A 230,686-nucleotide genomic window follows, 5' to 3' on the forward strand; every position below is an offset into this window, starting at 1 on the left:
TAAAAAAGGGGATGAATTTAATGAGGTAGTTAAAAAGTATCCATTAAAGATTTCGGAAGCAGAACCATTTCAATCACAACTGTAATTATGGCAAAATTTAGAAAAGACGGAAAAAGAGAAACGCCAGGTATTAGCACCTCGTCGCTTCCTGATATTGTTTTCATGCTATTATTCTTCTTTATGGTGGCAACAAAAATGCGTACCGCAGAAGATTTGGTTAGAACGCAACTCCCCACATTGTCAGAAGTGGAGAAGGTTGAAAACAAATCCTTGGTAATTTATATTTTGGTTGGACCTCCGGTAAACACCAATTTGGGCGATGCTCCAAGAATACAATTTGATGGAAAATTTGGAGTGGTTCTTGAGTCTAAAGATGAACCCGGTTTAGGAGTTCGAACATTTGTTAGAATGAAAAAAGATCAGCAAGATGCCCGTTTCAGAGACTATCTGACTACTGCCCTTAAAGTGGACAAGGTGGTTAAGATGGGCTTGATACAAGACATCAAACAAGAGCTAAGAAAAGAAAACTCTTTAAAATTGATGTATAGTGCCGCCGAGGGTGAGATAGAAGGATATTAATTCTTATTGGATTATTAATACAAAGGGCAGTTTTAATCAACTGCCCTTTTTTGTTTTTAATTTCAATCCTCTCATTTAATCCAATTATATTGCACCAATTATTAAACACTAATGTCAGGTGGTTTAAAAGATATTCAAAGGCCCATTTCGGAGGAACTCGTTGAGTTCGAAAAGCGATTTCGTCAAAGCATGAAAAGTCGTGTGGCTCTGCTCGATACCATCATGACATACATTGTAAAACGCAAAGGCAAGCAAATGCGGCCGATGTTTGTGTTGCATAGTGCCAAGTTGTTTGGAAACATAAATGAACGCAGCCATCGCGGTGCTTCTTTGGTTGAATTGCTACACACAGCCACCTTGGTGCACGACGATGTGGTGGACGATGCCAACAAGCGAAGGGGTTTTTTTTCGATTAATGCTTTATGGAAAAATAAAGTTGCCGTGTTAGTCGGCGACTATCTGCTTTCAAAAGGCCTCCTATTATCCTTAAAAAACAAAGATTTTGATATGCTCGAAATTCTTTCTACCGCCGTTGAAGAAATGAGCGAGGGGGAATTGCTACAAATGGAAAAAGCCCGAAAACTGGATATAACCGAAGATGTCTATTTTGATATTATCTCAAAAAAAACAGCTTCACTCATTGCAAGCTGTTGTGCCATTGGTGCAGCCTCTGCCAACCAATCTGCTGACACGATAGAAAAAATGAGTCTTTTTGGACTATACACGGGCATAGCATTTCAGATTAAAGATGATTTGTTCGACTATGGAGATGCAGATGTGGGTAAACCCACTGGCATAGACATTAAGGAGAAGAAGATGACCTTACCCCTTATTTATGCACTATCTAAAGCAGAAAAATCTCAAAAAAGAAAACTCATACGCATTATCAAATCCGACAAAAAAAGTAAAACCGATGTACAACAAGTGGTTGACTATGTTATTCAGTCAGGAGGCATTGATTATGCAAACCAACATTTAAGTCTTTATCATCAAAAAGCCATCGAAACTTTGAATAGCATTGAAACGTTAAACGACAAATCACATTTGATTGATTTGGTAAATTATGTTATACATCGCAAAAAATAAAATTCTATGATTATTACAAACACACCCGACATTGCCAACAGAGAAATATCAGAGGTTTTAGGTATCTGCCGTGGCTCAACCGTGCGTGCCCGAAACGTGGGCCGCGATATTTTTGCCGGACTAAAAAACATTGTCGGCGGCGAAATAAGCGAATACACAAAATTGCAGGCCGAAAGCCGCGAGCAGGCTTTGCAACGTATGGAAGATGATGCCAAACGCATGGGTGCTGATGCTATTGTAAATGTTCGGCTTACCACCGCTGCCATCATGCAAGGAGCAGCCGAAATACTTGCTTATGGCACGGCCGTTAAGCTAAAATAATGGATTCTGAAATTTTTGTTTTTCTTTTTGTGGGTCTCTACGGTATGCTCATTCTTGGCGGGGTTATTGCTCTTATTTATTTGATTATAAGACGAATAGAAGACAAACGAGATGAAACGTTCGAGAAAAGGGACAATTAATAACTTGTGCATTATTTGCTTTTTTACTTGGTTGCCTTAATTTACTCCAGCGTTGGTTTTGGAGGAGGTTCGGGCTATTTGGCCATTCTATCATTCGCCAATAAATCTGTGGTAGAATATAGATTGATAGCCTTGGTTTGCAACCTTGTTGTTGTGGCCGGAAACACGTTTTGGCATTTCAAAAACAAAACATTCCAGCTAAAAAAACTGATCCCATTTGTCGTTGCCAGTGTTCCAATGTCTTTTTTAGGTGGTAGCATTGTATTGCCCGAAACGCATTTTAAACTGTTGTTGGGCTTCACTCTTCTGTTTGCTGGAATTGTAATGCTTTGGCAATTAAACACCACTGAAATAAACCTAAAAATAAGCACCAACCCGAGGTTTAGTGCATTTGTCGGCGGCATTATTGGATTTATTTCCGGATTGGTGGGTATTGGTGGTGGCATTTTTTTGGCTCCTATCTTATTTTTAACCAAATGGGACAATGCACGAAAAATATCAGCGGCTGCCAGTTTTTTTATCCTTGTAAACTCTTTTTCCGGACTTGTCGGGCAAATTACGGTCAATCCGTCATCGGTCCAAATCAATACCATCTGGCCCTTTGTATTGGCTGTTTTTATTGGTGGACAAATTGGAGCTCGATTAAATTTTAAACAATTAAAACAAGAACAAATAAAAGCTATGACTGCCATGCTGGTTATTTTTGCCGGACTACGCATATTATATAAGTTTGTTTAAAATATGGAAGTTTTAGCATTTGGCATTGCTCGGGATATAATCGGTAAATCGAATTTTACCCTTTCTGACCCCACGATAAAAACTGTAGAGGATTTTAGAAATTATTTTTATCAGAAATACCCTGATTTACTGAAATTGAACAGTTTGGCTATAGCTGTCAACGAACAATATGCACACAACGACTTCTTGCTGAATGACTTTGACGAAATTGCCCTGATTCCGCCAGTGAGCGGTGGCTAAGCCTTGCCGAAAATTTTTTTTGAATGCCTTACGGCCAAAATGAGAATTATGGTAATCACTTTTAACTTTTAGTGTTTATACAACGATATTTGAATCCGAATGTTGTGACGGTTTGAAAAATTTAATAAAAATATCGGATGAAGCCCTTTACATCAATGAATGTCTTGCATTGATAGAATCTCCATCTACTGGAGGTTTAAATTTTTTTGTTGGCACTGTTCGAAATAAAACCCAAAACCGTTCTGTAAAGCAATTACTATTTGAGTGTTATAAACCCATGGCCATTAAAGAACTTCAGAAAATTTCGACAGAGGCACGACAGCAATTCAAAATACAAAACATAGTCATTCACCACCGTGTGGGTTTGTTAGAAGTTGGAGATATTGCCGTAATTATAGGTGTTTCGGCTGCTCATCGAGATGCCGCCTTTCAAGCATGCCGCTATGCCATTGACACTTTAAAAGAAACCGTACCTATCTGGAAAAAAGAAATTTTTACTGATGGCGAGGTTTGGGTTTCTGCTCATCCTTGATAGGTGTACTAAGTATTGAGAGTATGCCATTTTATATAGTTACAATGCTTTTTTACTTTTAACCACAAAGACACAGAGTATTTTCACAGAGTTCAAAAATCCCCTTATAAAAATTTTATCGCCAAAACATTGCTTTAGATTTAGCGAAAATTTTTGCGTTGCTTTGCCCCATGAAGTTTGCCGATTACCGTATTGATGAACAACTAAAACAGAATATTGCAGACCAAGGTTTTAAACGCCCTACCGATATTCAGTTTAAAAGCATTCCGCCTGTTTTAAAACGAGAGGATGTATTGGCAATAGCCCAAACAGGTACCGGTAAAACAGCCGCTTATGTGATTCCGGTGCTTCACAATCTTTTGAAAAAAAAGATAAAAACAGCTAACGGAATAGTTCGTTGCGTAGTGATGGTGCCCACACACGAATTGGCCAGCCAAACGGCAAAAGTGTTTGAACAATTTAGTATAGGATTGGGCATTAATTCCCTTTTTATTCATGGAGGTACCGACCAGCAACCCCAAATAAATAAGCTAAAAAAGGGAGTAGAAGTGCTTATTGCCACCCCCGGTAGGCTATTTGACTTGCGAAGTCAAGGTCATATTCAACTGGATAAATTAGAAATACTGATATTAGATGAAGCGGATTTGATGTTAGACATGGGCTTTATCAATGACATTCGAGATTTGCTGAAATTTATACCAAAAAAAAGACAAACACTTTTCTTTTCAGCCACCATCAGTCACAAAATCAAAAAACTGGCTTATTCCATTGTTCAAAACCCAATAAGAATACAGATTTCACCAAAAAATCCGGTATCCAAAAACGTGTTCCATTATTATGCAAAAATCGAAATGGATCACAAACGTTTTTTTTTAGAAAGGATAGTAAAAGAAAATCCAGAGAGCAAAATTTTGTGTTTTGTGCGAACGAAAGTTCGGGCCGAACGCGTGAAAGCCGCCATGCAACGCGTAGATATTGACTCCTTAACCATGCACAGTGACAAGGAGAACAAAGAACGAACAACCAACCTGAGCACTTTTGCAAGTGGAGCCATAAAACTATTGATTGCCACAGACGTTTCGGCAAGAGGAATAGACATTCCGGATGTGGACATTGTGATAAACTACGATCTTCCGGAACTGACCGAAAACTATGTGCATCGTGTGGGAAGAACCGGACGTGGAACAAAAAAAGGTACAGCCATTTCCTTTTGCTCTACCGAAGAAAACAGCATCAGAGAGGAAATTGAACACTTTTTGGGTCAGCCCTTGATTGAACAAAAGCTCGACAAAGACCTTTATTATGAAACCTTAGACAACAGTACAGATAGCAGCAAAGATTGGAGAAGTTTGATGGGCGAATGATAAAAAACTTCTGTAATTACTGGATAGAAACTATCTCAATGTTCGGGAAAGTACTTAAAATAATTGCCGCCTTTTTGGCTCTCTCCCCCGACTGACAATAAAAAGCAATTTTCGGGTAACCGGTCAGTTCATTTATTCTTGATTCCAGTTCGGGCAAGGGAAGGTGCAACCCACCGCTGTGTCCGGCCAATCTCTCCTCCGATGTTCGAACGTCCACTAACATAAAATCTTTATATTCAGTATGATACTCATGCCAACTTATCATTTTTCCCGTTGAACAAGAACTATTATTTTTTGGCAATTTCTTAATCAATACATTCCCCTTGGGTCGGTAATTCATTTTTCGGTTTTGATAACTTAGGCCGTCCAACAACAACAACTTGTTGGCCAATGTTTCACCCGTTTGGGCAATAACTTTCAATACCTCCATGGCCATAATACTACCCACAATTCCCACCATTGGCCCCAACACCCCAGCTTCCTCACAATTCTGAAATAAGTTAGAATTCGGCATTTGCGGAAATAAATCTCGCAAGTTTCCACTACCGTTGTGATTGAACAACGCCACTTGTCCGTCAAATTGATTTACACTTCCATAAATCAGTGTTTTGTTAAAAAGCACACACGCATCGTTTACCAAATATTTCGTTTCAAAATTGTCGGTTCCGTCCACAATGAAATCAAATTCTGAAAATACAGCCTCTGTATTTTCATCTGTGAGTTTCATATTAAAGGTTTGCACTTTCACGTCGGAGTTGGCCGCAACCAATGCCCTTTTTGTGGCATCTACTTTCCATTCACCCACATCATTTTCATTGAACAACACTTGTCGGTGCAGGTTAGAAAGTTGCACTCTGTCATGGTCAACCAAACCTAACGTGCCAATACCCGCCCGACACAAATACATGGCAACAACACTTCCCAAACCGCCACATCCGACCACCAACACTGATGATTCTTTAATGGCTATTTGCCCCCCCTGCCCCACATTTTTTAGAACCGTTTGCCTGCTATACCTGTGTTCCATCCAGAATTCTTTTAGCAGCTTCAAACTCTTCTGGTGTATTCACATTGGCCAGTTTCTCAGGATTACCACAAGCTATCAGATTTGTATCTGTATTGATAAGCACTTTTCGCGGACAGCTATAACCTAAGGCCAGAAAATGTAATAATTGTTGATAGGCTTTGGGTTCCCAAATGGCCACTAATGGCTCGGCAAAACCAGTTTTTTCGTTCTTAAAAGCAGTTGCCACGTGTTTGGCCGATCTGTTCTTTATCAATAATTCCACAGTTTCGCCATCCAAAAAGGGTAAGTCGCAGGCCAACACCAACCAAGCGGCATTGGGTTGTTCACGCATGGCAGACAAAATAGCTCCCATTGGACCCAGATTTAAAAAACTATCTTCAATAATGGGCAAATCCGTTTCAAATTCCTGATTATTTCGTTGGCTCAGAAAAACCTGTTCTACATGTAGTTTAAGCATTTTTTCGAGCCACTTATATTGCTCTATTCCATGATAATTCAACAATGCCTTACTTTTTCCCATGCGGCTGCTTTCACCTCCGGCCAGTATCAATGCGTTTAATTTAGGAATACGGTCTTGATACCACTTTTCGACAAACGATGCAATTTCTTCTTGTTGGTCGATAGAAAATGTGGGAACATTTTCTATTTCATTTATTTCATCATGAATGAATTGAGGAAGTTTGACATCCTCATCTATCTCTATAAAAGCTAATACATTGGTAAGCTGATTTTTCCTTTTTTCGAGAGAGGTAAATTTAGTTTTATCTATAAAAACTAATAGGTTTTTTGCCTCAAAATGATTTCCATTTAATAAGATTATATCGTTTTGAAAAAAAGACTTTTGAAAGTCAAATTTTTCGGGTTTCCCGGCCAATGCTTTAGTCCAAGCGTTTTGTTTATCTTGTGCAAAAATGGTTGCTCCATCCTTAATAAATTCTGGGAGTTCATCATTGTCAAACGAAGAGTGATCCGCATCCATATAGCCTATATTGGCCGTGTCTTTTAGTCGTGCAATCAGGTATTTTGTCATCTCCTGAATTTTGCCGCAACTTGTACCCACCAAAGCAATTTCGTTTCGTCCAAAAAAACCTAAATCAGGCTTGCTCAGTTTTGTGTGTTTTTCAAACATAGAAACTTTCAAAATCGTTTTTGCCACCTGTCTTTTTTACCAGTTTCGTTTGTTCAATAATCATGTTGTGGCCAAAGGCTTTGCACATATCATATACCGTCAAAGCCGCCACAGAAGCCCCTGTTAAAGCCTCCATTTCTACCCCGGTTTTGCCGTTACAACTCACCTCACAAACTATTTTTACCCTCTCATTTTCCAAATTAATGGAAATGTCGCACTTATTTAACGCCAATGGGTGACACAACGGAATCAAATCCGATGTTTTTTTTGCGGCCATTATTCCGGCCAAAATAGCGGTTTGAAAAACAGAACCTTTGGCAGTAACAATGTCTTTTTGATTGAATAAATCCAATACCGCTTTTGGTAGCTGCACATACGATACGGCAGCCGCATTTCGCTGTGTTATATTTTTATCGCCAACGTCCACCATTCGAGGGTTTCCATTTTGGTCGATATGCGAAAAATCTTTACTCATTATGCCCCTTTTTAAGTTTGTTATAAAAACTTACATTCTCCACTCTGTTGGTCATTATTTCAAGCACAGAAGCCTTCTCACTTTGACAGAAATGCTGCCACGCACCATCAAATTCATCAAAATTTGAACAACAAAAATAGTCAACACCAAAGTCGCTGCAGATGTTTTGTGCAGTTCTATGATGGTTGGTGGTTTGAAAAGCAACCGACTCTTTAAATTCCGATGGTCCTTCAATCATTTCAAAGATGCCACCTCCAAAATTGTTCATTAAAACAATTTTCAAATTTTGGGGAAAACTGTCTGTCCAAAAAGCATTTACATCATAAAAAAAAGCTACATCCCCAGTTATTAGAAAGACAAGTTCTGTGGTTGTTTTTGCATAACCCACGGCAGTAGATGTGCAACCATCTATACCACTTGTTCCGCGATTTGAAAGATGAATAATATCATTTCGCCTTTTGAGCATAGATACATACCGCACCGACATAGAATTGGCCATTTGCAAAACAGAATGCGTTGGCAACATTCGATACAATCGAGTTATTACACTCAGTTCGGTAAAGTCTTCCGAAACAATGTTGGTGAAAAAAAACTCAAATTTCTTTTCCAAAAGTTTCCAATCTTCAATAAAATTTTTGTCCGAATGGTGTTCTTTTATCTGTTGCAGAGCTGTTTCTGCTGAAATATTTACCAACCAAGGCGTTGTTTTAAAAGGAGTTGGCACTATCTTTTTATCCGACAAATGCCAATGTTTCAATGAATTAGTGTCCGTCAGAAACTGTCTTAACGCTTTGCTTACAAAATATTTTCCGGTGGTAATTATTAAATCCGGTTGCAATTGTTCCGCAAGGTTTTTGTTGGCCAATAAGATATTTTCCCAATGCGAAATGGTTTCATTTTTATTGGAAATTACATCCGAGAAAACCACTAGATTTTTAGGATAATCCAAAATAGTTTGGATTGTATCTGCTCCATTTAACCAAAGTATTTTTTTGCTCGAGCTTATATCCTGAACAAAATTGTCAGGTACATTTTCGTACTTTTTTTCGAGCTTCTCATGCTCAATTGATTCAGAGAAATGAAATTGAATTGAGGTATAAAAGGGTTCACGAATTGGTATGTTGACATGAACTTGGGTTTGAAGTGAGGCTGCCTTCCATGCCTTTTGTGCCAATTCTCTGAAGACAGACGTGTTCTCAAACTCCATTGGAGTCTGAAAGTTGTGATTGCAATGAGCATAGAACAAGTTGTTCTGCCTAATCGACTGCCCTTCCCAATTGTCAATGCTTTCCGGTGGGCGATCGGCAGTTAGCACCAGAAGAGGAATTTCGGCATAAAACGCCTCGGCCACGGCAGGATAAAGATTGAGGGCTGCTGTGCCGCTGGTGCAGCAAACGGCTACGGGTTCATTCAAACTTTGAGCCATGCCTAACGCCACAAATGCCGCCGAACGTTCATCGGCAAAACTGTGCATCGATAGGCGGTTCCCTGCAGATTGCATGGCGTATATCAACGGAAAATTTCGACTACCCGGACAGATTACCACATGCCTCAACCCATTTTTTATGAGTTCATCAACAAGAGAAAAAATACACTCTATTTGATTATTTGAATGTTGCACGGCTTCAAATATAGTGTTGGTATGCAGGTTTGCCAGTCACATACCTATCTTTGCACCAATGAATTTTTTATCGCACTACTACTTCGACCATCAAAAGGGCAATCCACATTTTAATTTGGGATTGATTTTACCCGACCTGGTTCGAAATTTTGTAAAAGGTTCAAAACTTAATTTTGGCATCAATCAACCAGAGGATGAGCCACAGTTACAGCTTTTTAAAGGATGTATAAAACATGTGGCCAGTGATAAGATTTTTCATGCCTGGGGTGGTTTTCACCACCTTATGGAGATTATTACCTACCAAATCAGAAATAGTTCGGAAGATATTGATAAAGACTGGTTTGTAGCTCATATTTTGGCTGAACTGACTATTGATTATTACCTAATAAAACGGCACCCACAATTGGCTAATAACCTATACAACGATTTTGAATTGGTCGATACACAGGCTCTTCATTCTTATTTACAAAAGAGCGGATTTAATACCTTTGAAAAGTTTGATGCAGGATTTGACCGTTTTATGGAAATGAGATACCTCGAATCTTACCAAAAAAAGGATAATATTGTATTTGCGTTGGGCAAGATATGTACTAAAATGGGGTTGAAATCGTTTACCAATGAGCAAAAATCCTTGATTAGCGACATTATTGAGCTACTTAGTGATGAAATGCCGCAAACTGTTGTAAAACTTGAATTTGAGTTAAAAGAATGAAAAAGACCTTTGCCCTTTTTGGATTATTATTGTTTTGGTATGTTGCACAATCGCAGAGTACCGGAAAATATGCCAACGAATATTTACAAATTGGTGTTGGTGCCAGAGCTTTTGGAATGTCCAATTCCGTTGTTTCTTCCACTACTGACGTAACGGCTGGATATTGGAATCCGGCTGGATTGGTGCATCTAAAAAACAACATTCAAGTAGGCTATATGCACTCAAACTATCAGGCAGGAATTGGCAACTACGACTATGGCGGTTTGGCTTTTAAAGCCGGAGACAACGGCCACATGGGCGTTTCATTTATTCGAATGGGTTATGACGGAATCCCCTACACGCTTGATTTATACAAAAACGGCCAATTAGACTATGATAAAATTACTCAATTTTCGGCAGTAGATTATGGCTTTTTGTTCAGTTACGGACAAAAGATTTTAAAAGATGGCTTTAGCGTTGGGGGCAATGCCAAAATTATTCGTCGGTCGGCGGGCAATTTCGTTTCGGCTTGGGGCTTTGGAATAGACGCTGCGGCCATGTACCAAAATGAAGAAACTGGTTGGAATTTTGGGCTTACAGCACGAGACATTACCAGTACGTTTACGGCATGGAACTTTAATTTTACTGATGCCGAAAAAGCAACTTTAACCCAGTTGAATCAAGAAATTCCAAAAAATTCGTTGGAAATTGCCCTTCCAAGATTGCTAGCTGCCGCTTCAAAAAAATTCAAGTTTGATGAATATAGCATTTTAGCCGAAATGGATATGGACATAACCACCGACGGAAAAAGAAATACGGCCATTCATACCAAGGCATTCAGCATAGACCCACATTTAGGGCTTGAATTTGGTTATGCAAATTCTATTTTTTTGCGTGGTGGAGTTGGCACCATTCAGCGGGTTATAAATATTGACGACAAAGAATTGTGGTCTTTTCAACCCAACATTGGTGTTGGAGTTGCACTCGATAAATTTTCGCTTGATTATGCCATGGCCAACGTAGCCAGTGTGGCCGCCACCAACTATTCACACGTTTTTTCTATACGATTTAATATCAATTCATCAGAAGAAAATTCCTCAAATAAATAAAATGAAAATAGGCGTTGTAGGAGCGGGAGTTATGGGTGCAGGAATTGCTCAAGTTTGTGCTATGGCCGGCCATCAAGTTTTTTTATTCGACTTGCATAAAGAAGCTCTGGATAGAGGATATGCCGGAATCGATAAAAACTTGAACAAAGCCATTGAAATTGGTAAACTCAGCTCTTCTAAAAAAGAAGAAACCCTGAAATGTATAACAATTACCAATGATTTAAACGACTTAAAAGTTGATTTAATCATTGAGGCGGTGGTGGAACGGCTGGAGGTGAAAATCAAACTTTTTAACGATTTGGCCACCATAAATAGCCCCAATTGTATTTTGGCCACCAACACTTCGTCCATTCCCATTACCCAGATTTCGGCTAAAGTGCCACACCCTGAGCGTGTGGTAGGAATTCATTTTTTTAATCCTGCACACATTATGAAATTGGTGGAAGTGGTCAGTGGTGCACATACATCGATTAAGGTTGCTGATACGGCGTTTAATTTTGTGAAAGGATTGGGAAAAACGGCCATTAAAGCAAAAGATGCCCCTGGTTTCATTGTTAATAGAGTTGCTCGTCATTTTTATGTTGAAGGGCTCAAAATTTTGGAAGAAAATGTGGCCAGTTTTGAAGATATTGACCAACTTTTGCAAGCCTCCGGATTTAAAATGGGACCATTTCAATTGATGGATTTGATAGGTGTAGAAACCAACTTTTCGGTTACCGAATCCATGTATAATTTGTTTTATCAAGATGCAAAATTTAGACCCAGTAGAATACAAAAACAAAAAGTGGATGCCGGGCATCATGGTCGAAAAACAGGTAAAGGATTTTATAACTATGCGTAAACTAATTGTTTTACTATCCATTTTTATGGCTTTTGGAGGTTGCAACGACGGTGACCCCAATGGCAAAAAAGTATATATACCTGATGTTCCTGTCAATATTACCCTTAATCTTGATTTGCCATCCAATATGCACCTAAACAATCTGGGGGGATTTTCATTATTGACTGGCGGGCACCGCGGAATTTTTCTCGTACATCATTTTGATGATGCCTTTTATGCGGTGGAACGAACTTGTACTTACATACCTGATTCTGCCTGTGCTGTAATTCAGGTTGATACATCAAACATTCAATTGCGGTGCGGCACATACAACACACAAGGATATGACCAATGTTGTCAAAGTTTGTTTTCGTATGATGGTTCGCTTTTGCAAGGCCCCGCTCAATACTCTCTAAAACGGTACAACGTTTCAAGAAACGGAAACTTGCTGTCAATTTACAATTAACCAACACCATTGGTTCAATATTCAAAAACCATATTTGCAACATGCTTGAGGAAATAAACGAAAAGTGGAAGGCAATTTTAGCCAATCTCGAAAAGCAATTTGGCAAAAAAATGGATATGAATGCTGTGTTGTTGGTCATTGGCATTCGCGAACTTGGTACCTTAAAAGCGGGTTATACAAAAGAAGAAAAGGTACGATTGATGCACATTGCCGTTTGTCGGTTGTTCAGCAAAAGTGGCTTTTATCAACTAACCGGAATAAACAAAAAAGGTTGGCCGGAATGGAAAAAAATAAAAGATTTACCTTTTGCCGATGTGTTTGAACAAGAAGCTCTGTTGAGACAGCATATTGTTGAATATTTTGAGGATGAAGAAATTTACTCCTAATCATTCAATTCGTTTTTGCCTTTAACTATTCCGGCATTTTTAGCACATGACCTTGTCCAGTTTTTATCGTCAAATGGTCATCACGCAACCAGGGGTTGAGCAGTTTAACCATCTTATAACTTGTTCCGTTTTGAATGGCAAAATCAGCCAAATCAACAATTGTAGTATCCACATTAAGCAGATATGTTTTTTCTGGTTTGAAATAATCATCATCGCTCAATGAAAATCCATATTTATCCGGGTTTTGCATGATGAGTTTAAAAGCGATGATTCTAAATACGTATCGACTTGTTTCTGTATTTAGGTACAAATCGTAATAATTGTTCTGTTTCTGATCACTTTTATCCCGAACAGTTCCAGCAACCCCCCGATTGTAGGCAGCAGCAGACAATGTCCAAGAACCAAGCGTTGCTTTTGAATGTTTCAAATAATCGCATGCAGCTTGTGTAGATTTTTCGAGATGATATCGTTCGTCTATTTCTGTATTCACAGTTAATCCATAGCTCTGAGCAGACGATTCCATAAATTGCCAAATACCTTTGGCTCCGGCTGAAGACACCGCATTTATCAAGCCGCTTTCGGCCACTGCCAAATATTTAAAATCATCGGGTATTCCGTTTTTGGCCAAAATGGTTTCGATGGTTTGAAAATATTTTCTGCTTCTCTTCAGATTTAACAAGGTGTTTGATTGCCAATAAACATTGGTTAATAGTTCTCTCTCCAATCGTTCTCTCACATCCCAGTCGTCAAGCGGAACAACCTCTCCAGCAAAATCAACCACTTCGGGTATAGGTGGTGTGGCAATGCGATAATGGTCTGAAAAATCATCATTTTGATTTTTGAATACTGTGTTATTTTCTTTGATTTCTTTGGTAGAAGAAATAGCCAAAATTACCACCGCAAAAAGCACAAATCCTACTGCTATACTAACTATTTTTAGCGATTTATTCATAATTAAAAATACACTTGAACATCAAAACCAACATGTTTTATAGTACCGTTATTTCCGGTAGCCGGAAAAATATTCTCCATTTTCAGGCCATTGTTTAAATTAAGTAACCCCATACGAATGCTGGGCCTTATTCCAAAAAACTGATAATCCAAATGCACCCCGAGCGTAGCTGCCAAATCAAAGCGTTTAAATCCATAGTTAACAAATGTAGGCTTCACATCGTTGGGTCTAACATAGATTTCTGAGCGAAGAATATACGATCCATCAATTCCGGCGGTAATAAATTTTTTCTGGTTTTCCCCATCTATGTTTAGCATCAAACTAAGTGGAAGATTAACACGAACAAATTTCATCAAATAATAGGAGTCAGTTTTGCCATTTGCAAAGCGTGAACCGCTAAACGAAACATTCGATTCGGCGGTCATTTGCAGCTGTTTCCCAAGTTTTTGCCGAACTGCAAAGCCTAATGCCGATGCGGTTTTGGGGCGTGGATTTTTAAGTTCGGAACCGGCAAGCATGGTATAGTTGATAGCCGCTGTCATGCCAACTCTGGTCTTTGGCAGCAATTCAGTAAAAGGCTGACCAAAGCCAAACAAAGTGACTCCCAACAAGGCTATAAACAGTAAAACTTTTTTACCCATAATTTCAGAACGACAATTTTAACGTTTTCGTTTCTATTCTATCGATTTTCCTTTTAACGCCTTTTCAATGGTATTGTCCAACATTTTTTCGGCAAAGGGTTTTGTATATTCATTTAGCAAATCTTGCTGTTGCTGTATCAAATTTTTATCTTCCGTTTTTATCGAATCTTCCAACTTTTCTAACAGATGCAACACCTCCTTTGTTTCTTTTGAGGTCAAAAATTCGGCATGATTTTCTATAAACTTTCGAGTGTTGTTAACCAAATAGTTTGCCTCGTTTTTGGCTTCTTGCAAAGACCTAAAATTCATATCGCTTTCAGCATTTTGCATTGATTCAAGCAACAATTTCTCAACTTCGTCATCGGACAATCCGTACTGAGGTTTTACGTCTACTGATTGCTCCACGCCAGACCTCAATTCTTTGGCTCTAACCTTTAAAATACCGTCTGCATCCAGCATAAAGGCTATTTCAATTTTGGGCAAACCGGCAGGCATGGCCGGAATATTTTGCAAAACAAATTCGGCCAATTTCCGGTTCTCTTCTACCCTATCACGCTCTCCCTGAAAAACAGATATTTTCAGATTTACTTGCCCATCAACAGAGGTGGTATAATTCCTACCAACGCTCATCGGTATTTTTGAATTTCGCGGAATAATAACATCCATCAAACCACCTAAAGTTTCGATGCCAAGAGAAAGTGGCGTGACATCCAACAACAATAAATCTTTTCGGTTTCCGGCCAAAATATCAGCTTCTATGGCAGCACCGAGGGCTACAATTTCATCCGGATTCAACTGATTATTGATGTGGCTGTGCTTGAAAAATGATTTTACTTCCTCAACAACCAACGGAACTCGGGTCGAGCCTCCTACCAATACCACTTCGTCAATTTCTTGCAACGTAATTTTTGAATCAGCGACGGCAGATTTGCAATTTTCAATTGTTTGAGAAACCAACGAGCATATCAGTTCATCGAATTTTTCTTTACTAATTGTTAATGTCAACTCGCCGAACTCCGTTTCAAACAAATCATTTTTTGACAAGTGCTTTTTTGCTGACTCAGCCAGCAAACGCAACCTTTGTTGCTTACTCGCATCGTTTGTTTGGTTTAATTGGAACTGGTCTGTCCAATATTCTACAATGGTTCTATCAAAATCATCACCACCCAAAAATGTATTTCCGTTGGTACTCAATACTTCAAAAATACCATCTTCAATTCTTAAAATAGAAATGTCAAACGTTCCACCACCAAGGTCATACACCGCCACTGTTTTTGTTTGATTTCTATCTAAACCAATTCCGTAGGCCAAGCTCGCAGCCGTTGGTTCATTTACAATTCTTAACACTTCCAATCCGGCCAATTTCCCCGCATCCCGAGTGGCCTGCCGTTGTGCATCATTAAAGTATGCCGGAACAGTAATCACAGCCATACTTATTCGTTGATTTAATGATTTTTCGGCCTTGTGTTTTAGCTCTTTTAATATTTCAGCCGACAGCTCAATGGGTGAAAAAAATTGTTCGCCTAACTTGATTTTTACCAAGCCGTCTGAGCCATCGTCAATTATTTTATAGCCCAAATGAGTTTGCACCTTCGCCAAATCCTTATACGATTTACCAAGCAATCGTTTTACTGAATACACAGTAAGTTCAGGCTTTTCAATGAGTTTTTCGAGTGCTCTATCTCCAACTGTAAATTGTCCGTTTTCTTCAAAATGAATCAGACTCGGAGTAATAACTCCGCAGCCGTTTTTCCCGGCAATGGCCTCCGGCTTTTTGGTGTTTTTATCAACCACGGCCACCAAACTATTGGTGGTGCCTAAATCAATGCCCACCACCAAATCATTGCTTCTGTCAATAGTTCCTTTGTGAAGATTTATCGAAATTTTCGCCATTGGGTGCAAAGGTATGGATACCATTGATTTTGCGTACTTTCGTTGAAAGTTTATGAAAAAAATTACCGCCATTATTATTGATGATATTGAAGATGCCCGTAAAATTTTAAGATCGGATTTGGCTGTGGTGGCTCCTGAAATATCTATCATCGGCGAGGCCGACAGCGTGATGCAAGGCGTAAAACTTTTGGCCAAACAAACTCCCGATATTTTGTTTTTGGATATTCAAATGCCCGACGGCGATGGGTTTGATTTGTTGGAGATGTTACCCCAAAAACCGTTTAAAACCATTTTTACTACAGCAAGTGACGAGCACGCATTAAAAGCGTTCAAGTTTTCGGCGGTAGATTATTTGCTAAAACCCATTGACCAAAGGGAGTTGGAAACCGCTGTGGCAAAAGCAAAAAATACCAAAGATAGCCCTCAGAGTTTGGAGATTTTACAAGAAAATATTGGCCGAAAAATTGGCAATATGGAGCGTTTGATTTTGAATACGCAAGAAAAAATTCATGTGGTAAAATTGGATGACATTGTTCGGTTGGAATCAGACATAAACTACACCCGTTTTTTCCTTGCAAATGGCAACAAAGTACTGGTTACCAGAACCTTAAAAGACTTTGATGAGATGCTTACCGACAATGGTTTTTTGAGAGTTCATCAATCGCATTTGGTAAATATAAACCACATTAAAGAATTTGTAAAAGCCGATGGTGGCCACATAAACCTTACAGACGGTGGCTATGTCCCGGTTTCTTCCCGCAGAAAAGCAGCCGTTTTGCAGGCATTAGAAAATATTTAGCGAAACTGCTCATCCAAAAACATTTCCCAAATGGCCGCATCTTGTTTGGGCATCAGGGCTTTTAGGTGGTTGAAGGAGATGTAAATGGGGTGGGTGGTTTCAGACATTAAATATAGCATATCCAACTGCACAATGTAACCCGTTGTTGTTCTATGAATTTTAATACCCTGAATTTGATATTCAAGAATTTCGTCAAATTCAAGTCGAATGACGGTATCGACTGTGTAGTTTTCGAATTCTCCTATTGAAATAGATGCTATCGATATTGAATCGTTTAAATCTTCGACATCTACCCTCTTGGTTAAGTTTATATCCTCAAAAAAAAGAACATTTTCGTTTTTAAAGGGCCAATTATATTTTCCATGAATAGTACTTGATGTTGCTTTTATGCAGAGTTCATTGTATTTAGATATTTTATTGAGATCCTTATTTGTGTAAATTCGACATGATTCCGAACGGTAGTTCTGTAATATTAAACATTTCGCTAATTCAAGGTCTTTACTATTTCTATATTCTTCAGTTTCTTCAAAATCCTCATATTTTGCCCACCAAGGTGTAAAATCACCAAACGCAAAAAATTGAGCAATTGCATTATTTAAAAACTGAATCTCTTTTGTATCTAGTACTGAAGGCAAATCTTCCATTCTACAGAAAAATAGGCTTAAACTTCCAAGTTCAATTCCAGACATTCTATATGTATATGTTGGTGCAATAGCTTCTGCTTTAAATTGAACCGTTCCGTTATTCAGATCCATTTTTTGGGAAAATAAAATGTTAGGTGGTAATAAATCGTTTTCTGGAATTAAAGGTATGATAATAAATGAATCTATTATGTCACCGTTTTCTCTGTAAATTTCTGTATGTACTTCGCTATTTCCACTTTCAATCAATTCCTCCCTCGTATAAACCGAAACCAACGAATCGTTTTGATAGGTGGTTATTTTACCCTCCAAAGAGGCATAGTAGAGTTTGATATTTATCTCTTTAAACTTTTGTTCGTAAAACTGCTTAAAGGTAGAATCGGTAATGGTAATCTGTGCTTGGCTGCAAACCGAAACCAAAACAAGTAAAGAAGTAGCAAGGTGTTTCATAGTCCAAAATTAGTTAATGAAAAAATGGGGGGTTTAGTATTTAGCAAATTTTGATTTTTTGAAATTGTAAATAGACCCTAAGTACCGTCACCCGATAGCCATCGGGTCAGAGGACGTAGTCCGAAGAATCTCAAAGTTAAAAAGATAGAGCAGCGGCAAGCCTATTAATACAGGTGCTGATTTTGTGACCTTTGTGGAAAAACTCTGTGCCTCTGCGGTTAACCACGACTCGCTAAGGCGAACACCGAGAAACTGGGATGCAGCGGCAAGCGTCTGCATGACGAAAAAATGTATCGTCAATAGGGGTGGCTCACTCAAAAAGAATTACAAATCCAAAAGCGACTCAACGGCAGGTTTGCCACCAAGCAGTTGCTCCGGATTTTCGAGTAAGTTTTTAACTGTTACCAAAAAACCAACCGATTCTCGTCCGTCAATAATTCGGTGGTCATAGCTCAAGGCCAAATACATCATTGGGCGAGCTACGATTTGTCCGTTTTCTACCACGGGTCGCTCAATAATGTTGTGCATACCCAAAATAGCTGATTGTGGTGGGTTTATAATTGGCGTACTCATCATGCTGCCGAAAACTCCACCATTTGATACGGTAAACGTTCCACCTGTCATCTCCTCAATCGAAAGTTTTCCGTCTCGAGCTTTGATGGCCAATCGCATCACCTCGTTCTCTAACTCATGCATTTGCATTGATTCGGCATTTCTGATAACCGGAACCATCAAACCCTTTGGGCCAGAAACGGCGATGGAAATATCAATAAAATCGTGATAAATTACCTCATTGCCATCAATGCATGCATTTACCGCCGGATATTTTTGCAACGCCAACACACAAGCTCTCGCAAAGAAGCTCATAAAGCCAAGACTAACGCCATGTGTTTCTTTAAATTTGTCTTTGTATTTGGCTCTGATATCCATGATTGGCTTCATGTTGGCTTCGTTAAAGGTAGTAAGCATAGCCGTTTCATTTTTGGCAGCCACCAATCGTCGAGAAACCGCTTTACGCAAATTCGACATTTTTTCACGGTTCTCATTCCTACCATTGTTTTGAACAATGTAGCCAGCTCCACTACCCAATTTGGCAGACAAAGCATCTGCTTTGGTTATTCTTCCGCCACGGCCACTTCCTGAAACGGAAGAGGTAGAAATGCCTTTTTCGACTAATATTTTGCGTGCAGCCGGAGATGGGCTACCTTCGGCATAGTTAGATTTGGCAGGCTCTGCTTGGGGTTGAGCCTTATCTTCCGCCTGCTTTTCAGCTTTTGGTTCTGCTTTATTTTCTCCAACCTTTGGTTCCGATTTCTTTTCCGGAGCTTTGGCCGAAATGTCAATACTGGCTACTACTGAACCCACTTCAACATCCTCTCCGGCACCAACCATTATTTTAAGAATCCCCGCTTGGCTGGCATTCAACTCAACAGTGGCTTTTTCGGATTCCAATTCGGCAACTGCCTCATCCATTTCAACATAGTCACCATCGTTTTTTAACCAACTACTAATGGTTACCGTTGTTACCGATTCGCCCACAGAAGGTATTTTAAGCTCTACAGCCATATATTTATTTTTTAACGCAGCAAATTTATAAAAAACGGTTTGGTAAATTGATTTTCAAAAGGTTCATAATTATCGCTTGCAAAAAATAGGAGAAACAACAACAATGATTTTTTTTCAAAAAAAAGGCAATAAAATTTGGCAGACCTTTGCTATTAAACTTTCAATTTTTGCGAGATTTGCCAGCAATGCTTCATGCGTAAATTTATTGAAAATATTAAAAGAAAGTTTTTGCTAAAGCAGAGCAAAACGGTATTTGCCGTCAGAGAATTTACACCCGTCAAAAAGGCAACAACCCTTGCAGTTTTGTATTTGGCAGAACATGAACAATGCGAGGCAATTCTAAAAAAACTGAAAATATTTTGTGAAGAAAATCACCTAAAGCTTATCAGTTTTGGATATTTTGACGACAAACAACTGAACACACATTTAATACCAACATCAAGTGCAGATTTTTTTTGCAACAAGCATTTGGACAGCTTTAAACTGCCCCACAAATCAGAGTTTATAAGATTTACGGATAAAAAATTTGATTTTTTGCTGAATATATACCCTCCAACATGTTTACCTTTGTTGGGATTAAGTTCTTTATCGGAAGCCAAGTTTAGAGTGGGTTCTTACCTGCCGCAATATTCATTTTGTTTTGACCTCATGTTAAAATCAAATCATGATGATTTATTGGTTTTTACCGACGAAATATTGAACTACATAAAGAATTTTGGAAATGGAAAAATATAGAGGAACGGGTGTGGCAATGATAACGCCATTTACAGACAATTTAGAAGTTGACTTTGAAGCCTTAAAAAAACTTACTGAACATTTGGTAAGCAACGGAATAAACTATTTGGTGGTAATGGGAACTACCGGAGAAAATCCGACCATTAGTGATTTTGAACAACAACGCATATTAGAAACGGTTCAAACCACCAACGAAAACCGAATTCCTGTCGTTTTTGGAATTGCTGGAAACAACACCAAATCAGTTGTTGAGCGAATGAAATCATTTGATTACACGGGTGTTTCAGCCATTTTATCGGCCAGTCCATATTACAACAAACCAAACCAAGCCGGATTGGTTGACCACTACACCCAGCTTGCCGATGCATCCAAAGCTCCAATTATTTTATATAATGTGCCGGGCCGAACAGGCAGCATGATGGCTTTGGATACTATTTTAAAATTAGCAGAACATCCAAACATTATTGCCATCAAAGAAGCTTCTGGCAATTTAGATCATTGCATGAAACTTATTCGCCAAAAGCCAGCAGAATTTTTAGTAATTTCCGGTGATGACAATTTCACCTTGCCCTATATTGCCGCCGGCATGGTTGGCGTAATTTCGGTTATTGGCAATGCTTACCCGAAAGAGTTTAGCCAAATGGTGCGATACGCCCTCGAAAATAATTTTGAAAATGCCCGCTATCTGCATTATCGTCTGCTTCCTTTAATGAATGCAATATTTGACGATGGAAACCCAGGCGGAATAAAAGCGGTATTAAAAAATATGGGCATTTGTAATGATTTTATGCGGGCTCCATTGCATCCTGTTTTGCCCGAGGTGGAAGATAAATTGAAAACGTTGATGGCGAAATATAAAGCCTGATTTTCAAAAGACTCATCGTCTTTTTTTTTGTACAACAAAATTTCATAGGTGGGTCAATTAATCATCTTCGCGGGGTGTTTATTTCCTTTTCTCAATCATAAGGTCTAATTTCGACAGTCGAATCCTATTGGAGTTTGACCTTATTTTTATTAATTATTTCATGAAATCGTTGAATAAATTACTTCATTTCTTTACTGTTTGTGCGGCACTTATTTTTTCACAGAAAGCCGTAGCTCAGCAAAAATGGTATGTTAATATCTCTACAGGAGATAATGCCAACAACGGACAATCAGCAACATCTGGCGGTCCTGGAATGGGCCCTTATCAAACCATTGATTTCGCAATTTCTATGGCCAACAACGGCGATAGTATTGTGGTGGCACCCGGAAACTATGTGGGCGGTCTCATTATAGATAAGGCGTTGACCTTTTTGGGTCCTAATGCCGGAATTGGCAACATTGCCTCCCGAACATCTGAGGCTAAACTTTTGCCTGCCGCAACAGATTTGTCCACCCCAGTCAGTGGTTCCAATACCTTAATCCAAATTCTGTCAAACAATGTTTGGTTTGACGGATTTTATATTAACGGAAATAACACGGCCTTAAGCAGCGGAAATAATGTAAATGGCCAAGATATTGATTTATCAAACGCCATTTCGGTCATCGGTGCTTTTAGTGATTTGCGAATAGCCAACAACATTGTTGCTAATTTCAACAACAGTGGTATAGTTGCTGTTGGTGATCTAAACAATGCCAACAGTGGTAATATTTTTACTTCCAATTTTATGTTCAATTTTGGCTCTAATTCCGCAATCATTTCGTGTGGAAACGGGTTTTATGCCAAAATTTTGGGCAATACGCTCGATGCCGGAAATACCGGTGTGGTATTTTACAATTTCACAAACAATGGTGGAGAAACCATCGAGATTTCATCAAACACATTTCTCATTAGCGGAACAGGAATTTTATTGACCGCTTTAACCGGAAATACATCGAATATTTATTTGGATAAAAACCATTTTAAAGGGTGGAATAATACCACGGCAAATAATGGCATTCTTGTTCAAAACTGCCAAGGAATCAATGTTTTGGAAATCCGAAAAAACAACTTAGACGACTTTCAAACGGCCATTTCGATGATGAATAATGATTTTGCCGAGCGTAGTTTAATAGAAGATACTATTCAAAATTGCAATCAGGGCGTTGTTTCTATGACCTCATTTATTCAGAGTCGAATAGACAGTATTTTTATGACCAACAACGTTTTTAATGATTGTCTTGAAACGGCCATAGAGGTTTTCTCAGATTCCAACTACACTTTCTTGAAATCTGTTGGCAACAAAATTAAAGATTGTGGAAACGGGATACATCTTAAAGGAATGGTGGATTTAAATCCTTCAAACACAGCCTTTACCAATATTGTTAACTATTATATTCAACTTTCGTATGCCAATGGTTTACTAGTTAGTAGCAATGATATTGATGCACGCAACTGTACTTTTAATGGAAAAACCGGAAAAACCAGTACCCACACAGAAAACTTCGCGATTGAAGACAAGCTTTTTCATTTTTTAGATTTTGACCCATTTGCATATATTCGGTTTAAAGACTCCACCGCCTATGTTTCTGGCAATGACGGAAACGTGAACATAAATTTGGCATTGGATAAAGTGGAGCAAAACGGATTTATTCATATTCAAAACATCAACACCTTTGAAGATGTACTGATTACCAAAAAGATTACCTTACAATCTCATACCAACAATTCTGTTAACGGGTTGGATTTGGCTGTGGGTGCCACCGAAAAAGTAACCCTCATAGATAGTTTGAATACCAAGAGTTTTTTACATCTAAATTCTGGTATCTTGGATGCATCAAATGGTTTTGTTTCAGTTGGAACCTATATGAATCAACGAGGAAACACGGGAGTTTCTGCCGCCAACTCTAGTTATGTAATTGGCCCCTTAGAGGTGGTAATTCAAACACGAAACAATGACACCCTTTTCTTTCCGATAGGCGATATGCAAGACAAACGTTCTTTACGTGTTTTTCTACAAAACAGCGTTGTTGGCTCTTGGGACAAAGTAAGAGCGGAGCTTATAAACGGAAACACACCCACTTACCCAACATCTGGAGGCATTTCACACGTTTCAGAAATCCATTATTGGGATATAAAAACGCAACAAAATTTGATGTTCGACAATATCAGCTATTTAGGCACCTACTCAACTGCGGTTCACAATGACGAAGCGAGTGAAGCTACTACTTTAAGGCTTGCCGAAGAAAACGGTGGTGTGTGGCAAAATATTGGAGGAACCGGGACATCAAACAACAATGGAACAATACTCAGCACAGCTGCCGGAACCTATATTCGAAGTGTCTCTTTGGCCAATGATAAAACAGGCAAAAATAGACTGGGGAAAGCCAATTTAACGGCTGCCTTTGATGCTCCAAATGGTTGCTTTGGTAATGGTGTGAATTTTGTAAACAACTCGGTAGCCATTGGTTCTACTATTATAAAATATGAATGGAATTTTGGTGATACCGCCACCAATGCCGATACTTCTAATTTGCTAAACCCTAATTATACTTATTTGAATCCGGGTACTTACAAAATAACCCTAAAAATTACTGACGATGCGTCTGCTACTGCAACTATTCAAAAAGACATTACCATTTATCCAAAACCGAAAGCGGCTTTTAGGGATGAAATGTTTTGCTACCCTAACGTTTGCATTTTTGTTGATACAAGCACAATAGCTTCCGGAGAAACGATTAATAGTCGAAAATGGACTATTAATAGTACTGATTACGCAACAAATCCGGTATTGACAAACTTCCCGGCAGCGGGTAAGTATCTGGCCAAATTAGTGGTAGAAAGCGGTAATGGATGTAAAGATTCCATTACAAAAACAGTTGTTTACGGTGATTCTGTTAAACTTCGATTTAATCCAGCTTCGCCCATCACACTTTGTGCTGGAGATACAATAATGGTTCATGCCAACTCAGGGTTATATAGTTACGAATGGAGCGATGGTTCTACCGATTCAACAACCAAAATAAGCAGCCCTGGAAAATATTCTCTGCTGGCATACAGCGGCAATATGTGTTGGGGTATTGATGAGATAACGGTTAATTTGGTTCCTGCTGCTATCGCCAATGCTGGAAAAGATACATTTATAGATTTTGGTTCAACCGCAGTGCTAAGAGGATCGGGTAGTGGCAACACTTTCAACTGGTCTCCGGTAGATGATATTGACAATCCTACCTCTGCCATTACAAACGCCAAACCTTCGACAACCACAACCTTTTATTTGACCGTTTTTGATACCAACGGCTGCTCTGCCATTGATTCAGTTTTGGTCGAAGTAGGTATTCCCTCAGCCATTCAGGTACCAAATTTAATAACTCCTAACAAGGATGGTATTAATGATGTTTGGGATTTGAGTTCTGTGCCGGATATTGAAAATACCACGGTTACGGTGATAAATAGGTGGGGACGAGAGGTTTATAAATCTACCCAATACAAACACGATTGGGATGGCACCTATAAGGGAGAACCTTTGCCGGATGGCACCTATTTATATATCATAAGCGGAAGCAACCTTTTTGAACCATTAAGCGGACCACTACAAATTATTAGATAACACAATGAAACGAATTTTTAAAACAGTCATTTTCATTTCAGTTTGCCTATTCGGGCATATAGCAAATGCACAACAAACGCCGTTGTATTCACAATTCTATTTTAACAAGTTCATGTATAATCCGGCTATGGCTGGAGAAAATGAGGTAACAGATTGGAATCTATTCGGAAGAAAACAATACTCAAAAACCAACGGTTTTAACACTGGTGGTCTCGCTGTTCAAGGTTTAATTGGTGAGTCCAAGGTGGGTTTGGGTCTTTCTTTGGTAAGCGATGGAAACTTGCTTCAAACAAGACAAACAGCTTATGGAAACTACGCTTATCATATACCATTAGGCAACGAAAACAAGCTATCTTTGGGCTTTGCCTTGGGGGTAATAAACAATCGATTTAATACAAACAATTTTATTACCACCGACCCTAATGACCCCAATTTAGCGTTGCTCAACAGCAGACCAGGTGCAATTGTTGATGCCGCTTTTGGAGCCAATTTCAAATCAAACGGTTTTCAGTTGGGTTTTTCAGTGCCACAGTTTTTAAGCAACTCACAAGATTTTACCGACCATCAACAAACCAACGTAAAATACGACATGTTGAATCATTTTAATTTGATAACCTCTTATGATATTTGGGTGAATGATAATCTAAAGATTCAACCACTTCTGCTGTATAGAAGAGCCAAAAACGCTCCTGGTCAGTTTGATTTTAATGTAATGGCCGACTGGATGAAAAAAGGTTGGTTGGGTGCAGCAATCCGTCAGGGCTATGGGGTTTCGGCAATGGGAGGTTTGAAAATTGCCGAAAAAGTTCGATTCGGATATTCATACGATTGGTCAACTGGGCAATACAGCTCGGCATTGGGCGGCACGCATGAAGTGCTTGTTGGTTCCAGCCTTGATTATGGAAATTCTTCAGGAAATGAAGACAAAAAATTGGCAGAAATTCAGAAAAAAATGGCCGATGAACAGGCACAAAAAGATAAAGAACAAGAATTAAGGATAAAAGAACTTGAGTCGAAAGTAGCTGAAGTGGGCAATAAAACCGCAAAAAGAGACACGGTATATGTTGTAGAAAAAAACCAAAATTCCGCAAAAACAACCGAGACTACCACAACAAAAACGAGTTCTTCCGGGTCGAACACAACAAAAACTACAACATCTACTCCAACTCCTTCAACAAATACCACACCTGCAACTGAAGGTTCAGACAACTCAGGCACACGCACTCCTGGCGAGTTTATTGTGGTAGCAGGAGCATTTTCTACCGAAAGCAATGCCACCATTTATTTTAATCAATTAGTAAATAAAGGCTATAGCCCATACATGCACTACAATAAAGAAAATGGAACATACTATGTTCATTTAGGCAAATACTACTTTAAAGAAGAGGCGGCGGAATATGCCAGAAACAATTCTAAGAACAATGTTAAACTTTGGGTTAAAACACTGAAATAATACGAAGGTAGATTCTGAACCTACAATAAGAACTCAGAATCAAATTCCTATCTTTGCTGTCGATTAAATATCGGATTTTGATTTCCGAAAAAAGTAGAATGACAAAAACACACTTTATTACCGGGGGTTGCGGTTTTGTTGGTCGCAACATGGCAAGAAGACTTTTCGATACTACCAACGACAACATCGTTTTAGTGGACGATTTATCTATTGGCACCGAGCCCGAAACATGGTTCGACCAGCCCCTCGTCGATACTATTAATGGAGCAAAAATATACGGTGAAGATCGTCGGGTTCTGTTCTTTGAATGCGACGTTCGAGATGTAATTCGAAATTTTCAAAGAGATACTTCCTACTTTAAACAATTCGGGTTTGACTTTGAGAGATTCAATGACGTATTTCATTTTGCAGCTATTGTAGGAGGTAGATTGAAAATTGATGGAGACCCCATGATGGTGGCTCAGGATTTAAGTATTGATGCCGAATTTTTTCAGTGGGTATGCACCAACAAACCTGATAGAGTGCTTTATCCGAGCAGCAGTGCGGCCTATCCCGTTAGTAAACAAACAGAAGAATCTGCCATTGCGTTGAGAGAATCTGACATAGATTTTAACAACATGGGTCAACCCGATATGACCTACGGTTGGTGCAAACTAACAGGTGAGTATCTTGCACATATTGCCGCCAAATATTACGATGTAAAAGTTACCTGCATCCGACCCTTTTCTGGTTATGGCGAAGATCAAGATTTGAGCTATCCCATACCTGCAATTGCACTTAGAGCCGCATATAAGGAGGAACCTTTCGAGGTATGGGGAACAGGCTATCAAGGTCGTGATTTTGTTCATATTCAAGATGTTATTGATTGTATTTTGTTGGCAATGGACAAAATTCATGACGGCACAGCCATCAATATTGGTATGGGCAAGCTTACTTCGTTTAGAGAAATTATTGGTTTATTTACCAAGTTTGCAGGCTACAATCCCGAAATAAAAGCTCTTACCGACAAACCAGTTGGCGTTCATAGCAGATACTGCAACATGGATTTTGTAAAAGAAAAATTGGGCTGGGAAGCCAAAATTAGCACAGAAGAAGGTATGCGAAGGGTGTATGAAAAAGCACTTGAAAGAGCAAAAGCCGGAGTAAAAAATAACACCTGATAATGACAAAAACCGTTGTTTGTTTTGGCCCTGGGCCCAAGTTTAAAGGTGGGATGAGCAATTACAATACGTCACTTGCCAAAGCTCTCGACAGACAACCCGATACGAAAGTCCATATTGTATCTTGGACACAGCAGTATCCGGCCATTGTGCCACGCGAATTTGTGGACAAGACAAGCAAGGCCGACTTTTTGAAAGGAACCAATATTGAGGTTACCTATTTAACCAACTACAACAATCCGTTTAGCTGGTTTAAAACAGCCAGATACATCAAAAATCTGGGTGCCGACAAAATGATTATTCAGTGGTCTATTGCCATTCAGGGTTTGCCTTTGGGAAGAATTATTAACTGGCTTCGACGAAATTCTAACATAGAAATAGTGGTTGATTTACATTTTGTTTTACAGAAAGAAAAAAGCAAAATTGATCGATTTATGTTGGCCATTGGCATCGGAAAAGCCCACACCTACATAGTACACAGTCTTAAAACTTTTAACGAACTGAAAGATTTTTACCCAACCAAAAAGTTTGATTTGGTATATGACGGAACCCGAAATCAGGACAAAAACACTCAAACAGTTGTAAAACTCTACCATCCTATCTACGACCTTTTTCAGCCCGATAAAAACTTTGATATTGAACAATTCAAGAAAGAAAACAATCTAAGAAAACACGTTTTTTTATTTTTTGGATTTATAAGAAAATACAAAGGTTTACACCAAACCATAGAGGCCTTTGCTAAGATGGCTGAACATCGAGACGATGTCAGTTTATTAATTTGCGGAGAATCGTTTTGGAATACTTTAGACAACAGCAAGTGGTCAACAAAATTGAAAAACGTGCTTTTTGGAACAGCCAAAAAATTGTTTTTATCAAAACAGGATAACGAACAAGATTACAAACCACTTGATTTGATTGACAAATTGGGAATAAAAGACAAATGCATTGTTTTCAATGAATTTATTCCAAACGAGGATGTACATAAATATTTTCAGGTAAGCGACTGTGTTGTTCTGTATTATCTTACCGCAACTCCATCTGGCATCGAAAGTTTGAGCTATAATTTTGAGCTACCCATTTTGGCTACCAAAGTTGGCCATTTCCCCGAAACGGTAAAACATGGATTTAATGGCTATTTGGCTGAAGACCAAGATATAGAGTCAATGGCCAAAATGATGGAAAAATTCATTGATGAGCCACTACCCCGAAAGAATGTGGCGGAGGTAGCGAAGGATCTTAGTTGGGAAAATTATGCCAAAGCAGTGTTGAAATAATTTTATTTCACTCTAAAACTAACCGCATCAAAACCATCTATTTCAGCCAAAATTTCATCTCCTTTCTCAAACGAAACCATAGGGCCTAATGCCCCCGACAGCAATATTTCTCCTTTTTGCAATGGTGTTCCGTTTTTTGCCATAACTTCAGCCAGCCACAATGCCGCATTTAGAGGATTGTCCATACAAGCCTTTCCATTGCCTTCGCTCGCCAGCTCCCCGTTTTTAAAGAGCTTCATTTTACAATTAACCAAATCAATTTCAGACAGTGGCAATTTCTTTTCTCCTAAAATAAAATGGCTTGCACTGGCATTATCGGCAATGGTGTCGGTTATTTTTATGTTCCAATTTTCAATTCGGCTTCCTACAATTTCGATAGAAGCACAACAATAATCAATCGATTCAATCAAATTTTCCAGCGTAAAATCTTTTGTTAAATCATTTTTTAAGACAAAGGCAATTTCAGCCTCAGCCTTGGGTTGCATTAAGTCCTTCATCAATACTTCTACCCCATTCACAATTTGAGTATCGTGAAAAAGCATTCCAAAATCCGGCTGATTGACACCCAATTGTTTTTGAACGGCAAATGATGTTAGTCCAATTTTTTTGCCGACTATTCTTGAACCATTTTCAATTTTTTTCCGAACGTTTATTTGTTGTACCTGATAGGCCAATTCTTGATTTTCACCTCCAATAATTTCCCGAATGGGAGGGCATGGTGTATGGTATTTTTCAGCATTCCAAAGAATTTCTGCCGCAATTAATATTTCCGTTGTCATGTAAACAGTTTTGGCAAACATAGAACTATACCACTTCAAATAATAACATCATCACAATATAAATTCAATAACTTTGCCCTCGCATGAGAGTCAAATTGTGCTTTACTATCGTTTTTTGTGTTGCGGCATCAGTGTCAAAAGCTCAACTTCTGCCCAATTTCGGCGGACAGCGTGCTGGCCTATCAACCCTTAGTTTTCTAAAAAATGACTTAAACCCACGCTCTATTGGAATGGCTGGTGCAAGTGTAGCCAACGACAAGGATGGTTATTCGTCAAATACAAATCCTGCAGCCATTGCCCGAATGACTGAAAGTGGGTTTGGATTGAGCCATTTGATGATTGGGGCAGGCATTCAGCAATCGTTTTTGAGCTACCAGCATCGGCTTAAATCGGATGCCATGTTGGGTTTTACACTTAATTCGTTAAACAGCGGACAAATGCAAGTGAGAACCGAATTTCAACCCGATGGCACTGGCCAGTATTTTAGCATGAGCCAAAATGCCCTTACAGCAAATTATTCGCTTAAACTTACCACCATGTTTAGTCTTGGTGTGGGCTTAAAATATATTTACGAGACCATGCAAACCTACAACAATAGCACAGCGGCAGTAGATGTTGGCTTTTTATATCAAACAGATTTTAGAAACCTTCGATTTGCCGTGGCCGTACAAAATTTTGGCGGGAGTTCAGCCATAAAAGGTGAAACCATTGCAGTAGATTACAACCGAAATAACTACTTAGTAGGGCGGTATTCATTGCCTACAACTTTCAAGCTCGGATTCTGTATAGATGCTTATAAAAAAGATGATCATTTGATAACTGCAGCCATGCAGTTGAGCAATCCAAACGACAATGCAGAGAATATTCGGTTTGGTTTTGAATACTCCTTTAAGGAATTGTTATCTGTTCAAACAGGTTACAAGCTCAGCGTTAAAGGCCAGTCTTGGCCTACATTCGGATTTCAATACAAATCTAAAATGGGCGTTCATCCATTGTTTATAAACTATGGCTTGAACCCGACAAACTACATGGGTTCGCAACATTGTTTTGGTGTTCAGCTTTTTATCAATAAAATGAAGAGAGAATGAAAAAGGTCGTCTATTTATTTTTGTTGTCTTCTTTATTAATGAGTTGCGATGGTTTCTTTGGTAAAAAAACAGAACTCGATTTTATCGAAAAACCGGACTTCCAGATTCGGGATATAGCCTATGTTCCCATTCAACCTGTACTCAATACTTTTCAACGTCCCGTAGATATTCTTTCAGGATTTGACGAACTTTTATACGTGGTGGATGAAGCCACCGAAGAAATAATTTCGTTGGATGAATCGGGAAGAGAATTAGGAAGATTTCACGTTCAAGGAGTTACCTCTGTGGCACAGGATAGAAGGCTTAATTTGTTGGCCATTGGCACCAAAACTGATACCATTTCGGGTCTGGAATACAAGCTCACTTGCATCTATCGCATCGACCTTTTAGGTGCAAATGGTTATGGAATAAATCACGCAAAAATTGTAAACGAAATAGTTCATCCATTTTATTATAAAGCCACTTTTTCGGGCACTGATGCCTCGGTTAAATTCAACCGAATTGGCATTTTGGAGGACAACCGTTATTATGTGAGTAGAACGGGTTTAGGAAGCAACCAATTTGATGGCCCAGATGATGCCATTTTGTTGTTTAACCAACAAGATGTATTTGTATCTCCGGTAACTATTGAGGTGCAAGGTGGGTTGGATAGAGAATATTTTAAAAAACCGTTTGGGTTGACAACAACCGTGCAACCACCTCAAATATCTGCCAATGGTGGAAATGATTTTTTGTTTACCATGATTTCGCCAGACAGAAGCATAAAAGCCGGATACATCGAATTTATAGAAACGGAGTTTGGTGCCAGCTATAAACCTCGTGTAATGCCTCATAATGAAGATGAAGCCGACAACTTTTTGACCTACCCAAACCGTTTTGAGTCGCCACAAGGTTTGGCATTGGCCGGCGATGGAACAAACCACATTTTTATAACTGACAGCAAAAAAGATTCGCTTTATTTATTTTCTTTAAATGGAAATGAAGGCGTAAAACCACCGCCGGGCTATAGCAGCACCCAATACATCAATGTATCTTTTGGTGGAAAAGGAGAAGGCCTGATGAATTTTAACCAGCCTATGGGTGTGGCATACAAAAACAAGGTTGTTTATGTTGCTGATGCCGGAAACGGAAGGGTTTTGAGGTTTAAGCTAACCTCTGATTTCGACTAATTTTTCAACAGTTCTTCGTTTATCAATTTTACCGCTTTCAGTCATTTCAAAATCATTGACCCAATATGTATTTTTGGGTATTTCGAATTTGTCAAAAATCAAAAAGGATTCTTTTTTACAATTTGATTTATCTCTGTTAAGCCCAACAAAAATGAGCCTTTCACCCAATTTTTCGTCTGACTGTTTCCATAAAAAGAATCTCAAATTGATGTTATTTTCGACATGCCATTTTTCTAATCTGGTTTCCAAATCTTTTATGTTTAACTTTACTCCACCGCTATTTATTACCTCATCTACCCTACCGTTTAAATAGATTCTTCCATCGTGCAGTTTTACTAAATCATTCGTAATTATTTGGATATCCGCCTCGGGAATTGAAATCATTAATTGGCTGTTTTCGTTTGTTGAGCAATGAACTCCAGATAAAATTTTAAATCCATCTTCTCCAATATTTCTTATCGCAATGTGGCTGGCAGTTTCGGTCATTCCGTAAGAATGAAAAAACGTGGTTTTGCAAGAATGAGTTATTTGAACAATTTGGGCTTCAAGTTTTTCTGGAATAGCGGCTCCTCCAATAAGTACCGTTTTGAACTGCTTCAATTTCTCAACGGATGACTCATTTTCAAGAATGGTTGACAATTGATACGGCACCAAACTAACAAAAGTAAAATCATGGTTCATGGCAATGGCCTTCAAAGGGTCGGCCATGGGTTCTATAATGCAAAAAGGCCATTGAAATAAAAAACTGCGATAAAGCATCATTCTTCCACCTATTTTATTGGTTGAAATACAAATAAGTGTTTTTTCTTCGGCAAGATTTAATGCCTTCTTAGTGGCAGTTGCACTCCATTCAATCAGCCTTTTTTTAAGTTTTATTTCCGCTGGTTTCCCCGTACTTCCAGAGGTAGAAATGGAGATTGATTCGTTTAAATTCCATTCATTAATTAGCTGAAGTAAATCACTTTCAATTTCAGAATCTGCAAGTGGAAATGAATGACAAATCATGCATTTTTTAGTTTTTCTAATAGTGCATCTATTTGATTTTCAGTATTGTATATGTGAGTAGAAACCCGAATACAATCCAATTTGCTCTCGGCCACAAATCTTAAAATCCATCCGTCTTTTCTAAACTGCTCCATTACTGTATCCGACTTGTTAGAAACCAAAAAGGATACCACACCGCACCGACTAATGGTTTCCTCAGGTGTTAAAATTTTAATGGTTGAAATAGATTTTAAACCCTCAAACAGGTGTTGGTTCAAACTTCTGATTCGCTCTTCAACTTTGTCCTGTCCCAATGTTTCGAAGAAATTTATGGCCTCAATCCACCCGGCATATAGAGCCGAATTTTGTGTACCATAATAAAATCGATGACCCGTTTTTACATAATCCTCTATGGCCGTCATTTCGTCCGAAATATCCCACCTGGTATCGCTTCCGGCACCTACAAAAATGCCATTTAGTTCGCTTATCAACTCTTCGTTAATGTAAACAAATCCGGTTCCTTTTGGACCCAACATCCATTTATGTCCACAGGTGGCATACATGTCGCAGCCCAATTCTTTCAAATCAAGGTTAAGCATACCCGCACCATGGGCTCCATCAATAAAAGTCTTAATTCCCCGACTTTTGGCTAATTCTACCAATTGTTTAACCGGAAGAATTTGACCCAACGTGCAGGTAATATGTGGCACGGCAATAACCTTTGTTTTGGCTGTACATTTTGATTTTATTTCCTCAAATGTTTGTTCTGCCGTAGGTTTTATTTCGGCCATCACCACTTTAATGCCATCCTTTTTCTGTCGATTTAACCAGGGCACGGCGTTTCCTACATGCTCATGATTGGTAAGTATTACCTCATCACCACTTTTTAAAGGCAACGCCCAAGCGGCAATGTTTATACCTTCTGTTACATTGTGGGTTAGGGCTATTTCATTAGATTTTATTCCAAAATGAGCCGCCAGCGAGTTGAGCAATTCTTGCTCCAAACCTCCATAAACGCCGTGCAAGTTTATATATTTCATCCGTTCGAAAACTGCTTTTTGAACCGATTTGGGTGATAACCCTGCTGTTCCATTATTGAGGTAGTTTATATTCTTGTCAATATCAAACTGTTTCTCAATGTTTTTCCAGCTTACTGTTGCCATTTTTTTTGACTTTGATTCATCCGCCAACAAATCATTTGGATTAGCCACCAATCCCGCCAAACCTACTGCACTCATTTTTAAAAAATTTCTTCGATCATGCATTTGGCGAATTTAATGGTTTTTGATTGTAGTGGATTCACTAAATCCTTTATTGTTATTTAGCCCGCTTATATGTTGTTTTGCGATGATTTTATTTTTACTCAAAAAATGCTTCGAACACACACCTGCGGCGAACTAAGAATTTCTAATATCGGACAAACGGTAACCCTTTGCGGATGGGTACAAAAACGTCGCGATTTTGGCAGTATGTCTTTTATTGATTTAAGAGATAGGTATGGAATTACTCAACTATCTTTTAACGAAGATTACGACCAAACTATGTTGGAAAACGCACGGTCGTTGGCTCGCGAGTTTGTGGTAAAAATTACCGGAACAGTAACAGAACGAAGCAACAAAAACCCGAATATACCAACGGGCGAAATTGAAATAATTGCCACAGAACTGACTATTTTAAATGCAGCCATAACACCTCCTTTTACCATTGAAGATGAAACCGATGGCGGTGAAGAAATACGATTGAAATATCGGTATCTCGACATCAGAAGAAATCCGGTTAAAAACCGATTGTTGATGCGACATGCCGTAAATAAATCTATTCGAAATTATTTGAATAATCAAGGATTTACCGAAGTCGAAACTCCCTACCTCATTAAATCAACACCCGAAGGTGCCAGAGACTTTGTGGTTCCATCAAGATTAAATGAAGGCCAGTTTTATGCACTACCTCAATCTCCACAAACCTTTAAACAACTTTTGATGGTTTCGGGTATTGACAAATACTATCAAATTGTAAAATGTTTTAGAGACGAAGATTTTAGAGCAGACAGACAACCGGAATTTACCCAGATTGACTGCGAAATGTCGTTTATAGAGCGGGCAGATATTTTGCATGTTTTTGAACAAATGATTCGAGCGGTTTTTACGGAAACCAAAAACATTGATTTGGGCGAAATTCCAGTGCTGGATTACGAATATTGCATGACTACCTACGGCTCTGACAAGCCCGATTTGAGGTTCAACATGAAGTTTCATTATCTAAACGAAGTTTGTCAAGGAAAAGGTTTTGGAGTGTTTGATAGTGCCGAGACCATTATTGCCATTAATTTGGAAGGTGGAAACAAACTTACACGAAAAGACATTGATGCAATTACCGACTACGTTAAACGACCACAAATTGGTGCTAAAGGATTAATTTATTGTCGGGTAAACGAAGATGGAACCTATAAATCTTCGGTGGACAAATTTTTTGATGAAAATGCCCTTAAAATGTGGGCAAACAAATGCAATGCCTCGGCGGGAGATATGTTGTTTTTGCTGAGTGGTGATTTGCACAAAACCCGAAAACAAATGAACGAGTTGCGATTGCACTTGGCTGAATTAGAGGGTTTGAGAAATCCAGAGGTATTTAAAGCCTGTTGGGTGGTTGATTTTCCGCTGTTGGAGTGGGATGAAGATGCCAATAGATTTCATGCTATGCATCACCCATTTACCAGTCCGCTACCCGAAGATTTGCACTTGATGAACACCAATCCAAAAAACATTCGGGCAAATGCCTACGACATGGCTATTAACGGCATGGAAGTAGGTGGGGGTTCCATCAGAATTCACGATAAAAACATTCAACAAACCATGTTTGATTTATTAGGATTTACAAAAGAAGAAGCCAAAGCACAGTTCGGCTTTTTGATGAATGCTTTTGAATATGGAGCACCGCCCCATGGTGGAATAGCCTTTGGCTTTGATAGGTTGTGTGCTATTTTGAGCGGAACGGATTCCATTAGAGATGTTATTGCGTTCCCCAAAAACAATATGGGTAGAGATTTGATGATTGATGCCCCATCGCCTATAAATGAAGAGCAACGAAAAGAGTTGGGTATTTAATTACCAATCTTCGTAGTCAACGGCATCCTTTAATATTAACGGTTTTATTTGGTCATGAATTTGATATATTTGATTGTGACCAATTTTTTTCCCGGCTTTTCCGCTAAACCAAAGCGTTAAAATTCCGCCCAATAAAAATGGAACAACCCACAAAATGTAGGTTGACAAACCTAAATTTTGGCGAGAGATAGCTACAATCAAAACAACCAAAACTACAAATCCCAGAAAAAAATAGAGAAACATAAACATGAGCCAAACGACAGGTTTTGGGCCATACAAACCTCTAATTATGGTTCCGTTTTCGTGATCTTCAAAACTTAAACCAAGCTGGGGAGACCAAAAATGTTGCTGCTCAACCGGAATGTTGATGGTGGCATGATTATTTATCATTGAGCCAAATAACTGCTCATTGGGTTGACTTAAAAAATCGTTTAAACGATTTTGCAAAACCTCTCTGTTTTCGGGCGACAACTTTTTAAACCGTGGCCTGATTTCTAAAAAATCTGTTGACATAGCTTTACGAAAATAGAAGATTAATATTTCACAATTACAACTATGATAAAAGTCATAATCATGTGCTTCTGTATTTTGATTGTCGTTTTTTGAAATTCATTCCAAATGATTGTCGAAAATTTTAAATTCGCTGCTCATTATTTGTATATGAAATTCAAATTTTTACTTCTTGTTAGTGCATTTGTCTCACTTTTTTTATTCGAAAACTGTAAACATCAGCCCGTAGATGACAATGTAAATCCCGACCCAATAGATACCACGGGAAACAATAACAATCACAACTCGGATACTTGTAGTCCTGATACTGTTTATTTTGTGAATGAAATATTGCCACTTATTCAGAGCAACTGTGCTCAAAGCGGATGCCACGATGCAGCATCGCACAAAGAAGGAGTAATTTTAACCGACTATAACAAAATAATTTCTACCGGAAAAGTAAAAGCAGGAAACCCAGGAGGCAGCGACCTGTATGAAGTAATAACCGAAACCGACCCAGACAAGGTAATGCCCCCGCCACCGGCAAGTTTAACAACCGAACAAAAAAATGCCATCAGAATTTGGATACAACAAGGTGCAAAAAACAACAAATGCACCAACGGTTGCGATACAACAAGTGTAACCTTTACTGGCGATGTTTGGCCAATAGTGAATGCTACATGCACGGGTTGTCATAACAATACCTCTGCCAGCGGTGGAGTGAAAATTACCAACTATGCAGAAATAAAATCATTGGTTGATTCTAAAACGCTTCAAAATGTACTGTCTCGCCAAGGGCCAAAAAGCCCAATGCCTCCAGGTGGGCCATTAGAGACATGTGCCAGCAATAAAATACGAATTTGGATAAATGCCGGAGCACCAAACAATTAATTTTGGATTATGAAGATTAAAATTTTAGCACTTTCAGCAATTATGGCTTCCGTATTTTACTCATGCTATTATGATGTAGAACAAGAGTTATATCCAACCAACAGCACTTCTTGCGATACGAGCAATATTACCTACAGCGTTACGATAAAAGGCATTTTGTTGAACAACGCCTGCATGGGTTGTCACAATCAAACAGTTTTTGCTTCTTCTGGTGGAAACGTGAATTTGGACGGCTACAGCAATGTCAAATCCTATATTGACAACGGCAAACTTCTATCGAGTATAGTGCAAGACGGGAAAGCATCGTTTATGCCCAAAGGTGGAGCCAAAATGGGTGCTTGTAGCCTGTTAAAAGTTCAAACTTGGATTAATGCGGGAGCACCAAATAACTAATTTTTATTGAAATTTATGAAATCACGATTACTTCTATTTGCCCTTTTTGGTCTCTTTAGCTTCAATGCCTCAGTTGCTCAAACCGATGATTTGTTGGACGAAGACCCACCGGAATATACAAAATTTACCTTTTACAGTACGCGTATTGTAAACAGTCACACCACCGAAATGCTTGATAAACGCACGCTTGACTTTAGAATCAATCATCGCTTTGGAGAGCTAAAAGGTGGGTATGACAATTTTTTTGGGCTTGATAATGCCACCATGCGAATGAGTTTTGACTATGCCATAATGGATAATTTAAACATTGGCATTGGCCGTAGTACCTTCGAACGAACCCTTGATGGTTATGTAAAATATCGATTTTTAAGACAAATAGATAAGTTTGGTAATATGCCCATCAGTGCCGTGTATGTGGCTGGCATGACCATGAATGGCATTGCCCCACCAACAGGTCGTACAAACTATTTTACCTCCAAATTGGGTTTTATGCACCAAGTGGTGGTTGCCAGAAAATTTTCTAATAAATTTTCGGCTCAGTTGATGCCCACACTTATCCATCGCAATTTGATTGACTCCAGTCAATTTAAAAATGATGTAATGTCGTTTGGTATAGGTTTAAAACAAAAAATATCAGGTGGTATTACTGCCAATCTCGAATACTTTTATGTGTTGCCAAATCAAATAAGCAAGCAATATTATAATCCATTATCGCTGGGCATTGATATTAATACGGGTGACCATACATTTCAATTGCACATAACAAACACGCGTGCTACCTTTGAAAAAGCGGCTATTACGCAAACAGCAGGAAGTTGGCTAAAAGGAAACATTCATTTTGGCTTTAACCTTTCAAGGCAGTTTGATTTATAAACAAACCCACTTAGTTAAAATTAATCTCCTTTAACCCAATGCTCCAGCCCAGATTCATTTCAAGAATAAGGGGTTCGGAGGGGTTGTTCAAAATTCGGTAGCTATAGCCCTTTCCATCGGTGTCTGATGCCAAAATGGTGGAAACTTTTTTCTTTGTTCCGTTTACTGATATTTCAAAATTCTCTTCACCCGTTTTTGAAAAATTTACTGTTTCCGATCCAAAAAGCGAAGAAAACTCCATAACTGTTTTTCCGGTTGAGGATAATTCATTAAAAACCCTTTTACTCAGCCAAACCGTTGTTTCTTGGTCCAACACCAAATCTCCCCCCGAAAAATAATTGTTTTGCACCCTTGCAGAATCTAAAGCTCCGGGCATAATGGTAACCTTGCCAGAGGTGTTGTTGCCGTTGGTCATGGCATAATTAAACGATAGGCTGGGCGATTTTGATAGCACTTCTACAATAAAATTGTAATTACTCCCACCGAAATTAAGGTTGTAAACCAACTGATGATTTTCGGAAATTGAAACCGATGTAGATTGTGTTTTGCACCCTGTCAATACGGCAACCGCAACCATACCGACCATCCATAAAATTCGCTTTACCATATTCTAAAATTATTAAATAAGTTCTCTTGCCGTTCGTTTGGTTTTTGAGCTCCGTTCGTTAGTTTTTCCACTTCTTCAGAAATATAATTGCTTAGTTCGGTAATAGATATTTCTCCGTCCTTGTCTGCGTCTGCTTTTCGGTCTCTTATGCCCGAAACCAAGCAGTAGGTAAAAACGCCATTGCCCCATTCTTCACTTTCATAGGCATAACTATTCCCGGCGGCAGCAGAAATCACGATGGTTCCCGACCCTCTGCTTAAATTGTTGAACAATTCTTGCATTTGCTCGTATGCTTGGTTAGAAGTTACTTTTAACGCTTTGGTTTTAGCCCCTTTAGCACTATACCCTATCACTTTGGCCTCATAGTCATTTTCTACTCGAAGGGTGTCGGTGGTTATTTTATTATCAACCAACCCACTGTGGCAGGCATCCAAAAACATCACCTTGTTTTGGGTGGGTATTTTATCAAGCAATGATTCCAACTCGTTATACGAAACTCCATATTTTTCTGGATGTTCAAAATCCATATTGTGGGTAGCGTACCAAAATTGCTGTTGCTCATCCAACAAACCATGACCTGAAACGTAGAGCATTACCATGTCGTTGGCAGACAGCTGATTGATTTTTTCCTTTAGTGCTAAAATATGCTCGCGGGTGGCATTTTCATCAAAAAGCTGAATGACCTCTACTTCTTTGTATTGCGAAGGGTATCCGAGTGTTTTTCGGCCATTCTTTTTCCAGATTTCCGTAAAATCCTGCCCATCTTTTACCGCATACTGCAACCGTTGGGTTGTGTCCAAATAATTGCTTACCGAAACGGCAATAATCAACATTTTCTTTTCAGTGTTAGATGGATTGCAAACCACCTCTACCACTTCTTTGGCCGACCACACACCATCGACATTTTGGGAGGCCACTTCAATTCTATTTCTGCCTGTTTTAAGCGGTATGTTTAAAGTGGTTGAATGTGTTTTTGGATTGTTTGCTACTGACATTCCGTTGGCTCCAAACACCACAGCCGTGCCATTTACCCACGCCTGAATGGTGGCTATGCCGCTGCTGCTTTGAGCCTCAATCAGCAGTTTGGTGTAGGGTTTTTTTGTGGTTTGTTTTAGTTTATCTTTATTTAAAATTTTGGTCTGAGGTATGTTTTCAAACTCATTGATGGCCTCATTTAAACCTACCCGTTTGCTAAAAGCCTCATAATATAAGTTGATTAACTTGGCATCGGTAGTTTTCATTTTTTTTAGCACCAAATCGGGTCGGTTGAGTTTTAAATCGAACTGTTCGGCAAAGAACATTTTTCCATCTTTTTTAATTGCCACAGCGTTTAAACCGTTTTTGCTACGCAAATAATAACCATCGGCCGAAGTGGCCACATAGCCTCCGGTTCGCAGGCTGTATAGCCCAACTTGTTTTGCCCAACTCTTTTCGTCATAAAGTGCTATTTCTTCTTCGTTTGCCACCAACAGCATATTTTTTTCTTCGATGGGTTGAATGCACAAAATCGGGGAGGCACCAATTTTAATGGAGGCAACTTCCCATGTGGATTTGTTTATTCTGAGAATGTTTCCGTCTGTCATCCCCACATAAAAATAGGCTATTCCCTTTGGGAAATAATAGCAGCTCACATCGGCAAAAATACCCTGTTCATTTCGCGGAAATTCTTTGCTCGAAATTTCAACCCCACGTTCAAGTTCGATAATTCCCATTAGCCCGGGTCGGCTAATTAAATAGGCTGTGTCTTCCGAAAACAATCCCGGAGGTATGGTAATTTTATCAAAGTCATCGGAGTTTTTGGGAAGAGTAGAAACTTGTGTTATGCTATGGTCAGAAACGTATAAATATCTATCATCATCACTAAAGGACAAGCCCAAATACCCATGATTTCCGGCACGAGAATATTGCAGTGCAACCTCATTTTTACCCGTAACTAAATCAAAAACCAATGCATATCTAACGGCAACCGCCACTTTTTGGCTGTTGTTGCTAAAACAAATGGAGGCGTTCGAGTTGAAAAAGCCACTTTCGTCAGATACTTGATAGTTTACTACCTCTTTCAACGAGTCGAGACTATAAACATAAAATGTTCCGCCCTCTGTGACTAATGCCAAATATTTGTCATCATCAGATATTTTGGCTACCGCCACAGGGTTTCCTTCGGCCACTACCAACTCATTCAAATGGTCATCCGATTTCCAATAGGCAAAATTCCAACGAGCATCAATTTCCAAACTCGATTCCCCATCTGATGTATAAACCATTGCCTTAGGGTATGGAATACCAATAACATCTCGAATCACTTTTTTTCGTCCGGTAGTCAAACTCCATTGGCAAATCGAATTTTCGTATTGTACCGTAATGTTTTGGGCATTTGCATTAATCACCCTTTCAATTCCATCCGCCATTCCCACAAATTCCTGAACAAAATAAGGATTATCTAGAGCAAACATTTTAATGGCTCTTTTAGAAGCCACTGCCACTTTTTGAGTTGATGAGTTGACAGCTATTTCGCTGACATTTTCCAGTTGGTCATAGAAAGTTTCGCTTTTATTTTTTTGAGTAAATCGGTAAAGTTTACCAGTATTGCTTATAGCCAAATAACTGTTTGCCTCCACGTATTTAAGGCTTCCATTTTGATAGGAATAAGAGGTAGAAAACGGAAAATTTTCGGACGAAAGTTTGCCAGATTTTAAATCAAAAAATCGCAAATCTCCTTCTTCCGGAGCTTCTTCATCGCTACTCCATGAGGCCGCGTTGGCCACCATCAACATATTGTTTTTGGGGTCATATTCCAACCCACTAATTAGATTTTTAACATCATAGAGTCTTGTAAATGATTTATCTGAATTAACTCCGTTAAAATGAAGACTCAACAATTCTCCTTCATAGCTGCCAACATAAATTTTTGAGCCATCGTCATTAAAACACATTCCGGTAAGGTCGGTGGTATGATATATCCGCTGAGATTTTCCGGTTTTTATTTCATAAATGTTTAATGAAAAATCGGCCGACGTATTAACAATGAATTGATTTGTTGGGTCGAAATGAACATCGTTGATGTAATACGAGTGAGTAGAAACAATAATGGACATTGATTTTTCAATGCTCCAAAGCAGCACCATTTTGTCTGTGCCACCGCTTACTAAATAATTCCCATCGTTTGAAAATTCGAGAACTGAAACCGCATCTGAATGTCGCTTTAAAACACCCTTCTGAAGCCTTGTTTCTATATCCCAAAGAATGATGTTGCCGTTGGCATCGGCACTGGCCAATGTTTTTCCATCGGCACTAAAGGCTAAGGCTGTAACATTGGTGGCATGACCAACCTGCGGAATTATTTCGATTGCTAAAACCGGACTGATTTTCAGAAGAGTAAATATTAGAGCAAAAATTAACCCCTTTTTCATAGCCCGTATTTATGCCATTAAATAACTAAAATTAAAAGAATTAAAAAATACGTATTACTACGGATGTTCATTTTATGGGGTGTTAATGGATAAAATCTCCTCCACAATTTTGCGGTCATTACTCAACCGTGGCACCTTGTTTTGTCCACCCAGTTTGCCCTTTGCCTTCAGCCACTTGTAAAAAGTACCGCGTTGGCACACGTTAATATGAGGTGCCTCCAAAGCCAAATTGCCATTACGTTTCGCTTCGTAGTCAGAATTAACCGCTTTTAGCATGTTGTCTAATTCCAGTCTAAAGATATCCAAATCATCTGGCAATCGGTCAAACTCAATCAACCACTGGTGAGCCCCTGATTGGTCTGACTTCAAATAAATAGGTGCGGCGGTATAGTCGGCAACCAGAGCATTTGTTTTTCTGCATGCCTCCGCCATGGCTTTTTCAGCATTTTCTATCATCAATTCTTCACCGAAGGCGTTAATGAACAATTTGGTTCTACCTGTTATTTTAAAACGAAATGGTTTGGTTTCGGTAAACATGATGGTGTCTCCAATCATGTATCGCCACAAACCTGCATTGGTACTGATTATTAAAGCATAATTTTTGCCAACTTCCACCTCGTTAAGCCCAACCACCGTGGCATTTTCTTTGCCATATTCCGTCATAGGCATAAACTCATAAAACACTCCAAAGTCGGTCATTAGCAGCATGCTTCCATCGTTTACACCAATATCTTGTATGCCAAAAAACCCTTCAGAGGCATTGTAGGTTTCCATAAAGTTTATGCTATTTGTTGGGTCGAGTTTTGCAAACGGAGCTCTATATGGATCAAAACCCACCCCGCCGTGCATATACAACTCAAGATTTGGCCAAACTTCTTTAATGGTTTTTGCACCTTTCAACTCCATCACCCGATTCATTAAAAGAAGTGTCCATGTTGGCACTCCTGAAATACTCGTAACATCTTCATTTACAGTAGCAAGAGCCATTTTTTCGAGTTTGGTTTCCCAATGAGGCAACAATGCAATATGAGGTTTTGGTGTACGCAACAGATTTACCCAAAAAGGGGTGTTGTTCATCAAAACCGCCGACAAATCGCCGGTATAGGAGGATTCGTTGAGCTTGTTAATTTCATGGCTACCGCCTATCATCAAACTTTTTCCTTCAAAAATTTTTGTATCCGGATTGTGGTGGCAATACAGCGACAGTAAATCACGCATACCCTTAAACTGACAATCTTCTAACGATTCAAAACTTACAGGGATAAATTTGCTTTTGTCTGAGGTAGTGCCAGAAGATTTGGCAAACCATTTTATTTCGCTTGGCCAAAGCACGTTTTGTTTGCCTTTCATTATTTGGTTAATAAATGGTTTTAGGCTTTCGTAGGTTTGTATGGGTATCGATTTTTTAAAATCATCGTAGGTTTTGATGTCGGCAAAACCATGTTTTTTACCAAAATCAGTGAATTTTCCTTCGTTTACCAACTCCTGTAGAAGCTGCTTCTGCGTGCTTAACGGCAACTCAATTGACGAACGCACGGATTGCATACGCTTTTTAAAATACCATGAAAGCACCGAGTTTAAAATCATCTACACAAATGTCAAGCTAATGTCAGCAAAATTAAACATTTGGTCATTTCATGCAAGCACTTTTTAAAAAATTGTGTTCTCTACTACCTACCGAAAAGGTTTTTCTATTTAGTCTAATTTTACCGCATGAAATTTGGCAAGGTTGACAATCCGCAAACCATTGATTTTACACTCCCAAGAGACGCTGAAATTACTCCCTTTATTTTGGCAAAAAGTAAAAAGACAAACTACAAACCTCCTATTTATGTGGGTTGTGCAAAATGGAACAAAACAGACCTAAAAAATTTTTATCCCAAAGGGGTAGGCACCAAAGAGTTGGAATATTACTCCACTCAATTTAATTGTATTGAGCTGAATGCCTTTTTTTACCGCATTTTTCCCGAATCAACGGTAAAGAGTTGGTATGACAGAAGCACGCCTGATTTTAAGTTTTTTCCAAAAATTCCACAAAGCATTAGCCAGTTTAAACGGTTGGTGAATTGCGAAAAAGAGTTGGATGCTTATTTTAAATCTATAGCGGAATTTAAAGAAAAATTGGGCATTTGTTTTTTGCAAATGCACCCTACGTTCAAACCCGATAAATTTGAAAGTTTAACAAATTTTATTGAAAAATGGCCTAAAGACATTGGTTTGTCGGTGGAACTAAGGCACGAAGATTGGTATGCCGACAGGTCGGTAAACAATGAACTGATTGACCTTTTGGTGAAAAATAACATCACACACACCATTACCGACACGGCTGGCCGACGAGATTTGGTTCATCAGCAACTTACCACACGCAATTGTTTCGTGCGGTTCACTGGAGCCAATCACATATCCGATTTCGACAGAGTGAACGATTGGTTTGAAAGATTAAGTTCTTGGATTAAAAGCGGCATTGAAAACATCTATTTTTTTGTGCATCAAAACATGGAAATTGAATCGCCATTGTTAGCCTCAAAACTCATAAAACGACTGAACGAAGAACTTGGCTATAATCTAACAATTCCAAAAACAGAGAGCCAAACGAGCTTACTTTAGCTCCAACCCGACAGGGCAATGGTCGGAACCAAACACTTCATTATGGATGGTAGAATCAACCACATTGGGCATTAAACTTTCGGAAACTAAAAAGTAATCTATACGCCAACCGGCGTTGGTTTTTCGGGCATTAAATCGTTGACTCCAAAAAGAGTATTTTTCTTCGGTGGGATATAATTTTCTGAATGTATCTACCAAGCCAACGGCGAGAATATTGTCCAACCCATCAATTTCTACTTGGGTATAGCCACTTGTTTTGTTGTAGTTGGCTGCATCATTTTTCAAATCGATGGCTTCATGAGCCACATTCAAATCTCCGGTTAAAATAATGGGTTTTTGTTTTTGAAGATTTGCCAAAAACCCCGCAAAGTCTTTATCCCAAACAGCACGATAATCCAACCGCTTTAGCCCTGCACCACTGTTTGGCACATACACATTTACCAAATAAAAATCATCGTATTCCGCTGTAATTATTCTCCCCTCCCTATCGTGTTCGGCCACACCCATATCCACTTTTATTGAAATAGGCTCTTTTTTGCTAAAAATGGCTACACCACTATACCCTTTTTGCTCGGCAGAGTTGCTGTATATGTGGTATCCTTTTAAATCAGAAAGAGCTTCCATCACCTGATTGTCTTGTGCCTTTGTTTCCTGCACACAAAAAACATCTGCATCAAGGTCGGCCATAGTTTGTAGCAACCCCTTTCCTATGGATGCCCTAATTCCGTTTACGTTGAACGATACAATTTTCATAGCGGTAAAATTAGCTGATACTGATAATTTTTTCGTTGATGTTGCCAAAAACAATGCTGTCGCCAACGGCTTTGCCCATAATGTTTTGACCAATGGGCGAAGCCGCCGAAATGGTAAGAACCTCTTTGTTGCCTACCTGCACTTTGCCCAAACTGGAAAGTATGTAAAAATATTTGCTGTCGGTTTCTACCAAAGCACCAATTTGTCCCAAATCGCACATCACATCGGGCCGCACTGTGTTTAAAATACCGGCTTGCTGTTTTGCCTGTTTTATGCGGTTTTCTATTTGCGACAATTCTTGCTGAGCCATTTCTCTGGCCGTTTCAAATTTGTCACCCGATGAGTTTTTTTCTTCACTACCCATGCTTTCGTTCACATCTTCATAAGCTTTTTTCAGTTCGTTCAAATCTTGTTTTACCTTTATTTTCAGTTGTTCTACAATGTCAAATTTTGTCATAATTCAATATTCAATAAAATCTATCCGGCAATTGATTTAAACAATTGCATTTCGTTTTTCATTCGGCAAATATCAATTTCCTTTGCAGCATGTTTGGATTTATTAAAAAATTATTTGGCTCTGGTGTTGATTTAAAACAAAAAGTGGCCGACGGAGCAATCATTTTGGATGTTAGAACTCCGGGAGAATACAACGGTGGACACGGAAAAGGTTCGAAAAACATTCCGTTGGATCAATTGCAAAAGAAAATTGACATGATTAAAAAATGGGACAAACCCGTTATAACGTGTTGTGCCAGTGGCATGCGAAGTGCCGGAGCAGCAGCCCTGCTAAAGCGAAACGGCATTGAGGCATACAATGGTGGCCCATGGCAAAAAGCCGATGCACTTCGTCGTTGATAAAAATCAGGAAAACCCTATTTGACAATCGGTGTTTTAGGTGTAAAAAATGTTGAACTATGTCGAGTTTTCAAGACCTCATAAAAAGTGATAAACCCGTGCTTGTTGATTTTTCGGCTGAGTGGTGCGGCCCGTGCAAAATGCTGGCTCCCATTTTAAAGCAGGTAAAAGACCAACTGGCGGACGAGGTAAAAATTATCAAAATAGATGTTGACCGCAACCAACAACTGGCCGGAGCCTTCTCTGTGCGAAGCGTACCCACCATGATTCTTTTTAAAGATGGCAAACAAGTGTGGCGACAAAGCGGAGTACTTCAAGCCCATGAGTTGGTTGACGTTGTAAAGCAGTTTGGGTAGCCTTTTTTGAAGTAACCTAAACCACAGAATAATATAAATCACGAAGTAATTGTAACTTCGCATTAGATAGCGTTACGACAATGTCTGGACTCATGCAGCCTCTTCAGAGGCTGTTTGTGTTTAATAAAGCTCAACCAATTATTTCATTGACATAACCTCCATTTTAAATGAAAAAACAATTCCAACATTTTTTCCATCACCGTGCAACGAAGCTGCAAGTCCATGTGTCATAGAAGTGTAAGTTAGAAAATGCTGCTTTTTAAATGTTTGTAATTGGCTGCCCGCATGTGAAACTGTCTTACTTCTACTTTTCATTTATAAAAAAATAATTAATCGCGTTCAGGCAGCCTTTTTCATAAACATATTGCCGCAACTATGTTATATTCGAATATGAAAAAAACTTTACTGATTGTGTGGCTACTTGCCGCTGCTTGCCTTGAATCTGTTGCCGGACCACCCGGTGGTTATGTTTCTTATCGGCACTTGGGCGATTCCGTATATCAAATCTCTTTAAAATTTTATCGAAATTGCATTTCGTATGCCCCAACAAGCGAAGAGCAATACAAAATAACCATTGAGAATAGTGGGTATGGTGTTACGGAAAGAGTACCACTCTCATCTATAGAAAACATCTCTCAATCATGTTCAAAGTATAAATCCTGCTATCCAGCTGGCACCTACCAAGCAAGTAACGGGATAGAACTAATCACTTACTTAGATACGATTGACTTTAAAAATTCGACCTATTCGGTTTTTTTTAAGAGTGGTAGCCCTATTTTATTTCAATATTTTGGATTTAGCCGACCGGGAAACATTACGAATCTTACAAGTTCGGCTAGTTTGTATTTATACGCTAAACTTGACCCATCTTTAGGAAATATTTCTAGTCCTGAATTGCTCGCCCCTCCCTTAATTCGTGGATTTATCGGACAAGATTTAATACACACATATTCGGTTACCAACCATGCCGATTCTATCTCTTATGCCATTGTTCCGCCAAGATATAATTACACATCCGTAATTTCATATTCCACTCAAACACCTATTGAAGGGTTTTATCAGTTAAAGTGGAAATACCCGGACAGTGAGATTAATGTTAGACCAGTCATTGGCTTTTATTTTGATAAAAAAACCGGAGTGTTGGCTGTAAATCCAGCAACATCGTCCAAAAGTGTTGTGGTAGTAGAAATTAGCCAATGGAAAAAAGACTCAACTGGAACTATGCGTTTGGTAAGTAGATTTATTAATGAAAATGTGGTCGAAGTAGAATATCCTTCTACCTACTCACCTCAGCTCTCCGGCACCTTTGAACACCATGTGTGCGAGGGGGAAACATTAAATTTTAACATTGCTGCGTATAATCCTTCATTTACGGGTGCTACAACGATTGATTCACTGTCTGATTTTAAAATCTACAACATCATTGCCGGAGCGAGCTACAAACAGCTCAATGGTTATACCAACAACCGAGATTCCCTTCAATTTACTTGGACACCCGCCGAGGGAATGGCCAAAACCGATGCGTATTTTTTTACACCCTACGTGCAAAACAATGCGTGTGCACTTTATCTATACGCTGCCCGACCTGTTTTGATTTATGTGCATCCAAAAGCTCGGTCTGTCACTTCGGTGGAGGCACTGGGCTGCAATGATTTTGTGGTGAAATCAACTCCGGAAAGTACTTTTTCTTACCCGGCCAAATATCAATGGGAAGTATTGAATAGTGCGGGCATGGTGGCAAACTCCGATGTAGCTTATTTTGTAAAATCAAAGCTAAATACCAGCACTCAGCAAAGTGATACGGTGTATATCCGCAAAGCCGGAACCTATTTTGTAAGGCACACCATTTCCAATGTTTACGGGTGCAAAACGGTTTATATGGATACCATTACCACCAATACCTCCATCTCCGAACTGTTTGTAAACAAAATAGGAGTGGTTTGTTTAAACGACAGTTTAAAACTGGCACAAGACCTTTATTCGTCGGGTGGTTTTAAACTGTTTCAATGGAATAATGGGGTAGAAAACGCTGAGTATTTTGTTAAATATGCCGAAACCCAAAAGCAATTTGCCTTAAAGGCTACACCCAATTCGGGTTGTTTTTATTTTGATATTAAAACCACGTACCGTGCCGAACCACCCAAGATTATGGTTGAGGCAATGGCCATGTTTTGCAAACCCATTGCCGACACCATTTCGGTAGAAGTAATGAACAAATACACGTTCGACCCCGAAATAATAAAATGGAACAATGTGGTTGGCGGCAATGATTTAGTCATTCATCAGTCGGGTTTGTATCGGGTTTCGGTAGAAAATACCTGTGGTTTGGTGTTGGACAGCACCTTGGTTGTAGAAGCAGACAAGCCCCAGTTGCATGTAGCCAACAACCAAGATTTTTTGTGCGACGAAAGTCCGCTAATGGTGCATAGTTTTTTGTCGAACCCCATTCCGACTTCTCAGTTTTTGTGGTCAACCGGCAGTAGTGATTCGGTTATTTCTGTTTCAAAAATTGGCAAATATGTTGTAACAGCAAACAATGAATGTGGCATAGCTAAAGATTCTGTGGTTATTACCGAGAAATTTAAAACACCCAAAATCAATTTTGGAAACGACACCATTTTGTGCAACGGCAAAAGCATTTTTTTGAGTGCCACCAACGAAAAAGTGGAGTACCAGTGGTGGAATGGAAGCACCGATGAATCGGTTACCGTTTTTGCACCAAACACCGTATGGGCCAAGGCCACCAACAAATGTGGCATAGCCATAGACACCATACATTTAAAACACTTGGTATCGCCCAAAAACCAACTGCCAAAGGACACGTTTATGTGTGGTGACGAATTTTATTTGGATGCGGGAAATGTGGGCATCGAGGCCACCTATAAATGGGATGGAAAGGGTCAAAAAACTCAACGCATCAAAATTGATTCGGCCAATACCTACAGTGTGTTTGTTCAGAATTTTTGCGGAACAGGCTACTATTCTACCAACGTGACCGAACGAAGCTACCCCACTCCTCCGTTTAGTGGCGACACGGTGTTTAAAAACATTACTTCCACGGTGTTGAATGCCCAAAATCCGGGAGCAAAATATTTATGGAGTACCGGACAAACTACACGCACCATTACGGTAACCAAAAAAGGCATTTATTGGGTGGATATTACCAACGGCTGCGGCCCCATTCGCGACTCAATTGCCATTGATTTTGTTGGATTTGACGACCTAAAATTATCCAACATTCAGGTTTATCCAAATCCATCAAATGGCGTTTTTTATGTGGAGAGTGTTTTTGGAATTGAAAAAATAAACATCTATGATTTATTTGGAAGAAAACTGGATTTTGAAAAAAAGGCAATAGGAAATAGAACAACGATTGAACTTGTTGATAACGTAAATTTTGTGATTGTTGAACTGTGGCAAGCCGACTCCGCTGTGCGAATTCCGATAATCATACAATAACAAAACCCTAAAGAAGAGACGAACATGGTCGGTATAAAAAGCTCAACGGGTACATTTTGTATTTTTTGAACGGCAAATGACGAGTTTGTATAGCTTTTGGAAAAATAACTTTTGGGGATTTAACTTACAGATAATTATATTTGAATATGAAAAAAACTTTACTGATTGTATGGCTACTTGCCACTGCTTGCCTTGAATTGTTTGCTGCCACGCCAGTCGGTGGCCACATTACCTACAAACACCTTGGAAATTCCAAGTATGAAGTTTCCTTAATTTTTTATAGACAATGTTCTGGATTATCCATGAGCAATTCGGCTTCCTACCGAATTGCTATTGAAAATACCAACTTTTCCAAATCCCGAAATATGTACGTTTCTTCTATAGAAGATATTACGCCGTTATGTCCTACAACATCAAAACCATGCAATCCTCCAAACAAGTCAACAAGTCCGGGCGTCGAACAACATATATACAAAGACACCGTGGACTTTAAAAACACCACATACGATACTTTTTTTAAAAGTGGGAAGCCTATTATTTTTGAATACGGCTATTGCTGTAGAAATTCCACGATTACCAATGGTTCGGCTAATTCCAATTTTTATGTTTACGCCAAATTAGATCCTTCATTGGGTGATGTTTCCAGCCCAACAATGGAGAACAAGCCGCTACTTTATGCATTCTCCGGACTAGATTTGCTCCACACCTATGCGGCGACAAACAATGCCGACTCCATTTCGTATGCGTTGGTAGAACCTCGATCGGGTTACACACAGAAAATACCCTACACCACCCAAACTCCAATTGAGGGGTATTACCATTTAAAATATAAATATCCGGACAGTGAAGTAAATAGCCAACCTGTCATTGGGTTTTCGTTTAACAACAAAACCGGGTTGTTGGCTGTAAACCCGCAAACAACTTCCAATAGTATTATTGTTATTGAAGTTAACCAATGGAAAAAAGATTCATCTGGTCAGATGCATTTGGTAAGTCAGTTCATTACGGAGAGTTTGGCTCAAATTAAGTACGCATCAACTTATGCTCCCCATCTTTCTGGCATATTCGAACACCATGTTTGCGAGGGGGAAACACTAAATTTTAACATTGCTGCGTATAATCCTTCATTTACGGGTGCTACAACGATTGATTCACTGTCTGATTTTAAAATCTACAACATCATTGCCGGAGCAAGCTACAAACAACTCAATGGTTATACCAACAACCGAGATTCCCTTCAATTTACTTGGACACCCGCCGAGGGAATGGCCAAAACCGATGCGTATTTTTTTACGCCCTACGTGCAAAACAATGCGTGTGCACTTTATCTATACGCTGCCCGACCTGTTTTGATTTATGTGCATCCAAAAGCTCGGTCTGTCACTTCGGTGGAGGCACTGGGCTGTAATGATTTTGTGGTGAAATCAACTCCGGAAAGTACTTTTTCCTATCCAGCCAAATATCAATGGGAAGTGTTGAATAGTGCGGGTATGGTGGCCAACACCGATGTAGCCTATTTTGTAAAATCAAAGCTAAATACCAGCACTCAGCAAAGTGATACGGTGTATATCCGCAAAGCCGGAACCTATTTTGTAAGGCACACCATTTCCAATGTTTACGGGTGCAAAACGGTTTATATGGATACCATTACCACCAATACCTCCATCTCCGAACTGTTTGCAAACAAAACAGGAGTGGTTTGTTTAAACGACAGTTTAAAACTGGCACAAGACCTTTATTCGTCGGGTGGTTTTAAACTGTTTCAATGGAATAATGGGGTAGAAAACGCTGAGTATTTTGTTAAATATGCCGAAACCCAAAAGCAATTTGCCTTAAAGGCTACACCCAATTCGGGTTGTTTTTATTTTGATATTAAAACCACGTACCGTGCCGAACCACCCAAGATTATGGTTGAGGCAATGGCCATGTTTTGCAAACCCATTGCCGACACCATTTCGGTAGAAGTAATGAACAAATACACGTTCGACCCCGAAATAATAAAATGGAACAATGTGGTTGGCGGCAATGATTTAGTCATTCATCAGTCGGGTTTGTATCGGGTTTCGGTAGAAAATACCTGTGGTTTGGTGTTGGACAGCACCTTGGTTGTAGAAGCAGACAAGCCCCAGTTGCATGTAGCCAACAACCAAGATTTTTTGTGCGACGAAAGTCCGCTAATGGTGCATAGTTTTTTGTCGAACCCCATTCCGACTTCTCAGTTTTTGTGGTCAACCGGCAGTAGTGATTCGGTTATTTCTGTTTCAAAAATTGGCAAATATGTTGTAACAGCAAACAATGAATGTGGCATAGCTAAAGATTCTGTGGTTATTACCGAGAAATTTAAAACACCCAAAATCAATTTTGGAAACGACACCATTTTGTGCAACGGCAAAAGCATTTTTTTGAGTGCCACCAACGAAAAAGTGGAGTACCAGTGGTGGAATGGAAGCACCGATGAATCGGTTACCGTTTTTGCACCAAACACCGTATGGGCCAAGGCCACCAACAAATGTGGCATAGCCATAGACACCATACATTTAAAACACTTGGTATCGCCCAAAAACCAACTGCCAAAGGACACGTTTATGTGTGGTGACGAATTTTATTTGGATGCCGGAAATGTGGGCATCGAGGCCACCTATAAATGGGATGGAAAGGGACAAAAAACACAACGTATTAAAATTGATTCGGCCAATACCTACAATGTGTTTGTTCAGAATTTTTGCGGAACAGGCTACTATTCTACCAACGTGACCGAACGAAGCTACCCCACTCCTCCGTTTAGTGGCGACACGGTGTTTAAAAACATTACTTCCACGGTGTTGAATGCCCAAAATCCGGGAGCAAAATATTTATGGAGTACCGGACAAACCAGCCGCACCATTACGGTAACCAAAAAAGGCATTTATTGGGTGGATATTACCAACGGCTGCGGCACCATTCGCGACTCAATTGCCATTGATTTTGTTGGATTTGACGACCTAAAATTATCCAACATTCAGGTCTATCCAAATCCATCAAATGGCGTTTTTTATGTGGAGAGTGAAAAAGAAATAGAGGCAATAGCCGTGTTCAACCTGCTCGGACAAAAATTAGACTTTGAGGTTATCAAGAATGATAATCGAATGGAAGTTACCCTGAAAGGCACTTCAAAATTTGTTATTTTAGAACTACAACGGGATGACAACATCTTTCGAATCCCACTGATTATTCAATAAAAAAGGGGGTCGGCATAGCCGACCCCCTTTTTTTTTTATAACCTCAAAAATTAAATTGAAACATTGAACACAACCGTAATGGTAACTTCATGATCTACCAAAATTTGTTGGTCGGTTGTGCCTTCCAAAAACAATTTAAACTCGCCTGCTTTCAAGTAGGGCAGCAAATCAATGTCCAATGTAGAAATTTCAAACGATTTTAACCCTTCGGGAATATCTTCTACTTTGGCAATTTCCATAAGCGGTTGTCCATCGGCAGACACCTTAATAGTTGCCCCTTTTGCCCAATCAAAGTTTCCTGTTTCGGGACTCACCAAATCAATTCTTGCCGATTTAATGGTGGCCTCTTTTAAAACATCGGAGCTGATTCCATTGTTTTCAAGTTCAGCTTTTGGATTAATAGCCTCCGATTCAAGCGTATAGGTTGTATCCGCTACAGTGGTTGATTTTATGGTTATTGCGGCGGTGGCAAAATTCAAATCATAGTTTACAATGTTTAACTCATCGCAAGCAGAAAAGAAGGCTACCGATGCCAAAATAAGAGTTGTAATTTTCAATTTCATAATAAAAACTTTTTGCAAAAGTTATCAAATTTTGTTTCAATTGCAAGAAAACACGTTACTATCAATTTCAAATATGACAAAGCATATAATTCTTGGATGTCATTAATTCTAAATTCAAAGGTTTTAATATTGCCACAAAAAAGTACAATGAAACATTTGCTTTTCATTTTGTTAATAGCGTTTTTAGGCCTCAGTTCGTGTTTTATGAATAAAGATAATTCAAAAGAAGTACCCCAAATTTCCATTAAAGATTTTTTTAGAAACCCTCAAAAAACAGGATATAGCCTATCGCCTGATGGGAGCAAATTGGCCTACCTGGCTCCTGTAAATTCTCGGTTAAATGTTTTTGTGCAAAGCACCGATGATACAGCTGCAAAACAACTTACATCAGAAACCCTAAGAGACATTGCGGGGTTTATTTGGAAGGGAAATAATCGAATCTTGTTTATGAAAGACAATGCGGGTGATGAAAATTATGCGTTGTTTGGCACCGGTATAGACAGCGGAAATGTGGTGGCTTATACTCAGTTTGAGGGAGTGAAAACGGAAATAATTGACAAACTAAAGGATGACCCAGAAAATGTAATAATTGGATTAAACAAAAGAAACCCACAACTTTTTGATGCTTATAGACTCAACGTTGTCAGTGGAAATTTGACCCTCATTGCCGAAAACCCGGGAAATATTTCCTCGTGGATGACAGATCAGGAGGGAAAACTTAGAATAGCTATTACCACGGATGGTGTAAACCAAACACTACTTCATAGACCTACTGAAACAAGCCCATGGGATACTGTGATGACCACCAACTTTAAAGAAAGTTTTAGCCCGCAATTCTTTGATTTTTACGACACAACAGTAGTTTTTGCCTTATCAAACATTGGCAGAGACAAACTTTCGTTGGTAAAGTATGACTTGTCCGCCAAAAAGGAAATAGCCGAAATATACAAACACCCTAAATACGATATTAGTGGTGCGGCATACTCTAAAAAAAGAAAGGTATTGACAAGTGTTTTTTGGTTAGGCGAAAAATACGAACGCAGTGGCTTTGACCCACAAGTTGATAATATCTACAAATCCATCAAAAAAGAACTTCATGATGTGGAGATATACCTAACCTCTACAAATGAAGAAGAAACCAAATATTTGGTTAGAACCATGAGCGACCGAACAATGGGTAGCTATTATTTATTTGAAACCAACGGAAATAGGTTAATCAAAATAGACGATGTGAGTCCCTGGCTTTTGCCAGAAAATTTATCAGAAATGAGGCCAATTACCTATCAAAGTCGAGATGGGTTAACCATACATGGGTATTTAACCCTACCAAAAGGCAAGCCTGCCAAAAACCTACCCGTTGTAATTAACCCACACGGTGGACCCTGGGCAAGAGATGTTTGGGGGTTTAATCCGGAAGTTCAATTTTTAGCCAATAGAGGCTATGCAGTGTTGCAGATGAATTTTAGGGGAAGTACTTCTTATGGCAAACAATTTTGGGAAGCCTCCTTCAAACAGTGGGGTCAGGCAATGCAAAACGATATAAGCGATGGTGTGCGATACATTGTTGGTAAAGGAATAGCCGATCAAAACAGAATTGCCATTTATGGAGGCAGTTATGGCGGATATGCCACCTTAGCAGGAGTTACCTATACTCCCGATTTGTATGCCTGTGCCATAGACTATGTTGGGGTGAGCAATCTTACCACCTTTTTGCAAACCATACCACCCTATTGGGAACCCTACCGAGAAATGATGTATGAAATGGTAGGTCATCCGGAAAAAGACAAAGAAATGCTGGACCGATATTCTCCTTCTTTGCATGCCGATCAGATAAAAACTCCGTTGCTGGTAGTGCAGGGTGCAAAAGATCCGAGAGTGAAACAATCTGAAAGCGACCAAATGGTAAAAGCATTAAGAGACCGAGGAGTGGACGTAGAATATATGCTCAAAGAAAATGAAGGCCATGGTTTTAGAAATGAAGAAAACCGCTTTGAGTTTTATGAAACAATGGAGCATTTTTTGGCTAAACATTTGGCCCCAATTTCAAACAATGAAAAGTAAAATGAGGTTTTAATTCATTTTTTCAATAGATATTTGTCCCGTGCGTGTCGTTTATACTTTTGCATTGGTTGCTGTTATCATTTTGTCTTCGTGCAAATCAGTCAAAAATATTGGTAGTATCGAAAATGGCATGGCTCTTACCTACAATTTCATTGCCAATCAGCAGGCTACCCAAATAACGCATACGGTTGTGTCTCGAAGTGCATACACTGTTTTAAACTATGCTATAAGCGGTACAGATTTTTCGGGCAAAATAAACATCACACCTATGGCCATGGACTCGGCCTCTGAGTTGGATAATCATTTTGACGGAGAAGATAAAAATCAAACCAAGACTCTTTCACTTTGGATTAGTCAAAAAAATTTTAGTGAAATAAAACAAGACTCCACCACCACATTGTCTTTTAGACAGGGATTGGTAAAGAATGAAACCGTTTTCAAATGGAAAGAAACCCAAACATTTATGTGCAACGTAGATGGAAAATTGGAAGAATTTAAGGCCATTTATTTGGAAGACACCATGAATAAAGATTTCAAACTTTGGATATGGGATAATGCAACGAACCCCATTATTTTCAGGCTCGATTTTGGTTGGCAAATGATTTTAAAAGATATCAGCCTGCCTAAGACCTAAGCCACTTTAGCCAAAATGGCAAGGTGTTTTTCGTATAAAAATAATAGGGTTGCGGAGTTGCTCCAAAACTCAAAAAGAACTTTTTAATTCCGTCAATTTCAGAACCTTCAAAATCAAAAAATGCCATTTGGTAGCATTTTTTTTCTATAATTTTGGCCAACAAAAAACCCATGCTGTCGCGGTATTGCTTTTTGTATCTGCTGATTGAAAAAAGATTAATATGCCTATTATTATGACTTAGAATAAAGGCCATTGCCACGGTTTTATCTTCCACTGTTAATTGGTATATCTTTCCCATTTCTCTTCGAATAATTTCACTGAACAATTTTTTGGCCAAAGCATAGTTTTCTTTCCCAAATTTAACCGTGTTTTCCAGCTCGGTTTTATACATTTCAATCAACTTGTCTGTATCCCCGGTTTCGGATATCTGGTATGAATATTTAATGAGAGCCATTTTCAATCCATGACTAAAATTAGATTTAACCAACTCAAAATTTGGTAATAAATCCAACACCAAATTGGTTTTTGTTTCGGATGAAATATTTGAATTTTTGTAATTAATGGGGTATCGAATCAGTTTAAAGTTGTTAGGAATGTTATCAAAAAACACACTTAACTCCTGCACCGAAAATTGGCCAAAAACCCCCAATTGTTGGGTTAATATGGGTCGATAAATTTGGCTAAAGCCAAATAATTTGTTGTTAAACGGCAACGGCATAACTGCTTCATAATCATTTAGAATCAGTGCATCCCATTGTTTCTTGGCAACTATGTCTAAATACCAACTCAATGCATACGGCATTGAGTTGGGTGCATTTTCAATGCAATTATCCCATTTCGTTTTGTCAATTTCCGAATGTTTTAAATAGACAAGAGCCATTGCCGCAAAATAAGGGGTTATAGTTTAATACAACGGTAAATACTTCTCAGTTTTAATTTAGTTATCGGGCATTATCTATGAGTATTCGGAGACCTAATTTTTTTTATTCCGCCTATTTTTGAACCATAAATAATAAAAAAATGAAAAGTTTCCTGATGGCATCTCTGCTTGGCTTGTTGGCTAATTTTGGTTTCGCTCAACTCAAAACAAACAACATAACTATTTTTAAAAATGGAACGGCTTTTATCCAAAAATCGGGAACCGTCAAGACTCCCGCCAACACCTATCGGTGGGCAAAAGAAATGCCACAAGCCGTGTATGGCACTTTTTGGTTTGCCAGCCCTACCGGAACCATTCAAATGATTAGCAGCAAGCAAGATTCGGTTTCAACACCAACAGAGTGGGTTTCTTTTTTTGATTTGCTTATGGCTAACGAAGGCAAAAAAGCTGAGGTTTTTTTGAAAAATTTAGAAAATGCAACCACAAAAAGCATCGAAGGAATTATTTATGAAACAAAAAAATATGTTAACGGCAGCGTGGCTGTTATCAAATCTGGAGATAAATTTCATTTGATTCGAGAGGATCAAATTGCGTGGGTTGCTATAAGCGGAAACCTCAGTACCACTTATAGCGAAACCACAACAGACAACGTGATATCGGTGAAATTTAAAGAAAATAAAGCCGAACAAAAGCTCGATGCCATGTATCTTTCAACCGGATTTAACTGGACACCCATGTATGAACTAAAACTGCTTAGTGAAACCGAGGCACAAATATTTTTGAAAGCCTCGATAACCAACGATGCAGAAAAGATAGAAAATGCAAATATGAAACTGGTGGTGGGTAGCCCCAGTTTTTACACTACCACCCAATTAAGTGATTTGTTGGGTTTTGCACCATACAGCCCCACGTTTGCTCGATTTAATAATGGAAGCGGTTTTTTCAATAATTCAGCCTCGTTTTATGATAGCGACGATTCAGAAGCTGGAAACATGCAGGTTGGTTCGGAAGCCGAAGGAGTAGAAGACTTATATTTTTTTGATTTGAAAAATATTTCGATTGACAAAGGCGAGCGAATGCACATCCCAATTTTTCATGATAAAACCAGAATTGAACACAAATATGTCTGCGACTTGACGGCCAATAATGCCGTAAACGCATACAATCAAATTTTTAAATATGAAAACTCAACCCTTGGTGTTCAAACCTATCATCAAATAAAAATGTGGAACGAAACAGATAATCCGCTAACCTCCGGATTGATAATGGTTACCAAAAAAGTGGGTGAAACAGAGCAGGCGTTGGCAACCTCCAAACTTGAATATACCGCCAAAAAGAATTGTTCCTACATAACTATTTCAAACGCTCCAGATATAGAAATAAAAGAAGAGGAAAAGGAAATTCAGAGGACAGACAAAACCAAAACGTTTAACAATGCCAGATACGTGGAGATAAAAGTGCAATCAACCATTACCGTAAAAAGCTATAAAAGCACTACTGCACACATGGAGATAAAACGAAACATCTTTGGCCAATTAGATGACAGCGATACCAAATGGGAGACATCACAAAATGCAAACTACAGCTCATTTAATGCTTCCAACAATGTAAAGTGGACAATTGATTTAGAACCCGGCAAAGAAAAGAAAATCGTTTATACCTATTCCGTTTATGTGAGGGGATAGGTCATTATGAAAGGAAATGATAAACCATTAAGAAATTGAGGTACATTAAGCCTATTCAGCAAAGTCTGAATTAACTTAATTTCTTAATGGTTCAAAAAACCACCGTCTAAAATTTTGTGACATTGGTCGGCTATGGTTTATAATGCAATTCAAATTTTTGGCCTAATAGACATTTCAACAATTACCTTTGGCGGTTTATGAGTTTGCAAAACAATTTGCTGAAAAAACTGGCTTCAGAAACGGCCATTTATGGCATAACCCATACAATGGGCAGGCTCATCAATTTTTTGTTGGTTCCGCTTTATACCGGTTTTTTTACCGAGGCCGAATATGGCAATCTATCCGTTTATTATGCCGCCGTTTCGTTTGTTATTGTGGTGTTGATGTATGGCATGGAAACAGCCTTTTTCAATTTTTCGAGAGATGAAAACCCCGAGAAGGTATTTGCCACCGGCCAAATTTCACTTTTGGTTTCTACAGCCTTTTTTGTGTTGTTGGGTTTGACCTTTCAACATCAAATTGCCAGATTTTTGGAGTATCCGCAACAAACTAATTTTGTAATAATCTTTGTTTTTATCTTAGCCTTAGACACGCTTTCAAACCTGCCATTGGCTTGGCTTCGATACAAAAAAATGCCTGTAAAATTTGGTGTTGTTCGGTTGGTAAACATTGGAGTAAACGTTGGATTCAATTTGTTGTTTTTGGTAGCCATTCCGTGGCTGATAAAAAAAGGGTATAATTTTACATGGTACAATCACGACTTTGGAATTGGTTACATTATCGTCAGTAACTTGTTAGCCAGTTTAGTCTCATTTTTAATGCTATTGCCCTATTGGAAACCCATGAAAATGGGGTTTGACAAAGAACTTTGGCATAAGCTGTGGATATATGGAAGACCTCTCATTCTGATTGGTTTGGCCGGAATTGTAAACGAAACCATCGACCGACTGCTGCTCAAAAAAATGTTGGCAAACGACATTTCGGACTACGAAGTGGGTGTGTATAGTGCTTTTTATAAATTGGCCATGTTTATGACCATTTTTGTACAGAGCTTCAAATTTGCCGCCGAGCCTTTTTTTTTCGAACAATCAAAAAACGAAAATCCTCAAAGAATTTATGCCAAAGTGATGCATTATTTTGTGTTGGCCATGTGCTTTTTACTGCTGTTAACATTGGTGACATTGCCACAAATTGGCCCAATTTTTATTCGGCGAAAAGGATATTTTGAACACCAATATTCGGCATATCTTACGCCAATATTGCTGTATGCCAACCTATTTTTGGGCATTATGTACAACCTTAATATTTGGTATAAACTCAACAACAAAATGCGAATTGGGTCATACATATCCGTGGGGGGAGCAGTCGGCACAATCGTTCTTAACGTAGTACTAATTCCGGTTATAGGCATTCTGGGTTCGGCCATTGCCACGCTATTGGTTTATTTTGGTATGATGGTTTGGAGTTATACCTTGGGTCAAAAACACTACCCAATACCATACAACCTTAAGATTAACGGGTTTTATATCATTTTAGCAACTGCACTTTACTTCATTTTTCTTGGTTTAAGTTCAATCTCAAACGTTCCGCAAATCATTTGGTCAATCCTATGTCTCGGCAGTTTTATCGTTTTAACCTATCTTATTGAACGTCCGACGAAAAACCGTAAGTTTGCCACGTGATATGTTGGAAATAAAAGTTGTAAATACCACCGATTTCGAGTTACCAAAACACGAGACTGAACAATCAGCCGGAGTGGATTTGCGTGCCAACGAATCGGCAATATTAAAACCCTTGCAACGCCAATTAATTTGCACAGGACTTTTTATGGAATTACCTCAGGGTTTTGAGGCACAAATACGGCCGCGAAGTGGTCTTGCATTAAAGCATGGAATAACTGTTTTAAACAGCCCAGGCACTATTGATGCAGACTATAGGGGCGAGATTAAAGTATTGCTTATTAACTTAGGTGAAAACGATTTTGAACTAAAAAAAGGAGAGCGTATTGCTCAAATGATAGTATCGAAATACAAAAAAATAAAACTGAAAGAAACCAACCAAATCAGTGAAACCTCACGTGGTGCTGGAGGATATGGAAGCACCGGAAAAAATTAGGAAAACAAAAAGAGAAGAAAAAGCATGAACATTATTGTTCCGATGGCCGGCATGGGAAAAAGAATGAGGCCGCACACATTGACCACTCCAAAGCCATTGCTGCCCATTGCTGGCAAGCCTATTGTGCAGCGTTTGGTTGAGGATATTGCCAAAGTTTGCAACGAACAAATTGAAAATATTGCCTTTATCATATCTCCAAACTTTGAAAAAGCCGTTGAACCAAATCTGATTGCAATTGCCGAGTCGTTGGGTGCAAAAGGGCATATATGCTACCAAGAAGAAGCCTTAGGAACGGCACATGCTGTCTATACGGCCAAAGACATTTTGAATAATAATGTGATAGTGGCCTTTGCCGATACCCTTTTTCGAGCCGATTTTAAGATAGACCCTGAAAACGATGGTGTGATTTGGGTACAAAAAGTAGCCGATCCTCGAGCTTTTGGAGTAGTAAAATTAGACGAAAACAATGTAATTACTGATTTTGTCGAAAAACCGGAAGAGTTTGTTTCTGATTTGGCCATTATTGGCATTTATTATTTTAAAGATGGAAACAGACTAAAACGAGAAATTGAACATTTGCTCGACAATAAAATCATGGAAAAAGGAGAATACCAGCTTACCAATGCTTTGGAAAACATGAAAAACGACGGACTAAAATTTGTTCCTGGAGAGGTTATAGAATGGATGGATTGCGGAAATAAAAATGCCACCGTACATACCAATCAACGCGTGTTGGCCAATGCCAATGGCGAAAAACTTATTTCTAACAATCTCAAAAAAAATAATTCGGAGATAGTTGAGCCATGCTTTATTGGCGAAAATGTGGTGTTGAATAACTCAAAAATAGGCCCTTACGTTTCTATTGGCAGCAATACTGTCGTTAACAATTCCGTTATTAGCAACAGCATTATCCAAAGTGAATGTACGATAGAAAATGCGATGTTTGAAAACTCAATGATTGGAAATCATGTAACGTATGATGGTAAAGCCAACCAATTGAGCTTAAGCGATTATAGTACTGTTAAAATAAATTAATGAAAAATGTATTCCGAAGTTTGTTGATTTTTGGTATGTTAAGCATACTGTTTTCTTGTGGTTCAAGAAAAAATACACCTGCTTCGGATATTACTTCTGGAAAAGAAAAGGATTTTAAAGACAAATATTTTAGTGCGGCCAAACACAAAGTATTAGGAGAATACGACAAGGCAGTAGCTGATTTTTTGGATGCTTTAAAACACAAACCTGAGAGCCACGAAACTATGTATGAAATTGCTTCGACAAAGGCTATGATGGGAAATTTTCATGATGCTATTTATTGGGCAGAAAAAGCTCTCAAAACCAACAAGACATACAATTACTGGTATTCAAAACAATTAGCTGATTTATACAACCAGTCGGGAGATTTCCTTAAATCTGCCGCTGTCTATGAAAATATGCTCAAAAATGACGAAAATCGGGAAGAATTGTACATCGAACTGGGAAATCAATACATCAATATGGGTGATTTTAAAAGTGCGACAACTTGGTTTGAAAAATACCTTGATAAGTTTGGATTGGAACCCGAAGGAGCAAATGTATTGGTGCGACTATATGCTGAACTTGGAAAGCCCGAAAAGGGAATAGAGTGGGTAGAAAAGTTGGTGGCTCAATATCCGGACGAGATAGAACACAAAGTATTGTTGGCAGATTTGCTTTTGGAGAATAACCAAATTGAAAAAGGCAAAGAAATTCTGTATAGCATACTATCTCTAAAACCAAACAATGGCTTTGCTGCCAAAAGCTTGGCATCTATTTATAAAAAAGAAGGAAAACCGGACAGCAATCAATATTATTTGCAAATGGCTTTTAATGATTACGAGGTTTCTGTAGATTGGAAACTATTCGTGGTCTCCGGTTTTTTCCCCCAAATAAAAACCGATGAAAAAACGCAAAAATTAGCTCTACAACTTACCCAGAGCTTGGTGGATGTACACAATACAAACGACAAAGCCTATTTGGCTCAAGGTGACGTTTTTCATGCAGTTGGCCAAATTGAAAATGCTCGCAAAAGTCTCCAAAAAGCCACATCGATTAATCCTGCGGATATAGAATTTTGGCGAAAACTGCTCAGCCTTGACGACGAAGCAAAAAATAATGAATGGCTCGCAGAAGATTCTGAAAACGCATTAGAATATTTTCCGAATCAAGCCTTTCTATATATTGTAAACTCCTTTGCCAACTATAAAATTAAAAACTACGAAAAAGCCATTGAAACAGCTCAAAGCGGGCTTGAAATAGCCATATTGAAAAACGACAAAACCGATTTATTAGCCACCATTGCTGACTCATATTATGACCAGAAAAAATTTAGTGATTGTTTTGCCACTTATGATGAAATTTTAGAAATAAACCCCAACGACCACTTGGCTTTAAACAATTATGCTTATTATTTATCCGAACAAAATGAGCGTTTGGACAAGGCCTTGGAAATGATAGAAAAGGCCATAAAACTTAGCCCATCAAGACCAACTTACGTAGATACTAAAGGTTGGGTTTTGTTTCAAATGCAAAAATATTCCGAAGCCGAAGTGGCACTAAAATTGGCTTTTGAACAATTAAAACAAGATGAAGAAGTGAAAAATCATTATGTGGCTTGCCTGAGAAAATTGAACAAAAATGCCGAAGCCGATTCAATAGAAGCATCTTATCAAAAACAGACGAACTGATATGTCTAATAGAATACTAATACTTTTTATTACTGCAATTTCTGTTATTGCTTTTGGCTGCAAATCGCGAAAACCCAAAGCAAGTTGTAGTACCCATTTGAATAAATACCCAAAAGGTGTGGTTGACAGCCTTAAAAAATATGAAGTGGATTTTTCGGATGTGGTTATAAATTCGAAGGTTTCCTATTCAGATGGGTCAAACTCCCAATCCATGATAATGAATATACAAATGCGAAAGGATTCTTTTATCTGGGTATCTGTCAATGTTCTTTTGGAAGTGGCTCGAATTTACGTAACTCCCGATAGTTTCACAGTATTGGATCGGATAAACAGATGCTACATAACTAAACCCATCTCCGAAATAAAAGATTTTGTAGGACAAGAATTGACATTGAGACAAATGCAGAATTTGCTTTTGGCAAATTCAGTTTTTCCTGCCGATAGTTTTGAAAAAAAAGATGGCCGCGATGCGTATGATTTTTTAAATCAATCGCAATCCGACATTCAAAACAATATGTTTTTGACCCAGTGCTTCCGACCATATCAAACAGATTTTAATCGCCCACTTCAAAATCAAAAGGTAGATATTAAGTATCAAGAATATCATCAAACAGAGCTGGGTTTATTACCAAAACTTTTTGAAGCCAGCATGAATATTTCGGGTGCAACACATCAGGTTGTTGTAGAATTTAATGAGGTTTCAAAAACCGATTTATCTGCTCTTAAATTTACCGTATCATCAAAATATGCAAGGTGCAAATAAAATAGTATGTTTTGCCTTGGCACTTGTGTTCTTGACAAGTCTGACCGCAAAAACTTCAGACAATGAAATAGAGCAGGCTCGAAAAAAAATAAACGAAAACAAGCAATTGCTGGATGAAACAAAGTTTAAGAAAATCGAAACTCTAAAAGCTCTTAATGCTTTTGCCCAGCAAATAAAAATTAGAGAACATCTGATAAAATCATACTCCAAAGATTCTGCATTTACAGAAAATGAGATAAAACTGGCTCAAAACGAAATAGCCGGGATAATTATTGAGCTAAATAAGATGAAAAACGATTATGCCAAAGTGGTTGTTGCCCAATACAAAGCCCAAAAGAAAAATAATAGTGCCTATTTTCTATTTATGGCAAATAGTTTTAATGATTTATTGCGACGACTAAATTCCTTAAGAAAATTGGCCGATTATAGAAATCTCCAGCTTAGACTTATTTCTGAAAAAAGAAAGGAAAACTCTCAAAAAGTCTTTGAGTTAATGACCAAAAAGGGAGAACTAAATGCCATATTAAATAACCAACGAAGCGAAAACGAAGAGCTTCAAAACAACTACTCAGAATATGAAAATCTCATATCAAAATTGAGTAAAGATGAACTCCGGTTAAGGGAAGAAGTAGAAAAAACAAAAAAGCAGCTTGCCCAGCTTGAAAAAGATATTCGAGATGAAATTGCACAAACCACCAAAACTGACCCAGACAATTTAATCAGTAACTTTATAAAGGGTAAAATGCCTTGGCCCACTACCTCTGGGTATGTTTCGGAAAAATTCGGAAAGCACAAACATCAAAACCTCAAAAACATAATGACCGAAAACAATGGAATTAACATCATTCTCGGAAAAAACAATGAGATACGAGCCATTGCAGACGGAACCGTAAGTGCCATTATTCCTGTTCCTGGTTTAGAAAACTCGGTTTTGATAAAGCACGGCAACTTTTATAGTGTATATGCCAATTTACAATCTGTTAGTTGCCAACCAGGCGATGGCATTAAGGCACTGCAAAAAATAGGCAATGCATCGACCAATGCCAACGGTCTTACCGAACTTCATTTTGAAATTTGGCAAGGTAGCACAAAGCTGGATCCCGAAGTTTGGCTGACCCCGCGATAGATATTATGCTTTTGTTTACTTTCGTTGATATTTTGGCATAAACGCCCAAATTTTTTTTGAGTATGAAAACAAAAATTAGTTCAATTCTCGTATTCCTTTTGGTTGGTCATGGCATAGCCAATTCCCAATCCCTCAAAATAGTTTATGATTTTGGTAATGATCAGTTTAGATATTATCATATAAAACCTGGAGAACTTCAGGGAAAAGAAATTGGTTCCCCAATAGTCGGAAGAAATAAGTTGATTACCGTGGAGGTTGTAAACTTTAACAAGTTTGTTTATGTGGCCAATGCAGAGTACACATCTACATCATTTTCAACCCAAAATGACCAAAGTTTTTTAGAAATAATATCACCTCTGGTAAATCCTGTCGGTGCTGCAAGTTTCTTCACAAGTTTGGGTGGAATATTGCCCAGTGAGATTGGTCGTGGTGGTGTGTTATCTACGCGAGGTGCCGCCACTGCATACGATGATGTGGTAGATGCATACAATAGCCTTACAGAAATTGAAACAAACATGAAAAATATGGACTATGCCATTAATAAGCTGAACAAACTCAAGTATAATTCATATTTACCAACTGACACTATTGTTCATCTTTCTGACTTCATTGTTAGTCAGTTATTTAAAAAGCCAGTTGTTACACCAAGCGATTTTTCAGCATTAGCTGTAAAATTTAATACAATGTATAATTCATCCATGGCCAGTTTAAACTCTTCAGTATCCAGCTTTTTGGCTGAATATGAGGCTTATGCTTCAGAAAGGGGAGAAGACTTTGAGGGAAGGGGTTTGGATGCCTCGGTTAGAAATTTCAGAAGTACCGCACAAGAAATTTCTCAGAGTTTTAATACAGAGTACATAACCGAAAAAATTGACTTTTTGGAAATGATATACACATCTATCAAATCCACCAAGTTCAATTTTAGATCAAGCCATTTGGCCGCGGATGATATGATAGATTTGGACTTAAGTTTTTACAAATTGCCTAATCCTGAATCGGTTGAAAATGAAGTACTTGGAGATTTGAATAACCTATCAGATTTGCCGAAAATAAAGTCGAAAAAAATAAACATTACGGTACGTGGCGATATGAAAATAAAAACAGGAATTGGCTTGGCATTTCCCAGTTATCAAAGTCGCGATCAATTTATAAATCGAGATAGCATAATTATGTCTCAAGATCGAGGAAGTTATTCGCCCAATTTAGCAGGTTATGTAAGTTTTTACCCTTATACTGGTCGTATAGTCAATTTGGGTGGAACCTTTGGAGTTGGTGTGCCTTTAAATGACGATAAAAGAACTGTAAATATGTATATGGGTGGCTCTCTATTGTTAGGTTCCAATAGTCGGGTGGCCATACATGGCGGCTTTAGCTTAGGACAAGTAGAGAAACTTGACAACGGCTACACCATTGGCGACAAACTACAATCAGAATTTGATGAAGTACCAACCCGAAACATTTGGGAATGGGGAAATTTCATTGGCATTTCGTTTGATATTGGCCAATAGCTTTTAAAACTCTATTTTAGTTTAAGTTTGCAACAAATCCTTTTTTGTTGAAACTTTCAGTAATAATAGTCAATTACAATGTCAAATTCTTTGTAGAACAGTGCTTGCTTTCTGTTCAAAAGGCTATTAAAAATATTGACACTGAAGTTTGGGTAGTTGACAACCACTCTGCTGACGGGTCTGTGGAAATGATAAAATCCAAATTTCCTTGGGTTAAACTTATTGAAAATAAAGAAAATGTTGGATTTTCGATGGCTAATAACCAAGCCATAAAACGCTCATCAGCCGAATACATACTTCTTTTAAATCCTGACACCGTCGTTCAGGAGGCTACCTTTGAAAAATGCCTTGAATATTTAAACAAACACCCCGCAGTGGGCGGCCTTGGAGTAAAAATGATTGATGGAAAAGGCCGGTTTTTGCCTGAATCAAAAAGAGGACTGCCTACTCCAGAAGTTGCCTTTTATAAAATGATTGGTCTAAGCAAATTATTCCCAAAATCGCGAAAATTTGGCAAATATCATCTGGGCTATATTCGTGAAAATGAGACTGCATTTGTGGATGTATTGGCTGGTGCATATATGCTGATGCCCAAAAGAGTTCTCGAAAAGACAGGATTGCTTGACGAAACTTTTTTCATGTATGGTGAAGACATTGATTTAAGCTATCGAATTACGCTTGCAGGGTTTAAAAACGTGTATTTTCCTGAAACCTCAATAATTCATTATAAGGGAGAGAGTACAAAAAAAATGTCGGTTAATTATGTTTTTGTATTTTACAGAGCAATGGTAATTTTTGCCAAAAAACACTATACCGGAAGAAATGCTAAACTGTTTTCTGCTCTAATAAATTCATCCATTTATCTACGAGCATTTATCGCCCTAATACGAAGATTTTTTGTAAAAACCTGGCTCTTTTGGTTAGATGCTGTTACCTTTCTGGTCAGTTTAATATTTATCAAAAATTATTGGGAAAAAAACATTGTAAACTTTGAGGGGCATTTCCCCGAAATATTTGCCCAAACCCATTTTCCGGCATACCTCTTGATTTGGACAGCGGCTCTGGGTATTTTTGGTGGATATAAAAAGCCCTACACAATAAACAAGACGGCAGTTGGTATACTTGCCGGAACACTGGTGATTGCAGCCATTTACGGGTTCTTACCCGAAAATTTCAGATATAGTAGAGGTATTATTCTTGCCGGAACAATTTTTAGCCTGACTTGGGCAATTTTTAACCGAATGTTTTCTAACTATTTTTCCGGCGAGGGTTTCACTCTTTCCGAAAATAGAAATTTAAAAACTACAATAGTTGGTAATAAATCAGAACGAGAGAGAGTGTTGGATTTATTGAAACAGAATAAAAGGAATACTGATTTTCTTGGATTCATAAGCATCGAAAACGAAATAGATGATTTTATTCTTGGCACACTTGATCGTTTAGATGACCTGTGCCAACTTTATTCTATTGATGAAGTAATTTTTTGTTCTAAGGATGTAAAAAGCTCAATAATAATTGATTGGATGTCTAAAATTGGAACATCTAAAGTTCATTTTAAAATAGTTCCCGAAGACAGTTTATTTATTATTGGCAGCAACGATAAAAACCTTTCTGGCGAATTGTATGCAGAAGAAATACGATTCGATTTATCAAACGAGCAAGTTCTCCGAACAAAGAGAATTATCGACATAATACTTTCAATAGGTTTAATGGTTTTTGGAATTGCCCTTTCTTGGAAAAAGGGTTTTTCAAAATATTATCGTCAATGCTGGACCGTGCTGATTGGCAAATATTCGTGGGTCGGTTATGATAAAAGGGTTGACAATCAAAGACTTCCTAAAATAAGAGAAGGTATTTACTCTATTGCTTCAAAGCATAAAATAAATAATCTAAATCCTGAATATGTGGAACGATTAAATTATTTTTATGCAAAAATTTACCACTGGACAGATGATGTTAAAATCATCATTTCGAACATATTCAATGACTCTGGTGCATTAGCCAACGGGTAAAATCATTAATAAGCATGAAGGATCCATCATAAGATTTTTGTTCCAACCTTAAATTTTCCGAATTATCATCCACCTCGTGGTAATAAGCATACGGCCCCATTAGATAGAAAAAGAATGCCGGAATACCATTTTCACTAAAAAAGTAATGGTCGCTATTTGCAGCTTTGCCTCGCTTTTTTACTGCTGGTAAATACTGGTTGTTTTTGTTAATGCTATCCAACATGACAAACTCTTTTTCATAGACCGAGCCATTCACAGCCATAATACCCTCCTGCCCTGTTCCCATCAAATCCATGTTTATTACAAATCGTATTTTATCCTTATTGATAAAATCCTGTAATTCTTTTACGAAGTAATAACTTCCTACCAATCCCGCTTCCTCAGCACCAAAAGCTATAAATACGACGGTGTATCGAGGTTTATTCACAGAATAGTTGTGCATCATGTCTAACAACATCGCAATTCCACTTGCATTGTCATTAGCCCCAGGCATATATGTGTTTTGCCCCATTCTACCCAAATGGTCGTAATGACCGGTTATAAAGACAAAGGAATCAGGTACTTCAGAACCAATTATTTTTCCTACCACATTTTGACTTTCATAGGCCTGAATAAATTTAGCGTTGACCTTTATAGAAAGCTCATTCTTTCTGTCTATTTTTCCTGGCAAAACATAGAAAATGCCCGTGCTTGATTTTGTTCGACTTACCGACCAAGTTAAATCTTTAACAATCTCAATATGAATAGTATAAGGGTATTTGCTTAAAATTTTACTTAAAAGTAATTTGTTAGATTCTGTTTTCTCAATTGTGTCTATTACTAGTATCTTTTCGTGCCAATTGGTTTTTAGAAAAGATTTGAATAATCGTTTGTTGGTTAAAATGTCGTTGGTTAAAAAAACAGGCAAGAAGGATTCATAAAATGCCGAAGGGCAATCAGGTGAAACGATATAATCTTTGCCCGGCATTAAATTTTGATCATAAATTCCAACATTCTCTGGAAATGTATTGACACTCAGAACAAACGGGTGAAAATATCCGGTTTCAAAAAAGGGCGTAGCTCCAAACTTTTTATATTCCGAAGCAATATATTTTGCCGCCCTCAAATCACCATTATTAACATATCCTCGGCCTTCAAAATATGGAGAAGTGAGGGTATCGATAGTGGCCTGAGCATATTCCACATTCTGGGAAAATAGTATAACCCGCGAAAACAATGAAATTGCCAAATAGAAAAGTATCTTTTTCATAAAAAACAAAAGCCGAAGATATAAAATCTTCGGCTCAAATGCATTGTGTATTTGGGACTATTGTTATGCCTTGCCTTTTTCAGCACGTTTTAAATACCGAACCGCGTCTTTATATTTTATAGACTGAGCCTTTTTTCTCGGGGTCTGTCCATCATTATTGGTTGATTTAGAGTTTGCTCCACCATCAACCAATTTTTGTATTAGACTTAAATCCCAGTTTTGAACGGCATAGTGCAATGGTGTGTTCCCCATATTGTCTTTTGCGTTCAAATCAACACCATTTTTTATTAATTCATCTATAATAGAATTATCTCCAGCGGAGATGGCCCAATGCAATGGCGATTGTCCATAATCATCTTTAAAATCAGTGGAGTGTCCTTCCTTTAAAATTCTACGTACAGCGTCAATATTTTTATTTTTTATGGCATGATACAACATTGATCTACCTTCTGCCAACGGAACATCTAATGGCATACCCTGATCTACCAATGTATTGAACATATCAGTTCTTCCATATTTTAAGGTTAAAACACCTATTGGATCTTGACCTTCCAGACCTTCTTTCATGTAGTCTTCATTATCATTTGTGAAAGCCCATTTATATATAACCCACTTATTAAATCGATCCTTATTATTTTTTTCAATGGCGTATTTGAAATTATTGTAAACTGCCATAACCTTGATATTCAGCGGTATAGAGGTTATTCTTTGAACCTCTGTGCTCATCAATGATATGGCCATTCCATATTCGTCCAAAAAATTGTCGGCTTCATCATTTTCGTATTTAACCTCTTTTACGCACCCGCAAGACTGGTCAACAAAATATCCTTTTAGACCCTTATCTATTCTACCACGAACTAGAATACCCTCAAGCATACCAATTCCTGCTTTGTTGTAAACCGGTCCACCAGAATTTCCACCAAAAGCATCGAGATTTGTTCCGAACCAAGTCTGCTCAGAAATTTGAGTTACCTTGGCTCCATCCGCTAATTTAAGAGGTAATCCGGCTGGAGAACCAATCATAGCAATTTCCTCTTCTCTGCCTATTTCACCCCCGGTTCTGAACCTAAACGGGTCTCTGTCCGTCGGTCTATCCAACTGAATAATAGCGAAATCTAAATTTCTTGTTGCATCTAAAACACTTTTAAGTACTCTTTTTACCGTATATTGTTTTGACGTCGGAATAGTTGCCACATAATAGTCACCCAATTGTTCATGATGCTTTTTGGTCATTCCAATATCATTGGTGTAATCAAACACCCACTTCATAGTATTGTAGGCAAACTCACCATAGTTGCCTTCTTTATTTTTATGAAAAATAACTTTTCCATCTGTTATTTCATGCTGGTCGCCCGAAATACAGTGTCCAGCTGTAACCATAATGTCGGGGGCAATTAGAAAACCCGTGCAGCTTCCGATGGCTGGCTGACTGGCAAAACGAACATCAGGATCTACTTTGTCAACTCCAAAGTTGTTCTTTAAGAGTTGCTCAAGTGTGAATCCGTAAACTTGATCGCCCTTAAATTCGGAACCTGGCATTCGGGTTAAAACTGCTTGGGTAAAGCCATTGTAATCAAAATTTTTAGCCTCCCTTCTGCTGTCATAGCCATAAATGTCTCGACCTTGTAGAGTGTCCCATGGCATAATTCCAAAGGGATTCTGGGCATTCACCGCCAAAGAAGTCATCATCAACCCCCAAATGGCAAATAATTTAAACTGTTTCATGTCTTTAATACTTAACTGCGTTAATTAATCTTTAAAAAAACTCTTTTCCCAATCAGTTTTATTTGCTTCACGGTTAATATTCTTTTCTTGATTCTCTTTTATGGAGAACATTGTTTTAAGTTCTGTTTCATCCAATTCGGTGTTCAAATCTACCAATATGTTAGAAAAGCTACAATTTTCGTCCTTAGAAAAATACTCAAAAACTCTGTTTTCCATAAAACCTTCCCATTTGGGCGATTGATTAGGGTTTATTTCTCGGCAAATAGCTGCAACAGATTCAAAGAAATCGTTGTATGTTGTAGAATCTGAAATTGTTTCGAATGCTCTTGAAACTGCCAAAGTGAAAACTCCGTTTTCTGAAAAATCATATATCGGTTTAAACATTTCTCCTGCCGTAATATGATTAATTGGAGCGTAGTTGTTGCTCGGTGCGGCATAAGCCATGTCGTCCAATATTCCTATATCGTATGTCATCGTAATTTCTTTGACCAAAGAAGAATCTTTATCCATAGGTTTTCCTCCACCTCTCGAATTGGAGCCCTTTGGTTGCTCAACCAAAGTAAAAGACGCATCAATCAATAACATTACCTCCCCATTACTCCCAACCTTAATTCTGATTTTATTAAGCCATTCGCTTAATTCCTCATCCAATAAATGATTCTCAAAATCATAGGCTTCATCGTAGTATTTTGGTGCTCCAAATAAAACCAAACTCTCATCATACAAATCAGGTTCATCTGCATTCATGTCGCGAACCAACTGACCATGACCTGAAAAATAAAATAAAAAAACATCGCCCTCTTGACATTTTTTATAGGCCTCTTCCAATGCGGCAATAGTTTTTTCTTTGGTTGCCTGTTCATCTTTTAAACTTTGGACATCAGCAAAACCTTTGTTTTTTAACGATTCTTGCATTACTTTAACGTCGTTTCCGGCATAAGTATCTTCCCATTTGGTATCTTTTGGTTGCAAGCCAACACCTACCAAAATAGCCCGCTTATTAGATGCTTTCACTAAAACATTTGAAGTCAATATCAAACCCAATATTACCAACTTTACCAATTTTCCTGACATGTACAATTTTATACTTTTCATTTCAATAACTCTTTGGTACTTAATAACTTTAGAGGTGATATAGTAAACGATGTTTTGTTAATTCTTTTTAATGACGAAAGTAATGCTATGTGTTGTGGCTTCCATGCCTGTACTTTCAATTTTTCTGCTTGTTGCCCCTCTTGATGAAACGTTATAAACATCGTCAAATAAGGTTTCCAAATTGCTTACCTTACTGCGTGTTCGTGGTTTTTTTGTGATAACCGGAGTAAAATCAATGGGACCTTTGCTTGCAAATAGCTTAAACACCTCCATGCCATAAGGAGCACCAAAGTAGATTATCAAATCTTTTATAATCATGGTGTCACCGGCTTTTACAAAAAACTCTTCAGGATTTTGATGTAATTCTGGGTCATCGCTGGGGATAATTCCATTTATTTTTCCATCAGGTTGAATATCAAGAATAGAAAAATATGCATCCTTTCTACCTTTGTTTATCACTCTTATTTTTGCACAGATATTCTCAGGTATTTCAATAATGCCATCATGCGTCAACTCCTCAATGTTCAACTCCTCAATTGGAAAGCCATCTTCATCGACTATTACTGGCAAGAATTCAAATGCAACATTGAAAGATGGATCTGACAATTCAAGATTTTTGATATAATTTCCGCGTGCAAATTGTTTAAGAATCTCAACAACATCATCAATTTCATCTAAACCAATTTGCTCAGCAACTATTTCTCCATCAGAGGCACGAACTATATCCAAGTTATTTCTGCCGCCATCTTCAATAATATAATCTACATCGTCTTCGGTTATATAAAACAATGGAACCTTAGCAAGTGAGTCAATCAGTTGATTTTTAATTGATTTGTCTTTAAAGCTAATTTTTATGTTCAACTTAACATTACCCATAGATGCTTTGGTCACAAAAAACCAATAATCATCTTCGCTACCTGAAAGGGTTTCGCTCATTCTTATTTTGCTCCATGTGCCGTAGGCAACAATAACTTCACCGGTTGCGATAGACTTTTTATCAGAAGTTGTGCTTGTTCCAATCGGGAAAATAGCAATTTCTGAACCCTCAAAAATTCCATTCAAATTACCACCAGATATCCAAGCCTCGTTATTTTTTATTTTGAATGAGGTGTAAAATGGCTCTTGTTCAACTATTTGACCAGCAAAAAATACTCTATCTACATCACCCTCTATTGCAGGCTTTTGAGAGGGTGCAATTACAGACATTTCTTTTAAAATTTGACCAAAAAATGCTCTGTAAGTCATATCTCCATTGAGATGGTCAATACTTCTACTAAAAGCGGTGGACAAAGAACCTGCTCCGTTATATTCATAATTTACTTCTTTGGCCTGAGAGGCAGAAATAATAACAAATGGAGCTAAAAGATTCTTGTCAATTTGATTCATTTTTTCATTTTGAAATAAACCAATATCAGGACTCCCTTTTGCCTGTATCTGAGCATTTGTTCTTTTCATGGCTGGCTTTCCGCCTCTTGCAATTTCCTCCCCTCTTCCCACAGTTCCGCTGTGGCAAGCATCGGCCAACATTATTACATCCCCTTTAGGCCCTACCTTTTGTCTCAACCGAAGTACAAATACTTCAATTTCATCATCTAATAAATGCTTGGAAAAATCATAGTCATCTTCATAAAAAGCAGGAGCTCCGTATGCTACAATAGCTTCATCAAACCCATCAAGCTCATCCCCATTCAAATCTTCGACTTGTTGGCCATGAGATGAAAAATGAATAAAAATTACATCCCCGCTCTTAGCAGATGCAATTAACTTTTCAAAACCTTTAACGATAGCCTCCTTAGTTGCCAAAGAGTCTTGCAAAACATCGATGTTTTGAGCAAGAAATCCTTGTTTTTGAAGGGCTGTGCGTATAAGGGGCACATCGTTGGCGGATGAAATATCTCTCCATCCTCTATCGTCTGCAGAAGTTTGCGGATAATCTCCAATGGCCACTATAAACCCCCGTTTTACTTGTGCTTGTGTTCGAAGATAACCCATTAAAAATAAGCCAAAAACAACAAGTTTGACAACTTTTATTACGAATATTTTGTCTATAATATTTTTCATTTTCAAACTTTTTTGTCGATTAAAAAGTGACCACTTTTGTAAACGATTTATTTGTAAAATTAATGTCAAAGTACGTGGATTATTTGATACTAAACAATAGGCAAAACTAAGTAGTTCATTTATACATAAATGGCCAACTTCAAAAGGTCAAATAGCTATCCATAGTTAATAATTGTCTAATATTGCCTTCTTTAAATGACTGAAAGAGACAAAAATAATGTTGCCGTTCTTGCCCGATTTCTTCCCCATGAGACAGAGCATTTTGTATGGCAATTTATCAAATCGAATAAAGTCAATTTCAAGATTTCGAATCCCCGAAAATCAAAGTTAGGAGATTTTCGTCCTGCCATAATGGACAAAAATCATCGAATTTCGGTAAACGGTAACCTCAATAAATATGCCTTTTTAATTACTACCCTTCATGAGTTTGCCCATTTGATTACCTGGGATGAATACAAAAATAAAACATTACCTCATGGCAAGGAGTGGAAGAAGAATTTTGAAAATCTATTATCCCCGTTTCTAACCAACGGCACTTTCCCGGAGGATGTTTCCTCCGCTTTGAGTTCGTATATTCAAAATCCGGCAGCGGCAAGTTGTGTTGATTTAAGACTTTCAAAATCTCTGAAAAGGTATGACCACAAACCGTCAAAAATTTTGGATGATATTGAAGTTGGAACCAAATTTAAGTTGCCGAACGGTATGGTTTTTGAAAAAGGGCAAAGGGTAAGAAAAAGATATAAATGCCTTAATTTACACAATAAAAGATTGTACTTTGTCTCCTCTGTTGCAGAAGTAGAGATAATAGATGGTTAAAAAAAAATTGCACACTTTATAAAAAATATGAAAAAAGGATTTTTAACAATTGCCCTTTCCGTTGGCATTTCGTTTGGATATGCTCAGCAACCAAATCTTCCAAAAGATTATTCCATAGTAAAATTTTGTGGAGCTACAGAAGTAAAAAGCCAAGATAACACTGGCACTTGTTGGAGTTTTTCCACCTCGTCCTTTATAGAATCAGAAGTGCTTAAAAAAACCGGAAAACACATTGATTTATCCGAAATGTTTACGGTAAGAAACATATATTTGGAAAAGGCCATAAAGTACATCCGTTACCATGGCACCTGCAATTTTAGTCAAGGTAGCTTAGCCCACGATGTTTTTAATTCATACAAAAAATATGGCATGATGCCTGAGTCGGCTTATTCGGGTTTAAATGGAAAAGCAAAACACAACCATCAACTTTTGGAAAAGGAGCTAAAAAATTATCTTGATTCTGTAATAAAAATTGGTGAGATAGACCCTCATTGGAATGAAGGTTTTAGTGTAATTCTGGACAAGTATTTGGGAGTTGTAAATCCTGTTTTTGAGTTTGATGGCAAATCATATAATGCACGCACATTTGCCGATGAGGTTCTTGGACTTGATTTGACAGATTATATAGGACTTACCTCTTTCTTGCATCACCCATTTAGTCAAAATATGGTAGTTGAGGTTCCTGATAATTTTAGCGATGGAGAGTATTATAACGTACCGCTAAATTCTTTTCAGAAAATGGTGGATAACGCACTCAATGCCGGATATTCTATTGAATGGGATGGAGATGTGAGTGAGGTTGGTTTTGATAGAAAAAACAGTTTTGCCCGTTTTTACAATGATACCATTTCTGCAAAAAGCAATATGGAAACCCCTGCCAGTGCAGAGCTTAGGCAAGCATTATTTGACAATTATAAAACTACTGATGACCATTTAATGCATATAGTTGGACTTGTGTCTGGACCAAACAAAGAAAAATATTATTTGGTAAAAAATTCATGGGGAAATAAGTCTGGGTTTGATGGATATTTGCTCATGTCTGAAACCTATTTTTTGATGAAGACTGTATCTATTTACCTAAATAGTGAAGCCATTGATGAAGATTTTGATTCACATTAAATTTTCACTCATTATGCTCATAAAAAACACCTTTAAAACCATTTTGATGGCAGAAAAAATCTTTTTGTAGATTTGCCGAAAACAAAAAATGTTATGCTGAAAGAATTTAGAAACTTTATTATGACGGGCAATGTTATTGATTTTGCCGTTGCCGTGATTATGGCCGGTGCCGTCGGAGCCGTTATTAATGGCTTTGTATCAGACATCGTAATGCCTATTATTGGACAAATGACGGGTGGTATTGATTTAAAAGACTGGTTCATCTCACTGGATGGAAATGAGTACAAATCATTTACCGAAGCAAAAGAAGCCAACGCTGCGGTTATTGCAATTGGCAACTGGCTAAATTCCATTATTAACCTGGTGTTAGTGGGTTTTGCCATGTTCATTGTTGTTAAAGCCTACAACAAAACCAAAAAGCCTGTAGAAGCTGCACCAGCAGGCCCAAGCGAAATTGATTTGCTAACTGAAATTAGAGATGCTCTGAAAAAATAGTTTCAGTATTCTCTTATCCTGTTTTAAAAAGAACTTTGTTTTACACAAAGTTCTTTTTTTGTGTAAAGCCTTTGAAACATACCTAATATTACTGCATCGAAATGAATAAAAAATCTGCTTTCGGCATTATATTTTTAACCACTTTTTTAGATTTATTGGGTTTCGGCCTTATCATTCCCATATTGCCCAAACTTTCCCTATCATTGGGTGCCACAGAGTTGCAGGCAGGTTTGATAGCCTCTGTTTACCCACTTATGAATTTTGCCTTTTCACATTTTTGGGGCAGTTTGAGTGATAAGCATGGTCGTCGTCCAATAATATTGATAAGTGTTTTGATTACGGCCATTGCCTATATTGGTTTTTCGCAGAGCCATGCACTTTGGATATTAATTGCTTCCCGAATTTTGGCTGGCATCGGTTCGGCTAATCTTGGTGCTGCACAAGCGTATATTGCCGACATATCCACCCCCGAAGAACGAACCAAAAGCATGGCCATGATTGGAGCCGCATTCGGATTAGGTTTTATTTGTGGTCCTCCCATTGGTGGTTGGCTAAAATCAGATTTTGGTCTTCAAGCACTTGGTCTTACCGCCGCCGGATTATCGTTTGCCAACTTCGTGTTTGCCTATTTTCTGCTTCCCGAGTCCCTGCAACAAAAGAAACAAATTATTGTGAGACAAAATCCGATTAAAGCCATTTTAGCAGCAATGAAAAAGAAAGAATTAAGACCCATTTTTTGGATAAGTTTTTTATTTACCATTGCCTTTTCTATGATGCAAATTACAGCTGTTTGGCTATGGGGAGATTACAGTGGGTTTTCTGAAAAACAAATTGGTGGTGTTTTCATGTTTATTGGCTTGTGCAGCGTTGTAGTTCAGGCCTTTTTAGTTGGCCCTATATCGAAGCGTTTTTCCGAAACACAAATGCTTCTATCCGGACTTTTACTTTGTGGAATCGGCCTTTTTTCATTGCCCTTTTTTCAAGGAAATTTATTTTTTCCTTTTGAGTATATCGCCCTGGCTCTTATATCTTTAGCCAACGGCCTGATTAACCCTTCGATGATGTCAATTATTACAAAACGCTGCAAACCAGATGAAATAGGAAGTACTACTGGAGTCTATCAATCATTTGGTTCTTTGGGAAGAGTGATTGGTCCATTTATTGGTGGTGGATTTTATGGTCTTTGGTATATACTACCATACATTGGTGGGCCGATTTTATTAATAATTGCCTTAGTACTTTTGTTTACTCAAATGAAAACAAATCCTAAAATGGGCATTGCAAAGGAAAAGTAAGTTAGGCTCTCCAGTAATATTTGCAGGTTTTGCAACGCATCAAAATGTTGCTAAACCATTTGGTAGGTGTACCCAAACTGACTAATATTTTTTCTATTTTGTTAAGAATCTTGTTGCCAGAAACCGCTTTGATTTCAAATTTGTGGTGGTGGCAATTGGGGCAGGCTAAATGTGTCATAATAGCAGTAATAAATTTTGGTGGTAAAGGTAGCTGATTTAGCATAAAATTTCAAAAATACATGCAAGCAAATGACACTTAATTTACACACTTTAAGCAACTTGAGATAAAATATGACAAATTTACTCCCTAATGACATATTGAACTACTTACGACCTTCACTTTAAATCAAATGTCAAGTCTCAAAAATCTACTTCTCAAAATTGAGGCACAAATAGTTATTTTTACCTGCAAAATCTTTGAGTTTAAAATTTTGGTTGGTTAACCTTACCTTTGCCGCACTGAAAAAATGCTCGACAAATTAGAATCCATATATCAACGGTTTTTGCAGGTTGAAACTCAACTGAGCGACCCCGATGTCTTGTCGGATGTAAACAAATTCAACAAATTAAACAGAGAGTATGGCGATTTGAAAGATATTGTTGAGGTTTATCATCAATACAAAAAATTGATTGAGGGTTTGGCCGAGGCTCGCGAAATTTTGAAAACCGAAAGTGATGCCGAACTTAAAGAGATGGCAAGGCTTGAATTGGAAGAACTTTCGGAACAAAAAGAGCCACTTGAAGAAAAAATAAAATGGCTACTTATTCCGAAAGACCCAAATGACAACAAAAATGCCATCATGGAAATTCGTTCAGGAACGGGTGGAGATGAAGCAAGCCTTTTTGCAGGAGATTTGTACAAGATGTACACTCGGTTTTGTGCCGAACAAGGCTGGCAAACCGAAGTAGTTGAAATGATGGAAGGCACCGTTGGCGGTTTCAATAAGGTTGTTTTCGAAATAAAAGGGCACGATATTTATGGAACACTAAAATTTGAAAGTGGAGTTCATCGTGTGCAGCGAGTACCCGACACCGAGTCGCAAGGGAGAGTACACACCAGTGCTGCAACCGTTGCCGTTTTGCCCGAGGCGGATGAAGTTGACGTAAAATTAAATATGAGCGATGTAAGACGTGATACTTTTAGGTCCAGCGGGGCGGGAGGTCAGCACGTTAATAAAACCGAATCTGCCATTAGGCTTACGCACATTCCAACCGGGATTGTGGTAGAATGTCAAGATGGACGCTCGCAACACCAGAATTTTGATAAAGCCTTAACCGTTTTGAGAACCCGCATTTATGAGCGTGAGCTTGAGGCAGCACAAAAGAAAATTGCCGCCGAACGAAAATCACTGGTTTCTACGGGTGATAGGTCGGCCAAAATCAGAACATACAACTTTCCGCAAAGCAGGCTGACAGATCACCGCATTGGACTAACGCTTTATAACCTCCCAGAGATTTTAAATGGTCAAATAATGGAAATAATAGAACAGCTAAAAATTGCCGAAAATACTGAAAAACTGAAAGCCGGTGGTGTTGAAATCTAAATTCAAATCTGTTCATAAGTTGTTTGAAGTAATCAAAACCCCAGCATCTTGCAGCACCAACCAGCCTCTATATTTGCCTCGAATTTTCAAGTTTCATAGTCATTACTCTTTGTTTTATGAGATTCAAAGCCTTAGAAATTGCTCAGTCACGGAAACCGGTAAAGGTTAAAAACCCATTTAAGAATGTTCAGGAGATGTATGCCTGCAACGTATTTAACGAAGATGCGATGCAGAAATATCTGGACAAAGAGACCTACTCAGCCTTAAAAAAGGCCAAGAGAGATGGTATTAAGATAAGCAGAAGCGTTGCTTCTCAAATTGCTACTGGAATGAAAAACTGGGCAATGGAGAGAGGAGTTAGTCACTACACCCATTGGTTTCAGCCATTAACAGGAACAACTGCAGAAAAGCATGATTCCTTTTTTGAACCTCAAGACGGACGTGCTATTTCTAAGTTTAGTGGAGACTCACTTGTGCAGCAAGAACCCGATGCATCCAGCTTGCCAAGTGGTGGTTTAAGAAACACTTTTGAAGCACGAGGATATACCGGTTGGGATCCAAGTTCACCAGCGTTTATCTATGAAAACACCAGTGGTAAAACCCTTTGCATCCCTACCGTATTTGTTTCTTATACTGGAGAAGCTTTGGACTATAAAGCACCGTTGCTCAAATCTTTATCGTTAATTGATAATGCCGCAACAGAGGTGTGCAAATACTTTTTTAGTGATGTCAAAAAAGTACAAGCTTCTTTAGGTATTGAACAGGAATATTTTTTGGTGGACAAGGCACTTTTTAATCAGCGACCCGATTTGTTGATGTGTGGAAGAACCTTGTTTGGTTATGCTGCCGCCAAAAATCAACAGATGGAAGACCATTATTTTGGTTCTATTCCCGACCGAGTGTTTAACTATATGTATGATTTTGAAATCGAAGCTTTAAAATTAGGCATTCCTTTAAGAACAAGACATAATGAGGTAGCTCCGGGACAATATGAGTGTGCTCCTCAATTTGAAGAAGTAAATTTGGCCATAGACCACAATCAATTGTTGATGGATTTGATGGATGAGGTGGCCAACCGGCATGGATTTAAAGTACTATTTCACGAAAAACCCTTTGCCGGCATTAATGGCAGTGGTAAACACAACAACTGGTCGTTAATTACAGACACAGGAGTTAACTTGCTCTCACCTGGAAATAACCCTTTGGCGAATTTGAGTTTTTTAACATTTTTCGTCAATACCATTAAAGCGTTTCACGACAGTGCAGATTTAATTAGAGCAAGCATCGCTTCTGCCTCAAACGATCATAGACTTGGAGCAAACGAAGCACCACCGGCTATTATGTCCATATTTATTGGTTCTACGCTTACTAAGGTGCTCCATGATATGGAAAACAATGTGAAATCAAAAAAGGAAAAAGAAGCCGATAAAACCATTTCCATTGCTCAGATACCAGAAATTTTAGCCGACAATACAGATAGAAACCGTACTTCTCCGTTTGCATTTACCGGAAATAAATTTGAATTAAGGGCGGTAGGTTCCTCAAAAAGTTGCTCTTCGCCCATGCTGGTTTTGAATGCGGCTATGGCTCATCAACTTCATCAGTTTAAAAAAGATGTAGATAAACTGATAAAAGAAAAAGGCGAAAAGAAAAACGATGCTATCATTCAAGTTTTGAGAGGATATTTAAAAGACTCAAAAAGAATTTTGTTTGAAGGAAATGGATATGGCGATGAGTGGGTAAAAGAAGCAGAGAAGAGAGGTCTTTCTAACTTAAAAGACACCCCTTCTGCATTATCTGCATATACCGACAAGCAAACCGTTAAAATGATGGGTGAGTTAGGCATTTTCTCAGAACACGAACTAAAAGCCCGCCATCACATAGAGCTGGAAGACTATATTAAAAAGGTTCAAATTGAGGGTAGAATTATAGATGATATGACCTATACTAAAATTTTGCCAGCAACGGTTAAATATCAAACCACTTTGGCCAAAACAGTTTCATCAATGAAACAAGCGGGTATGGAGAAGGAAGCCTCTTTATCGGCAGAAATTTTAAAAGAAGTATCAATGCATGCAAACAAGCTGAAACACCACGTTGATAAAATGGTGGAAGCTCGAAAAAAGGCCAACAACACAAACGGTCTTGAAAAACAAGCATTGGCTTATTGCAATACCGTAAAAGCTGAATTTGACGAAATCCGCTATCACGCCGACAAATTGGAACGTTTGGTTGATGACCGTTTGTGGGATATTCCAAAATACAGAGAGTTGTTACACATAAAATAAGATTTTGTGATGATTCACCTAAAAACCCGACCAGTTCAACGTCGGGTTTTTTTTATTTACACCAACCCAATCCTCCTTTTCCACGTCAAAGAGACGGAGTACTAAAAAATACAACAATGACAAACAAAAATTTATTTGGAAAAAGTGTTAATAATGTTCATTTTTGGACTTTTGTACGATTAAAGCAGAAAAAGTTTCAAATGATTACTTTTAAATATAAATATCTTATTTGGTTAGGTCTTTTGGCCTTTGTTTCAGGTTGCGGTGCGAGGCTGGAAGAGGCCAATAAACAATATAACCTGCATCAATATGCCATTGCCGCTGATATGTATGAACAGGTTTTGAAGGGTAAGACCGGAGGGGAACTCACCAAAGACCAAAAGCAAGAAATTGCCTATAGAGCTGCGGAATCTTATAGATTTAATCACAACAGCAAACGTGCTTTAAAAATGTACGACAAAGCCATTGATTATGGCATGAAAGACGCAAAAGTTTACTTTAGATATGCCGAAATGCTTATGGAGCAGGGGTCATATACTGAAGCCTTGAACAAACTACAAGAATATAAAAAGAGCAACCCTGCCGACCCCGATGTGGACAATAAAATAGCAGGATGCGAACTTGCCTTAAAGTGTGCAGATAAAAAAACAAGATACATTGTTGAAACTTTTAAACCCGCCAACGTTTCAAAATTTGATGATTATGTGCCAAGATATGCCGATAAAAAACATACCTCTATCATGTTCACATCGGATAGAGAAGAGGGCTTGAGCAAAAAGCAAATGAAATGGACTGGTCGCCAATACAGCGATTTTTGGATTGTGAAGCAAAAAGGAAAAAGAGATAAAATATCTTGGCTGGCTCCCGAAGTTGTTGAGGGCTTTACTGAGTTTGGCGATGGCATTGCCACCTTTGACGCAAGATACTCGACTATGTATTTCACCCAATGTAATGGCCTTGATGGAAAAGACACTACTTGCAAAATATACGAGGCCAAAAAACGTGGTGATGGTTGGGAAGTAAATCCCGAGCCGCTTCCCTTTTGCAGCGATAAATTTGACTGCGGGCATCCAGCTTTGTCTCCTGATGGAACCAAACTTTATTTTGTAAGCGACATGGAAGGCAGCTATCAGGATGAAGATAAATCAGGAAAAGAAAGAACCACGGATATTTATGTGGTAAACTACGTTAAGCGTGGAAAAACTTGGGGCGAGCCAATTAATTTGGGGCCAACTATAAACACAACAGGTGATGAGAAATTCCCGTATGTGCATGAAGACGGGACGCTTTATTTTTCTTCTGATGGTCATGTTACCTTAGGTGGTTTGGACATTATGTATTCAAAACAATTGAGCGAAAGCCCAACAAATTGGGGAAATCCCGTAAACATGGGATGCCCCATAAACTCTAACGGTGATGATTTTGGAATTATAGTAGATGAGGACAAAGAACATGGCTTTTTCTCATCAGACAGAGCTAAAGGTGATGATGACATTTATGAATTTAGTATGACTCCTCTTGTTATTCTTCTTTCTGGAACTGTAACAGATTGCGAGTCGAGCATACCCTTGCAAAATGCAAACGTCGTAATAAGCAACGACAGAGATTCATCAAAAATTAGATTAGTCACAGATGAAAAAGGATATTATGAAACACCTTTGCGTCCGGAAGTGAATTATGAAATAGAAGTATCGAAACGTGAAGATTACTTTTACGATGCCGAGCCAAAAACAGTTTCTACTGTTGGGATTGAGGAGAGTACTACCTATATAAAAGACTTTTGTTTGAAAAACCAATGTTCGGATGTTTTCGTTCTTCCTATTTATTACGATTTGGACAAGGCATATCTGCGACCCGAAAGCAGGATTGTGCTGGACGGCTTGATTGCTACACTAAAAAAATATCCTAAAATGAGTGTAGAGTTGGGTTCTCACACCGACTGTAGAGCAAGCTATGAATACAACCGAGATTTATCGCAAAGACGTGCGGATTCTGCGGTTGATTATATTCTTAGAGCCGGAATTAACCCTTTCAGATTGGAAGCAAGAGGTTATGGAGAGTCACAATTGGTGAACGAATGTGCATGTGAAGGAACAGTAAAAGTGCCATGTACAGAGGAACAACATCAAGAGAACAGACGTACTACCGTAAAAGTAGTAAACTGTAAATACGAGTTTAAATGGAGCAATCCTGAAGTGCAAGACACCAACAAGATTGCCATGGATGGACAAACCATTTACAGTAAGGTTATTATTCAGGCTCGAAAAGATTATATCAAAAATCATGGAAGTGAATATGAAAAAGAAATTAAAATAATAGAAGAAGAAAAGAAACGTGTGAATGAGGCGGCTGAGAAAAAAAGAATCGAAGATTTGTATGATGTAATTCCAATTACTGTAGCTCGCGACAAAGTTTATCTTAATGGTTCGGTAGGAAGAAAAAGAATAAAATTTGAATATGACCCTGACGGCTCAAAAATTGAGTTGCCACAATCGGTTGTTGAGGAGCTTATCAAAGCTGACTCACTTTCTGTTGCAGACTTCTCAGAAGGAAATAAGAAAATAAAAATTGCCGAGGGAAGTATTAAATTGACAAGTACCTCTTTTAAACTACGATCTATTGAATTTGACGGAGTAACTCTTTACGACGTTCGATGTAAAATGATTTTGGAAGAAGATGGTAAACGTGGAACAGCCAAAATTGGTGCCGGGGTATTTGATGAATACAAAGAAGTGGAAATTAAAGAAGATAAATTGTATTTGATGAAAGACATCGAATAAAAAGAAAATACTTTGATAATTAAAAGCCCACGCCATGGCGTGGGCTTTTTTCATTTATTCCCGTTACACTTTCAACTGTATCTTTGCACCAAAATTACAGCGGATGAGTCGGTATTCGAAAAGAGGAGTTAGCTCAAAAAAAGAAGACGTACACAATGCAATTGCCAAATTGGATAAAGGTTTATACCCAAATGCGTTTTGCAAAGTAGTTCCCGATTATTTGGGGAATGATGCCAACTATTGCAATATTATGCACGCCGATGGTGCCGGAACGAAATCATCATTAGCCTATCTTTATTGGAAAGAAACGGGTGACTTGAGTGTTTGGAAAGGTATTGCTCAGGATGCTATTGTAATGAATATTGACGACCTTCTGTGTATTGGGGTAGCAGATAATTTCCTACTCAGCTCCACCATCGGAAGAAATAAAAATAAAATTCCAGGAGAGGTAATAGCCGCAATTATTAATGGCACCAACGAATTTATCGAAGAAATGGCGGCACATGATGTGCAGATAATTCAAACCGGTGGCGAAACTGCCGATTTGGGTGATTTGGTTAAAACAGTAATTGTGGACAGTACGGTTATAGCCCGAACCAAAAAAAGTTCTATTATAGAAAACAATATAAAACCCGGAAATGTAATCGTGGCTTTTGAATCGCATGGGCAGGCGGTTTACGAAAATTTTTATAATGCGGGCATGGGAAGCAACGGCTTAACCTCTGCTCGGCACGATATATTTAAAAAGGAATATGCCACAAAATATCCAGAAAGTTTTGACGGCGAGATTGATTTGGAATATGTCTATTCCGGTAGTTTTGGTTTGACCGACAAGGTGCCAGATATGCCTGTGGACATGGGTAAAGCAGTTTTATCTCCTACCCGAACGTATGCACCGTTGATGAAAGAAATTTTGAAAAATTTTCAATCAGAAATAAATGGCATTATACACTGCTCAGGTGGAGCTCAAACAAAGGTGCTGCGTTTTATCAAAAACCTAAAAGTGGTAAAGGATAATTTAATGCCAATTCCACCACTTTTTAAATACCTTTCCCAAGAGTCGGGCAGCGATATGAAAGAGATGATGGAAGTTTTCAATATGGGTCATCGATTGGAAATATACATCGACCGGAAACATGCTGCAGAACTAATTGATATATCAAAATCATTTGGAATAAATGCACAAGTAGTGGGTTTTTGTGAGGCAGCCGAAGGGCAACATTTAGAAATAACACACAACAATCAAACCGTAAACTGGAGCTTTTCAGAATGAAGGATATTCGGGAAATATCTCTGGACGAATTAACCGAAACGCTTGCCAATTGGGGTGAGAAATCATTTCGGGCAAAACAAATTTTTGAATGGCTTTGGAAAAAAAATGCACGGTCGTTTGAACAAATGACCAACCTTTCAAAACCACTACGCGAAAAACTCATTCAGCATTTTAGCTTTAAGACTATTAAGCCTGACATTATTCAAAAAAGCAATGATGGCACGATAAAAATTGGTTTTAGATTGCATGATGGATTTATGGTTGAAGGAGTTTTGATACCTTCCAAAAAGCGGATGACGGCCTGTGTTTCGAGCCAAGTAGGATGCAGCCTTAATTGCACATTTTGTGCTACCGGATATTTAAAAAGAGAGAGAAACCTAACACATTACGAAATATTTGATCAAGTGGCCATTATCAATGAACTGGCTCAAGAAAATTATCAAATTCCATTATCAAACATCGTTTTTATGGGCATGGGCGAGCCGCTTTTAAACTATTCAGAGGTAATGAACGGAATTGAACTTATTACATCCCCTGATGCAATGGCCATGTCTCCGAGCAGGATAACTCTTAGTACGGCTGGCATAACCAAAATGATAAAGAAAATGGCAGATGAAGAGGTTCGATTCAATCTCGCACTTTCATTACACGCTGCCACGAACGAAAAACGATCCAAGATAATGCCCATAAATGAAAGCAATACGTTGGAAGATTTGGTGGAGGCTTTGAATTATTTTTATGACAAAACGGGGTCAAGAATTACTCTGGAATATTGTGTAATAAACGAGGTGAACGACACACCGGAAGATGCACAAGAGTTGGCCAATTTTGCCAAACAAATTACCTGCAAAATAAATCTTATAGAATACAACGCCATTTCTATGGCCGACTATAAATCATCATCCGGCAACAGAACCGACAGATTTGTAAAACATCTTGAAAACCAACATTTGATTGTAAACCTTCGCAGAAGTAGAGGAAAGGATATTGATGCCGCCTGTGGGCAACTTGCCAATAAGAACTGATATTTCTCATCCAGTCTTTTAAGTAATATTTACATAATTTCGTATTAAACAAAGATTTAGGTTCTTATGAAGATGATTATTCTCACCCTTGCTATCTTTCTATCCTGCTTTTCTGTTTCAACCGTTTTTGCTCAAGAGGTGGGCGATAGCACATCCGAAAAAAAGCAACTGTATGTTGTAACTAAAACGGATGGAGGCGAGTTTTTTGGCTATATTTTGTCTGACGATGGTCGAGAAATACTTTTGGAAACAAAAAATATTGGTAAAATATACATCTCTAAGTCCGACATTAAAGAAATTAAGGCTATATCGGAAACAGAGGCCAATACAAACCAACCAAAGTACAATGACTTTCGGGAGCAAGGGCCTTTTACAACGCGATATTATTTGACTACCAATGCGTTACCCATAAAAAAGGGAGAAAATTATGCTATGATTCATTTGTATGGCCCGGAAGTTCACTTTGCTGTTTCTAATCAACTTTCGTTAGGTGTAATGGCTTCTTGGATAGCCAGCCCAATTGGTTTGGCAACAAAGTACTCGTTTAAATCACCAAATAAATATCATTTTGCGGTTGGAAGTATTGTTGCCTCTTCTGGTTTTTTGCTAAACAGCAAAGGGTTTGGTGGCCTGCATTGGGGTACTGTAACTTATGGCAATCGTAAATCAAATTTTAGTCTTTCTGCGGGTTATGGTTATCTCAATTTGAACAATCAAAAAAGATATATCGGAAATCACTTTGAGTTGGCCGCATCTGACTATGCCGCTCATTATAACAGCTATGATGTTTATTACAAAACGTTGGAAAAATTGGGTGTTACAAACAATGATTTGTATAAAAGATACGCCGGCTCGGCGGCTGCTTTCGGTATTGGGGCTTTAACACCAGTTGGTCAAAAATCAAGTTTTATATTTGATGGCATGATTTTCATTAACAAAAAATCTAGCACTTCTATTTCGCGAACTTTTACGGTTCCGAATGTTTCTTATTATACCAGAGATGGCAATTATGTTACTTCGGATGTAGTGGTAAATGAATTCGAAATTGTTCAAAAAGGATTAGGATTTACGGCTTTAATAATGCCAGGTATGCGATTTCACAAAGCATTTAATAGATCTTTTCAAGTGGTATTGGCCGGAGTGGTAACCACAGCTCCCGATGGAGACATAAATACCTTCCCTGTTCCAATGATTTCTTGGCTGAGACAGTTTTAGTGCTTTTTATATGCTTTCTGTTTTAGAAAGTTGATTTAGCATTTCTTTAACCATTTTGTCTAAATCAAAATCAGGTTTCCAATTCCAATCTTTTCGGGCTTGCGAGTCATCAATACTTTTGGGCCAACTATCAGCTATTTTCTGTCGAGAGTCAATTTCATAGCGTATCTCAAAATCAGCAATTTCTTTTTTAATTGCTTCGGCTAATGTTTTTGGGTCAAAGCTCATACCACTTAAGTTATACGAACTTCTGATTGGGACATTTTGAGCTGTTGTTTCTGTTATATCAATGGTGGCCTTTATGGCATCATCCATATACATCATGGGCAACGAAGTGTCTTCCCTTAAAAAACAAGTGTAGCTTTTCGATTTTAATGCCTGATGAAAAATATCGACAGCATAATCTGTGGTGCCGCCTCCGGGTAGTGCTTTCCAACCTATTAAACCAGGATATCGAACGCTTCGCACATCAAGGTTATATCTATTAAAATAATATTCACAATATCGCTCTCCGGCCAATTTTGAAATTCCATAAATGGTGTTTGGATCCATCACACAATTTTGAGGGGTATTATCTCTTGGAGTGTTTGGGCCAAAAACGGCAATGGAACTAGGCCAAAAAACACGTTTTACATTATGGTCGAGACATGCGTCAAAAATGTTGAACATGCCGTCCATGTTCAGTTCCCAACCCTTTTTGGGCCATTTTTCGGCAGTGGCACTAAGCATGGCTGCTAAGTGATATACCATGGTTGGCTTGTATTTTTGAAACAGTTCTTTGGTACGTTCAACATTTAAAACATCAAAAATCTCGTAAGGGCCGAAATCAAGTTTTTCTTCTGTTGATTCTTTGATGTCTGAACAAATCACATTGTTCTTTCCATATCTATCGCGAAGCGTTGCCGCAAGATCGGTTCCTACCTGACCTTCAGAACCAATAATTAAAATCGTTTCACTCATTTTCGTTTTCAAAAATAATTTAATTGGCAGCTATTTGTTGATATATTTCATAGGTTTTGTTTACCATATTTTCTACCGAAAATTCTGCAAGTTTTTGGTTTGCATTTTCTGCTAATTTCATTGACTTTTCTCGATTATCGAGTAACTCGATAACAAGTTTAGATAGCTCCAAATCATCTCCAATTTGTGCTAACAAGCCAGTTTCATTGTTTATAATCATTTCGGGTATTCCACCAGCGTTGGTTGCCACCACCGGAATTTTATTTGCAAATGCATCTAAAACGGAAGTTCCCAGTCCCTCTGTTTTGGAGGTAAACAATATCAAATCAAAATTGGGATAAAGCTGAGGCAAATCGTCTCGAAAACCCAAAAACAAAACTTTGTTTGCAATTTTCAAATTGTGTGCCTGCTCTTTAAGCTCTTCTTCCAATTCGCCTGAGCCAATAATTAAAAAAACGACATCCTGTTTTTTGCTCAACACATTTTTTGCAGTTCGCAAAAAAGTAGGGTAATCTTTGTGGTCGGCCAATGCTGCCACATTAGCCACCATTTTTGTTTCAGTTGGTATGCCCAGTTCTTGCTTTAAATTCTTTTTTTTAACACCAAAAAATTTAGAACTGTCAACTCCCGAATGTACGGTCTTAACCATTTCGGTTCTTTTTATTTTGGGTAAAACAATTTGCCGAATTGCTTCCGATACGCACACTATGGCTTTTATTTTTTTGAAGTTGTATTTGTAGTGCGAAAACCAAGATTTGCCTATTTCAAAATCCACCCTTCTACTCAAAACAATATCCGGTTTATTGCCAAATAGAAGTGCAGCTAAAACGGCGGTAGTGTGCGAGTGCGAATCGTGAGCATGAATGAGATTTACCCCATTTTTTGCACACATATTTTTTAGCATTTTAGCAGCATTTAGGTCAAAACCAGACTTTTTTTCAAATAAAATTTTATCGGTGTCGGCTAACTTGGTGGCCAAAATGCTATTTTCTGGACAGAAAACCAATTGCCTTATTCCTTTTATCTTTAAGCCATTAAACAGATAAAAGAGCTGTTGCTCGCCACCACGCCATGATAGTGGTGAACTCAGATGAAGAATATTAAGGCTTTCGGCAATGCTCACAATTAATGGCAAAGGTGCTTTTTTCTCCTCAATTTCGCCCAAACGAATCATAAGTATTTTCGGATTAATAATGAGGTTTAAATGACAATAAATAATAAGTTTGCCCAACCAAAGTTTACCACATTGCTTCAAAAAAAGTAGTTGGAGAATAAAAAAAATTAAAGGATGAAAACGTATAGGGTTGTTGGTGTAATGTCTGGAACTTCAATGGATGGCGTTGATTTGGCACATTGCCAATTGACCGAAAACGAAGCCGGACAATGGAACTACAAAATAAATGCTGCCAAAACAATCCAATATAGCGATTTGTGGCGTTTGAGATTATCAAAATTACGCAACCAAAACGCTCTAAATGTGTATAGAACCGATAGATATTATGGCGAATATATAGGCCGTCTGATAAACGAATTTTTGGCAGAAAATTACTTGACGGCTGATTTAATAAGCTCACATGGTCACACCATTTTTCATCAACCCGAAAATAATTTGACCTTTCAAATTGGTTCGCCAAGTGCTATATCTGCAATTACCGGGCTTCCTACGGTTGCCAACTTTCGTGCTATTGATGTTGTAAAAAAGGGCGAAGGAGCCCCGATTTCGGGCATTGGTGATCGGTTACTTTTTTCTGAATACGATATGGGTTTAAATCTCGGTGGATTTGCCAATATTTCTGCAGTTATTGATGGGAAATCGGTTGCTTTTGATATTGCACCATGCAATATTGTTTTAAACCGAATAGCTCGTGAGTTTGATTTGGAATTTGACAAAGACGGCAAAATTGCCGAAAAAGGCTCCATTAACTACGACCTTCTTAGTGAGCTAAACGGCATTGAATATTACAAACAACCCTATCCAAAATCGCTTGGCAGAGAGTGGATAAATGAAAACTTTTGGTTTAGGGTTAAACAAAGCGATGTATCGAAACAAGACAAAATGAAAACCTTGGTTGACCACATTGGCCAACAAATAGGCAACGATATTGAACAATTGAGCAACGGAAAACAAAATATTAAAATTATTGTAACAGGTGGCGGAGCTTTTAACCCGGTTTTAATAGACCATATTCAAACCCATACAGATGCTGAAATAATTGTGCCTGACCGCACTTTGATAGAATATAAGGAAGCCCTGATATTCGCTTTGATGGGCATTTTAAGAGTGCAAAACAAACCCAATATTTGGGCTTCATTTACGGGTGCAAAATCTGACTCAATTGGTGGTGAGTTAGCCGGAGATTTTTCTAAATTGCACTAACTTTATGAGGGCGGTTTTTACCATATCATTATTCTTCATTTGGGGCATTGGCATTGGCCAAACGGCACATAAAATAACTTCCACCTATTCTCTAAGTTTTCCTTACGGGTTTAGAGCAACGAACTTTGATAATATTTTGTATTTCAATGCATTTCATGCAAAAAATGGTTGGCAACTTTTTAAATTGGAAAACGAAAAACTAACTCAAATATCAGATTTTAAACAAAACCTGAGCAAAAAAGAAGTACCGGAAATAATGCAAGGTGGCATGATATCCAACCTAACTCTATTTGAAGGCTCCGTTTACTTTTTTGTAAAAGGAAAAGGTTTTCCATCGGGCATATATAGAATAAAGGGCAATAAGACAGAATTGGTTTATGAATGCGAAAAAACAAGCAACCAATTTGCCACATCGCACAATCAATTAATAACTTGCGTTAAAAAAACAACCATCACAAAAAAGAGTAGCAATACCGAGAACCTTATGCTCAGCATAACGAATGGACGTATTAACACAGAAAAACTAAAAACCGATGATATATTTGAAGAAATAATGGTGGTAAACAATAGTATTTATGGCGTTTGTCATGGAAAACTTTATTGCACTACTCCAACCATGACACAAATTAGGGAAGCTGGAAATTATGTGTTTGGTTTAAGCCAAAACAACTCCAATTTATGGTTTAATTATTATCAAAAAAATGACTTTGGAAACGTAGTGCCCTATGTTGCCATGCTTGATAAGGATGATAAAATCAAAAAAATTCCGCACGACAATAGTGACATTAATGCCCCAATTTTTTGGACTCAAAATCATGGTTTTTTGATGGTAAAAAAGGATTCATCCCGATTGTATGATTATGCCCAAAACGGAAAATTAATTGGTACTTTTTCCCTCGATTTTGACTTAATGGGAGCATCAGAAACATTGGGTCAAACTGTTTTCTCGCTGGGTAGGTTAGATAGTTCATTTCTATATCAAATAAACGGGAACAAGGTTATTCAGCAAGAGTTTGACTACACAAAAAATCAACGAAACCTGACTTCGCAAAATGATTATTTGATTTTTTTGGCAGACGAACACGGGCGAACTTCTCTTTACAAATCTGTTCCTATGATGCCTCCGTTGGTAGCCAATCAAAACTTTTCTTTTCTTGACTTTTGGCAAAACGGACACTCTGTTGGCAACATCCATGCTCAAGGATTTGGCGAAAGACCAAAATTGAGATACTACGCAGAGTCAGGTTCTGGCCTCGACTATTTCAATGTAGATGAATACAGCGGCGAAATAAGCATCAAAGACAATCAAAAGTTTTATACAAGCAAAAGTCTTTCTTTCGACTTAAAAGTGAGAGTTTCTGACCGAAAAAATGGAGATTCGCATTGCACCATAACGCTGGAAAGAAAAAGAAACCGCCCTTTTAACTCATATAATGTGCGAGAATCTCTTATATTTTTTCCTGATTTTAAGCGGGTCAATACACTTACCACGAGCAAACTTCCTGATGGCTTAACGGTTTGGATTTATGATTTAGATTACAATATGATAGATGAGATAACCATAAATAATGGAGCAATTATATTAGGCGGATACCCCAGCGGGGTGTATCTTATAAATGTTGACAACGGACAAAATTTATATCAAAAGATAGAATTAAAATAATGGAAAATACAGCAGCAAACGCAGAAGCTTTATTAAAGCAATTTGAGGAAAAAAGACCAGAAATTATTTTTGAATGGAATGATAGCGAAACCGATGCAAGAGGTTGGTTGGTTATTAACTCATTAAAAAATGGTTCGGCAGGTGGTGGAACCCGCATGCGGAAAGGACTTGATGTTAGAGAGGTGGAGTCATTGGCCAAAACAATGGAGGTTAAATTTTCGGTTAGTGGGCCGGCCATTGGCGGTGCAAAAAGCGGTATCAATTTCGACCCGTCCGACCCCCGCAAAAAGGAAGTATTAAGAAGATGGTATAAGGCCGTTACTCCCATGTTGAAATATTACTATGGCACCGGTGGCGATATGAACGTTGATGAAATTCATGAAGTGATCCCGATGTGTGCCGAAAATGGAGTTTTGCATCCGCAAGAGGGAACTGTAAACGGACATTTTACAAGCTACACACCAGAAGAAAAATTGGCCGCGGTTGGCCGTTTGCAAAAAGGTGTTTCTTTGGTAATGGAAGATGCACGTTTTACTCCAGATTTATCAAAAAATTATACCATTGCCGACCTAATTACCGGTTGGGGTGTGGCAGAAGCCGTTCGCCACTATTACGCCATTTGGGGTGGTATGATGAATCATAAACGTGCCATTATTCAAGGATGGGGCAATGTGGCCGCTGCCGCTGCTTTTTATTTAGCAAAAAACGGTGTTTCGGTTGTGGGTATCATTGATAGAGATGGTGGAGTGATAAACGAAGCAGGTTTTTCTTTAGAAGAAATCATCGATATGTTTGTATCACGCGATGGAAACAAGCTTTCAACTGAAAATATGTTGAGTTTTGACGAAGTAAACGAACGAATTTGGAAACTGAAATCAGAAATATTTATACCTGGTGCAGGCTCGAGACTCGTTACTAAAGAAAACGTACAAAACATGATTGACGGTGGCATGGAAGTAATAAGCTGTGGAGCCAATGTGCCATTTGCCGATAAAGAAATTTTTATGGGGCCTATTTCTCGATTTGCAGACGAAAACATTGCCGTAATTCCTGATTTTATCGCCAATTGCGGTATGGCACGGGTGTTTGCCTATTTACAGCTTAAAACCGCTGAGGTAAACGATGTGAACATACTTATGGATGCTTCAGAAATAATAGAAAAGGCACTTCTAAAAGTTCATCAGTTCAACAACAAAAATACTGGCATTAGCAGCAAAGCTCTTGAGCTTAGCCTGATGACACTGATGAAATAGAAAGATTCGACATATTTGAAAGAAAGAAGTAAATACGAACCATTACTCTATGCCATACTTATTGGTTTTGGAGTAATGGTTGGTCTTTTTTGGAATGTCTTTGTACAAAAAAAGGGATTTGGACAAAACACCAAAATTGAGCAGGTAATGTCTTTGTTGGAGAGAGAATATGTTGACTCTCTTTCCTACAGTCAAATTGAAGATAGGGGTATATCGCAGATGCTTCAATCTTTCGACCCCCACTCGGTTTATATTCCAACCCAGTATGTTGAGTTTGCCAGTCAAGATTTAAAAGCAAATTTTGTGGGAGTTGGCGTGGAGTTTATGATTTACCGAGACACGCCTTATGTGGTAAGAGTATTGCAGCAAGGTCCAGCTTATGTTGCCAGAGTTTTACCCGGTGATAGAATTTTGAAAGCAGATACAAATAACCTGCTTAAATTAGAAAGCGACAAGGTTATTGCATTAATAAAAGGTGAATCTAAAAGCCTTGTTAAACTAAACATTTATCGCCCTCAAACCAAACAAAATCTTACGGTTGAGGTAAAACGAGAAAGCATTAAAAACCCCAGTGTTTACGGGTTTCAGGTGGATTCTAAAACACTATATGTAAAGATAGAACACTTTGCAGAAAACACCTCTGAAGAGTTTGTTAACTTCATTGAGAAATCGAAAACCAACACCACCAAAAACTTGATTATTGATTTGAGAAACAACACAGGAGGATACTTAAAAACCGCCATTGATATTTTAGATGAAATAGTTTCGGGTGAAGAATTGTTGGCCTACACCAAATCTCATTCCAAAACAGAAACCCGATACTCTTCCTCCAAAAAGGGAATTTGCGAAGATTTGAATATAGCCGTTTTGGTCAATGAAAATTCTGCATCGGCAAGCGAAATAGTGAGTGGTGCTTTGCAAGATTTAGACAGAGCCTTGATAATTGGTAGTCAAACTTACGGCAAAGGCCTTGTTCAAGAAACATTCCAACTGCACGATGGTTCGCAAATTAGGCTTACAATTTCACGTTACTACATTCCTTCGGGTCGCTCTATACAAAAACCTTATGATAAAGATGGATACAAACATCTTGACTCATTGGCTTTAGCAGAATACGGCAAAGACTTTAAAACAAAAAACGGAAGAATTGTTAAAAGTTTGGGTGGTATTACTCCAGACATTCTTTTATCCAACACCGATGAAAACTATTCTACCAAAAATATTGGAATTTCAGCAATAAAGATCTTAGACAAAAATATAAACCGCTGGCATAATATGGATTACCAAACTTGGGTTTCAAGTGGACAAATTGATGCAGTAATCCATTCTAATATTGACTCCACCCACCATTTTCTACCCGTAAAAAACAGACTTATCTATCAACTTTACGGCAGTGAACCGCTCTATCAATTTGAGTTAAAACAAGATGAGGCGGTTAAGCGAGCGTTGCAAGAATTTTCTGCTTCGAATAAATTGTTTTTATTCTGATTGTTGCATCAGTTTTTGCATGCTATCCAAAAAATGTTTGGATTTTGCATCGGCATCTTGCAGCATGGTATCTACTTTTTTCATCTCAACTTCATGTTGTGTCTGCTCAGCTTCGGTCTCTTTGTCTTTCGTGCATGCTGCAAACCCTGCCACAGCAATTAGCAAAATAATTAAACTCCTTTTCATATCTCCTTCAAGATTAGGCAAAAAAAAAGGTGCGTATGCACCTTTTTATAAATTTTTTCTCAACTTTTAATTAGTGAGTTTCGCCCTCAGCGTGAGTTTCGCCTTCAGCTGGAGTTTCCATTGCATTGCTGTCAGCTGGTTGATTCATTGCATTTGCCATTGAATCTTTTTCCAACTGAGCTTGGTCATTAGCCATTGAATCTTGATTCGTTGTGTTTGAATCAGATTTTTCTGAATTGTTGCAAGCTGCGAAAGCAAACATTGTAGCGATAGCCAATAATGATAATACTCGTTTCATTTTCTTGAATTTTAGGTACCTTTAAATTAAAAATATTTTTTTTAAAAACTGGCCGCAAATATAAAACTTGTTTATATAGACAAATAATTTTAAAATTATTTTTTTCTAAAAAAGATTTGCATCGGAACCCCAGTAAAATCGTACTCTTTTCGAATTTTGTTCTCCAAAAATCGTTTATACGATTCCCCAACGTATTGTGGAAGGTTGCAGAAAAAGGCAAAACTTATCTTTTTTGTCTTCAATTGCGTAATATATTTTATCTTGACATACTTGCCCTTTTTAGAAGGTGGCGGAGTTTCTTGAATAACTTCCAACAAGTAATCATTCAATTTTGCGGTAGATATTTTCTTTTTGGAATTCTCATATACCTGAATAGCTGTTTCAACAGCTTTAAATACCCGTTGTTTTGTTAAGGCAGAAATAAATAGTATGGGAACATCCACAAATGGGGCAATTTTTTCGTGAATAGTCTCTGAATAATATTTGGTGGTTTTATGGTCTTTTTCCACCAAATCCCATTTGTTTACCAATATTACAATGCCTTTTCCGTTTTTGGCGGCAAGGCTAAATAGATTTACATCCTGAGCCTCCATGCCCTGAGTAGCATCTAAAACCAACAATACCACATCGCTGCTTTCAATAGCCTTAATGCTTCGCATAACGCTATAAAACTCCACATTGTCCATTGTTTTTCCCTTTTTCCGCACGCCGGCAGTATCCACCAATATAAACTCATGTCCAAAGGCATTGTATTTTGTATCAATGGTATCTCGCGTTGTTCCGGCTATTTCTGTAACAATGTTTCTTTCCTCACCCAACAATACATTGCATAAGGAGCTTTTGCCAACATTTGGTCTCCCGATAAGCGAAATTCTTGGCAATTCATTTTCCTCCTCGGAAGTATCTGGGGGCAACATTTCAACAAGTTTGTCAAGCAATTCGCCAGTGCCACTACCCGACATGGAAGAAACTGGCATTACGTATTCAAAACCCAACGAGTAAAATAAGCTGGACATAATCAATCGTTCATTGTTGTCCACTTTGTTTACTACCACAATCACAGGTTTATCTGTTTTTCGCAAAAAGCGGGTAAAACTCTCATCCAAATCGGTAATTTCAGTAGTCACATCCACCATAAAAAGCAAAACATCGGCTTCATTAATGGCAATTTCCACTTGCTGCCTGATGGATTTTTCAAAAACATCATCCGAATTTACGACGTAGCCTCCTGTATCAATGATGGTAAACTCACGCCCCAACCACTCCGATTTGCCGTAATGTCTATCACGTGTTACACCCGATTGGTCGTCAACAATCGCTTTTCGCTCACCGTGAAGCCTATTAAACAAGGTCGATTTTCCAACGTTTGGCCTTCCAACTATGGCTACAATTCCTGACATATTTTTATTTGAAACGGCAAAGGTGCTGCTTTAAGGCCAAAGAACCTAACAAAGCGTTTTATTCATGGTCGTAGCCAAACGATTTTAAGATGTTTTGGTCATTTCGCCACTTTTCTTTTACCTTTACAAACAACTGAAGAAAAACCTTTTGCTCGATTAACTTTTCTATTTCCCTTCTTGCTTCGGTACCCACACGTTTAAGCCCCAAACCATTTTTGCCAATGATTATTGTTTTTTGCGAAGGCCGCTCACAATAAATAATGGCCGAGATACGAGTAATATTTGGCTTTTCCTCGAAGGATTCAATAACCACCTCCGAACTATATGGAATTTCTTGTTGGTAGTGCTTCAAAAGTTTTTCCCTAATTATCTCCGAAACAAAAAACCGCTCATTTTTATCTGTCAATTGATCCTCTGGATAGTATGCCGGATGCTCCGGACAGTAATCGTAAATAGTATCTAATAAAACATCGATATTAAACTTGTGCAATGCCGAAATGATGATGGATTCATTGTGTTGAATGCTTTCTTTAAAGTCGGCAACCATTTTAGCAATTTCGTCCTGTTTTGATTCGTCCATTTTATTAAAGACCAGTATTTTGGGGCAGTTCTGGGCATTTAATTTTTCAAGAACACTTTCATGCAGTTTAGGGCTAGTTAAGTCAATAAGAATAACCAAAACGTCGGCATCTTCCAAACTTTGGTTTACCGCGGCCATCATTTGCTCTTGCAATTTGTAGGCAGGATTTATGATGCCGGGTGTATCTGAAAAAACCATTTGGCAATCTTTATGATGGTGGATGCCAATAATTCTATGCCGAGTGGTTTGTGCTTTGGGGTTGGTTATAACCAATTTTTGTTTTAGGATAGCATTGAGCAACGTTGATTTTCCGGCATTGGGTTTACCAATTATGCTAACATATCCTGCCTTTTTAACATCTATCATTGCTGCAAAAATCGTTTTAAATAAATAATATTTGGCTTCGACAAAATAAATATTACCTTTGCCATCCGAAATCGCGAGATGGAGCAGTGGTAGCTCGTCGGGCTCATAACCCGAAGGTCCTAGGTTCGAGTCCTAGTCTCGCAACAAATAAAAAGCCGCTCAATGTGAGTGGCTTTTTTTATGCCAATTATTTAATTCCATAAAAAATACTTCTTTGATGGTTTCGTAGTGCAGTTGGTAAAAATATCCGGATTGTCATTAGGAGAGCATTTTATTGTTTGATGAATTTATTTTCATACAGCGGCAACGCACAGATTCATTTAATCGCCGTATTCCAACGTTTCCTAATTCAATACAAACCTTGCCTCATTGTGTATTGATTTGATTATCATCCAAAATCAACTTTGAATCAAAAAAAGATATGAAAAAGTATTTTGTGTTGGTAATAATCATTTGTTGGTTTTCAAACATTTTTGGGCAAATAAACATTGACAATTATAGAGCCATAGAATTACGCAACTGGAATGGAAATGCCTCTTTAAATAGTATGCAAATAAATCAGTTGAAAGCCGAGTGGAATAGTGGTAGCACAATCAATCTTGATTTTGACTTGCTTATGAATGTGGAGGCCACCGATTATGTTGCCATTTTCAATCTTCGGCAAGTATCTACCAATGCGGTGGAAGTGAACACATTGATAAATGAGCGAATTTCTACGTTTAAAACCGCTCTCGAAAAAATGAAAATTAAGGGAAAGGACGTGGTAGTTGAATTCATTTCTCAGGTACCCATTTATGGCCTAAGAACCGATAAAAAATTGTTTAGTAAAGGTCAGTTGGAGGTACCCATTGGCTTTGAACTGCACAAAAACGTTTCTGTTATTTTTTCAAATTATGATTTGTTAAACGAAATTATGACAGAGGCTGCAAAGGCAGAAATTTATGACCTAATTAAAATTGATTACATTGCTCGCTCACCGCACTTATATTACGACACTATGCGGCAAATTTTGGGGTCTTATATTGATAAAATTGAGAAAAGGTACAAAGATTATGGGGTTGAAATTGATTCGTTTGAGGTAAGACTAAATGAAAAAACATCTGTGGTTTACCCTCTAACTCGATATACTACCTATAACGGACTTACCCGTTTATCGTATGACCATTTGCTGAAAAAAAATGATGAACTCAGCACCGTAACAACAACCGCTGCCCCGAGTATGTATTACGACCATTTGCCGTATAACGATTTTGACATTATCCTACATCCGGAAGTGGTTAAACCGTCAATTCAATATACCTTAAACCTCAAACTTGTGTACACCCCAAAACCAAAGCAAGCTACTCAAATTGTCACAAAAACAGAGACCGAAAAACAATTTTATATCCTCACTCCTGACGGACAGGTGCGATTGCTGGATACCAAAAAATAGAATTTAGCACTGACCTCATGCTGATTTGCGAAAATGGAAAATGAGGATAATTCAATAGGTTTTAGGTTCGTTTTTTTTCAAAGAAATGTTGCATAATCATTTTACATTCATCTTCCAAAATACCTGAAACGACTGTTGTTTTGGGGTGTAAAATGGAAGGTTGATACATAGAAAAGCCACTTTTAGGCTCAGAAGCACCATAAACCAAACTACCCAATCGTGCCCATTTTATGGCTCCTGCACACATGGCACATGGCTCAACGGTAACATAAAGAGAACATTCTGTTAAAAATGTGCCGTTAAAGTGATTGAAGGCCGCTGTAATGGCCAACATTTCGGCGTGAGCTGTGGTGTCATTTAGCCGTTGAGTTTGGTTGTATCCTTTGCCAATTATTTGATTGTTTACCACCACTACAGCACCAATGGGAACTTCATCTTCTTCTGCGGCCATAATTGCCTGCTTTAGGGCTTGTTTCATAAAATAATCGTGGCCTAAATCCATTCTTGTTTTTAAATTTTGCTCAAATTTGCAACTATTATGTCTAAAATCGATAAAAAGCTCGAGCAACTGAAATTGCAACACGAAATATCTGAAATTTTGAGAAACGACAATGGGGTTTCGTGCCATTTTGACTATCATGTCAATATGCTTAGCGATGATGAAACCATTAAACTGAATTTATTGACCTATAACAAGCGGCACAATGAGTATATGCTGTTTCATACCGAGAAAGGCACAAGCAGCATTCATTGTTTAAGTAAAATAAAAAAATACATTGAACTTGGAAGTGAACGGAAAAAATTGCAATCATTTAGCATACGATGGAAGAAGAAAAACGAGCCAAACTATTTTACTTCATACTTTTCGGGAATGTCAAAAAATGAAGTGGTAAACAAATTTTTGCACGAGAAGGATGCCAATGATTATGACTTCGAAATCATAGAAAATCCAATATCATAATGGTAAAGGTTTTTTTGAATGTGATGTGCTTTCTCTATTTTCGTAAGTTCTATGGTAACGCTTGATAAAAAAATAAAAGAAACCTCGCTCGAATCATACTTCAAACCGTTTCGAGAAAATATCGTAGGAATCAATCATTTTTTTGATTCACCCGATGGCAGAAAAAAAATTTTGTACACCGACTGGACGGCCAGCGGCAGGTTATATAAACCCATTGAAGAAAAGATACTCAATGACTTAGGGCCGTTTGTGGCTAACACGCATACGGAAACTTCCGTAACAGGTTCTCTTATGACCAAGGCATACCACAAAGCACACAGCATTATCAAAAACCATGTGGGTGCCAACAAAAATGACGTGCTAATATGCGAAGGTTCGGGCATGACCGGAGCCATAAACAAATTGCAGCGTATTCTGGGATTTCGCATTCACGAAAAATGGAAACCAGCCATAAAAATAAAAGAACAAAGCCGTCCGGTGGTATTTGTAACTCACATGGAGCATCATTCCAATCATACCTCGTGGCTCGAAACTATAGCAGATGTAGAGATAATAAATGCCACCGAAGATGGAGGAATAGACCTTAATCATTTGCAGGATCTATGTTACACCTACAACTATCGGAAAGTTAAAATTGCTTCGGTTACTGCTTGTTCCAACGTTACAGGAATAGAAACACCCTACCACCAAATAGCTAAAATAATGCATGAAAATAATGGTCTTTGCTTTGTTGATTTTGCCTGCTCCGGACCGTATGTTGATATAAACATGCACCCCAAAAATACATTGGAACATTTAGATGCAATTTTTCTATCACCTCACAAATTTTTGGGTGGCCCCGGCACCACTGGTATCGTAGTTTTTGGCGATCATTTGTATGGCAATCAAGTGCCGGACAATCCTGGCGGCGGTACTGTTGTATTTACAAGTCCGTTTGGCAAACATTACTATACTTCAAACATTGAAGAAAGGGAAGATGGTGGAACACCTGCCTTTTTGCAAACTATAAAAGCCGCTATGGCCATAAAACTGAAAGAGGAGATGGGTGTAGAAAACATTTCAAACCGAAAACACGAAATAATGCATGTATTATGGGATAGACTCATAAATATTGACAATCTACATATTTTGCAAGAAAATAGGCCTGATAGACATGGTGTAATCTCATTTTTTGTGGATGGGTTGCACTATAATCTTGGAGTTAAGTTGCTCAACGATAAGTATGGTATCCAGGTTAGGGGAGGCTGCTCTTGTGCTGGCACGTATGGGCATTATCTGTTAAACATTGACCAAGAAAAATCAAGTGATTTAAAAAGACAACTATTTGCAGGAGAAAACTTTGAGAAACCCGGTTGGATACGATTGTCTATACACCCAACAATGACAGATGACGAGGTGCAATATGTTGCAAATGCCATCGAAGAGTTGTGTCAGAACTTTAGAGAGTGGTCGTTGGATTATGAGTATCTGCCTAAATCAAATGATTTTAAACATAAAATATTTAGCCAAAACCTTGATTTGACTGTTGACAAATGGCTTTGATTTTACCCAAGCACAAATGAACAAAAGTAATTTGTATGCTTTGTTTGAAAAGTTGAAACCAACAATTACAAAAAAAATTTGGACACATACTTGTTTTTGTAATGCACTAATAGTTTAAAACGCTACATCTCTTGCAAAAACAACATTCGTTCTACAAAAAGTCACGATAATGTCTAAAAAATTGACATTTCATTTTGAATTGTGGATAAATGTCGTTTACTTTGGTGCGTTAATGAATGGTTTAAGAGATTATCCACAAAAAATGTCAGGTTCAATTGTTACGGAAAATTCAAACAATCAATTATTGGAAGTGTTGATGGTTGATCAATTGCCTTATGAAGGTGTATTGACCGAAAGCTATGACAACGGACAAGCGAAAAGCTCTGGGAACTACATTAACGGAAAATTGCATGGAATTTATAAAACATGGCATAAAAACGGCAAAATAGCTGTAGCCTGCCTGTTCAAGTACGGTGTTCAACATGGCGAGTTTAAGTCATGGTGGGAAAATGGTCAACCAAAAAAAAGCTGCTCTTATCATGAAGGGAAACTGAACGGAATTTATGAAACCTGGCACAATTGCGGGGCCAAAAGTTGTTGGAAACAATACATTATGGGTAAAGAGTGGGGCAGGCAAATGCATTGGAACGAGTCAGGTGTTCAAATAGAAAATTACTGCGTTAGCAACTCCCACTAAAAATTTTTACAAACTAACCAACCTTTCTAAAAAGTATTCCGTCAGAGTATTGAAAGCCGTTTTTGGGCGTTTTCAAAAAACACAGTTGAAGAATGTCGATATCTGAAAATGACATATTGCAATGGGTTGAGCAATGCCAGAAGGGTCATAGAGCCTCTCAGGAAAAACTCTATAAACATTTTTATCCGTTGTTTATGCCCATTTGTATGTCGTATGTCGCCAATAATGACGATGCTGTTGATATATACAACAGAGCGTTTCTAAAAGTATTTAACTCCTTAGAACAATTTAAAGGGCAAGGAGCTTTTGGGGCTTGGGTGCGGAGAATTGTGGTAAATGCGTCTATAGATTTTGTGCGACAAAGCCAAAAATTAAATTTCAACTGCCCTTTGGAAGAAGCTCAAGAAGTAAGATTAAATGAAACCGTGCTTTCCGAACTGACGGCCAACGAAATTTTGGGTCTTTTTCGGTTTTTGCCTCCAACGCAAAGACTGGTTCTTAACCTTTATATTGTGGAAGGAAAAAGTCATAAAGAAATTGGAGAAGATCTCGGTATTAGCTCAGGAACCAGCAAATGGCATTTGAATCAAGGAAGAAAGGTTTTACAAGAAAAATTATTGGAGTTTGGAATCGTAAGTAATATGAAATGAGCATTACTAAAGAAAATAATATCATCAAAAATAAGCTACAACAGGTAGATATACCGGATGTTGACCAATCTTGGGCTCAAATGAGTTCTGGGTTGGATACTGCCCCTACCGGAAATCCTGTGTCGTGGTGGAGTGTTTTGGCGAAGTATAAACTATACCTAAACATTTTTTTAGGACTAGTTTTATTAACAGGTGTAGCCGCATTTTTCGTTAATAGAAGTAATTCCAAATCCAATCACATTAAGGAGGCAAAGCTTGCAAGTTTGAAACATGAAACCGGATTTGCGAACTACCAATACTATCCGTCAAATTATATGAAAGACTTTGCTTCTTTGCCCGTAGCAGAAAGGTTACCGATTAAGAATACTAGAAAAGTAAGGGCATTTAAAACAACGAATAAGGTAGAAAACTATAAGAACCCATTTACAATTTTGCCATATCTTTTGCCGAGAAAATGGGAAATGCAACAAAATCTATTGGATGAATGGGAGTTAAATGACCTTTCGAGCATTGAAATGGGCGGATGCCTAAGTCGTTCTGAAAATATTATCTATGATAGGAGATTTGATTTTGGAGTAAATGCGAACCTTCACTTTCTGCCCGAAATAAATGTTACTCAATTGCCCCAATCTGTAGGAATGTCTCTTTTTGGCCGAGGTTATATCACTCAAAATAGTGCACTTCAAGTAGAATTGGGTTACATGCCCATAAATATTCGACCTCTGCAAATGGTTTCAAAACAAACCATTTTTAATAACCCCTTATATACTCAAACCGATAGTGTTATACTATCCAATTTAGAATATGTGACTTTGCCCATATCTTATTACATTCAAACGTCCTCAAAATTTGGAATGAATGTGGGTGTGCAATATTCTTGGCTAAGCGGTTTGAGAGGCAACAAATACACTACATACGATTATCCGGGTAATCCGGAAAACACTATTTTGAGCCGAAATACACACTTAAAAAACAATGGAAATATTGCTCAAACCGACATATCGTTCATCGCCGAAATAAACTTTGAAGTTCGAAATAGGTTGAATTTGGGCATGAAGGCTCAAATGGGTTTCAAAGATTACACAACCGACCAATTGAGTACGGCAAAGCACACCTCAAATTCGCTACAAATTAAAGGTTCATGGACTTTCGGAAAATAATTTTTACCCTATATCTTGTGGTCGTTGGCTCAGTTCTGAAAACCAATGCCCAAGATGGTATTTCTGATAGTAAATATCGCTTTAATTTTTCCTTTTTAATGGAGACCACCCATCAAGTTTATTCGCTAAACGGACAAAGCCAGTACCATAAATTTGCATTAGGTTCGGGGGTAGAAGTAGTTTTTCCAATAAAAAAAGTTCAGTTTGGTGGAGCTGCAACTTTGGGATATTATGGTGCCGACCATGTAAAGCAAACGTACAGCATCCTGAACTCCGATTATTATTACCGCACCACCAGGCTTTCAGGCAGAGCAGCACTCAATGTTCAGTTTTTTGCAAAATACCCAATAAACAAAACCATATTGGGCATTGGCTACGAACCGCAGTTTGTTTTAAAAACCTTTAGAAGCAGTGAGGTTCATGGTGAAACGGTTACGTCAATTCCTGATATAGATTTTTTAAAAACAACCTCCGGCGTGACGGGTTATTGGGGATATATGGCCTCAAAAAGAGTTCAGGCAGGTCTTAAATTTCGATATTCGGTTGGAGCCCTTGTAAATGAAGAAACCAAAGGAAGGCTTATTTCATTTAGCTTTCAAATTGCGAAAAGAATTTAAGCTACAGTCCGGGAATATTTGGCAAAATACTTCGCATTTCGCTCTCAGCCACTCGGTCGGCTTGCAGCATAGCGTTGTTTATGGCTTCTAAAATTAATTTTTCCGCATCCTGTTTTGTTGCGGTGCGAAGCACGGTTTCGCTTATATCTATGTTTACCACTTTTTTTGATGCAGTACACGTAACAGTTACCAAATTACTTCCGGCCACACCATCTACGGTAATGCTGTCTAATCGAGCCTTTGCTTCTTCCGCGTTTTTCTTAAAATCCTTTAACTTATCGAGTCCGAACATCTTAAAATAACTTTGGGCGAAATTACTGTTTACGCCACATACTCCAAAGTTTTCGGGTTTTTAAGTAATTGGCATTGTTATCATTTTGATATGCCTCCTTTTCAAAACTGATGGCTCGGTATGCTTTGTCGAAATCTTTTAGATAGGCATATCGAAAAAGAAATTCTAAAAAATACAAAATATAAAATGGCAAAATCAGCAACTCTAACTGCTGGCGATGATGAATTTTTTCATGACGAATAATATGGGTGTTTACCTTTAAATCATGATTTCGGCAAAAAATAAACGGATAAAAAGCAAAGGCCTGATTTTGTTTGCGAAAAAACAATTTGAACAGAAGAGGCGAAACGAAAATCATTCCGATTCCCTGCGTTTAATCTCTTCTTCGGCCATTTGCATCAGTTTTTTATCCAGTTCGGGGTCGTCAGAAGTGATGTACTGAACTTGGCCGGAGTGTTTAACTTCATAAATAAATACACCGTTTTGCTCCTCCATTTTTGTTACAGATAGTGTATATGGGTCTATGTCAGACAAATGAATTTCGGCTGATTCGGCCTCATTGGTTTTAAGTCTTATAAGAGGTTGTTCGGTTGAACCGTTCGGAGGGGTGCTTTGGGGTGTCTGCATGTTGGTTTTAGGTTTGTCTTTGTCCGGTTTTGATGTCATTTTCCATATGGCAAAGGCTGCCACACCTGCTATTACAGCTGCAATAATTATTTTTACAACAATTGAACTGCCACTGGTTTTTGGAGTTTTTGATGGTTTATAGGTGTCGAATCCTTCGGTTTTCCATTGATGGAAATCATTTTTCACCTGCTGCAAAAGGGTGTTGTGTTGAATGGCCGAAATGCCATCCATTATTTCTTGCTGAAGTTTCACTTCTTCGGCAAAATCCGAATCATTATTGAGTCGGTCGGCAAAAACTTTCTGTTCTTCCGATGTAAGCTCACCCATCAAATGGCGGTCAATTAACGATATGTCATGCTCTGAAATCAACTTTTAAGTTTTGATTTTAGTTGTTGCAAACATTTATATTTCTGATTTTTCACATTGTCGGCGTTGGTATATTCGAGACTCGCTGCTATGTCGGCCATGCTTTGTTTCTTGTAGTAAAATAGTGTCAAAATTTGTTGGCATTTATCGCCGAGCGTTTTCATGGCTGCTTCCATTTTGCCAATTATTTCTTCTTTAAAACTGTATCTTTCCGCATCCGGCACAAAAATGTAGTTTTCAAAATCATCAAAATCAAAATCGTTGTTTTTTCGCTTTTTTAATTCGTTATACCAAATATTTCGGCACACCGAATACAAATAGGTTTTGATTTTAACGGAAAGATGAAAATCTTTTCTTAAAAAATTTCGATGCAAAACAACCATCGCTTCTTGAAAAACATCTTCGGCATCTTGCTCCGTTCCAGAATTGTTTGTTACCAAATGCAGTATCATTCCAAAATGATTTTTGTACAAGAATTTCATCCCGGCACTCTGGCCGTTGCGAATGGATTGCACTATTTCATTTTCGTTTTTCAACGGTTGTTAATATACAATTTTTTAAAAGGTAACCCCCCTATCAAACGCCAATCGAGTCTTTTTTCTTTCGTTTGGAAAGTGAGATACTTTGTTCAATGTATTTAATGATTTCTCCGGCAATATCAATTCCTGTTGCTTTTTCAATGCCTTCAAGTCCCGGAGATGAGTTTACCTCAATTACCAAGGGTCCTCTGGCACTTCGCAACATATCTACTCCTGCAATTTTTAGGTTAAGAGATTGGGCTGCACGAATGGCCATGGCACTTTCTTTTCTGCTCAATTTAACCGTAGAGGCAGACCCTCCTTTGTGCAAATTGCTTCTAAATTCGCCTTCAACACCCGTCCGTTTCATGGCTCCTACTACTTTGCCATTTACCACAAATGCTCTTATATCTTCAGCTTTGGCCTCCTTTATAAATTCCTGAACAATGATGTTGGCTTCAAGCCCCAAAAAAGCCTCAATAACGGAGCGAGCGGCTTTTGAAGTTTCGGCCAGCACAACACCTTTTCCTTGAGTGCTTTCTAAAAGTTTAATTACCAGCGGAGCTCCACCCACCAAGTTTATTAAACTTTTAATGTCATCAGGGTGTTTGGCAAATGCCGTTCGTGGAATGCTGACACCCGAGCGTGAAAGAATTTGTAAGCTACGCAGTTTATCTCTTGAGCGAACCAAAGCCAGAGAACTACACGTAGTAAAAACACTGTTTACCTCAAATTGCCGGATTACGGAACTACCATAAAAGGTGACCGAAGCCCCGATTCGAGGAATAATAGCATCAACATCATTCACAATACGATCGCCCAAATACACACTCGGACTTTCATCTTGCAATAGCATATAACATTTGGTGTGGTTTATTACTTCCACCGCATGTCCTCGCTCTTTAGCGGCTTCCACCAACCTTCGGGTAGAATAAAGAGACGCTTTTCGGCTTAAAATGGCAATCTTCATTTTTTACTTTTCTTTAAAGGATAAATCACGTTTTGAAACGTCAACTACAAATCGATTTTTTAGAAACTTACGTCCTAATAAAACTGGATATTTCATGTTTTTGCGGTTTGATAAATTGAATGGAACAGGATACTCATGTCCAAAAAGTACTATTGTCAAAATTACTTGATATCGGTATTCGTAATCACCAAATGAACTTTTAACTTTTCGCTCTACATACTTAGAAGTAGTAATATCTTTTCCTGTATAAAGCGGATGCTGCCTGTCTAAAAGTTTAAAAACCAAATAATCTTTGCCATTAATTTCTTTAATACGAATGCGGTCGCAGTGTATGGCTGAGGTATCAGCACCGGTATCAATTTTGCAAGGCAATGCCACAAGATTGGCCTCAGGCAAATCAATCCTATCCACAATGCCAATGGTTTTTTTCTGAACCACTTTGTGTGCAATAGATGTTTTCTTTTCTGCTAAAACCTTGTTCAAAAGATGCTTTGTTAATCAACCACACAAATAAATGCCAATTTTATGTTGGTTCGTAAAAAATTTTATCAGAAGGCTATTTTTTATTTCGCCGGCGTTTTACGAAGAAATAAATAATTCCGGGAAGAATGATTAAGGAAATGTACCAAACGTAGTGATTTTTCCATAAACCCTTTTTGATTAGGTATGCCCCCAGAGTCAGCACAATCAACCATTTTAATACTACGTATGCCGCAGCCCACCACAAATGATTTTTGCGGAGACCGAGTGCAATTAGCTTTTTCTTAATAATGTCAACCATTGTGTGAAGTGCAACGAAAAAACGGGAGAAGTATTTTTTAAACTTCAAGATTTTGTCTGCAAAAACTTAAAACCAAAATAAAAGCGAATGGTTTTTTTTCTGGTAGATGATTTTTGTCAATTTATCCAAAAGTGGCAAAAAAATCTACCAACGAATTAAAGCACTAGCCCATGTAAAACCACTTCCAAAAGCCGCCAGACATACTAAATCTCCTTCTTTTACTTTTCCTTCGTTAATGGCTTCGCACAGAGCAATGGGGATGCTGGCAGCAGTAGTATTTCCATATTTCTGAATATTGCTATAAACCTGATTATCCGCCAATTTCATGCTTTTTTGAATGAACTGTGAAATCCGCAAATTGGCTTGATGAGGTACGAGCAAATCAATATCAGAAGGCTGATAGCCATTTTTGTTTAAGGCTTCCATAATTACTTCCGGAAAACGAGTAACGGCATGTTTAAAGACGAAATTGCCGTTCATGTATGGAAAATAGGAGGTGTCATCTGCGTCATTATCGGCAATAATTTGATTTACCCATCGGTTGGTAGCTGGCCCTATCAAAGCAAGCTCTTTTGCATGCTCACCCTGGCTATGCAAATGAGTGCTTAAAATTCCCCGCGAATTATCGCAAGCCGTTAAAACGGCTGCCCCTGCACCATCACCAAAAATAACCGAAACACCACGGCCACGTGTGGTTTTATCTAAACCCCCACTATGCAGCTCGCTGCCAACAACCAGCACGTTTTTATACATTCCGGTTTTTATAAATTGGTCGGCCACGCTAAGTCCATAAACAAAGCCACTGCATTGGTTTCGAACATCCAACGCACCAACCGTTCCGATGCCCAAAGCCTCTTGCACCTGCACACCAGGCCCGGGAAAGTAATAATCTGGACTTAGTGTGGCGAATACGATAAAATCAATATCATTTGGTTGCAAACCCGCATTGGCAATGGCCATTTTTGCAGCTTTAACACCCATACCTGAGGTGGTGTCCTCACCCGGAACCACCCATCGGCGTTCTTCAATTCCCGTGCGTTCCACAATCCACTCGTGGTTGGTATCCATTAGTTTTGACAATTCATTGTTGGTAACAACATTTTCTGGAACATAAAATCCCATTCCGGCAATTCTCGAATTTTGCATAGCTTTATAATGTGTGTGGCAAGCTACTAAAAAAATATTTGTGATTTATCCATTCATGAACCAATATCGGACGTTGCTCAAAAGTGGCTTTATTGTTTTTGTATTAGCAATGATATTCGAATCAATAAAAAGTATGATTATGAGACGATTACAATTATTTTTAGCAGGCATAGTTTTAGCCTTGTTTGCATCGGCACAAGATTTTCCGGTGGTAAGCAAAAATTTTGGAAAGTTTGGTGGAACTTCATTTAATAGTTACAGCTTTGTAAATACTACATCACATAACGGAGGTGTTTATTTGAGTTTTTCGACTGGTAGCAGCGGTGAAGTACATTATTTTAGTGGAACAAATTGGACAGCTGTTACTACCACTTCCGGAATCCTTTCAACTATTGTTTATGGTCAAGTTTCTGTGGGTAGCAAAATGTATTTTGCCACAAGCAATGGCCTATCTATTAAAAACGGAACCAATTGGAGCAGTGAATTGAGCGGCACAAAGGTTTTGGCCGTTGATGCAAATTCAAATTATGAGGTTGTTTTGACAACCTCGGGTTTAAGCTACAGAAATGTTTCATCGTCAACATGGAGCAATTTGAGCATTTCTGCTTTAAAGTATGCGGGCTCTGTGCTACAACCTATTGCAGGCAATGCGGTTATTATAAAAAATGACAGTGCATGGGTAAGTTATTCAAGCAGAGGAGTAAGAAAAATTGAACTGAAAACCGGCACGGTGTCAAAAGTGGTAAACCAAGATGATTATAGCTTTTCAGAGCCAGTAATTAATTTTGCAACACACGATGGAGCAGTATTTTCGGCAGGACCCAGCTACATCACAAGATATTCTGATACGATGCTAAAGTCTCTTTATCGTATTCAAAACAATTTTCAATATGGGGCAATAAAAAATCTTCCGGTTTTTACGGATAAATATGGCAAACTATGGTTTTTAAAAAGTTATAGAGGTGGCGTAACTGCAATAACCTTCAACGGAGAAAGACCTAATTCTCCCAGAGTTTTTATCCCAATAAAATTGGACGACACCAACCATCCGGCATTCTACTACAACCCTCAGACAGATAGCGTTTACAGTATTTCAGACAACTTGGCTTTTGCTATGGCTGATGTTCGAAACCCTAAATATCTTTATGGTAAAAATATCGAGACATTAGATATTAATGAAGTTTCAGCTCCAATTTTAAATGGTGGAATAAACGGATATGATCACGAATTAGGTGTCGAACATTATTTGGCTCCAAAATCATCAGAAAAAAGCCCGTTGTTCTCATCTGGACTTTGGATTGGGGGTTTGGACGATTCAAACAATGTCCATTTATCTGCCATGACTTATGCTCAAAAAGGTTTTGATTATTTTCCCGGTCCTTTAAATGCTTCAACCGGAGCCTTTAATCCAAACGATTCGGTAAAATTTGACCGGCTGTGGAAAGTTAACAAGTCAGACATTCAAAAGCACATAAACTTGTATGGTTGGAAAGGTGCAGTAAAAGAAAGCGAAACAACTGAGGCAATATGGAACTGGCCTGGAAACAGAGAAAAAGGAAAATCGAGTGATGCATTAGCTCCATTTATTGACAACAATGGTAATGGCATTTACGAACCAAACAAAGGCGATTATCCGGACATAAAAGGAGACCAAGCCATTTATTGGATTATGAATGACTTGGCCAAGCCTCATACCGAAACCGGAGGAACTTCTTTTGGTATGGAAATTCATGGAATGGCCTATGCCTATGCTTGCCCAACAGTCTCATCATCGCAGGCCGAGTATGGAATAAACTATACTACGTTCTACAAGTATAAAATCATAAACCGAAGTGATTCGAATTATCATGATGTAGTGGTAGGGTTGCATACTGATAGCGATTTGGGCAATTACAGCGATGATTATGTTGGCTGCCATGTTACACAAAACATGGGATATTGCTACAATGGTGATACTAACGACGAAGGAATTTTGGGATATGGTGTAAATGCCCCGATGTTTAGCACCCTAATACTGGATGCTCCCAGCTTCATACACGACAGCATTGACGGAGATGGCGATGGCCAAGTGGATGAAGATGACGAAAAAAGGTATATGGGAGGGTTTGTGTATTACAATAATGACTTTTCGGCAATTGGAAACCCTCGTAATCCATCGGAGTACTATAATTACTTGAACAATAAATGGAAAAATGGGGATAATATTTCTCGGGATTTTGCCTATGGTAGCAGTGGAAAAGGCGGGCAAACAAGTTATATGTTTCCCGACACAACAGACAAAGACAATGGCACCAAATCGTGGACAGAAAAAAAGGCAGGGAATATGCCTGCCGACCGCCGATTTTTAATCAATAGCTTTCCATTTGATGTGGCGGCAAAAGACACCGTTGAGTTTGAATATGCCTTTGTTTTTTCGCACAATCCCTCACAAGAAAATCAACTTCCTAAAAATTTGGAATACGTAAAAGCTATTAAGCAATGGTATTATCAAGGTGCGGATCCTGCTTGTTACCAAAAATTGGGTGTTGAACGGGTTGAAAACGGAGGAGCTATTGAGGCCAATGTTTATCCAAACCCTTTTGAAAACACGATTACTGTAAAAACCGAATCGCAAATAGAATCGGTAATTATCCATGATTTGTGTGGCAAAGTGTTGCTGGATCAAAAAGATGTAAGAACAAGTCTTTTGGAGGTAAACACATCCAACATTCCGGCAGGTATGTTTTTGATAACCATTATTACCGAAGATGGAAAAGCAACCAAGAAACTTCTTAAAATGTAGTTTGGTTGTTTCAGCCCTCTCAAATGTTTGTTTTTATATAGGCTAAAGACATTGTGAATCTGGGCTTTTCAAATCGCCATAAAGTGATTTGACTTATTAAAAGTATCGGTGCATTTGTTTTCAAATGCACCGATACTTTTTTCTATTGTATAATCAACTTTTGGGTTGAAGCAGATTGGTTTGAAGTAATTTTAACAGTGTAAAGCCCTTTTGAAAGACCAATGATGTTATACTCCTCCTGTGGTTCGTCAAATTGTTTTACCAGCTTTCCATTCAAATCAAAAATTTGAATATCCGCAATTTGTTCGTTTTCGCCAACGGTCAATCGAAAATGTTCTGTTGCCGGATTTGGGAATAGATTTGCCTCCGACGAAATAAAATTTGCTATGCCTGAGATTTCCTTAGTGAATCGAAAAACCATACCATTTGGCACTGTACCATCCAATGTTTCAACCGAATCAATTTGGTCTAACCATTTGATTTGTGGATTATCGGCAGCACCAGTCAATATCATCCCTTCACCAATAAGTTCGTCATTATTTACATCATACTCCGGAAGAAAGACAGAGAAAATGCCTGATTCAAAATCATAACAAAGCAATGGGTTGGACACCGAATTGGGGCCAAAATGTATTTCAAAAGAATTATCTTCTTCAAAAATCCAAAATTGAAAACTCATAAAGTCGGTAGAATTTGAGTCCGCATCAATAGAAGAGTAAAAGCCAGCATTAAGAAACTCTAATTTAAATATCCTACTACCGGTGTTTCCTTCTATTTTGTATGAAATAGGAGATAATGAGTTGGTGTGGAAGTCGTCACTCACATTTTTTTGACCTCTATCTATCAAATCCGCACCAACCGGATAAATAACAGATGCAATGTCAAGGGTTTCTGATGAAAGAAATCCTTCTCCAATCATAAAAAGGGTATCAATTTGTTTGTCGAAAAATGACCAGGTAAAACCTATTGGAACGGATTGGTCGGGGTCATCCCAAGTTAATCCTTCATTGATTGAAATTGAGTCAGTAAGGTTTTCAAAAGTTTTGTTTTCAACGCTAAGTTTGTACGATTGAGCAAATACAGAATTGCTCAAAACCATGAGCAATACAGTAGAAAGATGTGCTATTTTCATATTGATTTTTTTTGGCAAGATAGAAAAAATATGAGATACGATTACACGTATTTACTCAAATGTTTAAACCTTTCTCTAACTGGGCTGGGAATGGGCGTGGGGTCGCCTGCTTCGTCTATTCGCACAAAAGTGGTGCGGGTGGAAAGCACCAAATCTTCCTCGCCGCTATAAATGCTGCTTTTACGGGCTTCAATACTCAGGGTAATAGAAGATTTCCCTATCTCCGCTACGTTGCCATAAATTTTGATTAAAAAACCCTCTTTTACCTTTTTTTGAAAAATGAGTTCTTCAATTTTTACTGTAACCATGTTTGGCGTATGGCAGGTTTGACAGGCCATTACCGACGCAGCTTCATCAATCCACGACATCATTATACCACCAAATAAATTGCCATGAACTCCCAAATCTTTTGTCATGGCAATGTGGGTGGTAATTAATTTCATTTCGTTGCTAAAATCTTCCATTTATGCAGCTTTTTTAATTTCATCCATGTTTATACTTCCATGTGAAGCATGATAAATTGGTATTCCGTTTTTAAGAACAATAACTTGTGGGCTTTCATGAGTAATGCCAAATCTCGCTGCTATTTCGTTTGAAATGTCTCGGTGGGCTATTAAGTCGAGATAATAAATAGTTGGACAACTTAAGTCTGTATGTTTTTCCAACCTCGATTTAGCCATGCTACTAATACTGCATCGCGTGCTATGCTTGAAAATTACGACCGTTTCGTTGTACGATTTTTCAATAATTTCATCCAACTGCGATAGTTGAGTTAAATTATGCCAAGAAGACGGATTGGTTTCGTTGCCAAAAAAACTAAACATGGGGCAAATATACGTCTGCCGATTTCTACATATAACCCATCGGAACTTTTGTTTTTCCTTTTCGGCTGCATGTTTTTGGCCCACCACATGATGAAAGTAAAAATAGACCTACCAACACCAAACTCGCTACGGAAAAGATTTTTGAAACTTTCATATCGCTAACTTTTTAAGACATTACCTTTATCTATTTACGAAAAGGTAATGTTTTTATTTTAGAATTTTTTGAAGTGCTTTAAAAAAAAGCTCCGGCATTTCGCCATTGGTAGCCGTTGTATAGTCGTTGTACGAACATGGAACCAAAACCGATTCTGAACTGCCTAATGAAGGAATCTCCATCCACCATCGATTGGTTCTTTTGCTTTTCAAGAAGATAATATCGGGGTCATTGCCGTGCATGGTGCATCGGTATTTTAAAAACTCACCATGTATTTCCGGATGATCACCTTTTCGGTTGTAAAATCCATCAATAAAATACCACAACACCAATGCTCCGAGTTTGGAAGTGGTGTTTCGATAATCAAATTCGGGGTTTATTTCAAATAGCGAAAAACTTCGAAGTGTCTCAGAAATGCCCGCATACCAAGCCAGTTGGCAGGCTTCTTCACTGGTAAGCCCCGCCGGATTGTTGTAATAATTACCCGGAGCATCGGCTTGTTTTATGGCTCCTATATCAAAAACCGCCATATCGGTGCTGCGAAAAATTGGTTCCATGTCACCAATGTTGTTTCTTAAAACTCCCAATCGTACAGCGTTGAAATACATTTTTTGGAGAGCACTTACAGCCTGAGGTTTTACATAATGGCTCTGAAAAGCTAATGAGTTGATGTTGAATAAATAGTTGGGTTCGTGCAGACAAATGTTTTGCAAAAATTCTCCGGCAGATAAGTTTATTTCGGCGGAAACAACGCTACATTCCAAATTTTTGATAACGGGTTGAAAGGCTTTAAACTGTGCATAGGCCAAGTCTTTTGTACCACCAATTATAATAGGTAAAACATTTTCTTTCAACAAGGTTTTACAAATTTCGGTCAATGCAAAATCGGTGTCTTCAAAGGTTTTTCCGGGTTCAATATTGCCCAAATCCACCATATTGATTTTGGAGGTAGATGGAATGAGCTTGTACAGCTCTTTTCGTACCTTGTCCGGAGCAATGGCGGTTTCTTTATTCTTGGTTGTTCGTCCTTCTTTAACCCCAATAATGGCCAAGTCAGCCTCGCTCCAATCGGGCATCGTGCCGAGGTTTTTCTTTATAAAACTTCCAAATGTGTCTGCTACATTCATCTCATCAAATGCAGCAGGTATGGCAGCCAAAAATTCGTCTAAATGCTCCATAAATGTTTTTCAATAGCAAAAATAAAGTTTCTTTGAAGGGTAATTAAATACAATGGTGTTCGTAACTGGAGGTACGGGGCTTGTTGGAAGCCACATTATATGTCAACTTTTAAAAAAAGGACATTCCGTGAAGGCATTGTGCCGCCGGAAATCGGACAAAACTTGGTTTGAAAAAACTGCCAAATTTTTGCTGAAAGGACAAACAAAAGAACTTCTTGAAAACGTAAACTGGGTGCAGGGTGACTTGTTTGAAATAGGCCTTTTGTCTGAATATATTGAGGGATGCACCCAAGTTTATCATTGTGCAGCTTTGGTTTCGTTTGCAAAAAAAGACCAATCGGCATTGTATGAAACCAATGTGATAGGAACCGCCAATTTATTGAATGTTTGCTTATCGATGGTTTCAAAACCGGCAGTGTGTTTTATAAGTTCGACAGCCTCTATTGGTGGCGTGGACAAAAAAATAATTGACGAAACTTTTGAATATTCATCCGAAAACGCCGGAAGCTATTATAGCCAAACCAAATTTTTAGCAGAGATGGAAGCATTTAGAGCGAGGGAGGAAGGATTGGATGTTGCTATTTTAAATCCGTGTGTGGTGTTGGGTTTTTCCAATTGGCATACAGGCTCAAGCCGGCTTTTTAAAAATTATAACAATGGTTTTCCATTTTACACTTCTGGTTCAAATGCTTTTGTAGATGCCCGCGATGTGGCAGATTGTGCCATTTTGTTGATGGAAAATAGAATATTTGACAACCGCTATCTTTGTATAGGCTGGAACAAAACGTATAAAGAGGTTTTTGATGCCATTGCCCAGAATTTTGGAATGAAAAAACCATCTATTCGAGTAAATAGGCTGATGGCAGAAATAGCATGGCGGTTGGCAGGTGTGGCTTCGTTACTGGGAATTGGCGGAACCATTACCAAAGAAACAGCCCGAAGCGGAATGAAAAATAGAAACTATTCTTCACAAAAATTAATTGAAGCTACCGGTTTTAACTTTCGAAATTTTGAGGAATCTATTGCCGAAATTTGCAGTACATACAAAGATGTTGAAGCAATCTAAAATCACCTTATCTTAAATCAATGTCGAGCAGAAAAAGAACGTTAGGAAAAATAGTAAACCGAACAAAAAGGGTTCGTAAAAATCTGACTATTTCTGTAAATAGATCAAAAGAATATCAACTAAGAACGCTGCGAAAACTATTGCACAAAGCCCAAAACACCCAATTTGGAAGGCAGCAAAATTTTGCATCAATCTTGGATTCGGACAATCTTTATGAGGCATACAAAACCAATGTAGCCGCAGGTGATTATTTAACCATGTTGCCCTGGTGGGAAAAATCGCGTGAAGGAAAAAGGGATGTTACTTGGCCTGGAAAAATAGACCATTTTGCTCTAAGTTCGGGTACCAGCGATGGAGCAAGTAAATACATTCCGGTATCGAGGGAAATGGTCAAATCCATCAGGCGTGGCAGTATGCGACAAATAGTGGCTATTGCCAAAACCGATATACCAAAAGACCATCTTGCCAAACATTGGTTGATGATAGGCGGTAGCACCATGCTCAATTACAACGGAGTTTATTATTCGGGTGATTTGAGCGGCATTACCACCTCAAAAATTCCGGTTATTTTTCAGCGAGTATCAAAACCTGAGCCAGAAATAAAGGCTAGTAGCAACTGGGAAGAAAAAATAAACCGTATTACGTTAGAGGCTAAAAATTGGGATGTGGGCATGGTGGCAGGTGTTCCAGCTTGGATTCAGTTGTTATTCCAAAATATTATTGAGCATTACAATCTCAACAATATACATGACTTATGGCCCAATTTAGAAGTTTATATTCACGGCGGTGTTTCAATAAAACCATACAAAAAAAGTATAGACCAATTGTTGGGCAGACCCATTCGCTATTTTGAAACCTATCTGGCATCCGAAGGTTTTATAGCCTACCAAAACCGACAAAACGATACAGGTGGAATGAAGCTGTTGCTTCGAAACGGCATTTTTTATGAGTTTATACCGTTTAATTCTGATAATTTTGACGAAAAGAATCAGCTATTGCCTGCAGCAAAAGCAATACCGGTGTGGGAGGCAGAAGAGGGCGTTGAATATGCTTTGTTGCTAAGCACTTGCTCTGGTACTTGGCGGTATTTGATTGGCGATACCATCAAATTTACCGATGTAAAACGAAAAGAAATTATTATAACTGGACGTACGAAGCATTTTATAAGTTTGGTGGGCGAGCATTTGAGTGTTGATAATATGACAGAGGCAGTTAGCCGACTTGCCAATGAACTGAATGAGGAGTTTAACGAATTTTGTTTGGCAGGTTTTCGGCATGGTGAAATGTTTGGACATCAATGGTATATTGGCACTACTCACCAAAACTGGATTGGGGAGGATGTTTCCAACAAATTGGACAGCTACATTTCGGAGTTAAACGACGATTATGCGGTAGAGCGAAAGCATGCTTTAAAGGGTATATCTGTTAAAATGATTCCGGTGGATTGGTTTTGGGAATGGATGAAACTAAACGGCAAAGAAGGCTCACAGCACAAGTTCCCACGTGTTTTAAAAGGGGATGTACTGCATAATTGGCTCGACTTTTTAGAGAAAAAGGGCGTGGATCGAATTGAAGTGGTATAGAGTCAAATGGTTTCATCCGATTTTTTTAAACCATTTTGGCATTCACAAAATTTAGACTTAATGTACCTAAATTTCTTAATGGTTCAGGAAATTACAAACACAAAGTCTTCGGCAAGCTCATTCAAAATATCAAGTATTTCGTTTCGCGAATCGGCGGTAACAAGCCTCATTCTATATGGCTTAAAGTGCGGCAAGCCTTTAAAATAGTTGGCATAATGTCTTCGCATTTCTAAGATTCCCAATCGGTCTCCTTTCCATTTCAGGCTTTCTTCAAAATGCAATTTGCAGGTGTCTATTCTATCCTTTAAATTGGGTGGTGGCAGCAATTCTCCAGTTTTAAAATAGTGTTTTATTTCATTAAAAATCCAAGGATGACCAATAGCAGCTCGGCCAATCATAATGCCTTGAACCCCATATTTATCCCTCATTTCCATGGCTTTTTGGGGAGAGTCAACATCGCCATTACCAAAAATAGGGATAGTTATTTTGGGGTCGTTTGCAATTTCACCAATCAAAGTCCAGTCGGCTTGGCCTTTATACATCTGTACCCGGGTTCGGCCATGAATACTCAAGGCTTGTATGCCAATATCCTGTAGTTGTGCCGCAACATCTTTAATAAATTTAGAATTGTTGTCCCACCCCAAACGGGTTTTTACCGTTACGGGTAAATGCGTTGACTTCACTATTTCAGCAGTCATTTTCACCATTTTCGGTATGTCTTGAAGCAAAGCAGCCCCTGCACCTTTACATGCCACGGCTTTTACCGGACAGCCATAGTTAATGTCTATTAAATCGGGTTGTGCATCAGTGGCAATCTCCGTTGCTTCTTTCATTACATCAATATCGCTTCCAAAAATTTGAATACCAATTGGGCGTTCGTAGCCAAATATGTCGAGTTTTTGAGTGCTTTTAGCGGCATCTCTTATTAGCCCTTCAGACGAAATGAACTCGGTGTACATAAGGTCAACCCCATGTTTTTTGCATACTGCCCGAAATGGAGGATCGCTAACGTCTTCCATAGGAGCGAGCAACAACGGAAACTCACCCAAATTTATGTTGCCAATTTTTACCACCTTTGCAAAGATAATTTTTGATGAGCAACGACAGAAATTTTAGTTTAGAAGGACTCTCTCATTTTTTAATGGCAATTGGGGTTTTTATTGTGGTATTGATGGTTTTTGCCTTTATGGCTCAATCCATTATAGAACCCATTTTTGGCATTTCATTAGCTGAAATTCAAAAGGTTGGCATCGAAAACATAACAGTAAATCAGGGTTTGGCTATAAAGTTTGCTCAATTCTTTACTCCCTTTGGTATTTTGGTTTCCAGCTTGATTTTCTGCACCATTTTGAAAACTAAATTTACCAGTTTTGTAGGAATTCAAAACCGTATTACCATGCCACTTTTAGGGCTTTCCGTACTTTTACTTATTGCCATTATGCCATTAATTGCCGGACTGCTCGAGCTAAATTCTAAAGTTTCCTTTCCAGCAGATTTATCAGAGATTTTTCGAGAAGCGGAGGATATGAACAACAACCTTTATGCTCTAATGCTCAAACATAACTCCGGCATACATTTGGTTGTCAATTTTTTTTTGATGGCCTTACTTCCAGCCATTTCCGAAGAAGTTTTTTTTAGAGGTGTTTTAATGCGGGTATCGGCAAAAATGACTGGAAACATTTGGAGCGGAATCGCTATTTCATCCTTTATTTTTGCTCTTATTCATCTTCAACCATACAAGTTTTTGGCCATGTTTTTCATAGCCTTCATGTTTGGATATTTATACTATAGAACAGGCTCTTTATGGATACCCATTGTTTTGCACACCATTAATAATTCGATGGCCATAATTGGCTCAAGACTTGAGAATTCAGGGCTGGATGCTGGTATTTTGGCAGAAGATGCCACTTTGGGCTGGCCATGGATTGTTGGTGGGCTTGTTGCCACTTTTCTACTGATTTGGGTCATTCAAAAAAATACCGACGATTTAGATTTTAGTTATGAATAATTTTCAATCCCGATTAGTGGTTGGTGTGCTTTATGTTTTGGTTTCCATTGCATGCCTTTTAAGTGGCATTTATTCGGCATTGGCTTTTGGTTGGCTCATCCAACTGTTCTGTCTATACGAATTTTATCAAATTTTGAAAAAAGAAAGCCCCTTAGCCGATAAGATTCTTTCTATGATCGGAGGTGCCATATTCGTTTTTCCATTGGTTTTTCTAAATCAAAATAATCTTACCATTGGGCAAAACAATTACTATTTAATCTTTGGTTTGGCGGGTTGGATATTGCTGTTGTATGCTCTTTTTAACCTGAGAAATGCCAGAGGGTTGCTGATAACCATTTTTGGATGGACGTATATTTCTGTTCCGTTTGCCATGCTCATAAAGCTTGGAAATTTAGAATTTGGAGAACGGTCTCTTTCGCTGGTTACCTATCAAGGGTTTAGCATTTTGAGCATTTTTATTTTGATTTGGGCAAGCGACACCTTTGCCTATTTGGCCGGAAGAAAATTTGGTAAAACTCCACTTGCACCATCTATTTCACCAAAAAAAACAGTTGAAGGGTTTGTGGGAGGTTTGATTGGCACATTAATTATTGCCGTTGTTTTGTTTTATACCAAACCCGTTTTTTACGACTTTAAACACTATTTAGTGCTTGGTCTGATTTGTTGTATGGTTGGAACAATGGGTGATTTATTTGAATCGTGGATAAAAAGAAAAGTGGGTATTAAAGATTCTGGAACTTTGCTTGGTGGGCATGGCGGTTTTTTGGATAGGTTCGACTCCGTAATCTTCGTTGCTCCAATAGCCTATTTCTATTTAAACACATTTGCCATTCATTGACGTTGGTCATATTAAAATATTGTTAATATCTTCATTTTACCTTCGATATAAATAAATAGATTTGCGGCAAAATTTTTAAGTATTGCAATGAGTTCGCCTTTCAAAGAACCCGCACCTATCAATGGTCATTTGAACCCTCTGGAATCAATGATGGAACGCTTTACAGGAGCTGCCAAAATATTAGGCCTCGATGAAGCAACAATTAATGCCATAAAATCACCCGAAAAAGTGGTAACCGTAAATATCCCCATTTCTATGGATGACGGTTCTGTTCAGGTTTTTGAAGGCCATCGTGTTATTCACTCGGCCAACTTAGGTCCGTCAAAAGGCGGAATACGCTATTCCATGGGTGTTACTCTTGATGAAGTGAAAGCTCTTGCGGCCTGGATGACATGGAAGTGTGCTGTTGTTGGCATTCCCTACGGCGGAGCAAAAGGCGGCATAAAATGCGACCCACGAAAAATGAGTGCCGGTGAGTTGGAAAGATTAACCAGAGCCTACACCGTGGCAATGAGCGATGTTTTTGGCCCTGAAAGAGATATACCAGCTCCAGACGTGGGTACAAACCCTCAAATAATGGCTTGGATTATGGATGAATACTCCAAAATAAAAGGGGTTTCCAGTCCAGCTGTTGTTACCGGAAAGCCGGTTGTTCTTGGAGGTTCTTTGGGTAGGGTTGAGGCCACAGGTCGAGGGGTGATGGTATCTGCCCGATCTGCTATGGGCAAACTTAAAATGAAACCAGAAAATGCTACCGCAGCCGTTCAAGGTTTTGGTAATGTTGGCTCTATCAGTGCAAAACTGTTGGAAGAACAAGGCGTTAAAATTGTGGCCATTTCGGATGTATCAGGAGCCTACTACAACAAAAAAGGTATCAACATCGAAGAGGCAATTAAATACGTTGAAAATAATAACGGAACCTTAGAAGAATTTGACGGAGGCACTAAAATATCAAACGAAGATTTGCTTGAATTGGATGTTGATGTGTTGGTTCCGGCAGCTTTAGAAGACCAAATTACAAAAGAAAATGCTCATAAAATAAAAGCAAAACTGATAGTAGAAGGTGCCAACGGCCCTACTTCTTGGGAGGCCGACAAAATATTGAACGACAAAGGAATTATGGTAATTCCCGATATTCTTGCCAACGCCGGCGGAGTCTCTGTTTCTTACTTTGAGTGGGTTCAAAACCGTTTGGGATATTTTTGGACCGAAGAACGAGTAAATAGAAGAGCCGATCGCATTATGAAACAAGCATTTGAAACGGTTTACAAAGCATCAAGAAAATATAAGGTTGATATGCGAATTGCGGCATACATTGTAGCTATTGACAAGGTAGCCAGTACCAAAAGATTGAGAGGTACTTTCTGATGATTCACCGCGAAGGATACACCATACTGATTACCACAGCTTTGGCCTTGACCATACTGTGCATTGTGGTTTTTAAGTTTAGCGGGTATTCTTGGTTGAAATATCTCATGCTGTTTGCCTCGGTTGTTATTTTTGGATTGTTTCTTCAATTTTTTAGAAACCCGAGCCGCAAAACAGTAGTGAACGAAAACCATGTTATTGCTCCGGCAGACGGAGAAATAGTGGTAATTGAAGAGGTGGAAGAACCGGAGTACTTCAACGGAAAGAGATTGCAGGTAAGTATATTTATGTCTCCGTTTAATGTGCATGTCAATCGAAACCCCATTTCAGGAATAGTGAGCTATTTTAAATACCATCCGGGAAAATATTTGGTGGCTTGGCATCCAAAATCATCTACCGAAAACGAACGCTCCACTACAGTTATTAAAAACGCTCAGGGGGAAGAAGTTCTGTTCCGTCAAATTGCGGGAGCAGTTGCTCGACGCATTCGATATTATGTAAAAGAAGGTGATAGTGTGCAACAAGGAAACGAAATGGGCTTTATTAAATTTGGGAGTCGTGTCGATGTTTTTCTGCCACTTTCGGCCAAAGTTAAGGTTAAAATTGGCGACAAACCTCGGGGTGGAGAAACCGTTTTGGCAGAGTTTTAACGAATGGTCTAATCCATTTGATTCTTATTAATTTCATCTATTTTTTAAAATTATTTTCAGAAATGGAATGTTTGCTTTATTTTCCTTGTCAATGGGAGAGTTTTTTAATGTAAAATTGAGTGAGATATGAATAATCTAAGAAAGGGAGTTTTTTTTCTAATTGCAATTTCTGTGCTTGCATCATGCAAAGACAAGGATGCAATGATTACTGATGACATTACATCCAATCCAACCGAACAAGAAATTATTTCGAAGTACTTAACTATTGATTTGTCAAGTCTGGACGAATATATAGAGCTCAATTATCCTATACACTACAATGATGCAGTGCTATCCAATGATAATTCACTCATAAATAATCCTGTTACCAACGTTGGAGCTACCTTAGGAAGAGTTTTGTTTTACGATAAAAATCTAAGTGTAAACAATACGGTTGCATGTGCAAGTTGCCATGTCCAAAACAAAGGATTTACAGACGACAAAAAACTGAGCATAGGTTTTGAAGGTGGAGAAACAGGAGCTCACTCTATGAGATTATTAAACACACGTTTTTATGCCGGAAACAATATGTTTTGGAATAAACGTTCTACAAGTGTCGAAAACCAATCAACTCAACCTATAAAGGACGCAGTGGAAATGGGTTTTGACTCTATACATGGTGGATTTGATAATTTAATTTCGAAAATGAAGGGATTGGAGTATTACCCAATTCTATTTAAAAGGGCATTTGGTAATGAAGAAATAACTGAAACGAAAGTACAACGTGCCATTGCTCAATTTGTGAGAAGCATCGTTTCGATAAACAGTAAATTTGACGAGGGCTTTGCTCAAGTGTATAATGCCACTGCTCCAGGAAACAACGTTGGTCAGCCCTTTCCAAATTTTACGCAACAGGAAAATATGGGCAAAAATTTATTTTTAGCACCACCAAATGCACCAGGCGGAGGAGGTGCAGGCTGTGCGGGTTGTCACAATCCACCCACTTTTGCATTAGCAGCAAACTCTCTGAGCAATGGTTTAGATGCCGGAGAAACGACCATTTTTAAATCTCCGTCTCTTAAAAATATCGGTGTGGTTGGACCATACATGCACGATGGAAGATTTGCTACGTTGGCGGAGGTGGTAAAACATTATAGCACCGAAGTTCAACCCGGGCCGGCTTTGGACAACCGTTTGAACCCGAATGGCACTCCTCAGCGATTAAACCTAAATCAAAATCAAATAGATGCCTTGGTGGCTTTTATGCAAACGCTTACCGACAATATCGTAATGCAGGATAAAAAGTTTTCGGATCCTTTTAGGTAGAGACCTACGAATAGGTTCGGTCAAATATTTCTCTTAGATTTACGGAATTATAAAGCCAGTTTGGGTTAAAATAAACCGAAATAGGTCAATTTGTGAGATTATAAACGGGTTCTAAGATTGACATTGCCTGATACGGCTCAATATTTAAAAATTCTCGGCTGGGATTTACACGATTTGGGTTGAAAGCCAAATGTATTGCTTTTTCTACTTTTGAAACATCCGTTACCCGACACGCATAACAACATTCGAATGGGATTGGCACTCCTGTGGAATACAGCTCAGACATTCTTTGTGTTACCTCGGAACGTTTAGTTAAGCCAATTTTGACCAAGTTTGGCATGGCCTCATTGCTTAGAACGTAAACAATTCCTTCCTCCATAAAAATGTTACTTCAACTTCCGCTTTATCTCAATTTCGGTGTAACATTCAATGATATCTCCAATGCGTAAGTCGTTGTAATTTTTGATTTGAATACCACATTCGTAGCCTTTATTTACCTCTTTTACATCGTCTTTAAAACGTTTTAAGGTGGCTATCTCCCCACCATAAACAACAACACCATCACGTATCAACCGAACTTTATTATCACGGAATATCTTACCGTCTGTTATCATGCATCCTGCAACGGTGCCCACTTTGCTAATTTTAAAGACATCACGCACTTCGGCATTTCCAGTAATTTGCTCCTCAAATTCAGGCGAAAGCATACCTTCCATTGCCGATTTGATTTCTTCAATTGCCTGATAAATAACCGAATATAGGCGGATGTCGATTTCCTCGGTCTCGGCCAGTTTTTTGGCACCGGCTGCCGGACGAACTTGGAAACCAATGATGATAGCATCTGAGGCACTGGCCAACAAAACGTCGGATTCAGTAATCTGACCAACCGATTTATGGATAACATTTACCTGAATTTCTTCGGTAGAAAGTTTTATCAAAGAATCTGCTAACGCTTCTGCCGAACCGTCAACGTCGGCTTTTACAATTACTTTCAACTCTTTAAAGTTGCCCAAAGCGAGTCGTCGGCCAATATCGCCTAGCGTTAGACGCTTGGTTGTTCTCACATCCTGCTCACGTTGAAGTTGGGCACGTTTGTTGGCCACGTCTTTGGCATCTTGCTCGCTTTCAAATACTTGGAAAATATCTCCTGCCGTTGGAGCAGAGGTAAACCCAAGCACGTTTACAGGAGTAGATGGGTCGGCCAATTTAACCGGTTTCATACGCTCATTAAACATGGCTCTGACACGACAAAAATGATGTCCTGCCACCAATGGGTCGCCTACTTTTAAGGTTCCTTCCTGCACCAACATCGAAACCATAACACCTCTTCCCTTATCTAAACGGGCTTCCATTACAGTTCCTTTTGCACGTTTATCAGGGTTGGCTTTTAGCTCTAAAAGCTCGGCCTCTAACAGCACCTTTTCAAGAAGCTCATCAATGTTGATTCCCTTTTTGGCTGATATTTCTTGTGCCTGAAATTTTCCACCCCATTCTTCAACAAGAATGTTCATTTTAGAAAGTTCCTCACGGATTTTGTCCACGTTGGCTCCTTCTTTATCTATTTTGTTGTAGGCAAATACTATCGGAACACCAGCGGCCTGAACGTGGCTGATCGCCTCCTTTGTTTGAGGCATTACACTATCGTCGGCGGCAATAACAATAATTGCAACGTCGGTAACTTTGGCTCCCCTTGCCCTCATGGCGGTAAATGCCTCGTGACCCGGTGTATCCACAAATGTTATTTTTTTGCCCCCGTTTAATTCTACTTCATAAGCAGCCACGTGTTGGGTAATACCGCCTGCCTCTCCAGCAATTACGTTTGCACTTCGGATATAGTCGAGCAAAGACGTTTTACCGTGGTCAACGTGACCCATTACGGTAACAATGGGTGGTCTTTCAATTAAATCTTCCGGATTGTCAACCTCTTCTTCAAATTCTACTTGTTCCTCGGCATCCACAAACTGAACTTCAAACCCAAATTCTTCCGCCACAATTTGAATGGCTTCTGCATCAAGGCGTTGGTTAATGGAAACCATCATGCCCAATGAAAAACAGGCTGTAATGATTTCATTTACAGACACATCCATCAAGTTTGCCATTTCGTTTGCAGTAACAAACTCCGTAACTCGAAGCACCTTACTTTCGAGTTCCTGTTGCATCATTTCCTCCTCGCGTGTGGTGCGGTGGTCGTCTCTTTTTTGACGACGAAGTTTTTGACGAGTGTTGGTTTGTTTAATACCTTTATTTCCACCCAATTTGGCCAATGTAGCCTTAATTTTATCTTGAATTTCTTTTTCAGAAACCTCTTCTTTTGGCTCTTCTCGTCGTTTGCCTCTTACATTTTTATTGTCTCTTGGGCCTTTTACAAATTCTCGGTCTTTCGATACTGGCTGACCCGTTTTGTTGGTTCGTTTCCGTTTTTTACGCTCACCATCTTTGGGCTTATCGCCGCTGCTGGCCACCTTTTTTGGTTTTGGAATAACAGGTAGTTCAATTTTTCCTTTGATGGTCAAGCCATCCAATTTTTCATATTTGGTTTTTATCATCGGAGGCTCATCCTCCGTTTTTTGTTCTTGTTTTGGTTCTTCCACTTTCGGAGGCTCCACTTCTGGTAAGGAAGCAACCTCTTCAACGACTTCAACAACCGGTTTTTCTTCAACTTTTACAACCGGTTCTTCAATTTTTTCTACTTTCGGTTCGTTTATTTCAACTACTGGTTCTTCAATTTTTTCCTCTTGCTTGGTTTCTGGTTTGGATTTGGGTTTGTCTAAATCAATTTTACCTAAAACTTTTAAACCTGGCAGTTCCGTTTTTGACTTAACCTCGGGAATTTCTTTTGCAATAATCTTCGGAGTTTCCTCTTCCTTTTTTTCTTCAACCTTAGTTTCAGGTTTGATTTCGGGTTTAATTTCAGGTTTAATTTCGGGTTTGGGCTCAACGGCTTTTTCTTTATGGCTCAAGCCAGTATCCTTAATAAGAACAACCTTATGAGTTTCGTTTTCGGGCTTTTTCTTCTTTACCTCTGGCTTTTTCTCCAAAGTAAGGGTTTCATTTTGCCGTCTAACGTTTATTTCGAGAGCTTGAGATTCTTCTTTGGCTTTTTTATCCGAGCGATATTTTTGCTCGAGCACTTCATACATTTCTTGGGTAATTTTAGCCGACATTTTTGATTCTACCTCAAACCCTTTTTGGTTGAGGTATTCAATCAAACTTTTCCAGCTAACATTTAGTTCTGCCGCTACCTTCGGTATTCTGTGTGTTTTTTCAGCCATTAATGCTTTTAATTAATTTTAAACATCAACGCCCTGCACAAGAGCTAACGCGAACTAACCATATATGTATGACCGCCCGTTATTTCATGTGCTGAACTTTCTGTTTCATTTTTTTATACGTTGCTTGCTGAGCTAATTTTATTCAAACTCAGCTTCAAATATTTTCTTAATTTCTATTACGGTTTCTTCTTCCAATTCGGTTCTGCGAACCAAATCTTCGTTGCTCATTTCCAACACCCCTTTTGCCGTATCAAGACCAATGGATTTCAATTCATCAATAATCCATTCGTCAATTTCGTCTGTAAATTCGTCCAAATCAACATCAAGGTCATCTTCATTTACCGACTCTCTGTACACATCAATGTTATAACCTACCAATTTTCCGGCAAGTTTAATGTTGTATCCACCTTTACCAATGGCCAACGAAACTTGGTCGCTTGGCAAATAAACGTCTGCTTGTTTCTGTTCTTCATTCAAAGTAATGTTTGAAACCTTGGCTGGACTCAATGCACGCTGAATGTATAATTGAACATTGGTTGTAAAGTTGATTACGTCAATATTCTCGTTTCTCAATTCTCGAACAATGCCATGAATTCTGCTTCCCTTCATTCCCACACAAGCACCAACCGGATCAATTCTATCGTCATAGCTTTCTACGGCCACTTTTGCTCTTTCTCCTGGCTCTCTAACAACATTTTTAATGGTTATCAATCCATCCAAAATTTCTGGCACTTCAAGCTCAAACAATCTTTCTAAGAATACTGGTGCTGTTCTTGAGAGGATGATTCTTGGGTTGTTGTTCTGCATCTCTACCCGCAATACAACAGCTCTCAAAGTGTCGCCTTTTTTGAAAAAGTCACGACCAATCATTTCGGTTTTAGGTAGAATTAATTCATTTCCTTCATCGTCCAAAATCATCAACTCGCGTTTCCAGATTTGATAAACTTCTCCGGCAATTATTTCTCCAACTCGGTCTTTATATTTTTTAAACACCTCATCCTTTTCAAGTTCTAAAATTCGGGATAAGAGTGTTTGTCGGGCGGCCAAAATAGCTCTACGCCCAAAATCGAGAAGTTTTACTTCCTCAATGGCATCTTCTCCTATTTCATAATCTTCTTCAATTTTGCGGGCATCGTTTATGTCGATTTCCTGATTTTCATCTTCCACCTCGTCCATATCCACGATTTTGCGGTTTCGATATATTTCCAAATCACCATGTTCGGTGTTTATGATAATGTCGAAATTAGAGTCATCGCCATATTTTTTTCGAAGCATACTTCGAAAAACATCCTCCATAACACGCATCATGGTTGCTCTGTCGATGCTTTTAAATTCTTTAAATTCCGAGAAAGATTCTACTAATCCTAAACTCATATTCTTTTTATTTAAAAGATAATATTACTGTTGTTTTAATTATATCGTCCAATGGTATTTCTACCGTTTTTTCAATTTTCTTTTTTTTGTCTTCGACCACTAACAGTGACAGTTCATTGTTGCAGATGTCGAGTAATTTTCCTTCAATAGTCTGTTTGGTAGTTTCAATTTGCAGCTTACGGCCAACGTGTTTTTTGTATTGTCTTTCATGTTTTAAAGGTTTGTCTGCTCCTGGGCTCGAAACCTCAAGTATAAAAGGGTCGGCCTCAAAACCTTCATCATCAATAACTTTGGAAATAGATCGGCTTATTTGTGAACACTTATCAATGTTTATTCCTTCATCCCCATCCACCAAAACCTGAATCTTTTTACCGCTTCCTCCGCCAATTATTTCTACCAAAAAATAGGGGCTTCCTTCCAATTCTTCCTCAACCAACGATTTAATCGTATCAACTAATGCCATATCTTTTGTTAAAAAAAAGAGGGAATTCAATTCCCTCTTAGCCTTTTCGGGTGCAAATCTAAGAAAATTAATCGAAAAATTTATTGTTAATAGGACACAAAAATTGAAAAGGGCAAAATGGTAGCCCTCAAAAAGACGTGCATACGCGACATTTTTGAGACAGAAATCTAATTTGGAACAAAAGCAGAGAATTTTTCGAAAGGAAGTTCTTCCCTAAGAATGTGTTTTTGAATACGGAATGCACCTCTTAAACCTTTCCATATCTTTGCAGTCCTCAAAAAATGAATACCCGAGAGATACTTAGCTTTTATTCGCACACCCCAGCTGTAATGCAGTTGTTTGAAATGATTAAGGAGACCAAAAATCATGTTCACATAACGGGCACTGCCGGAAGCTTTAAGTCATTTTTGGCTGCAGCTGCTTTTGCAGAATTAGGCAGATCTGTCATTTTTGTACTACCAGATAGCGAAGAAGCCAGTTATGTTTATCAAGACATTTACAACATTTTGGGTAAATCATCGGTCTATTATCTACCGCCTTCTTTTTCAAGGTTGTTCGACCCAAATTCGCCCAACAATAATACCATACAGGAGCGGGCAGAGGTAATTTTACAGCTTCAAAAATTGGAGAAACCTTTCGTTTTGGTGGCTTCCGCCGAATCTATTTCCGAAAAGGTTATTAGCCCCGAAAATTTAAGCAAAAATCAATTTCAGCTTCAGGTTGGCGAGGTGCTCGATTTTGATTTTATGATTGAGGTGCTAAACACCTATCACTTTAATCGAGAGGATTTTGTGTATGAACCCGGCCAGTATTCCATTCGTGGGGGCATCATTGATATCTTCAGTTATTCGCATGAGTTGCCTATGCGTATTGAGTTAGACGGACGTATGGTGGAGTCTATTCGACAGTTTGACCCCATTACTCAATTATCTACGGCCGAACTTAAATTTTCTTCCATTGTTCCAAACCTTCATGAAGAAGAAATAGCCGGACAACGAATCAGCATTTTCGAATATGTGAACAACGATGCCTTTTTCTTTGCCAATAGTTTGAGTCAGACACTCGACATAATAGCGGAGCAAGCAAATGATGGTGTCATCTATTTATCAAACGATGAGTTGAAAAACGAATTAACGAAAAGAAGTGGAGCCGAATTTGGCCAAATGCCCTTTTTTAGAAATAAGACGACCATTGAGTTCAACCAAGCTCCCCAAAAAACATTTGGTAAAAATTTTAATCTGCTCATCGAGCATCTGCTTGAAAACGCCAAGTTTGGGATTGATCAACACATTTTTTCGGAAACAGGAAAACAAATTGAACGCCTCGAATCAATCTTTACCGATTTGCGAAGCAATGTTCAATTCACCCCTGTTTATCTGGGTTTGTCCGAGGGTTTTATTGACAAATCAAATCATTTGGCCATTTACACAGAGCATCAAATATTTGGAAGACACTATCAATTTAGAAGCAAACATAAATATTCTAAAAATCAAGCTCTTACGCTTCGAGAGTTGAGCAATTTAAAACCCGGAGATTATATTGTGCATATAGATCACGGAGTTGGCATTTTTGAGGGATTACAAAAAATTGAGATGGGTGGCAGACTGCAAGAGGCAGTCCGAATTTCATATACAAACAAAGATTTATTGTATGTAAACATTGGCTCTTTGCACAAAATAAGCCGATATACGGGTAAGGATGGATTTGTGCCAAAGGTGAACAAATTGGGTTCTGATGCGTGGGTAAATCTTAAAAACAAAACAAAACGACAGGTTAAAGACATTGCTCGTGATTTGATAAAGCTTTATGCCAAAAGAAAATCTGCCCCCGGACATCAATTTTTGCCCGACAACTATTTGCAGGTAGAATTAGAAGCCAGCTTTTTGTATGAAGACACTCCCGACCAAAGCAAAGCTACGGAGGATGTAAAAAGGGATATGGAGTCGGCACACCCCATGGATAGGCTTGTGTGTGGTGATGTAGGTTTTGGAAAAACAGAAATTGCAGTTCGGGCAGCCTTCAAAGCAGTATGCGACAGCAAGCAGGTTGCTGTTTTAGTTCCAACCACCATTTTAGCTCAACAACACTTTCACACGTTTAGAAATAGATTTGAAGGATTTCCGTGCAACGTTGATTACATAAATCGTTTTAGAACCTCCAAACAGCAAACCGAATCGATAAAAAAATTGGCCGAAGGCAAAACGGACATTATTATTGGAACTCATCGTCTTTTGAGTGAAAAAATAAAATTTAAAGACCTCGGTCTTTTGATAATTGATGAAGAACAGAAATTCGGTGTTTCGGCAAAAGAAAAACTTAAAACCATGCGGGCCAACATAGACACTCTTACCCTGACCGCCACCCCAATTCCGCGAACGCTACATTTCTCACTCATGGGTGCTCGCGATCTCAGCATTATCAATACCCCACCTCCCAATCGTCAACCAACCAAAACCTCATTGCACAAGTTTAGTACTGAAATTTTTGCCGAAGCAGTTAATTATGAACTAAACAGGAGTGGTCAAGTTTTCGTGGTTCACAATAGAGTGAGAGATATACATGAAGTCGCTGCGATGATTTCGAGTGTTTGTCCGGGTGCACGTGTAGTGGTGGGTCATGGCCAAATGGCCGGAGATGAGTTAGAAAATGTTATGCTCCGGTTTATTGATGGAGAGTATGATGTTTTGGTGGCAACAACCATTATAGAAAGCGGTTTGGATATACCAAATGCCAACACCATTTTAATAAATAATGCCCATTTCTTTGGGTTGAGCGATTTGCACCAAATGCGTGGAAGGGTTGGCAGAAGCAACAAAAAAGCATTTTGTTATTTGATTGCTCCCGCTATTCACACACTTACCGATGATGCCAAAAGACGACTTCAAGCCATAGAAGAATTTAGCGATTTGGGCAGTGGCTTTAATGTGGCCATGCGTGACATGGATATTCGAGGTGCCGGAAATCTGCTAGGTGGAGAGCAAAGTGGTTTTATATCAGAAATAGGGTTTGATATGTATCACAAAATCCTTGATGAGGCTGTAAAGGAGCTAAGAGAAGATGAATTTAAAGACCTTTTTGATGACGATAATGAAATTCAATCGTCCAATGATTGCCAAGTAGAAACCGACCTTGACATTATGATTCCTGATTTCTATGTGTCGAACATTTCAGAAAGGCTTACACTATACACAGAATTAGCCAAAATAGAAACCGATGAAAAATTGATACAATTTCGCGACCAATTAAAAGACCGGTTTGGTGAGCTGCCCAAACAAGTTTTGGATTTACTTCAAAGCATCCGTCTAAAGCACTTGGGAATGCAACTTGGCTGGGATAAAATAAGAATAAAAAATGGAAAACTTTTGGGCTACTTCCCCGATGAAAACGACACAAAATATTACAATTCGGAGCTTTTTGGTAATCTGATGAGCAGGATAAATCTCCACGCATCACATTTCAGTTTAAAACAAAAAGGAAATCAATTACTATTAGTAACAGAAAAGCCAAAAGAAACAATCTCTGATTTTATTGAAGTACTGCGAAAATTAATTTAACAAAACGCCATCTATTCAAACAAATAAATTTAGCTTTGTATTCAATTATACAACTACTTAACAAAAATTGTTGACCTTGTGCGAGTCTAAAGCAGGAAATTTTATCCATTAGCCCCTTGGTAATAATTTAGTACTTTCCGATTAGCGGTAAGTGTTTGTTTATAAATGCCTTATCATTTTAGATAAGCATGGTTAGTAATTTTAGTTATAGAGGTCTCGGCTTCCGCCGAGGCCTCTATTTTTAACGAGAGTTTATTATAAACCAGTTACATTGCGATAAATGCATAATATAATGAGCAATATATGATATAAAGGGAATCTGCGAACCCGCGACTCTCCCGATGAACAATCGGGATATTCTTACCAACTGAACTACCGAACTAACAAAGAAGTATTTTTATTGAATTGAATAATTGGCATAAAAAAAGCCCCTCATTGCTGAGAGGCTTTTTTGCTTGATAATCAAGCGGTCCGGACGGGACTCGAACCCGCGACCCCCTGCGTGACAGGCAGGTATTCTAACCAACTGAACTACCGAACCGTTTCCAAAAATTTTAGGTCTCAAAATTTTCGGACTGCAAAAATAGCTTTTTTGATATAAAACAAATTAAAATTTTAAAATTCTTTTTTTGACTTCCTCTGCCATTAAATCCTAAATGCATAGCGGTAAATATTTTGTCCTTTGGTGTACCTTTCAAAAAATTTACAACTGCATCAAAACCTCCCTATCTAAATATTTTTACCTTTGCCCGCTTACAACCCTAATATATTTGACTATATGATGTTGCTTGATTTTGAAAAACCCATTGAGGAACTTCTCGAACAGTTGGAGAAAGCCAAAGCCACTCACGAAAAAGGAAAGGTTGACATGACCGACACCATTGGCCAGTTGGAAGAAAAAATAGATAAACTCAAAAAAAGTTTATATAAAAACCTTTCGGGATGGCAAAAAGTGCAATTAAGCCGACACCCTGATAGACCTTATACATTGGATTATATAGAGGGAATTACCACCAACTTTGTAGAATTGCATGGCGATAGAAATGTGGCCGACGACAAAGCAATTGTCGGTGGTTTTGCTCAAATAGACAATTATCCGGTAATGATTTTGGGACACCAAAAAGGTAGAAATACCAAAGAACGTCAGTTTAGAAACTTTGGAATGGCTAATCCAGAAGGTTATAGAAAAGCACTCCGGCTTATGAAACTTGCCGAAAAGTTTAATAAACCTATTATTACGTTGATTGATACCCCTGGAGCCTCGCCCGGATTGGAAGCCGAAGAAAGAGGCCAAGGAGAAGCCATTGCTAAAAACCTGATGGAAATGGCCGTTTTGAAAGTACCCATTATTTGCATTGTGATTGGTGAAGGAGCCAGTGGAGGAGCTTTGGGTATAGGTGTTGGTGATAGAATTGCGATGCTTGAGAACTCATGGTATTCAGTAATATCTCCCGAAAACTGCTCGACCATTTTATGGCGTAGCTGGGATTATAAAGAAAAAGCCGCTGATGCCTTAAAACTAACGGGCGATGATATGTTGGGCAATGGTTTGATTGACAAAATCATTAAAGAACCGCTTGGTGGGGCACACAATGACAAGGAGGCCATGTTCAAAACCTTGAAAACCGAGATAAAACGGCTTATAAAAGAGTTAAAAGACATCCCATCAGATGATTTGGTAAATCAGAGAATTGAAAAATTCAGCAATATGGGGGTTTATGAAGAGCTTACCTAAGCAAAGAGGCTGCTTCCGAACCGTAATTGAAAAGTAAATCTAAAACACTTAAGTTTGATTCAAACGGTAACTTGTCGTTAAAAACTTGGCTGTATTTAACCGTTTCTACGGCAAAATTTGAATGTCTCAAATCCAGTTCGTATCTTTCGACAAACCCTTGACTATAAACAATTTCAGCCGTAAAGTTCAACTTTTTCACACAAAATTTCAATGCCCGAGTGTTTAACTCAATGAGTTTTGAGGGCTCCGAAAAAATGATTTCTTGCAGCTCTGATTTGTAAAATTCAAAATACGGAGATTTATTATATGCCGCCTCCAAGCCACGCCAGTGCTGCAAAGGCCAATTTTCAGTATAGCTTATTTCCACCTCCCGCAGCAAACCTCTGGTTTTTTTAATTATTGGCACCGATAGCCTCAATCGTCCATTGGAGTTAACCAATTCATATCTATTTCTCAAGCTTTGTTTAACCCAATTCTCGGAGGTTTCTACGATAATCTCATTGCATTTAAATGCCTCCTTCCACCAACCAATATTTGGAAATAAAAAAAAGGGGAAAGCACTACTTTTCATTTTCATTGAGTTTGCTCTTTAATTGTTTCACACTTTTATCAAAAAGTGGATGAACAATGTTTGGGATAATTTCAGTCAAAGGCTCTAATACAAACAACCGTTCGTGCATATAAGGATGAGGAATTTCTAAAATATCCGACTGATAAATGGTTTGACCGTAAAAAATAATATCGATATCAATAACCCGTGGCCCCCATTTTTCATACCTTTTTCTACCCAAATTTTGCTCTATGTTCAAAATAGTTTCAAGCACGATGATTGGTCTTAAATTGGTTTCAAAAACCAATGCCTGATTTAAGAATTTTGATTGTTCTGTGTTTCCCCAAGGCTCCGTTTCGTAAATTTTTGAATGTAAAACTACATGACCAAAGGCCTCAGCCAATTGTTCTGTAGCTTGTTCTAAAAATTCTTTCCTATCGCCCATATTGCTGCCCAGAAGCAGTACCAATTGTTCAAACCTTCGTGTGATAAAAAAATCTCTATCCATTTTTGCGGGTCAAAGGTTAAAATTTTAATGAAACTTTATAATCATGAGTTTCGTTATTTTTGTACTATGGATATTGAAAAACTCCTGCCCCTTATTTTAATTGCCCTCTATTATCTATTTGGTAAAAAGAGTAGCGATGAAAAGAAAAAAGCCCCAAAACCTGTGGCTCAAAAAAGGCCTACCGCTTCTTCCAAACCACAAAAAACATTGGAAGACATAATTCGCGAGCTTTCCGGACAACCGGAGGAAAAGGAGTCCAAACCCGCAGAGCGAAAAAAGATTAAACATACGCATGAGGCCGATATTCCAATGGAATCGTTGGAAACCAAAAAATATGTGAGACCAAGAATAGAATCAAAATCCACCAGAAGAGTTATGGCCGAAGAAGCAGAAGAAATTGATTTTGATTTGCAGCAAGCGGTGATAAACGATGCTATTCTAAATCGTCCTCAGCACTGGTAGAATCTTTAAAAATCCACAGTTTCTGCCCGACAAAATTTACCACACTGGTTACTCCGGTTGCCAAAATAAATGCAAAAAGCCTATCCGTTTTAAATGGGAAAAATTTGTGTACTTCGCCATTAAAACTCGTCCAAAGTAAGGCAATTTCGTTATCCTTAAAAAAGCTCAAACCCCAGGCATTAATGCCAATGTTTACAACAAACGAGATGAGATATAACATAAAAAAATTGGCAAGCCTCTTTTTATTTTTGTCCGTTTGTCGCCACGTCCAGTATTTATTGATGTTGTAGGTAACAAAAGTTCCGGCAATGAAACCTAAACCTTTGTAAATATCGGCATAGTGAATTGGCCCTGACAATTTGGAATCGGCATTACCAAACACATTGCTAAATGTGTAATATACAAAAAAGTCAACCATTACAGCTATGATGCCACTAATGGTAAATTTTGTAATTTCTTTACTTGTTTGATAAAGTGCCATAAATGAGAGGCGGCAAAAATACCATAAAATATTTGCTGGTTTTTGAAATAGGAGGACAGAATGTTTTACTTTTGCACCGCAAATAATAAAAGCACTTAAAAAATTATTTGCAATGTCTGATTTTTCAAATCCCAAAGTTTCTTATCAAGGTTTAACTTTTGACGATGTTCTTGTTTTGCCCCGCTATTCGGAGGTGTTGCCAAGAGATGTAAATACTAAAACCCGACTAACAAAAAAACTCTTCATAAACATTCCCATCGTTTCGGCGGCCATGGATACGGTAACTGAAAGTAGGCTGGCAATTGCTATTGCACGCGAAGGCGGCATTGGCATCATTCATAAAAATATGAGTATAGAACAGCAAGCAGCCGAAGTGAAAAAAGTGAAACGCTCGGAAAGCGGAATGATAAAAGACCCCATTACCTTGCAGGGAACCGCCACACTGAAAGAAGCCCTTACCATTATGAAAGACAATAGAATTGGTGGCATTCCGGTGGTGAATGAGGCAGGGGTTTTAAAAGGGATTATTACCAATAGAGATTTGCGGTTTGAAAAAGATTTGTCAAAGCCAATTTCTTTAGTAATGACCAGTGAGAACTTAGTGACAACTACGGAAGACACAGACCTAACAAAAGCCAAAGACATCCTTCAACAACATAAAATAGAAAAACTACCTGTTGTTGATAATAATGGGGTTTTAAAAGGTTTAATCACGTTTAAAGACATTGAAAAAGTAAAAAATCACCCATCTTCTGCCAAAGACAAATATGGTAGATTGTTGGTTGGAGCAGCGGTTGGAATAACTTCTGATACCATTGAACGTGTTACCCAGTTGGTAGAGGAAGAAGTGGATGTTATTACGCTCGATACCGCACACGGACACTCAAAAGGTGTGGTGGACGAATTGAAAAAAATAAAATCTCATTTCCCCAATTTGCAGGTAATAGTGGGTAATGTGGCCACTGCTGATGCTGCCGAAATGCTGGCCAAAGCGGGAGCCGATGCAATTAAAGTTGGGGTTGGACCCGGTTCTATTTGCACCACCCGAATCATTGCAGGTATTGGTGTTCCACAACTTTCGGCTATTATGCAGTGTGCAGAGGTAGCAAAAAAATACGACGTACCGATTATTGCCGATGGTGGAATACGCTATAGCGGAGATTTAGTAAAGGCCGTGGTAGGAGGTGCTGATTGCATTATGGCAGGCTCATTGTTTGCCGGCACCGAAGAAGCACCGGGCGAAACGAGCTTTTATGAGGGTAGAAAAGTTAAATCATATCGCGGTATGGGTAGCATTGAGGCCATGAAAAAAGGAAGTAGTGATCGATACTTTCAGGATGCGGAAGCCGAAATTGCCAAATTGGTTCCTGAGGGAATTGTAGGTTCAGTGCCTTACAAAGGAAGTTTATCGGAAGTAATATACCAATATGTTGGTGGGCTGCGAGCTGGAATGGGCTATTGCGGTGCAAAAACAATTGATGAACTTAAAACGGCTACCTTCACCCAAATAACCGGAAGTGGTATCAGAGAGAGCCACCCTCACGACATTACCATCACCAAAGAAGCTCCAAATTATAGTAGGTAATTATGGATATTGGCATAATCGTCGTATTTTTTCTGTTAATGATAACGGTTGCTTTGGCACGAAATATTCACGACAAAGCAAGTCAGAAACTGGAATCCGAAAAAAAATCCGCCTTATTGGATTTTTATACAAAAAACAGAGTCCGAAGCCTGATTTTGATGGTTGTTTTAGTGGTTGTGTTCCTTTTTTTAAGTGAACAAATGCCTGAAAGAAAGAACCAAATTTTAGGTGGATATGCCATTCTTTTATCTCTATATATTGTGATAAACGCCTACATCAATACCAAAAAATTACGCAACGAACAATTCCCACAAGAGTTTATTAAAGCCTTAATGCTCTCAAATGCTGTGAGAGTTATTGGCATTGTTGCAATTTTAGTTTACTTGATGTTTATCGCAAACTGAGGTGGCCATAGTGGGATATCCTCTACTAAACCATAAAATTAAACCTTTTATGAATGTAGCCTACTCCACCACCAACTTCAGGTTATGAATTCCTTCTTCCGATATTATTCGTAACACGTAAATTCCTGCATTCCAGCTCTTTGTTTCTATAGATTGATTCTGATACTCTTCGCACTTAAATACTTTTTTACCCAATTCATCAAAAACCTCTATTTCCAAAATTCTTGCTTCAGATTTTAAAAGAAAATATCCGGAAACAGGGTTCGGGACTATTTGAAATTTGTCAAGTTGTCCATTCGCAATCGAAGCCCCAAAATCAATTTCAATTTCCTTTTTAATAGTGCTGTCTGAGCAAACATTAGAGGCGTTAAGACTTACTGTAAATTTACCTCTTTTGGCGTATTTGTAATCATTATTTCCGAGCATAGAACTATCGCCATTGCCATAGAACCATTTAGTAGAATTATAGTTTGTACTCAAATTGACAAACGAAACAGTCAAACCTGAATTGCTCCAGCTAAAATCAGAAACTGCAGGTTCAATTACATCAACATTTCTTGTGGCCGCAGCACTTGTTCCACAACTATTTTTGGCCACCACACTGATAAGGTGGGAGCCAGTTTGATTCCAATTTATTCGTAACACAGTATCCGTTGAGCCTCCTACAACAGTACCTCCCGAACCGAGTGTCCACAAATACGAAGAGGCATCTTCCACTTTTCCAACATAATAAAAATTCTGCCCAAGGCAGGCTGTGTCGGTTGTAGCAATGACCGGTATTTCAGGGGTTCCAGGTTGAACAGTAATTGTTTTGCTTGCTGTATCACTTCCAAAATCATTGGTAACAATAAGTTTTATGGTTCTCTCCCCTTTTGAATCGTAATTCAGAGTATGAGGACCAACCGTTGTAGCTGATGCAGTTGAAGCTCCACTTCCAAAACTCCAAGCATAGGTATTAACCTTTCCTTCCGAAGCATCTGTAAACCTTACATTCGTGCCGGGACAGGGACTGACTATATTTATTGTAAAATCAGCCTTTGGCTTGGTAATATTACAATTTTGATAATTTATTGGAACAAATTTGCTATTTCCGCATACTGCATTTGCCATGCTCTGATCTCGCACGTAGCCACCGCCTTCAATATCATGCTCGTGCAAAGTGGTATTTCTATCGCCATTAGTAAGCGAATAGTGCATTATTTTAGTCTTGTCAATGACGTGTGTCAATTGATGGCCATGCCCCAATTCGTGTGTTGCTACGGTCTCAAAATCATATTGAGAAACGCCGGGTTTTACATCGCCAAAATACCAATTTCGAGTAGAGTCGAATGAAATATCCAATTCGGAAACATAATAAAACACATTTCCACCGGATATGCAGCCATTATACCAACTGCTGCACACGCCCAAAACCCCAGCATCCAACACCGTAAATTGGACGATGTTCACGTTGTCCTTTGCAACACCCGAAGCAGATGTGTTGTTGCCAACATCCCAATTCATACCTGTTCCACATCTCCATGTTTCTAATGCTCTATAAAACGCATTTACTGCTGTGGTTTTTTGTGAAAAATTGTCTGTAAACTGCCATCTATAGCCTCCATTACCACTGAGGTTGATGAGCCGTGTTTGAAAAAAGCCCGAATCGACGCCCGAACCACCTTTATATACCGCATTTGAATGGGCATATTTTACATAAATTGTTTGATTTGAAGTTCCGGTTTCGCTGCTATTGTTTACAACTCTAATTTTACCGGTTCCGGCACGTGGAGGTATATACACCTCAATTTTACTATTCGACCACGATTTGTATGAAGTTGGATAATACAACGGATAATATCGGCCATCTCCAAAATTTGGGTCTAAGAACTCTACATATCCATTCCCTTTTATTACTCCAAAATTGCTTCCTGTAATGGTCAATAAATTACCTATTCCTGCTTCTACTGTATCCTTATCCAATCCATTTACCACAGGTGCGGCCAATGGTTTAATAATTAAATCCAGTGTATTTTTCTTTATTTGTTTGTATTCGGTTTCCGTTATTTTTTGTACCTCATTAGCCAGGTTTGAGCTTATTCCAGAATATGTTTCAAAATATCCGTAGGCCACATTTTCCATCAAATTGTATTTTATAAACGACTGAATACTGGCTACCGGAGCATATACTTCGTTTGATACAGACTGGATAGTCGGTTTAATATTTGACCCCTTGAGCAAAAACAGCCCAATATCATTCATTTCGAGATTCAATGCGGGCTCCACCACCAATGCATCCATCCCTACAACCCCGCCACGTGTTATTACTTCAATGTAATTTGAAGAGATATTTCCTTTAAATATTCCAGAAACTTCAATGGTATTTTTTGTATAAATATAGGTGTGTTCACTATTCCAAAAACTTTGTTGGTCAATCACTTTTCCGTCAACCACTAAGTCTGACATACCAATTTTTTTTGTCAGGCTAAAGGGAATGATTGTGCATTGAGCAACGGCCAAAAACGAAATGGTAGAAATAAAAATCAATAGTAAAACTCTCTTCATCTTTTTGAATATAATTTGCCCAAATATCGGAATAAATGTTAAACTGCATAAATGCCACAGAAGTCATACTTTTGAAACCGCACAAAAAATGACACAACCCTTTAAAAAAAGAATAGGAATAATTGGCGGTGGCCAGCTTGGCAAAATGCTTGCCGAAGCAGGAATGCCATTGAACATAGAATACAATATTCTTGAATCATCAACAGATGCTCCGGCTGCCCGATATGCTACCACATTTATAAAAGGCAACCTTACGGATGGTAAAAAAATCAGAGAATTGGCCAAAATCAGCGATGTTCTTACATTTGAAATTGAGCATATCGATGTGGAAACCTTGTTAGAATTGGAGAAAGCTGGAAAAGAAATTATTCCTTCACCCCGTGTGCTATCCATTATTAAAGACAAAGGCGTTCAAAAATCTTTTTATGAAAAGCATCAATTGGCCACCTCCGCTTTTTTAATTTGTGATGTGGAGGATGCACCAAAACAGGATTTAAATCAATTTGGTGGTGACAAAATTGTGGTAAAAAGCTGCACGGGCGGTTATGATGGAAAAGGCGTTGCCATTCTAAATAAAACTGATGTTGAAGAGGGCGGTGCAGCTTCTATATTTAGTGGGGAAGTTGTATTGGAAGAATTTGTTGAAAATGCCATAGAGCTTTCTGTAATTGTAGCCCAAAACTCGGACGGACAAACAAAAACTTATCCCGCCGTAGAAATGGTTTTCGACCCAAAGATCAATCTTGTTGATTATTTATTTTCTCCATCAAAACAGCCAAATTCAGTTATTGATGAAGCCGAAAAACTTGCCCTAAAGGCTGTTGAAGCCCTTTCAGGAGCCGGTGTTTTTGCAGTTGAACTTTTTGTGGATAGCCATCACCGATGTTTTATTAATGAAATCGCACCTCGTCCGCACAACTCCGGTCATCACACCATCGAGGCAAATATTACCTCTCAATACGAACAACTCAATCGTATTTTATTGGGTCTTCCACTTGGCGAAACTACTCTTTTATCTCCGGCAGTAATGACAAACCTATTAGGCAGCGAGGGCGTATCGGGGCAATACGAATTAGATGGTTTGGAAGAATTGGCTCAAACACCCGGAGCATATTTGCACTGGTATAACAAATCTGAAACAAAACCCGGCAGAAAAATGGGGCATTTTACGGTATTAGATAAAGACTTGGAAAAAGCCATTCAAAAATCGATTCATCTAAAAGAGTTATTAAAAACCGTCGCTCAATAAAGGATTTATCAGAAAAAAAAGCGTTGATTTGCTATCTTAACAAAAACATAAAATGTCGATTCGAATAGGTATAATAATGGGTTCGGACTCCGACTTGGAAGTAATGTCGGACGCTGCCAGAGCATTGGACGAGCTAAAGTTGGAATATGAAATAACAGTAGTTAGTGCACACAGAACTCCGGAAAGGCTTTTTGAGTATGCCAAAGGGGCAATAAACAAAGGCTTAAAAGTAATAATTGCCGGAGCTGGTGGTGCTGCTCATTTGCCCGGTATGATAGCTTCTTTAACCCCTCTTCCTGTTATTGGTGTTCCAGTAAAAAGTTCAACCATGAGCGGTATCGATTCTCTATACAGCATTGTGCAAATGCCTCCAGGTGTTCCGGTGGCAACGGTGGCCATTAATGGAGCAAAAAATGCAGGCATTTTGGCCGCTCAAATATTGGCTATTGAGGAAGCAGAAATCATGGTACGCGTTCAGAACTATAAAGAATCATTAGAAAAAATGGTAATAGAAAAAGCCGAAAAGTTGGAACGTGTTGGCTACGATTCGTATTTAAGAAACACATGATTATTCATCAAAACACGCTGATTAGTAATGATTTGTTTGATGAATTTTTTGCATGCGATATTCAAAAATGCAAAGGAGCTTGTTGCATCGAAGGGGATAAAGGGGCTCCCATTTCTACCGAAGAAATAAAAACCATCGAAAGAATTTTACCGCTCGTTTTGGAAGAACTTTCTGATGAAAGTATCGAACATATTAAGGAAGAAAATTTTTATGAATTGGATGACGATGGAGAGTATGTTACTACCTGCTTGCCTGATGGCAAATGCTGTTTTGTAGTGGAACAACCTAACGGAATTCTTTCATGTGGCATTGAGAACGCATTTTATAAAAAGAAAATTGACTTTTTAAAACCAATAAGCTGTCATCTTTACCCCGTAAGGCTTAAAGAATTTGAGTCATACACGGCGTTAAACTATCATCAGTGGTATTTGTGCAAGGATGCTTGCTCGAAGGGTTTATCAAATCAAATTAAGGTTTTTGAATTTGCCGAATCCGCCCTTCGTCGAAAATTTGGGGATGAGTGGTATGAGGAGCTAAAGCAAATCAACAATGATTTGAATCGTTAAAAAGTGGCTTTTAACTGAAGCATTACCAATCTTGGAGCAGCAATATCAGCAGGACGAAGCATGTATTCTTTGTTTGTAAAGTTATTTACAATTACTGCTATTCGATACTTTTTGTTGATTTTGTACGCAAAACGAGCATCCATAATCCAATTTCCCTTTGGGTTCAACGCTAAACCTTTGTCAATGCCACCAGTCACAAGTGTGGTAAAAAAATCCATCACAAATACGCTATCAATATTCTCAATTCGGCTGTTGTATCTAATGGAATAACCTATTTCAAAACGTTTGCCTTCAAATACTATATCCGATTTAAAGAGTTTTCGGCTTCTGTATTTTAAAACCCCAGAAGTATCAGTACTCGTCGAAAAATAAGATAGTTTTTTGCCTGTGCTATCGGTAGAAAAAATATTATGGGCATCATCAATTGTCGGCAAACTACTCGTGTATCCGGTCAGCCACTTTATTTTCCCTGACTTCACACTTGTCTCACCCACAAGACTCAAATCCAAGCCTTTAATAGTTGTGTTTCCAGTGTTGACAGACTTGAACCCAAGACCAAACCCGTTTTGAAATGAAATATCATGCGACCATTGGCCGAAAGTAAATTCCATCATATTTTGATAGTGCATACTGAACAAAGCCACATCTAAATAACCATTGGTTTTTTTTATTTTGTAGCCTTGTTTGATACCAAATTCAACATTATCTCCTGTTTCTGATTGCAAAGTAGGATTCGAATAAATTTTTAACAAACCTACATTCGTAGTGATATAGGACTCACCAATAGTCGGAAATCGATAGCCTTGACCATACGAAAATCTCAAAAAAGTAGCCTTGGTTATTGCCCAATTAAAACCAGCTCTGGTAACCGGTTTTTTTTCTTCATAATCATTCAAAACATATTTTTCTTTTCTTCTACCAACGGTAATATTGATTCGTTTAAACTTTAAATCCATTTGCCCATAAAACGCTCTATTAGAAGCAGTTTGCACTCCTAAAAATAAGGGTGAGTCTGTTTTTGTTTTTGTAAAAAGTGTTCCATACGTAATGGTAATCCAATTCATCAGCTTTTTGTCGCCTTGATATTCGAAGTATGTGCTTTGACTTTGGTTCGATTGATTGTTGTTTACATTGCCATTGTCCACATTATTAATAATTCCCAACACTCGAAGTTTTAAATCATGATTCCAACCTTTTTTTCCGTAGTATTTAAAAAATGGGTCTATCCGATATTTTATTCCTTGAGTTTTACTGAAGTTGTCATTAAGAGCATTATAGCCGCTATCATAGCTTTTCCAAAGCAAAAACGAACCATTTTCGGTTGTTAGAAAATGACCCCTAAATCCCAAGTAGGTTTGGTAATTGAAACGTCTTCTATAGTCAAGCCCCAAATGAGCCCTTTTATCAAAATCGCCAAAACGATACCCTTTATCATCAATAATTTCGAGCGAAGACACAAAATCATTTTTTCCTTTTCTTCTTGAATCTGTAATTCGAAGGCCATTGCTGGTTAGGCTTTTATTTGTCCAGTTTAAACCATCTCGTTTGGCATCATTATAAACTCCCGAAAACAAACTTACCATAGTTTGAGGTTTAGCTTTTGGCCAAAGTGTTCGGATATTTATTATTCCATTTAAAGCAGAAGAGCCATACAAAACCGAGCTTGCCCCTTTTACAACTTCCATTTGGCCAATGTTGTCGGTAGAAACAAAACTCCACAAAACGCTGCCTGCATCTCCACTTATTAATGGCATTCCGTCAACCAAAAGCAACGCTCTTGTGCCTGCACCATAGCTCCATCCTGCCCCATTCCTAATGTTTATTTGTCCATCGTTTATCATTACTCCAGGCACCTGATTGACAATTTCATCCATCTGAATAGGGTTTTTTTGTTGAATCAACGATGGTTTTATGCTCTCAACCGAAACTAATTGCTCTTTCATTGTTTTACTGGTTTTATCGGCTCCCACCACCGCCACATCCAACAGCAACCCCTCTCCCACACTCATTTTCAGTTTACTACCGTTTTCAAAACCTTGCACATCGACAACCATTTTATCATAATAAATATGGCTTATTTCAAACTGCGTTCCCTCCACTCTGAGTCGAAATCTTCCGGTTGAATCGCTTAACACCCTATTATTTTGATTTGCTAAATCAACAATCAGTGCATTCTGAACTGGTTCGTCGGTTTGAGCATCAATCAAAAAGCCAAATACTTCTCGTGGAGAACCCGATGCAGAGGCCAATTGCCCGCAAAAGGCGACGAATAAAATTAAGATGCATTTAAATTTCATTTTCGTACTTTCGTGTTTCACAATTTTAGTCAAAAAATGAAACGATTTGTATTTTTTCTATCGATTTTGGTTTCGTTGAACAACCTAAATGCCCAAGACTGCACTCCCGACCAAAGTATCACCTCTCCGGGTTTTCATCCAAAGACTATTGAGCCGGCTTATGTAGAAACCGATTACAAGCAAGTTTTACAAATCAGAGTTTTTGCTGATACAACTGTGGTAATGAATGGCAACCCTATTTACGCAACTATTGACTCAATAAAAGTAAAAGAAATTTTGGGTTTGCCCAGTGGGTTTTATTACACCTGTTCTCGCAAAGGTTGTAGCTTTATTCCTGACTCAACTGGATGTGCTACCATGCAAGGCAATGCTAAAAAAGGGCAAGGCGGATTCTACCCGATTGGGGTTTCTATAAGGGTATATGCAAAAGCCTTTGGAAGTATCAGTCAAACACTTGATGATACAGTAAACCAATTTACTCTTGAGGTTATGGATGAGTCTGGAATTGCTGGATTTAAAAACGCCCCATTTTCTATTTACCCAAATCCATCAAATGGTTTGATAAACATTAACAAGCTAGTTGGTGAACAAATTAAGGCAGTGGACTGTTTTGATAACTTTGGCAAAAAGGTAAATTATGAAGTTGTGAATAATCAAATTACCATTTTGAACAACACACCTGGACTCTACCATTTAAGAGTAGAATTTACCAATGGGGAAGTAGGCACACAAAAAATTCTGATTCAATAAAAAAGAACTTCTTTTTATGGCGAAGGTAGTTGTTGGTTTATCGGGGGGAGTTGATTCGTCGGTTGCGGCTGCCTTATTAATTGAGCAAGGGCACGAAGTAATTGGAGTATTCATGAAGAATTGGCACGATTCGGAAGTGACTATCAGTGATGATTGCCCGTGGGAGGAGGACAGTAACGATGCATTGGTGGTTGCCGAAAAGTTAGGCATTCCTTTCCAAACTCTCGATTTAAGCGAAACATATAAAAAACGGATTGTGGACTATATGTTTCGTGAATATGAGGCAGGCCGAACACCAAACCCTGATGTTTTGTGCAACCGAGAAATTAAATTTGATGTATTTTTAGAAGCCGCTTTATCCTTAGGAGCCGACTTTGTGGCCACGGGCCATTATTGCCAAAAAAATGAAACTACGTTAGACGGCAAAATCATTTATCATTTAATAGCCGGTGCAGACCAATCCAAAGACCAAAGTTATTTTTTGTGTCAGGTAAATCAACATCAACTTTCAAGAGCATTGTTTCCAATTGGCCATTTAGAAAAAAAAGAAGTTCGGAAAATTGCAGAAGAAAAAGGTCTAATTACGGCAAATAAAAAAGACTCGCAAGGACTGTGTTTTATAGGTAAGGTTCGATTGCCAGACTTTTTGCAACAACAGTTAAAACCAAAACCCGGAAACATTGTAGAAATAGCTGAAAATTCAGAAATATATCAAAACCACACAGATACATTTTTACCCTATGATTATTCAGAAACCGACGGAAAAATAGTTGGTAAGCATCAGGGTGCTCATTTTTATACCATTGGGCAAAGAAAAGGATTGGGGGTTGGTGGAAAAGTTGAGCCACTATTTGTTATTGCCACCAACGTAGATACCAACACCATTTATGTTGGCATGGGAGAAAACCATCCAGGCCTTTTGCGTTTGGGATTAAAAATAGAAAATTCTGAAATACATTGGGTTCGCCCTGATCTGTCCTTAAGTTCCGGTAATAAAATGTCTGTACTTTGTCGCATCAGATACCGACAAGATTTGCAAAAAGCAACACTTTTTAAAAACGACTATGACTTAAAAATAACCTTTGATGAACCACAAAGAGCCATCGCTCCGGGACAATTTGCCGCATGGTATTTAGGGGATGAACTTATAGGAAGTGGGGTTATTTCGTAAATTATTTAATCGATATAAAACCCAATTCTAGCATCAAATCGGGCAAGGGATATATTCTCCTTTACCTTTTCATATAACCAATTTCCGTCTCTCCAAATTTCGTCATTATACTCAACATAGGCATTCTGAATCTTGTATCCCAATCGAAAATAAAGTCCGTTGTTTTCATGCCGTTTACGCAAATAACCAATGCCCACACCTCCAAACAAACCACCTTCCGACACATTGTCTTCAACGCCATTTCTCCACCAAGAACTCAAGTATTCCGAGTAGGTTACTTTTCCATAACCACCATTGACATAATAGAACCATGATTTTCCTCCTGTTTTCATTCTACCCAGATATTCTATTCCGGTAGTCAAAAAGCCCATTTGAGGTGCCCAATAAAAGTCATGACCCACCAGTATGGCCAAATTTTTTCTATACCCCCAACTATTTCCAACAGAAATTTGTGAGGTAATTCCAAGAACAGGCTCCACGTATTGATTTGAGCCACCAAGGGGAAAGCCTACGTCTCCCATGATGTAAATGCCGTGGCTCTTTATATCAAAAAACCGCGATGCTTGATTCATTTTATCAATGTTATAGTCTTTTATTTTTAATGGCCGTGTAAAATCAATTTCAACAATATCCTTCCACAAAATGGTCAAACTATCCATCCCTGTACTAATGGTTACGTATTTTTCATACTCCATGTCCAACAACTCACCAATCAAAATCTTTCCTGAACTTGTTTCTATTTTAACTCCCTGAATAATCTGAGCTTGGGAGATTTGAAAAAATACCATTATACAAAAAACGAGGATAAAAAATCGCATTACTATTCTTTCAATCATTTCAACAAGTTTATCATATTTATTCGTAAAAAATACATACCCAAAAATTTTTTATCACAAATTCATACTATCTTCAATCAATTATGAAAACACTTGAGAAACTAGCAATCGAAAGAGTGAAGATAGAAAAATTCTGATTTTCTTTGCACAATGATAAAGTTTTGCAACTTCTTACTTCTTTTATTGATTATTTCTCCGGCCTTTGCACAAACGTACACCTCAAAAGCAAAGCCTATTGCCGATTTTAAGGGTGAGATAATAAACCAATATTCACCGATTAAAATACTGGGGTTGCCCAATAAACTGGATAGCACGTTCGGTATAGAAAAAGTGTGTATAGATTTGCAACACGAATACCTTTCTGACCTAAAAATAGAATTGGTAGCACCCAATGGAAAAAGCGTTTGGCTTACCAATAGAAACGGAAAAGATGGGCCGGGTGCATACATAAACACCTGTTTTGAATATACCGATTTTAGCCCAAAAATTATTTACGGAAAAAGTCCTTTTTCAGGCAGCTATGAGCCGGAAGGTTTAGTTTATGAAATGAACTACGGAACTATTAATCCGAATGGGTTGTGGCTTTTAAACATTATGGATTTAAAAACTGGTCATGTCGGCAGATTGAATTCGTGGTCAATTACATTTGGAAATAAACCTTTTCTACCACCTAAACCACATTGCCAGCAATCAAATTTTAGCGAATGTGTATGCAATTCTTCAGGCGAAATGTTGCCGGATTTGATAGTGGTTGAAGGCATGAGCAAAAATCTTATTCATTTCAGCGACACTGCGTTTAAAATTGCTATGGCCGCCGCCAATATAGGTTTGGGGCCTCTTGAGGTAAAAACCAATGGTAAACAAACAGGAAACGATTATCATTTGTATCAGGCAATTTACCATAAAACGGATACTGGATTTTCAAAAACATTTCGCGAAGCAGGCTCCATTTATTACGATGAAAAACCCGGCCACAATCACTACCATGTTAATGATTGGGTAGATGTAACGCTTTACAGATATCGTAAGTTTTTATTTTTTAAAAAAGAACCAATAGAAGTTGCTTCACTGAATAAGATTAGCTATTGCCTATTTGACAACATGAACTGCAATTCAAAAAATGGTGAGTGCATTTCTAATGGTGTTGCTTACACCGAAAACAACTTGGCCAATTACGGTTTGGGCGATTATATAGAATGCAATAAAGACTTACAGGGCATTTCGGTTGGTGGCATAGATTATTATGGCATGAACCATGAAGGCCAATCCATTCGATTTGAAAAAAAACTTAAAAAGGGAAAATATTATGTAAAAATAATTGTTGACCCACTCAATCTATACCTCGAGTCGAACGAGGATAACAACACTTACATGTTTGATATTGAATTGGTTAAGTAAAAAAGGGCGTTTTATGTTGAAAAATTCCCTAAAAAAATTGGATTTGACCTCCTGCACTTTCGCAACCTTCCCTCGTTCGGTCGAAACCTCTTTTTGCCAAAGCAAACAGGGCCTGGTTTTGGAAGCCGGTTTGGTCGGTAAAGTAATACTGTTGAATTTTTCAAATTGTTTCAACGCCCTGCTTCAAAAATAAAATTTTCTTTTTAATGCCCCTACTTTTGTTTTAGAAATATGTTTAATCTTAAAGGCAAAAATCAGGTTATAAGCATTATGCTTCCCTTCAAAAATGAAGAGAAGTATCTTAAACCCTGCATAGAATCAATTATTGCCCAAACATACCCCTATTGGGAACTTCTATTGGTAGATGACCATAGCAGCGATAGGAGTACCGAAATTGCACAAACATTTGCCCAACAAGATGCACGAATTATATACCTAAAAAACAAAGGTTTCGGGGTAATTGAGGCTTTAAAATTGGCACATAAACACAGTACGGGCAGTTTGCTTACCCGTATGGACGGTGATGATTTAAAAACTCCAGACAACTTGCAACAGCTTTTAGATTGCGTAAAACCTGAAGTTTTGGCCGTAGGCCGTGTAAAGTATTTTAGAGAAGATGGATTGGGAATGGGCTATTTGCAATATGAAGAATGGATAAACAAACTGACTGCCAGCCATTCAAATTTTTCGGAAGTATATAAAGAGTGCGTTATCCCCTCACCTTGTTGGCTTGCGTATAGAAATGATTTTGAAAAAGCAGGCGGTTTTAACTCAGATTTCTACCCTGAAGATTATGATTTGTGTTTTAGATTTTATGAAGTCGGGTTAAAAACAATTGGTACGGAAGGAGTTATCCATCTTTGGCGTGACCACGCCATCCGAACAACCCGTGTTTCGGAGTATTACAGCGACAATCGATTTTTACATCTCAAACTGTTTTATTTCTTCAAAATTGATTTTGAACCGACCAAAAATTTAGTGCTTTGGGGTGCAGGAAAAAAGGGTAAACAAGTGGCCAAAGATTTTATAGAGAAAGGGTTGGCCTTTCGTTGGCTAACGGATAACCCCAACAAGATTGGACACAACATCTACGGAATAATATTGGAGAGCATTAATAACTTTACCCCAGACGAAAAACAGCAAATAGTAATTGCAGTAAGTGATAAAAAAGGTCAGGATGAAATAAAATCAATAACCCAAAACGGTGCTGCCGAAATATTTTGGTTTTGCTAAAATCATTATGCCAACTCAAAAACGGTTATTTCAGGCCAAATCCCGAATCTTCCAGGAAATCCGAGATAGCCAAAGCCACGGTTTACATAGAGCTTTTGGTTGCCTTCTTCATACAATCCTGCCCATTCTTTATAAATATACTTTATTGGACTCCATTTAAAACCTCCTGTTTCAATGCCAAATTGCATTCCATGAGTATGCCCACTGAACATGGCATCAACTTGAGGAAATTTTGGTATAACCTCGCCCCGCCAATGACTTGGGTCGTGCGACAAAAGCAATGTAGGCCAGTTCTCATCCACATCCCCTAATGCTTTATTCAAATCGCCATATCGTTGAAAGTGCATTTTATTTCCCCAGTTTTCAACCCCTACAATTGCCAATTTTTCATTGTTAATGGTCAAAATCCGATTTTCGTTCATCAGCAAATCCCAACCCAATTTTTCATGAACCGTGGCAATATCCTTCTTGTTTTCCTCTAAGTCAAACGGAATCAAGTATTCTCCATAATCGTGGTTCCCCATGACAGCAAAAACGCCATGCGGGGCTTTAATTTGATTAAAAATATCAATGTATTCGTGCATTTCGTAGGCTCTATTATTTACAATATCGCCAGTAAAAAAAATTATATCTGCCTGTTGTTGCTTTATTAAATCTATGCCCTGCTGCACACTTTGTTTGTTCCAAAACGACCCCGAATGCACATCGCTTATTTGAAGAATTTTCAGTCCCTTAAGAGCCTCGGGTAAATTTTTTATGATAAGTTTTTGATTGACTACTCGATATTTATGCGAGCCCTTTACCACGCCATACGTCAAGGCTGCTCCGACACCTCCGGCCACCAACGCCCCAGATTTTACCAAAAATGATTTGCGAGAAATACCACTTGAGTGAGAGGAAGAACTTGTAAAGAATTGTGAGCCTACCCACTGAAATAGCCTGACAACATCATCAATTAATAAAAAAACAGACCACAAAACAGCCGAAATTAGGGTAATGAAAAAAAGCACCAACATAACCTTGTCCCAAAATCCAAAATGAGCGTTTCGCATACGGCTCATAACGAAAAACATACCGACAAGTGCCAGCAAACAAATTGCCCAATATGCAACCTGAAATCCTAAACCCAGCCTTCCATCAATACCTCTAATAAGATGCTTAAAACCCCAAAAAGCATAGAAATAAAAGGAGAGAGCTATTGCATTAAAAATAATTATACGTGAGGCCATAAACAGAAATAAGGACAAATCTGCTGCAATTATGTTTTTATATTGACAATGAAAATATGAAAAGCGGTTGAGCCAATAAACCTTTTCGACTAAATTGCTTTCTACTTTAATATCAATATTTTCTGAATTGTCTTTAGAGAAAGAAATAAAACAAGAGTGTTGTGTATCAGAATATCACAAATTGGTGATAAATGTAGAATTTACGAACAGTTTTTTGACCGGAAAACTGAACACTTTGCTCAAACCATTTGATGTTTCGCTACAGCAATTTAATGTTTTTGCGAATACATAGAGGGCAGCACCCAAAACCCGTAACTATGAATTCCATTGCTGACCGAATGTTAGACAAAATGAGCAATGCCCCGCGGTTAGCAGAAAAGCTGAGAAAAAAATAGCTTATTTCGAGAACTCAAAACCAATAAGACAAACGTCAGGCTGACGTAAAGATTACTGCAAAAGGCATGTGGTTTTTGCAGCAAATTCATTTGATTTTTCCGATTTTTGAAAAAGAGTTGGAACACATTGGCATAATAAATGTAATAAAGGCCAACAAGGTTCTTAATGAATTGCTTAAATAAAATTATTAAAAAAAGGATATGAATAAAAGATTCAAAATTGGTTCACTATTGATTGCAGCGACATCGTTATTAATTTTCTCGGCCTTTTCGCAGGCAACTAAAGGAGATGAATACAGTGTAAAGGTAGCCAGTAGCTATGCCAAATGGAAAGCCACAAAAACGGGTGGTTCTCATGAGGGAACTGTGGATATTAAAAGCGGTAAATTGACTTTAGACGGTGATTTAATTACGAGCGGTACCATTGTTATGGACATGACAAGCATTAAATTGACAGACACCGAGAGTAAAAAATTGCACGACCATTTGCACAGTCCTGACTTTTTTAATACTGCACAATTTAAGGAAAGCAAATTAGACATAACTTCTAGCAAAATGGTAGGCGACAAACTTGAAATATCTGGAAACATTACCATTAAAGGAATTACCAAACCCGTGACTTTCCAAGCATCAAAAACAGGATCAAATGACAATGCTCGTGTCTATAGGGCAGATGTTAAAATAGATCGAACTCTATACGGAATTACCTATAAATCAGGTGTTTTGGGCGAGGTTGGTGATGGTTTGATTGATGACATTTTTACCATCGAAACAAAACTTTATATTACAAAATAGTTTTTTTTTAAACTGGAAAGCCGCACTCAAAAGGTGCGGCTTTTATTTTTTCAAAATTTCTTCAATGGTATTTGTAGAAACAGAATGATACCCGGATTTTGCCTTTTCAAAAACCTTTTTTGCCCAAATTTTATCTTGCTCATTATGTGACAAGGCATCATAAATAGGTGAAAGGAATTTTCTGCGACCGACCCTCAAAAGAAATGCTTCTATATCTGGATATGCCTTTTTATATTGTGTTTCGATGCACAACTGAAACCAATCGCACAATATTTCTGAATTACCGCTTTTTGACAAATGAAATTGAAAATCAAGATTTTCTATTTGCTCTAAAGATACTTTGCCCCTTATGCCACGCAAAAAGTGCAACCAATGGTGGGTAGTCCAGCCTTCAACGGCAAGCTTGGGCATTTTTCCATTCAAAAATACTTCAATTTGTGTTTCCACTTTGGCAAGTTCCTTTGATTCAATAATAGGGGCATTTTCTGGCAACCCTGGCCCGTAAATCCACTTTTTAGGTTGAATTTGTGCATACAGATTTGAATCGCCTTTCAATAAGTTTTTGTCCAGATACTGCTCAAACCTTTGAGTGTTCATCGGTTTAAAAGCATTTTCTGAAAAGTATTGTTTTAAGAAAGAGTCAAATTTTTCTCTGCCCACTGCTTTCTCAATGGTTTGAAGAAAAAATCTTCCTTTTTCGTAGGCCACATCGGTCAAACCATCGTCTGGGTTTCTTCCATCCAAATTCAAAAATAGATGCGTATCTTCATTCAGTCCCTCATTTTTTAGGCTTTCAAGCGTTTTTAACAACTCACCCATGCCCAGCTCTGTCAACATTTCTTCATAGTCTTTTCCATAAATTTTTTCCATAATTCGTTGTTCAAAATAAACGGTAAAACCTTCATTGAGCCAGAAATCATTCCATGTTTCGTTGGTTACTAAATTGCCCGACCAAGAGTGTGCAAGTTCGTGGGCTATCAGCGAAACTAGACTTTTATCGCCCGCTATAATGGTTGGGGTGGCAAATGTGAGCCGTGGATTTTCCATGCCACCAAACGGAAAACTTGGTGGCAGCACAACAACATCATATCTTTCCCAAGCATATTTGCCATAAAGAATTTCTGCACTATCAATCATTCTTTGCATATCCGATAGCTCCCATGCACACTTTTGCAACATATTGGGCTCAGCAAACACTCCGCAGTTTCTACCTAAATTCTGAAATTGCAAATCCCCCACGGTAAGTGCCATTAAATAACTAGAAACAGGTTGTGACATTTCGAAATGATAAATACCATCCCTTTTCTTTTCAATGCCATTTTTAGCACTCATAAGTGCAATCAAATGGGGGTCGGTTCTAATGGTGGCCGTATATGTAAACTTTATACCGGGACTATCCTGACACGGTATCCATGTGCGAGCCAAAATGGCTTGAGACTGGCTAAATAAAAAGGGAAACTTTTTGTTGCTGGTTTGCTCTGGCAAAAGCCACTGTAAGGCTTCTGATTGAGGTGTGGTTGAATAATAGATTATGATTGAATCAGTTGTTGGTTCTATTTCCACCTCCAAATCTTGTCCAAAATATTCTACATCATTTGTTAGATTAAACTTCGTTTCGGTTTGCTTATTCAACATTATTTTTTCTATGTTCAACTGCCGACTATCAAGATGCAACGTTCGGGTTTTTGTTTTATTATTTAGTCGTAATATTACGAAACCTTTTAGTGTTTTGCTCTCAAAATCAACCGATAAATCAAGGTGCATAGATGTAACACATACCTCGTTTGGATTACTGAATGAATGAGCATCATGGGCAAGCAAAACTTCTTCCAATTTGCTATCCACATTTACTTCTTTTGAATTATTGGTATTGAACTTGCAACTGGTTAAAACAGGAACAACGAATAAAAAAAAGAGGGCAAAAGGTGTGTATTTAGACATTTTTATTTTTTTGACTGTCAAATATATACGATGCACAATAAATCGTTGTTCATAACGTTCGTTGCATAACTGAAAATTTAATTATGCAAAGTGAACTAAATGTATAATTTTGCACAACTTATTAAGAAATGGAAAACGTCATTAAACTTGTATCTCTAAAAAAGTCCCTAAAGTTTGGGATTTCTGCGATTTTCGTTTTAGGAATGTATCAGTTTGGCTTCGGTCAATACAATGATTACTACAGCGACCCTTACTCTGACGGAGACGATTATTATTCTTCTGAAGATTCTTACGGATCAGATTCGAGCGATTCATCTTCTTACGATGATTATGGCTATGGTAGTGGTAATGATGATTACTCAAGTGATTACGGCTTTGGAAACAGTGGCGGTGGTGGCGGTGGCGGCTCCGACCACATAGTTGCAAAAAAAATCGAACGTCCGGAATACACCCGATTTATTCCTCCGTATGATTCTGTGCGTCAGTTAATTATATATAAAGAGGTTGTAGAGGTTAAGGATCAATTTGGAGACGAGCACGATATTGATACCATCAATTTTAGAACCCATAAATGGATGGAGGAAGAGTTTGGCAAGCAACTCAAAACCGTTGTTAAAATGGATGGCATTAACGACAATCCTGATTTGAGCGACGAAGAGCATAAAATTGTAATTCACTCATCATTCCCTTGCGTTATAAAACCAAATGAACATGCAGAAGTAGTTTCTGGTGTGATAGAATATGATATGGAAATTCGTATTCGCTATGGAAAATACCGTTGCACCTTCTTAAATTTGGTTCATGTGGCAGATGTAAAACCAGGCGAAAAAGAAGGAGAAAGAACCTACTTTGAATACTTAATGAAGGCTAAGCAAAATGTTAAGCAAAGCGACCGATACATGATTGCTGCCGACAGAACCATACATGAAATGATGGAAGAATTGAAGAAAGTATGTCAACAAAACCCGATTCCAGAGGAAGACGAGTGGTAGGCACATAATTAAAAGTTTTTATAACCCCATGCACAAATTCAATTGGCATGGGGTTTTTTGTTTCTTCATCTTTGAACCAAAAAAAATATCATGACACAAAAAATTGGAAATAACTTAAATACCTTACTTTCATCATATCAGATTTTTTATCAAAACCTTAGAGGCTATCATTGGAATATTCAGGGCAAAAAATTCTTTGAGCTTCACCTAAAATTTGAAGAATATTACAACGATGTTCAGTTAAAAATTGATGAGATTGCCGAAAGAATTTTAACCTTAGAAATGATTCCATTCCATAGTTTTTCTGATTACATAGGCCATTCACTCCTCAAACCTAAAACAAACATTACCGACGGAGAAATAGCCATTATGCAAATAAGAGAACAGCTTACGGAGCTGATTAAACTTCAAAAAGATATTTTCAAATATGCCGACAAAGAAACGGACATTGCAACAAGCGATTTAATGACCAGATATATTTCTGAACAAGAAAAAACAGTTTGGATGCTTAAATCTTTTTTGAGTTAAACTTATTTATTTCTTGATTTTTTAATCATCCGATACAAAACAGGTGGCATCCAATCGGTTGCAAAATTGATAAGAGCATTGTATCTACGCATCGTTTTCTCGCTTTCTACCCCTTTTCTATCCACAAAAATGGTGGTGTGGTCTTCAAGCCCAAAATTGATTTCTTCCGCAGGACGGCCATTGGTATAGTAATAAAGAGCCAAAGATTTTCGGCTTCTTCCCTCGGGACATTTAAGTGGATCGGGATGCCCATGATAAGAAAAATCGGTCGTGCTAAACATAGCCATTCGGTTGAAAAGAGGTAACAATTTCTTTTCACACTTGGTCATTTCGGTGTTCCAAAGTTCAAAATGTCCACCATATTCTTCTTTCCAATCTTGGTTTAAATAGACAAGAACATTTAACCTTCTGTCCAAATTAGTAAGTTTGTGTTTATTAAAATCTGCATGCACCTTTAAGTAGCCTCCGGGTTTTATTTGGTGACATCCTCCACCTTCAAAATAAGGGTCTCCCATTAAGTTTTCAATTCCTGTTAGCTCAGATAAAAAGTTTAAAAATGGTTCAGAATTTAAGAAGTGCATAAATACTTTGGTGGCTTTGCCAAAACGTTGCTCCCCTCTTGATGCAAGTTTTATTTCGTTGGGCGTACTATATTTTATATCTCCCGAGGCTCCCATCTCCGGAAATTCGCTCAAAACCAGCTCTAAAAATTCTTTATTAAAAAAATCATCGAAATAAATATTCGGAAATGGGCTGCCCGTTTTGTAATCGTTTTTGTAATGTGTAGCCAGCCCTATCAGCTCATCATACTCAATATCAAGAACCTTATAATCTCCTATAAACATATCTTTACTTTAAGGTGTAAAAAAAACAAATATTTTTGTGACCACAAAGAACGGTGAATATGATAAATTATAAATTCTGGAATAACCTCATTGGATGGGCAAGTTTTGCCATTGCATTGGTGGTTTACAGTTTAACAGTAGAATCGAATGTTCCGCTATGGGACTGCGGTGAGTTTATTTCTGCCGCTTACACATTGCAAGTTGTTCACCCGCCGGGTGCACCATTATTTTTGATGTTGGGTCGTCTTTTCTCCCTTTTTTCGTTTGGAGATGCCCACAATGTGGCGTTTATGGTTAACATGATGTCCGTTGTGGCAAGTGCATTAACAGTGGCCATAACCTTTTGGATAACAACTCATTTTGCTTTAAAAATACTTGGCATTAGTGTTGAAAAACCTGAAGTATCAACCGATAATGCAATTATCGTTTTTGGGTCGGGCATGATAGCCGCTTTGGCCTTAACCTTTATGGATTCCTTTTGGTTTAGTGCGGTAGAGGCCGAGGTATATGCAGCTTCGTCTTTATTTACGGCATTATCCTTTTGGGGAATTTTAAAATGGGAATCGAACAGACTTAAACCCAAATCCAACCAATGGATTGTTTTTATAGCCTATACCATTGGTTTGGCTATTGGTATTCACTTGTTGAACTTATTGGTAATTCCGGCTGTGGTTTTATATTATTTCCTTATTGAGTATGACACAACAAGCACAAATATTCTCAAAGCCGCCGCAATTGGTATGGGTGCATTGGCTGTTACCAACTGGATTATTATTCCCGGCTTACCCTGGCTAAACGGTCGTTTTGACCTCTTGTTCGTAAACTCTTTTGGATTGCCATATCACACAGGAGAGTTTTTCTCATTAGCTTTAGTAATTTGGGGAATTGTATGGGCTATTCGATATAGCATTCGTAAAAATATGCCGCTATTAAACTTGGGTCTGCTGTGCATTACATTTATTTTAATAGGTTTTAGCAGCTACACCATGATTCCGGTAAGGGCAACGGCAGAACCTGCCATTAATATGAACGCTCCAAAAAACCCGATAACCCTAACCAGCTATATTAAACGGGAGCAATATGGCGACAGACCATTATTTAATGGTCCGTACTATTATGCAACTTCGGCAGATTTAATAGACGTAAATAAAGGTGCTGCCACCTACAGAATGGGCGATGATAAATACGAACGTACTGGAAATAGATATGATTACGAATGGTCTCCTGAGGTAACCACCATGCTACCGCGTATGGGCGACCAAAGCGAGAAAAAGCAAGGATATAAATATTGGTATGACGAAGTTGTTAATTCAAGTGGAAAGGTAGAAAAACCACCCATGCGTAAAAACCTCGGCTTTATGTTCAAATACCAAATTGGTCACATGTATTGGAGATATTTTTGGTGGAATTTTGCTGGAAGACAAAGCAATCAACAAAACGTTGATAAGAACATTTTGGAAGGAAACTGGCTTAGTGGGGTTAATTTTATTGATGAGATGCGTTTAGGCAATCAAAGAGATTTGCCCCCATCCATGACCAACAACAAAGCACGGAATAAATACTACTTTATACCCTTTTTGCTTGGCGTTATCGGCATTTTTGTACAATTTAAAAAGCAGAAAAAAGATGCATGGGTAGTAACAGCCTTGTTCATATTTACCGGTATAATGATTGTAATTTACCTCAACCAGCCTCCCCTCGAGCCGAGGGAAAGAGATTATACAAACGTTGGTTCATATCAAACATTCTGTATATGGATAGGCTTGGGTGTGTTGGGTATTGCCGATTTCTTGCGAAGAAAAGTAAAACTTAATTTGAGACTTGCCGGAGTATTAGCCTTTGTCCTTGCCTTTTCTGGACCCTATTTGATGGGGCAGCAAAACTGGGATGACCACGACCGCTCTGGAAGAGAAATGGCATTGAGTTTTGCAAAAAACTACCTGAACTCATGTGAGGAAAACGCTATTTTATTTACAGCAGGTGACAATGACACTTATCCGCTTTGGTATGCACAAAACGTCGAAGGTTTTAGAACAGATGTCAGGGTTATAAATCTTGCATTGCTAAGTGCCGAATACTACGCACAAGCCCTTACAAAACAATATTATGGCTCTGCACCGCTACCAATGTCTGTCATTCCTAAAGACAAGCTGATGGATGGAACTAGAGACCGTCTTGATTATGTCGATATGGGTAAGAAATTTAATCCAAATGAAGGATATAACTTGTATGATGTAATCCAATTTATGACAAGTGACGACCCGCAAGCACAAGTTGGTTTAAGGGATGGTTCACGGTCAAACTACATTCCGGTTAAAAAGGTGGTTATTCCGGTTGATAAAGCAGCCGTGCTTAGCTCAAAAACGCTTAGCGAAAAAGACTCAACCATTGTTGAATTTCTTCAATTTGAGATGCAAGACCATATCTACAAAGGTAGCCTCATTATGCTTGACATTATTGCTACCAATGCCAAAGAAGGTTGGAAACGACCTATTTATTTCTCTTCGCCAAGAGAAAGTGATACTTACGTAAATATGAGTCCTTATTTGAGAACCGACGGGTTAGTGTATCGACTTGTGCCAAGAACTCCTACACGAGAAGAGTATCTGAACCAGATGATGGTTAATGAAAATGAACTTTACGACAAACTCATGAACAAATATGTATGGGGAGGTTTAGAAAAAGGTAAAACTTTCTTGGATGATAAATCTTCAACAGTTCCTTATATGACAAGGAATTTATTTGGAAACTTAGCTTCCTATTTTGTTGAGAAAGGCGACAACAAAAAGGCAATAGATTTAATTCTCAAATCGTTGGAAGTTTATCCGGAAAGCATTTTGCCGCTTGATATTGATGAAAGACGCCATTATGCCGACATATTGCGAAGAGCAGGTGAGACCGAAACCTCTAAAAAGCTGATGGAACAATGCATTACACAAATGCAGGGAGAGGTTAAATACTACAACATTCTTAAAAAAGATCAACGAAACAAGTCTTTAGCCGTTCAAATGCTGACAAACGACAATCCGCGAATGCCAGGAATGAAGAAATATGCTGAAAACTGCAGAATTACGGCTCAAAAAGCCTTTGGCGATTCCACTATGGTAAATCAAATTCGAGCCATTGAGTCACTAATTAATTAAAACTGAAAACAAACGCCCCGAGGATTAATACTCTCGGGGCTTTTTTATTTTTATGAAACATTCGCACGCAGACAAACAATTGGTTTATGGCATTCAGCCCATGTTTGAAGCCATTGCCGCAAACAAAGAGTTTGAGAGAATATATATTGTTAAAGAACAAAAAAACGACCAATTAAATGAGCTAAACAAACTAATCAGAGAAAAACGGTTGCCCGTTCACCACGTACCGATTCACAAATTGAATAAACTTACCCGAGGTAACCATCAAGGAATTGTGGCATTTTTATCGGTTATTCCCAATGTGAGTATCAACGAAATAGTGACCCGTACCTTTGAAAATGGTGAAGACCCAAAAATTCTGGTATTGGATGGCATAACGGATGTTCGAAATTTTGGAGCTTTGAGCCGTTCTGCTCTTGCCTTCGGTTTTCATGCCATAGTTGCACCACATAAAGGTTCTGCACTCATTCATCAAGATGCAGTAAAAGCTTCGGCCGGAGCGTTAATGAAAATTCCGGTTGCTCGGGTTTTCAGCCTGTATCACACGCTCGAAGAAATGAAAAATATGGGTATTCAAATTGTTGGTATAACGGAAAAAGGTCAAAAAAATATTGACCAAGTTGAAAAATCTGGCCCCATGGCCCTTGTGCTTGGAAACGAAGAAACTGGCATAGATTATAGAAATTTAGAAATGTGTGATCAAAGTTGTTTTATCCAAATTTCTCCTCAAATAGATTCGCTAAATGTATCGGTGGCCGGAGCTATTGCTATGTACGAAATGTCGAAATAATTGGTTTTTCTTCCTTTTTATAGGCAAGCCAAAATAATTGAGGATTAGAATTATTTCAAAAATTAACTACACAACCATCTGCTAATCACTCGAATAAGCCCAAATTAAAAGGCAACAATAAATTGCTTGATTTATTCGTATTAAAAAATAAATTCGCGAAATATTTAAAGACACATAATTTAATATAACTATGTATTGGACACTTGAATTAGCTTCGTATTTAGATGATGCCCCATGGCCGGCATCAAAAGACGAATTGATTGACTACGCTATTCGTTCCGGAGCACCTCTTGAAGTAGTTGAAAATTTACAAGAGTTGGAAGACGACGGAGAGGCTTTCGAATCCATTGATGAGGTTTGGAGTGAATATCCAACCACTGAAGATTACTTCTTTAACGAGGACGAGCTTTAAGAACTTTCTAAAAAATTATAACACAGCCGAACCCAAACGTTCGGCTTTTTTATTTTACAAAATCTACAACCTTGTTAATTACATCCTGGCTTCGCAGGCCATTGTTATGGCCATATCCCTTTGTTATAAACAATTCCGAATTTACCAATTGGTTTAGTTCGTATCCATGGCTAACCGGAACTTGTTTGTCCGACTCATCAGCTATAATGAGCAACTCCGGCAAATTTTTAACATCCAAAATTCGATCGGCAATGGAAAAATGCTGAAATGATGTATTGAATCTTTCTGCCAAAATCCTCATCATTTCCTCTTTTGTTCTATTTCCTGCACCAATTTGTTTAATAAATTCATCCATAATTTGTTCGGCATGTATGGAGCAATTGGAAAGTACCAATTTCGGAATTTTAACATCAAGTTCGGCAAGAGCTAACACGGTGGCCAAACCACCTAACGAATGTGCTACTATGGCTCGAACAATAACGTATTCCTCAATCAAAAATTCAATCATTTCCTTAAACTCCAAAACATTCGTTTGTTTTCCTAATGATTGAACATGAGCTGGAAAATCAGGAATAACCACAGTATATCCCAGATTTACCAATGGCTTGACGAACTGTGCAAAATGTAGCCCTTTGCTTCCCCAACCATGAGCAAAAATAATGGCCGGCCCCTTGCCCCAAACCGTGTAGTAACAGGTTTTTTTGTTTATGAAGACATGGTCTTCTTTTCCTAATTCTTTTATTTCCAGCTCAGCGGGTCTAATTTTTGCCTTATACGGTTTTAAAAAAAAGTAGATGCCAAACTTGCCTGACAAACTTGGACTAAACTTTTCCAAAAGTGCAAAAATTAATTTTATTACAGATTGCATAATAATGAGCAAAGTTGCACTATTTCCGATAGTTCTCCATCAAAATTCTGGCTATTAGTTTATCCGTTTCCGCATCTAAAAGTTTATGACCCTTATTAATTAAACATAAAACCGAGTTGGGCAAAACTTGATGAAATTTTTGAGCATATCTATAAGAAATCACGCTATCATTTTTCCCATAAATCATAATTGTTCTGATTTTGTTTCTGAGCAGTGAGTCCAGCGATTTCTTGCTACCTGGGGCTATTCGGGCAGTGCTTGACCATCTCAAAAACAATTTTTCTCTTTTCGCTTTTGTGTCGATGGTTGACAAATAAAATTTCATGGCCTTTGTTTTTATCATTCCAATTTTTCCGGCAAACTTAACGGTGGCCAACATCCACCCGGGAAATAAAACAAACGATTTAAAAAGCCATCTTCCAATGTTGGTTTTGGTTATAAAATTAAAGGCCGGTTTTGGTTTTAGTCCGTCTGCCGCTATTAGCCATACTGCGTTTATTTTTTGTGGAAAAGCCACGGCAAAACCTAAAGCATAATTACCACCAATGCTGTAGCCCAATAAACTCAAACGTGCACTTGAACCAATCTCTAACAAAAAACTTTGCATCAAATTTCCTAAAAGTTCGGGTGACAGTTTTTCGGTTTCATTCCATTGGGTTTTTCCTTGATAAGGCAAATCAATCGAAATCATTCTATATCTTTTACCCAATGAGGGTTGCAACACATTAAAAACAGTCGAATCTTGCCCATACCCATGAAAACAAATCAATGTTTCGACCCCGTTACCAAATTCTTGATAGTTTATCACCGATTGTCTCCAATAAAACTGCTTTTCCACAATTTCTTTGCTTAGGGTTTTAAAATCTTAATTTTGCCGAATTTGAAATAAAATCTGATGCCCAAAGATACATCAATAAAATCGGTTTTAATTATCGGTAGTGGCCCAATCATCATCGGCCAAGCATGTGAGTTCGATTATTCCGGCAGTCAAGCTGCTCGTTCGTTGCAAGAAGAAGGAATTTCGGTAACGCTTATCAACTCCAATCCAGCAACAATTATGACCGACCCTGTAATGGCCGATAATATTTATTTGTTGCCATTAACACCCGAGTCTATTATTTCAATTCTTAAAAAACACAAGATTGATGCAGTACTGCCCACTATGGGTGGCCAAACCGCATTAAACCTGGCAAAAGAGGTGGATGAATTAGGCATCTGGGAAGAATACGGTGTGCGAATTATTGGTGTGGATATCAATGCCATAGAAAAAACAGAGAACCGAGAAGAGTTTAGAAAACTCATGGTTGAGATTGGTGTGGGTGTTGCCCCATCAAAAATTGCCAATTCCTTTTTGGAGGGTAAGGAAGCAGCCCAACAACTTGGTTTTCCATTGGTTATACGCCCATCATACACTTTGGGTGGTTATGGTGGCGGATTTGTTCATAAGAAAGAAGATTTTGATATAGCCCTAAAACGAGGCCTTGAGGCATCTCCAACACATGAAGTTTTGGTGGAAAGAGCCGTTTTGGGTTGGAAGGAATACGAACTTGAACTTTTACGAGATAAAAAAGATGATATTGCGGTAATCTGCACCATCGAGAACATAGACCCAATGGGCATTCACACAGGAGATTCAATAACTATTGCTCCGGCCATGACATTGAGCGACACCTGTTTTCAGGCCATGCGTGACCAAGCTTTTTTAATGATGCGAAGCATGGGTACTTTTGCCGGAGGGTGTAATGTTCAATTTTCTGTAAGTCCTGATAATGAAGATATTATTGCCATCGAAATTAATCCTCGGGTAAGCCGTTCGTCGGCATTAGCCTCAAAAGCAACCGGATACCCTATTGCCAAAATTGCCGCAAAATTGGCTATTGGTTATTATCTCGACGAACTGAAAAACCCGGTAACAAAAACTACCTCTGCATTCTTTGAACCAGCCATAGACTATACCATTATCAAAATTCCACGATGGAATTTCGCCAAATTTCCAGGAGCCGACACCACGCTTGGCCTTCAAATGAAGTCGGTTGGAGAGGTTATGTCTATTGGCAGAAGTTTTCAAGAAGCCTTGCAAAAGGCTTGTCAAAGTTTGGAAATAAAACGAATGGGGCTTGGCTGTGATGGATATGAAGAGCGAAACCTCGAAAAATTAGTTCATAGCTTAAAAAATCCGAGTTGGGACAGGATTTTTCATATCCGTGATGCCATTGCATTGGGCGTTCCGATTACTTCTATTCAGGAAGCCACCAAAATTGACCGCTGGTTTTTAGAACAAATTTATGATTTGGTAAAAACCGAGCGAGAAATTAAAAAATACACCTTGCAAAACATTGAACCGTCAGTTTTGCGAACAGCTAAGGAAAAAGGTTTTTCAGACTATCAGATTGCACATGCCGTTGGCGATTGCACAGAAGACGATGTGTATAAAAAAAGAAAATCATTGGGCATTGGCCGGGTTTACAAAATGGTGGACACGTGCAGTGCCGAGTTTGAATCGCCAACCAACTATTTTTACTCCACTTTTGATGGAGAAAACGAATCTGAAATAAGCGATAAAAAGAAAGTGGTGGTGTTGGGTGCCGGGCCAAACAGAATTGGTCAAGGCATTGAGTTTGATTATTGCTGCGTTCATGGCCTATTGGCTTCGAAAGAAGAAAATTATGAGGCCATAATGATTAACTGCAATCCGGAAACGGTTTCGACCGATTTTGACATGGCCAACAAACTTTATTTTGAACCAGTTTTTTGGGAACATTTGCTTGAAATAATCGAATTAGAAAAACCAGAAGGGGTAATTGTGCAATTAGGTGGACAAACTGCTCTTAAACTGGCAGAGCGATTGCACGCCCACGGCATAAAAATTATCGGAACCAGTTTTCCGAACATGGATTTGGCCGAAGATCGAGGTTCTTTCTCTGATTTGTTGAAAGAATTAAATATACCTTACCCCAACTATGGTGTGGCAGAAAATGCTTACGAAGCCATTGAAATAGCAAACAAAGTGGGTTATCCGGTATTAGTACGACCCTCGTATGTATTGGGTGGACAAGGCATGAAAATCGTGATAAATGATGATGACCTGCAAAAAGCAGTGATTGAACTACAAGGCGATTTGCCCGGAAACCGTATTTTGATAGACCACTTTTTAGATAGAGCCGAAGAAGCCGAAAGCGATAGCATAAGCGATGGTGATGATGTGCATATTCTTGGCATTATGGAGCACATCGAACCTGCCGGTATTCACTCGGGTGACTCGTCGGCGGTGTTGCCTCCATTTGGTTTTTCGGAAACGGTAATGCAGCAAATTGAAGAATATACCCATAAACTAGCAAAGGCTTTAAACATTCGAGGATTGCTTAATATTCAGTTTGCCGTAAAAGAAGAGAAAGTATTTGTAATTGAAGCAAACCCGCGTGCATCACGCACCGTTCCGTTTATATGCAAGGCTTATGATGTGCCATACGTAAACATTGCTACCAAAATAATGTTGGGTACACACAAACTAAAAGACTTCCAAATTGTTCAAAAACCCAAAGGGTATGCAATAAAGCAACCTGTTTTCTCTTTCAATAAGTTCCCGAACGTAAACAAAGAATTGGGTCCAGAAATGAAATCGACCGGAGAAGCCATTTTGTTTGTTGATAGCCTAAAAGACCCCTATTTTAGGGAGCTTTATAAAGAAAAGTCAATGTATTTAAGCAAATAAAAATGATACTTCGCAAACTTGTTGTTCTTCTTATCATTTATTTGGTCGTTCGGTTCTTTATCCGGGTTTGGAGTTTCCGCAAAACTATTTTGAGCCAGCGAGATGCATTTTTAAATCAAATGCAACAAAACCAGCGAGAGCAACGACCAGAAGGCGAGGTACACATTTTGAACAAAAACGAAACTTCGGGTCGAGCAAATGACGAAGGCTCGTTTGTAGATTATGAGGAGGTAGAGTAACGGTTTCCACTTCATAAATAGTCATGATTCTCTATAAGCTTTATTTTTACACAAATAAATCTTTTGAATCAATATAATTTTGCCTTATGAAAAAGCGGGTAATCATTGTCGGTGCTGGTTTTGCCGGAATAAATTTGGCCAAACATTTAGACCCAAAACTATTTGATGTATTGCTGCTTGATAAATTAAATTATCACCAATTTCAACCTTTGCTTTACCAAGTGGCAACTGCACAAATTGAGCCATCAAGTGTTTCGTTTCCAATTCGGTTTATTTTTAGACACAATAAAACCATTAACCTACGGATGGCAGAGGCCAAAGCAATTAATGCAAATTCGAAAATTTTAACCACCGATATTGGCGACTTTGAATATGATTATTTGGTGCTTGCTATGGGCGGGAAAACCAATTTTTTTGGTAATGAATCGATTGCCCAAAATGCCATATCGCTCAAAACCACAGCAGATGCCGTAAATATTAGAAACCACATTCTTCAACTTTTTGAAACCATTGCCAATGAACCCAACCAACATAACGAGGCACTATATAACATAGTTATTGTTGGTGGTGGCCCCACAGGAGTGGAACTGTCGGGTGCTTTCGCCGAGATAAAAAATGACATTTTGCCCAAAGACTTTCATCATATTGATTTCTCAAAACTAAAAATTATTTTGTTGGAAGGTGGCGAAAACACACTTGCTTCTATGAGCAAAAAAAGCCAGATTCAATCCTATCACTATCTTCAAAAACTAGGAGTTGATATTAGAACAAAATCAATTGTTTCTGAATATAACGGCACCACACTGACCTTGAAAAACGGAGAAACCATTGAAACGAAAACCGTTATTTGGTCGGCAGGCATTATGGCCAACACCATTGAAGGTATTGAGTCTAACCAAATAGGAAGAGGTGGACGAATATTAGTGGACAGAGCTAACCGTTTGAATGGTAGCCAAAATATTTTTGTGGTGGGCGATATGGCTTTAATGCAAACAGAAAAATACCCAAATGGCCACCCACAACTGGCAAATATTGCCAACGGACAAGCCAAAAATTTGGCCAAAAACCTGAAGAACATTGAACTGAATAAACCCACCGTGAAATATGATTACAATGACCGTGGAACTATGGCCACCATCGGTAAAAACAAATCGGTAGTAGATTTAGGATCGTTGCATTTCAAAGGTTTTTTGGGCTGGCTCATCTGGATGTTTCTTCACCTTATGCTCATTCTTAGCGTTAGAAACAAACTGATTGTTTTTATTAATTGGGCTTGGGCTTATATTACCAAAAACACGGCATTGCGGATTATTCTTAAAAATGAAAAATAAATTAACCCTTTAAAACAGGGTCTCTATTTATTGCTTAAAATTGTAAAAAAATCAATGTATATGCTTCGGTTTGCTTTTAAAACTATTCTATTTTTAATTTTTCCATTTTTTTCATTTTCCCAAAATGTGGGTATAAATTTTGACGGTACGGATGATTATATCCCAACGACTATGACCGGAATATCGGGTACGAATCCTCGAACAGTTGAGGCATATATACGAACAACAGCCAACTGCGACCCAAATAAAGGCGGCAAACAAAAAGTGATTGTTGATTGGGGTACCTCATCAACAGGTGCACGATTTACATCAAATATTTTGTGGGGAAATGCCCTGAGAGTAGAGGTGGCCGGAAGTGGGTTAAGTGGCCAAACTGCTATCAATGACGGTATATGGCATCATGTGGCCGTGGTGTACAACCCAAGTGCCACGCTGCAATTAAGTCTGTATGTTGACGGAATTTTGGACACCGCCGGAAATATCCCGACAACGATAAATACTGGAAGCACTGTCAAGGTCATCATTGGTCAGCGAGTAGATGGGGCAAACCCCTTTGACGGTGATATTGACGAGGTGCGAATATATAACTATGCCCGCACCGATAGTGCAATAAAGGCCGACATGAAAGCATCTTATTGTCAATATCCAACAGGTTTGGTTGCCTACTACAAACTTAATGAAGGCACAGCCAACGGCAGCAATAAAACCAAAACTACAGCCACCGATTATATATCTGCCAAAAACGGCACGCTTACCAATTTTGCCCTCTCAGGCTCATCAAGCAATTGGGTAGTAGGTTCCGATTCATTAAAAGATAACTCAAACCGTGACACCATAAAAGTGCTGGAATGTTATGAATACACCAGCAATTCGGGCAAAAAATACACATCTTCCGGCACCTATATTGAAAATTTTACAAATGCTAAGGGTTGCGACTCTATAGAACAAATTAATCTAACAATAGGAAGAAGTTTTAAAACCGAATACTATACTGTTTGTGATTCGTTTGTGACATATCTTGGAAAGGTGGGCTATACAACCGGAATTTATCGCGATACGTTTTTTAATGCTAATTCAAAAGGCTGCGATTCTATTGTGTTGATGTCTGTAACAGTAAACAAATCGATAGAAACCAATGAAACCCTTCCTGTTTGCGATTCTGCAAAAATTAATGGTGTGCAATACTACAGTAATGCAACTATTAGTTTGCCCGGAAAAAGTTCAAAAAACTGCGATTCAACCCATTTCATACACCTTGTTGTTAATCCATCAACTATCAATCAATTTTCAGAAACCCAATGCAACAGTTATAAATCATCGCTGGGTAATGTTTACACAAAAACCGGAATTTATACCGAACGGCTATCGAAAGCCAACCAATATGGATGCGATTCGGTGATGATTATCGATTTAACCATACACAAAGCAATTGACACAACGATAATGGCCAATTCCTGCGACTCATTTCAATCTCCTTCGGGCAAAAAATATTTCACAACGGGTATTTATCCTGAATCTTTCACCTCGCAATATGGCTGCGATTCTATCATTACGTATGATTTAACCATAAACAAAAGCAAAAAGGGCAATGAAAAAATGGTGACCTGCGATTCGGCCTTTGTAAATCAGAAATGGTATTACGATACCAAAATATTTTCATTCACAACTCCCAGTGCTTCCGGTTGCGATTCGGTGGTTTCGGTTGATTTAAACATAACAACCATTAATGACGGGTTAACACTAAGCGGAAAAACACTTGAAGCCACGCAAAAAAATGCAACCTACCAATGGTACAACTGCACAAAAAATGAAGATGTGGCAGGTGCAACCTCTGATACGTTTACACCCATCAATTCGGGAGAATATGCCGTAAAACTTTCGTTAAACAGCTGTCAAAAAATGTCAGAATGTGTATTTGTAACAGGTTTGGGATATGCCAAACTGAAACAACAAATGTTCAACATCTACCCAAATCCTTCACAAAAAGAGTTTCATATTTCTGGTTTGAAACATTCAAATGCCCAATTAGATGTTTTTGATGTTTCTGGCAGAATGGTGCTTTCGGTATTAGTAAGCAATAATTCATTGATAAAACACAATCTTTCGGCTGGGGTTTATCAAGTGGTGATTTCGAATGGCTCAGAATTAATGCATCAACAGTTGGTGGTAGAATAAAACAACAATTACTCGCTCCCTTCGTTTTTGGTTGGCGATGTTCCCATTAATTTTAATCCAAAATGGTTTCTTGTCAATTGCTGTCTTGTTCTGTAGCTTCGGATTTGCTTCAGCTCAGGAAACATACATAGATTTTCCTCAAAACAACGTTTTATACACCTGCAATGAGTATAAATTTTATTATTCAATAAAAGGTGTAGAAAGAGAGAATGTAGTTGTCAAAACAACGGCCAACATTCAAGTTTTTCAGAAAGATAGCCAGTCATTTCTTGTGTGCACAAAACACGGTATAGGGGCTATATCTCTTGGTAAAAAAGTGGGTCAAGACACCATTTTTTTGGAAAAGCGAACATATAGAATCAAGCCAAACCCTACTCCTGAAGTGCAATTAGGAATGCTTCAGAATAATCAATCATACAATAAAAATGTGATTTGTATTCAATCTTCAATGTCGATTTCAACGTTTGGTTTCGTTATTCAAGTACAGTATTATGAACTTCTTTCTTGTAGGGTAACACTATTTGGTAAAGACACCCAAATTTTACACTTTAGCAATACAAATATTCCCCTGGTTTTTAAGAATTATGTTTGTAACGGTATGAATCATGGTGGAAAAATTCTATTTGACAGCATTTTGGTCAATGAAATTTGCAGCGATTATACCACTTTGGCAGAATCATTTTCTATCGTGGTTGAACCCCAAGCGGGAGACCCAGATTATATAAAGCATTTTGAAAGTTCCTATTTCAAACTACCCGACACAACATTTATTTTGAAAAATGTATATCCGTTCATCGAACAAATCGACTCTATAATAAATGGTGAGGTTTCTATATTGCACAAAGACTCTTATCATTTTAATCGTATAACCAAGCTCTATTTTAGGAAAAACGAAATTCGAAAAATTCAACAGTTTGATGAATTCGGTAACCTTTTGTCTGAAATAAGAAGATTCAACCATTAAGTGCAACACTTTGGTAAAGAGTTTTTTCGATAATGTTTCGGAAAACAAAATCAGCGACCTAAAGTCGCTGATTACATGTTTACTTATAAGAAACATTGTGGGCCCACCTGGGCTCGAACCAGGGACCACCTGATTATGAGTCAGGTGCTCTAACCAACTGAGCTATAGGCCCTCAGTCTTTTATTTTGAGGCTCTAACCATCCCGATAACTATCGTCCCGATAGCTATCGGGAGAGCTATAGGCCCTCTCTTATTCATTCAAACTTTACTGGATTGAGTTACCTAATTATGTTCAGAAAAATCATCCTAAAGTTTGAGGTGCAAAAATAATCTTTTGCTTCTATTCTTTAGAATCTCTCAAACTGATTGAAGAAAAAGTTTCCTTCAATCGCCGCATTTTCATCGCTATCACTACCATGCACGGCATTGGCATCGATACTTTTAGCATATTTAGCTCTAATTGTGCCTTGTGCTGCCTCAGCAGGATTTGTAGAACCAATCAATGTTCTAAAGTCGGCCACTGCATTATCCTTTTCCAAAATAGCTGCCACAATTGGTCCACTGCTCATAAAATCAACCAATTCTCCATAAAAGCCACGTTCTTTGTGTACGGCATAAAACGCTCCGGCTGTTTCTTTTGACAATTTGGTGTATTTCATTGCTTTGATGGTAAACCCTCCGGCAATAATATCTGCCAATATGTTACCAATATGCCCGTTTGCTACCGCATCAGGCTTAATCATTGTAAATGTTTTGTTTCCAGACATTCTTTAAAATTGTGCTTTTTTAAAAATCGGCTGCAAAAATAGACTTTAGTTGAACATAATTTGCGAGTTTTGCTGAACTTTTAAAAAAATCGATTTGCAAGACACGACGGATAAACTCATTTCTCAATTAAAAAGCAAAAAAGTCTTAAAGATTGTCATTACTACCCATCATAAGCCCGATGCGGATGCTTTGGGTTCGTCATTGGCGTTGTGGCATTTTTTAAAGAAAATTGGTCATAATGTGGTTATTGTGTCGCCCACTGATTACCCACCCTATTTATGTTGGATGCCAGGCGAACATGAAGTAATTAATTTTGAAGAAAATACCGAAAAAGCCATTGAGCTGTGCGAAAATGCCGATTTAATTTTTTGTCTTGATTTCAATGATTTGTCACGTATCAACAAATTTGGCGAATATGTTGGCAAATCAAAAGCATTAAAAATAATGATAGACCACCATCGCAATCCTGCAGGATTTGATGATTACCGTTTCTGGACAATAGAAACAAGCTCTACTAGCGAACTAATTTACGACTTTATACAAAAATGTCAATCAAACCATTTGATAGACAAAGATATAGCCTCTTGTCTATATGCCGGCATCATGGCTGATACTGGCTCCTTCCGATTTAGCTCCACCAGCAGCAAAACACATCGAATTGCAGCCGAATTGATAGACTTAGGCGTTGAGTCAGCAAAAATTCAAGCCTTACTGCTCGACAACTTTTCGCTGAGCAGATATAGATTAATGGGTTATGTGCTATACAAAAAGCTGCATACTTTCCCTAAATTAAAAACCGCTTTGGTCTATTTGAGCCAAGAAGAATTACAACGATTTAACATTCAAACAGGTGATACAGAGGGTTTTGTAAATTACGGTTTGGGCATAAAAGGAATCGTTTTTTCGGCTCTTATCGTTGACCGTACCGAAATGATTAAAATGTCGTTTCGTTCGCAAGGTAGTTTTCCGTGCAATGAGTTTGCAGAAAAATATTTCAATGGGGGTGGCCACCTAAATGCCTCAGGTGGTTGGAGCAAAGACACACTAAATGAGGTAGTTTCAAAGTTTAAAGAGGTATTACCTGAATATAGAAATCAATTATTATCAAGTTTAGACGAATGAAAATACGCTCACACATACTTGTTTCATTAATTTTCTTTGGCCTATCATCATGCCAAAAAGGATACGACTTTGAAAAATCGCCAACTGGACTTCAATATCATTTCTTCACCAACAATGCTGGTGGGAAAGTCGGCAAAATAGGAGATTTTTACTCGATGAATGTCACGGCAATGGGCGATACCATTTTATTCAGCACCTTCCTTGATTTGGAAAGAGTAGAACCCTTGTATAAAGGGGACGTTCACGAAGGGTTGGCCATGCTGCATAAAGGTGATAGCGTTGTTTTTCTGCTTCCTGCCGACTCCTTTTTTAGCAATGCAGGCAAACCAGTGCCTGAAAATTTGAAAGGAGGAACCGTTATGCTTCACATAGGCGTTTTAGACATTAGAAATCCTTTTGAACAAACCATTTTTAAAAGTGAAGAAGAAATAAAAATCATGGAAAATTTTGTAAAAAATGAAGGTTGGCAAAATGTGGTGCTGGACACCACCGGAATCTATTACCAAAAAATAGGCGAAAACCCAAATGCAGAGCCTATTTTGATTGGCGATAGCGTGGACATAAACTATACCTACTCGTTGCTGAATCGCAGGGTTTTGTGGCAAACCAAAGATAACGACCCGTGGCGTTTTGAAGTTGGTGGAAATCAAACCCGCATTTCCGGATTAAGCCGTGTTCTGGTTTTGATGAATGATGGAGACCATGTCAGAGCCTTATTGCCTTTTACAGAGGCATTTGGCATTCAAGGACTCAGCGATTTTATACCACCATGCTCCACGATTGTATTAGATATAAAAGCAAAAAAAGTTAAAAAATGAAAGTTGTAATAACCGGTGGTGCTGGATTTATCGGTTCTCATGTTGTTCGACATTTTGTCAACAAATACCCTGATTATCAAATAACTAATCTCGACAAATTGACCTATGCTGGCAATTTGGAAAATTTGAAAGATGTTGAATCTAAATCAAACTATAAATTTGTTAGGTTGGATATTGCCGACAAAGAAGCGGTAAATGAACTATTTGAACTACAAAAGTTCGACGCCGTCATCCATTTGGCAGCCGAGAGCCATGTGGATAGAAGCATTACCAACCCGCTCGATTTTGTAATGACCAATGTTGTTGGAACAGTTAATTTATTAAATGCATTCAAAGCATTTGGCAATTTTGAACAAGGATTATTCTATCATGTCAGCACAGATGAAGTTTATGGAGAATTGAGCGATGATGGAAAGTTTGTAGAAACAACTCCCTATAGCCCAAACTCGCCCTACTCGGCTAGCAAAGCGAGCAGCGATCATTTTGTACGAGCCTATCATAAAACCTATGGTATGCCTGTAAAAATCAGCAATTGTTCCAACAATTACGGTTCTCACCATTTTCCGGAAAAATTGATTCCACTTTTTATAAATAATATCAAAAACAACAAACCACTTCCTGTTTACGGAAAGGGAGAAAATGTGCGGGATTGGCTTTTTGTTAACGACCATGCCACAGCCATAGATGTTATTTTTCATAAAGGAAAAACTGGTGAGACATACAACATTGGCGGAAATAATGAGTGGAAAAACATTGACTTAATAAAGTTGATGTGCAAACTCATGGATGAAAAGTTGAGCCGACCCAACAGAACCTCAGAGCAACTAATTACTTACGTAAAAGACCGTGCAGGTCATGATTTTAGATATGCCATAGATTCTACTAAGCTTATGACCGAACTTGGCTGGAAACCATCTCTTCAATTTGAAGAAGGATTATCCAAAACCATTGACTGGTATCTTGCGAATGATGATTGGTTGAAAAACGTTACATCAGGAGCATATTTGGATTATTATAAAAAGCAATACTCAGAAAGATGAAAGGAATAATTTTGGCAGGAGGGTCAGGAACTAGGTTGCATCCGCTCACATTAGCCATGAGCAAGCAACTAATGCCGGTGTATGACAAACCGATGATTTATTACCCTCTCTCTACCCTTATGATGGCCGGTATTAGAGAAATTTTAATCATTTCCACCCCACACGATTTGCCACATTTTAAGAGACTACTAGGTGATGGAAGCCAACTTGGATGCTCATTTCAATACCAAGTTCAAGAAATTCCGAATGGCTTAGCTCAAGCATTTGTGCTTGGAGAATCGTTTATCGGAGATGACAAAGTTGCCTTAATTTTGGGTGACAATATCTTTTTTGGAACCACACTTGAAGAGACTTTAAAAGAAAATGCCGACCCAAATGGTGGTGTTATTTTCGCATACCATGTGAGCGACCCCGAACGTTACGGTGTTGTTGAATTTGATAGTGAAATGAAAGCCATTTCCATTGAAGAAAAACCGGTAAAACCAAAATCAAATTTTGCAGTTCCCGGTCTTTATTTTTATGATAATCAAGTAGTTGAGATTGCCAAAAATTTAAAACCCTCCCTTCGCGGAGAATATGAAATTACGGATGTAAACAAAGAATACCTCAAACGCAACCAATTGAAAGTTGGCGTTATGCATAGAGGAACCGCATGGTTGGACACTGGTACATTTCAATCGCTCAATCAAGCAGCTCAGTTTGTACATGTCATTGAAGAGCGACAAGGATTAAAAATTGGTTGCATCGAGGAAGTAGCCTTTCGTCAAGGTTTTATCGACAAAAAACAATTGAAAACTCTTGCCAAGCCACTCACAAAAAGTGGATACGGAAACTATTTGTTAAACCTATCTAAGTAAATTGAAATTTTCGACTGTTTTTAACAATTTTAGAAAGCTGAAAACAGTCAGCTCGGCAGAGGAAATTTCTATTTTCAACCGATTGATTGCCCTCGGTGTTGTATCCATTGTGGCAGACATAGTTGGTTTAGCAATCCTTTATTTATTTATTCTCTTTATTGTTCAGCCTGATACCTTCAATGGCTACGTGGGTTCATTCATTTCTATCGAGGGAAAATTGCTACCACTCATTATTCTTGCAGTATTATTCTTGGCTAAGAATATTTTTCAGATATTTCTTTCAAAGTATCAGTTAAAAAAGGTTTTTTCAATAACCTCAAGCATGGCAGACCTTAGCTTTATGCAAGGTTTTGTGGGCGGCCTTCAAGAGCAAAGAAAGGTTAGCAGCAATGAGCGATTAAACGCCATCAATTCTGTTACTAATTCGCTGCCAACATTGGTTATACAACCCATACTATTGGCCATTTCTGAGGTGATTTTTGTTGTTTTGGCTTTAGCTATTTTATTATTCTACAAACCCATTTTGGTTATTTGGATTCTGTTATTCATCGTTCCTGTAGCTCTATTTTTAATTTGGTTTTCCAACAAAAAATTGGCTACGCATGAGCAATTCATTCAAGAATTTATGCCAAAAATGTATAACCTTATTTCCAATTCCGTTTTTGGTTTTTCGGATATCAAACTGATGAATATGGAGAATGAATATTTGTATAATTATAGAGAAATTCGTCAAAAACTGCATAATGAGCGAATAAATCAAATCTGGATAAGCAACCAAATTCCATCCCGTTTAATGGAAACTGCCGCTATATTTTCGATACTCATTACCGCCATTTATCTGTCTCAAACAGAGGTTCAATCGGCCATGATGGTTTTGGCATTTTTTGCCTCGGTTGCCTTCAGATTGTTGCCCTCGATAACAAGAATTATAGGGGCTATAAGCACCTTTAACAGTTTTGCTTCTATCATAGATTTTGTTTCAATCAAAAGGAATGAGGTTGTGCAAGATGTGGGTGTTGATTTTCGATTCAATCAAAAAATAGAGTTAAATCAATTAAATTACCGTTTTGGAGAAGGTAGGCAGGTAATAAATAATGTTTCTGAAACCTTCAAAAAAGGAGATTTTGTAGGAATTTTCGGACCATCAGGTGAGGGCAAAACAACATTGGTAAATCTTCTTTTGGGCTTTTATAAACCTGAAAATAATGAAAGTATAAAAATTGACGGACACCCATTGAATCAAATTTCTAGATCTTGGCAGAACCAATTGGGATATGTGAAACAAGATGTCTTTTTGTTAAATGAAACCATTTCAAAAAATATCGTTTTCAAAAATGAAGAAATAAACGAAGCCAAATTGACTAATATTCTAAAAGAAGTTCAGCTATTTGACTGGGTAAATCAATTGCCCCACAAGGCCGATACAAAAGTGGGTGAATTGGGAAATCAAATTTCGGGCGGACAAAAACAGCGGATTGCAATTGCCCGTGCTCTTTATAGAAATGCCTCCATTTTTATTTTTGACGAAGCCACAAACGCCCTTGACGAATTTTCTAAAAATGAAGTTCTGCAAACCATTAAAAAACTGCATTTGCAAGGTCACACCATTATTATGGTTTCGCATGATACAACGGTGCTTAAAATGGCCGACAGGCAGTTTGAAATGAAAGACGGGAATTTGATTAATACCTCGATTTAAACCTACATAAGATTATAGATGTTGCCAGCCTTGAGCTTTCAAGTCATAAACATTTCCTTGTTTTGAAATAAGCTGATTTTTCATACCGACTTCTTTTGCGTAACCAATAATGGAAATGTCGGGGTTGTTTTTAATCTTATCGTGTTCGGATTGAGAAACGGTAAATAATAGCTCATAATCTTCTCCTCCATTCAACGCCGCCGTGGTTGGGTCAATGCCAAAATCTACCGCCATGTTATAGGTATCTTGGTCAATGGGAAGTTTGTCCTCGTATATGCTAAAATCTACCTTCGATTGTTCGCTCAAATGAAAAATTTCAGAAGCAAGTCCATCGGAAATATCTATCATGGAGGTTGGCTTTATATTAAGCTCCTTCAGTTGATTGATAATGTCTAATCGAGCCTCGGGTTTTAGCTGTCTTCCGACAATATAATCATGGTTTTTAAGGTCGGGTTGCATGTCTTTGTGCTCCAAAAAAACCCTTTTTTCTCTTTCCAAAAGTTGCAATCCCATATAGGCTCCACCCAAATCGCCTGTTACACAAAGTAAATCTCCTGCTTTTGCTCCACTTCGTTTTACAATTTCATTTTCATCGGCAAAACCAATGGCTGTGCCGCTTATTACCAATCCTTTGTGCGATGAACTTGTGTCGCCACCAACCAAATCAACCTTGTATTTTTGACATGCCAACATAATGCCTGAATACAATTCTTCAATGGCTTCTAAGGTATATTTACTACTCAAAGCTATGGATATAGTCAATTGTGTTGGTATGGCATTCATGGCCAAAACATCCGACAAATTCACAATTGCAGCTTTATAACCCAAATGTTTTAATGGGGTGTACATCATATCAAAATGCACATTTTCGAGCAACATGTCCGTGCTAACAACTACCATTTTGCCATGGGAAGAAATCACAGCAGCATCATCGCCAATACCCAATTGTGTATTTATATTTTGCAATTTAATATGAGCGGATAAATGCTTTATCAATCCAAATTCTCCCAGATTTTCGAGTGATGTCGTCTCTTTATTTTCAAACATTGGGCAAAGTTAATTTATTTCAAACAAGGCATATTTTTATATGGGGCAAATACCCCTAACCTTTTTCAAAATTCTGCTTTAACTTTGCTCTATGAATATCATTAAACCTTTCTCAAAATCATGGAAATCATTCGTTCAATTAATTTATCCAAATCTTTGTTTTTTGTGCGGAGATGGTCTTGTAAAAGGAGAATCGGGTATATGCATTGGCTGCGATGCATCTCTTCCCAAAACCCTTTATTGGGAGTATAATAACAATCCAATATATAACTCTATGCACGCCCGATGTGGCATTGAACATGCATCGGCCTATTTGTTTTTTCAAAAACAAAATAAAGTTCAAAAAATAATGCACCGTTTCAAATATCATGGCGATAAAATATTGGGAATGGAAATGGGCAGAAGATTTGGTTTACGATTAAAAGAGGTTGATTTGCTTGCCGATGTGGATGTAGTAATGGCAATACCGCTTCACATTTCAAAACAAATGCAACGTGGTTTTAACCAGTCTGAAATATTGGCAGAGGGCATTGCACAAAGTTTACGTAAAAAAACCGACTTCAAAGCATTAAAAAGGAATATCGCCAATAGTAGTCAGACCACAAAAAACCGGATAGAACGATGGGAAAATGTGGAATCTATTTTTTCGGTAAATATTCCAAAGTCTGTATCAGGCAAACACATTTTGCTGATTGATGATGTTTTTACTACCGGAGCCACGATGGAGGCATGCATTGAAGCCATACAAAAGGCAAATGCCAATAAAATAAGCATTGCCACCTTAGCAGTAAGCGATTAAGATTTATTGAACAATCAGCTTGTATGAATCAAAGCCATTTACTTTAACAAAGTAAACACCCTTAGCCCACGAAGAAGTGCTAAGTTCTAACGTCTTTCCGTTAGCCAATTGGAAATCCCGCATTTTTTGTCCGGTAATGCCGAATATTTCAACCTCCAAATTTTCGGATTGCACATTTTTTATGTAAACCAAGCCAAAACTTGGATTTGGATAAATCTCAATGGTAGATTTTTTCGGAGTTCTTGGCACACCAACACTTGCAGCGTTCGAACAAACCACATTTGACTTATTTGGCTCTTTATTATTGATAAATAGCCAAGCCTGATTGCAGAATTCCATACCAGTTTTCAACTCAGAAGTAATAAGTGGTATTTTCATGAAAACGTAACCTACATTTTCGTCATTACCCTTATTTTCAGGCAAAATGTTTGCATCCGAAGTTTCCCATTCCCGAATCATTCTGTATTTGCCATCGGCGGTTGGTGCATACGTTATTTTTTCAGTAAATGTCTGCCCAAGATTGTAATCGATATAGAATAACTTGTTATAATCAATCGGCAAATCTGCATCAAGCGTATCAATCATTCTCAAGGAATTAATAGTGTTTTCTCCATCGTTTCTCAATCTGATTTGATACTCCACGTATTTTTCGGAGAGGGTAAACCAATTTCCCAGGTTGGATTGTTTCAAGAATGGCTCCAAGCTATCAACCGACTCAAATTGCTCGGTTTGTCTGCTCTGACCATCAATATCAGTCTGGGTGCCATGCACATCTCCAGTAAAACAGAAATCATTGTACAGCTCAATGTCGGGTCGAATAATACCGGAAATGATTATTTCAAAGGTATTTCCAACGCCCAAATCTTCTACCTTCCACACATATTCATTGCCATTTTGAAGATCTGGTTTTGGCATAAACTCTACACTACTCCACCAATCTCCCATTTTCAAATTTAGGTTTGCAGCATTTATGGAAACTGTTCCGTTGTTTACAGCCGAAAGTTTTATCTCATTCTGTTTACCTCGAACTAATTTCCAACCGTTTTTCAAATTAGCGTTCAAATCCAAATCCACGACATCAGGCTTTTCGACTGCTCTGAAATCGGCAGAGGCTTTAACATTTCCGGTTTTAGCTACGGAAATCTTTTCGATGGAAATGCAGCCATCTAAATGCTTATTGTCGGGAGTATAAGCCAAATCATATACACCATTTTTTACCGGAATTTCATAACTTCCATCGGCATTGGTTATAAATTTATAGTTTCCAGGATTGAGTGTAATAACCGCTCCTCCATAGTAATAGTCTATACCTTCATCATAAGTGCAATTGGCATTTTTGTCAATAAAAACTCTGCCACCAATGATGGAGTAACCCTCCATTATTTGACCAATATTATGTGCCAAACCACTTTCAAAACTTCCGTATGCATAAATTCCTTTACTGCCAACGGCCAATTTCAAAGGTAAACTGACAGCATTCCCAATTTGATAGAACCATTTATTTGCCCGATAAGTCAACAAATTAAATCTCTTTTCAAAGTCCCCTTTTTCGGCAAATAAACCTGTGATGTAGATGGCATCATTATACTCAACCACATCCCAGAATTCAATAACCTCAATATCTTTCAAATCCAACCCAGAAATATTATCCCATGTGTTTCCATCGAATACCTTTACAAAGTCGCCTAATAAGTTTTGATTGCCACATAACAAAAGTTTGTCGTCAACCAAACCAAATTTGTAGCTTTCATTTAAGAAAGGTGGGTTTTTAATAGGCACCCAATTATCTCCATCAAAAACAGAAATGTGGTATTTGAAAGAGTTTGTTTGCTGCGTAAAATCTCCGCAGGCATATAATTTTCCCTTGTAAGATTCTACATCCAAAACAAAATCATTCAGTTTGTCTGAGGTTAAAACTCCTCCGGATGTTACCCAACCAATACCGTCATACACCAATACATTGCTCTTTTTGTATTTACCCACCAAAGTCAATTTGTTTTGATAGGTAATTAACTCATATACATCGTAAGCCGACGTGACATTAGAGTCTGAAATATTTTTCCATGATGTTCCATCCCACTCTATTACAATATTTGGGGTAGATGATTTGTGGCCTGTTGCGTATTTCCCCAAGACGAACAATGAGTTATTATGCCATACGGAATTACAAATTTTGAATTCTCCATTTATTCCATATCCGTGTTTGGGCAGAGGCAATACACCAAAATCAGTATAATTCAAACCATCCCATTTTTTCATTTGATAGTTTGCCGCGGCATCCACTTCTATCAAGTATAAATCTCCGTTTCTTTGGGCCACGGTTTGCACTTGACCTACTTCGTTTCCAAAGCCAAGTTTATACATACCTTGCCCTTTAGCAAATGATGCCAACATGCACAATGTCAATATGTTTATTAGCCTTTTCATTTACTCGATAGTTTATAGTGCAAACTTACATTGAAACCATAATTATACGGCTTTACTTTTATTGCTGCATCATTTCTTCTAAGAGATGACAGATTTATGTTATAATAAGGTATAGCTCCTAATTCAAAACCAGATTTTAACTGTTTGTATATGCCTATGGATGAAGTGAATCCAACCCCATGTCGGTTGTATTTGTCAAACTGCGATTGAAGGTTTTCCAAACTTAGGTAAGTTTCGTCCGCCTTAAAACCTGACATATTGGTAAGGTACATATACTTCAAACCTGTTTCGGCACGCAGGCTTAATTCTTTGTTATCATTCAACAACACAAAGCCCATTCTTAAAGGCACCTCTATAAACTTGTAGCTGTTAATACCATTATAACTAATAGTATCAAAGGCATTTGGTGGACGCTCGTTATAGCTTAGTTTTTCAGTGGTCATATCCACTTGAACAAAGGTCTTGTTTATATAGTTATAGTTTATAGACTCGGTTATTTGATTCAAACCAACACCTGAACTAAGGTAAAATCCTTTCTTGAGCATATAGTTGGCCTCTGCTTCTACTTGATAGCCAAAACTTTTGCCTTCCATGTTCAGAACGCTTTTATAATCTCGGTTTATCAACCAACTATTTACAGTATTTAAGTTTACCAATTTTCCTACTAATGATGGAGAAGCAGTAAGCTCAAACTCCCAAGGACTTGTGTTTGTAGAAAAGTCCGGCCTTCTCCAGCCCTTACGAGGAGAAGACTCGGACTCTGAATCTACTGTTTTATTTATAGTAGGTAAGTAATTGAGTGCCACTTTCCCAAATGGCACAATATTTTTATTAATTAAAAAGTATTGTCGAGGTTGAAGATTGATTGTTTGGTAAGCAAAACGATATGGAGTTGAACCATCAGCAGTGCTTTGGTTTTCCAACTCATCAACTCTTTTAAATTTTGCATTTCTCTTTTCGGGTTGGTTTGATTCATTTGCCTGATCGTCTGCAGGAACTTCAGTAGGTAATGTATTTTTATTAATTTTTATTTTCTTGTTTGTACTCTTTTCAGCTATTACATTTTGATTTGTTTCGTGTGTTTTGCCATGATTCATAGATTTAAACACACCATATCCGCCAACTAAAAGTGCAAGACCTGCTGCGGCCCAAATCCAAAAAGGAGCGATACGGCGTTTTTTACCATCAACCAAATCAAGTTTTTCTGAAATAGCCGACCAGCTTTCGTCAAAAGACACATCACCCATCAAGCCTTCTAATTGGCTTTTGAGTAAATCATCAAATATGTCTTTTCTTTCTTCCAACTGTCTTTATTTCATTCTAATTTTTTCCTTCAAAATAGCTCTTGCTCTCAACAAGCGGCTTTTCGAATTATTAACTGTCAACCCCAACTGATCTGCTATTTCTTGGTGCGAGTAGCCATCTATGGCATACATATTCAGCACCACTCTATATTTGTCAGGAAGTTGTTGAACGTGTTCTAAAATCTGTTCAGAAGTTAAGCCTCCCCATTTTTCCATATCTTCAGAAGAATCTTCGTAAGCCAATTGCTCGGTTTCTTCAATATCCACATGAGTATATTTTGCTTTACCTCTTGTGATATGATTGATTGCCAAATTGGTAAAAATGCGAGACATCCATGTTTGAAGGCTACTGCCAAAGTTAAAGGAGTCGAGTTTTGTAAAAACTTTTACAAATCCCTCCTGCAAAATGTCTTTTGCATCCTCATTGCTTGCCGTGTATCTTAAACAAATGCCCATCATTCTCGAAGCGTACTTCTCAAAGAGCATCTTTTGAGCTTCTCTGTTTTTCTCGATGCAAAGCTTTACAAGTTGTTCATCGTTGCTCAAAATGACTGCTCATTTAGTGTGATAGACACCGATTTAAAAAAAGGTTGCAAATTTTTTAGAATTTTTTCCCGCCTATATTTTGTTGGCATTGAATTAATTGTTCAAAAATAAAAAAACATCCACATTTAGTAAAAATGAGCTGTCAAAAAAAGTGGGTTGCATATTTTTGACCAATGCAACACCTCGAAAATTTAAATCCAAAACAATTAGAAGCAGTAAACGCAATTGATGGCCCAGTAATGGTTGTGGCGGGTCCCGGCACAGGTAAAACCCAAATATTGGCTGCCCGCATTGCCAATATACTTCAGCAAACCGACAGCTCCGCTCAAAATATTCTTTGTCTTACCTATACTGATGCCGGAACAATTGCCATGCGTAAAAGGCTGGTTCAACTTATTGGCAACGAAGCACATAGAGTTTCTATTCATACATTTCATGGGTTTTGCAACAGAGTTATTCAAGAAAATCCACAACACTTTGATTATAAAAATCTTGACCCTGTTGGTGATTTGGAGGCAATCGAATTTATTACAGACATTGCCATAAATCTTGATGAAAGCCATCCGCTAAAAAAAATGAAAGGCAATGTGGCCAATTTGGTAAAATCGCTAAGAGATTTTTTTGACTGGATGAAACGGGAGAATATTTCGGTGGAGAAATTGGAAAAGTTAACAACCGAAAAAAAAGAAGAGATTAGGAACAGCGAACAATATCGATATAAGAGAAAATCGGGCAACAACATGGCCGGCGATTTAAAGATGAAAGAAATTAATGAAATTGACGACAAACTGGATCAACTAAACGCTGCGGGTAGCCTTTATCCGATATATCAAGATATTTTAGAAAAAAATAATCGATACGATTATACCGACATGATTTTATGGGTCATCGACTTGTTTTCTAAAAACAGTTATGCTCTGGCTCGATATCAAGAACAATTTCATTACATATTGGTGGACGAATATCAAGACACCAGCGGGTCGCAAAATGACCTATTGCATTTGTTGCTCAACTATTGGGATGCTCCAAACGCTTTTGTGGTTGGCGATGACGACCAAAGCATTTACCGATTTCAGGGTGCCGAGGTAAAAAACATTGTTGACTTTGCGGTGCGATACAAAAATGATTTACAATCTGTTGTTCTTACGGAAAACTACCGATCAACACAACATATATTAAATGCGGCCAAGGCTCTTATTGATCAAAATGAGGATCGCATTATCCATTATATTGGCAATATCGACAAAAACCTGACGGCTGCTCTTGATGCCGAAAACAAAGGCCAGAAAGTGAAAATTGTTGAATTTGAAAACGAATATCACGAGGCGTTATGGGTGGCCGAACAAATAAAAAACAAAATAAATGAAGGGTCAAGTCCATCCGATTTTGCAGTTATCTACAAAAACCACAAGCACGGTGAGGTGCTTGCAAAAATGTTGAAATCCGAAAATATTCCGGTTTTCTTAAAACGCAGCGAGAATGTACTGAAATCTGTATCGGTTGAAAAACTCGTCAGCATTCTGCGGTTTTTGGCTCAGGAAGTAAAATACCCCTTTTCTGCCGACTTAGAATTTTTTAGAATTTTACACTTTTCACAATTTGAAATAGAGCCTTTAACACTTGCTCGGTTGTCGTATTATTTGAACAAAAATCAACAACCCTTCAAATCGTGGCGTGACTTTTTAAACCAGATTAACACCATTTCCACAGATTTTTTGGGCATTTCACCACAACAAAAAGAAAATGTTTCAAAAGCCTCCAAATTATTGGAATCATACATAAGTATGGCTGCCACCGAGTCAGTTTTTAGATTGGTAACAACATTGGTGGTTGATTTAAAAATTAGTGACTATGCTATGCATCAAAATCATTTTGTTTTTGAACTTGAAAGCGTTGTTTCGTTTTTAAATTTTGTAGAAAATGAAGCCAATTTGTCTGATAGTTTCTCAGTGCATCAGCTAATTGAAAAAATAGACTTAATGAACCAACACTACATTTTTATGAGCAAAGAAAATGTGGTTTACGATAAATCAGGAGTCAATTTCACTACAGCCCACAGCAGCAAAGGATTAGAATTTAAAACCGTTTTTGTTTTACGCTGCAACGCTGATGCTTGGGAGAAAGAGCGAGCCAGAAATACGAGTTTTAACCCGTCTGTACTGTTGGCTTCCGACAATAAAATGGCAGAGCTTCAAGAAAAAAGGAGGCTTTTTTATGTGGCTATGACACGTGCCGAAACTGAGCTTTATCTCACGCATTTTCAAACAGATAAAAAAGGAAAAGAAATTGCAAGAAGTGAATTTTTAGATGCAGTGGAGCAAGCCACCGCCTCCGTTGTGTGTATAAAACCGGAAATAGATTTTGATATGGCTGCTCAAAAAATAAATGCTGTATTTGCCCAGCCACAACTTGTCGAAAGGCAGCTGCTGGATGCCCCGTTTTTGGACGAATATCTGCAAAACTACAAACTGAGTGTTAGCCATTTAAACACCTACTTGGAGTGCCCAACCACGTTCTATTTTCAGAATATTCTGAGAGTTCCTTCGGCAAAAAATGTGTACATGAGTTTTGGTACGGCCATTCACAATTCGCTCGATCAAATCATGAAAATTTTCAACCAAAATCAAGAAGAAGCAACCACGAAAAAACTGACAGATTTGTATGAGTTTTACCTTAAAAAAGAACGGGCCGTTTTTTCAGACAAGTTGTTTAAAGATTTTTTGAGCTTAGGCAAAAATATTTTGGCCGAGTATCTGCCTTTCAAAATTGAAAATTGGAAAACAATAGAAAAAATAGAAACTGAAGTTGTTATTGACCGAGTGGAAATAGATGGTGTGCCCATAAAAGGCCAGTTGGATAAAATAGAAATATCTGGCAACACCGCCAACGTGGTGGATTATAAAACAGGTTCGTTTGACAATGCCAAGAACAAGTTGAAACCACCGGTTTTAGGTGCCGAAGGTGATATCGAAATTGAAAAACAATTTGGAGGTAGTTATTGGCGACAAATCATGTTTTACTCTCTGCTTTTGGATTATGACAAAACCCGAAACCTAAAAATGATAAGCGGCGAAATGGACTTTGTGGAACCGATTGAAACAGGAGAATTTACCACCAGCAAAATAGTTATTACATCTGAAAATCAGTATTTTATGCGAAATGTAATAAAAAACACGTATCAGAATATATTACAGAAAAAGTTCTCTCCTGGCTGTGGGAAGGAAGATTGCCATTGGTGCAATTTTATTTCAAATCACTATGATTAATGGTCGTATTTACTCCAATCTATTTTATTCATAAAGCTCCGCTCCAAAGAAGACCATTGACTCTCCGGTTTCCACATGCCACGGCCATAGGCATAGCGAGCCTTTTTCCAACTGTGATAGGTGTCGTAGTTTTGTTTAAGATAATAAATGGCAACCACCAAATAGTTATACCTGGTTTTACCTCCGGTTAACCCCAATTTTTTATAAAAATGGTGAAACGTTCGATCAATAACCTGCAAATCACCATCTTTTATTAAGTAGTCGAAATCATACGGATTAAGCCAACGACTTTCATTCATGCCAATTTCATAGACCAATTTTGGTGGCACGCCCATTGATGACGCAATAGAGTCGGCAACATCAAAGATAGAGCGAGCAAGTAAAAGATAAGTTGTTGTGTCGTGACATTGGTTTAAACTAATGGAAATAGAATCATGTTTTGCACTATCGCACGGACAAGGCACAACTTCTACTTCAAAAGTGGCTCTTCTGCCATCGGGCAAAATGGTGTCTTTTTTTTGTTGAGAAAATGCTGAAAAGCTTGCAAAAACAAGAAAAAAGGTAACTAAACATTTCGACATAACGCAAACATACTTATTAAAATCCGAAATGCGGTTTCAATTTTAATGCCAACCTGCCGAAAGGTTTCTTTTTTTTCTGCAAAAGTCACTTTTAGTGATAAATGGGTGCATCAATTTGTCCATAATTAAATACACAATAATTTACTTAAAATTTCCATAAATATTTGAATAATAGTAACTTAAATATGATATTTTGTTTTGGGAACAGCTTTCGAAATACAAACTTCAAATTTAAAAATGGAGGTTATTATGAAAACTACTTTTACTCTTATTATTCTAATGGTGTTTGGATTTATTAGCTCGGCAGAAGCCGCAGCGTCCAAATTGCACCTTGACCTGTTTAACGATGGAAATTTTGTGGTAGTGGTTGATGGTGTTCGATACACCAATGTTCGAGGCCAGTTTGACATGTACAATTTGCGACCAGGCACTCACAGCATTCGAATTACTGAAACATTCAACAACAATCATGGGCGTGGCCATGGCCATGGACATGGCCATGGTGGACAATCCGGCAGAGAAGTTCTCTATAACGGGTCTATCAACATCCCATTTAACTCGGCGGTTTTTGCTTATTTGACTAATGATTACAACTTAAGAATTAGTCAAATTCAGCGATTAGACCCACCCCGCAGACAACCCGATGTTCGCACCAATCCACGACCATCAACAAGGTATCCGCAGCGAAACGAACCTCAAAGACGTGGCGGGCGTGGTGAAAACCTTTTTGAAACCACAAAATCGCAAATGACAGATGCCACTTTTGACGACCGAAAGTTGATTGTTGCAAAACAATTTGCCTCTGGTGGCTCTGCCACCAGCAGCGAAATTGCAGAGCTAATGACCATGATGTCGTTTGACAAGTCAAAACTTGAATTGGCAAAATATTCCTATAATTTGGTGATTGACCCACAAAACTATTTGTTGGTAAACAGAAGTTTTACATTCAGCAGCAGCGTAAAAGAACTTGACCAATTCATTGGGTCGTCAGCCAGAAAAACAAAAAGGTAACTCTTTTAATACTCTTTACATATAATTGAGCCTTCCGCCGCGGCGGAGGGCTTTTCATTTTATAGCATTTGTACTTTTTTTGTTTCAGGCTTTATGACGTAAAATTGCAGCGTCAATGAAACAGTCGAGAAGCGTATCTATAAAACGAAGCCCTGCGGGAGTCGAAATCATAAAAAAGGCATATAAAAGTATGTGTATTAGCCGTGCTATGGCTGCTATATACGATGCCAATCGAAACATCACAAAATATGTTCATTCAACCAGCAAAGGGCATGAGGCCATTCAATTAGCCACAGCCTATTTATTGCAAAACCACGATTGGGTTGCCCCGTATTATCGCGATGAATCATTATTGCTTGGTATAGGCATGCAGCCCTACGAACTCATGCTGCAATTGCTAACCAAAGCCGATGATCCATTTTCCGGAGGGCGGTCGTATTATTCTCACCCATCGTTAAACAGAGAAAATATGCCTAACATTGCCCATCAAAGCAGTGCCACCGGCATGCAAGCCATACCAACAACTGGCATAGCTCATGGTTTAAAGTATAAAGAACAACAGGGACTTTTGACAGAAAAAGACCCCATAGTGGTTTGCTCAATTGGCGATGGAAGCATGACCGAAGGAGAAGTTAGCGAAGCACTTCAAATGGCTGTACTTCATCAGCTACCCATTCTTTACCTTGTGCAAGACAACGACTGGGGAATATCGGCCAGTGGAGATGAAATGCGAGCTATGGACGCATTTGACTTTGCCAAAGGCTTTAAAGGATTGAACACTCAGCGAATAGATGGTTCTGATTTTGTGGCTTGCTATGATGGAATGAAAAAAGCCATCAACTGGGTTAGAGAAAACAGACAACCCATGTTGGTTCATGCCAAAGTTCCATTGCTCGGTCACCATACCAGTGGGGTGAGAAGCGAGTGGTATAGAGATGATTTAGAGGAAGATACAAAAGATGACCCCTTCCCAAAAATCAAACAGTTTTTGATTTCGCTTGGCGAAAATGAGGCCGAATTAGACACCGTTTTTGAAGAAGCCGAGCAATTTATTGCCCAAGAATTTGAAAGAGCAGTAAACGCTCCTGAACCTTTGGCCGAAACATTAACGGAGAACATTTTAGCTCCTACCCCTGTTACCGAAGAAAAAGGCGAAAGAAGCCCGGCGGGAGCCGAAACCATTATCATGGTTGATGCCGCTTTGCACGCTATAGATGAACTTCTGAAAAAACATCCCGAGGCTTTGCTTTACGGGCAAGATGTTGGTTTTCGTTTGGGTGGTGTGTTTAGAGAAGCAGCTACTTTAGCTCAGAAATACGGAAAAGACCGAGTGTTCAACACGCCTATTCAAGAGGCATATATTGTTGGCTCCACAGCAGGCTTCAGTGCGGTAGGTTGCAAACCGGTTGTCGAAATTCAATTTGCCGATTACATCTGGCCTGGGGTCAATCAATTGGTAACCGAATTAAGCAAATCAGGCTATTTGAGCCGCGGAAAATATCATGTGCAAAGTGTTATTAGAATTCCAACGGGAGCCTACGGTGGTGGAGGCCCATATCATTCGGGAACGGTTGAGAGCAGCATTTTACCCATAAAAGGAATAAAAATAATTTATCCGAGCAATGCTGCCGACATGAAAGGATTAATGAAAGCCGCTTTTTACGACCCAAATCCGGTGGTTATGTTTGAACACAAAGGCCTTTATTGGAGCAAAGTGCCCGGCACGGAAGAGGCAAAAACTCCTGAACCAAGTGAAGACTACATCATTCCGCTGGGAAAAGCTAACACCGTGGTGCATGCTTCAGAAGAAGCCATTGAAAATGGCGAATCAATGGTTATCATTACCTACGGAATGGGGGTGTATTGGGCAAAAGCCGCAGCAAAAAATTTCAACAATCAATTGGAAATAATTGACCTACGAACATTGAGCCCATGCGATGACGAAGCCGTTTTTGCAGCCGTTAAAAAACATGGTAAAGCATTGGTTTTGACTGAAGAAACAATAACAAACTCCTTTGCACAAGCATTGGCCGGAAGAATTTCTAAAGAATGTTTTCAATTTTTAGATGCTCCAGTTCAAACTATGGGAAGTATTGACACTCCTGCTGTTCCGTTAAATATTGGATTAGAAAAAGTGATGTTGCCCAATGCCGAGAAACTAACGGCTATGGTTAAGGAATTGCTTGAGTGGTAGTTAAAAGCTCTTCAATATTTCCCCAAACCGATATACATCCATAAACGAATTGTATAAAGGCACCGGAGCCATCCGAATTACATTCGGTTCTCGCCAGTCTGCTATCACTCCATTTTTGGTCAAATAGTCAAACAATTGTTTGCCATTACTGCCCGTCAAAACCGATAGTTGGCAGCCTCTTTCTTCGGGTGTAATAATTTCAAAACTCAGTTTGTCATTGTTTCGGGCAGCATCTTCCACAACATATTGCAAAAATGCATTGAGTAGTTTCGATTTTTGATTGAGTTGCTCCATACTCACCTCATCAAAAATATCAAGCGAGGCTCTATGCACGGCCATACTCATAACAGGTGCATTGCTAAGTTGCCATCCGGCAGCACCATATTCAGGAATAAATCCTTTTTTCATCAAAAATCGCTCCGACTCTTTGTGACCCCACCAACCACAAAACCGTGGTAAATCTGCATTTTGGGCGTGCCGTTCGTGTACAAACGCACCCGAAACTCCGCCGGGCCCGCTATTCAAATACTTATAGCTGCACCACACGGCAAAGTCCACATCCCAATCATGCAGTTTTAAAACCAAATTTCCGGCAGCATGTGCCAAATCAAATCCTGCCAATGCCCCAACTTCATGGGCTTTTTGAGTAATTTTCGCCATGTCGAAAGCCTGCCCTGTGTAATATTGAACACCGCTAAACATAACCAACGCCACACTATCTCCATGTTTTTCGATGGTTTGCAAAATATCCTCGGTGCGTAAATGATGTTCTCCATCTCTCGGAGATACTTCCACCACAGCTTCCTCATATTTGAATCCATGAAATTTGGCTTGCGACTCCATAGCATATTGATCGCTTGGAAAAGCTCCGGCTTCCATGATTATTTTGTATCGGTTTTTTGTGGGTCTATAAAACGATACCATCATTAGATGAAGATTTACCGTAAGGTTGTTCATTACTACCACTTCTTCCGGTTTTGCCCCAACAATTTTGGCCGATGATTCAGCGAAAAATTTGTGGTAATGAAACCAGGGATTCTTTCCGTCGAAATGACCCTCTACACCCAATTTCGCCCAATCATCAAGTTCTTGTTTCAACTTATCGATAGCCGATTTTGGCTGCAATCCCAAACTATTTCCTGTAAAATAAACACAGTCGTTTCCACTATGTTGAGGTATAAAAAACCGACTTCTAAAAGATTTTAACAAATCATTGTTATCCAGATTTTGAGCAAAATCGTGTGTATTTTCAAATTGCATGGGGCAAAGGTAGTTTCTTTGATACTTAGTTGCTTAGCATTCGTTTCTTAATGCTCTCATTTTTCTGAAGTCAGTAAAATGTCAAAATAATTTAAGGTAACCATTTCTTACCATGATAGGTTGAAGAATATGACAAAACAAGTGTAACATTTGTTACAAGCAAAACCTCTAACATTTTGTCTGGCCAGACCCAAATTTTAGTCGCAATTGCCAATATTTTTAACATTAATGAAAAAGAAAACCTAAAAATGTATATACAATATCGTAATATCTTATGGGTAAGAGTTTTATGGCATTTTGGGATGTTGGCGTTTTTGTTAATTCCTGCCTTCAATACTGCCAAGGCACAAGAAAACAATGTTTGGATTGTGGACAATGCCCGATTTTTAATTAAAATGGATTTTAACTTTGAGCCCCCTTTAATTTCAGGATATGACGATGGAACTAATTTTGATTGGGGCTATAGTTCGTTTGACAACGTTACACTCTGTAATTCGAACGGAGAGTTATTATACTACACCAAAATTGATGATATTGAGGCTCTTAGAATTTTTGACAGCCAACACAAATTAGTACTAAAGCACGTCCATGAAAACCTGAAAATTGGGGCTTGTCATTTTTTGTTTGTACACGGCGATACACTTGAAATATTGGACTATCCGAGTCCTGAAGAACCCGCATCAAATGTTTACGGCAATCAAAATATAATCTATGTCACGACCTATCAGCTACCATCGTTTAATAAGTTAAGGGAAACCAAGTTTGATAGTTTTAGTAAAGATTCAATTTGGATGAGTCGAGGCCGATTTACCATCTTCAACAGCACAAATGCGGGTGTAGAATATTATGTTTCGCACGCTGATACATTTAATTTTTATCATTATGATTTTCAAAAAAACACCAATACACTTTTGCAAAAAAAACAGAACCAACTCTGCTTAGAACAAAATACAGAAGGTTTCGGAGGATACCATGGGTATCAACTAAATAACCGCAATGACAAAATCTTCGCAGTACATAGCAGCAACGGGAAAGATAACTATTTGAATGGGGAGCTATACCATCGAAGTAATGCATTGAGTTCATTGGATGTTTCGGAAGAAGGATTTATCCAATCCGAAACCTGTATCATGAAACGGTTGGAAACATATATTGACGCTAACAAAAGAGATATTAAATCTCAATACTGGTTTTATGAATTTGCCATTTCGCCAAATGACTCCTTTGTATATATTATGGCTATTCATAATATTTCTCAGGTGGAAGGATATTCTAAAATTTTAAAGGTCAACACCGCAGGTAATGTAATTGATGAAGTGAGCCTAGGGCCAAAATACTCCAGTAAATTTATTTACGATTACACAAAAATCAGGCTTGCTCCCAATGGAAAAATATATGTATTCCCAACTGTTTTTGGCTTAACTAAAGACCCATTAGGTCGAGGCAACGACTATTTGTTCTCCGATCAAGTTTTTGTTATTACCAACCCCAATGCACCGGGTAAAATGGTTCTTTCGGCTCCTCCGGAACTAAAATTGTTAAATTATTATTCGTCTAATATTCTTACAAGAACCTTTAGCGTCCCCAACAACCCCAACATGTACAAACGGGTAGAATACACCACCCAAAACAACTGCCACGGGCAAAACACCCTATTTGTAAACAACAGCGACAGCAGCCATTTTGTGCGGTATCGGTTTTATTTTGGCGATGGCGATAGTGCCGATATGCTCAACACCACTCGGCTCAACGGCCAATGGGCGGTGCAGCACACGTATGCCAATGCCGGAAAATATTTTGTAAAACTTCGTGCGTTTAATTCCGCTGGAGGCTGGGTGTGGTACAGCGACAGCATCACTATTTTGCAAAGCCCCAAACCGCTGTTTGCGGTGGCCGACACCATGGGTTGCCAATGGATTGGGTATGACTACATAGACAAAAGCACGGTGGCAAAAAAAGGAAAAGACGTGGTGTATAACTGGCGTTTTGGCGATGGAACATTTGAAACTTTGGTTAACCCCACGGCGGGTTCCGTGCAATCAAAAACCTATACCAAATCAGGCAACTACATTGTTACACTTACCATAAACGACGGCTTTTGCACCGATAGTTTTACCCTGCAAAACAAGGTAAACATATTGCCTGCTCCGCAGCCGGGTTTTTTGCTTTCGGATAATGTAGTGTGTAGCCCTGCCGATGTATTGGCCACATACAAGTTTACCGACCCGGTGGACAGTATGCAATTAATTTGGGGTGACGGCTCTTCATCAACCGTAACCAATCAAGAAATTTACTCGCCTGTGTTGCATCGTTTTGTGGTTGACCAAACCGACGATTCGGCAATGGTGCTGCCCATTTACCAAGTGTTGCATGGCCCCACGGGCTGCATCACCCGCGACACTCAATGGCTAAAACTTTACCCAAGTTTCGACCGAAACCTTGCCCCGCAAATAGTGGTGGCCTCGGTAGAGCAAAATAAAGTGCTGACCAACTGGATAGCCTTGCCACACACAAAAAACTATGTATTACAACGTGATAACGCCCAACCAACCATTACCCAAAACTTGTTTTTTGAAGATTCGTTGGTGGACGTGCAAGCCAACTCCTACACCTACACCGTGGCGGCTCAAAACCAATGCTACGAAAAATCGGCCAACAGCAACTTGGGCAAAACCATTTTACTGACAGGCAACGAAGGCGGCAACAACGAACTGAGCATTATGGAGTGGACAGCCTACGAAACCTGGCCACAAGGCGTGCAAAACTACACCGTGCAGGTGCAGCAAACCGATGGCAGTTTTGTAAACGTTGCCTCGCTGGGCGATGGTTCGCTCAACTATACCGACAACGATTTTTTGGCCTCGGCCATTAGCGGTTTGCAAACCCACAAGTGCTACCGTATTGAGGCCACATCAACCGAAAACAACAGCATTATCAGCCACAGCAACGTACTTTGTGTGCCATACAAACCCGTGCTATTTATTCCAAACGCCTTTTCGCCCAACGGCGATGGGCTGAATGATGTGTATCAGCCATTGGCTTTGGGCATGGATTCGTTTGAAATGCAGTGTTACAACCGCTGGGGTGAGCTTGTTTTTAGCGGAAAACAATGGAACGGAACCTTAAACCAAAAACCTGCCCCATTGGGTGCTTACACCGTGTTTATTTTGGTAAAAACCAACGAAAGCAAATGGGTGCGGGAGCAACGGGTGGTGAGTTTAGTAAGGTAATTCGTTGCTGTAAACTTCATTTAATCATTAATAAAAGGCAAATCTAAACTCGAATGAATAGTTCGAAAAAAATGTTTGCCCGATTGATACCTAATATCGTAATATTGCAATATTATAATTCACAATGGGCATATCAAAAGCACATCATTTTTCAGAAAACCAAAACGCAATTGCTTCTATTGCAAAGGCACTTGGGCATCCTGCAAGAGTTGCCATTATTGAGCTTCTGCTAAAATCTCAAACGTGTATTTGTGGGGATATTGTAAATGAACTTCCACTGGCTCAAGCCACTATTTCCCAGCATCTCAAAGAACTAAAAGCTGCTGGATTGATTCAGGGAACAATTGAAGGAAATGCCATTTGCTACTGCCTAAATCCAAAGGCCATCACACTCTTAAAAAATTATATAGAAAATATTATAACTCACCTCAACCAACGAAAAGAAAACTGTTGTTAAATATCTAAAATTTAAAAAAAAATGAAATTATCTCAATTCCAAAATCATCTCAACAATGTTTCCGAAATAAACTTTGTGCAACCCAATAGCCATTTTGTCCCACGGCATTTTCACATAACCGAGGCTGGACTTACCACTAAACACTTTATTGATTGTGGTGGGGTTATCCGAACAGAGAAAACCATTAATTTTCAGCTTTGGGTAGCCAATGATTTTGAACATCGACTTGAACCACAAAAATTGCAGAAGATTATAAACATTGCCGCTCCTCTTTTTAACGATGAAGATTTAGAAATCGAGGTAGAATATCAAACAGAAACCATTGGTCGATATGGTTTGGATTTTGACGGAAACAACTTTTTGTTGAAAGAAAAACAAACCGATTGTTTGGCAAAAGATCACTGTGGTATTCCACCAGAAAAACTCAAAGTAAAATTGTCGGATTTAAAATCAAAGTCCACATGCTGTACACCGGGTTCAGGCTGTTGTTAAAGGCGTTTCTACAAGCCAATTAATTAAGTTCAATTTCAAAAAAGAGTGTTACATGACTTGGTAGAATTCACTCATTTTTGAATAGAGTATTTATTAACTTTGCACGCTCAAAATACAAAAAATGAGTGACCCCATAAAGCACGAATGTGGCATTGCTTTTATCAGACTTTTAAAACCTCTTGAGCATTATCAAGAAAAATATGGCACACCGCTGTATGGTATAAAAAAACTGCAACTGTTGATGGCAAAACAAATCAACAGGGGGCAAGATGGAGCCGGAATTGCCACCATAAAACTCAACCCCGAATATGGCAAACGCTATGTTGCCAGAAAGCGAAGCAACTCCCGCTCAGCTCTTTTGGAAGTTTTTGAAGAAGTAAATCGCTCATTTAGCGAACTTGACAAATCAAAAATTGACGACATTGCTTGGTTCAAACAACATTTTCCGTATGCCGGAGAGCTGCTTTTAGGCCATCTAAGATATGGCACTCACGGCAAAAACAGCATCGAAAATATTCATCCTTTTTTTAGGCAAAACAATTGGATGAGCCGCTCGTTGGTGTTGGCTGGGAACTATAACCTTACCAATGTTGATGAGCTTTTTGACGTGTTGATTAACCTTGGGCAACATCCAAAAGAACGGTCAGACAATGTTACGGTTCTTGAAAAAATAGGTCATTTTTTAGACGAAGAAAATCAACGGCTTTTTCATCAATACCGAGAAGAAAACCTTGATAATACAGAAATTGCTGCCAAAATAAAAGCCAACCTGAACATGGAAAACGTTATCAAAAACGCATTCCGAAATTTGGATGGCGGCTTCAACATGGTAGGCATGGTGGGAGATGGCAATGCCTTTGTGGTGCGAGATAATGTTGGAATCCGTCCATCCTTCTATTATCAGAATGACGAAGTATTTGTTGTTGCCTCCGAGCGTCCTGCAATTATGACCGCCTTTAATACCTCCATAGATGAGGTAAAAGAACTTACTCCCGGAAATGCCTTAATCATAAATCGGGAAGGAAGCATTAAAGAAGTAAATATTTTGCCGCCTGCCGAAATAAAACGTTGCTCTTTTGAGCGTATTTATTTTTCGAGAGGAAGCGATGCGGATATTTATACAGAGCGAAAAGAACTCGGAAGAAGACTATCGAGAGTGATTCTTGAAAAACTTGATTACGACGTGCGACCGGTGGTGTTTAGCTACATTCCCAATACCGCGGCAACTTGTTTTTATGGCATGATTGATGGGGTGTATAAGTTTTTAGATCGCTACAAACGAGAAGCCATTTTAAAACTGGACAACCCATCGGCCGAAGAGTTAGACAAAATACTAAACATCAAAATTTGTCGAGAAAAGATTTTGGTAAAGGATGCCAAAATGCGAACCTTTATTACCCAAGATAAAGACCGCGACGACATGGTTGGCGATGGTTATGATGTGACCTACGGCGTAATAAACAAAAAGCGTGACACTATTGTGGTTGTGGATGATTCAATTGTGAGAGGAACCACGTTAAAAAAGAGTATTCTTCGCATTTTGGATAGACTAAGTCCTCGACGGATTATAGTGGCCAGTAGTGCCCCCATTATAAAGTACCCCGATTGCTACGGCATTGACATGAGCCGCATGAATGAGTTTGTAGCTTTCAGAGCCATGCTCAAGTTGCTTGAAAGAAGCAACCAAATGCACAAGTTGCATGAGGTATATGAAGCCTGCAAAGAAGAATTGAAAAAACCCATTGCCGAAATGCGAAATGTGGTAAAAGACCTGTACGATTTATTTTCTGACCAAGAAATATCAGACGAAATTGCACGATTGGTTACACCAAGCGATATGAAAGCACAGGTTGAAATTGTTTATCAAAAAGTAGAAGACCTGCACAAAGCTTGTCCAAATCATATAGGCGACTGGTATTTTACAGGCAACTACCCAACACCGGGAGGTAATAAAGTTGTAAACAAATCCTTCGTTTTTTATATGGAGGGAAATAATGAGCGGGCGTATTAGGGACGACTGATTACTATTTTTTGGCCGACATAATGTAAACCATAATACTCCCTCTTTCGGGACTCTGGATTTTTCTGATAATCGAAGAATATATCTGAACAATTTGGGCAGCGTAATGGGTTTAAATATAAAAATTCCCCGTCAGAAGAAGGTGGTAAATGATTGTTAAATTTTAAAATGTCTTCATCCGTTTTAATTGAAATAGCCGAATAATCCCTTCTTTCAATTAATGCCACCTCTTTGCATGTACTTGAATAGGCAAAATTTGTTTCCGAAAAACCGCAATGCCATTTATCTAAATTAAAACTCTCTCTACATTTCTCGCAAACACATACAAATCTTACATTTCCAGGAGTAATATACCCATTATAGTTTAATCCAATTTCAAAACTATTGTTTCCCTCTGCCATCACAGGTAGTTTATTCAGATAAAATGGTTGAAATCTAAATGCAGGATTAGTATCTAAAAAACTGTCCTCATTTTCGCTAAGCAAGCCCTCAATCTGTACTGATAAATTCGTATTTATTCTTATTTCTAGGTGAATAAACTCCATAGAATCCTCGCAAAATTTTGTAAAATCCAACTCAAAAGATAAATATGGATTTTCGTCAAGCCAAACATTGATTTTTCTTGAGTTTTTGTGCAACGGAATCACAGGGTGTATAGCGATTGTTTTTTTTATAACATATTTAGAGGAAAGAAATATGTCATTCCCGTTTATTCGAATTTCCTTTTCTGCATCAGAGGAGTTGACATTTTGTTTTATCAGCCCATTATCAGAAAGTAACCCTTTTTTTGCAGCTTCTTCATGGATTTTTGCAAGAAAAAAATCATTCATTTGCTCTTTTGTCATTTTGGGCTGAGTATTCTTCGTATCTCGATGATTTCCGAAAATTAAAGCAACAATACCCAGCATTGCCATCAGCATTATAACTACATATAATAATAGCATGAGATTGTTTTTAGAACCCGAATTTTAAAATTGTTTTTAGTGAAGGAATCTAAATCAAAATTCACCGCTTTTTGTGAGTTTGAATAAATAATTGAGTCCTTCTGCTCATCGGAATAAACCTTGCCGTCTATTGTGTCAATCCCATTCCAAAGCTCTCTATAAATTTCTCTAACTTCAGCTTTAAAAGAATCTATTAAATAATCTCTTTCTTCTTGTGAATAGATTTTCCCTTTAATTGTATCAATATGTCTCCAAATTTGGTTATCTGAGGAACTGAAAGAACTTCTATTTTGAGACATAGCCAGCCCCCAACCTATCTGTAAGAAAAAAATTGAAATCAAAATCCGAACAGTGCAAAAACGTAAAATTACATTTTTAGGAATAAGCAATGTATAGTCTTTATTTTTTTTCATGAGGTGTTCTTATTTTTTTGAGACAAAATTCTTTACAAAAACGGCAACTTTACCACTTCTGCTTTTAGAGCTTTGCCACGTATTTCAACAAAAATCTCGGAACCCAATTTGCTAAAATCGGCTTTTACATAGCCCATACCAATGGCCTTGTCGAGCGATGGACTTTGCGTACCGCTGGTTACTTCACCAATAGTGTTTCCGGCCGCGTCCACAATTGGATAGTGCTGACGAGGTATTCCTCGATCAATCATTTCAAAGCCTACTAATTTTTTGGTTGGTTTGTCGGCTTTTATTTTGGCATGATGCTCCCAGTTTACAAATGGTTTTTCAAATTTGGTTATCCAACCCAATCCTGCTTCTATAGGCGAAGTTTCGTCATTGATGTCGTTTCCATAAAGGCAATATCCTTTTTCCAATCTCAATGTATCTCTACAGCCCAAGCCACATGGCAAAATGTCGTATTCTTTTCCGGCCTCCATAATGGCATTCCAAAGGTTTTCGGCATGCTCGTTGGCTACGTATAGCTCAAAACCGCCAGCCCCGGTATAGCCGGTGTTGCTGATAATCACGTCGTCTATATTGGCTACTTTTCCCATTGCAAAATGATAAAATTCGATGGCACTCAAATCTACATCCGTCAACTTTTGAACAAGTTTTTGAGCATTTGGTCCCTGCACGGCAAGTAGCGACATTGCTTCCGACATGTTCTGCAACTCTACCCCAAATCCTTTTTCTTCATTCTGAGATACAATCCAGTTCCAGTCTTTTTCAATATTACTGGCGTTTACAACCAAATAATATTCATTTTCCGCCCATTTATATACAATCAAATCATCTACAATTCCCCCTGTTTTATTGGGCATACAGTTGTATTGAGCCTGCATATTTACCAATTTGCTAATGTCGTTAGAGGTAATCCACTCCAATAAATCGGTGGCCTTCTCACCTTTTACCATAAACTCGCCCATGTGCGAAACATCAAACATGCCCACCGAATTTCGAACGGCAAAATGTTCTTCTTTCAACCCAGTGTATTGCACTGGCATATTATATCCCGCAAAAGGAACCATTTTAGCTCCGAGGGCTTGATGTACGTGAGTTAGTGACGTGTTTTTTAATTGTTCTGTGTTCGACATTTTTGTGCTGTTTATTAGTGGTTCAAAAGTAGTAAAAAATACACTTTTGCCGGAGATTGTTGCTTAAAAACGCCACAACCTCAAAATTTTACCTTTTTCAAATACCGTTTTATGGGCAGGCAACTCTAAAAAAGCATTTACTTCCACCAGATTATGCAAATCGCCGGAACCATTTCCGGCCATTGGCGTTGCCTGTAATTTGCCCTGATTATTCTCGGTTTTGACTTGCAAAAAGTATGTAAGGTTTGGCTTGAATGAAATTTCTTTGGTCAGTTCGGCATATTCAATTTCTATTTTTTGATGCATAGATGCCGAAAACCACGGCATTAAATACCGAACCGCACAGGCAAAAACTGAAACTGGATTGCCTGGAAAAGCAAATACTGCTTTATTCTGCCTCTTACCAAACCAAAACGGTTTTCCCGGTCTTTGAGCCACCTGATAAAATAATTTCTCGACCTTTAAGTCTTCCAATACCTTGGGCAAAAAATCGAACTTCCCCTTGCTCACTGCCCCACTTAAAAGTAGCACGTCGTAGTTATTCAAAAGCTCTTTTAGTGCATCGGCCATTTCAACTTCATTATCCTTTAAATGAAAAACATCCGAGACAACCTTGAATTTTTGAAGCAAAGCTTGCAATACAAATACATTACTCTTTCTTATTTGATAAGGTTCGGGCAGTTGACCAACCTCTACCAACTCATTTCCGGTACTTATTATTGCAACTTTGGGTAGGCTATATACTTTTAATGTTGATTTTCCGACGGTAGCTAAAACACCTATTTCCGCAGCTCTGATGGTGGTATTTTTTGAAATTAGCTGCTCTTTTTGCAACACATCTGTGCCTTGATGATGGATGTTTTGCCCCTTAACAACAGTTTCGATTAGCACCTTAGCAAACCTATTTTTTATTTCTAAATCTTCATATCGAATCACTGTATCGGCATTCTCCGGCAACATTGCTCCCGTCATTACCTCCATAGCCATGCCCTTTTGAAGAAATTTTTGCGGGCTTCCTGCGGCTTGTATGTCTTGTATTTCGAAATGACGGTTGCCTTTTCCAAAATCCTCAAACCAAATACAGATCCCATCCATTGCCACCCGATTAAAGGGTGGAAAATCTCTATCGGCATAAATGTTTTCGGCTAAAACTCTTTGGTATGCACTATCCAAAGAAATTTCTTCCATTTCCAGTTTTAGAACATTGCTTAACACAATATTTTCGGCTTGCTCAACACTTATCATCCGCCAATGCTTGCCATGCTTTCGTTAAACAAAAAATTTCGTTGGGCTTCGGCTTCAAAACCATTTTTGGGTTTTCGGGCAACTGCATCAATAATCCCCGTGGTAATTTCCGCATCCGAGCTACCGTTGGTTAAAAGTGTTTTGAGGTTAAGTTCTCCTTTGCCATACAAGCAGGTTTTTAAAACGCCGGTAGGTGTTATTCTAAGTCTGTTGCACGTTCCACAAAATGTGCGACTAAACGATGGGATTACTCCTAATTTTCCTTTAAATCCGGCAGCCAAAAACACTTTTGATGTGGATGATTTTTCTACCTTTTGCAATTCAAGTGGTCCAAAATGACTTGTCAAGAAGCCTTCAATTTCTTGATGCGAATAATATTCACTTTTTATTTCCCCCAATCCGTTAAAAGGCATTTCCTCCAAAAAGCGAACATCAATAAAATTATTTTTGGCCAGTTCAGCCAGGGTAATAATATTTTTTTCGTTCACCCCTTTCATTACCACCATGTTTATTTTTATCGGAATTTTCTGCTCATAAAAAGCATAAATCGAATCAAGAACATTCTGCAAATCGTCACGCCGGGCGATGGTTTTATACTGTTCTCTATCCAACGAATCCAAACTTATATTGATGGTTTTGAGTCCGCAGTTTATCAAATCCTGCACACGAGGCAGTGTTAAGGTGGCATTGGTGGTAAGATGATAGCCATCTATAATCTTTTGATTGGTTACCTCTTGCAGAAAAGGAATCAAATCTTTTCGAACCAGAGGTTCACCGCCTGTTATTCTCAATTTATTTACCCCAAGGGTTTTCAAAATTTTGAGCAACCGCAACATTTCTTCATAGCTCAACAACTCCTTTCGTTGCACAAAATCAATTCCGTGGGCGGGCATACAATAGGTGCAACGCAAATTGCATCGATCCGTTACCGCCAATCGCACATAGTCAATGATTCTATTATGAGAGTCTATCAATTGCATACTAGCACGTTGTGTTCGGATTTTCAAACAAATCGGTTTCATCCTCCCCTCGTTCGGTTAGGCATTTAAAATCTTTTTCTATCAACACAAATGGAGTTTGTCCATTGGCCGTTTGCAAACCTACCAAATCAGAATTTGCCCAATGGTAAGCCAATTTTTCATTAACAGAAATCACAATACAGTTTTGCTCAAAATCGCTCTGTATTTCAACCGAATCTGTATGTGTTTTTAACAAATATTTCAGACTGTTATTGCCGAATTGCGTTTCACAAAGCACTTTTTGGCCATTGCCAATTTGCTCCACCTCTTTTTGGCTGAGCCTTAATCGAATAGAATTGTCTAAAATTCTCAGTTTCATAATGAATTTTCAAAGTAACTGAATTTTTCAACCATTAAGACTTGTTCGCCGAGGAGAAAATTAAGTTTCATTTAGTTTTTCATCATTCCCTCTCATTTTCTTAATGCCTTAATGGTATGAAAAAAATGAAATTTTATGCTCTAAACTTAAACCTTAATTTTGCCCTAGTTATACAATGATTTCTAATTTGATAAAAAAATATAAAAACATATCGGTGCTAATGCTGCTTCCGGTGGTTCTTTTTGCGTGCGATAGTCAAACTATCTACAACGAAAGCTTTGATCTTCCAAACGAAACGTGGGCGGAAGACGACACCTTAGAAACCACTTTTGAAGTGACCGATACACTACATTATCACAACTTATGGCTCAATACCCGACTGACCGAAACATATCCGTTTGCCAATATTTATTTCAAGGTGATTTTGAAGGGACCAAATAATTTGAGCAAAAACGAAATAATGAATTTTGACGTGGCCGACAAAGCCGGAAAATGGCTTGGCAAAGGCACCGGAGATTTTCACAGCTACAACTTTCCAATTTACAACGAACTTTCACTGAAAAAAAGAGGAAAATACACCCTCAAAATTGTTCAATATATGCGAACGGAAAGTTTGCAAGGCATACACGATAGAGGTGTTAAAATAAATTTAGGAAGAGAAATTTTTTAAAAAAATGCAATACGACGTAATAGTTATTGGTTCGGGACCCGGCGGATATGTGGCCGCCATTCGCTGTGCACAATTGGGCATGAAAACCGCCATTGTAGAAAAATACAACACATTGGGTGGCACTTGCCTCAATGTGGGTTGCATACCATCAAAAGCACTATTAGACAGTTCCGAACACTACCATGCAGCACAACATAAGTTTGAAAAGCATGGCATTAATGTAACTGGTTTGTCAGTAGATTTTGGCCAAATGGTTTCAAGAAAAAACGATGTGGTATCGCAAATGACCAAGGGTGTCGAGTTTTTGATGAAGAAAAATAAAATTGATGTTCACATTGGTATGGGCAGTTTCATCGACAAAAACACTGTATTGGTAAAAGGCGAAACCGAAACAAAAATTACGGGCAAAAACATCATTATTGCCACGGGTTCCAAACCATCAAGCCTTCCAGGAATAAACATCGACAAAAAAAGAATTATTACTTCCACCGAAGCCTTAAACCTTCCCGAAATTCCTAAATCACTGATTGTAATTGGTGGTGGAGTAATTGGTTTGGAATTGGGTTCGGTATATGCCCGCTTGGGTACAGAAGTATCGGTGGTAGAATACATGGATTCGATTATTCCAACCATGGATAAAGGTTTGGGAAAAGAACTTAACCGAGTGTTAAAAAAATTAGGTTTTAATTTTTATTTGAGCCACAAAGTAACTTCTGTTACTGCAAAAGGAAAAACCGTTTCTGTAAAAGCGGAAGGAAACAAAGGCGAAATTGAATTAAAAGGAGATTACTGCCTAGTATCCGTTGGCCGCAAACCATATACAGATGGTTTAAACTTAGAGGCTGCCGGATTAAAAACCGATGATAGAGGACGGATAGATGTGAATGAACATTTACAAACCGCTACTCCAAATATCTATGCCATTGGTGATGTAATAAAAGGAGCCATGCTGGCACATAAAGCTGAAGAAGAAGGCGTTTTTGTGGCAGAAACTTTGGCAGGTGAAAAACCTCATATTGATTATAACTTAATTCCTGGTGTGGTATATACTTGGCCGGAAGTAGCCGCCGTGGGCCAAACAGAAGAACAATTAAAAGCAGCAAACGTCGCCTATAAAGTGGGGCAATTTCCGTTTAGAATAAATGGACGAGCCGTGGCCGGAATGGATTTGGACGGGTTTGTAAAAATACTTTCTGATGAAGAAACCGATGAAGTATTGGGCGTTCACATTATTGGTCCCCGTGCAGCAGATTTAATAGCCGAAGCAGTGGTGGCTATGGAATTTCGAGCAAGTGCAGAAGACATTGCCCGCATGAGTCATGCACACCCAACCACATCGGAGGTTACAAAAGAAGCTGCTTTGGCAGCCACTGCCAACCGTGCTTTGCACATGTAAACATACCATTTCGGTTGGCCATTTACATAAAAATGAGCAACCTAAACACATATCGAACTGTTTTAAAAATAGGCCTTTTGGTTTTGTTGGCTTTTGGAATAAACGACAATAAGGCCTGTGGTCAAATTGAAGCCCGAAAACTGGGCGATAAATACGCATTTTTTAAAAACGGCGTTCAAAAAACGGACTACACATACACCGAAGTTTCAGCCTTTTCCGAAAATTTAGCCTGGGCGAATATGGGTGAACTATATGCCTATATTGACACGAATTTTGAGGCGGTTACCGATTGGATTTACACCACAGTTACCAAATTTGAAAATGGATTTGCCGCCGTTAGCCAAGATTCGATGTTGGGTTTTATTGATAAAACTGGGCGGGAAATTTGCCCATTAACATACACCCGTGTCCAGTCGTTTCAGCATGGATTTGCTGCAGTTTTAACCGATAGTTTGTGGAATATTATTGACACCTCCGGTAATGAAATTTGGAAAATGGGGTATGATTTTGCACCAATAATTGTGTCTAACAACTTCTTTATTGTTTGCAAAAATCAAAAATGGGGAGTTATAAATCAGGCTGGTAATGCTGTTTATCCTTTTGATTTTGAATTTATTACAAAAGATGGTCTTGCTTTTCGGAGAGGAGAACAAATCTACTTAGGGTTAAAATAATGGGGTCAAATGAACAATCAATAAGCCATATTTGCAACATGAAAAACATTGTCATCATTAATGGTCCAAACCTCAATCTTTTGGGAAAACGACAGCCTGAAATATATGGCAATACCCCTTTTGAAACATTCTTTGAAGAATTAAAATCAAGTTTTAAAGACCAATTAACGCTTACCTACGTACAAAGTAATGTTGAAGGCGAATTGGTAAATTTCATTCAAGAATTTGGTTTTAAAGCTGATTTTTTGATTCTCAACGCCGCCGCATATACCCACACTTCCATTGCCATTGCCGATGCTGTGGCAGCTGTTCCAGCCAAAACCATTGGACTACATATCAGCAATATATACACTCGCGAGAAAGAGCGGCACATCGATTTGCTTGCCAAATATTGTCACGCTTGTCTGTTTGGTTTTGGTTTGGAAGGATACAAAATGGCTGTGCGTTATTGCATTGAATATCAAGACAAATAGCTCAAATCAAGCCAAATCCCTTTTTTGGATTTCATAATTATTCCAGGCACAATTTCTGGCATTTCCGCAGATCTTATTTCAAATAAAAAATGTTGTAACAACTTTGGTAAAACAATTTGCAACTCCATCATAGCCAATGGTTTGCCAATACAAATTCTTTCGCCTTGGCCAAAAGGAATATACTGAAATGCTTTTCCCTTGATGTTTTCAGGCAGAAAATGCTCCGGGTAAAATTCATTGGGTTTTTGCCAATATCCCGGTTGGCGGTGTAGCGTGTAAACACAAATCATAAAATACGACTTTGCACCAAAATGATACCCCAAAAAACTATCGGCTTTTTCCGATTGCCGATGTATAGACCAAACCGGCGGATATAGCCGCATAGCCTCTTGAATAACCATTTTTAGATAAGATTCATCGTTTTCTTTTCTCAATTTTTGTTGCACCAAAGGTTGGTTTGCCAATGCGAACAAACTCCAACTCAGAGCAGAAGCAGTGGTGTCGTATCCGGCAAAAATGAAGTTCAAAATCATATCCTTCATTTCCAAGTTCGATTTCTCTTCCAAAATCATTTTTTGCAGCCAATATCCAGCCTTTTGAGGATTACGTTTTGCAAATTTTATTACCTCATTGGCCAAGGCAATCAAATAGTCTATTTCGGCATCCACCGATTGGAGCGTACCTTTTAATCCTAACTTTTTCTTAAAATAATTGAGCTTTTGTGTCTTGATATTCGTAAACTCTAAAATCGTTGATTGAGCAACGATTATCTTTTGAAAATCAGGTTCAAAGTCTTTAACGAATTGGGTCTTCCACAAAATTTTAAGCATCAAAAGTTCAATGTCCGGCTCAATATTCAGATACTTTTTGGTTTTCCATTTATCCACAAGCTGGCTACATTCTTGCTCCACTACTTCCAAATATGTTTTAATAATGGTGTCGTGAAATGCAGGTTTTAAAAGTTTATGTTGCTCCGCCCAATCTTTGTCTTCCGAAATAAAAATACCGTTGCCCAATAGAGGTTTCAATGCCTTAATGACGGGAGAACGCTTAAAATTTTCCTTATTTTCTTTTAATATGTATTTAATTGCCTCGGCATCATTTATCAAAAATAGTTGCTGGTGTTTTCCTGCATAAAATTCAATTACCGAACCTTTTTTCAGGGTAAGATGTTGTAACGTGTTTAATGGTTTTTTGAGCAATCGTAATGCAACTAAAAGTAATCGAAGCCCACTTATTTTTGGTATTCTAGCACTCACTCAATTTTCAGTTTCTGGTTTTCAATAATGTCTTTCAAACAATGAACAAATCTGGCCATATCGCCTCCATTGCTTATTCGATGATCAACGCTTACCGTTATTTGTAGCATTTGTCGTTCCTCAATTTCTCCCTGATTTTTAATCAATCTGTTGCTTACAGTTCCTATAAAAATGCCTAAACTGTGCATTGGCAGCGGAATGCCCCAAGTTCTTCTATCGGCAGAATAATTGATGATAGAAGAAAAATAGACGGTGCCAAAATATTTCTTTTTGGTGGTGGCACTTAAAAACCAAATTTTATAGAACAATTTCCGAAGAGACCAGGGTAACTTTAAAAAAAATTTTTGGCTCCCCATTAGTGGTTTATTTTTCCCTTTTACCAATTCGGAAAGAATCTGATGAAGCTGCGAAATACTTTTGCGTTGGATATTTCTAATTAATTGATGTTGAAGCTGGTGTGATGAATTTTCATACGCAAAAAAGAAATCAACTTCATCATACAAGGTTTTTTTTCTTGAACCCCAAACAGCAGTTAGCTGCAGATGACGGGCAGTTGCCTGTGCCACGCAGTGCATAACATAAGCCGAAAAGCTAATTTTTTGACCGTGTACCTTTCGATAATTTCTCAAGGCTATTTTGGCTTCGGTAACATCCAACTCCACCAAAGCATGTATGTACGGAATTTGCTGCCCTAACCGAACAGCATCAGCTGTCATTTTTTGGGAAGTATCAATCCGCACCTTTTTCATTTTGATTGGCAAAAATGAGCAAATACCCTTAAAAAAGAATACAACTACTTGACAATAATAAGTTGTTGTTGCAAATCAATAACCGGCAGATCCGGCAATGGCCAAATCACGGCTGTGCATCGTCATTACTGGTACTGAACTATTGTTAATGATGTCTTGAGAATAATTTCCCATTATTAATCCTCTGCTTTCTGTGTCGGACATAATCATTATCAACCCGGCCTTTACTGTTTTACTATATTCCAAAATTTTCTTCGGAACATCCACCCCAAACTCGCTGGCAACAGACGACTTTACCCCACGTTCGGTTAAGAATTTTTGGGTTTGCTTTAAGTATGCTTTCAAACGCATCTTTACTCGAGGTCCTTTTCGTTTTGAAACGGCAAGTATGTGTACGGTGGCGTTGAATGCCTTGGCCAAAACGGCAGCATAAGGCACCTTCTGTCGGGTAGCATCGCTATCGTCTATCGGAAGTAGAATGTCTCGCAAATCATACTCTTTGGTGGTTTCTTGAATGGTAATTACCGGACAATTGGAAGCACTAACAATTCGATATGCATTGCTACCAATCCAAAACGGTTGCCAACCTCTATTTCCGTGAGAACCCACCACAATTAAATCGGCACCAATTTCTCTTTCTAACGTGCTGAGTTCTGTACTTACTTTTCCCGATTTTGAAATAAACTCAAACTCGACGTTGTATTTGCCACAAATTTCTCTAACAAGTGCCTCAATATCAGCCACAGAGCCTTTCTCTTCTCTTAGCACATATAAAACGTGCAACTTAGAACCAAATCTGTGAGCCGTTTCGGCTGATTTTTTCAAAGCAATTTGAGCAGACATTGAGTTATCAAACCCAACAAGAATGTTTTTGAACTTAATTTCCATACAACACAATTTTAGAGATAACGAAAATACGGGAATAATTTTATTTAATCAAAAGCGATGAAAATCAAAGCTTCTGCTCATCAATCCCACAAGGCCTGCAAACGCACATCCACATCATAAACACCGCGTTCTTGAATATCGGTGGAGAACGAAAAACGGTCTCGTGGATACAGATTTACATTAAAGGTTTGAAAAACGGAAGAAATGTAATATCCATATTCATCGTAAAGCATTATTTCAATTTCGGCTGAACTTATGAAAGTATTGCCATCGTTTATTATGTCGCCATCTACCTCCACGGTGCGGGCACCTGCCCAAAAATCATATTGCACTACGGCTTGAGGAGGGTCGTAAACATAAAAGTCGTCTTCCACACATCCATTCAAACTCAAAATGGAAAGACTTGCAATAATAAAAGAGTAAAAAAATCGTCTCATAATTTATACACATTTAAGTTAAACAATCCGACTAAACCCTTTGCAAACAGTAGCAGTTAGGCTTTTAAGCCGCTTATCGTTGAGCATAATCCAAAAACCAATCCAGAATGATTTTTGCTACTTTTGAAATATGAAAACTTTATCTCTTCTTTTCCTTATCATTTTAAGCCTTTCTTCTTGTGCATTGTTTAAATCTAAGAAAACAAAAACTGCCTCCCCAACGGCAGAAGCCACGCCAGTGAAATTGCCAAAAGACCTTCCCACATTAGATACTGTATTTGAAGCAGAACCAGCGGAAGATGTAATTGTGATGGCCTATAGCGAGGTTGGAAATGCCTTTTTATCGTCGCTCAAAAACGGCAATACCAATTCGCTAAAACCATTTATGGCAGATGTTTCGGTGGCCAAAACACTATCGCCAAAAGAAACCAAAGGCATGACCGACAAGGAAATTGAAAACAAAATGCTTACATCGTTGCATGCCCGATTCGATGATAATTTTAATAAACTGATTGCAGCCGCCAAAGAAAATAAGGTTGATTTGGCACCATTGCGTTTATTGAACTGCATTTACCACGAAACCACTGACCCACAAACAGTTCCGCGGGCTTTAACTATAGAAATTGGCACTTCAACTGCGAAATATAGTATTCCAGTAACGGTTATTAACTTAGCAAACAAAACTTATATTTTTGAAATACTGAAAACAACCGGCGTTTTTAATTAAACCTCAATCTTTCAACGCATTAGGTTTTTTATTTTGTAGAAAATCTCATTGTTTTCATAAAAACCTTGAAAATTTTCAGCTCCCGGACCATAAGCCATCACAGGAATTAATGTAGCCGTGTGGCCTCCGGTAATAAACTTTGGTTGAACGGCATTATAATTCTCTTTTGTGTTGCCATTTTTGTCGGTATAGTCTTGTGCAACGAGTGCCAAACCACCTGTTTCGTGGTCGGCAGTTACAATAACCAACGTGTTACCATCTTTCTCTGCAAAATCAAGCATAGCTCCGACTGCCGCATCAAAATCAAACATTTCGGTTTTAACGTATTCATAATTTTTTGCATGGCCTCCCCAGTCTATTTGCGAGCCTTCTATCATCATAAAAAACCGGGAATTGTTGAGATATTTCAACGCTTCATTTGATGCATCCGTCAAAAAATTCCCTCTGTTTGTCTCCATGGTTGGCATGCCGTCGGCGGCTTTCAGATAACCGTACTTTTTATGATGGTTGTATTTTACCTCTGGTTTAAAGTGCACTCCCGGCACAGAATCTATTTGCCAATTGTATAGTTTCATTTGTGGTTGAAGCTTAGAAAAAAACTTCAAACCGCCGCCCGCAAAAAAATCAATATCCGATTTCAGAAGTTGGTTGGCAATGTCTTGCTCATGGCTTCTGTGCGAAGTGTGAGCATAAAAAGCACCGGGCGTGGCGTGGGTGATAGAGGAAGTAGCCACCAATGCTGTTTTGTAATTATGTTGCGAAAAAATTTCGACCAAATTATTTGCCGCGGTCGTATCCATACCCATACCTACAGAATTGTTGTAGGTTTTTACCCCACACGAAAAAGCGGTGGCACCCGCTGCCGAATCGGTTATTTTGTGCGTACCCGATTTTGTATTAATAAAACCAATATGCATAAATCGTTGAAAATTGTTGGTATTATCTCTCTCCACAAACAAGGTAGATATTTGTGTTAACCCCATTCCATCTCCAATCATCAGGATAATACGTTTGGGCTTTTTTGGTGCAAATTGCACTTGAGGTTTGGCACTGTTGCAAGAACTTGCCAAAAAAAACACTATAATAGAAATAGCACCAACGAACGAGAATTTTTTCATACGAATCAAAAAAAATAGTTTTTACTTATACAAAACTGCATCATTTCGATGATTGTTTTCAGCCATTATTTATTATCAAAAAATTATTCTTCTACATCAATGGGTGGCACCAATGGCTTGCCGGTTTTCTTTAAATCAATATTTGATATTAGGCTGAGGCAAACCGGAATGTTTTTTATGTTTATCTGGCCATTTTGTAGGCTAACCTTACCCATATTTTGACTGCTCGATTTTAAAAACAACTCGCCACCCGAAATATTTTTAAAACCCCATTCTCCCTGCACAAAACCTGCCGAACAGCTATCCGACTTTAAAATAAACGTATTGTCGGCAAACAAATCTAAGCTAACATTGCCCACCGACTGGTGATGAGCAGCATAGTTACTTATCATTTTTCTTTCTTGAATATGCACAACAATGTTGAAGGCCGCATACAACAGCAAAGGCACCACACCAATTAAAATTCCCAAACTTTGAAAAATCTTCCGAAGATTTTCCTTTTTCCGAAATATGATAGACAATATCAAAAAAATGATGCCGAGGAGGATTAAGGCCGAAATAATTTGTTTCATACCAATCAAATATTGCCCGCAAACTTACATCACAAATTTTTTAGCTAAATAATTCGAGATAAATTCATTAATTCGTTTCATGAAAAAAATTATACTAATTATTCCCTTTTTGCAATGTCTTTTTGCTTTTTCTCAAATTTCTGACAATTTCGACGGCCTAAAGTGTGAGGGAGAAATGCCCTTAGATTTTAAATGGGGTTTTGCCGAAAAAAGCAAAATGGGGTTGGCTTCAATGGCCGTAGAAGATGATGTTTTGAGCAGCCGAGATCAAAAGGAGTTTATCATTTTGACAAACTACATTAACCACAAACTTTTGTTAAGCGGAGATATAGTGTATGGAGACCCCATTAGTGAATTATGCAACAAAATTGTTGACCATTTGCTGAAAGGAGATGAAAGCACCAGGGAGCATATTCGGGTTTATACACTAAAAACAGATGTGGCAAATGCCTTTTCCACCAATGAGGGAATAATATACGTCACCACAGGATTGGTTGCCCGACTTGACAACGAAGCCCAATTGGCCTTTGTATTGGCACACGAAATAGGGCATTATGTAAAACACCATGTACTGCAAAATTTTTCGCACAAAAAAGAACTTTATTCAAGAACCGGAAGATATGGGCAACTAAGTTGGGAAGAAAAATTATTGAACTCTTACCAATACAGTCGCGAAGCTGAATTTGAAGCAGATGACTATGCCTACGGACTTCATCAAAACGCTGGATACAGCGAGGCCGAAACCCAAAACACGTTGAATAAATTGCTCTATGCCGAGCTTCCAATACTTGAAAAGAAATATGATTGGCATAAAATTGAAACCGATAGTTTTAAGGTGGCCAAACCATTTTTGATAGATTCTTGTCAAAGCATAGCTCCAGAAGAAGATGTGGACGACACTGAACACACGCACCCAAATGTCAAAAAAAGAAAAGCCGCTTTGGCTGATTTTGATGGAAAGGGAACAAAATTATATGACCTTATTGATTCGGTGGAATTTGCCTATATCCGTGATTTGGCAAGGTTTGAAATGGTTAAACAATTTTTGATTGAAGGTAATTTCAGCGATTTAATCTATCATATTCATGCGTTAGAAACGGACTACCCCAACCACCCCTATTTGCAAAAAGCCGAAGCTATGGCGTGGTTTGGCATGCAGCAACTTATAAACAATCAAAACAAATACATCTATAATCAAAGTTTTAAGAACTACCAAGGATACCAGCAGGAGGTAAAATATTTCTTCTTTAAAATGGGTAAAAAGGGCATAAATGCCATTGCCACCCGATACATTTGGATGCAAAGCTATGCACACCCAAACGACAGCTTTTATATTAAACTGCGAGATGGAAGTATGGAAGAATTGGCTAATTCGAAAATGACTAAATCATTTTTCTACACCTCGTATGACGAAGCCAAAAAAGCTGGAACACGCCAAAGCCGAAACAAATACATGTTTGCCCGCACTCTGTTTGTAGATATGTTTGACAGTATCGCATTTAAACAAGCGTTTGATAAAGTACTAGAAGGCATTTCGGATGACATTTCGGACGAAGATGAGATAGAAATAGAAGATACCGACTCGGAACGTCATAGCGTTGATGCCGATAGAAATGTTGCGGGCATTTATTCTCATTACGGTTTATCGGGCGTTGATAGAGTTATTTATTTCAGACCCATTTTTTCAAGGATTGACTATAGAAAAACGTTAGATCAACTCTACGTAAAGTCAAATGAACACGAAGAATTTATGGCCAATGCCTCCGATAAAATGGCCGAAAAAACCGGAGTAGAACTGGTAAAGCTGAACGACCAAAGTGACGAGAATTTTAACACCGAAACCTTTAATGACTTTATAACCCTGAGCAATTGGCTGAGCGAGCAATCTCTTTATGAGTTCAGTGGCACCTTTGGGTTTACGACTCCGAGTTTAGACACCATTCGATTGAAACACCAAACAGACTATTTGGCCATCAATGTCACCTCGCTTTACACCGATGGAAACAAGTTTAATATTGGGTTATTTTTACTCTCGGCAGCGGCGGTAACGCCCTTCCCATTCTATCTATATTGGCAGTTGAGTTCATTAAATGAGCTGCAATACAATTTTTATGTATTCGACCTAAAATCGGGGAAAGTGGAATTTTATGACTCCAAATTTTTTCGATCCAAGTTCAGAAAAGATGTGATTAATGCCCATTTGTATAACAGTTTCAACCAATTAAATCGAGCAAAATGAAACGACTAATTTTACCAATGCTGTTTTTAGCAATTTTTGAATTTTGTTTTGGCCAAAAGCCCGTAACCTCTGGTTTTATGGGCAGCCGAAATTACGTGGCTTTTAATTATCGAATGGGCGTTAGAACCACCATAAGTGAAAAAGCTGTTCCGGCAGAAGAAGACGAATCGCTGCCTTACAAGTATCAATCAATCGAAAAATTTTATCTAAAAAACGCCACTGAAATTCGAGCCGGTCGGGTGTTAAACAACAATTTGGCTATTGAACTAATTGTCGGCCGAAATAAAACAGCCTTTGACCTTAATCGGTTTTCAACCAGCGACATTTTGTTTATCAATGGCAATATAATTTACAATGACGGCTACAAAGGGATTTCGGAAGTAACCCAATTACATGGAGGTTATGGATTCAAATTTTATCGAAGAAAAAAAGGAGCCATCGCTCCTATTGGCAGCTTTATTACCTTTTATCAAACCTTAACAAAATATACCATCGATGTATCTCATGTTAAGTATTATGAGAACTATAACTTCGACTATCATATTTCAAGAACTTTTCCAACGGATGAGTTAAAATACAGCTTTCTTGGCACCAATTTAAGATTTGGGGTTGGTACGAATCGAGTAATTGGAAGTAATATCATTTTAGGTGGAGGGGTTGATACCGGCCTTAGTCTAATTCAATACAAACGAACGAGTACGTACCACGGCTACCTCACATTGCAGGATTTGACTTATAAAACCATACTGAAAAATGAGCAACGATACCAACTCTTTTGGTCGTATTTTTCCATTGGGTATTTGTTTTAGAGTTAAAGATGGATTGAGGAGGAAAAAATCCTTTTAAAGATTTATATTCAAATGTTCCCCTTTTGATAGATTCGGCATCCACGCTTATTGCTGTAAAAAGGGGTAAAAATACTCAATTCGTAAAATTTCTTATTACCTCTTCCAGTTCCTTATTTTCAAACTCAAATCCTGCTTGAAGCAACTTATTGTTCGACACTTTGCTACCCTCTAGAATAAGATTGGCTCTTTCGCCAAACAATAGCCTTATCATAAATTTTGGAACGGAAGGCAGCAAAAATCGATTATTGTAACATTTGTTGATTTGCTTTGTCATTTCTTGGTTTGTTACATTGGCCGCAACACTGTTGTAAATGCCCTTCATTTGGGGGTTTTCGAGAGAGAAAATTGTCGCATTTACCCAATCGTTTACTCCAATCCATGGAATAATTTGTGTGCCCGAACCAAGATTTGACAAAAGTTTCATTCGTGCGAGCTTCATCATTTTTAACAGAGCTCCCCCATCTTTGCTCAGCACCACGCCCGTTCTAAAAATTGCGGTGCGGATGTTCAGCGTTTCGAACTGGATTGCCGCTTGTTCCCATTGTTTGCAAACAGTGGCCACAAAGTCGTTTCCGGCTGCATCATTTTCCTCAAATGTTTTTTTGACAGATACTGCCCCATAATATCCAACTCCTGATGTAGAAATGAAAACCTCGGGTTTGGTTTCAGATTTTTTAATTGCCTCAAAAAGCATGTTGGCTGATTTAACTCTACTATCCAAAATCTCCTGTTTATAGTTTTTTGTCCATTTTTGGTCAATCACTCCTGCCCCGGCTAAGTGAATTATTGCATCAACACTTTCGAGGCAGGTTATATCAAATTCCCCGCTCTCTAAATTCCATAAATACGATTGATACGGACTGTCTTTCCGTTTTGTTCTTGTCAAAACTCGAACCTCATAACCTCTTTGGAGCAGTTTTTTTATTAGTGCTTTTCCTAATAGTCCAGTTCCGCCTGTTATCAAAATTTTTTTCATTCGTTTAAAGCATTTTTATATGTCTCAATTGCTCTTTCTCGAGCAAATTTATGGTCAACCATTGGTTTTGGGTATAGATTGGTGCCAAATTCAGGAATCCATTTTCTGATATACTTTTCTTGCTGGTCAAATTTTCGCTGCTGTTCTGATGGGTTAAAAACTCTAAAATAAGGTGCGGCATCGCATCCTGTTCCAGCCGCCCATTGCCAATTACCAACATTTGAAGCTAACTCAAAATCGAGCAGTTTTTTGGCAAAATAAGCCTCGCCCCATCGCCAATCAATTAGTAGGTGTTTGCATAAAAATCCTGCAGTAATCATTCTTACCCTATTGTGCATATATCCTGTCTGATTTAGCTGCCTCATGCCAGCATCTACCATCGGGAAACCCGTTTTTCCGTCACACCATTTTTGAAACTCTTCCTCATTATTTCTCCATGGAATACCATCATATTTTGGTTTAAAATTGGCCGAAACACTTTCTGGAAAGAAATAGAGAATATGAATAAAAAATTCTCGCCAGATAAGCTCATTCAGAAAAGGTTCATGCTCCTTTACTTCTTCATAAATCTGACGAATGCTAACCGTGCCGAATCGCAAATGAGGACTCAAAAAACTGGTCGAATTTTTTGAAGGTATATCTCTATGCAACGCATAATTGTGTAACTCTTCATAATTCGCCGGTTCTACCTTAATGTTGGAAGAAACAAAACCAATTTCCTTTAGGCTTGGCAATTCTAAATTCTGCTCAAAAAAATTGCCCTCCTTTGTAAAAACTTCAATGGTTTTGTGGCTTATTACTTCTTTCCATTTTTTTGAAAAAGGTGTAAAAACAGTATAGGGTGTTCCATCATTTTTTAGCACCTCGGTTGGCGAAACCAACAGGTGGTCGGTAAAACCTTCAACATGAATTTCGGTTTTAACAAAAAGTTTTTTTACCTCCTTATCTCGCTGTAATGCATACGGTTCAAAATCGCGGTTTACAAACACTTTTTTTATGTTGAATTGGGTAATGAGTGTTTCCCAAACTTCTAAAGGTTTTCCTTGCAAACACAATAAGGAAGACTTTTTAGTAACCAATTCAGCATTTATTTGTTGCAATTGCTTGTGGATAAAACATATACGAGCGTCATCTTTGGGAAGCTCTCCCAGTATGTTTTCATCAAAAATAAAAATGGGCAATACCGGAAAACCCGACGTTAATGCAGCATTTAATCCAACATTGTTTTTTAACCGTAAATCTCTTCTAAACCAAAAAACAACAACCTCAGGTCTGTTCATTTTACATCAATTCCGGATAATTAGACGGATTGGTTTCGTGCATTAAATTATAAATGGTAATAAAAATATCCTCGGCATTGGGTTTTGAGAAGTAATCGCCATCTGTGCCATAAGCCGGCCTATGCGGTCTTGAGGAGATGGTTTTTGGTTGAGAATCTAAAAATTTATAGCCTTCTTGTTTTTCCAACACCTGTTGCATCATATAGGCTGTGGTTCCTCCTGGCACGTCTTCATCCAAAAACACCACTCGATTCGTTTTTTCGATAGACTTAACAATGTCTTTACTCAAATCAAAGGGCAATAGGGATTGAACATCAATTAGTTCAACCGAAATTCCGTGTTGCTCTAATTGCTTGATGGCCTCTTGAGCAATTCTAACACACGAACCATAGGTAACCAATGTTACATCGTAACCTTCTTTGAGTATCTCAACTACCCCAATTGGTTGAGTGTAGCTTGCCAAATTTTCCGGAACTTGCTCTTTTAGCCTATATCCATTCAAACACTCAACCACCAATGCAGGCTCATCGCTCTGCAACAAAGTGTTGTAAAATCCGGCAGCTTTTACCATGTTTCGAGGCACCAAAACGTGCATACCCCGCACGGCATTAATAATCATTGCCATAGGCGAACCACTATGCCAAATACCCTCTAAACGATGACCTCTTGTGCGAATGATTACCGGATTTTTTTGACCACCTTTGGTTCTGTATTGCAATGTAGCAATATCATCACTCATTATTTGAATGGCATAGATTAAATAATCAAGATATTGAATTTCGGCAATGGGTCGCAAACCCCGAATTGATGCACCAACTGCCTGCCCAATTATGGAGTTTTCACGTATTCCCGTGTCCATCACACGGTTTTTGCCATATTTCTCTTGTAATCCTGCAAAACCTTGATTTACGTCACCAATATGCCCAACATCCTCTCCAAAAGCGAGTACTCTTGGGTCTCGCTCTAAAGCATAATCAAAACATTTTTGAAGAATCTCATAGCCATTGAGTATCTCACTATCTTGGCTATATGCCGGTGGAATTTCATTTACATTGAGTGCACTCCACCTTGAATTGCTGTGAAGTTGGCTGCTGTATCGTTCATAATTGTCCGACTTGTATTTTGAATACCACTCTATCAAATTTTGTCTTGCCTCTGTTTTTTGGCCAATGGTTTGTCGGATAATTTTAATTGCAGCTATTCCCAAATCCTTCCTGTTCGGTTCTCGATTTGATTTTAGCTCTTTTGCCATTTGCACTATGTCTTGGTTTGAAAAACCATTTAGTACTTCTACCAGCTCATCTCGCTCATTTTTTAATGGATTCAAAAAAGCATCCCACGCCTCTTGTTTTTGATTTTTTACTTGCTCTATGGCGTTATTTTCCAGTTCATCCATTTCTTGCTCGGTGGCCAATCCAGTTTGCACTATCCACTCTCGCATTTGGAGCAAACAGTCAAACTTGGCTTCCCAGTCAAGACGTTCTTTTGTTTTATACCGCTCATGCGAGCCGGAAGTGGAATGCCCCTGTGGTTGGGTAACTTCTGTAACATGCACTATGGCCGGAATATGCGTTTCTCTACATTTAGTTGCAGCAATAGCGTATGTTTTAATAAGTTCGGGATAGTCCCAGCCTCTAACTGTATATAAATCATAACCTTTCCCATCTTTGTCGGTCTTAAATCCTTTTAAAATAGAACTAAGATTTTCTTTGGTGGTTTGATATTTGGCCGGCACTGAAATTCCGTAAGCATCATCCCAAATAGAAACGAGCATCGGAACTTGCAAAACACCTCCGGCATTTATGGCTTCCCAAAAGTGTCCTTCGCTGGTGCTGGCATTTCCAATTGTGCCAAAAGCAATTTCATTTCCATTCACCGAAAAGTCAGAAAACTGAGCCAAATCAGGGTTTCTTCTGTAAAGTTTTGATGCCCAAGCCAAACCAACCAATCGACTCATTTGCCCCGCTGTTGGGCTAATGTCGGATGAAGAGTTAAACATTTCTGTTTGTTTTTTCCAACTCCCATCGTTGTTTAACAATCTCGTTCCAAAATGGCCATTCATGCTTCGGCCTGCACTTGCGGGTTCGGCCTCTACATCGGTGTGGGCGTATAGCTGAGCAAAAAACTCTTTAACCGAACTCATACCTTTGGCAAACATAAAAGTTTGATCTCGGTAGTATCCTGCCCTAAAATCGCCTTTTTCAAAAACCTTGGCCAGGGCTACCTGAGCCACCTCTTTGCCATCGCCAAAAATTCCAAACTTGGCCTTTCCGGTCAGCACCTCTTTTCTGCCAAGTAAACTGGCCTGCCGGCTTTCAAAGGCAATTCTATAATCGTTTAAAACTTCTTGTTGAAACTCGGCTTTACTGATTGATTGTTTTTCGGCCACTAAACTCATTTATGAAATTTTGAAAACTATAATTTTAAAAATCCGTTTCGGTATTTTTAGTGTTGCAAAATTAGGTTTTTTTGATGGCAATGTTTATGGTTGAACTGTTTTTGGCGAGTTTACATTTTGGGCGGAGATAATAAATATAACAATCCTGAAACCATTGTTTTTTTTGATGGTGTATGCAATTTATGCAACAAAACTGTGGATTTTATTATTAGAAAAGATAGAAAAAACCAGTTTGTTTTTGCAGCTCTTCAATCAAAAACTGCCAAAAAAATGTTAGCAGAAAACCCCAAAATCCATCTTGATAGTCCTGACAGCTTTGTTTTGCTGGATAATGGCCAGTTGTTTCAAAAATCAACCGCAGCCATTAAAGTGCTTTCAAAACTTGGGTTTCCATTTTCGCTTTTTATCATTTTTTTAATATTCCCGGCATTTATCCGAAACCCTATTTACGCATTCATTGCCAAAAACCGTTATAAAATTTGGGGAAAAAGAGAAACCTGCCGAATACCTACGGAGGCTGAAAGGTTACTTTTTTTAGATTAGTCCACACACTCCATCAATAGCAAAATTCCATCATCAAAAACAATTTCTACTATTCCGGATTGTTCCACTTCATTGCTGCTCCCGGTACGGTGTGGCAATATAAAATCTTCTTTGTTTAGATTGTATTTTAAACCTGAGGTTTGTATTCCTCTTACATCAGTAATAGGTAATAATGACAAAATACTTCCTTCGGGATAAAACTTTTTATATGATTTGGGTAAACAAAATGCTCTTGAAAAATCATCTAACATACACAACGAAATTTTGTCTGAAAACTTAGCAAGGGTTATTAAGTTGTTGTGCGAATGATCAAGCCTTCTGCCTGTAGCCCACACTATATTGGCTGCTTTGTGGCCATTTTTTACAAGAAAATTTAACCCTTTTTCTAAATCAGTAAAATGCTGACTCTCGGCATACACCCACTCAATTTCCTGCTCCGCCTGAACGCTTAATTGGTTTACACTAATACTGTCAAAATCGCCCAAAACGGCATCCACCTTTATTCCCTTTTTTAGCACTCTATCTAACGCTCCGTCCAAAACCAAAACATACGGATTCCACTCCAATAATTGGTTGAGCAACTCGTTGCTGCACTCCTCGCCATTGGCAATTATCAACGCTGGTTCTTGTTTGTCCTTTACAAAATGGTGTGACGACATTCTTTACATCTCAATTACAACAAAGCAATATAATTCGCTTTACTTTGTTCTTTATTTAAAAAAATGGTGTTGTACAAAGTTAATCCAATTCGATTAATCAAAACTAAATCGTTGTGTACATTTCTGAGCTTACTTAGTGTATTGTTTTTTGTTTCGTGTGAGCGGGAAAAACATTGGAATGCACAGATTACTGCTCCGCTTTTTAGGGCAAACTTAAGCCTAAGCGATTTGGGAAACGACAGTTTGACCATTGAAGAAACCGATAGCAGTTATAATCTTATTTACCAAGTTGAGTACTCTATTGATAGTGTTGCGAGCTATTTGACCGTGCCAGACACCGTGGATAAGGTAAGAATAACACTCGACAAATTGATTTTGGCCGACAAAAACTATGCAGACACCATAACATTACGACAAATATATCCTGCCGCAGGAGCTTATCATGGACAAACCGTTTTTCTTCCGGGACAAAACATTGACAACCCCGGAGGAGAGCAGGAAATAGATGTGAGCAAAGAGTTTTTTCAAACCGCCAAATTCGTAAAAGGCTTTTTGGATATTACTATTCACAACGACCTACCAGTATATGTAGATGAAATTGTTTATGTGCTCCGAAACAAAAAAGATTTAACAGTAATAGCTCAGGATACGTTTACAAATATTCCCCCCTTTTCATCTTCTACCAGAAGCATTGACCTGAGCGGGAAAACTGTTGATGGCGTTTTGCTGGCAACGGTTATTCACATGATAACCCGAGAAAGTGAGGGAGATGTTTTGATTGATGCTGACAAGGGTTTGCGATTGGAACTTTCTGTGCATGATTTGGAGCCAGAATATGCCACTGCTATTTTTCCTGAACAAACATTGGTAAATGACACACAGGAGGTTATATACAACTTTGGTGGGCCATTGATTACTGAAATACAAGCCAAAAGTGGTTTTGTAAAAATGAAAATTTCAAGTACGATTGAGGAAGAAATAATCATTGATTATACATTTCCGCATAGTGGTGCCGGTGGCAATTATGCCAATCCGTTTCATAAAGTATATAATGTTCCACCTGCAAAACCAGGTGAGACCCAGGTTATTGAAGGTGTTTTTCCGCTTGACGGATATGTAATGCAGTACAAAGGCAAAGACCCAAATTCGCCTCCGTTTTGGAATGCCGTTTACAGCAAATTGACAGCCAAAACCGTTTATTCGGGTCAGGTTCGAGACCTTTCTTTGAACGATTATGTAGAAATAGAATTTGGTTTGATTGACATTGTGCCACGTTTTGCAACCGGAGATTTTGGCGTGAAAAGTTATACCATAGACGACTCGCTTGACATTCCGATTTTTGAAAAGATAAATGGTGAAGTTGACTTGGCAGATTTTAAATTCTACTTCAACATCGAAAATGCACTTGGCATTGGTGCTGTAGCAAAAATAAACAGTTTGAGAGCAGAAAACACCAGTTCCGGAAAATCGGTTACTCTTGATTGCCAAAGTATTATTGGTAAAGAAATTAACATATCAAAAGCCCACAATCCTCCACTTATACCCTCAACAACCACAACGGAATTTACAAAATACAGTTGTGATAATCTTATCGATTTTGTTGAGATATTGCCCAATAAAATTTATGCAAATATCAGCATGAATACATTGCCGTCAGATAGCGGGAACGTGGCAGATTTTGTATTAGACCAAAGCTACATAAAAGGGCATGTAAATTTTACCATTCCGGCCACTTTTTCGGCAAACAATCTTACTCTTTCCCAAACCGGAAAGTTTAACATCAACGCCGTTTCCAATCAAGAAAACATTACCTCAGGTACGTTTCGGTTGGATGTAGAAAACGATTTTCCGTATGATTTTAAGGTAGTACTGGATTTTTTGGATGAAAGTGGCACTTCGCTTCTTACACTATTTGAGAATCAACTTATTCAAGCCGCCTCTATTGATATGAGCAACTACCATTCCGTTGGACCTCGAAAAACCTCCCTTTTAGCCAAAATAAACGAAACCCAAATGGACATGATTCGAGATACAAAACAAATACGCATCACTGCCGTTATTGACTCTCCGAATGATGTGCAGACACCCATTCTAAACACCTATCTTTTAAAAACACAATTGGTTGCCGATTTTATTTATGAAGCAGGTAATTAGTTTCATTTCTTTGTTGATTTTGGGACAGCAGGTTTTGTCTCAGTCAAGTTCGTCACCTTCACTCAATCCAAAAGGCAAATGGATGGAAATACAAGCAGGCGGTGGTTTGTGGTCAAATACGTTTACTAAATCCTTTGTTTTTGAAAACTATTGGGATGAAACACTTATAAACAACACAAAACAGAATGCACCGCAACGAATAAGAGGTGGATATAGTGTAGATGCTTCTATTAAAATCCACTTTTCGGATTCTATCAAAGAGAGGCCATTTATTATTGCAGGATACCAAAACATTGGTGGATTATCTTTTCATAAAAATGCTGTTTTTTCTGTATTGCAAGGAAACGCAGAAAACAAGTCGGTCGAATTAAAAAACAGTGGTTTTAAACAACTTTCATTTTCCAAAATTGGTGTAGGTTTTGAAAAAAATGATGATGTCAACAATTTGCACTACGGAATTTCTATGTCGGCATTGGCATTGTTTAATTACTCCTCGTTTCATGCTAAAACCGGTATTTTGACCACTTCTGAAAATGCCGACAGTATTATTGGCAAAGACATAAATGCCATTTTTGATAAAACGGGCGGCGGCTATGGTATTGGGTTTGACTTTTTTGTTAAAAAACAGATTGAAAAACAATTGTTTGAAATATCAATTGAAAATGTTGGGTTGTTGCTTTTAAACAAACGAGAGCAGTCTGTAGTTACACGAAACTTTGTTTATGAGGGATTTGATATTACCCCATCTCTTTTTTCAAAACAATCTATTGATGTGCAAGACAGTATAAAAAATTATGTTGAGACAAAGCCAAAAGGTCAAACTCCAAGAGGCACATTTATTCCGTTTACCTTAAAAATGCGATATACCAATCAGCTTTCAGAATTTACTACGATTCAGGCCGATTTGCAGTATATTTCATTTCCTGGGTTTTTACCAAAAATTGGTTTAAACTATGGATTCAAAAGTTCAATACCTGGCACACTTATCTTGGTTGGAGCATCGGGTGGCGGTTTTGGAAATTATGGTTTAACCTTTGGCCTATTGTCAAAAAACACGCGTTTTACCATTACCGGAATTGAAGGTTTAGCCTCCAGCAATTTGCCTTTTTATTGGTCAGTAGGTTTAGAAAGCAAAATAGGTTTGTAGTTACGCTGAATAATATCCGTCAAGGATTGTGCAAATGCTATAAGACCTTTTACCTCCATCGGACTGGCAAATCGAAAGCTTTTCAAAATAAGCAAACCCGAATTATTTCCTTCTATATGGTATTCATTGTATTGTGAGATAAAATCAATTATTTCATCCGAAAAAAAACGTTTAACCTCTTTTTCGTTACTCCCTTTTACTGAGAACTTTTCCGTAAACTGAGTATTTTCAAAAATTATTTCCTCCTTTTTAGCAAGATCTAAAATACGATGCAACCACCCTTCCTTTTCTATCTCGAATACCGGAATATCGCGGTTGTTTAACTTTATAAGTATAGCCGTCGTGTGATGTACTTCTTTGGCAAGAAATGCTCCTTCGTCAAATGTTAAATCGCACACCTCCCATTCAATATTATTTTTGAACTTCCCTAAGATGCTATTCTTTGAAAACTCTATCGGCCTTGATTGGAAAAGCATAAATTTTTTAAACCTTGATTTGCTCCATCCTTCTTCCGGATTAAAAGTACAATTTATTTCACCCGCCAAATCTTTTAAGCCATGTTGTCTTTTGCTCAAGAACAATGAACCTTTTGGTGGTTGAACGTGCAGGCTCAATGGGTTTTGGGAAGTTGTAATGTGCGAATCGAGCCCCACAATATCCATTTCTCCTCCTTGGTTTTCATTTTTATCTCCCCACTCTTTCAAAAATTCTAGAACTGTATGATCAACAAGCCGAGCTTGACTAAAATCGACAATAACATTGTTTCCGAGGCCAATTACGTTCAGTTCTTCACTCAGATTGGTAATATTGGTAAAATTACTAATACCTTTTACTTTAAGAACAATGCCTTTTTCTTCAAGATTGATTATGTATTGCGGATTTCTAATATACTTAAAAAACAAGTTTAGAGGAATGTGAGATTTCACCAAATGGATTAAGAGTGTAATTAAAATCCCTGTCACCAACCCTGTTTGAAGGTTAAATTTTACGGTTGAGAAAAGCGTAACGGCCAGAATTATGAATTGTTCGTAACCCATTTTAAATGTATCAGAAAACATTTTGGGAGAGGCCAACTTCAAACCTGTAAAAATCAAAATTCCGGCAAGGGCGGCTAAAGGGACTTTTTGAATGGGTTCAATCAAAAAGAAAACAATTGCCAAAAGAATAATGCCATGAAAAAAGTTTGACCATTTCGTTTTGGCACCATGATTTATGTTTAACGAGCTGCGAACAATAACGGTAATGACCGGAAATCCACCTAAAAATCCCGCCAATATTGTACTCACACCTGTACCAACCAAATCCTTGTTTAAATCTGTTGTTCGTTTGTAAGGGTCGAGTTTGTCGATGGCTTTTGCACTCGGTATGGTTTCAATAGTGCTAACCAGAAAAACACCGATAACCGTTCCCCAAAAATCTATTTGGTTTATTTTCCCAAAGTTGGGCAAAAAGGAAAAACCACCAGAAAAGTCTATACTATCCAAAATATTTTCTACCCGAACCAAATTTTGCGAACCCACCAGATTTTCACTTCCAAAAACATTTATGACATGGTTTACCGGCATATTGAAGGCATAAACCATAGGTATTGTTGCCAATAGCACAAGCATTGGTGCCGGTATGTAATGTAAGATTCTTAGCTTATTAATAAAAAACGGGTGAATATAGAGAATGGCAAGACTAACAAAGGCTATGGAGGTAATTGGCCAGTTCAATCGGTTTAGCATTTGGGGAATAGCGGTTAGACTTTCAAAAGCCGTTCCCTTAAAATCTACTCCTAATGCAATATGTATTTGGCTCGCAATGATAATGATGCCAATGGCCGCTAAAACGCCTTTAACCACAGATGTTGGCAATAGGTCACCATATTTACCTAGTTTAAAAAAACCCATTGCGGCTTGAATCAAACCGGCCAAGACAATGGCTGCCAAATAATACTGAAAACCGTTGTTCAATCCTTTGTCTGCCAAACCGGCAATACCTGCTAATGAAACCCCTATAAGTCCGGCTCCGGGGCCATTAATACCAACATGACTTCCTCTAATAAAGGTTGTAAACAGCCCCCCAATAATTGCAGATATAACCCCCGCCATCGGAGGAACAGAATCGCCTGAAGCAATAGAAATACCCAAACCTAACGGCAGAGCAACCAAAGCTACGCTAATAGCAGCTATTAAATCGTGTCGCCAGTTTTGAACAAAACCAGACCACCCGTTTTTCGGTATGTCACCTGTGTTAAATTCTGTCATAGAATTTTATTTCTAATGGCAGTTTGGTTTTTAATAAAATTAAGCGGATAGCCTTTCGTTGAATAAAGACTAACTCACGGCCATCTTTTGATGTGATGAATACAAGGGAAATTGTCCCATCAGTGCTTTAACATCGTTGGAAACCGTGGATAGAACCGTGCTGTTGTCAGCGTTGCTTAAAGCTCTGTCAATCATTTCCACAATTTGCTCCATGTCGTTTTCCTTGAGTCCTCTGGAGGTAATTGCAGGAGCACCAATTCTCATACCGGAAGTCACAAAGGGGGAGCGTGTTTCTTGAGGAACAGTGTTTTTATTAATGGTTATATGACAAGAAACCAAGGTGTCTTCAGCCATCTTGCCAGTTAAATTCTCAAACTTTGTTCTCAAGTCAATCAACATTAAATGATTATCCGTTCCACCCGAAATAATTTTATAACCTCGAGCCTCAAAACTTCGAGCTAAGGCTTGTGCATTGGCAATTACTTGCTGACAATATTCTTTAAATGCTGGTTTCATTGCTTCTCCAAATGCAACTGCCTTTCCGGCAATTACATGTTCTAAGGGGCCGCCCTGACTTCCTGGAAAAACTGCAGAGTCAAGCAATCCAGCCATTCCTCTTAGATTTCCATTTTTGTCCTTTAAACCGATTTTATTTTCAAAATCCTTTCCAACCATAATCATTCCCCCTCTTGGCCCACGAAGTGTTTTGTGTGTGGTTGTGGTCAAGATATGGCAATAGTCAACAGGGTTTGAAAGCAATCCTGTAGCAATTA

At 38.3% G+C, this 230,686-nt stretch carries 203 protein-coding genes and 3 tRNA genes (2 of these 206 only partly in view); 118 read left to right on the forward strand and 88 right to left on the reverse strand.

Going from position 1 to position 230,686, the window contains the following annotated elements; all coding sequences use genetic code 11:
* From H6607_07680 to H6607_07715, 8 genes are all read left to right on the forward strand, one after another.
* Nucleotides 1–85: the 3' end of a biopolymer transporter ExbD gene (locus H6607_07680; GenBank protein MCB9262237.1), read on the forward strand. Its footprint begins 467 nt before the window's first position; only the last 85 of its 552 coding nucleotides appear in the window; its start codon lies beyond the left edge, outside the window; its stop codon occupies nt 83–85.
* 2 nt (nt 86–87) lie between these two features.
* Nucleotides 88–579, forward strand: a complete 492-nt coding sequence (locus H6607_07685; GenBank protein MCB9262238.1) for a biopolymer transporter ExbD — start codon at nt 88–90, stop codon at nt 577–579.
* 111 nt (nt 580–690) lie between these two features.
* Nucleotides 691–1,665 (forward strand): polyprenyl synthetase family protein, encoded by a 975-nt coding sequence (locus H6607_07690; protein ID MCB9262239.1) that lies wholly within the window; start codon nt 691–693, stop codon nt 1,663–1,665.
* Between the two features lie 6 nt (nt 1,666–1,671).
* A complete protein-coding gene (locus tag H6607_07695) occupies nt 1,672–1,986 on the forward strand; it encodes a YbjQ family protein (protein ID MCB9262240.1) in 315 nt (104 codons plus the stop codon).
* A 146-nt stretch (nt 1,987–2,132) separates the two neighbouring features.
* A complete protein-coding gene (locus H6607_07700) occupies nt 2,133–2,864 on the forward strand; it encodes a sulfite exporter TauE/SafE family protein (protein ID MCB9262241.1) in 732 nt (243 codons plus the stop codon).
* A gap of 3 nt (nt 2,865–2,867) precedes the next feature.
* Nucleotides 2,868–3,104, forward strand: a complete 237-nt coding sequence (locus H6607_07705; protein MCB9262242.1) for a MoaD/ThiS family protein — start codon at nt 2,868–2,870, stop codon at nt 3,102–3,104.
* Nucleotides 3,105–3,216: 112 nt separating this feature from the next.
* Nucleotides 3,217–3,636, forward strand: coding sequence for a molybdenum cofactor biosynthesis protein MoaE (locus H6607_07710; protein ID MCB9262243.1), 420 nt, complete (start codon nt 3,217–3,219; stop codon nt 3,634–3,636).
* Nucleotides 3,637–3,806: 170 nt separating this feature from the next.
* Nucleotides 3,807–5,000: a DEAD/DEAH box helicase gene (locus H6607_07715; protein MCB9262244.1), complete on the forward strand. Its 1,194-nt coding sequence runs from the start codon at nt 3,807–3,809 to the stop codon at nt 4,998–5,000.
* 16 nt (nt 5,001–5,016) lie between these two features.
* On the opposite strand, the gene H6607_07720 is transcribed toward H6607_07715, so the two are convergent.
* The 4 genes from H6607_07720 to menD all read right to left on the reverse strand — a co-directional run bounded on the left by H6607_07720 (nt 5,017) and on the right by menD (nt 9,252).
* The gene (locus H6607_07720) at nt 5,017–6,027 is read right to left on the reverse strand and encodes a ThiF family adenylyltransferase (GenBank protein MCB9262245.1); all 1,011 of its coding nucleotides are present in this window, start codon (nt 6,025–6,027) and stop codon (nt 5,017–5,019) included.
* Nucleotides 6,011–7,006, reverse strand: coding sequence for an NTP transferase domain-containing protein (locus tag H6607_07725; protein MCB9262246.1), 996 nt, complete (start codon nt 7,004–7,006; stop codon nt 6,011–6,013). The genes H6607_07720 and H6607_07725 overlap by 17 nt, the downstream gene beginning before the upstream one ends.
* A gap of 142 nt (nt 7,007–7,148) precedes the next feature.
* Entirely contained in the window at nt 7,149–7,631 is a 483-nt protein-coding gene (gene moaC / locus H6607_07730) for a cyclic pyranopterin monophosphate synthase MoaC (GenBank protein MCB9262247.1), read from the reverse strand.
* Nucleotides 7,624–9,252, reverse strand: a complete 1,629-nt coding sequence (gene menD, locus H6607_07735; GenBank protein ID MCB9262248.1) for a 2-succinyl-5-enolpyruvyl-6-hydroxy-3-cyclohexene-1-carboxylic-acid synthase — start codon at nt 9,250–9,252, stop codon at nt 7,624–7,626. The genes moaC and menD overlap by 8 nt, the downstream gene beginning before the upstream one ends.
* A gap of 58 nt (nt 9,253–9,310) precedes the next feature.
* Between menD and H6607_07740 the strand changes: the two genes are divergently transcribed.
* From H6607_07740 to H6607_07760, 5 genes are read left to right on the forward strand one after another with little or no spacing between them, the layout of a single operon-like run.
* Nucleotides 9,311–9,964: a hypothetical protein gene (locus tag H6607_07740; GenBank protein MCB9262249.1), complete on the forward strand. Its 654-nt coding sequence runs from the start codon at nt 9,311–9,313 to the stop codon at nt 9,962–9,964.
* Nucleotides 9,961–11,052, forward strand: coding sequence for a PorV/PorQ family protein (locus tag H6607_07745; protein MCB9262250.1), 1,092 nt, complete (start codon nt 9,961–9,963; stop codon nt 11,050–11,052). Before H6607_07740 ends, H6607_07745 begins: the two co-directional genes overlap by 4 nt.
* Nucleotide 11,053: 1 nt before the next feature.
* Nucleotides 11,054–11,893, forward strand: a complete 840-nt coding sequence (locus H6607_07750; protein ID MCB9262251.1) for a 3-hydroxybutyryl-CoA dehydrogenase — start codon at nt 11,054–11,056, stop codon at nt 11,891–11,893.
* The gene (locus H6607_07755; GenBank protein MCB9262252.1) at nt 11,886–12,338 is read left to right on the forward strand and encodes a hypothetical protein; all 453 of its coding nucleotides are present in this window, start codon (nt 11,886–11,888) and stop codon (nt 12,336–12,338) included. Before H6607_07750 ends, H6607_07755 begins: the two co-directional genes overlap by 8 nt.
* A 41-nt stretch (nt 12,339–12,379) precedes the next feature.
* Entirely contained in the window at nt 12,380–12,724 is a 345-nt protein-coding gene (locus H6607_07760; GenBank protein ID MCB9262253.1) for a hypothetical protein, read from the forward strand.
* Nucleotides 12,725–12,749: 25 nt separating this feature from the next.
* Here the strand turns inward: H6607_07760 and H6607_07765 are convergent, their stop codons facing one another.
* The 3 genes from H6607_07765 to hscA are packed head-to-tail and all read right to left on the reverse strand — an operon-like array spanning nt 12,750 to nt 16,210.
* A complete protein-coding gene (locus tag H6607_07765) occupies nt 12,750–13,676 on the reverse strand; it encodes a lytic transglycosylase domain-containing protein (protein MCB9262254.1) in 927 nt (308 codons plus the stop codon).
* 2 nt (nt 13,677–13,678) lie between these two features.
* A complete protein-coding gene (locus H6607_07770; GenBank protein ID MCB9262255.1) occupies nt 13,679–14,317 on the reverse strand; it encodes an outer membrane beta-barrel protein in 639 nt (212 codons plus the stop codon).
* Between the two features lie 33 nt (nt 14,318–14,350).
* A complete protein-coding gene (gene hscA / locus H6607_07775) occupies nt 14,351–16,210 on the reverse strand; it encodes a Fe-S protein assembly chaperone HscA (protein ID MCB9262256.1) in 1,860 nt (619 codons plus the stop codon).
* 52 nt (nt 16,211–16,262) lie between these two features.
* Between hscA and H6607_07780 the strand changes: the two genes are divergently transcribed.
* On the forward strand, nt 16,263–17,009 hold the full coding sequence (locus H6607_07780; protein ID MCB9262257.1) for a response regulator transcription factor: 747 nt from the start codon (nt 16,263–16,265) through the stop codon (nt 17,007–17,009).
* On the opposite strand, the gene H6607_07785 is transcribed toward H6607_07780, so the two are convergent.
* Nucleotides 17,006–18,100: a hypothetical protein gene (locus H6607_07785; protein ID MCB9262258.1), complete on the reverse strand. Its 1,095-nt coding sequence runs from the start codon at nt 18,098–18,100 to the stop codon at nt 17,006–17,008. The genes H6607_07780 and H6607_07785 overlap by 4 nt on opposite strands.
* A 324-nt stretch (nt 18,101–18,424) precedes the next feature.
* Nucleotides 18,425–19,666 (reverse strand): 2-oxoglutarate dehydrogenase complex dihydrolipoyllysine-residue succinyltransferase, encoded by a 1,242-nt coding sequence (gene odhB / locus H6607_07790; GenBank protein ID MCB9262259.1) that lies wholly within the window; start codon nt 19,664–19,666, stop codon nt 18,425–18,427.
* A gap of 192 nt (nt 19,667–19,858) precedes the next feature.
* Here odhB and H6607_07795 point away from each other — a divergent pair, with 192 nt between their 5' ends.
* The 6 genes from H6607_07795 (at nt 19,859) to H6607_07820 (ending at nt 28,799) form a co-directional block, all read left to right on the forward strand.
* A complete protein-coding gene (locus H6607_07795; GenBank protein ID MCB9262260.1) occupies nt 19,859–20,401 on the forward strand; it encodes a hypothetical protein in 543 nt (180 codons plus the stop codon).
* A complete protein-coding gene (locus H6607_07800) occupies nt 20,388–21,266 on the forward strand; it encodes a 4-hydroxy-tetrahydrodipicolinate synthase (GenBank protein MCB9262261.1) in 879 nt (292 codons plus the stop codon). Before H6607_07795 ends, H6607_07800 begins: the two co-directional genes overlap by 14 nt.
* Nucleotides 21,267–21,435: 169 nt before the next feature.
* Nucleotides 21,436–24,912, forward strand: coding sequence for a gliding motility-associated C-terminal domain-containing protein (locus tag H6607_07805; protein MCB9262262.1), 3,477 nt, complete (start codon nt 21,436–21,438; stop codon nt 24,910–24,912).
* Nucleotides 24,913–24,916: 4 nt separating this feature from the next.
* Entirely contained in the window at nt 24,917–26,365 is a 1,449-nt protein-coding gene (locus tag H6607_07810; GenBank protein MCB9262263.1) for a PorP/SprF family type IX secretion system membrane protein, read from the forward strand.
* Between the two features lie 98 nt (nt 26,366–26,463).
* Nucleotides 26,464–27,525, forward strand: coding sequence for an NAD-dependent epimerase/dehydratase family protein (locus H6607_07815; GenBank protein ID MCB9262264.1), 1,062 nt, complete (start codon nt 26,464–26,466; stop codon nt 27,523–27,525).
* Nucleotides 27,526–27,578: 53 nt separating this feature from the next.
* Entirely contained in the window at nt 27,579–28,799 is a 1,221-nt protein-coding gene (locus H6607_07820; protein ID MCB9262265.1) for a glycosyltransferase, read from the forward strand.
* Between the two features lie 2 nt (nt 28,800–28,801).
* Here H6607_07820 and H6607_07825 read toward each other — a convergent pair whose 3' ends face one another.
* The gene (locus H6607_07825) at nt 28,802–29,578 is read right to left on the reverse strand and encodes a fumarylacetoacetate hydrolase family protein (GenBank protein ID MCB9262266.1); all 777 of its coding nucleotides are present in this window, start codon (nt 29,576–29,578) and stop codon (nt 28,802–28,804) included.
* Nucleotides 29,579–29,661: 83 nt separating this feature from the next.
* Here H6607_07825 and H6607_07830 point away from each other — a divergent pair, with 83 nt between their 5' ends.
* The gene (locus H6607_07830) at nt 29,662–30,666 is read left to right on the forward strand and encodes a PorV/PorQ family protein (protein ID MCB9262267.1); all 1,005 of its coding nucleotides are present in this window, start codon (nt 29,662–29,664) and stop codon (nt 30,664–30,666) included.
* A gap of 38 nt (nt 30,667–30,704) precedes the next feature.
* Nucleotides 30,705–31,835, forward strand: a complete 1,131-nt coding sequence (locus H6607_07835; GenBank protein ID MCB9262268.1) for a hypothetical protein — start codon at nt 30,705–30,707, stop codon at nt 31,833–31,835.
* On the opposite strand, the gene H6607_07840 is transcribed toward H6607_07835, so the two are convergent.
* Nucleotides 31,815–32,840 carry an AMP-binding protein gene (locus H6607_07840; protein MCB9262269.1) on the reverse strand — a complete coding sequence of 342 codons (1,026 nt, stop codon included), beginning with the start codon at nt 32,838–32,840 and terminating at the stop codon, nt 31,815–31,817. The genes H6607_07835 and H6607_07840 overlap by 21 nt on opposite strands.
* The gene (locus tag H6607_07845) at nt 32,837–34,084 is read right to left on the reverse strand and encodes an aminotransferase class V-fold PLP-dependent enzyme (GenBank protein ID MCB9262270.1); all 1,248 of its coding nucleotides are present in this window, start codon (nt 34,082–34,084) and stop codon (nt 32,837–32,839) included. Before H6607_07845 ends, H6607_07840 begins: the two co-directional genes overlap by 4 nt.
* A gap of 105 nt (nt 34,085–34,189) precedes the next feature.
* Between H6607_07845 and aspS the strand changes: the two genes are divergently transcribed.
* Nucleotides 34,190–35,923 (forward strand): aspartate--tRNA ligase, encoded by a 1,734-nt coding sequence (gene aspS, locus H6607_07850; GenBank protein MCB9262271.1) that lies wholly within the window; start codon nt 34,190–34,192, stop codon nt 35,921–35,923.
* On the opposite strand, the gene H6607_07855 is transcribed toward aspS, so the two are convergent.
* Nucleotides 35,924–36,436 carry a hypothetical protein gene (locus tag H6607_07855; GenBank protein ID MCB9262272.1) on the reverse strand — a complete coding sequence of 171 codons (513 nt, stop codon included), beginning with the start codon at nt 36,434–36,436 and terminating at the stop codon, nt 35,924–35,926.
* A 147-nt stretch (nt 36,437–36,583) separates the two neighbouring features.
* Between H6607_07855 and H6607_07860 the strand changes: the two genes are divergently transcribed.
* The 3 genes from H6607_07860 to H6607_07870 are packed head-to-tail and all read left to right on the forward strand — an operon-like array spanning nt 36,584 to nt 38,569.
* Nucleotides 36,584–37,303: a hypothetical protein gene (locus H6607_07860; GenBank protein MCB9262273.1), complete on the forward strand. Its 720-nt coding sequence runs from the start codon at nt 36,584–36,586 to the stop codon at nt 37,301–37,303.
* Between the two features lie 9 nt (nt 37,304–37,312).
* Nucleotides 37,313–37,696 (forward strand): hypothetical protein, encoded by a 384-nt coding sequence (locus H6607_07865; protein MCB9262274.1) that lies wholly within the window; start codon nt 37,313–37,315, stop codon nt 37,694–37,696.
* 15 nt (nt 37,697–37,711) lie between these two features.
* On the forward strand, nt 37,712–38,569 hold the full coding sequence (locus tag H6607_07870; protein MCB9262275.1) for a hypothetical protein: 858 nt from the start codon (nt 37,712–37,714) through the stop codon (nt 38,567–38,569).
* 10 nt (nt 38,570–38,579) lie between these two features.
* On the opposite strand, the gene H6607_07875 is transcribed toward H6607_07870, so the two are convergent.
* The 3 genes from H6607_07875 to H6607_07885 all read right to left on the reverse strand — a co-directional run bounded on the left by H6607_07875 (nt 38,580) and on the right by H6607_07885 (nt 44,173).
* Entirely contained in the window at nt 38,580–39,176 is a 597-nt protein-coding gene (locus tag H6607_07875) for a hypothetical protein (GenBank protein ID MCB9262276.1), read from the reverse strand.
* Complete coding sequence (locus tag H6607_07880; protein MCB9262277.1) at nt 39,170–42,586, reverse strand: caspase family protein; 3,417 nt, start codon at nt 42,584–42,586, stop codon at nt 39,170–39,172. Before H6607_07880 ends, H6607_07875 begins: the two co-directional genes overlap by 7 nt.
* Before the next feature lie 72 nt (nt 42,587–42,658).
* Nucleotides 42,659–44,173 (reverse strand): GH3 auxin-responsive promoter family protein, encoded by a 1,515-nt coding sequence (locus H6607_07885; protein MCB9262278.1) that lies wholly within the window; start codon nt 44,171–44,173, stop codon nt 42,659–42,661.
* A gap of 126 nt (nt 44,174–44,299) precedes the next feature.
* Between H6607_07885 and H6607_07890 the strand changes: the two genes are divergently transcribed.
* Nucleotides 44,300–45,193, forward strand: coding sequence for a DUF72 domain-containing protein (locus H6607_07890; protein ID MCB9262279.1), 894 nt, complete (start codon nt 44,300–44,302; stop codon nt 45,191–45,193).
* Here H6607_07890 and xth read toward each other — a convergent pair.
* Complete coding sequence (xth, locus tag H6607_07895) at nt 45,185–45,946, reverse strand: exodeoxyribonuclease III (GenBank protein MCB9262280.1); 762 nt, start codon at nt 45,944–45,946, stop codon at nt 45,185–45,187. The two genes, H6607_07890 and xth, sit on opposite strands and share 9 nt — an antisense overlap.
* A 10-nt stretch (nt 45,947–45,956) precedes the next feature.
* Entirely contained in the window at nt 45,957–46,403 is a 447-nt protein-coding gene (locus tag H6607_07900) for a 3-oxoacyl-ACP synthase (GenBank protein ID MCB9262281.1), read from the reverse strand.
* Nucleotides 46,404–46,492: 89 nt separating this feature from the next.
* On the opposite strand from H6607_07900, the gene H6607_07905 reads away from it, so the two are divergent.
* Both H6607_07905 and trxA read left to right on the forward strand, forming a co-directional pair.
* On the forward strand, nt 46,493–46,801 hold the full coding sequence (locus H6607_07905; GenBank protein ID MCB9262282.1) for a rhodanese-like domain-containing protein: 309 nt from the start codon (nt 46,493–46,495) through the stop codon (nt 46,799–46,801).
* 59 nt (nt 46,802–46,860) lie between these two features.
* Nucleotides 46,861–47,157, forward strand: coding sequence for a thioredoxin (gene trxA, locus H6607_07910; GenBank protein ID MCB9262283.1), 297 nt, complete (start codon nt 46,861–46,863; stop codon nt 47,155–47,157).
* Nucleotides 47,158–47,295: 138 nt separating this feature from the next.
* Here the strand turns inward: trxA and H6607_07915 are convergent, their stop codons facing one another.
* Nucleotides 47,296–47,472 carry a hypothetical protein gene (locus H6607_07915; protein MCB9262284.1) on the reverse strand — a complete coding sequence of 59 codons (177 nt, stop codon included), beginning with the start codon at nt 47,470–47,472 and terminating at the stop codon, nt 47,296–47,298.
* Between the two features lie 75 nt (nt 47,473–47,547).
* Between H6607_07915 and H6607_07920 the strand changes: the two genes are divergently transcribed.
* On the forward strand, nt 47,548–50,616 hold the full coding sequence (locus H6607_07920; GenBank protein MCB9262285.1) for a hypothetical protein: 3,069 nt from the start codon (nt 47,548–47,550) through the stop codon (nt 50,614–50,616).
* Nucleotides 50,617–50,762: 146 nt separating this feature from the next.
* Complete coding sequence (locus tag H6607_07925; GenBank protein ID MCB9262286.1) at nt 50,763–53,834, forward strand: hypothetical protein; 3,072 nt, start codon at nt 50,763–50,765, stop codon at nt 53,832–53,834.
* A 50-nt stretch (nt 53,835–53,884) separates the two neighbouring features.
* On the opposite strand, the gene H6607_07930 is transcribed toward H6607_07925, so the two are convergent.
* Nucleotides 53,885–54,397 carry a hypothetical protein gene (locus H6607_07930; GenBank protein MCB9262287.1) on the reverse strand — a complete coding sequence of 171 codons (513 nt, stop codon included), beginning with the start codon at nt 54,395–54,397 and terminating at the stop codon, nt 53,885–53,887.
* A gap of 147 nt (nt 54,398–54,544) precedes the next feature.
* Here H6607_07930 and H6607_07935 point away from each other — a divergent pair, with 147 nt between their 5' ends.
* Nucleotides 54,545–56,458 carry a S9 family peptidase gene (locus H6607_07935; GenBank protein ID MCB9262288.1) on the forward strand — a complete coding sequence of 638 codons (1,914 nt, stop codon included), beginning with the start codon at nt 54,545–54,547 and terminating at the stop codon, nt 56,456–56,458.
* Nucleotides 56,459–56,498: 40 nt separating this feature from the next.
* Entirely contained in the window at nt 56,499–57,092 is a 594-nt protein-coding gene (locus H6607_07940) for a hypothetical protein (GenBank protein ID MCB9262289.1), read from the forward strand.
* On the opposite strand, the gene H6607_07945 is transcribed toward H6607_07940, so the two are convergent.
* Nucleotides 57,082–57,972, reverse strand: a complete 891-nt coding sequence (locus tag H6607_07945) for a hypothetical protein (protein MCB9262290.1) — start codon at nt 57,970–57,972, stop codon at nt 57,082–57,084. The genes H6607_07940 and H6607_07945 overlap by 11 nt on opposite strands.
* Before the next feature lie 140 nt (nt 57,973–58,112).
* On the opposite strand from H6607_07945, the gene H6607_07950 reads away from it, so the two are divergent.
* From H6607_07950 to H6607_07990, 9 genes are all read left to right on the forward strand, one after another.
* A complete protein-coding gene (locus H6607_07950) occupies nt 58,113–59,657 on the forward strand; it encodes a DUF4139 domain-containing protein (protein MCB9262291.1) in 1,545 nt (514 codons plus the stop codon).
* A gap of 197 nt (nt 59,658–59,854) precedes the next feature.
* Entirely contained in the window at nt 59,855–61,339 is a 1,485-nt protein-coding gene (locus tag H6607_07955; protein MCB9262292.1) for a polysaccharide biosynthesis protein, read from the forward strand.
* Between the two features lie 4 nt (nt 61,340–61,343).
* Entirely contained in the window at nt 61,344–61,772 is a 429-nt protein-coding gene (gene dut, locus H6607_07960; protein MCB9262293.1) for a dUTP diphosphatase, read from the forward strand.
* Between the two features lie 24 nt (nt 61,773–61,796).
* Nucleotides 61,797–62,807: a nucleotidyltransferase gene (locus H6607_07965; GenBank protein MCB9262294.1), complete on the forward strand. Its 1,011-nt coding sequence runs from the start codon at nt 61,797–61,799 to the stop codon at nt 62,805–62,807.
* A complete protein-coding gene (locus tag H6607_07970) occupies nt 62,807–64,477 on the forward strand; it encodes a tetratricopeptide repeat protein (protein ID MCB9262295.1) in 1,671 nt (556 codons plus the stop codon). Before H6607_07965 ends, H6607_07970 begins: the two co-directional genes overlap by 1 nt.
* A 1-nt stretch (nt 64,478) precedes the next feature.
* Nucleotides 64,479–65,240 carry a DUF4292 domain-containing protein gene (locus H6607_07975; GenBank protein ID MCB9262296.1) on the forward strand — a complete coding sequence of 254 codons (762 nt, stop codon included), beginning with the start codon at nt 64,479–64,481 and terminating at the stop codon, nt 65,238–65,240.
* Nucleotides 65,241–65,265: 25 nt separating this feature from the next.
* Complete coding sequence (locus H6607_07980; GenBank protein MCB9262297.1) at nt 65,266–66,366, forward strand: peptidoglycan DD-metalloendopeptidase family protein; 1,101 nt, start codon at nt 65,266–65,268, stop codon at nt 66,364–66,366.
* A 62-nt stretch (nt 66,367–66,428) separates the two neighbouring features.
* Entirely contained in the window at nt 66,429–67,874 is a 1,446-nt protein-coding gene (locus H6607_07985; GenBank protein MCB9262298.1) for a hypothetical protein, read from the forward strand.
* 44 nt (nt 67,875–67,918) lie between these two features.
* Nucleotides 67,919–69,886: a glycosyltransferase gene (locus tag H6607_07990; GenBank protein ID MCB9262299.1), complete on the forward strand. Its 1,968-nt coding sequence runs from the start codon at nt 67,919–67,921 to the stop codon at nt 69,884–69,886.
* On the opposite strand, the gene H6607_07995 is transcribed toward H6607_07990, so the two are convergent.
* The 4 genes from H6607_07995 to H6607_08010 form a co-directional block, all read right to left on the reverse strand.
* Nucleotides 69,855–71,135: a M20/M25/M40 family metallo-hydrolase gene (locus H6607_07995; GenBank protein MCB9262300.1), complete on the reverse strand. Its 1,281-nt coding sequence runs from the start codon at nt 71,133–71,135 to the stop codon at nt 69,855–69,857. The two genes, H6607_07990 and H6607_07995, sit on opposite strands and share 32 nt — an antisense overlap.
* 63 nt (nt 71,136–71,198) lie before the next feature.
* Nucleotides 71,199–72,860, reverse strand: a complete 1,662-nt coding sequence (locus tag H6607_08000) for an ankyrin repeat domain-containing protein (GenBank protein MCB9262301.1) — start codon at nt 72,858–72,860, stop codon at nt 71,199–71,201.
* 24 nt (nt 72,861–72,884) lie between these two features.
* Nucleotides 72,885–73,955, reverse strand: a complete 1,071-nt coding sequence (locus tag H6607_08005) for a caspase family protein (protein MCB9262302.1) — start codon at nt 73,953–73,955, stop codon at nt 72,885–72,887.
* A 57-nt stretch (nt 73,956–74,012) separates the two neighbouring features.
* A complete protein-coding gene (locus tag H6607_08010) occupies nt 74,013–76,016 on the reverse strand; it encodes a caspase family protein (protein MCB9262303.1) in 2,004 nt (667 codons plus the stop codon).
* A gap of 195 nt (nt 76,017–76,211) precedes the next feature.
* On the opposite strand from H6607_08010, the gene H6607_08015 reads away from it, so the two are divergent.
* The 4 genes from H6607_08015 to H6607_08030 all read left to right on the forward strand — a co-directional run bounded on the left by H6607_08015 (nt 76,212) and on the right by H6607_08030 (nt 79,741).
* Nucleotides 76,212–76,832: a SprT-like domain-containing protein gene (locus tag H6607_08015; protein ID MCB9262304.1), complete on the forward strand. Its 621-nt coding sequence runs from the start codon at nt 76,212–76,214 to the stop codon at nt 76,830–76,832.
* A gap of 27 nt (nt 76,833–76,859) precedes the next feature.
* A complete protein-coding gene (locus H6607_08020; protein ID MCB9262305.1) occupies nt 76,860–77,951 on the forward strand; it encodes an aminopeptidase in 1,092 nt (363 codons plus the stop codon).
* Between the two features lie 93 nt (nt 77,952–78,044).
* Nucleotides 78,045–78,446: a large conductance mechanosensitive channel protein MscL gene (gene mscL, locus H6607_08025; GenBank protein MCB9262306.1), complete on the forward strand. Its 402-nt coding sequence runs from the start codon at nt 78,045–78,047 to the stop codon at nt 78,444–78,446.
* Between the two features lie 101 nt (nt 78,447–78,547).
* A complete protein-coding gene (locus H6607_08030) occupies nt 78,548–79,741 on the forward strand; it encodes an MFS transporter (GenBank protein ID MCB9262307.1) in 1,194 nt (397 codons plus the stop codon).
* A gap of 1 nt (nt 79,742) precedes the next feature.
* On the opposite strand, the gene H6607_08035 is transcribed toward H6607_08030, so the two are convergent.
* Nucleotides 79,743–79,964, reverse strand: coding sequence for a hypothetical protein (locus H6607_08035; GenBank protein ID MCB9262308.1), 222 nt, complete (start codon nt 79,962–79,964; stop codon nt 79,743–79,745).
* Between the two features lie 244 nt (nt 79,965–80,208).
* On the opposite strand from H6607_08035, the gene prfA reads away from it, so the two are divergent.
* The 6 genes from prfA (at nt 80,209) to H6607_08065 (ending at nt 89,866) form a co-directional block, all read left to right on the forward strand.
* The gene (gene prfA / locus H6607_08040) at nt 80,209–81,285 is read left to right on the forward strand and encodes a peptide chain release factor 1 (protein MCB9262309.1); all 1,077 of its coding nucleotides are present in this window, start codon (nt 80,209–80,211) and stop codon (nt 81,283–81,285) included.
* A gap of 116 nt (nt 81,286–81,401) precedes the next feature.
* Nucleotides 81,402–83,573, forward strand: a complete 2,172-nt coding sequence (locus H6607_08045; GenBank protein MCB9262310.1) for a glutamine synthetase III — start codon at nt 81,402–81,404, stop codon at nt 83,571–83,573.
* Between the two features lie 200 nt (nt 83,574–83,773).
* The gene (locus tag H6607_08050) at nt 83,774–86,353 is read left to right on the forward strand and encodes an OmpA family protein (GenBank protein MCB9262311.1); all 2,580 of its coding nucleotides are present in this window, start codon (nt 83,774–83,776) and stop codon (nt 86,351–86,353) included.
* A 103-nt stretch (nt 86,354–86,456) separates the two neighbouring features.
* A complete protein-coding gene (locus tag H6607_08055) occupies nt 86,457–87,626 on the forward strand; it encodes a phosphoribosylformylglycinamidine cyclo-ligase (GenBank protein ID MCB9262312.1) in 1,170 nt (389 codons plus the stop codon).
* Nucleotides 87,623–88,651, forward strand: a complete 1,029-nt coding sequence (gene rlmN, locus H6607_08060) for a 23S rRNA (adenine(2503)-C(2))-methyltransferase RlmN (protein MCB9262313.1) — start codon at nt 87,623–87,625, stop codon at nt 88,649–88,651. The genes H6607_08055 and rlmN overlap by 4 nt, the downstream gene beginning before the upstream one ends.
* Nucleotides 88,652–88,723: 72 nt before the next feature.
* Nucleotides 88,724–89,866, forward strand: a complete 1,143-nt coding sequence (locus H6607_08065) for a hypothetical protein (GenBank protein MCB9262314.1) — start codon at nt 88,724–88,726, stop codon at nt 89,864–89,866.
* Nucleotides 89,867–89,872: 6 nt separating this feature from the next.
* Here the strand turns inward: H6607_08065 and H6607_08070 are convergent, their stop codons facing one another.
* Nucleotides 89,873–90,826 (reverse strand): NAD-dependent epimerase/dehydratase family protein, encoded by a 954-nt coding sequence (locus H6607_08070; GenBank protein ID MCB9262315.1) that lies wholly within the window; start codon nt 90,824–90,826, stop codon nt 89,873–89,875.
* A 19-nt stretch (nt 90,827–90,845) separates the two neighbouring features.
* The gene (locus tag H6607_08075; protein MCB9262316.1) at nt 90,846–92,000 is read right to left on the reverse strand and encodes a glycosyltransferase family 4 protein; all 1,155 of its coding nucleotides are present in this window, start codon (nt 91,998–92,000) and stop codon (nt 90,846–90,848) included.
* A 114-nt stretch (nt 92,001–92,114) separates the two neighbouring features.
* Here H6607_08075 and H6607_08080 point away from each other — a divergent pair, with 114 nt between their 5' ends.
* The 4 genes from H6607_08080 to H6607_08095 are packed head-to-tail and all read left to right on the forward strand — an operon-like array spanning nt 92,115 to nt 97,607.
* A complete protein-coding gene (locus tag H6607_08080; GenBank protein MCB9262317.1) occupies nt 92,115–93,203 on the forward strand; it encodes an anhydro-N-acetylmuramic acid kinase in 1,089 nt (362 codons plus the stop codon).
* A 4-nt stretch (nt 93,204–93,207) separates the two neighbouring features.
* Nucleotides 93,208–94,866 (forward strand): cadherin repeat domain-containing protein, encoded by a 1,659-nt coding sequence (locus H6607_08085; protein ID MCB9262318.1) that lies wholly within the window; start codon nt 93,208–93,210, stop codon nt 94,864–94,866.
* Nucleotides 94,866–96,119: an amino acid dehydrogenase gene (locus H6607_08090; protein ID MCB9262319.1), complete on the forward strand. Its 1,254-nt coding sequence runs from the start codon at nt 94,866–94,868 to the stop codon at nt 96,117–96,119. The genes H6607_08085 and H6607_08090 overlap by 1 nt, the downstream gene beginning before the upstream one ends.
* A gap of 15 nt (nt 96,120–96,134) precedes the next feature.
* Nucleotides 96,135–97,607, forward strand: a complete 1,473-nt coding sequence (locus H6607_08095) for a PDZ domain-containing protein (GenBank protein ID MCB9262320.1) — start codon at nt 96,135–96,137, stop codon at nt 97,605–97,607.
* Here the strand turns inward: H6607_08095 and H6607_08100 are convergent.
* From H6607_08100 to era, 4 genes are all read right to left on the reverse strand, one after another.
* Nucleotides 97,599–97,793, reverse strand: coding sequence for a hypothetical protein (locus H6607_08100; protein ID MCB9262321.1), 195 nt, complete (start codon nt 97,791–97,793; stop codon nt 97,599–97,601). The two genes, H6607_08095 and H6607_08100, sit on opposite strands and share 9 nt — an antisense overlap.
* A 70-nt stretch (nt 97,794–97,863) precedes the next feature.
* Entirely contained in the window at nt 97,864–98,091 is a 228-nt protein-coding gene (locus H6607_08105; protein MCB9262322.1) for a hypothetical protein, read from the reverse strand.
* A 95-nt stretch (nt 98,092–98,186) separates the two neighbouring features.
* Nucleotides 98,187–99,491 carry a ribosome biogenesis GTPase Der gene (der, locus tag H6607_08110; GenBank protein MCB9262323.1) on the reverse strand — a complete coding sequence of 435 codons (1,305 nt, stop codon included), beginning with the start codon at nt 99,489–99,491 and terminating at the stop codon, nt 98,187–98,189.
* A 58-nt stretch (nt 99,492–99,549) separates the two neighbouring features.
* The gene (gene era / locus H6607_08115) at nt 99,550–100,437 is read right to left on the reverse strand and encodes a GTPase Era (GenBank protein MCB9262324.1); all 888 of its coding nucleotides are present in this window, start codon (nt 100,435–100,437) and stop codon (nt 99,550–99,552) included.
* 72 nt (nt 100,438–100,509) lie between these two features.
* Between era and H6607_08120 the strand changes: the two genes are divergently transcribed.
* Both H6607_08120 and H6607_08125 read left to right on the forward strand, forming a co-directional pair.
* Nucleotides 100,510–100,581: transfer RNA gene (locus H6607_08120), tRNA-Met, on the forward strand.
* A gap of 277 nt (nt 100,582–100,858) precedes the next feature.
* Nucleotides 100,859–101,869: an SIMPL domain-containing protein gene (locus tag H6607_08125; protein ID MCB9262325.1), complete on the forward strand. Its 1,011-nt coding sequence runs from the start codon at nt 100,859–100,861 to the stop codon at nt 101,867–101,869.
* 61 nt (nt 101,870–101,930) lie between these two features.
* Here the strand turns inward: H6607_08125 and H6607_08130 are convergent, their stop codons facing one another.
* The gene (locus tag H6607_08130; GenBank protein MCB9262326.1) at nt 101,931–102,371 is read right to left on the reverse strand and encodes a nucleoside deaminase; all 441 of its coding nucleotides are present in this window, start codon (nt 102,369–102,371) and stop codon (nt 101,931–101,933) included.
* Nucleotides 102,372–102,407: 36 nt separating this feature from the next.
* Here H6607_08130 and H6607_08135 point away from each other — a divergent pair, with 36 nt between their 5' ends.
* The 6 genes from H6607_08135 to H6607_08160 all read left to right on the forward strand — a co-directional run bounded on the left by H6607_08135 (nt 102,408) and on the right by H6607_08160 (nt 107,496).
* Nucleotides 102,408–102,830, forward strand: coding sequence for a hypothetical protein (locus tag H6607_08135; GenBank protein MCB9262327.1), 423 nt, complete (start codon nt 102,408–102,410; stop codon nt 102,828–102,830).
* A 51-nt stretch (nt 102,831–102,881) separates the two neighbouring features.
* A complete protein-coding gene (locus H6607_08140) occupies nt 102,882–104,372 on the forward strand; it encodes an aminotransferase class V-fold PLP-dependent enzyme (GenBank protein MCB9262328.1) in 1,491 nt (496 codons plus the stop codon).
* Nucleotides 104,373–104,541: 169 nt separating this feature from the next.
* Nucleotides 104,542–105,069 carry a toxin-antitoxin system YwqK family antitoxin gene (locus H6607_08145; GenBank protein MCB9262329.1) on the forward strand — a complete coding sequence of 176 codons (528 nt, stop codon included), beginning with the start codon at nt 104,542–104,544 and terminating at the stop codon, nt 105,067–105,069.
* A gap of 92 nt (nt 105,070–105,161) precedes the next feature.
* The gene (locus H6607_08150; protein ID MCB9262330.1) at nt 105,162–105,719 is read left to right on the forward strand and encodes an RNA polymerase sigma factor; all 558 of its coding nucleotides are present in this window, start codon (nt 105,162–105,164) and stop codon (nt 105,717–105,719) included.
* Nucleotides 105,716–106,879, forward strand: coding sequence for a hypothetical protein (locus H6607_08155; GenBank protein MCB9262331.1), 1,164 nt, complete (start codon nt 105,716–105,718; stop codon nt 106,877–106,879). Before H6607_08150 ends, H6607_08155 begins: the two co-directional genes overlap by 4 nt.
* Nucleotides 106,861–107,496 (forward strand): hypothetical protein, encoded by a 636-nt coding sequence (locus tag H6607_08160; protein MCB9262332.1) that lies wholly within the window; start codon nt 106,861–106,863, stop codon nt 107,494–107,496. The genes H6607_08155 and H6607_08160 overlap by 19 nt, the downstream gene beginning before the upstream one ends.
* Nucleotide 107,497: 1 nt before the next feature.
* On the opposite strand, the gene H6607_08165 is transcribed toward H6607_08160, so the two are convergent.
* The 8 genes from H6607_08165 to H6607_08200 all read right to left on the reverse strand — a co-directional run bounded on the left by H6607_08165 (nt 107,498) and on the right by H6607_08200 (nt 112,196).
* Entirely contained in the window at nt 107,498–107,788 is a 291-nt protein-coding gene (locus tag H6607_08165; GenBank protein ID MCB9262333.1) for a YbaB/EbfC family nucleoid-associated protein, read from the reverse strand.
* A gap of 22 nt (nt 107,789–107,810) precedes the next feature.
* Nucleotides 107,811–108,125 carry a hypothetical protein gene (locus tag H6607_08170; protein ID MCB9262334.1) on the reverse strand — a complete coding sequence of 105 codons (315 nt, stop codon included), beginning with the start codon at nt 108,123–108,125 and terminating at the stop codon, nt 107,811–107,813.
* A 17-nt stretch (nt 108,126–108,142) separates the two neighbouring features.
* The gene (locus H6607_08175; GenBank protein MCB9262335.1) at nt 108,143–108,784 is read right to left on the reverse strand and encodes a hypothetical protein; all 642 of its coding nucleotides are present in this window, start codon (nt 108,782–108,784) and stop codon (nt 108,143–108,145) included.
* Nucleotides 108,781–109,317 carry a sigma-70 family RNA polymerase sigma factor gene (locus H6607_08180; protein MCB9262336.1) on the reverse strand — a complete coding sequence of 179 codons (537 nt, stop codon included), beginning with the start codon at nt 109,315–109,317 and terminating at the stop codon, nt 108,781–108,783. Before H6607_08180 ends, H6607_08175 begins: the two co-directional genes overlap by 4 nt.
* Nucleotides 109,318–109,357: 40 nt before the next feature.
* Nucleotides 109,358–110,269 (reverse strand): 30S ribosomal protein S6--L-glutamate ligase, encoded by a 912-nt coding sequence (gene rimK / locus H6607_08185; GenBank protein MCB9262337.1) that lies wholly within the window; start codon nt 110,267–110,269, stop codon nt 109,358–109,360.
* A 3-nt stretch (nt 110,270–110,272) separates the two neighbouring features.
* Nucleotides 110,273–110,665 carry an ATP-dependent zinc protease gene (locus H6607_08190; protein MCB9262338.1) on the reverse strand — a complete coding sequence of 131 codons (393 nt, stop codon included), beginning with the start codon at nt 110,663–110,665 and terminating at the stop codon, nt 110,273–110,275.
* Between the two features lie 160 nt (nt 110,666–110,825).
* On the reverse strand, nt 110,826–111,050 hold the full coding sequence (locus H6607_08195) for a hypothetical protein (GenBank protein MCB9262339.1): 225 nt from the start codon (nt 111,048–111,050) through the stop codon (nt 110,826–110,828).
* A gap of 144 nt (nt 111,051–111,194) precedes the next feature.
* Nucleotides 111,195–112,196, reverse strand: coding sequence for a ketoacyl-ACP synthase III (locus H6607_08200; GenBank protein ID MCB9262340.1), 1,002 nt, complete (start codon nt 112,194–112,196; stop codon nt 111,195–111,197).
* 139 nt (nt 112,197–112,335) lie between these two features.
* Here H6607_08200 and H6607_08205 point away from each other — a divergent pair, with 139 nt between their 5' ends.
* Entirely contained in the window at nt 112,336–114,978 is a 2,643-nt protein-coding gene (locus tag H6607_08205) for a T9SS type A sorting domain-containing protein (GenBank protein MCB9262341.1), read from the forward strand.
* A 142-nt stretch (nt 114,979–115,120) separates the two neighbouring features.
* On the opposite strand, the gene H6607_08210 is transcribed toward H6607_08205, so the two are convergent.
* The 4 genes from H6607_08210 to H6607_08225 form a co-directional block, all read right to left on the reverse strand.
* Entirely contained in the window at nt 115,121–116,110 is a 990-nt protein-coding gene (locus tag H6607_08210; protein MCB9262342.1) for a T9SS type A sorting domain-containing protein, read from the reverse strand.
* Nucleotides 116,111–116,151: 41 nt separating this feature from the next.
* Nucleotides 116,152–116,553, reverse strand: coding sequence for an acyl-CoA thioesterase (locus H6607_08215; protein ID MCB9262343.1), 402 nt, complete (start codon nt 116,551–116,553; stop codon nt 116,152–116,154).
* A gap of 21 nt (nt 116,554–116,574) precedes the next feature.
* The gene (gene ytxJ / locus H6607_08220; protein ID MCB9262344.1) at nt 116,575–116,934 is read right to left on the reverse strand and encodes a bacillithiol system redox-active protein YtxJ; all 360 of its coding nucleotides are present in this window, start codon (nt 116,932–116,934) and stop codon (nt 116,575–116,577) included.
* 207 nt (nt 116,935–117,141) lie between these two features.
* The gene (locus tag H6607_08225; GenBank protein MCB9262345.1) at nt 117,142–118,266 is read right to left on the reverse strand and encodes a formimidoylglutamase; all 1,125 of its coding nucleotides are present in this window, start codon (nt 118,264–118,266) and stop codon (nt 117,142–117,144) included.
* A 52-nt stretch (nt 118,267–118,318) separates the two neighbouring features.
* Between H6607_08225 and H6607_08230 the strand changes: the two genes are divergently transcribed.
* Together H6607_08230 and H6607_08235 are read left to right on the forward strand one after the other, a co-directional pair.
* Nucleotides 118,319–119,332, forward strand: a complete 1,014-nt coding sequence (locus tag H6607_08230; GenBank protein MCB9262346.1) for an NAD-dependent epimerase/dehydratase family protein — start codon at nt 118,319–118,321, stop codon at nt 119,330–119,332.
* Between the two features lie 20 nt (nt 119,333–119,352).
* Entirely contained in the window at nt 119,353–120,915 is a 1,563-nt protein-coding gene (locus H6607_08235; GenBank protein MCB9262347.1) for a GH3 auxin-responsive promoter family protein, read from the forward strand.
* Between the two features lie 83 nt (nt 120,916–120,998).
* On the opposite strand, the gene dusB is transcribed toward H6607_08235, so the two are convergent.
* A complete protein-coding gene (dusB, locus tag H6607_08240; GenBank protein MCB9262348.1) occupies nt 120,999–121,988 on the reverse strand; it encodes a tRNA dihydrouridine synthase DusB in 990 nt (329 codons plus the stop codon).
* A gap of 20 nt (nt 121,989–122,008) precedes the next feature.
* Between dusB and H6607_08245 the strand changes: the two genes are divergently transcribed.
* From H6607_08245 to H6607_08265, 5 genes are all read left to right on the forward strand, one after another.
* Nucleotides 122,009–122,923: a CPBP family intramembrane metalloprotease gene (locus H6607_08245; protein ID MCB9262349.1), complete on the forward strand. Its 915-nt coding sequence runs from the start codon at nt 122,009–122,011 to the stop codon at nt 122,921–122,923.
* A complete protein-coding gene (locus H6607_08250; protein ID MCB9262350.1) occupies nt 122,916–123,761 on the forward strand; it encodes a phosphatidate cytidylyltransferase in 846 nt (281 codons plus the stop codon). Before H6607_08245 ends, H6607_08250 begins: the two co-directional genes overlap by 8 nt.
* 87 nt (nt 123,762–123,848) lie before the next feature.
* On the forward strand, nt 123,849–125,129 hold the full coding sequence (locus H6607_08255; GenBank protein ID MCB9262351.1) for a Glu/Leu/Phe/Val dehydrogenase: 1,281 nt from the start codon (nt 123,849–123,851) through the stop codon (nt 125,127–125,129).
* Nucleotides 125,126–125,779: a phosphatidylserine decarboxylase family protein gene (locus H6607_08260; protein MCB9262352.1), complete on the forward strand. Its 654-nt coding sequence runs from the start codon at nt 125,126–125,128 to the stop codon at nt 125,777–125,779. The genes H6607_08255 and H6607_08260 overlap by 4 nt, the downstream gene beginning before the upstream one ends.
* 126 nt (nt 125,780–125,905) lie before the next feature.
* Entirely contained in the window at nt 125,906–127,084 is a 1,179-nt protein-coding gene (locus H6607_08265; GenBank protein ID MCB9262353.1) for a cytochrome-c peroxidase, read from the forward strand.
* A gap of 85 nt (nt 127,085–127,169) precedes the next feature.
* Here the strand turns inward: H6607_08265 and H6607_08270 are convergent, their stop codons facing one another.
* The 4 genes from H6607_08270 to H6607_08285 all read right to left on the reverse strand — a co-directional run bounded on the left by H6607_08270 (nt 127,170) and on the right by H6607_08285 (nt 132,193).
* Nucleotides 127,170–127,463 (reverse strand): GIY-YIG nuclease family protein, encoded by a 294-nt coding sequence (locus H6607_08270; GenBank protein MCB9262354.1) that lies wholly within the window; start codon nt 127,461–127,463, stop codon nt 127,170–127,172.
* Nucleotides 127,464–127,470: 7 nt separating this feature from the next.
* Nucleotides 127,471–130,356 carry a translation initiation factor IF-2 gene (gene infB / locus H6607_08275; GenBank protein MCB9262355.1) on the reverse strand — a complete coding sequence of 962 codons (2,886 nt, stop codon included), beginning with the start codon at nt 130,354–130,356 and terminating at the stop codon, nt 127,471–127,473.
* A 138-nt stretch (nt 130,357–130,494) separates the two neighbouring features.
* Nucleotides 130,495–131,730, reverse strand: coding sequence for a transcription termination/antitermination protein NusA (gene nusA / locus H6607_08280; protein MCB9262356.1), 1,236 nt, complete (start codon nt 131,728–131,730; stop codon nt 130,495–130,497).
* Nucleotides 131,731–131,737: 7 nt separating this feature from the next.
* Entirely contained in the window at nt 131,738–132,193 is a 456-nt protein-coding gene (locus H6607_08285; protein ID MCB9262357.1) for a ribosome maturation factor RimP, read from the reverse strand.
* A gap of 281 nt (nt 132,194–132,474) precedes the next feature.
* Between H6607_08285 and mfd the strand changes: the two genes are divergently transcribed.
* Nucleotides 132,475–135,747, forward strand: coding sequence for a transcription-repair coupling factor (mfd, locus tag H6607_08290; protein MCB9262358.1), 3,273 nt, complete (start codon nt 132,475–132,477; stop codon nt 135,745–135,747).
* A gap of 467 nt (nt 135,748–136,214) precedes the next feature.
* Here mfd and H6607_08295 read toward each other — a convergent pair.
* A tRNA-Asp gene (locus tag H6607_08295) sits at nt 136,215–136,288 on the reverse strand.
* Nucleotides 136,289–136,525: 237 nt separating this feature from the next.
* Between H6607_08295 and H6607_08300 the strand changes: the two genes are divergently transcribed.
* Entirely contained in the window at nt 136,526–137,482 is a 957-nt protein-coding gene (locus H6607_08300; protein ID MCB9262359.1) for an acetyl-CoA carboxylase carboxyltransferase subunit alpha, read from the forward strand.
* Here H6607_08300 and H6607_08305 read toward each other — a convergent pair.
* Nucleotides 137,475–138,059 carry a WbqC family protein gene (locus H6607_08305; GenBank protein MCB9262360.1) on the reverse strand — a complete coding sequence of 195 codons (585 nt, stop codon included), beginning with the start codon at nt 138,057–138,059 and terminating at the stop codon, nt 137,475–137,477. The two genes, H6607_08300 and H6607_08305, sit on opposite strands and share 8 nt — an antisense overlap.
* On the reverse strand, nt 138,043–138,540 hold the full coding sequence (gene folK, locus H6607_08310) for a 2-amino-4-hydroxy-6-hydroxymethyldihydropteridine diphosphokinase (protein ID MCB9262361.1): 498 nt from the start codon (nt 138,538–138,540) through the stop codon (nt 138,043–138,045). Before folK ends, H6607_08305 begins: the two co-directional genes overlap by 17 nt.
* Before the next feature lie 66 nt (nt 138,541–138,606).
* Here folK and H6607_08315 point away from each other — a divergent pair, with 66 nt between their 5' ends.
* Nucleotides 138,607–139,002, forward strand: a complete 396-nt coding sequence (locus tag H6607_08315) for a hypothetical protein (GenBank protein ID MCB9262362.1) — start codon at nt 138,607–138,609, stop codon at nt 139,000–139,002.
* On the opposite strand, the gene H6607_08320 is transcribed toward H6607_08315, so the two are convergent.
* On the reverse strand, nt 138,974–139,483 hold the full coding sequence (locus H6607_08320) for a GtrA family protein (protein ID MCB9262363.1): 510 nt from the start codon (nt 139,481–139,483) through the stop codon (nt 138,974–138,976). The genes H6607_08315 and H6607_08320 overlap by 29 nt on opposite strands.
* 112 nt (nt 139,484–139,595) lie before the next feature.
* On the opposite strand from H6607_08320, the gene guaB reads away from it, so the two are divergent.
* On the forward strand, nt 139,596–141,068 hold the full coding sequence (gene guaB / locus H6607_08325; GenBank protein ID MCB9262364.1) for an IMP dehydrogenase: 1,473 nt from the start codon (nt 139,596–139,598) through the stop codon (nt 141,066–141,068).
* 38 nt (nt 141,069–141,106) lie between these two features.
* Nucleotides 141,107–141,472: a hypothetical protein gene (locus tag H6607_08330; GenBank protein MCB9262365.1), complete on the forward strand. Its 366-nt coding sequence runs from the start codon at nt 141,107–141,109 to the stop codon at nt 141,470–141,472.
* Nucleotides 141,473–141,532: 60 nt separating this feature from the next.
* Here the strand turns inward: H6607_08330 and H6607_08335 are convergent, their stop codons facing one another.
* Entirely contained in the window at nt 141,533–144,016 is a 2,484-nt protein-coding gene (locus H6607_08335) for a PKD domain-containing protein (protein ID MCB9262366.1), read from the reverse strand.
* A gap of 88 nt (nt 144,017–144,104) precedes the next feature.
* Between H6607_08335 and purK the strand changes: the two genes are divergently transcribed.
* The 3 genes from purK to H6607_08350 are packed head-to-tail and all read left to right on the forward strand — an operon-like array spanning nt 144,105 to nt 146,399.
* The gene (gene purK / locus H6607_08340; protein MCB9262367.1) at nt 144,105–145,265 is read left to right on the forward strand and encodes a 5-(carboxyamino)imidazole ribonucleotide synthase; all 1,161 of its coding nucleotides are present in this window, start codon (nt 144,105–144,107) and stop codon (nt 145,263–145,265) included.
* A 52-nt stretch (nt 145,266–145,317) separates the two neighbouring features.
* The gene (purE, locus tag H6607_08345) at nt 145,318–145,833 is read left to right on the forward strand and encodes a 5-(carboxyamino)imidazole ribonucleotide mutase (protein ID MCB9262368.1); all 516 of its coding nucleotides are present in this window, start codon (nt 145,318–145,320) and stop codon (nt 145,831–145,833) included.
* A complete protein-coding gene (locus H6607_08350; GenBank protein ID MCB9262369.1) occupies nt 145,830–146,399 on the forward strand; it encodes a DUF3109 family protein in 570 nt (189 codons plus the stop codon). Before purE ends, H6607_08350 begins: the two co-directional genes overlap by 4 nt.
* Here H6607_08350 and H6607_08355 read toward each other — a convergent pair.
* On the reverse strand, nt 146,396–148,648 hold the full coding sequence (locus H6607_08355) for a TonB-dependent receptor (protein MCB9262370.1): 2,253 nt from the start codon (nt 148,646–148,648) through the stop codon (nt 146,396–146,398). The genes H6607_08350 and H6607_08355 overlap by 4 nt on opposite strands.
* 84 nt (nt 148,649–148,732) lie before the next feature.
* Here H6607_08355 and H6607_08360 point away from each other — a divergent pair, with 84 nt between their 5' ends.
* Together H6607_08360 and mnmA are read left to right on the forward strand one after the other, a co-directional pair.
* Nucleotides 148,733–149,446: a T9SS type A sorting domain-containing protein gene (locus H6607_08360; GenBank protein MCB9262371.1), complete on the forward strand. Its 714-nt coding sequence runs from the start codon at nt 148,733–148,735 to the stop codon at nt 149,444–149,446.
* 16 nt (nt 149,447–149,462) lie between these two features.
* On the forward strand, nt 149,463–150,617 hold the full coding sequence (gene mnmA / locus H6607_08365) for a tRNA 2-thiouridine(34) synthase MnmA (protein MCB9262372.1): 1,155 nt from the start codon (nt 149,463–149,465) through the stop codon (nt 150,615–150,617).
* 5 nt (nt 150,618–150,622) lie between these two features.
* On the opposite strand, the gene H6607_08370 is transcribed toward mnmA, so the two are convergent.
* Nucleotides 150,623–151,405: a hypothetical protein gene (locus H6607_08370; protein ID MCB9262373.1), complete on the reverse strand. Its 783-nt coding sequence runs from the start codon at nt 151,403–151,405 to the stop codon at nt 150,623–150,625.
* A 198-nt stretch (nt 151,406–151,603) separates the two neighbouring features.
* On the opposite strand from H6607_08370, the gene H6607_08375 reads away from it, so the two are divergent.
* Together H6607_08375 and H6607_08380 are read left to right on the forward strand one after the other, a co-directional pair.
* Nucleotides 151,604–152,851, forward strand: a complete 1,248-nt coding sequence (locus H6607_08375; protein ID MCB9262374.1) for a proprotein convertase P-domain-containing protein — start codon at nt 151,604–151,606, stop codon at nt 152,849–152,851.
* Nucleotides 152,852–153,082: 231 nt separating this feature from the next.
* Complete coding sequence (locus H6607_08380; GenBank protein MCB9262375.1) at nt 153,083–154,084, forward strand: glycosyltransferase family 2 protein; 1,002 nt, start codon at nt 153,083–153,085, stop codon at nt 154,082–154,084.
* Nucleotides 154,085–154,089: 5 nt separating this feature from the next.
* On the opposite strand, the gene H6607_08385 is transcribed toward H6607_08380, so the two are convergent.
* Nucleotides 154,090–155,313 carry a metallophosphoesterase gene (locus H6607_08385; GenBank protein ID MCB9262376.1) on the reverse strand — a complete coding sequence of 408 codons (1,224 nt, stop codon included), beginning with the start codon at nt 155,311–155,313 and terminating at the stop codon, nt 154,090–154,092.
* A 596-nt stretch (nt 155,314–155,909) separates the two neighbouring features.
* On the opposite strand from H6607_08385, the gene H6607_08390 reads away from it, so the two are divergent.
* Nucleotides 155,910–156,503 carry a YceI family protein gene (locus tag H6607_08390; GenBank protein ID MCB9262377.1) on the forward strand — a complete coding sequence of 198 codons (594 nt, stop codon included), beginning with the start codon at nt 155,910–155,912 and terminating at the stop codon, nt 156,501–156,503.
* 42 nt (nt 156,504–156,545) lie between these two features.
* Here H6607_08390 and H6607_08395 read toward each other — a convergent pair whose 3' ends face one another.
* Entirely contained in the window at nt 156,546–158,444 is a 1,899-nt protein-coding gene (locus tag H6607_08395) for a M1 family metallopeptidase (GenBank protein ID MCB9262378.1), read from the reverse strand.
* A gap of 128 nt (nt 158,445–158,572) precedes the next feature.
* Here H6607_08395 and H6607_08400 point away from each other — a divergent pair, with 128 nt between their 5' ends.
* Nucleotides 158,573–159,436 carry a hypothetical protein gene (locus tag H6607_08400; protein MCB9262379.1) on the forward strand — a complete coding sequence of 288 codons (864 nt, stop codon included), beginning with the start codon at nt 158,573–158,575 and terminating at the stop codon, nt 159,434–159,436.
* Nucleotides 159,437–159,526: 90 nt separating this feature from the next.
* Entirely contained in the window at nt 159,527–159,964 is a 438-nt protein-coding gene (locus H6607_08405; GenBank protein MCB9262380.1) for a DNA starvation/stationary phase protection protein, read from the forward strand.
* Nucleotides 159,965–159,966: 2 nt separating this feature from the next.
* Here the strand turns inward: H6607_08405 and H6607_08410 are convergent, their stop codons facing one another.
* Complete coding sequence (locus tag H6607_08410; protein MCB9262381.1) at nt 159,967–160,545, reverse strand: 2OG-Fe(II) oxygenase; 579 nt, start codon at nt 160,543–160,545, stop codon at nt 159,967–159,969.
* 323 nt (nt 160,546–160,868) lie between these two features.
* Here H6607_08410 and H6607_08415 point away from each other — a divergent pair, with 323 nt between their 5' ends.
* The 3 genes from H6607_08415 (at nt 160,869) to H6607_08425 (ending at nt 165,154) form a co-directional block, all read left to right on the forward strand.
* Complete coding sequence (locus H6607_08415) at nt 160,869–163,952, forward strand: DUF2723 domain-containing protein (GenBank protein ID MCB9262382.1); 3,084 nt, start codon at nt 160,869–160,871, stop codon at nt 163,950–163,952.
* 52 nt (nt 163,953–164,004) lie between these two features.
* Entirely contained in the window at nt 164,005–164,742 is a 738-nt protein-coding gene (gene rlmB / locus H6607_08420; protein MCB9262383.1) for a 23S rRNA (guanosine(2251)-2'-O)-methyltransferase RlmB, read from the forward strand.
* A 190-nt stretch (nt 164,743–164,932) separates the two neighbouring features.
* Nucleotides 164,933–165,154 carry a DUF2795 domain-containing protein gene (locus tag H6607_08425; GenBank protein ID MCB9262384.1) on the forward strand — a complete coding sequence of 74 codons (222 nt, stop codon included), beginning with the start codon at nt 164,933–164,935 and terminating at the stop codon, nt 165,152–165,154.
* Between the two features lie 49 nt (nt 165,155–165,203).
* Here the strand turns inward: H6607_08425 and H6607_08430 are convergent, their stop codons facing one another.
* Together H6607_08430 and H6607_08435 are read right to left on the reverse strand one after the other, a co-directional pair.
* Nucleotides 165,204–165,989, reverse strand: a complete 786-nt coding sequence (locus H6607_08430; protein MCB9262385.1) for an alpha/beta hydrolase — start codon at nt 165,987–165,989, stop codon at nt 165,204–165,206.
* Nucleotides 165,990–166,041: 52 nt separating this feature from the next.
* Entirely contained in the window at nt 166,042–166,860 is an 819-nt protein-coding gene (locus H6607_08435; protein ID MCB9262386.1) for an alpha/beta hydrolase, read from the reverse strand.
* Between the two features lie 57 nt (nt 166,861–166,917).
* Here H6607_08435 and carB point away from each other — a divergent pair, with 57 nt between their 5' ends.
* The 5 genes from carB to H6607_08460 all read left to right on the forward strand — a co-directional run bounded on the left by carB (nt 166,918) and on the right by H6607_08460 (nt 174,443).
* Nucleotides 166,918–169,734 (forward strand): carbamoyl-phosphate synthase large subunit, encoded by a 2,817-nt coding sequence (carB, locus tag H6607_08440; protein ID MCB9262387.1) that lies wholly within the window; start codon nt 166,918–166,920, stop codon nt 169,732–169,734.
* A gap of 2 nt (nt 169,735–169,736) precedes the next feature.
* Complete coding sequence (locus tag H6607_08445) at nt 169,737–169,973, forward strand: hypothetical protein (protein ID MCB9262388.1); 237 nt, start codon at nt 169,737–169,739, stop codon at nt 169,971–169,973.
* A gap of 86 nt (nt 169,974–170,059) precedes the next feature.
* Nucleotides 170,060–171,304 (forward strand): NAD(P)/FAD-dependent oxidoreductase, encoded by a 1,245-nt coding sequence (locus H6607_08450; GenBank protein MCB9262389.1) that lies wholly within the window; start codon nt 170,060–170,062, stop codon nt 171,302–171,304.
* Nucleotides 171,305–171,430: 126 nt separating this feature from the next.
* Complete coding sequence (locus H6607_08455; GenBank protein ID MCB9262390.1) at nt 171,431–173,479, forward strand: T9SS type A sorting domain-containing protein; 2,049 nt, start codon at nt 171,431–171,433, stop codon at nt 173,477–173,479.
* A 37-nt stretch (nt 173,480–173,516) separates the two neighbouring features.
* Nucleotides 173,517–174,443, forward strand: coding sequence for a hypothetical protein (locus H6607_08460; protein MCB9262391.1), 927 nt, complete (start codon nt 173,517–173,519; stop codon nt 174,441–174,443).
* Between the two features lie 98 nt (nt 174,444–174,541).
* Here the strand turns inward: H6607_08460 and H6607_08465 are convergent.
* Together H6607_08465 and H6607_08470 are read right to left on the reverse strand one after the other, a co-directional pair.
* Nucleotides 174,542–174,615 (reverse strand) — tRNA-Ile (locus H6607_08465).
* A gap of 175 nt (nt 174,616–174,790) precedes the next feature.
* Nucleotides 174,791–175,210, reverse strand: coding sequence for a nucleoside-diphosphate kinase (locus H6607_08470; GenBank protein ID MCB9262392.1), 420 nt, complete (start codon nt 175,208–175,210; stop codon nt 174,791–174,793).
* Nucleotides 175,211–175,328: 118 nt separating this feature from the next.
* On the opposite strand from H6607_08470, the gene H6607_08475 reads away from it, so the two are divergent.
* Genes H6607_08475 through H6607_08495 form a run of 5 tightly spaced genes read left to right on the forward strand, consistent with a single transcriptional unit; the run spans nt 175,329 to nt 180,747 of the window.
* Entirely contained in the window at nt 175,329–176,333 is a 1,005-nt protein-coding gene (locus tag H6607_08475) for a bifunctional oligoribonuclease/PAP phosphatase NrnA (GenBank protein MCB9262393.1), read from the forward strand.
* The gene (locus tag H6607_08480; GenBank protein MCB9262394.1) at nt 176,330–177,151 is read left to right on the forward strand and encodes an FKBP-type peptidyl-prolyl cis-trans isomerase; all 822 of its coding nucleotides are present in this window, start codon (nt 176,330–176,332) and stop codon (nt 177,149–177,151) included. The genes H6607_08475 and H6607_08480 overlap by 4 nt, the downstream gene beginning before the upstream one ends.
* Complete coding sequence (gene rfbB, locus H6607_08485; GenBank protein MCB9262395.1) at nt 177,148–178,191, forward strand: dTDP-glucose 4,6-dehydratase; 1,044 nt, start codon at nt 177,148–177,150, stop codon at nt 178,189–178,191. The genes H6607_08480 and rfbB overlap by 4 nt, the downstream gene beginning before the upstream one ends.
* Nucleotides 178,188–179,048, forward strand: coding sequence for a glucose-1-phosphate thymidylyltransferase RfbA (rfbA, locus tag H6607_08490; GenBank protein MCB9262396.1), 861 nt, complete (start codon nt 178,188–178,190; stop codon nt 179,046–179,048). The genes rfbB and rfbA overlap by 4 nt, the downstream gene beginning before the upstream one ends.
* A 1-nt stretch (nt 179,049) precedes the next feature.
* A complete protein-coding gene (locus H6607_08495) occupies nt 179,050–180,747 on the forward strand; it encodes an ATP-binding cassette domain-containing protein (GenBank protein ID MCB9262397.1) in 1,698 nt (565 codons plus the stop codon).
* A 12-nt stretch (nt 180,748–180,759) separates the two neighbouring features.
* Here H6607_08495 and thiL read toward each other — a convergent pair whose 3' ends face one another.
* Nucleotides 180,760–181,794, reverse strand: a complete 1,035-nt coding sequence (gene thiL, locus H6607_08500; GenBank protein ID MCB9262398.1) for a thiamine-phosphate kinase — start codon at nt 181,792–181,794, stop codon at nt 180,760–180,762.
* 91 nt (nt 181,795–181,885) lie between these two features.
* On the opposite strand from thiL, the gene H6607_08505 reads away from it, so the two are divergent.
* Entirely contained in the window at nt 181,886–182,593 is a 708-nt protein-coding gene (locus tag H6607_08505; protein MCB9262399.1) for a ComF family protein, read from the forward strand.
* Nucleotides 182,594–182,596: 3 nt separating this feature from the next.
* On the opposite strand, the gene H6607_08510 is transcribed toward H6607_08505, so the two are convergent.
* The 3 genes from H6607_08510 to H6607_08520 are packed head-to-tail and all read right to left on the reverse strand — an operon-like array spanning nt 182,597 to nt 186,870.
* Complete coding sequence (locus H6607_08510) at nt 182,597–185,020, reverse strand: T9SS type A sorting domain-containing protein (GenBank protein ID MCB9262400.1); 2,424 nt, start codon at nt 185,018–185,020, stop codon at nt 182,597–182,599.
* Nucleotides 185,017–186,324 carry a hypothetical protein gene (locus tag H6607_08515; GenBank protein ID MCB9262401.1) on the reverse strand — a complete coding sequence of 436 codons (1,308 nt, stop codon included), beginning with the start codon at nt 186,322–186,324 and terminating at the stop codon, nt 185,017–185,019. Before H6607_08515 ends, H6607_08510 begins: the two co-directional genes overlap by 4 nt.
* Nucleotides 186,325–186,330: 6 nt before the next feature.
* Nucleotides 186,331–186,870 (reverse strand): sigma-70 family RNA polymerase sigma factor, encoded by a 540-nt coding sequence (locus tag H6607_08520; protein ID MCB9262402.1) that lies wholly within the window; start codon nt 186,868–186,870, stop codon nt 186,331–186,333.
* Nucleotides 186,871–187,043: 173 nt separating this feature from the next.
* On the opposite strand from H6607_08520, the gene H6607_08525 reads away from it, so the two are divergent.
* On the forward strand, nt 187,044–190,136 hold the full coding sequence (locus tag H6607_08525) for an ATP-dependent helicase (protein MCB9262403.1): 3,093 nt from the start codon (nt 187,044–187,046) through the stop codon (nt 190,134–190,136).
* On the opposite strand, the gene H6607_08530 is transcribed toward H6607_08525, so the two are convergent.
* Nucleotides 190,133–190,717, reverse strand: a complete 585-nt coding sequence (locus H6607_08530; GenBank protein ID MCB9262404.1) for a transglycosylase SLT domain-containing protein — start codon at nt 190,715–190,717, stop codon at nt 190,133–190,135. The genes H6607_08525 and H6607_08530 overlap by 4 nt on opposite strands.
* A gap of 249 nt (nt 190,718–190,966) precedes the next feature.
* On the opposite strand from H6607_08530, the gene H6607_08535 reads away from it, so the two are divergent.
* On the forward strand, nt 190,967–191,728 hold the full coding sequence (locus H6607_08535; GenBank protein MCB9262405.1) for a DUF4476 domain-containing protein: 762 nt from the start codon (nt 190,967–190,969) through the stop codon (nt 191,726–191,728).
* 115 nt (nt 191,729–191,843) lie between these two features.
* The gene (locus tag H6607_08540) at nt 191,844–193,922 is read left to right on the forward strand and encodes a tungsten formylmethanofuran dehydrogenase (protein MCB9262406.1); all 2,079 of its coding nucleotides are present in this window, start codon (nt 191,844–191,846) and stop codon (nt 193,920–193,922) included.
* On the opposite strand, the gene kynU is transcribed toward H6607_08540, so the two are convergent.
* Entirely contained in the window at nt 193,923–195,182 is a 1,260-nt protein-coding gene (kynU, locus tag H6607_08545; protein ID MCB9262407.1) for a kynureninase, read from the reverse strand. It lies immediately after the preceding gene.
* Between the two features lie 302 nt (nt 195,183–195,484).
* Here kynU and H6607_08550 point away from each other — a divergent pair, with 302 nt between their 5' ends.
* From H6607_08550 to H6607_08565, 4 genes are all read left to right on the forward strand, one after another.
* Nucleotides 195,485–198,412 carry a gliding motility-associated C-terminal domain-containing protein gene (locus H6607_08550; GenBank protein ID MCB9262408.1) on the forward strand — a complete coding sequence of 976 codons (2,928 nt, stop codon included), beginning with the start codon at nt 195,485–195,487 and terminating at the stop codon, nt 198,410–198,412.
* A gap of 124 nt (nt 198,413–198,536) precedes the next feature.
* Complete coding sequence (locus H6607_08555; protein MCB9262409.1) at nt 198,537–198,869, forward strand: winged helix-turn-helix transcriptional regulator; 333 nt, start codon at nt 198,537–198,539, stop codon at nt 198,867–198,869.
* Between the two features lie 21 nt (nt 198,870–198,890).
* Complete coding sequence (locus H6607_08560) at nt 198,891–199,361, forward strand: hypothetical protein (protein MCB9262410.1); 471 nt, start codon at nt 198,891–198,893, stop codon at nt 199,359–199,361.
* 121 nt (nt 199,362–199,482) lie between these two features.
* On the forward strand, nt 199,483–201,372 hold the full coding sequence (locus tag H6607_08565; protein ID MCB9262411.1) for a class II glutamine amidotransferase: 1,890 nt from the start codon (nt 199,483–199,485) through the stop codon (nt 201,370–201,372).
* On the opposite strand, the gene H6607_08570 is transcribed toward H6607_08565, so the two are convergent.
* The 6 genes from H6607_08570 to H6607_08595 form a co-directional block, all read right to left on the reverse strand.
* Nucleotides 201,369–202,325, reverse strand: coding sequence for a hypothetical protein (locus H6607_08570; GenBank protein ID MCB9262412.1), 957 nt, complete (start codon nt 202,323–202,325; stop codon nt 201,369–201,371). The genes H6607_08565 and H6607_08570 overlap by 4 nt on opposite strands.
* Nucleotides 202,307–202,738, reverse strand: coding sequence for a hypothetical protein (locus tag H6607_08575; GenBank protein ID MCB9262413.1), 432 nt, complete (start codon nt 202,736–202,738; stop codon nt 202,307–202,309). Before H6607_08575 ends, H6607_08570 begins: the two co-directional genes overlap by 19 nt.
* A 32-nt stretch (nt 202,739–202,770) precedes the next feature.
* Complete coding sequence (gcvT, locus tag H6607_08580; protein ID MCB9262414.1) at nt 202,771–203,874, reverse strand: glycine cleavage system aminomethyltransferase GcvT; 1,104 nt, start codon at nt 203,872–203,874, stop codon at nt 202,771–202,773.
* Between the two features lie 63 nt (nt 203,875–203,937).
* A complete protein-coding gene (locus H6607_08585; GenBank protein ID MCB9262415.1) occupies nt 203,938–205,119 on the reverse strand; it encodes a molybdopterin molybdotransferase MoeA in 1,182 nt (393 codons plus the stop codon).
* Entirely contained in the window at nt 205,116–206,099 is a 984-nt protein-coding gene (gene moaA / locus H6607_08590; protein ID MCB9262416.1) for a GTP 3',8-cyclase MoaA, read from the reverse strand. Before moaA ends, H6607_08585 begins: the two co-directional genes overlap by 4 nt.
* Before the next feature lies 1 nt (nt 206,100).
* Nucleotides 206,101–206,457: a hypothetical protein gene (locus H6607_08595; protein ID MCB9262417.1), complete on the reverse strand. Its 357-nt coding sequence runs from the start codon at nt 206,455–206,457 to the stop codon at nt 206,101–206,103.
* 175 nt (nt 206,458–206,632) lie between these two features.
* Here H6607_08595 and H6607_08600 point away from each other — a divergent pair, with 175 nt between their 5' ends.
* From H6607_08600 to H6607_08615, 4 genes are read left to right on the forward strand one after another with little or no spacing between them, the layout of a single operon-like run.
* Nucleotides 206,633–207,127, forward strand: coding sequence for a gliding motility lipoprotein GldH (locus tag H6607_08600; GenBank protein ID MCB9262418.1), 495 nt, complete (start codon nt 206,633–206,635; stop codon nt 207,125–207,127).
* A gap of 4 nt (nt 207,128–207,131) precedes the next feature.
* Entirely contained in the window at nt 207,132–208,523 is a 1,392-nt protein-coding gene (gene lpdA / locus H6607_08605) for a dihydrolipoyl dehydrogenase (protein MCB9262419.1), read from the forward strand.
* Between the two features lie 32 nt (nt 208,524–208,555).
* Nucleotides 208,556–209,197, forward strand: coding sequence for a WG repeat-containing protein (locus H6607_08610; protein ID MCB9262420.1), 642 nt, complete (start codon nt 208,556–208,558; stop codon nt 209,195–209,197).
* A gap of 38 nt (nt 209,198–209,235) precedes the next feature.
* Nucleotides 209,236–209,670 carry a 3-dehydroquinate dehydratase gene (locus tag H6607_08615; GenBank protein MCB9262421.1) on the forward strand — a complete coding sequence of 145 codons (435 nt, stop codon included), beginning with the start codon at nt 209,236–209,238 and terminating at the stop codon, nt 209,668–209,670.
* Here the strand turns inward: H6607_08615 and H6607_08620 are convergent.
* The 4 genes from H6607_08620 to H6607_08635 all read right to left on the reverse strand — a co-directional run bounded on the left by H6607_08620 (nt 209,658) and on the right by H6607_08635 (nt 213,003).
* Nucleotides 209,658–210,929 carry a cytochrome P450 gene (locus tag H6607_08620; protein ID MCB9262422.1) on the reverse strand — a complete coding sequence of 424 codons (1,272 nt, stop codon included), beginning with the start codon at nt 210,927–210,929 and terminating at the stop codon, nt 209,658–209,660. The genes H6607_08615 and H6607_08620 overlap by 13 nt on opposite strands.
* Nucleotides 210,926–211,678, reverse strand: coding sequence for a 2-oxo acid dehydrogenase subunit E2 (locus H6607_08625; protein ID MCB9262423.1), 753 nt, complete (start codon nt 211,676–211,678; stop codon nt 210,926–210,928). Before H6607_08625 ends, H6607_08620 begins: the two co-directional genes overlap by 4 nt.
* A gap of 75 nt (nt 211,679–211,753) precedes the next feature.
* On the reverse strand, nt 211,754–212,566 hold the full coding sequence (locus tag H6607_08630; protein MCB9262424.1) for a universal stress protein: 813 nt from the start codon (nt 212,564–212,566) through the stop codon (nt 211,754–211,756).
* Between the two features lie 80 nt (nt 212,567–212,646).
* Nucleotides 212,647–213,003, reverse strand: coding sequence for a hypothetical protein (locus H6607_08635; protein MCB9262425.1), 357 nt, complete (start codon nt 213,001–213,003; stop codon nt 212,647–212,649).
* A 130-nt stretch (nt 213,004–213,133) separates the two neighbouring features.
* Between H6607_08635 and H6607_08640 the strand changes: the two genes are divergently transcribed.
* Nucleotides 213,134–213,730 (forward strand): hypothetical protein, encoded by a 597-nt coding sequence (locus H6607_08640; protein MCB9262426.1) that lies wholly within the window; start codon nt 213,134–213,136, stop codon nt 213,728–213,730.
* Between the two features lie 11 nt (nt 213,731–213,741).
* Here H6607_08640 and H6607_08645 read toward each other — a convergent pair whose 3' ends face one another.
* Together H6607_08645 and H6607_08650 are read right to left on the reverse strand one after the other, a co-directional pair.
* The gene (locus tag H6607_08645) at nt 213,742–214,848 is read right to left on the reverse strand and encodes an alkaline phosphatase (GenBank protein MCB9262427.1); all 1,107 of its coding nucleotides are present in this window, start codon (nt 214,846–214,848) and stop codon (nt 213,742–213,744) included.
* Between the two features lie 83 nt (nt 214,849–214,931).
* Nucleotides 214,932–215,420: a hypothetical protein gene (locus H6607_08650; GenBank protein MCB9262428.1), complete on the reverse strand. Its 489-nt coding sequence runs from the start codon at nt 215,418–215,420 to the stop codon at nt 214,932–214,934.
* Nucleotides 215,421–215,499: 79 nt separating this feature from the next.
* On the opposite strand from H6607_08650, the gene H6607_08655 reads away from it, so the two are divergent.
* Together H6607_08655 and H6607_08660 are read left to right on the forward strand one after the other, a co-directional pair.
* Nucleotides 215,500–217,659: a M48 family metalloprotease gene (locus H6607_08655; GenBank protein ID MCB9262429.1), complete on the forward strand. Its 2,160-nt coding sequence runs from the start codon at nt 215,500–215,502 to the stop codon at nt 217,657–217,659.
* Complete coding sequence (locus tag H6607_08660) at nt 217,656–218,468, forward strand: hypothetical protein (protein ID MCB9262430.1); 813 nt, start codon at nt 217,656–217,658, stop codon at nt 218,466–218,468. Before H6607_08655 ends, H6607_08660 begins: the two co-directional genes overlap by 4 nt.
* A gap of 112 nt (nt 218,469–218,580) precedes the next feature.
* Here H6607_08660 and H6607_08665 read toward each other — a convergent pair whose 3' ends face one another.
* The 3 genes from H6607_08665 to H6607_08675 are packed head-to-tail and all read right to left on the reverse strand — an operon-like array spanning nt 218,581 to nt 223,161.
* A complete protein-coding gene (locus H6607_08665; protein ID MCB9262431.1) occupies nt 218,581–219,483 on the reverse strand; it encodes a TIGR01777 family protein in 903 nt (300 codons plus the stop codon).
* On the reverse strand, nt 219,480–220,763 hold the full coding sequence (locus tag H6607_08670) for a deoxyribodipyrimidine photo-lyase (protein MCB9262432.1): 1,284 nt from the start codon (nt 220,761–220,763) through the stop codon (nt 219,480–219,482). Before H6607_08670 ends, H6607_08665 begins: the two co-directional genes overlap by 4 nt.
* 1 nt (nt 220,764) lies before the next feature.
* On the reverse strand, nt 220,765–223,161 hold the full coding sequence (locus tag H6607_08675; protein MCB9262433.1) for a transketolase: 2,397 nt from the start codon (nt 223,159–223,161) through the stop codon (nt 220,765–220,767).
* 117 nt (nt 223,162–223,278) lie between these two features.
* Here H6607_08675 and H6607_08680 point away from each other — a divergent pair, with 117 nt between their 5' ends.
* Nucleotides 223,279–223,704, forward strand: coding sequence for a DUF393 domain-containing protein (locus H6607_08680; GenBank protein MCB9262434.1), 426 nt, complete (start codon nt 223,279–223,281; stop codon nt 223,702–223,704).
* On the opposite strand, the gene H6607_08685 is transcribed toward H6607_08680, so the two are convergent.
* A complete protein-coding gene (locus tag H6607_08685; protein ID MCB9262435.1) occupies nt 223,701–224,363 on the reverse strand; it encodes a thiamine diphosphokinase in 663 nt (220 codons plus the stop codon). The genes H6607_08680 and H6607_08685 overlap by 4 nt on opposite strands.
* Nucleotides 224,364–224,426: 63 nt before the next feature.
* Between H6607_08685 and H6607_08690 the strand changes: the two genes are divergently transcribed.
* Nucleotides 224,427–226,517 (forward strand): hypothetical protein, encoded by a 2,091-nt coding sequence (locus H6607_08690; GenBank protein MCB9262436.1) that lies wholly within the window; start codon nt 224,427–224,429, stop codon nt 226,515–226,517.
* Nucleotides 226,501–227,664, forward strand: coding sequence for a hypothetical protein (locus tag H6607_08695; GenBank protein ID MCB9262437.1), 1,164 nt, complete (start codon nt 226,501–226,503; stop codon nt 227,662–227,664). The genes H6607_08690 and H6607_08695 overlap by 17 nt, the downstream gene beginning before the upstream one ends.
* Here H6607_08695 and H6607_08700 read toward each other — a convergent pair.
* A complete protein-coding gene (locus H6607_08700) occupies nt 227,625–229,913 on the reverse strand; it encodes a SulP family inorganic anion transporter (GenBank protein ID MCB9262438.1) in 2,289 nt (762 codons plus the stop codon). The two genes, H6607_08695 and H6607_08700, sit on opposite strands and share 40 nt — an antisense overlap.
* Nucleotides 229,914–229,982: 69 nt before the next feature.
* Nucleotides 229,983–230,686, reverse strand: the 3' portion of a protein-coding gene (locus H6607_08705; GenBank protein ID MCB9262439.1) for a serine hydroxymethyltransferase. 592 nt of this gene lie beyond the right edge of the window; only the last 704 of its 1,296 coding nucleotides appear in the window; its start codon lies off the right edge, out of view; the stop codon is at nt 229,983–229,985.

The sequence above is a fragment of the Flavobacteriales bacterium genome, from assembly GCA_020635395.1.
Lineage (GTDB): Bacteria > Bacteroidota > Bacteroidia > NS11-12g > UBA9320 > UBA987.

What these genes read in the sequence shown, in the direction of transcription:
- H6607_07685 (MCB9262238.1), top strand. Translation starts at nt 88, where the DNA reads ATGGCAAAATTTAGAAAAGACGGAAAAAGAGAAACGCCAGGTATTAGC.
- H6607_07690 (MCB9262239.1), top strand. Translation starts at nt 691, where the DNA reads ATGTCAGGTGGTTTAAAAGATATTCAAAGGCCCATTTCGGAGGAACTC.
- H6607_07695 (MCB9262240.1), top strand. Translation starts at nt 1,672, where the DNA reads ATGATTATTACAAACACACCCGACATTGCCAACAGAGAAATATCAGAG.
- H6607_07705 (MCB9262242.1), top strand. Translation starts at nt 2,868, where the DNA reads ATGGAAGTTTTAGCATTTGGCATTGCTCGGGATATAATCGGTAAATCG.
- H6607_07715 (MCB9262244.1), top strand. Translation starts at nt 3,807, where the DNA reads ATGAAGTTTGCCGATTACCGTATTGATGAACAACTAAAACAGAATATT.
- H6607_07720 (MCB9262245.1), bottom strand. Translation starts at nt 6,027, where the DNA reads ATGGAACACAGGTATAGCAGGCAAACGGTTCTAAAAAATGTGGGGCAG.
- H6607_07725 (MCB9262246.1), bottom strand. Translation starts at nt 7,006, where the DNA reads ATGGATGCGGATCACTCTTCGTTTGACAATGATGAACTCCCAGAATTT.
- moaC (MCB9262247.1), bottom strand. Translation starts at nt 7,631, where the DNA reads ATGAGTAAAGATTTTTCGCATATCGACCAAAATGGAAACCCTCGAATG.
- H6607_07740 (MCB9262249.1), top strand. Translation starts at nt 9,311, where the DNA reads ATGAATTTTTTATCGCACTACTACTTCGACCATCAAAAGGGCAATCCA.
- H6607_07745 (MCB9262250.1), top strand. Translation starts at nt 9,961, where the DNA reads ATGAAAAAGACCTTTGCCCTTTTTGGATTATTATTGTTTTGGTATGTT.
- H6607_07750 (MCB9262251.1), top strand. Translation starts at nt 11,054, where the DNA reads ATGAAAATAGGCGTTGTAGGAGCGGGAGTTATGGGTGCAGGAATTGCT.
- H6607_07755 (MCB9262252.1), top strand. Translation starts at nt 11,886, where the DNA reads ATGCGTAAACTAATTGTTTTACTATCCATTTTTATGGCTTTTGGAGGT.
- H6607_07760 (MCB9262253.1), top strand. Translation starts at nt 12,380, where the DNA reads ATGCTTGAGGAAATAAACGAAAAGTGGAAGGCAATTTTAGCCAATCTC.
- H6607_07765 (MCB9262254.1), bottom strand. Translation starts at nt 13,676, where the DNA reads ATGAATAAATCGCTAAAAATAGTTAGTATAGCAGTAGGATTTGTGCTT.
- H6607_07770 (MCB9262255.1), bottom strand. Translation starts at nt 14,317, where the DNA reads ATGGGTAAAAAAGTTTTACTGTTTATAGCCTTGTTGGGAGTCACTTTG.
- hscA (MCB9262256.1), bottom strand. Translation starts at nt 16,210, where the DNA reads ATGGCGAAAATTTCGATAAATCTTCACAAAGGAACTATTGACAGAAGC.
- H6607_07780 (MCB9262257.1), top strand. Translation starts at nt 16,263, where the DNA reads ATGAAAAAAATTACCGCCATTATTATTGATGATATTGAAGATGCCCGT.
- H6607_07785 (MCB9262258.1), bottom strand. Translation starts at nt 18,100, where the DNA reads ATGAAACACCTTGCTACTTCTTTACTTGTTTTGGTTTCGGTTTGCAGC.
- odhB (MCB9262259.1), bottom strand. Translation starts at nt 19,666, where the DNA reads ATGGCTGTAGAGCTTAAAATACCTTCTGTGGGCGAATCGGTAACAACG.
- H6607_07795 (MCB9262260.1), top strand. Translation starts at nt 19,859, where the DNA reads ATGCGTAAATTTATTGAAAATATTAAAAGAAAGTTTTTGCTAAAGCAG.
- H6607_07800 (MCB9262261.1), top strand. Translation starts at nt 20,388, where the DNA reads ATGGAAAAATATAGAGGAACGGGTGTGGCAATGATAACGCCATTTACA.
- H6607_07810 (MCB9262263.1), top strand. Translation starts at nt 24,917, where the DNA reads ATGAAACGAATTTTTAAAACAGTCATTTTCATTTCAGTTTGCCTATTC.
- H6607_07815 (MCB9262264.1), top strand. Translation starts at nt 26,464, where the DNA reads ATGACAAAAACACACTTTATTACCGGGGGTTGCGGTTTTGTTGGTCGC.
- H6607_07820 (MCB9262265.1), top strand. Translation starts at nt 27,579, where the DNA reads ATGAGCAATTACAATACGTCACTTGCCAAAGCTCTCGACAGACAACCC.
- H6607_07825 (MCB9262266.1), bottom strand. Translation starts at nt 29,578, where the DNA reads ATGACAACGGAAATATTAATTGCGGCAGAAATTCTTTGGAATGCTGAA.
- H6607_07830 (MCB9262267.1), top strand. Translation starts at nt 29,662, where the DNA reads ATGAGAGTCAAATTGTGCTTTACTATCGTTTTTTGTGTTGCGGCATCA.
- H6607_07835 (MCB9262268.1), top strand. Translation starts at nt 30,705, where the DNA reads ATGAGTTGCGATGGTTTCTTTGGTAAAAAAACAGAACTCGATTTTATC.
- H6607_07840 (MCB9262269.1), bottom strand. Translation starts at nt 32,840, where the DNA reads ATGATTTGTCATTCATTTCCACTTGCAGATTCTGAAATTGAAAGTGAT.
- H6607_07845 (MCB9262270.1), bottom strand. Translation starts at nt 34,084, where the DNA reads ATGCATGATCGAAGAAATTTTTTAAAAATGAGTGCAGTAGGTTTGGCG.
- aspS (MCB9262271.1), top strand. Translation starts at nt 34,190, where the DNA reads ATGCTTCGAACACACACCTGCGGCGAACTAAGAATTTCTAATATCGGA.
- H6607_07855 (MCB9262272.1), bottom strand. Translation starts at nt 36,436, where the DNA reads ATGTCAACAGATTTTTTAGAAATCAGGCCACGGTTTAAAAAGTTGTCG.
- H6607_07860 (MCB9262273.1), top strand. Translation starts at nt 36,584, where the DNA reads ATGAAATTCAAATTTTTACTTCTTGTTAGTGCATTTGTCTCACTTTTT.
- H6607_07865 (MCB9262274.1), top strand. Translation starts at nt 37,313, where the DNA reads ATGAAGATTAAAATTTTAGCACTTTCAGCAATTATGGCTTCCGTATTT.
- H6607_07870 (MCB9262275.1), top strand. Translation starts at nt 37,712, where the DNA reads ATGAAATCACGATTACTTCTATTTGCCCTTTTTGGTCTCTTTAGCTTC.
- H6607_07875 (MCB9262276.1), bottom strand. Translation starts at nt 39,176, where the DNA reads ATGGTAAAGCGAATTTTATGGATGGTCGGTATGGTTGCGGTTGCCGTA.
- H6607_07880 (MCB9262277.1), bottom strand. Translation starts at nt 42,586, where the DNA reads ATGAAAAAGGGGTTAATTTTTGCTCTAATATTTACTCTTCTGAAAATC.
- H6607_07885 (MCB9262278.1), bottom strand. Translation starts at nt 44,173, where the DNA reads ATGATTTTAAACTCGGTGCTTTCATGGTATTTTAAAAAGCGTATGCAA.
- H6607_07890 (MCB9262279.1), top strand. Translation starts at nt 44,300, where the DNA reads ATGAAATTTGGCAAGGTTGACAATCCGCAAACCATTGATTTTACACTC.
- xth (MCB9262280.1), bottom strand. Translation starts at nt 45,946, where the DNA reads ATGAAAATTGTATCGTTCAACGTAAACGGAATTAGGGCATCCATAGGA.
- H6607_07900 (MCB9262281.1), bottom strand. Translation starts at nt 46,403, where the DNA reads ATGACAAAATTTGACATTGTAGAACAACTGAAAATAAAGGTAAAACAA.
- H6607_07905 (MCB9262282.1), top strand. Translation starts at nt 46,493, where the DNA reads ATGTTTGGATTTATTAAAAAATTATTTGGCTCTGGTGTTGATTTAAAA.
- trxA (MCB9262283.1), top strand. Translation starts at nt 46,861, where the DNA reads ATGTCGAGTTTTCAAGACCTCATAAAAAGTGATAAACCCGTGCTTGTT.
- H6607_07915 (MCB9262284.1), bottom strand. Translation starts at nt 47,472, where the DNA reads ATGAAAAGTAGAAGTAAGACAGTTTCACATGCGGGCAGCCAATTACAA.
- H6607_07920 (MCB9262285.1), top strand. Translation starts at nt 47,548, where the DNA reads ATGAAAAAAACTTTACTGATTGTGTGGCTACTTGCCGCTGCTTGCCTT.
- H6607_07925 (MCB9262286.1), top strand. Translation starts at nt 50,763, where the DNA reads ATGAAAAAAACTTTACTGATTGTATGGCTACTTGCCACTGCTTGCCTT.
- H6607_07930 (MCB9262287.1), bottom strand. Translation starts at nt 54,397, where the DNA reads ATGAAATTGAAAATTACAACTCTTATTTTGGCATCGGTAGCCTTCTTT.
- H6607_07935 (MCB9262288.1), top strand. Translation starts at nt 54,545, where the DNA reads ATGAAACATTTGCTTTTCATTTTGTTAATAGCGTTTTTAGGCCTCAGT.
- H6607_07945 (MCB9262290.1), bottom strand. Translation starts at nt 57,972, where the DNA reads ATGGCTCTTGTCTATTTAAAACATTCGGAAATTGACAAAACGAAATGG.
- H6607_07950 (MCB9262291.1), top strand. Translation starts at nt 58,113, where the DNA reads ATGAAAAGTTTCCTGATGGCATCTCTGCTTGGCTTGTTGGCTAATTTT.
- H6607_07955 (MCB9262292.1), top strand. Translation starts at nt 59,855, where the DNA reads ATGAGTTTGCAAAACAATTTGCTGAAAAAACTGGCTTCAGAAACGGCC.
- H6607_07965 (MCB9262294.1), top strand. Translation starts at nt 61,797, where the DNA reads ATGAACATTATTGTTCCGATGGCCGGCATGGGAAAAAGAATGAGGCCG.
- H6607_07970 (MCB9262295.1), top strand. Translation starts at nt 62,807, where the DNA reads ATGAAAAATGTATTCCGAAGTTTGTTGATTTTTGGTATGTTAAGCATA.
- H6607_07975 (MCB9262296.1), top strand. Translation starts at nt 64,479, where the DNA reads ATGTCTAATAGAATACTAATACTTTTTATTACTGCAATTTCTGTTATT.
- H6607_07985 (MCB9262298.1), top strand. Translation starts at nt 66,429, where the DNA reads ATGAAAACAAAAATTAGTTCAATTCTCGTATTCCTTTTGGTTGGTCAT.
- H6607_07995 (MCB9262300.1), bottom strand. Translation starts at nt 71,135, where the DNA reads ATGAAAAAGATACTTTTCTATTTGGCAATTTCATTGTTTTCGCGGGTT.
- H6607_08000 (MCB9262301.1), bottom strand. Translation starts at nt 72,860, where the DNA reads ATGAAACAGTTTAAATTATTTGCCATTTGGGGGTTGATGATGACTTCT.
- H6607_08005 (MCB9262302.1), bottom strand. Translation starts at nt 73,955, where the DNA reads ATGAAAAGTATAAAATTGTACATGTCAGGAAAATTGGTAAAGTTGGTA.
- H6607_08010 (MCB9262303.1), bottom strand. Translation starts at nt 76,016, where the DNA reads ATGAAAAATATTATAGACAAAATATTCGTAATAAAAGTTGTCAAACTT.
- H6607_08015 (MCB9262304.1), top strand. Translation starts at nt 76,212, where the DNA reads ATGACTGAAAGAGACAAAAATAATGTTGCCGTTCTTGCCCGATTTCTT.
- H6607_08020 (MCB9262305.1), top strand. Translation starts at nt 76,860, where the DNA reads ATGAAAAAAGGATTTTTAACAATTGCCCTTTCCGTTGGCATTTCGTTT.
- mscL (MCB9262306.1), top strand. Translation starts at nt 78,045, where the DNA reads ATGCTGAAAGAATTTAGAAACTTTATTATGACGGGCAATGTTATTGAT.
- H6607_08030 (MCB9262307.1), top strand. Translation starts at nt 78,548, where the DNA reads ATGAATAAAAAATCTGCTTTCGGCATTATATTTTTAACCACTTTTTTA.
- H6607_08035 (MCB9262308.1), bottom strand. Translation starts at nt 79,964, where the DNA reads ATGCTAAATCAGCTACCTTTACCACCAAAATTTATTACTGCTATTATG.
- prfA (MCB9262309.1), top strand. Translation starts at nt 80,209, where the DNA reads ATGCTCGACAAATTAGAATCCATATATCAACGGTTTTTGCAGGTTGAA.
- H6607_08045 (MCB9262310.1), top strand. Translation starts at nt 81,402, where the DNA reads ATGAGATTCAAAGCCTTAGAAATTGCTCAGTCACGGAAACCGGTAAAG.
- H6607_08050 (MCB9262311.1), top strand. Translation starts at nt 83,774, where the DNA reads ATGATTACTTTTAAATATAAATATCTTATTTGGTTAGGTCTTTTGGCC.
- H6607_08055 (MCB9262312.1), top strand. Translation starts at nt 86,457, where the DNA reads ATGAGTCGGTATTCGAAAAGAGGAGTTAGCTCAAAAAAAGAAGACGTA.
- rlmN (MCB9262313.1), top strand. Translation starts at nt 87,623, where the DNA reads ATGAAGGATATTCGGGAAATATCTCTGGACGAATTAACCGAAACGCTT.
- H6607_08065 (MCB9262314.1), top strand. Translation starts at nt 88,724, where the DNA reads ATGATTATTCTCACCCTTGCTATCTTTCTATCCTGCTTTTCTGTTTCA.
- H6607_08070 (MCB9262315.1), bottom strand. Translation starts at nt 90,826, where the DNA reads ATGAGTGAAACGATTTTAATTATTGGTTCTGAAGGTCAGGTAGGAACC.
- H6607_08075 (MCB9262316.1), bottom strand. Translation starts at nt 92,000, where the DNA reads ATGATTCGTTTGGGCGAAATTGAGGAGAAAAAAGCACCTTTGCCATTA.
- H6607_08080 (MCB9262317.1), top strand. Translation starts at nt 92,115, where the DNA reads ATGAAAACGTATAGGGTTGTTGGTGTAATGTCTGGAACTTCAATGGAT.
- H6607_08085 (MCB9262318.1), top strand. Translation starts at nt 93,208, where the DNA reads ATGAGGGCGGTTTTTACCATATCATTATTCTTCATTTGGGGCATTGGC.
- H6607_08090 (MCB9262319.1), top strand. Translation starts at nt 94,866, where the DNA reads ATGGAAAATACAGCAGCAAACGCAGAAGCTTTATTAAAGCAATTTGAG.
- H6607_08100 (MCB9262321.1), bottom strand. Translation starts at nt 97,793, where the DNA reads ATGAAAAGGAGTTTAATTATTTTGCTAATTGCTGTGGCAGGGTTTGCA.
- H6607_08105 (MCB9262322.1), bottom strand. Translation starts at nt 98,091, where the DNA reads ATGAAACGAGTATTATCATTATTGGCTATCGCTACAATGTTTGCTTTC.
- der (MCB9262323.1), bottom strand. Translation starts at nt 99,491, where the DNA reads ATGTCAGGAATTGTAGCCATAGTTGGAAGGCCAAACGTTGGAAAATCG.
- era (MCB9262324.1), bottom strand. Translation starts at nt 100,437, where the DNA reads ATGATAGATGTTAAAAAGGCAGGATATGTTAGCATAATTGGTAAACCC.
- H6607_08125 (MCB9262325.1), top strand. Translation starts at nt 100,859, where the DNA reads ATGAAAAAGTATTTTGTGTTGGTAATAATCATTTGTTGGTTTTCAAAC.
- H6607_08130 (MCB9262326.1), bottom strand. Translation starts at nt 102,371, where the DNA reads ATGGATTTAGGCCACGATTATTTTATGAAACAAGCCCTAAAGCAGGCA.
- H6607_08135 (MCB9262327.1), top strand. Translation starts at nt 102,408, where the DNA reads ATGTCTAAAATCGATAAAAAGCTCGAGCAACTGAAATTGCAACACGAA.
- H6607_08140 (MCB9262328.1), top strand. Translation starts at nt 102,882, where the DNA reads ATGGTAACGCTTGATAAAAAAATAAAAGAAACCTCGCTCGAATCATAC.
- H6607_08145 (MCB9262329.1), top strand. Translation starts at nt 104,542, where the DNA reads ATGTCTAAAAAATTGACATTTCATTTTGAATTGTGGATAAATGTCGTT.
- H6607_08150 (MCB9262330.1), top strand. Translation starts at nt 105,162, where the DNA reads ATGTCGATATCTGAAAATGACATATTGCAATGGGTTGAGCAATGCCAG.
- H6607_08155 (MCB9262331.1), top strand. Translation starts at nt 105,716, where the DNA reads ATGAGCATTACTAAAGAAAATAATATCATCAAAAATAAGCTACAACAG.
- H6607_08160 (MCB9262332.1), top strand. Translation starts at nt 106,861, where the DNA reads ATGGACTTTCGGAAAATAATTTTTACCCTATATCTTGTGGTCGTTGGC.
- H6607_08165 (MCB9262333.1), bottom strand. Translation starts at nt 107,788, where the DNA reads ATGTTCGGACTCGATAAGTTAAAGGATTTTAAGAAAAACGCGGAAGAA.
- rimK (MCB9262337.1), bottom strand. Translation starts at nt 110,269, where the DNA reads ATGAAGATTGCCATTTTAAGCCGAAAAGCGTCTCTTTATTCTACCCGA.
- H6607_08195 (MCB9262339.1), bottom strand. Translation starts at nt 111,050, where the DNA reads ATGGTTGACATTATTAAGAAAAAGCTAATTGCACTCGGTCTCCGCAAA.
- H6607_08200 (MCB9262340.1), bottom strand. Translation starts at nt 112,196, where the DNA reads ATGCAAAATTCGAGAATTGCCGGAATGGGATTTTATGTTCCAGAAAAT.
- H6607_08205 (MCB9262341.1), top strand. Translation starts at nt 112,336, where the DNA reads ATGAGACGATTACAATTATTTTTAGCAGGCATAGTTTTAGCCTTGTTT.
- H6607_08210 (MCB9262342.1), bottom strand. Translation starts at nt 116,110, where the DNA reads ATGAAAATAGCACATCTTTCTACTGTATTGCTCATGGTTTTGAGCAAT.
- H6607_08215 (MCB9262343.1), bottom strand. Translation starts at nt 116,553, where the DNA reads ATGAAATTAATTACCACCCACATTGCCATGACAAAAGATTTGGGAGTT.
- ytxJ (MCB9262344.1), bottom strand. Translation starts at nt 116,934, where the DNA reads ATGTTTAGTTTTTTTGGCAACGAAACCAATCCGTCTTCTTGGCATAAT.
- H6607_08225 (MCB9262345.1), bottom strand. Translation starts at nt 118,266, where the DNA reads ATGGAGCATTTAGACGAATTTTTGGCTGCCATACCTGCTGCATTTGAT.
- H6607_08230 (MCB9262346.1), top strand. Translation starts at nt 118,319, where the DNA reads ATGGTGTTCGTAACTGGAGGTACGGGGCTTGTTGGAAGCCACATTATA.
- H6607_08235 (MCB9262347.1), top strand. Translation starts at nt 119,353, where the DNA reads ATGTCGAGCAGAAAAAGAACGTTAGGAAAAATAGTAAACCGAACAAAA.
- H6607_08245 (MCB9262349.1), top strand. Translation starts at nt 122,009, where the DNA reads ATGAGCAACGACAGAAATTTTAGTTTAGAAGGACTCTCTCATTTTTTA.
- H6607_08250 (MCB9262350.1), top strand. Translation starts at nt 122,916, where the DNA reads ATGAATAATTTTCAATCCCGATTAGTGGTTGGTGTGCTTTATGTTTTG.
- H6607_08255 (MCB9262351.1), top strand. Translation starts at nt 123,849, where the DNA reads ATGAGTTCGCCTTTCAAAGAACCCGCACCTATCAATGGTCATTTGAAC.
- H6607_08265 (MCB9262353.1), top strand. Translation starts at nt 125,906, where the DNA reads ATGAATAATCTAAGAAAGGGAGTTTTTTTTCTAATTGCAATTTCTGTG.
- H6607_08270 (MCB9262354.1), bottom strand. Translation starts at nt 127,463, where the DNA reads ATGGAGGAAGGAATTGTTTACGTTCTAAGCAATGAGGCCATGCCAAAC.
- infB (MCB9262355.1), bottom strand. Translation starts at nt 130,356, where the DNA reads ATGGCTGAAAAAACACACAGAATACCGAAGGTAGCGGCAGAACTAAAT.
- nusA (MCB9262356.1), bottom strand. Translation starts at nt 131,730, where the DNA reads ATGAGTTTAGGATTAGTAGAATCTTTCTCGGAATTTAAAGAATTTAAA.
- H6607_08285 (MCB9262357.1), bottom strand. Translation starts at nt 132,193, where the DNA reads ATGGCATTAGTTGATACGATTAAATCGTTGGTTGAGGAAGAATTGGAA.
- mfd (MCB9262358.1), top strand. Translation starts at nt 132,475, where the DNA reads ATGAATACCCGAGAGATACTTAGCTTTTATTCGCACACCCCAGCTGTA.
- H6607_08300 (MCB9262359.1), top strand. Translation starts at nt 136,526, where the DNA reads ATGATGTTGCTTGATTTTGAAAAACCCATTGAGGAACTTCTCGAACAG.
- H6607_08305 (MCB9262360.1), bottom strand. Translation starts at nt 138,059, where the DNA reads ATGAAAATGAAAAGTAGTGCTTTCCCCTTTTTTTTATTTCCAAATATT.
- folK (MCB9262361.1), bottom strand. Translation starts at nt 138,540, where the DNA reads ATGGATAGAGATTTTTTTATCACACGAAGGTTTGAACAATTGGTACTG.
- H6607_08315 (MCB9262362.1), top strand. Translation starts at nt 138,607, where the DNA reads ATGGATATTGAAAAACTCCTGCCCCTTATTTTAATTGCCCTCTATTAT.
- H6607_08320 (MCB9262363.1), bottom strand. Translation starts at nt 139,483, where the DNA reads ATGGCACTTTATCAAACAAGTAAAGAAATTACAAAATTTACCATTAGT.
- guaB (MCB9262364.1), top strand. Translation starts at nt 139,596, where the DNA reads ATGTCTGATTTTTCAAATCCCAAAGTTTCTTATCAAGGTTTAACTTTT.
- H6607_08330 (MCB9262365.1), top strand. Translation starts at nt 141,107, where the DNA reads ATGATAACGGTTGCTTTGGCACGAAATATTCACGACAAAGCAAGTCAG.
- H6607_08335 (MCB9262366.1), bottom strand. Translation starts at nt 144,016, where the DNA reads ATGAAGAGAGTTTTACTATTGATTTTTATTTCTACCATTTCGTTTTTG.
- purK (MCB9262367.1), top strand. Translation starts at nt 144,105, where the DNA reads ATGACACAACCCTTTAAAAAAAGAATAGGAATAATTGGCGGTGGCCAG.
- purE (MCB9262368.1), top strand. Translation starts at nt 145,318, where the DNA reads ATGTCGATTCGAATAGGTATAATAATGGGTTCGGACTCCGACTTGGAA.
- H6607_08350 (MCB9262369.1), top strand. Translation starts at nt 145,830, where the DNA reads ATGATTATTCATCAAAACACGCTGATTAGTAATGATTTGTTTGATGAA.
- H6607_08360 (MCB9262371.1), top strand. Translation starts at nt 148,733, where the DNA reads ATGAAACGATTTGTATTTTTTCTATCGATTTTGGTTTCGTTGAACAAC.
- mnmA (MCB9262372.1), top strand. Translation starts at nt 149,463, where the DNA reads ATGGCGAAGGTAGTTGTTGGTTTATCGGGGGGAGTTGATTCGTCGGTT.
- H6607_08370 (MCB9262373.1), bottom strand. Translation starts at nt 151,405, where the DNA reads ATGGTATTTTTTCAAATCTCCCAAGCTCAGATTATTCAGGGAGTTAAA.
- H6607_08375 (MCB9262374.1), top strand. Translation starts at nt 151,604, where the DNA reads ATGATAAAGTTTTGCAACTTCTTACTTCTTTTATTGATTATTTCTCCG.
- H6607_08380 (MCB9262375.1), top strand. Translation starts at nt 153,083, where the DNA reads ATGTTTAATCTTAAAGGCAAAAATCAGGTTATAAGCATTATGCTTCCC.
- H6607_08385 (MCB9262376.1), bottom strand. Translation starts at nt 155,313, where the DNA reads ATGGCCTCACGTATAATTATTTTTAATGCAATAGCTCTCTCCTTTTAT.
- H6607_08390 (MCB9262377.1), top strand. Translation starts at nt 155,910, where the DNA reads ATGAATAAAAGATTCAAAATTGGTTCACTATTGATTGCAGCGACATCG.
- H6607_08395 (MCB9262378.1), bottom strand. Translation starts at nt 158,444, where the DNA reads ATGTCTAAATACACACCTTTTGCCCTCTTTTTTTTATTCGTTGTTCCT.
- H6607_08400 (MCB9262379.1), top strand. Translation starts at nt 158,573, where the DNA reads ATGGAAAACGTCATTAAACTTGTATCTCTAAAAAAGTCCCTAAAGTTT.
- H6607_08405 (MCB9262380.1), top strand. Translation starts at nt 159,527, where the DNA reads ATGACACAAAAAATTGGAAATAACTTAAATACCTTACTTTCATCATAT.
- H6607_08410 (MCB9262381.1), bottom strand. Translation starts at nt 160,545, where the DNA reads ATGCACTTCTTAAATTCTGAACCATTTTTAAACTTTTTATCTGAGCTA.
- H6607_08415 (MCB9262382.1), top strand. Translation starts at nt 160,869, where the DNA reads ATGATAAATTATAAATTCTGGAATAACCTCATTGGATGGGCAAGTTTT.
- rlmB (MCB9262383.1), top strand. Translation starts at nt 164,005, where the DNA reads ATGAAACATTCGCACGCAGACAAACAATTGGTTTATGGCATTCAGCCC.
- H6607_08425 (MCB9262384.1), top strand. Translation starts at nt 164,933, where the DNA reads ATGTATTGGACACTTGAATTAGCTTCGTATTTAGATGATGCCCCATGG.
- carB (MCB9262387.1), top strand. Translation starts at nt 166,918, where the DNA reads ATGCCCAAAGATACATCAATAAAATCGGTTTTAATTATCGGTAGTGGC.
- H6607_08445 (MCB9262388.1), top strand. Translation starts at nt 169,737, where the DNA reads ATGATACTTCGCAAACTTGTTGTTCTTCTTATCATTTATTTGGTCGTT.
- H6607_08450 (MCB9262389.1), top strand. Translation starts at nt 170,060, where the DNA reads ATGAAAAAGCGGGTAATCATTGTCGGTGCTGGTTTTGCCGGAATAAAT.
- H6607_08460 (MCB9262391.1), top strand. Translation starts at nt 173,517, where the DNA reads ATGTTCCCATTAATTTTAATCCAAAATGGTTTCTTGTCAATTGCTGTC.
- H6607_08470 (MCB9262392.1), bottom strand. Translation starts at nt 175,210, where the DNA reads ATGTCTGGAAACAAAACATTTACAATGATTAAGCCTGATGCGGTAGCA.
- H6607_08480 (MCB9262394.1), top strand. Translation starts at nt 176,330, where the DNA reads ATGAAAATACGCTCACACATACTTGTTTCATTAATTTTCTTTGGCCTA.
- rfbB (MCB9262395.1), top strand. Translation starts at nt 177,148, where the DNA reads ATGAAAGTTGTAATAACCGGTGGTGCTGGATTTATCGGTTCTCATGTT.
- rfbA (MCB9262396.1), top strand. Translation starts at nt 178,188, where the DNA reads ATGAAAGGAATAATTTTGGCAGGAGGGTCAGGAACTAGGTTGCATCCG.
- thiL (MCB9262398.1), bottom strand. Translation starts at nt 181,794, where the DNA reads ATGTTTGAAAATAAAGAGACGACATCACTCGAAAATCTGGGAGAATTT.
- H6607_08505 (MCB9262399.1), top strand. Translation starts at nt 181,886, where the DNA reads ATGAATATCATTAAACCTTTCTCAAAATCATGGAAATCATTCGTTCAA.
- H6607_08510 (MCB9262400.1), bottom strand. Translation starts at nt 185,020, where the DNA reads ATGAAAAGGCTAATAAACATATTGACATTGTGCATGTTGGCATCATTT.
- H6607_08525 (MCB9262403.1), top strand. Translation starts at nt 187,044, where the DNA reads ATGCAACACCTCGAAAATTTAAATCCAAAACAATTAGAAGCAGTAAAC.
- H6607_08530 (MCB9262404.1), bottom strand. Translation starts at nt 190,717, where the DNA reads ATGTCGAAATGTTTAGTTACCTTTTTTCTTGTTTTTGCAAGCTTTTCA.
- H6607_08535 (MCB9262405.1), top strand. Translation starts at nt 190,967, where the DNA reads ATGAAAACTACTTTTACTCTTATTATTCTAATGGTGTTTGGATTTATT.
- H6607_08540 (MCB9262406.1), top strand. Translation starts at nt 191,844, where the DNA reads ATGAAACAGTCGAGAAGCGTATCTATAAAACGAAGCCCTGCGGGAGTC.
- kynU (MCB9262407.1), bottom strand. Translation starts at nt 195,182, where the DNA reads ATGCAATTTGAAAATACACACGATTTTGCTCAAAATCTGGATAACAAT.
- H6607_08550 (MCB9262408.1), top strand. Translation starts at nt 195,485, where the DNA reads ATGTTGGCGTTTTTGTTAATTCCTGCCTTCAATACTGCCAAGGCACAA.
- H6607_08555 (MCB9262409.1), top strand. Translation starts at nt 198,537, where the DNA reads ATGGGCATATCAAAAGCACATCATTTTTCAGAAAACCAAAACGCAATT.
- H6607_08560 (MCB9262410.1), top strand. Translation starts at nt 198,891, where the DNA reads ATGAAATTATCTCAATTCCAAAATCATCTCAACAATGTTTCCGAAATA.
- H6607_08565 (MCB9262411.1), top strand. Translation starts at nt 199,483, where the DNA reads ATGAGTGACCCCATAAAGCACGAATGTGGCATTGCTTTTATCAGACTT.
- H6607_08570 (MCB9262412.1), bottom strand. Translation starts at nt 202,325, where the DNA reads ATGCTATTATTATATGTAGTTATAATGCTGATGGCAATGCTGGGTATT.
- H6607_08575 (MCB9262413.1), bottom strand. Translation starts at nt 202,738, where the DNA reads ATGAAAAAAAATAAAGACTATACATTGCTTATTCCTAAAAATGTAATT.
- gcvT (MCB9262414.1), bottom strand. Translation starts at nt 203,874, where the DNA reads ATGTCGAACACAGAACAATTAAAAAACACGTCACTAACTCACGTACAT.
- H6607_08585 (MCB9262415.1), bottom strand. Translation starts at nt 205,119, where the DNA reads ATGATAAGTGTTGAGCAAGCCGAAAATATTGTGTTAAGCAATGTTCTA.
- moaA (MCB9262416.1), bottom strand. Translation starts at nt 206,099, where the DNA reads ATGCAATTGATAGACTCTCATAATAGAATCATTGACTATGTGCGATTG.
- H6607_08595 (MCB9262417.1), bottom strand. Translation starts at nt 206,457, where the DNA reads ATGAAACTGAGAATTTTAGACAATTCTATTCGATTAAGGCTCAGCCAA.
- H6607_08600 (MCB9262418.1), top strand. Translation starts at nt 206,633, where the DNA reads ATGATTTCTAATTTGATAAAAAAATATAAAAACATATCGGTGCTAATG.
- lpdA (MCB9262419.1), top strand. Translation starts at nt 207,132, where the DNA reads ATGCAATACGACGTAATAGTTATTGGTTCGGGACCCGGCGGATATGTG.
- H6607_08610 (MCB9262420.1), top strand. Translation starts at nt 208,556, where the DNA reads ATGAGCAACCTAAACACATATCGAACTGTTTTAAAAATAGGCCTTTTG.
- H6607_08615 (MCB9262421.1), top strand. Translation starts at nt 209,236, where the DNA reads ATGAAAAACATTGTCATCATTAATGGTCCAAACCTCAATCTTTTGGGA.
- H6607_08625 (MCB9262423.1), bottom strand. Translation starts at nt 211,678, where the DNA reads ATGAAAAAGGTGCGGATTGATACTTCCCAAAAAATGACAGCTGATGCT.
- H6607_08630 (MCB9262424.1), bottom strand. Translation starts at nt 212,566, where the DNA reads ATGGAAATTAAGTTCAAAAACATTCTTGTTGGGTTTGATAACTCAATG.
- H6607_08635 (MCB9262425.1), bottom strand. Translation starts at nt 213,003, where the DNA reads ATGAGACGATTTTTTTACTCTTTTATTATTGCAAGTCTTTCCATTTTG.
- H6607_08640 (MCB9262426.1), top strand. Translation starts at nt 213,134, where the DNA reads ATGAAAACTTTATCTCTTCTTTTCCTTATCATTTTAAGCCTTTCTTCT.
- H6607_08645 (MCB9262427.1), bottom strand. Translation starts at nt 214,848, where the DNA reads ATGAAAAAATTCTCGTTCGTTGGTGCTATTTCTATTATAGTGTTTTTT.
- H6607_08650 (MCB9262428.1), bottom strand. Translation starts at nt 215,420, where the DNA reads ATGAAACAAATTATTTCGGCCTTAATCCTCCTCGGCATCATTTTTTTG.
- H6607_08655 (MCB9262429.1), top strand. Translation starts at nt 215,500, where the DNA reads ATGAAAAAAATTATACTAATTATTCCCTTTTTGCAATGTCTTTTTGCT.
- H6607_08660 (MCB9262430.1), top strand. Translation starts at nt 217,656, where the DNA reads ATGAAACGACTAATTTTACCAATGCTGTTTTTAGCAATTTTTGAATTT.
- H6607_08665 (MCB9262431.1), bottom strand. Translation starts at nt 219,483, where the DNA reads ATGAAAAAAATTTTGATAACAGGCGGAACTGGACTATTAGGAAAAGCA.
- H6607_08670 (MCB9262432.1), bottom strand. Translation starts at nt 220,763, where the DNA reads ATGAACAGACCTGAGGTTGTTGTTTTTTGGTTTAGAAGAGATTTACGG.
- H6607_08675 (MCB9262433.1), bottom strand. Translation starts at nt 223,161, where the DNA reads ATGAGTTTAGTGGCCGAAAAACAATCAATCAGTAAAGCCGAGTTTCAA.
- H6607_08685 (MCB9262435.1), bottom strand. Translation starts at nt 224,363, where the DNA reads ATGTCGTCACACCATTTTGTAAAGGACAAACAAGAACCAGCGTTGATA.
- H6607_08690 (MCB9262436.1), top strand. Translation starts at nt 224,427, where the DNA reads ATGGTGTTGTACAAAGTTAATCCAATTCGATTAATCAAAACTAAATCG.
- H6607_08695 (MCB9262437.1), top strand. Translation starts at nt 226,501, where the DNA reads ATGAAGCAGGTAATTAGTTTCATTTCTTTGTTGATTTTGGGACAGCAG.
- H6607_08700 (MCB9262438.1), bottom strand. Translation starts at nt 229,913, where the DNA reads ATGACAGAATTTAACACAGGTGACATACCGAAAAACGGGTGGTCTGGT.